We start from the raw sequence: 180,273 nt of genomic DNA, 5'->3' as shown, positions 1-180,273 counted from the left end.
GAAAACGTCAAGACCAACGCCGGCCGCGTCTCCGGCGTCTCCCCTTCCGGCAACAGCGCCAGCCGCCTCGGCTTTCGCGGCGTCGAAGACCTGGGCGGCGGCCTGAGCGCCGGCTTCTGGCTTGAGGGCGCCATCAACCCCGCCAGCGGCATCGGCAGCAGCGGCACCACCACCAACAACCAGCGCTCCGACATCGCCGCCGGCGGCCTCACCTTCAACCGCCGCGCCACCGTCAGCCTGGCTGGCGCCTTCGGCGAGCTGCGCATCGGCCGCGACACCACCCCCAGCTGGCAGAACTACCTCAATGCCGACCCCTTCGCCGCCGCCGGCGTGGGCACATTGATCCTTGATTACACCGGCTCGGCCGCCACCAACACCTTTGTGCGCGCCTCCAACTCGGTGGGCTACTTCCTGCCCGGCAACCTGGGGGGCTTCTACGGTCAGGCCATGGTCGCCTTCGGCAACCAGCCCAGCAACGCCACCATCAACTCCATCGACACCTCCAGCAACGGCCGCTATGCCGGCGCCCGCCTGGGCTACCGCCAAGGCCCGCTCGATGTGGCTGCCGCCTACACCCGCACCACCTTCGCCGGCCTGACCCAGAGCCTGGGCAACAACGGCCTGGCTGGCCCTGGCACCTCGGGCGCCGCCGCCCCGCTGGCGGGCGACATGGCCGACACCAGCGTCTACGGCTCTTATGACTTCGGCCCCGCCAAGGTGATGGGCATCGTGGCCCAGCAAAAGCTCTCCAACGTGGCCACCACCGGCAACGACCTCAGCACCAAGGGCTGGAGCCTGGGCGTGAACGCCCCCGTGGGCGCCTTCAACGTGCTGGCCTCGATCGGCCAGGTCAAGCTGGGCTCGGCCAAGGCTCAGAAGCTGGCCCTGGGCGGTATCTACAACCTCTCCAAGCGCACCGCCGCCTACGCCACCGTGGCCCGCGTCAGCAACTCCGGCGGCGCCTCCATGGCCGCCTCTTCCTACGGCTCGGGCGCCCTCGGCCCGGTCACCGGCACCAGCAACGTCAACGGCAACTCCACCGGCTTCGACATCGGCCTGCGCGTGAGCTTCTGAGGCCCCTGTCGGCCCGGCTGGCCTGCAAGGACCGGCCGGGCTGATCGGCCATCTGTTTTCATTGCAACCAAGGTTTGAGCCTCGCCCCCCCTGGCGGGGCTTCTTTTTTTTGAAGCCTTTTAACCCCTCATATCCGCATTTGCCTGGGTGGCTTGAAAGTTCAAATACGGCTAATCTCAGTCAACACGCGATTCACGCATCCGACGCAGATCGGGGCTGTTTCGACGCTCGCCACAATCACCCAACGCCTTCAGGGAGGTGTTCGATGCCGCACAAAGTTCCCCATCTGCCTTGCTCTCAGGTGATGCTCGGCGTGAGTTGACTTTGACCATGGCAAAGCCCCCTCTCTACCTGGAATCCCGCTTCAACGCCAAGGTGCTGTTCGCCTTTGTCACAGCCGCCTTGGTGATCACCGCCTTGCTGGCCCTGACCTGGAAGCTGGCCGGCGATGCAGCAGCCGCCACCCAGCGCGTTCGCCACACCCAGGAGGTGCTGAATGCGCTGAGCATCACCCGCGGCGACATGCTGCAGGTTGAGCTGAGCACGCAGAACTTCCGCATCACGGGCGACAACAGCTACCTGATCGAACGAGAGAAGGCCTCCCGCTCGCGCGAAGAGGCCTTGGGCCGCCTGGCTCTGCTCACGGCCGACAACGCGGGTCAACAGGTGCGCTGGCAGCAACTGCGCCAGGTGGTCGACCAGCGCATCGCCATTGCCCGTCAGATCGAGGTCTTGCGCAAGACCCAGGGCATCGAGGCGGCCACCGCCTATGTGGCCCGCGCCCCGCTGCGCGAGACCCGCGACAAGGTCTATGGCCTGCTGGACCAGATGCGCGACGAAGAAGTCAGCCTGCTCGCCGCCCGTGAGGCCGAGCAACAGCGCAGCCGCCAATGGCTGCTTGGTGGTGGCTTGCTGGTCTCGGGCCTGTTGCTGGCCCTGCTGGCGGCCACGTCCAAGTTGATCCAGCGCCAGATGCAACACCTGGCGCGCAGCCGCGAAGCCCTGGCGGAGCGCGAAGAAGACCTGGCCATCACCCTGCAATCGATCGGCGACGGGGTATTGGCCACCGACCTGGACGGGCGCATCACACGCCTGAACCCCGTTGCAGAACGATTGACCGGCTGGACACAGGCCCAGGCCCTGGGCAAACGGGCCGAAGAGGTGTTTGTGATCGTCCATGAGACCACCCGCGCCGCGGTCGAGGTGCCGATCGCCCGCGTGCTGCAGACCGGCCAGCAGCAGGACCTGGCCAACCACACCAGCCTGATCGCACGCGATGGCAGCGAATGCCCCATCGCCGACAGTGCCGCGCCCATCCGCGACGCGGAGGGCCAGATGCGTGGCGCCGTGCTGGTGTTCCGCGACGTGACCCACCAGTACCAGGCCGAACAGCAGATTGAACGGCAAAAGGCCATGCTCGAGCAGCATGTTCAGGAACGCACCCGGCAGCTGCTGGAGAGTGAGGAGCACTTGCGCAGCGTGATGGCCGCGGTGCCGGCCCTGATCGGCTACGTGGATGCCCAGCAACGCTATGTGTACGTGAATGAGCTCTACCGCCGGCTTTTTGCCCCCGATCGCACCGACATCACCGGCTGCAGCGTGAGCGAGATCCTGGGCCCCGAGCGCTACGCCGTGGCCGCCCCCATGATCGAGGCTGCGCTGCTGGGCCGACCCCAGAGCTTCGACTGGGAGCCCAAGCCTGGCCTCTGGCATGCCGTGAACTATTTTCCGAAACGTGACGCGCAGGGGCGCGTGCTGGGCTACTACCTGCTGGGCAGCGACATCACCGAGCGCAAACGCAGCGAGGCGGCGATCCAGGACCTGAACACCGAGCTGGCGCAGCGCGTGCAGGAGCTGGAGCACGTGGGCCGCGCCCTGCGCACCCTGAGCGCCGTCAACCGCACCATGCTGCGCGCCAGCTCCGAAGACGAGCTGCTGCAGACCATGTGCCACGCCATCGTGCGCACCGGGGGCTTTGGCATGGCCGCCGTGTGGTACCGCCTGGACGACGCCGACCAGACCCTGAAGCTGATGGCCCAGAGCGGCAACCACAACAGCCCCACGCTGCTGAGCCGCCTGCCCATGACCTGGGCAGACACCCCGAACGGACAAGGTGCGGCGGCCCAGGCCGTGCGCACCGGCCAGACCACGCTGATCTCGAATGTGCTGGAAGACCCAGGCTACGCCCCCTGGCTGTCCTACCTGGACGGCAACCGCTCCGCCCTGGCCTGCCCGCTGCGGGTGGGTCAGAAGATCATCGGCGCCCTGGCCCTTTACGACCGAGAACCCGACACCTTCAAACCTGACGAGGTGAACCTGCTCAGCGAGTCGGCCGACGACCTGGCCTTTGGCATTGCCACGCTGCGTGCCCGTGTGGAACAGCAGCAGATCGAACAGGCGATGCAGCACCTGACGCGCCACGATGTGCTCACGGGGCTGCCCAACGAAGCCCATTTCACCGAAGACCTCAGCATGGCCCTGGCTGTGGCGGGGCAGCAGAGCGGCGCCCGCTTTGCCGTGCTGCAGACCAATATCGAGCGCATTGGCGAGATCAACGACGCCCTGGGTTTCAGCTTTGGTGACCAGTTGCTGTGCGAATTCGGCCAACGCCTGCGCCAATGCGTGCCCCCCGACGCCAAGGTGGCGCGGCTGCGCGGCGACGAATTCGCCATCCTGCTGCCCGACAGCGACGCGGCCGCGGCCCAGGCCCAGGTGCAGCGCCTGAAAGCGGCCCTGGCCGCCCCCATGCCCATGGCCGACATCGAGATCGACATCTCGGCACGCACCGGGATTGCGCTGTACCCGCAGCATGGCCAGACCCCGCACGACCTCTACCGCCACATGGACATCGCCCTGCAACTGGCGCGCAAGAAGGGCGTTGCACACCTGTTCTTCGACCTGGCCCAGGGCGTCAACCAACCGCAACAGCTCAACCTGGCCGGCCAACTGCGGCGCGCCATCGAAGGCGGCGACCTGCTGCTGTACCTGCAACCCAAGATCGACATGCGCAGCGGAGCCGTCTGTGGCGCCGAAGGTCTGGTGCGCTGGCGCCACGCCCAACGCGGACTGATCCCGCCCATGGAGTTCATCGGCCTGGCCGAGCAGACCGGCCTGATCACGCCATTGACCGACTGGGTGATCGAAACCGCACTGCGCCTGAACCACGATTGGAGCGCCCAGGGCGGCGCCCTGCCGATCGCCGTCAACCTCTCGGCCCGCAACCTGCGCGACGACAACCTGCTGGACCGCCTGCGGCACCTGCGCAAGACCTGGCCTGCGGCCTCAGGGTTGCTGGAGATGGAAATCACCGAAAGCGCGGTGATGGAAGATGCGGAATACGCCCTGGGCGTGCTGCAAAGCCTGCGCGCCGAGGGCATCGCCCTGTACATCGATGACTTCGGCACCGGCTACTCAGCCCTGAGCTACCTGCAAAAGCTGCCGGTGGACTACATCAAGATCGATCAGTCTTTTGTGCGCGACATGTGCAGCAGCAAAGACTCGGCCGCCATCGTGCGCTCCACCATCGACCTGGTGCACGACCTGGGCCGCAAAACCGTGGCCGAAGGCGTCGAAACCCAGGCCCATTGGGACCAACTGGCCAGCCTGGGCTGCGACTATGCCCAGGGCTACTTCATTGCCCGGCCCATGCCGCCGGAAGAGTTTCAGGCCTGGCGGGCGCAATATGAGGCGAGCCAGCTCATGGCCACACGGCAGGGCTGAGGCCCCCCTCAGCCCGGCGCCATGCCCCAGGCGTCCAGCATCAGCTTGACCGACACCAGCAGCAGGCCGACCTGCACCAGCCGGAAGAACCAGGCATCGGCCAGGCGGCGGGTGAGCCAGGCGCCGGCCACTGTGCCGGCCAGGGCAAAGGGCAGCAGGGCCGCCGCCCCCCACAGCGCCTGGGCCGAATAGGGGCGCAGAAACTGGTAAGGCACGATCTTGGCCAGGTTGATGGCGGCAAACAGCAGGGTGGCGGTGCCGGCAAACTGGGCTTTGGGCAGCTTCTGGGGGAGCACATAGACCTGGAACGGCGGCGCCCCGGCGTGCGAGATGAAGCTGGTGAAACCCGTGACCGTGCCCCAGAAGCAGCCCTTGAGCCGGTTCACCGGCTGGGGTGCGGCGTCGTTCTGCCGGCGCAGCCAGGCATACAGGCAAAAGCCCAGGCCCATCAAACCGATCAGAAACGTGACCACCCGGTCGGACACCCAGGCCGCCGTGGCCCAGCCCAGCACCACGCCGGCCAGCCCGGCGGGCACCAGGATGCGCAGGTTGGGGGCACTGAAATCGCGCCGGTACAGCCACAGGCCGGCCATGTCGGACACCACATAGATCGGCAGCAGCAGCACGGCCGCCTGCACCGGCGACATGGACAAGGCCATCAAAGGCACGGCCAACATGCCGATGGCGGGCAGCCCCCCCTTGGAGAGGCCCACCAGCAGAGCGGCCAAGGCGGCCACCCACGAGAAATGTTGCAGCAGTTCAGACAATCGGCACACCCATGGAGATCAAGCCCGACACCAGGCAAGCGCCGGGGCGCGCCATTGTGCCTTGCGCGCCACCAGGCTGCGGGCCCCCCAGCCCATGAAACCTGCCCAGGCAAGGACATTGCCGGCCGCGCCAGCCCGAAATCAGCCCCCAGGGCACACTCCAGACGCTCCAGACGCTCCAGACGCGCGACGAACGGAACCTTCCGAACGAAGACGGGTCAAGCAGCCTGCCCCATGACACACGCCAACGAACCCCACCGCCTGATCCAGTTGCTGGAGCGCATCGCCCAGGGCGAACGCCCGGCCCTGACCGAACTGCACGACGCCACCGCCAACCGCCTGTATGTGCTGGCCCTGATGCTGGTGGCCACGCCCCCCTGGGCCGAACAGGTGCTGCAGGCCTGCTACGTGCGGGTTTGGCAGCAGGCACGGCACTACCGCCGCACCACAGGCCCGGCCATCGACTGGATGGCCATGCTGCTGCGCCAGTGCGCCCAACACCTGCTGCAAGGCCGGGCCGGCGAACAGGCCCGGCAGGCCCAGGCCCTGGACCAGTTGCTGGAGGCCCCTCATGAGGCGGCTCACGCCACAGCCCCTGCCTCCAACACAGCGCCCCCGCCATCAGAAGCCTCAAGCGCCCAAGCCGAGAGCGCCCCCCGCGCGCGCGCCAAGCGCCCACGCCGACTTCGCCTGAGCCGTCAAACTGCCTGAGGCGGCGCCGGGGGGCTTCCTTCCCCTGAAGCGCTCTGTTCGGGTTCTTTTCGCATTCTTTGCGCATTCTTTTCGCGGCCTTGTCGCGCCCTTTGCAAGCGCTTTCCGCGCGTTTTCATCCCTCTTTGGGCCCTTCTTCGGCCCTCCTTTCCCTACTGCGCACCGCCTGCTTGCAATGGCTTGCACTCTTTGCACGCCTTGTTTGATCCAGGCGGTGCCGCCAGGGACAGGCCTGGGGAAGACGGGGCTATCATGGCCCTTGCCCGGGTGCCCGCACCCGACACGGCCCGTGATGGATGCCTTGCTGCCGCCCTCCTCCCCCCCTACCCCAGCCTCTGTGTGGCGCAGCCTCTCTGCGCCGGGCACGGGTGGGCACGCGCGGGCCATGTGGCCGCAGCGGGGCGCTCAACGCGGCCCAATCCCCCTCCCCTCTTTTCACAACCGGTGCCTGACCGGCACCTGATTGCCCCGTGCCCAGTCTTGCCGAACTGCTTGTTCTGACCTCCAGCCTGCTGGCCATCGTGGCCCTGGTGCAGGTGGCCTCCGCCCGCATGGGTGCCCCCGAATCCACCCTGCTGTCGCTGGTGGGCATCACCCTGGGGGCCAGCTATGTGGCCATCGATTCGGTGGCGCCTGAGTTTGCCGCCTTCTTCTTCGCCCCCCTGATCAGCCCCGACTTTCCGGCCGAGGCCTACCTGTGGCTGTTTTTGCCGCCGCTGCTGTTTCAAGTAGCGCTGACGGTGGACGTGCGCAACATGCTGCAAGATGCCGCGCCCATCCTGCTGCTGGCCGTGGTGGCGGTGTTTGTGGCCACCGGGGCCATCGGCCTGGGCCTGGCCCTGGTGGCCCCGCAAAGCCTGGTGGTGTGCCTGCTGCTGGGGGCCATCGTGGCCACCACCGACCCCTCCGCCGTGGTGGGCATCTTTCGCGACGTGGGCGCGCCGGGGCGGCTGATACGCCTGGTGGAGGGCGAAAGCCTGCTCAACGACGCGGCCGCCATCGCCCTGGCCGCCGTGCTGATGAGCATGCTGACCCGCCATGGTGCGTCGGTCAGCTGGGTGGACGGGCTGACCAGCCTCGGTTACTCATTCGGCGGCGGTGTGCTGCTGGGCCTGGTGGTGGGCCGGGCCGTGGCCTTTGTGCTGCCCCTGATGGGCAACATCGCCTCGGCCGAGACGGCGCTGACCATGGCCGTGCCCTATGCCCTGTACCTGCTCGGGGGTGAGTGGCTGGATGTGTCGGGCGTGGTGGCCGTGGTGTGCGCCGGCCTGGTCATCAATGGCCTGGCCAAGACCCGGCTGGCGCCCCGCAACTGGGACCACGTGCAACTGGTGTGGCAGCAGATTGCCGTGCTGGCCGGCGCCATCGTGTTTTTGCTGGCCGCCGTGCGGGTGCCCCACCTGCTGCGCGATGTGGCCTGGCACGACGTGGGTTACCTGATGGCCACGGTGGTCGCCGCCTTTGTGGGGCGGCTGGCCGTGCTGTACCTGATGCTGCCCGCGCTGAGCCGGCTGCGCCTGAGCGCCCCCATCTCGTCGGCCTACAAGCTGGCCATGGCCTGGGGCGGCCTGCGCGGCGCCGTCACCCTGGTGCTGGCCATGGGCGTGGCCGAGAACACCGCCCTGCCGGCGGCCACGCGGCATTTTGTGTCGGTGATCGCCACCGGTTTTGTGCTGTTCAGCCTGCTGGTCAACGGCAGCTCGCTGCGCTGGGTGATCCGCCAGCTGGGGCTGGACAGGCTGTCGACCCAAGACCAGGCCTTGCAGCAGCAGGCCATCAACCTGTCCACCGAAGAAGTGGAGGCCACCGTTCAACGCATTGCTGCCACCTTCCACTTTCAGCCCGAGGCCGCGGCCGAGGTCAACCAGCTGTACCGCAACGGCCTGGCCCTGGGCCAGGCCCCCCTGGCCGCCGACCTGAACGAGCGCGAACGCCTGGCCATCGGCCTGACCACCCTGGCCACACGCGAGCGCGACCTGATCCCCGACTACGGCAACGGCATCGTGAGCGTGCGCAACCTCGACGCCATGATGCGCAACACCGGCCACATGATCGACGCCGCCCGCAACGAAGGCCGCCTGGGCTACAACCGCGCCGCGCGCCGCATCCTGGAGCCGCACGCCAGCTACCAGGTGGCCCTGTGGCTGCACCGCCACCTGCACCTGGACCGCCCCCTGGCCGCCGCCCTGGCCGACCGCTTCGAGCTGCTGATCTGCCGCCGCGCCGTGCTGGAGCGCCTGCACCGCTACAACCAGAGCCGCCTCAAACCCCTGCTGGGCGAACGCATGGCCGGCGTGCTCGACACCGTGCTGCAGGCCCGCAGCCAATCGGCCGAACAAGCCATCCAGGCCCTGCGCAACGCCCACCCCGACTTCACCCAGGCCCTGGAGCGCCGCCTGCTGCTGCTGTTCGCCCTGCGCCAGGGCCGCGCCGCCATGGAAGCCATGGTGGCGGAGAGCGTGATTTCAAAAGAGGTCTACACCTGGGTGGAACAGGAGTTGGGGCGGGCCTGGCAGTTGGGGATTGCTAGGCCGGCGTTGAGGAAGCGGCACGGTGGCGGTGATGGGAAGTGAGACTGAGGGGGAGGCCCGCAGGAAAACTGCCACCGCGCAGGTCACCAATTCTCAAGCGCTTGTTTCAAAATGGGCGCCAACGTCCGATCCCCAACCCACCCTCTGAGTGACCCATGAAAATCACGGTTGAAACCACAGTCACGGCACCGATCGATGCCGTGTGGCACGCCTACACCACAGCTGAGGACATCGTTCAATGGAACGCAGCTTCAGACGACTGGCACACCACCAAGGCAAGCGTCGACCTTCGAGAAGGCGGTGCGTTTTCATCCCGCATGGAAGCCAAAGACGGCAGCTTCGGCTTTGATTTCGCCGGAACCTACACCCGGGTGGTGGTGAATCACCTGCTGGAATACTCGTTCGGCGACCGACAGGCCAGCGTCGAGTTCACGGCCACACCCCCAGGCGTCACAGTCAAAGTGGAGTTTGATGGGGAAGACATGCATTCCGTTGAGCAACAGCGAGAGGGATGGCAAGCCATCTTGAACAACTTCAAACGGCATGTGGAGAGCCGAATTTAGGCAAGAGGCGGGGCTGCATCGGTGCCTGAAGTTGTTGGGTTTCGGGTGGTGGCTGGCAGGTGCCGCTGCGGATCCATGCGCGGACTGAATGCAGGCGGCGGCGGAGCTGAGATCCACTCCTGAGTGACGACCTCAGGCTGGCAGCGGGCTTTCAATGGCCCCCCTTGGCAGGCAGTTTGGGACCCCAAGCGGTCCATCGCCGTGCCATCGGGATCTACCACCGGCGGTCGTTCAGTTAAAGTGCCCGCCCTCTGGGTGATTTTTGCCCGCACGATCAACCCGCATCCCGAGGGACACTTGGCTCCCCGTTGACGTCTTTTGAAAACAAAATCTGCTGTCTGCGATGTGTCGGCTGATGCACTCACGCAAGCTGCAACTCTCGGAGCTGGAAAAACAACATGCTGTTAACCGATATCGCCGTCGAGCACACTTGGATGTCCAAAAAGGATGGCGTTCGTCAGACTTTCTTGCTGCATCCGTTCACCGATACCCAACGCGATTCACTTGGAAAATTCGAACTCGTTCGCGACGTCAGCCAACCAGGACGCAAAGACGTGAAACGCTCAACCTACGTGTCGTTTCAACAATTGGCAGAGTTGTATGCGAAAGGCGTGCTCGAAGAATTCGGGTTTTCCGTTCGCATGTGTCCACGTCAAGGCACGTACCCAGCCAAGCTTCCAGCCAAAAAGATACTGCCCACCAGCATCAAGCCAGGCTCTTCGTTCGACCTGGCGGTTCAAAAGGTGGATATTTCCAAAGAAGCCACGCGCGAATTGAGAACCGCCTTGCTTCGCACCAACGTCAAAATTTAAGAATGACGACGTCGATTGAGATGGGCGTTACCGTGAACCCCTCCGTTGCCCACGCTGAACTCATCGCCACGTTCAAGCGGGCCGAGGCGGATGCCGCTCACAAGTTCGGGCTGATCCAGGCGGCGGCCCATAAAGGGCCCAAAGCCATACAAGCCGCCACCGAGACAGCGGCAAAGGCCGCCAAACGCAGAGACTCGTATGCGAAAAAGCTGGAAGTTTTGGGCGTGAACCCCAAGGATTTGGCCACCCAGCCTGCGGCGTAACACCCGCCCCTGGCGGCTGCGCACAACGGGTCCTGATCGTCCAAATGATCCCATGGCCTGAAAACAGAGTCGGTCTTGGGTCTTGCGTCGATTGGCATGCTTTCGAAGTGCAGTGGTTAAAGCATCGTTGTTTTTGGGGCGGGAAGATGTGGGGAGAGATGAATTGCCGTTTCAGGCTGGTTGCTGCCGGTCAGAGTGAATCGGTCTGACGTCCGCTTACGGTTCACATGTGGCTGGTATCGGCGTTAAGGACCGCATGTGACGCATGCCTACTTTAGGGTACAACGGCAACTGCACTCGGACATCGCGAACAAGCCACAGGGGTTCAGGTGTCGTCATCGTCGTTGAATCGAAGGTCGTCTGGGTCTTGCCCCTTGGCTAACGCCTGCAATCCTTGAAGGAATCGCTTGGTCGCTGTCCGTTGGCGGACGGTCAAATCCGATCGTGATTGGATAGCTCGGATTCGCGGCTCCATTGCTTGGATGTCCATGATTGCTGCCAGTGGCTTCAACGAGAGCCGATAGGTCTCCGTCGTCTGGCGACCGGAATGCCGAAGGCCAGTTCTGACGAACTTGTCGAGAAGTGCGACGACTTTGTCATCGTCATCGACCATAGGTTTGAAGACTTCTCGTATACGCTCGGGGTTGCCCCATTGCTTCCACCGATGAACGATAAAGTCCAAGTCCGGCATGGCCATAAATTCCTCGAGGCTGGCATTGTCGAGCCGGTGGCCGACGGCTTTTGCCATAGCCTCTGCGAAACCGTCCTCGAGATCAAGAAAGGCTCTGGGCGCCTTCGAGGCGTCGCGCTTGGCCTGCAATGCGTCATCCGCCAAGTCGACCAAGCTCCACAGGCCCGGCGATATCTCCGCCAGGCGCGAAAGCAACGCCTGCCGCTCGTGAGCGGGAAGCCGCTCGAGCTGCTTTGAGATGAGTCCACTGATCCGCCAGCGATTGGGCATGGAGAAGAAGCCGCCACTTTCGTCTTCCTTGCGAAGAAGCTGATGGGCGTTGGCGACCAATGCTTCGACGAGCTTCGAAGCTTGGGCTGCTGGCAATTGGTCGAGGTCGCGCAGTCGATCGATCAAGTCGCGTGCCTTCGAATGCCGATCCGGCAGGATTACACCCGCTGCCTCCCGGAGCAACGAAGCCATGCCATCCGAAGTCTGCTCGCTGGCAATTCGCTCAATCTCCGCCCGGCTGACATGCCCCGGCGGCACGCCAAACTGAAAGTAGGGGTCGAAGCAATCAGGGCTGCATGGCCGCAGCTCCTTACGCCAGTCGCTATGGTCACTGGATGAGACCATGCCCGAGTCGAGAACTTGGGAAACCTTGGGGAAGATCAGGCCAACGAGTTCGGCTAAATGTTCGCGCGAACCGTCTGGTAGTGAGTCCCTCCATTTGTCAAAGTAATTCTTTTCCGCGGCTCTCTTGTGATCGAGTTGAGTCGGCAATCCGCAGAAGAAGTCCTTGGCATCGCGGATGCTGCCATAGACCGCTGGCTCGAAGACGCGCAGGAACTCCAGAGCAATGAAATCAACCGGGTTGACCTCGCCAGCTAGCGGTGGATAGGCGACCGAGATGGTGTTGAGTATGCGTACGATATCGCGGGGCTTCTTGATTAACCGATCCAACCCGTCAGAGAAGACCTCGGCCCAGCGGTCCTGATCAAAGGGGAATGGCATGGGCTTCGAATCGATGATCGAATCGAGCCCCTTGAACAGCTTTTGGTGGAGTTGGCCCTTATCGACCGCAGGCAGATGGAAAGGGGCTTGGACGATCTTCTCGAGGTAGGCCTCGCCATCCATCTTCAATGAGGTCGTCAATGCCCTGCCGACTTCGTCCCGGTCGAAGAACAGAACATAGACGACCTCGGGAAAATCGGCCAGAGCTTTGATGGCCCGGAAGAAATCGCGGGCTTCGTCCGGTGTTAACCGGTCAATGTCATCGACAAAGAAGACAAACCGCTTACCGCTGGATTTAAGCGTTGCGGCCACCTTCTTCTTGATCGACGGAATGCCCGTCTTTTCCGCTAGAAACTTCAGGCCAGGAATCCAGCCCAGCAACCAAGCGAGCGGCTTTTTGAGCCAACCATATCCCGAGACATCGGCCGCCGTGTCCGCAATTTGCTTCGAATATTTTCCGACTAACTTCGCCAGCGTTCGGAGATGTTTGAGGCGATCCGGCAACTGAGCCGAGAATTGCTCGAGCAACTGGGATGAGATTTGTTCGCGCCCCTCGAACCACCATGGATTGAAGTCAATAACAACAGGCCGCTTGTCCTTTGGCAACCTTTTCAAGTCGTGCTTGATGAAATTCAATAGGCTTGATTTTCCGCTGCCCCACTTGCCATGCACGGCAAGCACCAAGCCCTGCGGACTTCTATTATCTACGATTGCTTTCGCAAGCAGTGAGGCGAAAGGGGCATAGCCGAATGCATCCTCCGCAGGGTCGACCAGAGGCAGATCTGACCCAATTTCCCAGGAATTTTTTGGAGTTTCAGTCACTAAATAGCCTTACTGATCGATAAGCCAAAAAGTCTAGTCCATTCCTGAGTGATTCTCGCCGTCATAACCAATCCTTACGAGGTTGATGCCTTGCGAAGGCTACGTAGGCCTGCCATTCGACCGATTGCAGGCATTCTAATTTCACGTACCGACGACCGCTCTCGCGGCAGAACCGGCGACCGCAGGCGAAAGGCGGCGCCAGGCTGGATGCGGCGATCAAATGCCAACTGCTTGAACGACCGCGTGTCGCTCCGTGGGGGGGGGGGCGCCGGCCCGTAGTCTGCGCCAAGCGACTATCGATAGCTCAGTATCATGAATACATATAAGAAGTTTCGGGAGGACCTACGATGCAACGCAATCTGAAAGTTGACATAGACGCAAGTACGTGGCCAGGCGTCGGTTTACAGCCTTCGTTTCCGCCTACGTTCATAAGTGGGAAAAGCAGTTGTGTGCTGAACGTTCCGGCAATGCTCTTGATGATCGGCTACCTGACTACACCAATTTCTGCAACGGGCGTTTCACTTAGCGAGTTTTGGGCCTGGGTCCGATACTTGGCCGCAATAGCAAAGCAGCCGGACCTCAGCCTCACCCGCAGCTTTTGGGATCTTGATGCGCATCAAAAGACCATCCTCAGCGACGATTTCGGAATGGGGGTCCCCATTCTTTGGTTGCACGATAAGCTGTCATTAGTACAGGTCGTCGATGGCCGCTACTTCATGCAGCGGATCGCCAGTTCACTAGGTGTAACCCAAGCGAGAACTGCAAAGAGAGGCCCGAACAAAACCCCTGACTTTGTAGCGCAGGATGTATTGGGTATGTGGCACGTTATCGAGTGCAAGGGGACGCAATCCGGTGCTGCATTCAGCCTCAAGCAGCTTGGTTTGAAGGGACCGCCTGCTGGAGGTGGGGTCGCGCAGAAGCTTTCAATCCAGTTTCCACCGGGCTACACAGGGCAGCGCTTGGTTTGCGGTCTAAGCATTGATGTTGAAGGCGGTTCTGGAAGCGTGCTCAAGATTGTTGATCCGAAGCCCAAAGAGCCATTTGTCTTACGTGAGCAGCAGATGAATTTAGCTCAAGACGCGGCCAATCGTGGTGTGATGGCGCGAGCTCTTCGAATGGCTGGATTCGAGGTTACCGCAGAATCTGTAGCCTCCCCCTTCGGAGCTCGGCCTGAGGACAAACGTGGTCGCTCGTCGCGGGCAGAGGCCGCACGCAAGAAGATTACCGAAGAACGGGACGAGAGGTCTCGCGAGGAAATACGTGGCATTATCTCTGAAGGTCAATCCTTCAGCGGTGACTTCCGCGGCCGGGAGGCAGTCGTGATGCTTCCGCGCGAAGTGACGCTCGATGGTCAGTCGGTGAGGAGGGTTGTTATCCGGCCAAGTGTGAACCGGGAGGTTCTTGAGGAAATAAGGCAACAGCCATCGGTAGAAGTTCTCGCAGACAAAGCTGGCACGATAAAGTGGACCAGTCGTATCGGTCAGACGATGATGGAAGGCCAGGGTCGATCGGCGACGATGCGCATCGGCAGCATCTTTCGCTTAGACATCGATCTAGAGGCGTAATGCATTGCCAGGTCAATTTCGAAACTTGTTGGTTCAAGCCAGGCGTCTGCAGTTGTCAATGCTTCGCTGCAAGCAGTCGGTGGACGTTGCGGCGTTGGGCGACCGCAACCGCTGTATACCAGACATCCCCAACTGATACCCCACCCATCAATTCCAGCCCCGAACGCCCCCCAGCGGCGCCACGCCCAACCAGTCGAATCCCCTCCACCCACAGAATCTCATTCACCAACTTGCCCGACAGCACGTCGCCCAGCACAAAGGTGCTAACACCCCCCAGACAACCGCATCAAGCACCTGAGGGGCCGCACTGAACTCCTCAAAAGCCAATCAAGCGCCCGCTATTCCCCACCTCCACCCGCCTGCACATCAACGCATTCGCCAGCGTCACCCCCCGGCGCACCGGAAATCGCCGCTCCAGCACCGTGAAGCCATGGCGGGCAAAGAAGGGCTCGGCCGTCACGCTCACATCGGCCGTCAAATCGCCCAGGCCCAGTGATTTGGCCTCGGCCAGCAGGTGGGCCATCAGGTGGGTGCCCAGGCCTTGGCGCGGGTGGGTGCCTGCGACGTAGAAGTGGTCGATGTAGCCCTTGTGCTGCAGGTCGGCATAGGCCACAACCTGGCCGCCCAGTTCAAGCACGAAGGGCTTGAGGGCTTGAATGCGCTGGGCCCACAGGGCCTGGTCGAGGTCGGCCGGGGCCCAGGCCTTGATTTGCTCGGGCGAGTAGTCGCGGCTGGCCACGCTGTGGACAGCCGAGAAAAACACCTGAAACAGCGCGGCCTCGTCGCCGGGCCTGAACCTTCGAATCTGCATGCGCCTCACTGTACAAGCCCCGGGTAGCAGGATCTGGTCAGCTCCGGGGCTGACAAGCGCGGCCTGGCCTCGTCAAACCCTCAAACCGGCATCAGCAGCGCCCGGGCCGCCAGCCAGCGCTGGCTCTCGAAAAACCACGTCCGGGTAGTTTTCAAACATCGACTTGATCAACTCGCGCAGCCAGACGATAGCGGGATCTTTGTGAAAGCGGGGGTGCCAGTGCTGGTGCAGCGCAAACGGCGGCAGTGAGAAGGGCACCTCGATCGTGCGCAAGAAGCCGTACTCGTCAAAGGAATGCGCCAGCTCCAAGGGCACGGTGGCCACCAGCTCGGGGTTGTGTTTGATCAGGAAGGGCACGGTCAGAAAATGGGGCGTGGTGACGGCGATCTTGCGCTGCAGGCCTTGTTGTTCGACCACGTTGTCGTAGGCCTCGGCCGTGTGCCCCGTGAGCGAGACCGCAATCTGCGGCATGGCTTCGAACTCTTGCGGGCTGAGCCGGGGGCCGGGCACCGGGTTGTCGCGGTGCAGCACGGTCACGAAGGAATGCAGAAACAGGCGCTGCTGAAACAGGCCTTCGGGCACGGCCCGAATCGAGCCGATGGCCAGATCGGCCTCGCCCGACCCAAGTAGGGATTCGATCTGTTCCACAGGCACTTGCAAGGTTCGCACTGAGCACCCCGGCGCCAGGGTTCTGAGCTGCTTCAGCAGCGGGGGCAGAAAGACCAGCTCGCCCATGTCGGTCATGCACAGGGTGAACACCCTGCGTGCTGCAGCCGGGTCGAATCGGGCGGCGGCCAGGATGTCCTGCCGCACCGTGGCCATCACATCCAGCACCGAGGCCCTCAATGACTCGGCCTTGCGGGTGGGTGTCATGCCCTCTTTGGTCTTGACGAAAAGAGGGTCGTCAAAAAAGGCCCGCAACCGGTTCACCGCGTGGCTGGTGGCGCTCTGGGTCATACCCAGCGCGTGGGCCGCCTGGGTGACGCTGCGCTCGCGAAACAAGGCATCGAACACCGCCAGCAGGTTCAGGTCCAGCTCATCCATATGAACACCGTGCATTCTTTCAATGATTGGAATGACATTTACGCATTTTCATGCCAAACCTAGGATTGATGAACATCAAGTCGGGAAGCACTTGGTCAACAACGGAGACAAGCGATGTTCATCAAAAACCTTTGGTATGTGGCCGCCTGGGACCATGAAGTCACCCAGGAAGGCCTGTTCAGCCGCACCATCATCGGCCTGCCTGTGCTGATGTACCGCACGCAAGAGGGCCAGGTGGTGGCCATGGAAGACCGCTGCTGCCACCGCGGGGCACCCTTGTCGGTGGGCCGGCGTGAGGGCGACTGCGTGCGGTGCATGTACCACGGCCTCAAGTTTGATGCGACCGGGCAATGCACCGAGGCCCCGGCCCAGGCCAGGATACCGCCGCAGGCCAAGGTGCGCACCCTGCCGGTGGTTCAGCGCCACCGCTGGGTGTGGGTCTGGATGGGCGACCCGGAGCGGGCCGACCCTGACTTGATCCCGGATACCCAGTGGCTGGATCACCCCGATTGGCGAAGCGAGGATGGCTACATCCACTACGACGTCAATTACCTGCTGATCTGCGACAACCTGCTGGATTTTTCGCATCTGCCCTTTGTGCACCCTTCCACGCTGGGTGGCAGCCCCGATTACGCATCGGCCCCTGCCAAGGTGGAGCGCCTGGACAACGGTGTTCGCATCACCCGCTGGGCCATCGGGACCGAAGCGCCGCCCTTTGCCACCGCCGTCAAGACCTGGAGCGGCAAGGTGGACCGCTGGAACATCTACAACTTCACCTTGCCAGCCACCTTGCTGATGGATTCGGGCATGGCACCCACCGGCACGGGCGCGCCTGAAGGCCAGCGCGTGGAGGCCCTTGAGTTCAGAGGGTGCCAGGCGATCACACCCGAAACCGAAAACTCCACCCATTACTTTTTCGCGCACCCGCACAACTTCTCGATCGAGCAGCCCGAGGTGACCCGGTCGATTCACCAGGCCGTGGTGACGGCCTTTGACGAAGACCGCGCCATCATCACGGCCCAGCAGCGCAGCCTGGCCCTGGCGCCCGACTTCAAGATGGTGCCCTTTGGCATCGATGCCGCGCTCAACCAGTTCCGATGGGTGGTGGCGCGCCGCCTGGAAGAAGAAGCCCAGGAGCTGGCCGGCGGCCAGCCCGTGCCCAGGGCCAAGGCTTGAGGCCGCCATGGAACTGATCGTCAGCCAGATCACCCACGAGGCCCAGGACGTGCTGGGGCTGGAGCTCAGAGCGCCTTCGGGCGAGGCCCTGCCCCCCTTCGCGGCCGGCGCCCATGTCGACGTGCACCTGCCCCATGGGCTGTGCCGGCAATACTCCATCGCCAACCCCCCTGAGGAGCGGCACCGCTATGTGCTGGGCGTGGGCCTGGCCCCCGACAGCCGCGGGGGATCCGCCTTCATCCACCACCAGTTGCAGGTGGGGCAGCGGCTGAAGGTGGGGGCACCCCGGTGCTTGTTCGGCCTGTCAGACGCCGCCCATCAGCACCTGTTTGTGGCGGGGGGCATCGGCATCACCCCGATCCTCAGCATGATGGCGGCCTGCCAGGCCCGGGGGCAGCCCTGGCGCTTGCTGTATTGCGTGCGCTCACGGGCCAAAGCTGCGTATGCCTGGCCGCTGGCCCAGCTTGGAGGCAGGCACATCCTCTTGCACGTCGACGAAGAAGCCGGCGGGCAGCCCCCCGACCTGTCGGAGTTTCTGGGCCCCGCCGCGCCAGGGGTGCATGTCTATTGCTGCGGCCCCTCAGGTTTGATGAGTGCCGTGGAGGCCGCCGCGCACCAGGCCGGCTTCGCGCAGGCGCAAGTCCATTTTGAGCGCTTCACAGCACAGGGCCCGGCAGCGGGGTCGACTCAAGGCGGGCAGGCCTTCACGGCCGTGCTGCACCGCTCGGGCCTGCGTGTGCCTGTGCCGCATGACGTGAGCCTGCTCGATGCGCTGGAGCAGCACGGGGTGCTGATCCCGTATGCCTGCCGTGAAGGGCTCTGCCGCAGTTGCGAAGTGGGCATTGTCAGCGGCCAGGCCGAGCACCGCGATCACGTGTTGAGCGAGCACGAACGCCTGGCCCAGCGCTGCATGCTGCCTTGTGTATCCCGATCGCTGAGCCCTGAGTTGGTACTGGACCTCTGAGCCCAGACCTGTTGAAAAAGAAAATGAACCGGAGACAAAACCATGAACACCCACACCACCTACATCACCCCCTCCACCCCCTCCACCCAGACTTCGCCCAAGGCCATGCGCCTCATCGGCGCCATCGCCGCACTGTTTTCAGCCCTGGCCGCGCCGGCACAGGCCCAGGACAGCTATCCGTCACGCCCGATCCGCATCGTGGTGCCCTATGCGGCAGGGGGCGCCACCGATTTTGTGGCGCGCAAGGTGGGTGAAGGGCTCGCCAAATCCATGGGCCAGGCCATCGTGGTCGACAACAAAAGCGGCGCAGCCGGCGCCATCGGTGCTGCCGAGGTGGCGCGGGCCAAGGCCGATGGCTACACCTTGCTCATGACCATCACCGACTCGCAGGTCAACAACACCGCCTTGTTCAAAAGCCTCAGCTACGACCCCCTCAAAGACTTCATCCCCATCACCCAACTGGTGCGCAGCCCCACGCTGCTCTCCACCCACCCCGGCTCGGGCATCAAAAACATGGCAGATCTGAAGGCCAAAGCGGCCAGCGGCAGCCTGTCGTTCAGCTATGCCTCGTGGGGCATTGGTGGCCTGGGCCATCTGCAAGGCGAAACCTTGAGCCGCAGCCTGAATGCCGGCATGGTGCATGTGGCCCAACGCGGTGAGGCCCCCGTGATTTCAGACCTGCTGGCCGGCACGGTGGTGCTGGGCTATTCCTCCGTGGGCAGCGCCATGCAGCATGTGCCCAACGGCAAGCTGATTCCCTTGGCGGTCATGGGGCGGCAGCGCTCCACCTCACTGCCGCAGGTGCCCACGATGCGCGAACTGGGCATGGCCGACCCGATCTACGACACCAGCGTCTGGATCGGCCTGCTGGCCCCCGCCAAGACCCCCGCCCCGGTCATCGACCGGCTGGCACGCGAGGTGCGCGCCATTGTGGGCACGCCCGATATGAGCCAACTGCTCAATGGCCGGGGCTTCGAGGTGATGAACTCGACACCGGAGCAGTTTGCAGAAGATTTCAAGCCCGAGTTCGAGGTGGTGACCCGCAAAATCAGGGAGTTGGGGGTTCAGCCCCAGTGACGCGCTGGCCAAGGGGCGAAGTCTGGCCAAGTGGATCACCCCCCGAACTGCTGCGCCGCAAACGTCCAGGCCAGGCTTGACGCATCAGGCCCGCGCACATCGGCAAAGGCCTGCTTGGCAGCGCCCCCGCTCCAGGCGTGGCCCAGGCCGGCCACAAGCATCAGCCTGGCCACCAGACGGCCTCGGTTCTTGAAGTCGGTCACGGCCAGGGGGTAGCGCTTGCCGCGCTGCAATCGCCGAACCTGGCCGGAGCGCGCGGCGGCCGCCTGCGCCCAGCTCTGGGCGGCTGCCTCGGCATTGGCCGGCGAGACCGTGGTGTCCGCATCGCCATGGATGACCAGCAGGGCGGGCCAATCTGCCGCCATGGTGTTCGGGGTGGCGCTCAATGGCAGGGTCGGGCGGCGTCCGCGCATGGCGCTGAGGGCCGTCAAGGTGGTGTTTGCGGTTCCGGGCGCCACCCCCGAATGCATGACCAATGCCTTGAACCGGCTCGGGTGTCGGGTGACCAACAGGGCCGCCATGCTGGCCCCGGCCGACAGGCCTGCCATGGCAACCTGCCTGGGGTCCACCGGGTTCAGTGTGCACACCTGATCGATCGCCTTCAGGATGAGTTCTGCCTCTGAGTTGGCACGACCGTGGAGGGTGTCAAACCAGTTCCAACATCGCTGTGGGTTGGACAGGGGGTCTTGCTCCGGGTACAGCACCAGGAATCGCTTCTTGGCCGCAATCCGGTTCATGCCGGTGCAGATCGCAAAGCCTTCGGCATCCTGGCCGCAGCCATGCAGCATCACCATGAGCGCCAGTTGTTCGCCGGGCTGCAGGTCAGGCGGGGCATAGAGGCGATAGCGCAGGGCCCCCTCCACGCCCATGGCCAGGCCCCGTGTCCAGGTGCCGGCGCTGGCGCGAACGCCGGGCCGTGGTGCTGCGGCTTTGCGGCGGGCCCGCTTCATAGGGCGGCCGGCCGAGGCGCTGGCCATGCGGGTGGTCATTCTTGCCAGGGTCATGGCGCCCCGCGCAAACGCCTTGGCCCAACGCGCTGTGCGCAGGCGTTTTTTCATTGCAGTGGCTCCATGATCAGACTCGGATTGCTGCGCCAAGGCCTCTGGTCAAGCTCCATGTGACCGTGCTCCTTGGGCAGCGCTGAGGGACGCCCTGTGCACGGTATCGCGCAGCACACACCGGGTCTGTGCTCAAACCAACGGAGCCGGGCCGCCACTGTGGCCGGCATGGGGCGTGGCCCCAAGAGCACTTTTTTAGAACCAAATGAAATAATTCAATTATCCAATATGAATTACTGTTATATTCGGCGGGTGACATCGCGACGGCAGCCAGCTTGGAAAGCCCCCGATGTCACACACAAAGAGAGCGCCACCTCCTTCGAGGCGGGCCCTCCAGTTGGTTTGTAGAGCTGCAGCCAACAGAGTCCACCATGCTCACGCAGCTTGATTCAAGCCTGCGCTTCTGAATGAATCAGATTTCAAAGACCTCCATTTCCATGGGCCAGTACGTCGTTTCGCCCTCGACACACCCGACCGATTGCGGCCGCTTCCGCGCCTCTTTTTCGGTCCACCGCTCTCTCGGCAACGGCAGCTACTGCCGCGTCTTCCGCTTTGACAAGGCCTTCGCCTCGCGCGAGGCGGCCCGGCTCTTTGCCGTGACGCAGGGCTGGTTGCAAACGTGCATGGCATCGCCTCCCGTCTGCTGACGACTCGCTTCAGCCAGATCCGATCCAATCCCCCCGAGCTGCAAAGCGCCTCCGTGGCGCCCGCCAGCATCATGAATGGGTGTCACAAGTTGCGCACCGCAATCCAGAAAGGCTCCAACATGAGCACCAAAATCTACGTGGGCAACCTGCCCTACTCTGTCGACGACGCCAGCCTGAAAAGCAATTTTTCCGAGTTCGGCAGCGTTTCATCCGCCAAGGTGATGATGGACCGCGAAACCGGCCGCTCCAAGGGCTTCGGCTTTGTGGAAATGGCCTCTCTTGAGGTGGCCCAGGCCGCCATCACCGGCCTGCACGGCATGTCGGTCGATGGCCGCTCGATTGTGGTGAACCTGGCCCGTCCGCGCGAAGACAGCAACAAGTCTGGCGGCTACAGCGCAGCCGGTTACACCGCCACCCAACGCAAAGACGTGGGCTATGGCACGGGCGGGTACGGCGGCGGACGCTACTGATCTCCGCCCAGTCCAGTCAAAGGCCTGCTCATTTGAGCCGGCCTTTTTTTTCATCCATGCAGACTCAACGGCAGGAGCCTGCACTTCATATATCAGCGGCCTGCCACGCTCCCCAGGACACCTTGACCAAACCCCATCCCACCACCACGCCCGACCCTCGCCTCAACCAGATCCTCGCGGCGCTGCCCGCCGCTGACTACGCCCGCTTGCGGCCAGAACTCGAACTGGTGGACATGCCACGCGGCTGGACGATGTCAGAGTCGGGTGACCACGTGACGCACCTGCACTTCCCCACCTCGGGCATCGTGTCTTTGGTCTACGCACTGGAGGATGGGGCATCGAGCGAGATCGCGCTGGTCGGCAACGAGGGCTTGATCGGCATCTCCATCTACATGGGGGGTGAGAGCCTGCCCAGCAGCACCGAGGTGCAATGCGCCGGCCAGGCCTTTCGGCTGAGCCGCAAGGTGATGAAGCACGAGTTTGCCCTGGGCGGCCAGTTGCAGCGCCTGGCCCTGCTCTACACCCAGGCCCTGATCGTGCAGACCTCGCAAATGGCGGTGTGCAACCAGCACCACACTGTCGAGCAGCGATTGGCACGTTGGATTCTGATGAGCATGGACCGGCTGCAGAGCAACAAGATGGCCATCACCCAGGAGCGGATCTCGCTCATGCTGGGGGTGCGCCGCGAAAGCATCACGGTGGCCGCCGGGGCGCTGCAAAAGGACGGCATGATCGAAAGATCGCGCGGCGTCATCAGCCTGGTGGATCGCCCGCGCCTGGAAGAGCGCGTTTGCGAGTGCTACCAGGCCGTCAAACAGGAATGCGAGCACTTGATGCCGCACCCGAGCACGCCAAAGGCCGGTACCTGAAGGTCGACCCTGGGTGCGCAGAGGTCATCTGGCACCTGGGCCAGTGATCGCGGGTGTTCACAGCAGCTCGACCCGTGACAACGCCCCTGAATGGATGCCTTGAGCGAGACAGGCCCCGCGGCCCCATCCTCCTTCAGAACGATGGCGCAATGAACCGGGTCTGCCTACAGTGCAGCCCATGTCTGCCGCCAATGCCTTGCCAACGCTGATCGACCCCTTCGGGCGACGCATCGATTACCTGCGCGTGTCGATCACCGACCGCTGCGACCTGCGCTGCACCTACTGCCTGCCCAAGGGCTTCAAGGGCTATGAAGAGCCGGCCCACTGGCTGCGCCCGCCCGAGCTGCTGCGCCTGCTGGGCCTGTTTGTGCGCAGCGGTGTGGCCAAGGTGCGGCTCACCGGGGGCGAGCCCCTGCTGCGGGGCGGCCTGACCGGGCTGGTGCGCGGCATTGCGGCACTGCCGGGCCTGCGCGATCTGTCCCTGTCGAGCAACGGCACCCAACTGGCCCGCCTCGCCGCCGAACTGCGCGAGGCCGGCCTGCAGCGGCTCAACATCAGCCTGGACACCCTGGACCGGGGCTGCTTTGCCCGCATCACCGGGCGCGACGCGCTGGACAGCGTGCTGAGCGGCCTGCAGGCCGCCCAGGCCGTGGGCTTTGGCCCCATCAAACTCAACATGGTGGTGCAACCCGGCGTGAACCTGGACGAGGTCGAGGGCGTTCTGGCCTTTGCCATGGCCCACGGGCATGTGCTGCGGCTGATCGAGCCCATGCCCATGGGCAGCACCGGTCAGGCCCTGGAGGCCCCCGACCTCAGCGCCCTGGGGCAGCGCCTGGCCCACCAGCATGGCCTGCTGCCCTGCGTGATGGGCCAGGGCAGCGGCCCGGCGCGCTACTGGGCCGGGCCCGACGGCCGCGCCAGCCTGGGCGTGATCACCCCGATGTCGCAGCATTTCTGCGCCGCCTGCAACCGCGTGCGCCTGGGCGTGGATGGCACCCTCTACCTGTGCCTGGGCCAGAACGACCGGGTGCCGCTGGGCCCCATGCTGCGCGCCGGCGCCAGCGATGCCGAGCTGCTGCAGGCCTTGCATGCCGGTATTGCGGCCAAGCCCGAACGCCACGTCTTTCAAGAGCAACCCCAGCATGTGATGCGATTCATGGCGCAAACCGGCGGATGAAGGGCGGCAACGATTCACCCAAGCGCACAATTCAAGCTTTGAACGATGGGGAGATGGATTGAGCCTGCCACCCGAGCCCTTGCCGCCAGAGCTGATGCTGCCCGCCGCCGGGCCGGCACGCACCCGGCTGCGCGCCCGCCTGTCCGGCCTGGGCCTGGCCTCCAAGCTGATGGGCATCGGCGGTTTGTTTCTGGTACTGGCCCTGGCCTCGGTCGGGCTCACGCTGTGGGTGACCTGGCAGCTGGAGGGCGGCGCCGCCGCCGTCAACGAGGCCGGGCGCATGCGCATGCAGAGCTACCGCCTGGCCCTGCGCCTGCAGACCCCGGCCCAGCCGGCTGGCCAGGGCGCGCTGAACCAGCAAGTCGAGCAGCAACTGCAAGACTTTGACGCCAGCCTGAGCCTGCTGCGCGACGGCGACCCCGCCCGCCCCCTGGCCGTGCCCTGGGACCAGGCCACCCGGGCGCATTTCGACCTGGTGCAGCGGCGCTGGCAAGCCCTGCGCGAGCTGGCCCGGCAACAGGCGCTGCAACAAAGCGGGCGCCAGGGCCCCGGCCCCGCGCTGGGCCTGCAGGTGGACGACTTCGTGCACGAGGTGGACAACTTTGTCTCGGCCATCGAACTGCACCTGGCGCAATGGACCACCCTGCTGCGCACCCTGCAGCTGGTGATGATGTCACTGGCCCTGCTGAGCGCCCTGGTGCTGCTGTACGTGGGCCATGTGCTGGTGCTGGACCCGGTGCGCCGCCTGCAGCGCAGCCTGGGCCGCATCGAGCAGGGCGACTTCGGCACCCGTGTGCAGGTGGCCAGCCACGATGAACTGGGCGCCCTGGCCGAGGGCTTCAACCGCATGGCCGAACGCCTGCAAGACCTGTACAGCGGGCTGGAGGGCAAGGTGCGCGAGAAGACGGCGCGCCTGCAACTGGAGCAGCAACGCCTGCGCACCCTGTACGAGACCGCCACCTTCGTGGCCCAGGCCGACACCTTGCAAACCCTGGCCCAGGGCTTTTCACGCCAGCTGCGCAGCATTGCCGGGGCCGATGCCGTGGCCATACGCTGGTCGGACGAGGCCACCCAACGCTATGTGCTGCTGGCCAGCGACTGCCTGCCCAAGGTGATGGTGGAGGAGGAGCACTGCGTGCTCACCGGCGACTGCCTGTGTGGCGCCTCATCCGAGCGCGCGCTGGCCCAGCCCTTGAAGGTGATCCCGATCCTGGATGCCGCACGGCAGGCGCCACCCGATGGCACCAGCCAGCGTGTGCAACAGCACTGCGAGCGCGCCGGCTTCCGCACCCTGGTGACGGTGAGCCTGACCTGGCATCAGCGCGTGCTGGGCGAGATCGAGCTGTTCTACCGCCACGACACGGCACTGAGTGCCGAGGAGCGCAGCCTGTTCGAAGCCCTGGCCAGCCACCTGGCGGGCGCCATGGAGAACCTGCGCAGCGCCGCGCTGGCGCGCGAATCGGCCGTGGCCGACGAGCGCCAGATGCTGGCCCGCGAGCTGCACGACTCGATCGCCCAGTCACTGGCCTTTCTGAAGATCCAGATGCAGCTGCTGCGCAGCGCCATGAGCGACGCGCGCCCGGCCGCCGTCGAGGCCACCCTCGACGAGCTGGACGCGGGCATCCGCGAGAGCTACAGCGATGTGCGCGAGCTGCTGCTGCACTTTCGCACCAACACCCATGCCGAAGACATGGAGCCCGCCCTGCGCGAGACCCTGTCCAAGTTCGAGCTGCAGGCCGGCATCCGGCCCAGCCTGGCCATCCACGGCGAAGGCCTGCCGATTGCGCCCGATGTGCAGGTGCAGGTGCTGCACATCGTGCAGGAGGCCCTGTCCAACATCCGCAAGCACGCCCACGCCCGCCAGGTCGAGCTGCGGGTGGACACCCACCCGCAGTGGCAGGTCACCATCCGCGACGATGGCCTGGGTTTTGATGCCCGGGGTGGCCCCCCCGATGGCACCCACGTGGGGCTGCGCATCATGCGCGAGCGCGCCGAACGCATCGGCGCCCAACTGAGCCTTGATTCAGGCCCGCAGGGCACCTGTGTGACCCTGCGCCTGCCCCGACATCCGCCGCCGACGGCGGCCCCCACTTCCGTAGCCACTGCACCATGACCCTGCCCGCTCCGATCCGACTCCTGGTGGTGGACGACCACAAGCTGTTCCGCCGCGGCCTGGTGGCCCTGCTCAGCCAGCAGGCCTGCCTGCAGGTGGTGGCCGAAGCCACCGACGCGGGCGAAGCCCTGAAGCTGGCGGCCCAGCACGCGCCCGAGGTGGTGCTGCTGGACAACCACCTGCCCGGCGTGCACGGGGTGGATGTGCTGCCCCAGTTGATGGCGCTGGTGCCCGCGCCCCAGGTCATCATGCTCACGGTGAGCGAAGACGCCGAAGACCTGTCGCAGGCCCTGGCCCGCGGCGCCAGCGGCTACCTGCTCAAGACGGTGGATGGCGACGAGCTGGTGGCCTCGATACGGCGCGTGCGCGAGGGCCAGTCGGTGGTCTCGCCCGAGATGACGGGCAAGCTGTTTGCGGCCTACCGCCAGGCCGTGGCCTCAGCCCCCGCGCCCGAGCCCGAACAGGCCACGGAAGCAGCCATCGAAGCGGCGCCCGAGGCCACGGCGCGCCCACCTGAGCCTGGCCTGGTGGTCTCCAAGCTGTCGCCCCGCGAGCGCGAGATCCTGCGCGAGATCGCGCGTGGCGCCAGCAACAAGGAGATCGCGCGCACCCTCAAGATCGCCGAGACCACGGTCAAGATCCACGTGCAGCACATCTTCCGCAAGCTCAACCTGAGCTCGCGGGTGCAGGCCGCGGTGTACGCGGTGACTGATCCAGATCAAGCTTGAGGCTCGGACTACTCCTTTAGGAGGATGGTGCCTGCCCGGATGCAGGATGTTCAGGGCGCACTGATTTTTTGACACTGGGGACCACTCAAAAGGAGGTTCTCCCATGTCTTCGCGCGGCAAAGCCTTGTCGGTACTGACCGTCAGCACGCTCGCCTTCACGGTGTGCTTCATGGTCTGGATGATGTTTGGCGTGATCGGCATCCCGATCCGCAAGACCCTGGGCCTCAACGCCACCGAGTTCGGCCTGTTGACGGCCATGCCGGTGCTCACCGGCTCACTGGTGCGCGTGCCCCTGGGGGTGTGGACCGACCGCTACGGCGGCCGCATCGTGATGATGGGCACCCTGCTGGCCTGCGTGCTGCCGATCTGGCTCATGAGCTACGCCACCCAGTACTGGCAGTTTCTGGTGCTGGGCCTGTTCGTGGGCCTGGCCGGCGGCGTGTTCTCGGTGGGCACGCCCTATGTGGCGCGCTGGTTCCCCAAGCAGCAGCAGGGCTTTGCCATGGGCGTGTTCGGCGCCGGCAACTCGGGCGCTGCGGTCAACAAATTTGTGGCGCCGGCCCTGATCGTGGCCTTTGGCTGGGCGGTGGTACCCCAGGTGTACGCCGCCGTGATGCTGGGCGTGGCGGTGCTGTTCTGGTTTGGCAGCGCCAGCGACCCAAGCCACCTGGTGGCCAGCAAGAGCAGTTGGGGCGACCAGCTCAAGACGCTGAAGGACCCGCGCGTGCTCAAGTACTGCCAGTACTACAGCATCGTGTTCGGTGGCTATGTGGGCCTGAGCCTGTGGATGGTGCAGTACTACGTGGGCGAATACGGCCTGGACATCCGCTGGGCCGCCCTGCTGGCCGCCTGCTTCTCGCTGCCCGGGGGCGTGCTGCGCGCCATTGGCGGCTACCTGTCCGACAAGCACGGCGCGCACCAGGTCACCTGGTGGGTGCTGTGGGTGAGCTGGATCTGCCTGTTCCTGCTGAGCTACCCGCAGACCGATTTCAGCATCACCACCGTCAACGGGGTGCGCAGCTTCCACATCGGGCTCAACGTGGTTGGCTTCACGGCCCTGATGTTCACCCTGGGCATTGCCTTTGCCTTCGGCAAGGCCAGCGTTTTCAAGTACATCAGCGACGACTACCCCGGCAACATCGGCGCCATCTCGGGCGTGGTGGGCCTGGCCGGTGGCCTGGGCGGCTTTGTGCTGCCCATCCTGTTCGGCGTGCTGCTCGACCTCACGGGCGTGCGCTCCAGCGCTTTCATGCTGCTGTATGGCGTGGTCTGGGTCTCACTGATCTGGATGTACTTCACCGAAGTGCGCAGCCGCGACGTGCTGCGCGGCAACCCCGCCTGAGCGGCCCTCCCCCGACACAACCCTTTCAAAAGGAATCCCCATGTCAAGCAAGACCGTGGCGCCCGAGCGCGCCCGCCCCGGCAAGACCCTGGCGGTCTGGACGCCGGAAGACAAGGCCTTCTGGGCCTCGCAGGGCCAGGCCATCGCCAAGCTCAACCTGTGGCTGTCGGTGCCCGCCCTGTTCCTGGCCTTTGCCATCTGGCAGCTGTGGAGCGTGGTGGCCGTCAACCTGCCCTTGATGGGCTTCAAGTACTCCACCAACCAGCTGTTCTGGCTGGCCTCGGCGCCGGCCCTGTCGGGCGCCACGCTGCGCATCTTCTACTCGTTCATGGTGCCCCTGGTGGGCGGGCGGCGCTGGACCGCCATCTCCACTGCCTCGCTGCTGCTGCCCGCCATCGGCATCGGCTTTGCGGTGCAAGACGCCAACACCCCCTACCCCACCATGCTGATGCTGGCCCTGCTGTGCGGCCTGGGCGGTGGCAACTTCTCGTCGTCGATGGCCAACATCAGCTTCTTCTTTCCGAAGGAGCGCAAGGGCTCGGCCCTGGGCGTCAACGCCGGCCTGGGTAACCTGGGCGTGTCGGTGGTGCAGTTTCTGAGCCCCATCATCATCTCGGTGGGCGTGTTCGGTGTGCTGGGCGGCGAGCCCCAGCACATCAGCAAGGCCGGCCAGGTGAGCGAGGTTTGGGCCCAGAACGCCGCCTTCGTGTGGGTGCCATGGATCGCCCTGACCGCAGCGGCCGCCTGGTTCTTCATGAACGACATCGCCGACGCCAAGGCCTCGTTCGCCGCCCAGGCCGCCATCTTCCGCAACAAGCACAACTGGGTGATGTGCCTGCTCTACCTGGGCACCTTCGGCTCCTTCATCGGTTATGCGGCGGGCTTTCCGCTGCTGATCAAGTCGCAGTTCAAGGATGTGAACCCGCTGGCCTATGCCTGGCTGGGCCCGCTGGTGGGCGCGCTGATCCGCCCCGTGGGTGGCTGGCTGGCCGACAAGCTGGGCGGCGCCCGCGTCACCTTGTGGAACTTCGTGGTGATGGCCCTGGCCGTGGTCGGTGTTCTCTACTTCCTGCCCAAGGGGGCGGGCAGCGCCTTCGCCCTGCCCTGGGGCCCGGTCGAGGGGAGCTTCACGGGCTTCTTTTTGATGTTCCTGGTGCTGTTCTTCACCACCGGCGTCGGCAACGGCTCGACCTTTCGCATGATCCCGGTGATCTTCATCGACCTGAAGACCCGCCGCGCCCCGCGCAACGACGAGCTGGCCCAGGCCCAGGCGGTCAAGGAGGGCAACACCGAATCGGCCGCCGTGCTGGGCTTCAGCGCCGCAGTGGCGGCCTACGGCGGCTTCTTCATCCCCAAGAGCTATGGCTCGTCGATCGCCAGCACCGGCGGCCCCGAGCTGGCCCTGCTGACCTTCATCGCCTTCTACCTGCTGTGCATCGTGGCCACCTGGTGGTTCTACGCCCGCCGCGACGCCGACGTGCCGTGCTGAACCCTTTTGCGCAGCCTTACCGACCCGAATTCAACGGAGCCACCCCATGAGTCATTTTCTGGACCGACTGAGCTTTTTTGCCCAGGCCCGCGAACCCTTTGCCAACGGCCACGGCGTCACCACCGGTGAAGACCGCACCTGGGAGGACGCCTACCGCAACCGCTGGCAGCACGACAAGATCGTGCGCTCCACCCACGGTGTGAACTGCACGGGCTCATGCTCGTGGAAGATCTACGTCAAGGGCGGCATCGTGACCTGGGAAACCCAGCAGACCGACTACCCCCGCACCCGCCCCGACCTGCCCAACCACGAGCCGCGCGGCTGCGCCCGCGGCGCCAGCTACTCGTGGTACCTGTACAGCGCCAACCGCGTCAAGCACCCCATGGTGCGCGGCGAGTTGCTCAAGCACTGGCGCGCCGCCCGCACCGTGGCCAAGAGCCCGGTCGATGCCTGGGCCACCCTGATGGCCAACGACGAGATCCGCCGCAGCTGGCAGACCCAGCGCGGCCTGGGCGGCTTTGTGCGCAGCAGCTGGGACGAGGTCAACGAGATCATCGCCTCGGCCAATGTGCACACCATCAAGGCCCACGGGCCCGACCGCATCATCGGCTTCTCGCCGATCCCGGCCATGTCGATGGTGTCGTATGCCGCCGGCAGCCGCTACCTGAGCCTGATCGGGGGCGTGTGCATGAGCTTCTACGACTGGTACTGCGACCTGCCGCCCGCCAGCCCCCAGGTCTGGGGCGAGCAGACCGATGTACCCGAGTCGGCCGACTGGTACAACTCGACCTTCATCATCGCCTGGGGCTCCAACGTGCCGCAGACGCGCACCCCCGATGCCCACTTCTTCACCGAGGTGCGCTACAAGGGCGCCAAGACGGTGGCCGTGACGCCCGACTACGCCGAGATCTCCAAGCTGGCCGACCTGTGGATGCACCCCAAGCAGGGCACCGATGCGGCCGTGGCAATGGCCATGGGCCATGTGATCCTGAAGGAGTTCTACTTCGACAAACGCAGCGTCTACTTTGACGACTATGCGCGCCGCTACACCGACCTGCCCATGCTGGTGATGCTGCAGGAGCAGGACACCCCGGCCGGCCGCGCCCTGGTGCCCGGCCGCTACCTGCGCGCCAGCGACCTGGGCACGGCGGCCGGCACCGCCAATGCCGACTGGAAGACCCTGGCCTGGGACGAGCAAGGCCAGGTGGTGCAGCCCCAGGGTTCGATCGGCTTTCGCTGGGGTGCCGAAGGCCGGCCCGACCAGGGCCGCTGGAACCTGGAGAGCAAGGAGGCCGTGGACGGCCGCCCGGTGCAGCTCAAGCTATCGGTGCTGGAGGGTGCCGGTGGCAGCACCCCGGCCATGACCAGCGTGAACAAGGTGGCCTTCCCCTACTTCGGCGGCATCGAGTCGCCCCAATTCACCGCCAACAAGCAAGGCGATGTGCTGCTGCGCAACGTGCCCATGCAGCGCCTGCTGGTGCAGCAGGACGGCGTGCCACGCGAGGTCTGGGTGGCCACGGTGTTCGACCTGCAGGTGGCCAGCTACGGCGTGCACCGCGGCCTGCGCAATGCCGCGGGCGATCTGGTGGACGACGGCGCGCTCTCCTATGACGACAACCTGCCCTACACCCCGGCCTGGCAGGAGCAGATCACCGGCGTGCCCCGCAGCCAGGTGCTGACGGTGGCACGCCAGTTCGCCGACAACGCCGACAAGACCCGGGGCAAGTCCATGGTCATCATCGGCGCGGCCATGAACCACTGGTACCACAGCGACATGAACTACCGCGGCATCATCAACATGCTGATGATGTGCGGCTGCATCGGCCAATCCGGGGGCGGCTGGGCCCACTATGTGGGGCAGGAAAAACTGCGCCCGCAGACCGGCTGGACCGCCCTGGCCTTTGCCCTGGACTGGTCGCGCCCGCCGCGCCAGCAGAACTCGACCAGCTTCTTCTATGCCCACACCGACCAGTGGCGCTACGAGAAACTGGGGGTGGAAGAGGTGCTCTCGCCCCTGGCCGACAAGGCCCAGTTTGGCGGCAGCATGATCGACTACAACGTGCGCGCCGAACGCATGGGCTGGCTGCCCAGCGCCCCGCAGCTCAAGACCAACCCGCTGCAGGTGTGCCGCGACGCCAGCGCCCAGGGCCTGGACGCCAAGGACCATGTGGTCGATGCGCTGAAGAACGGCTCGCTGCAGATGTCTTGTGAAGACCCGGACGACCCGGCCAACTGGCCGCGCAACATGTTTGTCTGGCGCTCCAACATCCTGGGCTCCAGCGGCAAGGGGCATGAGTACTTTCTCAAGCACCTGCTGGGCACCACCCACGGCGTGCAGGGCAAGGCCCTGGGCACGGACGATGCCAAACCACAAGAGGTGCGCTGGCACGCCGAAGCCCCCCAGGGCAAGCTGGATCTGCTGGTGACGCTGGACTTCCGCATGAGCACCACCTGCCTGTACTCGGACATCGTGCTGCCCACCGCCACCTGGTATGAGAAGAACGACCTCAACACCAGCGACATGCACCCCTTCATCCACCCGCTGTCCACCGCCGTGGATCCGGCCTGGGAGGCACGTTCGGACTGGGACATCTACAAAGGCTTCGCCAAGAAGTTCTCCGAGGTGTGCGTGGGCCACCTGGGGGTCGAGAAAGAAGTGGTGCTGACGCCGATCATGCACGACACCCCGGGCGAGATGGCCCAACCCTTCGACGTGAAGGACTGGAAGCGCGGCGAGGTGGATCTGATCCCGGGCCGCACGGCGCCGCAGATCACGGTGGTCGAGCGCGACTACCCCAACACCTACCGCCGCTTCACCGCCCTGGGCCCGCTGATGGACAAGCTGGGCAATGGCGGCAAGGGCATTGGCTGGAACACCCAGGACGAGGTGCGCCAGCTGGGTGAGCTCAATGGCACGGTGCGCGAGACCGGCGTGAGCCAGGGCCGCCCCCGCATCAACACCGACATCGACGCCGCCGAGGTGGTGATGATGCTGGCCCCCGAAACCAATGGCCAGGTGGCCGTGAAGGCCTGGCAGGCGCTGTCGAAGCAGACCGGGCGCGAACACGCCCACCTGGCCCTGCACCGCGAGGACGAGAAGATCCGCTTCCGCGACATCCAGGCCCAGCCGCGCAAGATCATCTCCTCGCCCACCTGGTCGGGGCTAGAGAGCGAGAAGGTCAGCTACAACGCGGGCTACACCAATGTGCATGAGCTGATCCCATGGCGCACCCTGACCGGGCGCCAGCAGTTCTACCAGGACCACCCGTGGATGCGCGCCTTTGGTGAGGGCTTTGTGAGCTACCGCCCCCCCGTGGACCTGAAGACCCTGGCCGAGGTGCAGGGCCTGAAGCCCAACGGGCACCGCGAGATCGCGCTGAACTTCATCACCCCGCACCAGAAGTGGGGCATCCATTCGACCTACACCGACAACCTGCTGATGCTGACGCTGAACCGCGGCGGCCCGGTGGTCTGGCTCAGCGAGGACGACGCCCAAAGCGCCGGCATCGTGGACAACGACTGGGTGGAGCTGTTCAACGCCAATGGCGCCATCGCGGCCCGCGCGGTGGTGAGCCAGCGGGTGAAGAACGGCATGGTGATGATGTACCACGCCCAGGAAAAGATCATCAACACCCCGGGCTCGGAGATCACGGGCACACGCGGCGGCATCCACAACTCGGTGACCCGCATCGTGCTCAAGCCCACCCACATGATCGGTGGCTACGCCCAGCTCAGCTACGGCTTCAACTACTACGGAACGATAGGCACCAACCGCGACGAGTTCGTGGTGGTGCGCAAGATGGCCCGGGTCGACTGGCTCGACGGCGAAGCCACCCCAGGCGCCCACACCCAAGGAGCACACGCATGAAGATCCGAGCCCAAATCGGCATGGTCCTGAATCTGGACAAATGCATCGGTTGCCACACCTGTTCGGTGACCTGCAAGAACGTCTGGACCAACCGCCCCGGCGTGGAATACGCCTGGTTCAACAACGTCGAGACCAAGCCCGGCATCGGCTACCCCAAGGAATGGGAGAACCAGGACAAGTGGAACGGTGGCTGGGTGCGCAAGCCTGACGGCCGCATCGAGCCGCGCCAGGGCGGCAAGCTCAAGTTGCTGATGCGCCTGTTTGCCAACCCCAACCTGCCCGAGATCGACGACTACTACGAGCCCTTCACCTTCGACTACGAGCACCTGCAAAGCGCGCCCAAGTCGAAGGCCCCCCCTACGGCGCGCCCGCGCAGCCTCATCACCGGCCAGCGCATGGAGAAGATCGAATGGGGCCCGAACTGGGAGGAGATCCTGGGCGGCGAGTTCAGCAAGCGCAGCAAGGACAAGAACTTCGAAGACATCCAGAAGGACATCTACGGCCAGTTCGAGAACACGTTCATGATGTACCTGCCGCGCCTGTGCGAGCACTGCCTGAACCCGACCTGCGTGGCCAGCTGCCCCTCGGGCTCGATCTACAAGCGCGAGGAAGACGGCATCGTGCTGATCGACCAGGACAAGTGCCGCGGCTGGCGCATGTGCGTGTCGGGCTGCCCCTACAAGAAGATCTACTACAACTGGCAAAGCGGCAAGGCCGAGAAGTGCATCTTCTGCTACCCCCGCATCGAGGCCGGACAGCCCACCGTGTGCTCCGAAACCTGCGTGGGCCGCATCCGCTACCTGGGCGTGCTGCTGTATGACGCCGACCGCATTGAGCAGGCCGCCCAGACTGAGCACGACCGCGACCTGTACCAGGCCCAGCTCGATGTCTTCCTGGACCCGCACGACCCAGCCGTGATCGAACAGGCCCGGCGCGACGGCGTGCCCGAAGCCTGGCTGACCGCCGCGCGCAACAGCCCGGTGTACAAGATGGCCGTGGACTGGAAGGTGGCCCTGCCCCTGCACCCCGAGTACCGCACCCTGCCCATGGTCTGGTATGTGCCACCGCTGTCGCCCATCCAGGCCGCTGCCAACTCGGGCGATCTGGGCGTGAATGGCGAGATCCCGGACGTGAACCAGCTGCGCATCCCCGTGCAGTACCTGGCCAACCTGCTGACCGCTGGCGACACCGGCCCCGTGATGCGGGCGCTGGAGCGCATGCTGGCCATGCGCGCCTACATGCGTTCGCGCCATGTGGACCAGGTCGAGAACACCGCGGTGCTGAACCAGGTGGGCCTGGACGCGGCCACGGTGCAGGACATGTACGACATCATGGCCATTGCCAACTACGAAGACCGCTTCGTCATCCCCAGCACCCACCGCGAGTACGCCGAGAACACCTTTGACGTGCGCGGCGGCTGCGGCTTCTCGTTCGGCAACGGCTGCTCGGACGGCGCCAGCGAGCCCAGCCTGTTCGGTGCCAAGAAGAAGCGCACCATCCCGATCAAGGCGGAGGAATGAGCATGAGCACGGCACACAACACCGCTGCGCGCAGCCTGCGCGCCCTGGCCCACCTGCTGACCTACCCGGATGCCGCCCTGCGCCAGGTGCTGCCCGAGATCGAGGCGGCGCTGCAGCAGGAGGCCGCGCTGTCGGCCGAACACCGCGCCGGCTTACTGGCGCTGACGCAGGCCCTGCAGAGCAGGGACCCTCTCGAGGTCGAGGGCGACTACGTCGACCTGTTCGACCGCGGGCGGGCCACCTCGCTGCACCTGTTCGAGCACGTGCACGGCGATTCGCGTGACCGCGGCCCGGCCATGATCGACCTGCTGCAGACCTACGAGCAAGGCGGCCTCTACCTGGACCCGGCCCGCACCGATGGCGAACTGCCCGACCACCTGCCGGTGGTGCTGGAGTTCGCCTCCACGCTGGCGCCCCAGGCCTGCCGCGATTTCATCGGCGAGTTCGCCCACATCCTGAACAGCGTGCACGACGCCCTGGTGGGGCGCCAAAGCGCCTACGCCGACGCCCTGGCCGCCGTGCTGGAACTGGGCGGCCAGGCCCTGGTGACCCGGCCCCCGGTGGCCGAGCCCGCCATGGACGAAAGCTGGGCCGAGCCCGAAGCCTTTGCCGGTTGCAGCAGCCCGGGCCAGCAAAAGCCCGGCCAGAGCCAGCCCATCCACTTCATGCCCCGCGCCGGGGCAGCCCAGCCACGAGGAGCCCTGTCATGAGCCTCAGCCATCAATTCGTCTTCGGCATCTACCCCTACCTCTGCGGTGTGATCTTTCTGCTGGGCAGCCTGATCCGCTTCGACCGAGAGCAGTACAGCTGGCGCAGCGAATCGAGCCAGATGCTGGCCTCGGGCAGCCTGCGCTGGGGCTCCAACCTGTTCCATGTGGGTGTGATCGGCCTGTTCTTCGGCCACCTGTTCGGCATGCTGACGCCGCCCGAGCTCGTGCACGCCCTGGGCGTGAGCCCGGCGCAAAAGCAGTTGCTGGCCGTGGTGGCCGGCGGCACCCTGGGCGGCCTGGGCCTGATCGGCCTGCTGCTGCTGATCCGCCGCCGCCTGGGCAACGCCCGGGTGCGCGCCACCTCGCACAAGCGCGACTTCGTGGTGCTGTTCTGGCTGCTGGCCACCCTGCTGCTGGGCCTGTCCACCGTGCCGCTTTCGCTGCAGCACAGCGATGGCACCACCATGCTGCTGCTGATGGCCTGGGCGCGCCACATCGTCACCTTCCAGGGCGACGCGGCCAGCCTGATCGCGGGCGTGTCGCCGGTGTTCAAGCTGCACATGTTCATGGGCATGAGCCTGTTTGCCATCTTCCCCTTCACCCGCCTGGTGCATGTGTGGAGCGGCTTTGCCGCAGCGGGCTATGTGGTCCGACCCTGGCAGATCGTGCGCAGCCGCAAGATCGGCCTCTGAGCCAGCCCGCTTCTGAAAGAGAAACACCCTATGACACCCAACCCCATCCTGCCCACCCCCACGCCGGCCTCTCTGAGCGTGGCCGGCCAGCGCCTGGACGAAGACCGCAGCGACCTCAGCGAGGGCGAGCGCCACCAGCGCGCCCGCCTGGCCCTGCTGCGCCTGGCCGCCATCCAGGATGGCCTGCTGCCCGACAGCGACCCGGCGCCGCACGACGGCGTGCTCAGCGAGGCCGCGGCCGATGCCATCGACCTGTGGCTTGAGCAGCACCTGCAGGTGCCCGAGCCGGATGAGGCCGCCTGCCGCCGCTACCACGCGGCGCACCGCGCCCGCTACGCCGTGGGCGAGCGCGTGCAGGCGCGTCACATCCTGTTTGCCGTGACCCCGGGCACCGACGTGAAGGCACTGCGCGGCCGCGCCGAACAAGCCTTGCTGAGCCTGCGCGCCGAACCCCAGCGCTTTGCCGAGCAGGCCGCCGCCCTGTCCAACTGCCCCAGCGGCGCCCAAGGCGGTGAACTGGGCTGGCTGGGCGAGGCCGACTGCGCCCCCGAACTGGCCCGCGAACTGCTGGGCCAGGACGCAGACCGCGCCCATGTGGGCGTGCTGCCGCGCCTGGTGCACTCACGCTTTGGCCTGCATGTGGTGGAGGTGCTGGCCCGCGAGCCCGGTCAGCACCTCGAGTTCGAACAGGTGCGCGAGGCCGTGGCCCAGGCCATGCGCCAAAGCGCCTGGATCACCGCCCTGCGCCAGCAACTGCTGGTGCTGGCCGCCCGCTGGCCCGTGCAAGGCGTGGCGCTGGAGCAGGCCGAGTCGCCGCTGATGCAGTAAGAGCGTGTTCAATGTCTCGCACGGGCCGTGGGAGACTTTGAACACGCTCTAAGGATGTGCGGGGGGCGGGGCGGCAGCCCAGAGCTGAGGGTGACGTGGCAATCTGGCGCACCCCTTCTGTACCGGTGGCATCAAATGGCATTCCGGACATGTCCGCCCCGGCCTGGTCCCTCCATCCCTTGAAGGGCGACAAAAAGGGACATTGGTCCATCACCGTGAATGGCAACTGGCGCTTGGTTTTCACCTTTGAAGGCACCGATGCGATTTTGGTCGACTACCTTGATGACCACTGAGAGATCGAGATGAGCAAAATGCACAACCCTCGCCACCCCGGCGAAGTGCTGCGCGACTACCTGGGCGACATCACGGTGACTGATGCGGCGCAGCAGCTCGGCGTGAATCGCGTCACGTTGACACGCATCATCAGCGGGCGTGCCGGGGTCTCTCCCGACATGGCCTATCGCCTGGCCAGCGCATTGGGCACCAGCCCTGAACTGTGGGCTGGTATGCAGATGCAGTACGACCTGCACCAAGCCAGCAAAACGAAGCGCCCTCACATCACTCGCTTCTTGGCCTCGAATCCCGTGAGTGCGTGAGCGGATGACGGCGCAAGCGCTGGCCAGGGCCAGCCCCTGTCTTTCTGCCCTGTCTTTCTGATTCCGCGCCCTCAGCCCCCTGACTTCTTCTGCACAAACGCCCGCGCCTCTTTGTCGGAGCGACGGATGTGCAGCGACAGCCAGTCGCGCAGCACGCTGGACAGCTGCGAGGCCACCGTGATGCTGCCGGCCTCGTACTGGCGCTTGAGCCCTTCGAGTTGGCCGATGAAATGGGCGTGGCCGATCTGGTGCTGCTCCAGGCGCGGAAAGCCCACCTCGCGCATCAGCGCCTCTTCGCGGCTCAGGTGATCGCGGGTGTAGACCAGCAACTCACCCAGCACGCGGCTCACCACCTCGCGCCCCCGCCCCTGGCTGGTGGCGGTGTGCAGTTGGTTGACCAGATCGACCAGGTGCCGGTGGTCCTGATCGATGGGGCCGTGGTCGATCACCAGATCGTCGGCCCATTCAAAGTAAGCCATGCAAGGACTCCGTGTTGGATCGCAAGGGGCCAGTGCCTGGCCTTCAGGCGAGTTTGAAGAAGCGCACAGTGCTGTCCAGCGACTGGGCCTGTTGCTCCAGTGCCTGGGTGGCGGCAGCAGCCTCTTCGACCAGTGCCGCGTTCTGCTGGGTGACCTGGTCCATCTGGCCCACAGCCTGACTGACCTGGTCGATACCGGTACTCTGCTCCCGGCTGGCCATGGCGATCTCGCGCATCAGGTCAGCCACCCGGCGCACGCTGACCACGGTTTCGTCGAGCGTGCTGCCGGCGCGCTCAACCTGGGCGCAGCCAGCACCCACATGCACCACCGAAGCGTCGATCAGGTGACGGATCTCGCGGGCCGCCTCGGCAGCGCGCCCGGCCAGTTGCCGCACTTCGCTGGCCACCACGGCAAAGCCGCGGCCCTGCTCACCTGCCCGAGCAGCCTCGACAGCCGCATTGAGCGCCAGCAGATTGGTCTGGAATGCGATGCCGTCAACCACGCCGATGATGTCGGCGATGCGTTTGGAAGAGCGGTCGATGGCTTCCATGGTCTGAATCACCTCAGCCACCACCTGACCGCCCTGAACCGCCACCTCGGCAGCCGATTCGGCCAGGCGGTGTGCTCGCAGGCCACTGTCGTCGTTTTGGCGCACCGTGGCGGCCAATTGCTCCATCGACGCAGCGGTCTGCTCCAGGGCACTCGCTTGCTCTTCGGTGCGCGACGACAGGTCCAGGTTGCCCGCAGCAATCTGACGCGTGGCAGTGGCCATCGCCTCCGTGCCCCCGCGTACCTGGCTGACCACTTGATGCAGGCTCAGACTCATGTCGTGCAGCGCCAGCTGCAACTGACCGATCTCGTCGCGGCGATTTGTGTCGATCCGGCTGCTCAGATCACCCTTGGCCACACGCCGGGCCCATTGCAGGGCCTGCCCCATGGGCAGCGTGATGTCGCGCGTCAACCAGGCCGACAGGCCCATCCCGCAGAGCAGGCCCAGCCCACCCAGCACCCCCATCAACAGCCGTGACTCATTGCTGGCATCCAGCACTTCCTGGGCACTGTGGTCGGCCAAGGACTTCTGGAGCCGATTGAGCTGGTTGATCGGGGCTTGCAAGGCATCGAGGGCAGGCAGGGTTTCGCGCTGCAGCAAGGTGGTCGCCTGCTCGCGCTGGCCCTCATCGACCAGTTTCATCACCCGTGTGAACGAGGCCACATAGCGCTCACGGGCCTGCTGCAATTCCTGCATCAGGGCACGGCCTTCAGGCCGGTAGATCAGACGGTCCAGCGCTCCCAGCGCCTCGGTGATGCTGCGCTTGTTGTGTTCGATCCGTTCGCGGATGGCGTCGCGCTGCGGCCCCTCGGCGCCCAGAACCAACTCCATGGTGCGCCGCGCGTTGGCCCGGGTGCCCACATCCACCGCGTGGATGGCCTCCACCTTGGCCCAGTCCTTGTCCACCAGGCGCTGATTGATGTCGCGAACCTGGGCAAAGCGCCAGCCACCGAACAGGGCCATGCCCAACATCATCGCGATGAGCAGGCCAAAGCCCAGGCTCAGGCGAACCCCAATCCTCATATCACTGAACCTGCGCATGCCGTTCCCCTGTCAGAGTCGGCGCGGGACACCCCGCAACCATGGGGCAGATGGTAGGCAAGGCCGGGTCGTTTGACCCTCCTCCATTGGAACTAGGGGGATGCGCTGCCTGATCAAAATTTGACGCAAATCAAATCCCGGCACCCCCGGTCTGGCCGGCCTGGGGAGACCCGATGGACATGGCGTTTGAAATGCACTGCCGCCCCATCGGTTCAGCCCAGGGCAGCTGCGGCCCATGACAAGGTGAGCGGGGCGTGACGGCCTGGGCACGCAGGCCCACAGCTCACCTCGGCTTGCGACGTGACAGTGAAAAAGCCCCCGAGCCCGCGCTGGGCAATTGCGCGCAGATCAGTTGCACCTGCTGCTGGATGACCTTGGCCACCAGCGCGCGGCGGGCCGGCCCCAGCCGGCTGGAAATGGCGGCCACGCTGATGGCGGCGATCGGGTTGTCGGGTGGGAAGGCAACGCCCACGGCCGCCGTGCCGGGGGTTGCGGCGCTGTCCAGAAAGGCATAGCCCTGGGCCTGGGTGTCGGCAACCGCCCGCTGCACAAAGCCGGGCTCGAAGGTGCCGAAGCGGGCATAGCGCGCATCATTGGCCTCGACGATCTGCGCCACCTCGGCTTCGGGCAGCGCACTCAGGATCGCCAGCCCCCCCGCACCCACGCCCATGGGGCGGCGGATGCCCACGTCCAGGGTCAGTGCCTTGATCGGGTAGTCGCCCAGCACCCGGCTGGTGCAGATGGCCTCCACGCCGCGGCGCTCGCTGAGGTAGACCGTATCTTGCGTCTCGTCGGCGATGGCCTGCATGGCCTGCTCGCACAGGTCGGCCAGGCGAAAGGGTGGCTGCGCCAGCAAGCCCAGCTCGTACAGAAGCGGGCCCAGGTGGTACTTGCGCGTCATGGCGTCACGCACCACCAGGCCCTCCAGCTCCAGCCGCTGCAGCATGCGAAAACAGGTGGACATGGGCAGGCCACTGACGCTGACCACATCGGCGATGCGCATGCCGCGCCGCCCGCGCGAGGCCACCACGCGCAGCATGCCGACGACGCGCTCAATGCTCTGGGTGCCGGTGCGCGAGGCGCCTTCGGCCAGGGCCGTGTCCGCCGGGGTGGCGCTTCGGGTCTTTCGTTTAGTTTCCACAGTGTGGCAGTAATTGGGGTTGCACCTGAACAGGCGTTTAACGGCCTCCACTGTAATCGGCTGCATGACGACAAATCGACAACCACATCGTGGAAGTTGAATGGAGAACCAGATGCAGACACCCCAGACCATGACTGAAAAGATCCTGGCCCGTGCCTCGGGCCAGGCTTGCGTGTCGCCCGGCCAGGAGATCACGGCCCGGCCAGACTTCGTGATCAGCTACGACTTTCCCGGCTACACCGATGTGTTCTTCAAGGAGACGCGCGAGGACTTCGGCGTGGAGAAGGTGTCCAGCCCCGAGCGCTTCGTGCTCTTCATCGACCACATGGTGCCGGCCACCTCACCCAAGGAGGAGGAACTGCACAAGATCACCCGCGCCTGGGGCAAGGAACAGGGGGTGCCGGTGCACGAGCGCGAGGGCATCGGCCACCAGGTGTCCGCCGAGCTGGGCTACGCCACGCCGGGGGCCTTTGCCGTGCATTTCGATGGCCATGTGAGCCAGCTGGGTGCGTTCGGCACCTTTGCCTTCGGCGCTCGCAAGGGCGTGGTGGAGGCCTTTGCCACCGAGAACATCACCATGACGGTGCCGGCCACCATCAAGGTGGAATTGACGGGCACGATGCAAGCCGGCGTGATGGCGCGCGACGTGTTCCACCACATGGTGCGCGTGATGGGCCCCGCCTCGTGCCGCTTCAAGGTGGTGGAGTTGTGCGGCCCGGTGATCGACGCCATGAGCATCGAAGGCCGACAGGTGCTGTGTGGTCAGGCCATGTTCCTGGGCGCCACCACCATGCTGATCGCGCCCGATGCCAAGACCCTGGACTACACGACAGGCCGCTCCAGGATCGCGCTGGCACCGGTCTGCCCCGATGCCGACGCCGTCTACGAGCGCGTCGTGCGCATCGACATCTCCGAGCTCGAACCCATTGTGGTGGTGCCGCCCAGCCCCGCCAACACGCGCAAGCTCACCGACTACACCGGCCTGGAGGTGCACACCGGCTACCTGGGTTCTTGCGCCAGTGGCCGGCTGGAAGACCTGCGCATCGCGGCCCAGATCCTGCGCGGGCGGCACATCCAGCCGGGCTTCCAGCTGCATGTGGTGCCCACCTCGAAGGCCATCATGGCCGCCGCAGCGCGCGAGGGTCTGATCGAGACGCTGGTGGAGGCCGGCGCCTTCATCAGCTCGCCCAGTTGCGACTATTGCTTTGGTCGCATCGCCACCATGAGCGACGGGCAGCGTGCCGTCTCCACCGGCACACTGAACACGCCGGGCCGCATGGGCAGTGTGGATTCAGAGATCTACATCTGCAACGCCGCGGTGGTGGCGGCCTCGGCGCTCGAAGGGCGCATTGCCGACCCCCGGCCCTACCTGGCCGAGGCGCTGGCCCAGCCCACGGGGGCCGCAGCATGAGCCTGAACAAGCTGAACAACCTGCAAGGCCGCGTGGCCTGGGTCTTCGAGGAAGACGACTACGACATCGACCTGATCGTGGGTGTACGCAACATCAAGATCACCGATGTGCAAGAGCTGGCGGCGCTGGCCATGGCTGACTACACGCCGGGTTTTGCCGCCACCGTGCGCCCCGGCGACCTGCTGGTGGGTGGCGAGAACTTTGGCTACGGCCACCCGCACTACCCGGCCATGCGCGCCATGCGGCACCTGGGTATTTCGGCCGTGATTGCCGAGTCCTTCTCGCCCGGCTTTTTTCGCGGTGAGATGAGCATGGGCTTTCCGCTGGTGAGCTGCCCGGGCATCCGTGCCGCGGCGGCACGCGGCGACGAGCTGACGGTGAACTGGACCACCAGCGAAGTGACGAACCTGCGCACCGGCCAGACCCTGGCACTGCAAGCCTTTTCGGCCTCGGAACGCGGCATGCTCGAAGCGGGCGGCCTGATCCCCTACCTCAAGCGCCGCATGAGGCAGACCCAGGCCCAAGCCGCCACCGTGCCCACCTCCACCTGAATCCTTTCCCCTCGTGACGACTGACGGCGCAGCGCACAGCTGTGCCACCTGACGGAGACCCCTCTATGACTTCCCCTCGCCAAGCGCTGCGCCAGCGCATCCAGGATGGATCCACCCTCTGGTTCGGCGGCGCACAGGATGCACTGTCGGCCCTGCTGGTGGACCAGTCCGATTTCGACGGCATCTTCAGCACCGGCTTCGGCATTTCGGCCACGCTGCTGGGGCAGCCCGACATGGAGCTTTACACCCTCAGCGAGAACGTGGCCACCGTGAACCGCATGGCCAACGTGGTGAAGAAGCCCATTTTTGTGGACGCCGACACCGGTTATGGCAACGTGCTCAACATGGGCCGCGCCGTGCGGGAGTTCGAGAAGGCCGGCGCGGCCGCGTTGCAGATCGAAGACCAGATCAGCCCCAAGCGCTGCCCGGCCGCCGCCACCAGCTCGACCCTGGTCTCGGTGAAGGATGCGACGGCACGCATCAAGGCCGCGCTCGATGCACGGCAAGACCCCGACCTGCTGATCGTGGCCCGCACCGACGCCATGGACCCGAGCGAGGCGCTGGACCGTGCCGCACACTATGCCGAAGCCGGCGCCGACCTGATCCAGCCCATCTCGCGCACCTTCAACCGCTATGAGCAACTGGTGCAGCTGCGCGAGGTCTGCGGCCGCCGCCTGGCGCTGCAGCTGATGGCAGGCACCTGGATGACCTCCCTCACGCGGGTGCAGATCGAAAGCGTGGCGGCCTTTGCGGCCTACCCCATCGCCAGCCTGCTGACCAGCGTGCATGCGGTGCAGGCCAACCTGGCCGAACTGGCGCGGCGCCGCTCAGGCGATTTCGCGAACCTGCCTTTCGAGCAGACGACGATGGCTGCCTTCAAAGAGCTGATCGGCTGGCATGCGCTGGAAGAGCGCCAGGCGCATTACGAAACCGACGTGGCGGCCGAGCCAGGCCGCTGAGCCCCCCCTCATTCCCCCAAGAAAACAGGAGACCCCTACCGTGAAGTCGATCCACCTCATCAGCCGCCTCTTCGTGGCAGGCGCCGTGTCGCTGGGCCTGGCCTCGGCCGCCCTGGCCCAGAGTGCCTACCCCAGCAAGCCGATCCGCCTGGTCGTGCCCTACCCGGCCGGGGGCGCCACCGATGTGGCGGCGCGCACCCTGCAGCCGCGCCTGCAAGAAGAGTTGGGGCAGGCCATCATCGTGGAGAACCGCCCCGGCGCCGGCGGCAACATCGCCATGAGCAACGTGGCGCAGAGCGCCCCCGATGGCTACTCACTGGCCATGACGCTGACCGGCATGCTGTCGATCAACCCGGTGATCTACAAGACGCCGGGCTTTGACGCCTCGGACTTCGTGCCCGTGGCGCGCGTCTCGCTGGCGCCGCTGATTCTGGTGGTGCCCGAAAAATCGCCCTACAAGAACGTGAAGGAACTGCTGGAAGCCGGCAAGAAAGCCGGCAAAGGGGGCCTGGCCTATGGCTCGGCCGGCGCAGGCGGCCTGTCGCACCTGGCCTCGGAGCTGGTCAACAGCCATGCCGCCAGCAACTTCACGCACGTGCCCTACAAGGGCGGCGCGCCGCTGGTGCAGGCCTTGATGGCCAATGAAGTGGCCTGGGGCCTGCTGGGCACGGGCGATGTGCGCAGCTTCATCCAGGCCGGCAAGCTCAAGGCCCTGGGCCAGTTGCGCCAAGGCCGCTCAGAGCTGTGGCCCGACATCCCGACGCTGACCGAGCAAGGCGTGCCGGGCGGCGTGGATTTTGACGTGTGGTTCGGCGTGGTGGCCCCGGCCCGGACCCCACCTGCCATCGTCAAACTGCTGGGCGAAAAGATCGCCAAGATCACGGCCGAGCCGGCCTTCCGCCAGCGCCTGATGGACCTGGGTGGCGTGGCGCCGGCGACGGGCAACAGCCCGGAGGCCTTTGCCAACGTCTTGCAACGCGAACTGGCCGTGTTGCCCAAAGCCGCCAAAGACGCTGGCTTGCAGCTTGACTGACACTGCCCGGCGTGGTGGCTTGGACGAGCGTCGCACCTCAGGCAGCCAACGCTGGGTCAGTGCCCGCTGCGGCCTCAGGCTGCCGCAAGCTGCGCCTGGGCCAGCTCCTGCGTGATGCGCAGGAACGCATCCACCTCGGCCGGGCTGTTGCAGTGCAGGGGCGATACACGCACCGCGCCTTGCAGGCCCAGGGATTCGAGCATGCGGCGCGAGTAGAGGCTGGCCACGCTGCGCTCGTACACGGTCACGCCGCGCAGGCCGTATTCGTGCACGGCCTGGGTGCAGTCCAGCCCGTCCACCCCCAGCGCGATGATGAGGTCGCGGCTGGCCAGGTCGTCGTGGTCCAGGTAGACCTGCACGCCCGGCAGGGCACGCAGGCCGGGCTGGGCCGCGCTGCCGTTCAGCAGCCGCGCCAGCAGGGCCCGTTCATGCAGGGCAATGCGCTCCATGCCGGCCTCGAACAGCGCACGGCGTGAGGCGGCGGCCTCTGCAGAGGGCCACAGGCCGGGCAACTCAAGCACCGCCTGCTGGCCCAACCAGCACACGTAGTCGGCCACCTCTTGCAGCACGGCAAACTGCCAGGGTGACGAGCTGCCCAGGTCCCAGAAGTTGGCGCTCTTGCCTGCCAGCTTGTGGTGGGGCAGCAGGGCGGCACGCTCCGACAACCAGGCCAGGCCCGAGCCGCGGCAGCCAAAGAACTTGTAGGGCGCCAGGTTGATGCCGTCCACCGGGGTCTTGCGCAGGTCGATGAGCCCGTGGGGCGCGTGCTGCACGGCATCGACCACGATGTAGAGATCGGGTTTGATGGCCCGCGCCCGGGCCACGATCTGCTCCAGATCGAGCTTGGCGCCCGAGATGTTGGAGGCATAGATCACGTTGAGCAGCACCGTGTCGGCATCCACCAGGCGCACGATGGCCTCCACATCCACCCCACCGGTCTGCGGGTTGCTGGGGGCCACCCGCAGTTCGCGCCCGGTTTCGCGGGCATAGCGCTCCATGGCGTCGTACGACGAGGGGTGCTCCAGCGCGGTGGTGACCAGGTTGCGGCCGGGCACGTTCTGCGCGATGGCCCGCACCATGTCGAACATGGCGGCCGAGGCGGTCAGGGCGGCGAAGACGCTGCCGCCCTCGGCATGGAGCATCATGCGGAAGTCGGCCGTGCCGGCGGCCTGGATGGCCTGCAACTCACGCGCCACCGGGTGGATGCGCTCGGTGTTGTCGGGCACGGCATCGATCAGCGCAAAGCGCTCGACCGCCGCCTTGAGCCGGAACGAGCCTCCGGCGTTGTCAAAGTACAGGCGCGGGCGGCCCTGGTGGTCGTGCTCGATCTGCAAAAAGCGCTCGCGCACCGCCTGCATCAACGCGGGCGGAAACAGCAGGCCCTGCGGGTAGGTCGAGGCAATGCTTGCCATGCTCAGACCCCCTTCTTGCTGGGGTTGCGGTAGGCCTCGCGAATGCCTTCGGTCATCGGGAAGTTCAGGTTGATGTTGCTCGGCGGGATGGGCTGGGTGAACCAGCGGGCGTACAGGCGCTCGATCTCGCCCGACTTCATCAACTGGGTGACGGTGTCGTCCACCACGGCCTGGAAGGCCGGGTCGTTCTTGCGGTACATGATGCCGTAGGGCTCCTGGCGCAGCACCACGTCGTGCAGCATGCGGAAGTCGCCCGGGCGCGGTGAGGTGGCAATCAGGCCGGCCAGTTGCACATCGTCCAGCACATAGGCCACGGCGCGCCCACTGGCGAGCAGCAAGAAGGCATCGGCCGTGTCCTTGCCGGTGATCTCCTGCACCTCCACGTTCTCGGCGCGCTTGTAGGCGCGCAGCAGCTGGATCGAGGTGCTGCCGGCCACGGTGGCCACCGTCTTGCCCGTCAGATCGGCCAGGCTGTTGATGCCCGAGTCCTTTTTGACGGCCACCGTGATGCCCGCCACAAAATGGCTGGGGGCAAAGGCCACCAGTTGCTGGCGCGCCACCGAGTTGGTGGTGGTGGCGCAATCCAGGTCGACCGTGCCGTTCTGCATCAGGGGCATGCGGTTGAGCGAGGTCAGGGTGGTGTACTCCACGCGCAGCGCGGGCAGGCCCAGCTTGGCCTTCACCGCCTCGACGATCTTGAGGCAGATGTCATTCGAGAACCCGATCGGGTCGCTGCCGCCCTTGGCCACATACGAGAACGGGATGGAGCTGTCGCGGCTGCCGATGCGGATGACCCCGCTGTCCTTGATCTTGCGCAGCGTGTCGATGTCTTGCGCCGAAGCGATCTGGGACACAAGGGCTGCACCGAGCAGCAGGGCAAGCGGCAATTTGGCAAGGCGTTTCATGGTGCTGAGACTCCATTCGAGGGGACTGGCGGGGTGATCGGTTCGGCCCCCGGCAACGGTGCTGATGGGGGATGGCTGAATTCTGGAGCGCCCCTCAATTCAAAAAAAGCGATTTTTTGTTGTGCTTTAACATTCCATAAAGCGATTGGAAGACGCACCATGATGACCTTCAAGCAACTCGAAGCCCTGTACTGGATCGTCCAGCTCGGCGGCTTTGCCCAGGCCGCGCAGAAGCTGCACACCTCGCAGTCGGCGGTGTCCAAGCGGGTGCATGAGCTGGAGCAGGTGTTCGACACCCCGCTGTTCGACCGCAGCCAGCGCACGGCCCGCCTGACCGAGAAGGGCGAAGAGATGTTCTTGCTGGCGCGCAAGCTGCTGCGAGAGCGGGACCTGGCGGTGGAGCAGTTTGCCAAGCCCGAGGTGATCGAGCGGCGCCTGCGCATCGGCGTGACCGAGCTCACCGCCATGACCTGGCTGCCCCGCCTGGTGGCCCTGGTACAAGAACACTACCCCAAGGTGAAGCTGGAGCCCGATGTCGACGGCAGCCTGCCACTGCGCGACAAGCTGCTGGCCGATGAGCTTGACCTGATCCTGGTGCCCGACGCATTTGCCGACACCCGGCTGCGATCCAAGGTGGTGGGCCAGGTCGACAGCGCCTGGATGGCCAAGCCCGGCCTGGTGCCCGCGGGCACCACGCGCCTGCACGAGCTGGCCCGGGTGCCCTTGCTGGTGCAGGGCGACAGCTCGGGCACCGGCCGCCTGTACGACGCCTGGCTGCGCGAGCAGGGCATCGAGACCACCGATGCGATCGTGGTCAGCAACCTGATCGCCCTCACCAGCCTGACCCTGTCGGGCTTTGGCGCCAGCTACCTGCCACGCCAGTGCATGGCCCCGCTGGTGTCGCTGGGCATGCTGGCTGTCATCGATGTGGAGCCCGCCCTGCCCCCCGTGCCGTATGTGGCCCTGTACAAGGGCGAGGTGCGCAGCACGCTGACCTCGGCGCTGATCATGCTGGCCCAGTCGTGCTGCGATTTCTCGCGGGCGTTTCAGACGGCGCCGGCCTGAGCGCCCGGCCATCGCTCGTTGACATCAGGTCGAGGGCTTGTGCGCGCCATCATCCAGGTGCGCCAGGCTGACCTCGTACAGCGCCGCCACCAGATCGCTTTGCGTGACCATGCCCACCAGGCGGCGCTCGGCGTTCACCACGGGCACCTGGTGCAGGCCCTGGTCCGACATCAGGGGCACCAGCTCGACCATGGGCTGCGTGTCCAGCACGGTGCGCACCTGGGGGCTCATGATCTGGCCCACCACCTCGGCCTTGCTGCTGTGGCTGAACGGTGAGGCCTGCAGCAGGCGCTGCAGGCGCCGGCTCAGGCCCGGGTAGCGCCGGGGTTGGGCATGGGCCAGAAAATCGGCCCGGGTGACGATGCCCTGCACCCGCCGCACCCGATCCAGCACGGGCAGGGCCGACACGGCATGGCGCTCCATCAGGCGCCAGGCCTGGCCCAGCTCGGTGGCAAACACCACCGACACCACATCGCGCGACATGATCTGCCCGCAGGTCACCGAGCCGAAGCGGCGGCGGAAGGCCTTCATCTCGGTCTGCAGGAACAGATCGGCCAGGTCGTCACGGCTGATGTCGAGCACCTGGTTGTAGTCCTGCATCACGCGGGCCAGGTCTTCGGGCCGGAAGCCCAGGCGGGCCGAAGGGCGCAGGTCGTCGGTGTGGTGCACGCTGCGGGCATCGGGCAGGGCCGTGTGCGGGTAGCGGCGGCCCACCGCCTTGTTGTAGAGCACGGCAATCAGCAGCAGCAAGGCGGTGTTCAGCCCCACGGGGGTGAGCACAAAACCATAGCCCGCCTGGTGCACCGGCGCGCCGCCCAGCACGGCCGTGAGCGCCACCGCCCCCGAGGGTGGGTGGATGCAGCGCAGCGCAAACATGGCCGCAATGGCCAAGGCAATGGCCAGCGCCGCGGCCAGCACAGGCGCCTCGATGAAGCGTGCGCAGGTCACCCCGACCAGCGCCCCCACCAGGTTGCCACCCACCATGGACCAGGGCTGGGCCAACGGGCTGGAGGGCACCGCAAACAAGAGCACGGCCGAGGCCCCCATGGGCGCAGCCAGCCACAAGGCCCCCGCACCCGGCCCCAAGGCCCAGGCACTGACCAGGCCGGTGAGCAGGATCCCGATCAAGGCGCCGGCACTGGCGCGCAGGCGTTCGATCGGGTCGACCGGGGATGGCGTGGGCCATTGGCGCTGCAGCCAGCTGATGAGGTGGGTGGACATGGAGTGAGCGAGGCTGCGGTGAGAGTCAGGGCGCGAATTACATCACGTCACGATATATAATTTCAAGCAGCCCGACGGTCCTTCGATCTCCATGCCCCAAGCCCCCCGCCCCACCCCGCTTCAAAAGCGCGACTATGAATCGCTGTCTGAATTCCGCTACCAGCTCAGGCGTTTTCTGCGCTTCAGCGAAGACGCCGCGCAATCCGAAGGCCTCACGCCCCAGCAATACCTGCTGATGCTGCACGTGAAGGGCACCCCTGGCCGCAGCTGGGCCACGGTGGGTGAACTGGCCGAGCGCCTGCAGACCGTGCACCACGCCGTGGTGGCCCTGGTGTCGCGCTGCGAGTCGGCGGGCCTGGTGCTGCGCCAGCCCAGCGAAACCGACCGCCGCCAGGTCGAGGTGCACCTGAGCGAGGCCGGCGAGCAATGCCTGGAGCGCCTGGCCGGGCGCCATCGGGCCGAGTTGCAATCGCTGTCCGGGGTGTTCCAGGTGGCCAACATCTCCGCCTTCAACGACCACCAGGCCGGCTGAAGCCGGCCCTTTTTTTGATCTTTAAGTTGCATTTTGTATGCACTTGAAATGCACAACCCAGCAGGTGCCCGCATGAACAGCCCCCGTGTGATCCCGATCCAGCCCGAACCGGCCCAAGACGATGGCCCGGAGATGGTCTCGCTGTACGCCAGCCAGGCCAAGGTGTACCCGCGTTCTGTCAGCGGGCGCTTTGCGCGCTGGCGCTGGGTGATGGTGTGGCTGACCCAGTTGTTCTTCTATGGCCTGCCCTGGCTGAACTGGAACGGCCGCCAGGCCGTGCTGTTTGACCTGGGCGAGCGGCGCTTCTACATCCTGGGCCTGGTGATGCAGCCGCAAGACTTCATCTACCTGGCTGCGCTGCTGGTGATTGCGGCCCTGTCGCTGTTCTTTTTCACGGCGGTGGCCGGGCGCCTGTGGTGTGGCTACGCCTGCCCGCAGACGGTGTACACCGAGATCTTTCTGTGGATAGAGCGGCGGGTGGAAGGCGACCGCCAGGCCCGCATGCGCCTGGACGCGGCGCCCTGGTCGGCCCGCAAGCTGGGCCGCAAGGCGCTCAAGCAGACCTTGTGGCTGGGGGTGGCGCTGTTCACGGGCTTCAGCTTTGTGGGTTACTTCACCCCGATCCGGGAGTTGAGCCGGGAACTGGCGCTGGGCGCGTTCTCGCCCTGGGAGTGGTTCTGGGTGCTGTTCTATGGCCTGGCCACCTATGGCAATGCGGGCTACATGCGCGAGCAGATCTGCAAGTACATGTGCCCCTATGCCCGCTTCCAGAGCGCCCTGATCGACATGGACTCCCTGGTGATTGCCTATGACACCCGGCGCGGCGAGCCACGCGGCTCACGGCCCCGCAAGGCCGACCCGGCCAGCCTGGGCCTGGGCAGTTGCATCGACTGCACCTTGTGCGTGCAGGTCTGCCCCACGGGCATCGACATTCGCCAGGGCCTGCAAAACGAATGCATTGCCTGCGCGGCCTGCATCGATGTGTGTGACGACGTGATGGGCAAGATGGGCTACCCGCCCGGGCTGATCCGCTACAGCTCGGGCCACGCCATGGAACAGCAACTGCCACACGCCGCCCTGCTGCGCCGCGTGTTGCGCCCGCGGGTGCTGATCTACGCGGGCCTGCTGTCGCTGACCTGCCTGGGCTTTGCGCTGAGCCTGGTGCAGCGCCACGACTTTGCCGTGAACGTGATCAAGGACCGTGGCACCCTGGCCCGCCAGGTGGGGCGTGGCGACATCGAGAACGTGTACCGGCTGCAGGTGATCAACAGCACCGAGCAGGCCCACCGCTTCAAGGTGGAGGTGCTGGGCCCGCCCGGGCTCGCCCTGGCCAGCGAGCCGGGGCTGAGCGTGCCCGCCACCGGCATCGGCACGCTGGCGCTGAGCCTCACGCTGGCGGGCGGCGAAGCCGAGAGCCACCGGGGGCAGGTGTTGCCGCTGCAATTGCGCATCACCCGGGAGCGCGCTCCGGGGGATCAGGGCGCGGGCGAAAGCGCCATCACCGAGAAGACCACTTTCGTGGTACCCCGCTGAGGCCTGCCACGCCGGGCCCTGTCGGACACTCAGGGCTTGCGGGCCGACCTCATCGGGGCGCCAGGGCCCGGGCCCACACGAAAGCCTGCGCCGGGTTCATGCGCCCCCGGGCCACCAGGGCCGCCCATGCCGTGCGGGCCCGGGCCGGGGGGGCCAGGGTGCACCAGCAGGTCAAAAATGGTCTTCTGCTTGGCGTCCAGCGTGTCGTAAAAAGCCTGGGTGCGCACCTGCCGGGCCTCCAGTTGCTGCAGGTGCTGATCCAGCAGGTACTTGTGATCACGCAGGTGGGCAATGGCCTGGGCCATGCGCTGCGGCGCGCTCAGTTCGGCCGGTGGCTGGCCTTGCGGTCCTTGCGATGTGTGGGCGGCCTGCCAGGCCTGGTGCTGCTCGATGCCCTGCTTCAGGGCCTGCAGCTCGGCTGATGACCAGGTGTCCCAGGCGCTTTTTTGATCGGCCGACAGGCTCAGCTTGCGCTGCAACTCGTTCAAGCGGAACTGGGCGTGCTGCAGGGCATCGCGGCGCTGGGGCTGCAGGGCTGGCGCCGGGCCAAACGTGGGCACCGCATCGGCGCCAGGGGCGTTTTGGGCCTGAGCCGGCGCAAGGTTCATCCACAGGGCCGTGCCCAGTGCCAGCAGCAGCGGGCTGCTTCTTCGAATCGACAACATCTTCAAACTCCCTGAAAAGGTACTGGGTTCCCAGCTTAGTGGCCTCGTGTTACCAGGGCGTAAACGCTTGCACGCGATCAGGTATCGGTCTCGCAATGCCCCAGAAACATGGCCCGAGTGCAATCAGCCACTGAGCGCAAAGCGGATCGGAAACTCGACCCAGCTGGCAATCGTCTGATCGCCGCTTCGGGCCGGTAAAAAGCGCCAGTGCCTGACGGCCCGCACGGCCGCATCGTCAAGCAGGCGGTAGCCGCTGCCCCGGGCCAGGCGGATTTCACCAGGGCGGCCGTCGCCGTCCACCCAGACCCGCAACCAGACCACGCCGCCAATCCCCTGCTCGCGCAGCGCCAGCGGGTAGTCGGGCGGGGGGTTGTAGGCGTAGTCGGGGCGGGCGCCGACCTGGGGTTCAGCGGCAGGGGTTGCAGGAGCGGCCACTGTGGCGCTGGAGGCGACACGGGTGCTTGGCGCCGGGGCGGCCGGCGCGCCCTGCCCCGCCAGGGCCAGGGGGCTGGAAGCCGGCGCCTCAGGCACGGCCTCGACCTGCGGTGATGCCTGCGAGGACGGCTCACGGTTCGCCACGCGCTGCGGCGCCCACTGAGCAGCGCTGGAAGCGCGGACGGGGCGTGTCGGCGGCCTGAGGGGGTGGGGCACGGGGTCCGAGGCAGCGTGACTGACCGGGGCCGGCGCCGGCGGGTGTGCCACCCAGACCAGCGCCAGCAGGGGCGCGCCGCGTGGGCGATCGGCCGGCGCGGCCCGCCCCCCAAGCTGCAGCAGGCCCAGCAGCGCCAGCCCATGCAGCAGCAGGCTCAGGCAGGCCACCCGCCAGCCGCGACTCGATCGGCTGGGCTTCATGCCAGCGCCTCTCCAGGCTGGGAGAGTGCTGGCACCTTGCCCCGGGGCGGGCGCAAGGGGGCCACCACCAGCGCCCCGTGGCGATCGGTGAAGCAGCTCAGGCTGACGCCGTACAGCGACTCCAGCGCCGGCAGCGACTGCGCCGTGGCGGGCAGATCGGCCACCAGCCGGCCCTGGCGGATCAGCAGCAGCCGATCAAAGCCCGCCAGGGCCTGGTTGATGTCGTGAAGAATGGCCACCAGGGCATGCTGTCGGGTGCTGGCGTAGTGGTCCAGGCTGTCCAGCAGCTCGCACTGCAGCCCTGGGTCCAGCGCTGCCAGGGGTTCATCCACCAGCACCAGGCCCTGCCGGGTGTCCCACAACTGGGCAAAGATGCGGGCCAGTTGCACCCGCGCCTGCTCGCCCCCCGACAAGGTATCGAAGCGCCGCCCCAGCAGGTGGCCGGCATGGGCCAGCCCGGCGGCGTCCCGCACGATGCTGGCCCAATGCGGGTCGTGCACCCGGGCCACCCGGCCCAGGCCGATCACCAGTTCGGTGGGCAGCCCGAAGGCCACGTCGCCGCCCTGGGGCAGCACCGCACGGTGCTGGCTGAGCGCCGCCAGTGGCCAATCGGCCGTGGCCCGCTGCTGGAACAGCACCTGCCCCTGGGCGGGCCGGCGCTCGCCCGACATGAGCTTGAGCAGGGTCGATTTGCCCGCTCCGCTGGGCCCCAGCACGGCGACGCGCTCGCCTGCGGCCAGCTGCAGCGAAAACGGGCCGAAGCACTGGCCGCCCACCTCGAGGGTGGCGGCCTGCAGGGTCAAAAGAGGGTTCATGCGATCCGCCCCCGCGCCCCGCGCAGCAAGAACAGAAAGAACGGGCTGCCCAGCAAGGCCGTGAAGATGCCCACCGGGATCTCCGCCGGGATGGCCACGGTACGGGCCAGGGTGTCGGCCACCAGCAGCAGCAGGCCGCCCATCAGCAAGGACAGCGGCAAGACCCGGCGCTGATCACCCCCCACCCACACGCGCACCAGGTGCGGGGCAATCAGACCGATGAAGCCGATCATGCCGCACCAGGCCACCGAAAAACCTGCCAACACCGCCACCAGCACAATGACCCGGCCACGCAGGCGCTGCACATCCACCCCCACATGGGCCGCAGCGGCCTCGCCCAGAGCCAAGGCATTGAGGGAGCGCACGATCTGCCGCAAGGGCCAGACAGCCGCCAGCAGCAAGGCCCCCATCAGCAGCACCAGGCCCCACTGGGCGCCGGCCAGTGAGCCCAAAGTCCAGAACGACAGGCTGCGCAACTGCTCGTCGGTGGCCAGGTAGGTGCACAGGCCGATGACGGCGGCGGCCAGCGCGTTCAGCGCCACCCCGGTGAGCAGCAGACCCGAGATGGAGCCGGGCGTGATCCAGCGCGCCACACGGTCGAGCGTGAAGCACACGCCCAGCGCCCCGGCAAAGGCCGCCACCGGCAGGGCCCACACCCGCCCGGCCTGCGGCAGGGCCAGCACAGGCCCCGACACCAGCACGATGGTGAGCGCCGCGGCACAGGCCGCGCCCGCACTCACGCCCAGCAAACCGGGGTCGGCCAGCGGGTTGCGGAACAGGCCTTGCGTCAAGGCCCCGGCCAGCCCCATGCTGGCGCCGACCAGCATGGCAAACACCGCCCTGGGCAGGCGGATGTGCCACAGCACATAGGCGCCCCCACTCAGGCCGGCCGGCGCATCCAGGGACGCATCTGGGGCAGAAGCCGAGGGCCCCAGCAGGGCCCACCAGTCACGCCCGGCCACGGGCACCGCGCCAGCCTGAACGGCCAGCACCCCGGCCAGCAACAGCGCTGCGGCCAACAACAGTGCGGGCGAGGCCCGCCAGCGCGCCCCAGCCTGGGCGCCCCACACAGCGGGCGCGCTCATGCCTTCATGGCCCGGGCCAGGGCCGCATCCAGGGCCGCCACCGCCGCTGGCAGCCGGGGCCCGAAACCCAGCAGAAACATGGCCTCCAGGGCCAGCACGCGGCGCTGCTGCCCCGCCGGGGTGTGGGCCAGGCCCGGCAGCCGGAGAATGCCGTCCACCCCGCCCGCGGCGCTCAGGCCCTGATCGGTCAACAGCACCAGCTCGGGTTGCGCCGCGATGACCGCCTCGGGCGTCAAGGGCTTGTAGCCACTGAAGCCGCTGATGACGTTGCGCGCGCCCACGTAGTCGAGCATGGCCTGGGCGCTGGTGTCGGCCCCGGCCACCATGATCTGGTTGGGCGCATGGGCCAGCACAAACAAGACCCGGGGCGGCTTGCCGGCCCGCCCAGCCACCTGTGCCTGCACGCGGGTCCACTGCTGCACCAGGCTTTGCTGCAACTCCCGGGCTTCGGCCACCCGGCCGGTCAGCTCGCCCACGCGCTGAACGCGCTCGCACAGGCCCTCGAAGCGGTGCCTGGCCGGCAGCACCGACACCTCGACGCCGGCGCTCGCCAGCTGGCGGATCACGCCCGGGGGGCCCGCATCTTCGGTGGCAATGACCCGGGTGGGCGCCAGCGCCAGCACCCCCTCGGCCGACAGCGTGCGGGCATAGCCCACGCTGGGCAGTTTTTGCGCCGCCTCCGGGAACAGCGAGGTGGTGTCCACCCCCACCAGATCGGCCTGGGCCTGCAGGGCGTACACGATTTCGGTCAGCGCGCCGCCCACACTGACGATGCGTTGGCGGGCCGGGGCGGCACGTGCGGCCGACGTGAGCCAAGCCACCGCAAGCAGCCCACCTTGAAGGCAATGGCGGCGCCGGGCGGCGTCCACACCCGCGCCAACGATCGGGGACATCACACCAGACATGGGCGGCGCTCCTCAGTCAGGGTGTCGAGCAGGGCTCGCCAGTCGCAGGCCTCGGGCTGCCCAGGCTTGCGGGCACCGAACAGCATGGCGAGGGTGTCGCCCTGGCTGTCGAACAGCTCCAGCGAACTCACCAGCCCGTCGACAGTGGGCTTTCTGACCACCCAGGCGCTGGCAATGTGGTCTTCGCGCAGGTGCAGGTTGAAGCCCGGGTCGAGCACATTGAGCCAGGGGCCCATGACCGCCACCTGGCGCACCGGGCCGGTGTGGATCTGGATGGCCCCCGGGTTGCCCACAAAGACCATGATCGCCACGCCTTGTGCCGCCGCGGCTTGCAGCAGGCCCTGGCAGTCTTCGGGCTGCACGGCCTGGGCGAAGCGGGGCTCGGCCAGGCGCAGGGCCTGGGTGCGGGTGGTGCCGAAGGCCTTGAGCAGGCCCGCAAAATCATGGGTGTCGCGCAAGGCGCCCCAAGCCTGGCGCAGGCCGGTCACGTCGATGTCGGCATCGGCCCGCTCGGGCTCGCGGGGCGCCGATGCCTGCATGCCCAGGCGGGCCGTCTGGTCGGGGTCGGCCCAGGCCTGCACCAGCTCGGCATAGGCCGCCACATCACTGGCAGGCCGCAGAAACACCTTGTGCAGGGCCATGCCCGCCGCATCGAAGAACTGCAGGCTGCGCTGCAGGCCCTGGCCCGTGCGCTCCTGCACGGCAAAGCCATGGGCCCAGGCCGAATAGAACAGGCGCAGGTCGATGTCAGGGCCCAAGACCAGGCCCACCTGCTCGTGCACGCAGGGTTGGCGGTAGGTGCCGGTCTTCTCATGCACGCAAGAGGCATTGCGCGTCAGGGCCATCACCTCGCCCAGGCTCGGCAAGGCCTGCACGATGGCGGGCCACTGGGGGCGCAGGCGCGTGGCCTGAAGCAGGGCCTGCGGGTCGTCGGGCGGCGTGCCGGTGTGCGCCGCGATCAACGCGCCCTCGGACACGCGCAGTTGCTGGGCGATGTCGCGGTGCCGGACCTTGCCGTCGCCGCGCAGCAGGCGAAATGAATCGCGGAGGGACTGGGGGGAAGCGTTCATGAAAGCTCCTGAAGAGTGGGAGGGCTGCGGGCGTCACCGCGCCGCTGCGTCCAGGGCCACGGCGGTGGCCTGATCGGGGCTGCGGTGGCCTTGCTCGCGCCGGTGCCGGATCTCGCTCAGGCCTTCGCCCCCCAGGGTGTAGGCCTGGGCAAAGCCGGCCACATAAGCACCGCTGAGCGGCTGCAGGCGGTACAGATGGAAATCGGTCAGCTTGCGCAGCATCGCCATGAAGCCGCCGAACTGGTCCACGAACCGGTCCAGGACCAGGTCGAACTCGCCGCTGCCGCGTGGGCACTCGGTGGCGGCGCACTGCAGGGTCAGGCGACGGCGTGCAAACAGGTGCTTGGCCTGGGCCTCGCTCTCGATGAACAGCACTGAACTGCGGCCGCGGGCCGCCAGGTTGGCGGTGTGGGCCGAAAGCTCGCTGGTGTAGACGTAGTAGCTGCCCTGGTGCTCCACATAGGCCGCATAGCTGGCTTCGGGCTCGCCGTCGGCGTTGCAGGTGGCCAGGTGCAGGCTCTGGAACTGCCCGGGAAAGCGGCGGCATTCGTCCATCACGGCCAGGAGGTCGGGGGTCTTGAGCGTGGTCTTGAGGGTGGTCTGGGGCATCGTCTGGGACATGACGGGTCCTTTCTTCAGAAGTCGTAACGAACAGAGACCTGGGCATTGCGCCCGGGTGCGGTGTAGGCATCGGCCACCGTGCTGCTGGCAGCCAGGCCGCTGACGTCGGACCAGCGCCAGTACCGGGCGTTGAAGACGTTGTTGAGGTTGGCGTTCAGGGTCACCTGGGGCCGCAGCTTCCAGTGCCAGCCCAGGTCCAGCACGTTGTAGGCCGGTGGGGAGAACTGCGCTGCACCGGTGGAGATGTCGCTGCTGGCCTTGCCGGCGCTGTGCACCAGCTGGGCACGCGCCCCCCAGGTGGCCTGCTCGTGGCGCAGCCCCAGGGCCAGCCTGAAGGGCTGAACCGTGTCCAGCGGGGTCTTGACGCCTTTGGCTTCGCTGTGGCCCTTGGCGTAGGCAAAGCCGGCGGTGGCCGTCCAGCCCCGGTCCAGGGCCCACTCCGAGCGCGCCTCCAGGCCATGGATGCGGGCATTGGCCAGGTTGATGTACTGGAACACCGTCGGGTTGGCCGCCGTGCCGGCGCCCCCCACCGCCTGCTGGCTGATGAAGTCGCGGTAGCGGTTGTCAAAGGCCGCCACCGAGTAGCGCACCCGCTCCAGTCGGCCGCGAAAGCCCAGCTCCAGGCTGTCGGCGTGCTCGGCTTTCAGATTCGCATTGCCGACGGTGGTGTAGCCCGAAGCCAGGTTGCTGAAACCGTTGTTGACCTGGTCGGGCGTGGGGGCCCGAAAGCCCTTGGCCCACTGGCCATAAGGCGCGAAGGCTGGTGCCCATTGCCACACCACCCCCAGGCGCGGCGTGACGGCCTGGCCGGACAGGCTGACGGCCGTGCCGCTGTAGCCTGCGGTGGACGGTGAGAGCTTGTAGTGATCGAAGCGCAGGCCCGGGACGATGCTGAACGCCCCGGCCTGGATCTCGCTTTGCACAAAGGCGCCGGCCAGCACGTGGTCGGTGTCCGGGAAGGGCTTGGTCGGAAAGGTTTCGCCAAAGGGCGGCACCGTGCCGTCGCGCACCCCGCTGATCTTGCTGCGGCTCCAATCCGCACCATAGGTGAGGCGCTGGTTGAGCCAGCCCGTGAGATTGCTTTCGAGCAGGGTCGAGAAGCCGGCCACCTTGCTGCGGTAGCGGGTGTCACGGGTTCGGTCGGCTGCGGTGTAGCGGTCTTCGGCGCCGTACTGGCTGACCTTGGCGTCTTGCCAGTAGAGGCGGGTTTCGGCGCGCTGAATGCCCAGGGCGTTGAGGTCGTTGAAGCGGTGCTCCAGCGAGAGGCGGTTGCGTTCGATGTGGTCGCGCGCGTCCAGATCGATGACGCTGGTCGAGCTCAGCGGCGGCACGGCCCGGGCCGAGTAGACCTCGGTGTCCTGCTTGCGCTTCTGGGTTTCGAAGGTGAAGCCCAGTTGCTGGGTCGGGTCGATCTTCAGAGACGCCTTGCCCAGCAGGTAGCGGTTGTTGTAGTCCACCGGGTTGGGCGTGGTGCGGTTGGCGTTCAAGGCACCGTTGCTGCCCTGGTTGCCCACCTCGTGGCCCTGGCGGTAGCTGCCCAGCAACATGCCCTGCCAACGCTCATCGGCGCCGGCCACGCCCAGGGTGTTGGACCAGGACCGGTCCACCGATGCATAGCTGGAGCGCGCAAAGCCCCCCACGGTCTGCCCCGGCTTGAGCAGATCGCCCGGGTCGAGGGTGCGAAAGCTGACCGCGCCGGCCAGTCCATCGCTGCCGAACTGGGTGGACGCCGGGCCCCGCAGCACTTCGACGGTCTTGATGCCATCCACATCGAGGTAGTCACCCCGACCGGAGGCAAACGAGCCGAAGGAGAAGCTGTTGGGCACGCGGATGCCATCGACCAGCATCAGCACCTGGTTGCCCTCCAGCCCCCGGATGTTGATGCCCTCGTTGCCGGCCCGGCCGGTGGATGCCCCGGCGGCGGTGAAGCGGGTGGGCGCGGCCCGCACGGACACATCGAGCTCATCACGGAACACATCCTTGATGTCGCGTGCCCCACTCTGCTCGATCTGGGCGGCCGGGGTGACGGTCACGGTGGCCGGCACCTTGTCCACCCGGCGTTCCGAGCGGGTGGCACTGACGGTGACCTCATCGAGGCGGGTGGGCTCGGCCTGTGGCGGCGGAGCGGACTGGGCCAGCAGCAGGGTCGGGGCCGAGCCCCAGACCAGGCCCAGCGCCAGCGCGATCTTCTTCTTGCGCAGCATGGTGGTTCCTAAAACTGAATTTAGGCACTGGCTGGCAAGCGCTTGCTGGTGCAGAGGGTGTGACGAAAGAAAGCCCGAGGACAGCATCCCAGCCAGACGGCCAGGACGGCAAAGGGCTTGGCGCCGGGCTTTTGACCCCAGCGTTGTTTGCATTCTAGATGAGATTTATTCTTATTTGAGACACCTTCATGAAGAAGACTTCTCGCTGGCAGGTCATTGGATTAGATGATAATGGTTATCATTCGATGTCTGAACGGTCACCTGCCCCCTTGACAGAAAAGCACCGATCCAGTGCCCCGCCCCACCCACGCCTTGTTGCCATGACAACCCTAGAAGCCAGCGCCAAGAACCCGTCGGCAGATGCCGCCCGCGCCAAACGCCGCCACCAGACCTACTCGCGCTTTGTGCATTGGGTGCGCAAGACCCACGGCTGGATCGGGCTGTGGGGCGCCTTGCTGGGCCTGGTCTTTGGCCTGAGCGGCATCTGGCTGAACCACCGGGCCGTGCTCAAGCTGCCCTTGAACCAGCAGAAAAGCCATGCCCAGATGGCGCTGGCCGACCCGCCCCCCAGCACCCCCGAGGCCATGGGCCAATGGCTGGCCCCCGCGCTGGGCTTCTCGGGCCCGCCCAACAGCGTGCGCATCGACCCCGCCAAAGCCCTGCCCTGGGCCGAAAAAGGCGCCACTCAGGGTGAGGCGCCGCGCCAGCCGGAGCGCTGGGTGTTCAACTTCGGTGGCCCGCACGAGACCGTGCAGGTCGAGTACTGGAAGGGCAACCGCTCCGTCGGCATCAACACCACACAGCACGGCTTCATCGCTGCGCTGACCAATCTGCACAAGGGCACGGGCATGACCGTGCCCTGGATCCTGCTGGTCGACACGATCGCGGGCAGCATGGTCTTTCTGTCGATCTCGGGCGTGATCCTGTGGGTGCAGATGAACCGCCGACGCGCCGTGGGGGTGGGCATCTTCAGTGTCTCGGTGCTGACGGCACTGGGCATGGTCCTGGCCCGCCTGTAAGCCGCCCGGCCCGGCCCGCCAAACGCCCCTCACACAGACAACACCTGCTTCAAACACCCCCATGAACATCGAGCACACCGTCCAGCAGATCCTGATGGACAAATTTCACGTGGAGGGGGCGCTGATCAAGCCCAGCGCCACCTTGCAGGACCTGGGCCTGGATTCCTTGTCGTTGATGGAGTTTGTCTTCGCGCTGGAAGATGCCTTCCAGGTGCGCATTCCCGAGGAACGCGTGGAAAGCGCCAGAGAACGCCTGACGCTGGACGAGCTGAGCACCGTCATCCGCGAGCACCTCGACCGGCCCGCCGCCGCGCAAGGCGCCTAGCCCGGAAGACCCGCTACCTGGCCCGGGCCGGCCACCCTGCCCTGCAGGCTGTTTCAGGGCCTGCCTCGCTCCAAGTCTGAACGCCTTTTCTTTCAGTTTCTCAATGGTGGGCAGACATGAATCCACCCTGGCGAGGCGGGCCCGCTTTTCATCACCCCTTGATCGGGGGCGTCACAGCCCCGGCAAGCCTCGGCGCTGCATCATGTCGCGGCTCATTTCAGCGCTCAAGGCCTCGTTGCACAGGCCACGCGCGCTTGGGTAGGCCAGTTCGTCTTCGGCCTGCAGGTGGGCACGGTACAGGCTGGCAAAGCCCTCGGCCTGCAGCGACTGGCCCTGACCCGCAGCCACCCGTTCAAGCTGTTGGCGCAGCGCCGCCCAGGCCGGGGCCATGGCGCGGTGCTCCTGCTGCAATCGCCCAGCCAGGGCCACCCAGGCCGGGTTGCCGCTGTGCAACAGCAGCGGGAACACATGCCGCTCCTCGTCTTCATGGTGCAGCGGCGCGGCCAGGTCAAAGTAGCGCATCACGTCGCGCGCGGCCTGCGCGGCCTGCGCCGCCTGGCCGTCAGGCCCCTGTTCACGCAGGTGGGCCTGCAGGCGTTCCAGCAGGTCGAGCATGCGCAGCACCTTGTCGTGGCATGCGGCCAGCATCTCGTAAGGGGCCGCATAGCTGGCGTCTGGCCCGGGGCGGCCGGGCAGCAAAGAGGGGTTGGCGAGTCGGACGGTGGCGTTCATGGCGGGCGAAGCAGGTGGCAGATGGTGGCATCACAGGACATCATGCGGCAAACCCTCACCGCGCGACAGCCTTCATGCGCAGGAACAAGCCCCTTCGCACGCACCGGCCGCCTGGGCCATGGCCGGCTCGAACTGCGGAAACAACAGGTTGTTTTCGAGGTGGATGTGCTGGATCAGGTCGTCATGGAACTGCTGCAGCCCGGCATACAGCGCCTGCCAGGTGTTGCAGGCCCCGGGGGGCGGCACCATGTCGTGGGCCAGGGCCAGCATGCGGGCCAGTTCGGCGCCGTGGGACACATGCTCATGGCGCATCATGGCGATCGGTTGCGGTACAAAGGCGTTGCCGCCGGCCTTGAGCATGGGGAACAGCACGTTCTCCTCCTTGGCCATGTGGTCCAGCAGCTCTTGCTCCATGTGCTCCAGGTGCGCGGCCAGGCCGGCCGGAACCTGGGGATGATCACGGTGCACCGCCTCGACCCGGCGTGCCATGCGGATCAGCTCGGGCAGCTGCTCGCGGTGCACCGCGTGAAAACGCTCCAGGATGTGGTCGATGAGGGCCGGCGCCTGCACCGGTGCCGTGGGGGTGTCGTCACGCTGCAGGCCGCCCAGTTCGCGCAGCAGCGCCGCCAGGTCCAGCCCCTTGTCTTGTGCCGCCTGACCCAGGCTGATCTGACCCCCACAGCAAAAGTCGAGCTTGAGGCGGCGGAACACCGCTGTGGCACCCGGCAGTTGTACCGCAATGCGACCCAGGGCCTGGTCAATGAGGGGGTTGGCCGTGGCCTGGGCGGCTGTGGGTTCGAGCTCGGCGGTGTTCATGGAGAGGTCCTTTTTAAATAGATGTATTACTTGCACATCTTAAAAAACAAGAACATGCCTGTCGAATGATTTTTTAAAACCCTGTGCAGATCGGGGCCAGTTGCCGCAACGGCGCCAAGCATTCGGATTTCCGAACACCCATCCGGACGCAGGATTCGGATTTCCGACCAGAAGCCTGCCAGGGGTCCGAAATTTCCCTTTCAAATCAAGCCTCTTGCGCACGGCAAGGACTGGCACGCTCCGTGCAAAACAGAAGGCGGCTGCGCCTGGCGTGGCCCTGAATTTCCTGGAGACAAGAACTGACCCGATTCGCGCAGCGCCCCCTTCAACGGGTGGCCGGGCGTGGGCTGGGTGCGGCCTGGTCGACAGGGACTTCCGCCCCCTCGGACGACAGATCGCATCCATCGGAAAACAACATGAAACTCAATCGCTTGACCACCCTGGTCATCCTGGCCATGGTCCTGGGCGTGCTGGTCGGCTATGCCTGCCATGAATATGCCCCCAGCCCCGAAGCCGCGAAAGACATCGCGGGCTACTTCAGCATCCTGACCGACATCTTCCTGCGCATGATCAAGATGATCATTGCGCCGCTGGTTTTTGCCACGCTGGCCGCCGGGCTGGCCAACATGGGTGACTCGAAGGCCGTGGGCCGCATCGGCACCCGCGCCGTGGGCTGGTTTCTGAGCGCCTCGCTGGTCTCGCTGCTGCTGGGCCTGGTGATTGCCAACCTGCTGCAGCCCGGCGCCGCCTTGAGCGTGCCGCTGCCCGATGCGGGCACGAGCACCCAGCTCAAGACCGGATCGCTCAACCTCAAAGAGTTCATCACCCAGGTGTTCCCCAAGAGCATCGTCGAGTCGATGGCCAGCAACTCGATCCTGCAGATCCTGGTGTTCTCGCTGTTCTTCGGTCTGGCCCTGGGGCACCTGCACAACCAGGCCGCCCGTTCGCTGGTGGCCACCCTCGATGAGGTGGTGCACGTGATGCTCAAGGTCACCGATTACGTGATGCGCTTTGCCCCCGTGGGCGTGTTCGGTGCCGTGGCCGGCGCCATCACCACCCAGGGCATTGGCATGCTGAGCGTGTTCGGCCGCTTCATGCTGAGCTTCTACCTGGCCCTGGCCGCCCTGTGGTTGGTGTTGATCGCCGCAGGCTACCTGGTGCTGGGCCGCGATGTGTTCCGCCTGGTCAAGCTGGTGCGCACACCGATGCTGATCGGCTTCTCGACCGCCAGCAGCGAATCGGTCTACCCCAAGCTGATGGAACAGCTCGAAAAGTTTGGCGTGAGCCCGCGCGTGACCGGCTTCGTGCTGCCGCTGGGCTATTCGTTCAACCTCGACGGCTCGATGATCTACACCACCTTCGCGGCCATCTTCATCGCCCAGGCCTACGGCATCGACATGCCGCTGAGCGCGCAGATCACCATGCTGCTGGTGCTGATGGTGTCGAGCAAGGGCATTGCCGGGGTGCCGCGCGCCTCGCTGGTGGTGGTGGCCGCCGTGCTGCCGATGTTCAAGCTGCCTGAAGCGGGCGTGCTGCTGATCCTGGGCATCGACCACTTCCTGGACATGGGGCGCACCATGACCAACGTGCTGGGCAACGCGATCGCCACCGCCGTGGTGGCCAAGTGGGAAGGCGCCATCTCGCCCGTGGACCCGGCCCTGGCCGAAGCCGAAGAAGCGCTGCCGGTGGAAGGTGACGACAGCGCCGTGGCCGCCCGCGCCTGAGGCCCTCCAGCCCCCGGGGGCTGGCGGCACTGCTACCATCTCCGTCAGCCGCCCATGCCTCCAAAGTTTCTCTTTAGCACCTTTGCACGCCACCTGCAGCGTGCACCGCGCTTTGCCCCCATCCTGTTGCTGCTGCTGGCCCTGATGGGCCTGAGCAGCCTGGGTGCCTACCAGATGGCGCAGCGCCTGGGCCTGGCCGAGATCCAGGCCACCGGCCTGCACAGGCTGGACCTGTATGCCGCCAGCCTGGAGCGCGAGATCGGCAAATACGCCTTCCTGCCCGGCACCCTGGAGCTGCAGGCCGAGGTGCTGGACCTGCTGGCCCACCCGGCTGGCCAGAAGCCGCCGAACAAGGTCAATGCCTACCTGGAGCAGCTCAACGACCGGGCCGGCACCCTGGCCATCTATGTGATCAACCCCCAGGGCCTGGTGCTGGCCACCAGCAACTGGCGCCGCGCCGACAGCTACCTGGGTGAGAACCTGTCGTTTCGCCCGTATTTCCGCGATGCCGTGGCCCAGGGCAGCGGTCGCTTCTTCGGCATCGGCACCACCCGGGGTGAACCGGGCTACTACCTGGCCTCGACCCTGGTCGATGCCCGCGGCACCCAGGGCATTGCCGTGATCAAGGTCAGCCTGGACCAGCTCGAACAATCCTGGACCACGGTGGAGGCCCCGGTGCTGGTCAGCGACGAGAACGGCGTGGTCATCCTGGGCTCGGTGCCCGACTGGAAGTTCACCACCCTGCGCACGCTGGACGAGGCCACGGCCAAGGCCTTCGACCAGACCCAGCAGTACAACCGCCGCGCCCTGAAGCCCCTGGGCCTGCGTGAGCTGCGCGAGCTGGACCACGGCGCCCGCCTGGTCAGCATCGCCAAAGAGCGCCCCGAGATGGTCTCGGTCTACCCTGTGGCCGGCCGCTTTCTGGCGCAGTCGCGGGCCTTGCCCGGCACCCCCTGGACCCTGACCGTGCTCTCGCACCTGGAGCAGGTCGACGAGATTGCCCAAAGCCACGCCCTGATCGCCCTCATCGGTGCGGCGTTGCTGTTCGTGCTGGGCCTGATGCTCAACGAACGCCGCCGCCACCTGAAAGACCGGCTGGCCGCGCGCGAGGCCCTGCAGGCCGCCCACGACGAGCTGGAGCGCAAGGTGGAGCAGCGCACCGCCGATCTGTGGGCCAGCAACCACCGACTGCAGGCCGAGGTGACGGAGCGCACCCGCACCGAGGCCAACCTGCGTGCAGCCCAGGACGAGCTGGTGCAGGCCGGCAAGCTGGCCGCCATCGGCCAGCTGTCCACCGGCATCGCGCACGAGCTGAACCAGCCCCTGACCGCGCTGCGCACCCTGTCGGGCAACAGCCTGCGATTTCTGGAGCGCGGCGACCTGGCCACCACCCGCACCAACCTCGAACGCATGGCCCAGTTGGCCGACCGCATGGGCCGCATCACCGGGCAACTGCGCTCGTTCGCCCACAAGTCGCCCGTGGCCAGCCGCCCTGTGCCGCTGGACCAGGCGGTGGCCAATGCCCTGGCCGTGCTCGAAGGCCGAATCGCCGAAAGCCAGGCCGTCATCCAGTGCCCTGCCAGCAGCCCCTGCCCGGTGGCCCTGTGCGATGGCAACCGGCTGGAGCAGGTGTTGATCAACCTGATCGGCAATGCGCTCGATGCGGTTCACGCCCCCGAGCGACCGCGCATCGACATCCGCTGTAGCCAGCAGGCCGACCGGGTGCAGGTACAGGTGCGCGACCACGGCCCCGGCCTGGCCGAGGCCGTGCGGGCCCACCTGTTCGAACCCTTCTTCACCACCAAGGAAGCCGGCGTGGGCCTGGGCCTGGGCCTGGCCCTGTCGGCCGGCATCGTGCGCGAGTTCCAGGGCAGCCTGAGCGGAGCCAACCACCCCGAGGGCGGCGCCGTGTTCACCCTGGAACTGCCCAGAGCCCCCGACGAGCCCTCTGACACAATGAGCCCCCCTCATGACTGACGCCCTCAAAGTCCTGATCATCGAAGACGACCCCGACATCGTGCTGGGTTGCGAGCAGGCCCTGCAACTCGAAGGCATTGCCTGCGACAGCGTGGGCAGCGCCGAGGCGGCGCGCAAGCGCCTGGGGCCCGACTTTGCCGGCATCGTGGTCAGCGACATCCGTCTGCCGCGCTGCGACGGGCTGACCTTCATGCGCGAATTGATGGCCCTGGACCCCGAGCTGCCCGTGGTCCTGATCACCGGCCACGGCGACATTGCCATGGCCGTGCAGGCCATGAAAGATGGCGCCCACGATTTCATCCAGAAGCCCTTCGCCCCCGAGTACCTGGTGAGTGCCGTGCGCCGCGCGCTGGAGAAGCGGCGCCTGGTGCTGGAGGTGCGCGAGCTGCGCCGCCAACTGGCCCAGCGCGACACCATCGAAGGCCAATTGCTGGGCCAGGCACCCGGCATGCAGCGCCTGCGCCAGATGCTGGCGGGCCTGGCCAGCAGCGCGGCCGATGTGCTGATCCAGGGCGAGACCGGCACCGGCAAAGAGCTGGTGGCGCGCTGCCTGCACGAGGCCAGCCCGCGCCGCCAGGGCCATTTTGTGGCCATCAACTGCGGTGGCCTGCCCGACACCTTGTTCGACAGCGAGATGTTCGGCCACGAGGCCGGGGCCTACACCGGTGCGGCCAAGAAACGCATCGGCAAGATCGAACACGCCAACGGCGGCACCCTGTTCCTCGACGAGATCGAGAGCATGCCGCTGGGCATGCAGATCAAGCTGCTGCGCGTGCTGCAGGAGCGCACGCTGGAGCGCCTGGGCTCCAACACGCTGATCCCCATCGACTGCCGCGTGATCGCCGCCACCAAGACCGACCTGCTGGCCCTGGCCGACCAGGGCCGCTTCCGGGCCGACCTGTACTACCGGCTGAGTGTGGCCACCGTGGCCCTGCCGCCGCTGCGCGAGCGGCGTGAAGACATTCCCTTGTTGTTTGAGCACTTTGCGCTGCAAGGTGCCGCCCGGCACCAGCGCCCGGCCCCCGAGACCAGCGCCGAGCGCATGCGCCAGCTCATGGCCTACCCCTGGCCCGGCAATGTGCGTGAGCTGCGCAACGTGGCCGAGCGCTGCGTGCTGGGCATCGAGGGGGGCTCGCCACCGTTCTCAGGCACCACCGGCGCAGCCAAGGCCCAGCCCTTGGCCGGCACGGTCGAAGCCTTTGAACGGGCCCTGATTGCGGACGCCCTGCGCCGCCATGGCGGCAGCCTGGCGCGCAGCGCCGAAGCCCTGGGCGTGGCCAAGACCACCTTGCACGACAAGATCCGAAAGCACGGGCTGGATCAGGGCAGCGTCTGAGCCCACGCCAGGCGGGCCCAGCGTGCTCATTGCTCTCAGTGCGCTCAGTGCGCCTACCGCTGCAGCGCCTGTGCCATCTCCTTGACGATCTTCACCAGGGCCATCAGGTTGAAGGGCTTGATCAGGTACTCGTCGGCGCCGGCCTCGAAACCCTCGTAATGGTGGTCCAGGCGCTCGCGGGCACTGACGATGATGATCTTGGGTTGCGGGCCGCCCTTGGCGCGGATGGCCCGGCACACGTCGAAGCCGCTCAGCCCGCCGGGCATCATCACGTCCAGCAAGATGATGTCCGGCTTTTTCTGCTCCCAGAGGGCCAAGGCCTGGGGGCCATCGCAAGCCTCGTACACGTCCGCAGCCACACTTTCTGTGGCCATGCGCAAGAGCTGGCGGATGTCTTCCTGGTCGTCGACGATCAGCAGTTTGATCATTTTCCCGCCTCGCTGTTGGCGTGATGGCTTCAGGTCGCAGAACCACGCGTTGCACATGTCCGCGCCTCAACCAGCAGGCAGGCGCAGGGGAGTCGATTATCCACGCCAGCGCAGGCACCCCACTGGGTGCGTGCAGCGTTGACTCAGAACGACTCCCAGTCTTCATTGGCCCCGGCAGTGGCCTTGGCCGAGCTGGTCAGCGCCGGGCTGGGCGCCTTGGCCAGGCTGGGCTGCTTGGCGGCGGCCTTGGGCAGGGGTGCAATGACCGGTGCCTTGCTGAACTGACGCGATGGCAGCGGTGCCGCGCTGGCCAGCCCCACCCGGCTGGGCTGGCCGTCGATCTTGAACACCGACACCAGCTCGGCCAGGCGCTGAGACTGGTTCTTCAGACTGTCGGCGGCCGCCGCGCTCTCTTCGACCAGCGCCGCGTTCTGCTGCGTCACCTGATCGAGCTGGTTCACCGCATCGCCGATCTGGCTGATGCCGCTGCTCTGCTCCATCGAGGCGCTGGAGATCTCATTGATCAGTTGGCTCACGCGCTTGACCTGGTTCACGATGCCTTCCATGCTCTGGCCGGCCTCATCGACCAAGGTGGTGCCGTTCTCCACCTTCTCGACACTGGCGCCGATCAGGCTCTTGATCTCCTTGGCCGCCTCTGCTGAACGACCAGCCAGGCTGCGCACCTCGCTGGCCACCACGGCAAAGCCACGGCCTTGCTCACCGGCACGGGCCGCCTCCACAGCGGCGTTCAGTGCGAGGATGTTGGTCTGGAACGCAATGCCGTCAATCACGCCGATGATGTCCGAGATCTTCTTTGACGAGGCCGAGATGTCCTGCATGGTGGCCACCACCCGGCCCACCACGGCGCCCCCCTGTTCTGCGGCATGGGTGGCCTCTGTCGCCAGGCGGTTGGCCTGCTGGGCCGTGTCGGCATTGGTCTTGACGGTGCTGTTGAGCTCTTCCATCGAGGCCGCCGTCTCTTCGAGGTTGCTGGCCTGCTGCTCGGTGCGCTGGCTCAGATCGGCGTTGCCGGTGGCAATCTCGGCCGAGCCGGTGGCGATGCTGTCGCTGCTCAGGCGCACCTGCCCCACGATGTCGACCAGGCGGTCGTTCATGTGCTGCAAGGCACGCAGCAGATCGGCCGGCTCGTCGCGTCCCTGGATGTCGAACTTCGAGGTCAGGTCGCCCTGGGCCACCGCCTCGGCCACCGTCACGCCGGTGATCAGAGGCTGGGTGATGGAGCGCGTGACCGCCACGGCCAGCACGGCCCCCATCAGCACGGCGATGACGATCACGCCGCCCGACACCATCAAGGCCTGCTGGTAGCTGACGGCGGCGGCGGCCGTTGACTTGTCGGCGCCATCGATGTTGATGTCCACGCTCTTGCCAACATAGGTCGTCAATTCGGCGAAAGCTTGAGAGGTTTCACCGATAGACAGCTTGCGGGCCTCGATGATGTCGGCCTCCGAGCCCTCGGCCAACTGCATCTGCTTCGTGTCCAGAGCCTTGTACTTTTCCAAACTGCTCTTGATCTTCTCAAAGCCTTGACTCTCCTCTTGGGTGGCGATGAGCGACTCATACAGTGCCAGCAATTTAGGGAGCTTGTTTTGTAGATCACCATCGTGTCGCTGCCGTTGTGCCAGCTTTCCCTCTGGCGAGATTTCCAGGATGTGCCTCTGACTGGCGCGACGGATGTCGTTGAGCGTGGCCCGGATATCGCCCAACACCTTCACGCTGGGCAGCCAGTTGGTGCCCAAATCCTTGGCATAGAAGTTGGCCTGGCTGGTCTGGTACATGCCAAAGCCCCCCAGCAGGGTCAGCAGCAGCAACACGGCGGCGAATGCCAGGCCCAGTCGGGCGCCAATCTTCAGTTGTCTCAGGGTGTTCATGATGGCCTCGGTCAGTCAATGGAATGTTCAAAAATCACACTGCATCATATCTATGAAACCATGATAAGCAAGCATTAGTATCATTTAAATTGATTTTTTAGATACTTTCCTGTCAAGGAAAACACCAATAAAAGCGTTTATTGGCAGTTTAATCTATCAAAATAGCTTTTTTGTCATTTTTGTTTTTCATAAGAACAAAACCAGCTCCGCCGCTTTGCCATCGGCTGGATCGGCGACCATCAGGGCTGCACCAGCCACCGATTCCCAAGCACCCATGAACGCCCCCACCCACCTCTACCTCGCCGGCTTTGACGTGTTCCGCCCCAATGCCGCCGAACACGGCCAGGCTCTGCAGCAGCTGTGCCGCCAGCACGGCTTTGTGGGCCACTACCCCACCGACCCCAGCCCGCCACCCGATCTGCAGGGCCCGGCATTGGCCCACTGGATACTGCAGAGCAACCTGGCCGCCATCCGGCAGGCCGATGCGGTGCTGGCCAACCTCAATCCCTTTCGGGGGCTGGAGCCCGACTCAGGCACCGCCTTTGAAGTGGGCTTTGCCCACGCCCTGGGCAAGCCCGTGTGGGCCTATGTGGATGACGACCGCACGCTGCTGCAACGTGTGCCCCACGAGGCTGGGCCCGATGGCCGGCTTTACGACGCCCAGGGCTACCAGGTGGAAGACTTCGGCCTGCCACTCAACCTGATGCTGGCCTGCAGCGTGCGACTGGTGCGCGGCGATGCGGCGGCCTGCCTGCAGGCCATGGCAGCGGACAGGACGGCACCGCCCTGATGAGGCCAACGCACAGCGCATCTCGATATGCGGAAATCGCGCTTCGCCCAAGGCACGGCTCAGGCTGCAATACCGGTTTGCCTGACGCCCAGGCCCACCACCCAACACCCGCATCCGAGTACCCGCCATGCCTCACATCCGCCGCACCGCCCCGACACGCTTGGCCCCACACGCCCCCACCCGCCGCCTGATCGGGCTGGGCGCCTTGCTGCTGCCCCTGTTCCTGAGCGCCCTGCCCGCCACTGCGGCGGCCACCGATCTGAGCGTGGGCTTCATGCCCGGGCCCTACCGCGACGCCTTCAGCAAGGGCATCGAGCCGCTGCTCAAGAAGCAGGGCTACAACATCCGCTATGTCGAATTCAGCCAGGGCGTGCAGCCCAACGACGCGGTGGAGCGCGGCCAGATCGACGCCAACATCTTCCAGCACACGCTGTACCTCGAGTCGACCAACAAAAGCCAGGGCTTTGACCTGGTGCCCATCGTGAACGTGCCCACGCCGCCCATGGGCTTGTACTCGGCCCGGCACAAGAGCCTGGCCGCCGTGCCCAACGGCGCCACCGTCACGCTGCCGGCCGACCCGGTGAACGCGGCCCGTGCCCTCAACATACTGGCCGGCCTGGGCTGGGTTCAGCTCAAGCCCGGCGTCAACCCGACCAGCGTGTCGGAGCGCGATGTGGTGGCCAACCCCAAGCAGCTCAAGCTGGTGCCCCTGGACGCTGCCCAGGCACCGCGCTCGCTGGCCGATGCCGATCTGGCCGCCGTGCAGGGCAACTTCGCCATCGCCTCGGGCCTCAAGCTGACCGAAGCGCTCAAACTCGAGGACATGACCCAGCCCTATGTGAACGTGGTGGCCGTCAAACGCAGCAACCAGAACGCGAAGTTCGCCAAGGACATCGTGGCCGCCTACCAGTCGGCCGAGTTCCAGCAGTTCTTCCGCGCCAACCCGCAATGGGCGGGTTACCGCCTGCCCGACTACTTCAGCAAATAAGCCTCCCCCGACCCCGGGCATGCGCGCATCGACAGATGCCGCAGCCCGGTTTACGCTGGTGCCCAAAGCCGGCCCCCTCTGCCCCCCCGCACCCGATTCATGACCCTCATCCCCCCGCCCGAAGCCCATACAAGCCAGAACCCCGCCTTGAACCAGGCCCTGCAGACGGCCGACACCCTGGCACGCCAGTTCGCCACCACCGCAGCCCAGCGCGATCTGGCGGGCGGCACGCCCAAGGCCGAGCGCGATGCGCTGCGGGCCAGCGGCCTGCTGGCCCTGTCGGTGCCCACTGAGTTCGGGGGCCTGGGCGCCGACTGGCGCACCACCCTGGGCGTGGTGCGGCGCCTGGCCCAGGCCGACAGCTCGCTGGCCCATGTGTTCGGCTTTCACCACCTGATGCTGGCCACGGTGCGTCTGTTTGCCGAGCCCGCCCAATGGCAGCCATGGCTGAGCCAGACCGTGCAGCAGCGCTGGTTCTGGGGCAATGCCCTGAACCCGCTGGACAAGCGCACCACCGTGCAACACCACACGGGCTGGCACAGCTTCTCGGGCCGAAAGAGCTTTTGCTCGGGCTCGGCCGATTCCGACATGCTGATCGCCTCAGCCCTGGACGAAGCCTCGGGCAAGCTGCTGATCGCCGCCCTGCCCACCGCACGCGCCGGCATCACCCTGCACGGCGACTGGGACAACATGGGCCAGCGCCAGACCGACAGCGGCAGCGTCACCTTCGACCAGGTGCGTATCGAAGTGCACGAGCTGCTGCTCAAGCCCGGCCCACTCAGCACGCCCCAGGCCTGCCTGCGGCCGCTGTTGGCGCAACTGATCTTCAGCCACATGTTCCTCGGCGTGGCCGAGGGCGCTTTTGAAGAGGCACGCCGCTTCACCCGCACCGAGTCGCGCCCCTGGTTCAAGTCGGGCGTCAGCGAAGCCGGGCAAGACCCCTACGTGCTGGCCCACTATGGCGAGTTCTGGGTGGGCCTGGAAAGCAGCCGCCTGCTGGTCGAGCGGGCCGCCGCCCTGTTCGATGCGGCCTGGCAGCAGGGTGATCAGCTCACGGCCGAGCAACGGGGCCAGGTGGCTGTAGCCGTGTCCACCGCCAAGGTGGCCAGCAGCCGCCATGGGCTGGACCTGAGCAGCCGCCTGTTCGAGGTGACCGGCGCCCGCGCCACCCAGGGCGCCCTGCGCCTGGACCGCTTCTGGCGCAACCTGCGCACGCAAAGCCTGCACGACCCCATTGACTACAAACTCAATGAACTGGGCCAATGGGCGCTGAATGAGCAGCTGCCGCCGCCCAGCTTCTACTCCTGAAGCGCCCCTGGACCAAGCCCGACGCAGCGACTATGGATATGCGAAACGCGTCTGACCACCAGGCGGCATCGACCCTTGTGGCCTCTTAAGATGACTGCGTTGAGGCTTTGCAGCCGCAACACCCAAAACGTTCTCAGGGCGGGGTGAAAGTCCCCACCGGCGGTGATGGCGGCACAGCCCGCACAAGCCCGCGAGCGCCCGGCCACCACCGCGTGGCCGGGGTCAGCAGACCCGGTGTGATTCCGGGGCCGACGGTCACAGTCCGGAGTGAAGAGAACACGTGCCTCATGGCGACCTGCCCCCGCAAAGGGCCGGCGCGGGGAGGTGCGCGTGCGCCCTGATGCCCGTGAACCCACAACCTGCATCAGCCCGAGCACCGCACCCTCGCCAACGACCATGAGCCTGACCGACCTCTCCATTCCCCCTCTTGACGGCGCCTCCACCCTGGGCCCGATCGAATTGCCTGCCAATGCCCGCTTTGCCTTCATCGAGGCCGCCTGGCATGCCGACATCGTGCAGCAGGCCCGCCTGGCCTTCATTGCCGAGCTGGGCGAACACGGCGTGCCCGCCCACGCGATCGACGTGATCCGCGTTCCCGGCGCCTTCGAGATCCCCTTGCAGGCCCAACGCCTGGCCCGCAGTGGCCGCTACAGCGCCATCGCAGGCTGCGCCCTGGTGGTGGACGGCGGCATCTACCGCCACGACTTCGTGGCCCAGACCGTGGTCCAGGCCCTGATGACGGTGCAACTTGAAACCAACGTGCCGGTGATCTCGGCCGTGCTCACGCCGCACCACTTCCATGAGCACGTGGAGCACCGCAAGTACTTCCACCGCCACTTCAGCATCAAGGGCAAGGAAGCCGCCCGCGCCGCCCTTGAAGTGGTGGGCAGCGTGCAGCGGCTGGCGCTGGCGGCCTGACGCCCTTCAGCGGCCCCCCGCAAACAGACAGCCAGCCATGGACCCAGGGCAACTTGCAACCACCAACCAACTAGGTTAGATTTCTTGCATGGAGAAATCGACGCCGCACTGCAAGTTGGCAACCGTCCGAGCCCTGGTTTCGGCAGGCCAAGTCCGCACAACCCAGTCGGCCAGGCTAGGGGCAACGGCACTGGGCTTGACGTTCTCCGACATGCTGGCCGTGATCATGGCGCTGACGCCGGCCGATTTTTACAAGAGCATGACCACCCATGCCGATCACACGATTTGGCAGGACGTGTACCGCCCCAGCACGCAGGCGGGCGCCGTCTACCTGAAATTGACGGTCATGAATGACGTGCTGATCGTGTCTTTCAAGGAGCTATGAACATGAAATGCCCTGTTTGCGGCGCAGCAGAACTGATCCACGACACGCGCGACCTAGCCTACACCTACAAAGGCGAAAACACGGTGATTCCCGCAGTCACGGCCGAATTTTGCCCTGCTTGTGGCGAGTCCATCACTGACTCGGCAGAAACCGAGCGCGTCATGCGCGAAATGCAAGCGTTCAACAAGCAGGTGAACGCAGCCATTGTTGACCCGGCTTTCATCGTGCGTGTGCGCAAGAAGCTCAACCTCGGCCAACGCGAGGCCGCGGAAATCTTTGGTGGTGGCATCAATGCCTTTTCGCGCTACGAGAACGGAAAGACCAAGCCCCCTCTGGCCTTGGTCAAGCTGCTCAAACTGCTGGATCGACACCCCGACCTCTTCAATGAGGTCATGAGTCCTTGACCCCAAACATCTGTTGTCCGCCTTTCAAGGTCATTGGCAGGCAGGAATGAACTGGCTTCCCGAGACCCGCACAGCGGTGGGTGAAGGCTGTCTTCCCCCGGCTCAGAACGCCGGGATCACCCCGCCGGCGTAGGTCTTGATGATGAAATCACGCACCTCGTCGGTCTGGTAGGCCTTCACCAGCTGACGCACCCAGGGCTGGTCCTTGTCCTGCTCGCGCACGGCGATCGGGCAGGCATAGGGGCCGTCCTTGTCTTCCACCAGCAGGCTGTCGCGCACCGGGTTCAGGCCGGCCTTGTTCGCGTAGTCGGCATTGATGGCCGACGCGTCGGTGTCGTCCAGCGTGCGTGGCAGCTGGGCCGCATCGATCTCCAGCAGTTTGAGCTGTCGCGGGTTCTCGATTACGTCACGCGGCGTGGCGTTGACCCCGGCCACCGGATCGATGCCGGGCTTGAGCTTGAGCAGGCCGGCCTTCTGCAACAGCAGCAACACCCGGCTTTCGTTGGCCGGGTCGTTCGGGATGGCCACGGTGGCGCCCACGGGCAGGTCCTTGAGGCTTTTGTACTTCTTTGAGTAGATCGCGATCGGCCCGATCCAGGTGGCGCCAAAGCCCACCAGCTTGTAGCCGCGGGCTCGGATCTGCGCGGCCAGGAAGGGGCGGTGCTGGTAGCTGTTGGCGTCCAGGTCCCCCGCGTCCAGCGCGGCGTTGGGGCGCACGTAGTCGGTGAAGGGCACGATCTCGATCTTCAGGCCGTAGTCACGCTCGGCCACCTTGCGCACCACCTCGAACACCTGCTCATGCGGCCCGGTGGTCACGCCCACCTTGAGCACCTTGGTGCTGCCCGGGGCCTCCTTGGGGGCGGCGTGGACAGCGGCACCCCACACGCCGAAACCGGCCAGGGCCAGACTTTGCTGCAACCAGCGGCGGCGCGCCTCGATGGAGGCTTGGACAGAGGAAAAAGACAGTGGATTCGTCATGAAGGGCTCCGGGTGTCGGTGTGGGTCAGAAGAAAAGACGCTCAAAACGCAGCGCCTGATCGCTTGAACTGCTTCAGCGCCGGTAGGCCAGGCCGGGGTGGCGGGCATTCAGATGCGGCCCCTGCCCAAACAGCTTGTGACGCAGCGGCCCTTCGGCGTACTGCGTCTTGTAGACGCCCCGGCTCTGCAGCTCAGGCACCACCAGGTCGATGAAGTCGGCAAAGCTCTCGGGGTACACGGTGCGCGCCAGGTTGAAGCCGTCGATGCCGGTGTCGGCCACCCACTGCTGCAACTGATCGGCCACCTGCTGCGGGTCGCCCACCACCGTCATGTAGCGGCCGCCCAGGGCCAGGTCCTCGCGCAGGTCGCGCAAGGTGTAATCGAGCCGGCCACCGCTAAGGCGCGAAATGGTGTTTTCGATGCCGTTGCTGGGCTTTTGCTGGATCAGCGGGGTGTCGTCGGCATAGGCCGAGAAATCGATGCCCGAGGTGGCGGCCAGGTGCAGGATGCCGGCCTCGGGGTTGGCGTAGCGGCGGTACTCCTCGAACTTCTCGCGCGCCTGGCGCTCGGTGGGGGCCACCACCACGGTCAGGCCCATGAACACTTTCACGTCGTCCGGCGCACGGCCGGCGCGGGGCAGCTCTTCACGCAACTGCTGCACCAGCCGGCGTGTGCTGTCGCGGTCCTGGATGGACACGAACACGCACTCGGCGTGCCGGGCCGCAAAGCGCAGCCCACGCCCCGAGCTGCCGGCCTGGAACAGCACCGGCGTGCGCTGCAGCGAAGGCTCGCACAGGTGGTAGCCCTGAGACTGGAAATACCGACCCTGGTGCTGCACCTGGTGCACCCGGGCCGGGTCGGCAAACACACGGGCTGTCTTGTCGCGACGTACCGCGCCCTCTTCCCAGCTGCCCTCCCACAGCTTGTAGAGCAACTCCAGGTATTCGTCGGCCCGGTCGTAGCGCTCGTCATGCGGCAGTTGCTGGGGCGAGCCCATGGCGCGCGCCGCGCTGTCCAGGTAGCCGGTGACGATGTTCCAGCCCACCCGCCCCTGGCTCAGGTGATCCAGCGTGGAATAGCGGCGCGCCAGCAGATAGGGCGTCTCGTAGCTCAGGTTGGCGGTGATGCCAAAACCCAGGTGCTGGGTGGCGCCGGCCATGGCCGACACCAGCAGGGCCGGGTCGTTGATGGGCCATTGCACCGATTCACGCAGCGTCAGATCGGCCGACTGCTGGTAGCTGTCGTACACGCCCAGGATGTCGGCGATGAACAGCCCGTCAAACAGGCCGCGTTCCAGCAGGCGCGCCTGCTCCACCCAGTAGGCCAGGGTGTTGTATTGCGTGGAGGTGTCGCGCGGGTGGGTCCACAACCCATGGTTGATGTGGCCCACGCTGTTCATGTTGAAGGCGTTGAGCAGCAGGTGTTTGGCTTGGGTCATGGTGAGGGGGTTCAAAAGGGGGCGGTGCGCAGCGGGTCGCTGGGGGCTGCGCCCGCTTGCTAGGTATGAAAGAGGTCGCGCGGCCTCAGCCCCGGGCTCGACCCCGACTCAGGCGAGGGTTCAAGGCGGCATGCAGCACATCGCTGAGCAGGTTCAGCGACAACACCGTCAGCACCACGGCCAGCCCGGGCAGGGCCGTCATGTACCAGCCGGTGCGCAAGGCATCGCGGCCCAGGCCGATCATCGAACCCCAGCTGACGACATTCGGGTCGCCCAGGCCCAGGAACGACAGCCCCGCCTCCGACAGGATGGCGTTGGCCACCAGCAAGGCAGTGGAGACGATCACCGGGGTCCAGGCGTTGGGCAGGATCTCGCGGAAGATCAGGTGCAGGTCACCGGCGCCCAGGGCCACGCTGGCCTTCACGAACTCACGCTCGCGCAGGGTCAGGAACTCGGCCCGCACCAGGCGCGCCACCCCGGTCCACGAGGTCACCCCCAGCGCGAACACAATGGTGCCCAAGGTGGGCTTGAGCACGGCCACCAGGATGATGGCCAGCAAGAAGGCCGGAATGGTCTGGAAGAACTCCGTGATGCGGCTCAGCACCGCATCCACGCGCCCCCGGTAGAAGCCCGACACGGCGCCCACCAGCACCCCGATCACCACCGCGATCAGGGCCGACGAGAAGCCCACCAACAGAGACACCCGCGCCCCATGGGCCAGGCCGGCCGCCAGATCGCGCCCCATCAGATCGGTGCCCAGCGGGGTGTCGGCCTGGCGGCCGGGCCACACATAGGGCGCGCCCACCATGTCCAGCGGGTCGCCGGGGTACAGGTGGCCGGCCAGCAGGGCGGCCAGCCCCACCAGCAGCAGCAAGCTGGCGCCCAGCCAGGCCGCAGGTTGCAGATACCAGGCTTTCATGCGGGAACTCCTTGCGCCGGGGCCCGGCGCGTCACACGGATGCGCGGGTCCAGCCGCGCCTGCAGCACATCGACCAGCGCGTTCACCAGCACCACCAGCACGCCGCTGAACAGCAGCACGCCCAGCAGCACCGGCAGGTCACGGCTCTTGATGGCCTCGAACGACAGCTGCCCCAGACCAGGCCAGGCAAACACCGTCTCCACCACAATCGAGCCGCCCAGCAGCGCACTGCTTTGCAGGCCCAGCATGGTCAGCACCGGCAGCAGCGCATGGCGCAGGGCATGCCGCCACACCACGGTGCGCTCTGGCGCCCCCTTGGCACGGGCGGTGCGCACAAAGTCTTCGGCCAGGCTTTCGATCATGGCCACCCGCGTCAGGCGCACGTACACGGCCAGGTAATAGATGCTCAGCGTGAGCGCCGGCAGCACCAGGTGCCAGGCCTGGTCCAGCAACAGCCGCCAGCCCTGGTAGCCGGCGCTGATGTCACGCACCCCGGCAATCGGAAACCACTCGAGCCGCACGCCAAACAGCACGATCAGCATCAGCGCCGTCCAGAACATGGGGGCCGAGTAACCCAGGGTGGCGGCCGAAGAGATCAGCGCATCGGCCAGGCCATGCGGCCGCCGCGCCGCCGCCACGCCCAGCAACACCCCCACCAGCACCGACACCGTGAGCGCCACGCCCACCAGCGACAGCGTGGCCGGCAGGCGCTGCAGCACCAGGGCCAGCACCGGCTCACCAAAACGGAACGAGTAGCCCAGGTCGCCCTGCAGCACACGCCCCACATAGCTCAGCAACTGGGCCGGCGCACTGCGCTCCAGACCGTAGAGCTGGCGCAGCTCGGCCACGTACTCGGCCGACACGCTGCCGCTTTCGCTGGCAATCACGTCCACCAGGTCACCGGGCAAGGCCTTGAGCAGGGCAAAGTTCAGCACCGCCGTGGCCAGCACCACGCCCAGCAACTGCAGCGCACGCCACAGGATTCGTTGCAACATCGCAGGCCTCGGCTTACTTCTTGGGCTCCAGCCACACGTGGGCGAAGTTGTTCTGGCTGTGGTCAAAGGTGTCGGTCACGTTGCGCAGGCGCTTGTCCCACACACCAAACCAGCGGAACTCGAACAGGTTGAGCAGGGCCAGGTCTTTTTGCGCCAGCTTCTGGAAGTCCTGGTACAGGTGCACGCGCTTGGCCGCATCGCGCTCGACCTGGGCCGCCTCGAGCAGGCGATCGGCCTCAGCACTGGCGTAGCCCGAGGCGTTCTGCCACGGCGTGCCCTTGGATTCGGCCTTGGACCAATAGTGCTGCTCCACGCCCAGCTGCGGGTCTTGCCAGTTGATGCCCCAGGAACTGACCAGCTGGTAGTTGTAGTCGGCAAACACGTTCTTGGTCCAGGTCGGCAGGTCCTGGCTGCGCAGGGTCACGTCGATGCCGACGGCCCGCAGGGCCTGGCGCACGTACTCGCCGGTGCGGCGGTAGTCGTCGCCAAAGGGGATGAAGTCGTGGTCCAGCTTGAAGCGCCAGCCATCGGCCTTCTTGGGGTAGCCCGCCTCGTCCAGCAGGGCCTCGGCCTTCTTGCGGTCAAACGGGTACTGCTGGGTGTCGGCGGTGTAGAAGGTCTTGAGCAGGGATGACACCGGGCCGGTGGCGGGTGCGGCATAGCCGCCCCACACCGTCTTGACCAGGGCCTGGCGGTCGATGGCGTGCAAGATGGCCTGACGCACCTTGAGCTTGCCCAGGATCGGGTCGCGCAGGTTGGGGATCAGCCACAGCCAGCCGGCAAAGCCGTTGTAGCCCTCGGTGCTCACCACCAGGTTGGGCGAAGCGGCCAGGCGGTCGGCGTCGGCAAAGGTCACCGGGTTGCGCTCACCGTACTGGATGGCGCCGGTCTCCAGCGCGGCGGCACGGCCGGCCACGTCGGGGATGATCTTGAAGGTCAGCTTGTCCAGGTAGGGCAGGCCGGGCTGCCAGTACTTGTCGAAGCGCTCCAGCGCAATGTGGCTGCCGCGCTGCCATTCCTTGAACACAAAGGGCCCGGTACCCACCGGCTTGTTGTTGTAGGGGTTGTTCGGGATGTCGGTGCCCTCGTACAGGTGCTTGGGCAGGATGGGCGATCCCACCACGTCGAGCGCGTTGACGATCACCGGCGTGGGCTTGGCCAGGGTCAGCACCACGGTGTGGGCGTCCGGCGTCTCCACCTTGGTCAGGTGCTGGAACACGCGGCGCGCCACCGGCGCGTACTTGCGCCACACCTCTTCGGCCGAGAACTTCACATCGGCCGAGGTGAAGGGCTTGCCGTCATGCCACAGCACGTTCTTGCGCAGCTTCAGGCGCACGGTCAGGCCATCGGGCGAGACCTCGATGCTTTCGGCCAATTGAGGGCGCGGCTTCAGGTCGGGGCCGTAGTCGAACAGGCCATCAAAGATCTTGCTCACCACGGTGCGGCCCGGGGTCGAGGTGTTGATGAAGAAGGCCAGGGTAGGCGGCTCGGGGTGCACCACGGCCTCCAGCACGCCGCCGCGCTGGGCGCCCTGCTCTGTGTTGGGCAGGGCCTGCGTCAAGGCCAGGGCCGGCGTGGCCAGGGTGCCGAGGGCACCTGCGGCAGACAAGGCCAGCATGCCGTGCAGGGCATGACGACGGGAGCCGTGGGCCAGGCCGGTCAGGCCTGCCAGGAAAGGATTCAACGCGGATTTCATGGTGTCTTGCTTGTGTAGGAGTGGGTCAAAGAAATGAATGGGATCACGTGCCTGAGCTGGCTCGCGTCGGCCAACGCGTCAGGCCCGTGCCTGCAGCCGGTCGCTCGATGGGTCGGCCGCAGCCCCTGGCACCGAGGCCAGCAGGCGCTGCGTGTAGGGGTGGCGCGTCTCCTGCCAGAAGCCGGGGTGGGCCCCGCTGTCCACCACCTGGCCGGCCTGCATCACCAGCACGCGGTCGGCGATGTAGCGCACCACGGCGATGTCGTGCGAGATGAACAGGTACGACAGGCCGTACTCGGCCTTCAGGTCCACCAGCAGGTTCAGCACCTGGGCCTGCACCGAGACATCGAGTGCCGAGACCGGCTCATCGCAGATCACCAGCTCGGGCCTCAGCACCAGGGCACGGGCGATGCCGATGCGCTGGCGCTGGCCGCCCGAAAATTCATGCGGGTAGCGCCGGCGGGCCGTGGCCGGCAGGCCCACGTCCGACAGGATCGCGTCAATGCGGCGGTCGCGCTCACGGGCCGGCTGCACCCCGTGCAGGCGCAGCGCGTGGCCCAGGATGTCCTCCACCCGCTGGCGCGGGTTCAGCGAGCTGAAAGGGTCCTGGAAGATCATCTGGATGCGGCGCCGCCAGGGCAGCAGCTCGCGCGGCGACAGGCCCAACAGGTCCAGTCCCTGCCAGCGCACCTGGCCCGATTCGGCCGCCACCAGTTGCACCAGTGCCCGCGACAGCGAGGATTTGCCACAGCCCGACTCGCCCACCAGGCCCAGCGTCTCGCCCGCAGCGATCTGCAGACTGACACCCTGCACGGCGGCCGTGCCGCCCCGGCCCGCGTAGCGCACGGTCAGGTCTTGCACCTCCAGCAAGGCCGGCGCCGCCACGGGCAGGGCCTGCACCGGGCGGGCAGGCGGGCGCACCACGCGAAAGCCGCCCTCGGCATCCTGACGGATCTCGGCCAGGCGGGTGTCCCGGTAGTGGGGAACCTGGCTGCCATGCAGCGAGGCCGCCAGCAAGCCCCGGGTGTAGGCATGGTGGGGCCGGGCCAGCACCTCGGCCACGGGGCCTTCCTCCAGCTTCAGGCCGGCGTGCATCACGGCCACCCGATCGGCCCACTGGGCCACCAGGCCCAGGTCGTGGGTGATCAGCAGCACCGCCATGCCCAGCTCACGGCGCAGGCCATCGATCAGGGCCAGGATCTCGGCCTGGATGGTGGCGTCGAGCGCGGTGGTGGGCTCGTCGGCAATCAACAGACGGGGCCGGCACGCGACGGCGATGGCAATCATCACGCGCTGGCGTTGCCCGCCCGAGAGTTGATGCGGGTAGTCGTCGTAGCGCTGGGCCGGCTCGGGCAGACGCACCTGGGCCAGCAAGGCCAGTACGCGCTCACGCAGGGCGGCGGGCGGCAGCCGCTCGTGCAGGCGCACCGCCTCGGCCACCTGCTGCCCGATGCTCTGCAAGGGGTTCAGCGAGGTCATGGGCTCCTGGAAGATCATGCCCACTTCGCGCCCGCGCACCGAGCTCAAGGCCGACTCGGGCAAGGCCAGCAGATCGCGCCCCTGCAACCACAAGCGGCCCCTGCTGCGGGCCTGGGGACCCAGCAGGCGCAGCACGGCCAGCGCCGTGGTCGACTTGCCGCAGCCCGACTCACCCACCAGCGCCAACATCTCGCCCGCGGCCACCTGCAGGTCCAGGCCGCGCACGGCGATGTGCTCACCAAAACTCACCGTGAGCTGTTCGATGCGCAAGACCTCAGGGGCGGCTTCAGGCCGCCCCGTGAGCTCGGGGGCCTCGACGGACTCGAGCAGCACGGCACTCATGCGGCAGGCCCACCCAGGGCAGGCCATGCGCCACGCAAGGTTGCAGAAAAAACAGACGACAAAGATTCAAGCATGCCGGCATTGGAGTGCCCGGCCCCCACGCCAACAACAAATGGATTCGCATTTGTTAAGAAGAAATTGTTCCGCATGCCGGCACCGATGCGCCTCACACTCACGCGTCGGCGCAGGCTGAGGCTTCATGCCGCCGCTGCGGCGCCTTCACCCCTGCCTCGTTGCCACCCACTCCATTGCGAAACCCATGTCCATTGCCCACCCACCCCTCGCTACTCTGAGCGCCGAGCGCACCCGTGAATGGCTCAACGACGGCCAGGAGGTGGCCCTGCTGGACCTGCGCGAGGCCGGCCAGTTTGGTGAAGGCCACCCCTTTTTTGCCATTCCCCTGCCCTACAGCCGACTGGAGTTGGACGCGCGCCGCCTGCTGCCCCGCTTCGACGTGCGCGTGGTGCTGCTGGACAGTGGCGACGGCGTGGCCGAGCGGGGCGCCCGCCGCCTGCAGGCCCTGGGCTACACCCAGGTGCATGTGCTGCAGGGCGGCGCGCCCGCCTGGGCCGCCGCGGGCTACACCTTGTTCCAGGGCGTGAACCTGCCCTCCAAGACCTTTGGCGAACTGGTGGAGGCCCATTACCACACGCCCCACATCTCGGCCACCGAGCTGCACCGCCGTCAGCAGGCCGGCGAAGCCCTGGTGCTGCTCGATGGCCGCACGCTGGCCGAGCACCGCAAGATGACCATCCCGGGTGCAGTGTCGCTGCCCAACGGCGAACTGGCGGCCCATTGGGCCCGCCAGGTGCCTGACGCCAGCACCCCGGTGGTGGTGCATTGCGCCGGCCGCACACGCAGCATCATCGGTGCCGAGATCCTGCGCCACCTGGGCCTGCCCAACCCGGTGCTGGCCCTGGAGAACGGCACCCAGGGCTGGGCCCTGGCCGGCCTCACGTTGGAGCACGGCAGCCAGCGCCAGGTGCAAGGCCCGGTGAACCCCGACCCCGCAGCCCAGGCGGCCGCCCGGCGCGATGCCCAGGCCGCCGGCGCCCCCCATCTGAGCGTGGCCCAGGCCCAGGCCTGGCTCGACGACGCCGGCCGCAGCACCTATGTGCTCGATGTGCGCAGCGAGGCCGAGTACCGGGCCGGCACCCTGGCGGGCGCCCGCCATGCCCCCGGCGGGCAACTGCTGCAGGCCACCGACCAGAGCGTGGCCGTGCGCCGCAGCCGCGTGCTGCTGCTGGACCACGAGGACGTGCGTGCCCCGGTGATCGCGGCCTGGTTGCGCCGCATGGGCTATGAAGCCGCCACGGTGGAAGGCGGCATCCATGCCGCACTCACCCTGCGCCAAGCCGGCGACTGGGCGCCACCCGCCGGGCACAGAGTCACCGCCCACGCCCTGCCGGACTGGACGAGCCAACACCAGCCCGCCCTGATCGACGTGCAGGCCTCAATGGCCTACCGCCAACAACACGCTGCCGGGGCCCGCTGGGCCGTGCGGCCCTCGCTGGCCCAGGCGGCGCCGCCCGAGCCCGCCCTGCCCGTGCTGGTGCTGGCACCCAGCGCCGAGCTGGCCCAACTGGCCGCGGCCGACTTGAGCGAGGCCGGCTGGACGCAGGTGCACTGGGCGCTGCAGGCCGACTGGCTGGCCGCCGGCCTGCCCACCGAGGCCACACCGGACAGCCCGAGCGACGCCGAAGCCATCGACTACCTGTTCTTTGTGCACGACCGCCACGACGGCAATCTGGAGGCAGCCCGCCGCTACCTGGCCTGGGAGACCGGGCTGATCGCGCAATGCCAGCCCGATGAACTGGCCGGGTTCCAGCTCGACTGAGCGCCCTGTTCACGAACAGGTCGATCTGCATAACCTTAGTTGAAACAGTTCCTTGGCAGCCGCTGGGGGGTGAAGGCACCATCGCTCCCCCTTTGTTGGTAATACAGATTCAACCCATGCCCCGATTCCTCACCGCCCTCCCCCTGACCTCCAAGCTGCTGGCTGCCGGCCTGACGGTGGCCGCCTTGCTGCCGGCCGTGGCGCAGGCCGATGCCACGCTCGACAAGATCAAGCAGCGTGGCAAGGTCAGCATCGGCGTGCTGGTGAATGGCAGCGCCTTTGGCTCGATCGACCCGTCCAACCAGCAGCTGGTGGGCTGGAACCCTGAGCTGGCCCGCGCCCTGGCAAAAGGCCTGGGGGTGGAGGTGGACCTGGTGCAGGTGCAGACAGCCACCCGGGTGCAGTTTCTGATCTCGGGCAAGGTGGATCTGCTGATCGCCTCGATGGAACTCAACCCCGAGCGGGCCGAGACCCTGGGCTATGCGCCCACCCCCTTCTACCGGGTGGGGGGCACCGCCGCCGTGCTCAAGAGCAGCGGCATCCGCCAATGGGAAGACCTGCGTGGCAAGACCGTGTGCGTCTCGCAGGGCAGCAGCTTTGCCAAGCCGCTGGCCAACGACTATGGCGCCACGGTGCAAGGCTACAAGGGCGCTTCTGAATCGCTGCTGGCCCTCAAGGGCGGCTCCTGCGTGGCCGCCGTGCACGACGCCACGCTGATCCACCCGCTGCTGCGCGGCAACGCCGAATGGGCCAACTATGCCGCCCCCATCGCCACCGAACTGCTGGCGGCCAATTCGGTGGTCTGGACCCGCAAGGGCGAGGCCGACACCATCGCCGCCGTCGACAAGGTGGTGCGCGACTGGCACCGCAGCGGCTGGCTGATCGAGACCGAAAAGCGCCTGGGCATCACGCCGCCCAACCCCTTGCTGCCCGAACTGCAGGCCAAGTTCAAGGCCGCCCCATGAGCCGGGCTTTGCGCAGCAACACACTGGCCCTGCTGGCCGTCATCGGCTCGGTCTGGGCCGGGGCCATGGCGCCGGCCTGGGCCGACGCCACACTCGACAAGATCAAGCAACGCGGCAAGCTCAGCGTCGGCATCGACGGCGTGGGCCCGCCCTTTGGCTACCTGGACACCCAGACCGGCAAGATCGAAGGCTTCCAGACCGAACTGGCCCGCGATCTGGCCCGCCGCCTGGGCGTGGAGCTGGAGACCGTGCCCGTGGTGGCTTCCACCCGGGTGCAGTTTCTGCAAGCTGGCAAGGTCGACCTGCTGATCGCCAACATCCAGTGGACGCAGGAGCGCGACGAGATCCTGAGCTTTGCGCCCACCCCGTACAACCTGGTGGGCGGTGCCGCCGTGGTGCCGCGCAACAGCCCCATCAAACGCTGGGAAGACCTGCGCGGCAAGGTGGCCTGTGTCTCGCAGGGCAGCAACTTCGCCAAGCCGCTCAAAGACACCTACGGCGCCATCGTCAAGGGGCTGCGCGGCATTCCCGAGTCGCTGCTGGCCTTGGAGGGCGGCACCTGCGATGCCTCGGTGCACATCCAACCAGCGCTGTACGACACGCTCAACGGCGAGAGCGCTGCGGCCTGGAAGGACTACCGCCTGGCCCCCCCCGACCAGTTGATCCCCTCCCCCACGGTGGTCTGGGCACGTCGCGGCGAGACCGACACCGTGGCCTGGGTGGACCAGGCCATCCAGGATTGGCACCGCAGCGGCAGCGCGCTGGCCCGCCGCTTTGGTGTGCCCGACGACTACCTGCGCAGCGCCAACCAGAAGGCCCAGCGCAAGCAGTTTGACCACGCGCCGTTCTGAGGCACTGCCTGGAACGGCCCACTGACCTCCCGCCATGAGCCAGCCCCCCACCTCCACCACCGCCCCGACCGCCATCGCCCTGTCTCGCCGCGTGCAACGCGTGAAGCTGTCGCCCGTGGCGGCGGCCAGCGCCCGCGCCGCGGCCCTGGCCGCCCAGGGCCGCGACATCATCACCCTGACCTCGGGCGAGCCCGACTTCGACACGCCCGGCTTCATCCAGCAGGCGGCCGTGGCCGCCATGCAGCGGGGCGAAACCCGCTACACGCCCACGCCGGGCACACAGCGCCTGCGCCAGGCCATCAGCCGCAAGTACCAGCGCGAAAACGGGCTGGACATCCCGGCCGCCCGGATCACGGTGGCCAACGGCGCCAAGCAGGTGATCTACAACGCCCTGGCTGCCACACTCGACGAGGGCGATGAGGTGATCCTGCCCGCCCCGTACTGGCCCTCGTTCCCGGACATGGTGCTGGTCAATGACGGCGTGCCGGTGGTCGTGCCCTGTGATGAATCCACCGGTTTCAAGCTCAGCCCCCAGGCCTTGCAACAGGCCATCACGGCACGCACGCGCTGGCTGATCCTGAACTCGCCGGGCAACCCCAGCGGCGCGGTGTATGACGCGGCCGAGCTGGCGGCATTGGCCGAAGTGCTGCGCCGCCACCCCCAGGTGGCCGTGTTGTGGGACGAGGTGTACGAACACATCTGGTTCGGCCCCCAGGCCCCGGCCCACTGGCTGCAGGTGGCCCCTGACCTGGCCGGCCGCACGCTGCTGGTCAACGGCGCCTCCAAAACCTATGCCATGACGGGCTGGCGCATCGGCTGGGGCGCCGGCCCGCTGGCCCTGATCCAGGCCATGACGGTGATCCAGTCGCAGGCCGCCTCGGGTGCCAACGCGGTGGCCCAGGCTGCCGTGGCCGACGCACTGGACCACCCCGACCAAAGTTTTGTGAGCCAGGCCCGCCTGGCCTATGAGCGCCGTGCCGCCCTGGTCAGCACCGGCCTGAACGCCATCCCGGGCCTGAGCGCGCTGGCGCCGGCCGGTGCCTTTTTCATCTACGTCAATGTGGCGGCCCTGATCGGCCGCCAACGGCCTGACGGCGCACCGATCAACAGCGACACCGATCTGGTCGATTGGCTGCTCGAATCGGAAGGCGTGGCCGTGGTCGATGGCAGCGCCTACGGGCGCTCGCCCTACCTGCGCCTGTCGTTTGCGGCCAGCGACGCGCAATTGCAGGAAGCCCTGCGGCGCATCGAACGGGCGCTGGGCCGACTAGAAGAAACGCAAGAACCGCAACGCCCCGCCCACCCCGAACACACCACCGCGGCAGATGCGGCCCTGGAGAACGCCTGATGGCAGATTCATCCTGGCTGCAAGAAGCCGTGCAGGCCACCCGCGCCCTGGGGCTGAACTACGCCTTCGTGCTCGATGCCGGTGAGCGCCAGGCCTTTGCACGCGGCCTGTGGGTGACCCTGCAGCTGTGCGCCGTGACCCTGCCCTTGAGCCTGCTGGCCGGGGTGGGGCTGGCCAGCGGCCTGAACTCACCGCGCGCCTGGCTGCGCCGGCCCACCCGGGTGTTTGTGGAGCTGACCCGCAACACGCCCACGCTGGTGCAGCTGTACTGCGCGTTTCTGGTGCTGAACCTGCTGATCAACCAGCAGTTGCAGGGCCGCGCCAGCAACCCCCTGACGCCTTTTGCCTGGGTGGTGATCGTGGTGGCGCTGCACAAGGCGGCCTTCCACGCCGAGGCATTGCGCGCCGGCCTGCAGGCCGTGCCTGCGGTCACGCTGGAGGCCGCACGCTCGCTGGGCCTGTCGAGCCGGCAGTTGCTGCTGCAGGTGGAGCTGCCCCTGGCCTTGCGCTTTGCCCTGCCCTCCCTGGTCAACAACCTGGTGGACGCGGTGAAGATGACGGCCGTGGCCTCGGCCATCGCGGTGGGCGACGTGACCTACGAATCGATCATGATCTGGACGCAGCGCGACAACGTGCTGGAGTTGCTGCTGCTGATCCTGCTGTACTTCGGCCTGCTGACCTGGGGCGTGAGCCGCGCTGGCCGCTGGCTGGAAAACCGATTGAGGATGCCCGGCTATGGCACATGACACCCACCACCCTGCCAGCGGGCATGACGCGCCGCTGTGGCCCTGGCTGACGGCAGCCGTGGCCGCCTTGCTGGGCCTGGCCGCCTGGACCCAGCTCAGTGCCAGCCCACCGGTGGCCTTGCAGCAACTGGCCAAGTGGCTGCCCACGCTGCTGCTGGGCCTGGGGGCCAACATCGGCATCAGCGTGCTGGCCATGGCCCTGGGCACGGTGGCCGGATTGCTGATCGGCGCCCTGTCCCTGTCCACGCTGGCGCCGGTGCGGGGGGGCACACGCCTTTATGTGCAGGTGTTCCGCAATGCCCCGGTGCTGGTGCTGGTGTACTTCAGCACCTATGTGTTTCCGTTCGAGCTGCAGCTGCACCACTGGCGCCTGCCCTTTCCGGACTGGATCAAGGTGGTGCTGGGTCTGGCCCTGCCGGCCAGCGCCAACGTGGCGGAGATCTTTCGCGGCGCCGTGCAGTCCATCCCCAGCGCCCAGTGGGAGGCGGCCCAGTCGCTGGCCCTGAGCCGGCGCGACATCTTCCGGCTGGTGGTGCTGCCGCAATGCGTGCGGCGCATGCTGCCGCCGTGGATGAACCTCTACGCCAGCATCACCATGGCCACCTCGCTGGCCTCGCTGGTGGGCGTGCACGACGTGGTGGACGCGGCCCAGATCGCCAGCAACACCGTGTCGCGCACCGATTTCACGGTGCTGATCTACGCCAGCCTGCTCTTGCTGTTCTTTGCCTATTGCTACCCCATTGCTCGCGCCACCCAGGCGCTGGAAGCCCGCCATGCCCGCCACTGACGCCCCCAAGAACCCGCCCCGGACGCCAGCACCGACACCCCTGGTCAGCCTGCGCGACATCCACCTCTCGTTTGGCGCCAACGAAGTGCTCAAGGGCATCAGCCTGGATGTGCTGCCGGGCCAGGTGGTGTCCATCATCGGCCCCTCGGGCTCGGGCAAGTCCAGCCTGCTGCGCTGCATCACCGGACTGCTGCGCCCGCAGCTGGGCACCATCACGGTGGGTGCTACGCGGGTGGACCGGCTGCGCCACGAGGCCGAGCTGATCGCGCTGCGCCGCCGCGTGGGCTTTGTGTTCCAGCAGTACAACCTGTTTCCGCACCTCAGCGTGCTGGACAACCTGGTGCTGGGCCCCGTGCGCGTGAACGGCCGCCCGCGCGACGAGGCCGAACACCAGGCGCGCGAGTTGCTGCAGCGCGTGGGCCTGGCCCATAAAGAGAACGCCTACCCCGGTGAGCTGTCGGGCGGCCAGCAACAACGCGTGGCGATTGCCCGCGCCCTGGCCATGCAGCCCGAATTGATCCTGTTTGACGAGGTGACCTCGGCCCTGGACCCTGAAACCGTGGGCGAGGTGCTGACCGTGATCCGTGAGCTGGCCGAAGACGGCATGACCTGCGTGCTGGTCACGCATGAGATGCGCTTTGCCGCCGAGGTGAGCGACGAGGTGGTGTTCACCGAGGCCGGCCTGATCGTGGAACAAGGCCCGGCCGCCCGCCTGTTCGGCAACCCGCAGCAGGAACGCACCCGGGCCTTTCTGCGCCGCGCCCTGGGCGCCTCGCTGGGGGCCCAGAGCTACGCCCCCGACAACAAGGTGGTGGCCCTGCCCATCGACCGCTTCCGCTTCGCGATCTGAAGCCTGCCCATTCTCCAGACGCCCTTCTTTCTTCCCCTCTCAAGGAGCCCCTCATGTCCGACACCCTCAGCCCCCTCGAAGCCCGCCGCCGCAGCGCCGTGGACGCCACCTTGGCCGACGTGCGCCAGATCCTGGGCGGCCAGCCGCCCAGCCGCGACACGCTGAAAGCCATCATTGCCCGCCTGGAGCAACTGGCCGCCGACAAGGCCTTGTTCAGCCGGGCCGACTTTCCGCCGCCCGCCGTGTCGGCCGGGGTGGAAGCCTCGACCCGCTACCGCCTCAACCCCGCCGACGGCGATGCCGGCCTGGCGCTGTACCTGAACTCGATCAACCCGGGCAAGACCACCCTGCCGCACGACCACACCACCTGGGCCGTGATCGTGGCCGTGGAAGGCCAGGAGGTGAATCGCATCTACCGCCGCACCGATGACCGCAGCCAGCCCGGCCGCGGCCAGTTGGAGCTGGTGCGCGAGCTGACCGTGCAACCTGGCACGCCCACGGGCTTTCTGGGCGAAGACATCCACAGCATCTACGTGACCGGCACCGAGCCCACGCTGCACTTTCACCTGTACGGCCGCCCACTGGAAACCCTGAGCGGGCGCGTGGGCTACCAGGCCGACGGCACCATCGTGAACTACAACGCCACCCAGTTCCACCCGAGCAAGGACGTGGCATGAGCGAGCCGGTGAGCCACCCCGCACAAGATGCGCGTGACGCCACCCGGCTGCTGCACACCGGCACCCCCACCCTGCAAGGCGGTGCCGGGCCGGTGAACATCCCGGTGGTGCGCACCAGCACCGTGCGCTTCGAGAACACCGCCGCCTACGCCGACCTGCACCACCGCCGTGTGGCCGGTGAGCGCGTGGCCTCGTACGGCCGCCACGGCCTGGACACGCACCAGGCCCTGGAAGAGGCCGTGACCGATCTGGAGCGCGGCCACCGGGCGTTTCTCGCGCCCTCGGGCCTGTCGGCCATCACCCTGGTGCTGCTGTCGCTGCTCTCGCCGGGCGACCACGCCCTGGTGTCGGACAGCGTCTACTCGCCCGTGCGGCGGGTGGATCAGACCCTGCTGCAGCGCCTGGGCATCCGGCTCGAATACTTCTCACCCCAGGCGGACGACCTGGCCGAGCGCATCACGCCGCACACCAAGCTGGTGTATCTGGAATCGCCCAGCTCGCTGCTGTATGAGCTGCTGGACCTGCCACGCCTGGCCGCGATCGCCCACGCGCGCGGGGTGCCCGTGGCGGTGGACAACACCTGGAGCGGCGGCTGGTTCCACAAGCCCTTGACGCTGGGCGCCAACCTCTCCATCCAGGCCGCCACCAAGTACATTGCAGGCCACTCGGACGTGATGCAGGGCATTGTGGTGGTCGACAGCCCCGAGCTGGCCCGCCGCCTGGCCACCACCCACGAGGCCCTGGGCCTGACCGTGGGTGCCGACGACGCCTATCTGGCCCTGCGCGGCCTGCGCACGCTGGGCGTGCGCCTGGCCCAGCACCAGCGCCACGCCACCGAGGTGGCGCAATGGCTGCAAGGGCAAAGCCAGGTGGCCCGGGTGTTCTACCCCGCGCTGCCCGATGACCCGGGCCATGCACTGTGGCGGCGTGACTTCAGCGGCGCCAGCGGCCTGGTGTCCTTTGCCTTCGCCCAGGCCAGCGAGGCCCAGGCCAACGCCTTTGTCGATGCCCTGCGCTACTTCGGCATCGGCGCCTCCTGGGGAGGCTACGAAAGCCTGGCCCTGCGCGCCGCCCCCGAGCGCCTGCAGGAGCACAGCCTGTGGCAGGCCAGCGGCCTGGCCGGCCGCCCCGTGGTGCGCCTGCACATCGGTCTGGAAGACCCGGCCGATCTGATCGCCGACCTGGCCCAGGCGTTTGCCAGGGTGGCTTGAGCCATCGGGGCCGCCTGAGTTTTTCAGCAGCCCCAAGTCACCGCGTTTTTTGCATAAGCACAGCCGAAAACGTTCGTGGCTCCGGCAGGGGGTTTGGCCAATGATCGCGGGTCTGATCCCGCATCCCCAACACACGCCACACCCGCTCACTGCCCATGAAACGACGCACCCTGCTCTCGAACGGCGCCGCCCTGCTGGCGCTGCCCGCGCTGTCCCAAGCCGCCGCCCCGCTCAAGGAACTGCGCCTGGACTACGCCTACTACTCGCCCTCCAGCCTGGTGCTCAAGCGCTTTGGCTGGCTTGAAGAAGACCTGGGCAAGAGCGGCACCCAGGTGAAATGGGTGTTCAGCGCCGGCAGCAACCGGGCGCTGGAGTACCTGAACGCCAGCAGCCTGGACATCGGCTCGTCGGCCGGCCTGGCAGCCCTGTTGTCGCGGGCCAATGGCAACCCGATCAAGGCGCCCTACATCTTTTCGCGCCCCGAGTGGACGGCCCTGGCCGTGCGCGCCGACTCGCCCATCCAGTCGCTGAAAGACCTCAAGGGCAAGAAGGTGGCCGCTACCAAGGGCACCGATCCCTTCCTGTTCCTGCTGCGCGCCCTGCCCACCGTGGGCCTGAAGCGCTCCGACGTGGAGATCGTGGCCTTGCAGCATGCCGACGGCAAGGCCGCTCTGGAGCAAGGCCGGGTCGACGCCTGGGCCGGGCTGGACCCGCTGCTGGCCGCCAGCGAGCTGGAACAGGGTTCGCGCCTGATCTACCGCAACGTGGCCTTCAACACCTACGGCTTTTTGAACGTGCGCGAAGAGTTCCTGACCCAGCAGCCGGACACGGTGCGCCGGGTGATCACGCAGTACGAACGCGCCCGCAAATGGATTCTCGCCAACACCACCGAGGCCGCCCGCATCGTGTCGGAAGAGGCCAAGGTGAGCCTGCAAGTGGCCCTGCTGCAGCTCAAGCTGCGCACTGACCTGAGCAACCCCCAACCCTCGCAGGAGCACATTGCCGCGCTGCAAGGCGCGGCCCCGATCCTGTTGTCCGAAGGCCTGGTCAAGCCCGGCACGGCCTTGGCCCAGGTGGTGACCGACCTGGTCGACACCCGCTTCGCCCAATCGGTGATCAAGGCCGGTTGAGGCCCCGTCACACCCACAGAAAGGCTACCCCATGGCCGTCCCATCCACCGAAATCGACGTCTTGCAGGCCGAATCTGAAGCACTGGACGCCCTGGTGGGCCACCCACCGCGGCGGCGCTGGAACCCGGCCCTGCTGGTGTGTGCCGACCTGCCGCCGGTGGCCAGCGTGGGCGAGCTGACGCGTGACGCCACGCAGGCCCCCACCGAGCCCCCGACAGCGAGTGCAGGCCCCCACTGGAACTGGCAGGGCCTGGCCCTGCCGGTGGCCTTGTTGCTGGCCTGGGAGTTGTCGGTGCGCGCCGGCTGGGTCGCCGCCCGCCTGCTGCCGCCGCCCAGCGAGATCGCCCAGACGCTGATCGAGCTGGGCCCGCAAGGCCTGCTGGGCCACATTGCGACCAGCACGGCCCGGGTGCTGGCGGGCTATGGCCTGGGGGCCGCCCTGGGCATCGCGGCGGGCGCGCTGGTGGGCCTGTCGCAGCGCAGTGCCGCCTGGTTGAACCCGAGTTTTCAGGCGCTGCGCGCCATCCCCTCGCTGGCCTGGGTGCCCTTGCTGCTGCTGTGGCTGGGCATCGACGAAGCGCCCAAGCTGGCGCTGATCGCCATCGGGGCCTTCTTCCCGGTCTACATGGGGGTGTCCTCGGGCTTTCGCGATGTGGACCGCAAGCTGATCGAGGTGGCCCGCCTGTACCGCCTGAGCGCCACCGCCCTGGTGGGCCGGGTGCTGCTGCCGGCGGCCCTGCCGGCGGTCCTGACCGGCCTGCGCAACGGCCTGAGCCTGGCCTGGATGTTCATGGTGGCCGCCGAGCTGATTGCCGCCACCCGTGGCCTGGGCTACCTGCTGACCGACGGCCGAGAAACCGGCCGCGCCGACCTGGTGCTGGCCGCCATCCTCCTGCTGGCCTTGCTGGGCAAACTCAGCGACAGCGCCGTGCAATGGGCCGAGTCCCGCCTGCTGGCCTGGCGCGACACCTTAGACACCCTGGCCCCCCAGAACAGTCGACCGGAGGCCTCATGAGCCGCCTGCACCCCCTCCAGGCCGAAACGGCCTCAGCCCCCCGGCCCGCAGCCCCGGCCGCCACCCCCGAGCGCCCCTTGCTCGATGTGCACGTGCGCCGCAAGTCGTTTGGCCAGCGCACCGTGCTCAACAACTTCAGGCTGCGCCTGCAGCCCGGCGAGGTGGTCAGCCTGATCGGCAGCAGTGGCTGCGGCAAGAGCACCTTGCTGCGCATCATCGCGGGACTGGACCCGGACTACGAAGGCAGTGTGCGCGTGAACGGGCTGGACCGATGGGGCACCACACGCGACATCGGCTTTGTGTTTCAAGAGCCACGCCTGTTCCCCTGGCTCAACGTGGCCGACAACATCGCCTTCGACCCGGAACGCCCCAGCGACTACCGCCAGCGCGTCGAGACGCTGCTGCAGGAGGTCGGCCTGCAAGGCCTTGGGCAGCGCCTGCCCAAACAGTTGTCGGGCGGCCAGGCCCAGCGCGTGGCGATTGCACGCGGCCTGTTCACGCATCCCCTGGTGCTGCTGCTCGACGAGCCCTTCTCGGCCGTGGATGCACTCACTCGCCTCAAGCTGCAGGAACTTCTGTCCAGCATCGTGCGCGAGCACGGTGTGGCGGTTGTGTTGGTAACCCACGACGTGGAAGAAGCGGCCTTGCTCAGCGACCGTGTGCTGGTGCTGGACAACCAGGCCGGCGGCACCCCGAAGGAGCTGTCCATCAGCCTGCCCCGCCCACGCGATCGCGCCGACGCCGCCCTGGCCGCCTTGCGCCATGAGTTGCTGCTGGGCCTGGAGGCGGCACACGCGATCTGAGGGCGCGGACCCGCCTTTGGCCCGCAGGCGCGTGGGGCGCATATGGTTATCGGGAATCGGTCGTTGGGGTCAGAGCGGGCCAGCATGACACTGGGTGCTCCACCTCTGCACAAGCTCGTCCATGTCTTCGAAAAAGTCCTTGTTGCCCACGCTGCTGGCAATTGCGCTGGCGGCATCTGCACTGGCAACCATCGTCTTCACAAACTACCACAGGCCCGCGCCGATAGAGTTGCTCAATGTGTCCTACGACCCGACCCGCGAGCTCTACAAGGAAATCAATCAGGCCTTTTCTGCAGACTACCGACAGCGCACAGGTGGGGTGGTACATGTCACACAATCGCACGGGGGCTCGTCCCGACAGGCCCGTCTGGCGGCCATGGGCGAGATCCAGCCGGATGTGGTGACGCTGGGTCTGCCCTCGGATGTGGACGCCCTGCGCAAACGAGGTCTGGTGTCCGAGCAATGGAATACCCAGACGCCGAACCAGGGCCGGGCCTACTCTTCGACCATCGTGTTTGTGGTGCGCCAGGGCAACCCGCAGCAGATCCAGGACTGGCCCGATCTGGTCAAGCCCGGCATCGAGGTGATCGTGCCAGACCCCAAGACCTCGGGCAACGGCAAGCTGGCCGCCCTGGCGGCCTGGGGTTCGGTGGTGCTGCGCGGCGGCAGCGACGCCGACGCGCAGCGCTACCTGAAAGCGCTGTACCAGCATGCCCCCTTCCTGGTACCGGCTGCACGCGCCGCGGGCACCGCCTTCTCGCAAGAGAAGCTCGGGGATGTGCACGTGGCCTGGGAGAACGAGGCACTGCGCGAAGTCGCCGAATCCAAGGGCGAACTCCTGCTGATCTACCCGCCCATCAGCATTCTGGCTGAACCGGCTGTGGCCACGGTGGAGGCGAACACGGCCAGGAATGGCCACACCGACGTAGCCCGCGCCTACCTGGACTACCTGTTCAGTGACACTGCCCAGGAGATCATCGCGCGTCAGGGCTACCGCCCCTACAAACCCGAGGTGCTCGCCCGTCACGCGAAGACATTGCCGCCGCTCAAGCTCTTCGACATCCGGGCTATCGCCGCCAATTGGGAAGAAGCCCAGAACCGGTTCTTTGGCGACAACGGGATCATCGACCTGGTCTACACCCCAAAGCCACGCCCCGCGGCCTCGTGACACCCAGCCCCAGCATCTCCTGGAAAGATCGACATGACTGAAGCAACGCTTGCCACACCGACCCATGCAGCCGTCAACCTGGGTTCGTTCTGGCGTCAGCGCCCCTCTTGGCTGAACCTGCGCGCCGATTTTCTGGCCGGCCTGACGGTGGCGGCCATCTCACTGCCCCAGAGCATCGCCTATGCGCTGATAGCAGGGGTAGACCCCACCTTCGGGCTGTATGCCGCCATCGTCTTCACGGCGGTGGCAGGGCTGCTGGGCTCATCCAATCATCTGGTCAACGGCCCGACCGGGGCGGTGTCGCTGGTGGTGTTCAGTGCGCTGGCCTTCATCGACCCCAGTGCCACCTACGAGCTCTATGAAGCCTTGTTTTTTCTGGCCGTGCTGATCGGCGTGGTGCAGATCCTGATCGCGGCACTGCGCCTGGGCAACCTGACGCGCTACATTTCGGAATCTGTGGTGACCGGCTTCATCGTCGGAGCCGCCGTGCTCACCATCATCGGGCAGGTGGCCAGCGCGCTCGGCGTGAAATCGCAGGGCACAGGCCATCAGCATGTGCTTTACCGCCTGTGGCTGACCCTGTCCCAGGAGGCCCCGATCAACCCCAAGGCGGTGGCCATCAGCCTGGGCGCCATCGTACTCGCCATCGTATCCCGCCGCCTGGTCAAGCGCTACCAGCTGCCCCAGCTCGACATGCTGCTAGTGTTGCTGCTGGTGTCGGGCGCCGCCTGGGCATTTGGCTGGTCGGCCCACGGACCGGGAATCAAGCCTGCAGTATCCCTGATCGAGTCTGTCCCAGCCCGCCTGCCGGGCTTCCATATCCCCGAGATCCGCTGGCATTGGTTCATCGATCTTTCGGGCAGCGCAGTCGCCATCGCGGTTCTGGGCCTGCTGGAAGCCCTGGCGATTGCCAAGGCGATTGCGCACAAATCGGGGCAAGAGCTGGACTACAACCGCCAGATCATGGCCGAAGGCATCGGCAATCTGGTCGGCGGCTTCTTCAGAGCCATGCCGGGGGCGGGCTCCCTGTCGCGAACCGCCATCAACTACCAAGCGGGTGCCGTGTCCAGGTTCGCGGGCGTGTTTGCAGCCCTGGTGGTGGCCGTCGTGGTGGTGGCGCTGGGCCCGTTGACGGCCTATATCCCGAAAGCAGCCCTGGCGGGCCTGTTGATCGTGGCCGCCTCGCGCCTCATCGACGTGGACCGACTGCGCTACGTGATCAAGGGCTCGCGCTACGACGCGCTGCTGTTGTTGGCAACAGCGCTGGCCGGTGTGTTCGTCAACATCGAGTTCGCCATCCTGATCGGGGTACTGGTCTCCGTGGCCGGCTATGTGCCCCGTGCCTCCAGACTCCGGAGCAGAGAATTGATCGTGTCCCCGGAACGCGTAGTGCGCGAACGCCTGAGTCAGGATGACGAGCCAGGCAGCGATGTGCTGATCATCGATATTGAAGGCGAGCTGTTCTTCGGTGCGGCCCCCGAACTGGAGGAGGTGCTCTACCAAGCTGCCCGGACGGCCCGTGCCCGGGGTACACAGCACCTGGTGCTGCGCCTGAAACGGGCCCGCAACCCCGACATCGTGGCCATCGAGGTGCTGGAACATTTCCTGAAAGACGCTCGGGCCCAGGGGCTGACGGTGTTGCTGGCCGGCGTGGGCCCTGAACTGCATCGTCTGCTCAAGCGCATAGGCGCCGATCGTTATGTTCCCGAAGAGTTGGTGTTCCCGGAGGAAGACGAGGAGTTCTCGGCCTCCTTGAAAGCCATCCGCAAGGCGCGTTCGCTGCAACCCACTTCAGCCACGAGGAACACCGCCGAGGGGGCCTACTACCTCGTATGAACAGGGGGCGCCGGCCGGCAATCGACTGACCAGAGGCAGCACAGTGCAGCCGGCTTATAGCATCACCTGCCCTGACAACGCCGCCATGCATCAGAGCAGCCACCATGCCCCAAAGGATCACCCTGCCCGACTATGTCGCCGCCATCGGCACCTCACCCCTGGCCCGTTTCAGTGATCTGAAGCCTTGGGAACTGACGGCCGCTGCAAGCCCCATCGTCGGGCAATTGCTTGCGGAGCTGCCCACTGACGACTACCTCATCCAAGGGCAGATCGCCATCCACCGCAGCGCCACGGTCGAGGCGGGCGCCACTCTCAAAGGCCCACTGATCGTGGGGGCGGGCAGTTGGGTGGCAGCAGGGGCCTATCTGCGTGGCGGCAACTGGGTGGACCAAGGCTGTTGCATCGGCCCGGGGGCCGAGCTGAAGTCATCTTTTGTATTTGCCAACACCCATCTAGCGCACTTCAATTTCGTGGGCGACTCGGTGCTCGGATCCGGGGTGAACCTGGAGGCCGGCAGCATCATCTGCAACCACCGCAACGAAAGGCCCGGGCACGAGCTGCGGGTGCGGCTGGGCACGACCTTGCACTTGCTGAGCCAGAGCAAGTTCGGCGCCCTGGTGGGCGACGGCGCCCAAATCGGTGCCAACGCGGTGCTGGCGCCTGGCACATTGCTCTTGCCGGGCGCGGTGGTTCAGCGCGGGGCCTTGTGCGACCAGGAGTTCGATCATTGCTGAGCGCTTGCTCAGCCTTCCAAGGCCAGCCGCACGCGCCCCAGCACCTCGGCAAAGCGATCCGGCCGCTGGGCCAGCCAGTCGTGCAGGCGATGGCCGGCACCCTCCAGGCGGATCAGCTCGACGCTTTGGGCCTCGCGGGCCCGGTGGAGGTACTGCTGCTGCACCGCCTCGGGGATCACGTCCTCCTGCGTGCCAAACACCAGCAGCAGCCGGCCGGTGAATCGTTCCAGCGCCTCGAAGGCGGGCGAGGCCTCGAACGACGCCGTGGCGCGCAGGGTGCTCTGAAAGGCCGGCCCAAAGGGCAGGTGCTGGGCCGCCGGCGCATAGGCGGCGGGGCAGAACAGCACAAGCGCCCGGGGTGCCAAGGCGTCGATCAGCGTGCAGGCCACATGGCCGCCCATGCTGCTGCCCAGCAGCGCCAGCGGGGGCTGCAGGCCCAGGTAGCTGGCCACCGCCAGCGCCTGTTCAGCGCGGTGGGCCAGGCTGGAGCCGATGAGCTGACCACCGCTTTCGCCGTGGCCGGCAAAGTCGAACGCCGCGCTGGTGTGGCCGTGGGCGGCCAGGGCCGTCAGCAAGGGCCGAAAGCCCTGGCGCGACGACTGGCCGCCGCCATGCAGGGCCAGGAGGTGGGGCGGTTCGGCAAGCGGGCTGCCATGGTGCACGGTGCCGCGCAACACGGTGTCGCGCAGCGTCAGCTCGAAAGGGGTGGTGTCAGGCACGCCTGGGGTCTCCGTCGATGGGGGGCCGGGCGGGCCCGGCAGGCGCCGACTCTAACCCACCCAGCCCACCTGGGGCCATGGGCCCCGGCGCTCTCAAGCGGGGGTCCATTCGAACGGCGCACCGTGCGTGGCGGCCAGGGGCAAGGCGTGGGTCGATGTCGCCGGGTGGCCTGCCCCCAGGCGCAGGCTGGCCCCGAGCACACCCTCTCCCCGGGTGTCCAGCAGGTGTTGCAGGCTGCGGGCTGGCGCCGTGTCGGCATCGGCCACCGGGGCCAGCAACACCAGGCGTTGAGTGCCCAACGACAGCACCGCCTGTTCTATGCCCAGGCCGCTGAGCACCGTGGGGCCCAGCAGCGGCTCGGCAGCCCCCAGCAGCGCCAGGTAGTGCGCCAGGCTGGCGGCGAGGTCACGCACCACCAGGGTCAGCGCCGCCACGCCCTGCACGGCGTTGGCATGCACGCGCACCTCGCCTTCACGCACGCGCAGGGCGCGCGGGGTCACGTCGCCACACAAAAAGGGCAGGTCGGGGGTGGGCGGTATGCCCAGTTGCCACACCAGGCGCTCGCCGTCGGGGCGCAGGCGGCCACCCTCGATGGGGCCCTGGTAGTTCAGGCCCTGGGCCTGGGCGCGTTGAACCACCTGGCCCACATCGTGGGGCAGCAAGGCAAAGTCGACAAAGCCTTCGTAGCCACTTTGCTGGTGCCGGCCCCAGCGGTGCGAGGCCGCGGGCTTCAGGAAGGCGATCAATTCGAGGTAGCTGCCATCGGCAAAACCGATCAGGGCATTGTGGGTGTTGCCGTCGGCATGGGTGCCACCGTCCTGCACCGTGAAGCCCAGGGCGGTGTACTGGGCAACCGCTGCTGCAAGGTCTTTGACGTGGATGACCAGGTGGTCCAGCGACAAGGGCGATGAGGTGCTCATGCTGCAGCCTCCAAAGACGCCGAGGCGCTGCGCGTGTGCTTCACCACACCACGCACCTGCTGAGGCTGGCGCAGCAGGTTCAGGATAGGGCAGCTGCGCTCCACCGCTTCAAACAAAGCGTCGATCTCTTCCGTGCTGGCCGGCGAGCTCAGGTGCACGGTGTAGGCCAGATCATGGGGCCAGACCGGAATGTGTTCATGGCCGGGCTTGCCGGCACGTGGATCGATCTGCCCGCTGATCTCGACCTCCAGGCTGTCGATCGGCACCTCGCGATCGGCCGCCTGGATCAGGAAGATGTGGGTCACGCACGAACCCAGCACACCCAGCTGCAATTCGGGCGAACTGGGCCCGAGGTCGTAGCCCGCAAAGTTATAAGGGCTGTCACTGATGATCTGGTGATCACGGATGCGGATGCGGCGCACCCCGCTGCGCCCTTCGGCGCTGACCTTGGCGGCCAGCCGGGCGGGCTGGCTTTCGCCTTGCGCCGTCTGCGCGTGGCGGGCGCGCACGGCGGTGCGTTTTTCGGCCAGGTAGTCATTGAGAGTGGTCATGAACAGGTCTTTCGGGTGGAAAGCCAGGCCCGCTGATCAGGGGCATGGCAGCACCGGATCTTCAAGGCCCTGACGCGTCTTGAAACGAAGACTTCCGCATCAGCTTAGAAGCAGACCGAGGCTTCAGCAGCCGAACCACCTGGGTGACAAGCACCGATGAGCCCCACGGTGGCCAGGTGTCTCAGATCGCCCGCAGCCCCCCACACACCGGGGCATTCCACAGGGTGATGACGCGGCGCTGCGGGTAGCCCTGCTCAAAGCCCAGCACGCTGAGGGATGTGGGGCCCAGCGTGAAGTGCTGGCCCTGGGTCACCGGCAGGCCGATCCAGCGTGCGGCCAACACGCGCCCGAACTGGCCGTGCGAGAACAGGATCACCGGCCCGCTGAGGTCTTGCAGCTGGGCAATGAGCCGATCGGCCCGGGCCGCCACCTCGGCCGGGGTTTCGCCCCCGGGGCAACCGTCGGCCCACACGCTCCAGCCCGGGTGCAGCACCTGGATGCCGGCGGTGCGCAAGCCCTCGTAGTCGCCGTAGTCCCACTCGGCCAGCAGGGGCTCGTTCTGTACCACGGCGCCGAGGCCGGCCAGTTCGCAGGTGGCCCGGGCGCGGCGCCGCGGGCTGCTGAGCACCCGGGAGAAGGCGATGTCGCGCAGCGGCGCCGCCAGTTCGCGGGCCATGGCCTCACCGGTGGGCGTGAGCGGCAGATCGGTGCTGCCGGTGTGCTGGCCCGACAGGCTCCAGGCGGTTTCGCCGTGCCGCACGAAGAAGATCTTCAAGGCGCCCGTCATGGGTTTTCCAGTTCGGCGGTGTAGCGCCCGCGCAGCGCCGCCACATTGCAGCGCACCCGGTGCATCAGGGCCGCCCGGGCGGCGCCTTGCTGGCTGGCCTGGCCGGCCCAGATCTCGAGCGCCGGGTGTTGCAGGGCCCGGGCAAACGAAAATGACACGGCCCAAGGCAGGCTGGCATCGGGCACCGCATGCAGGGCATTGAGCCGGCTGCTGGCCTGCGGGCCGCTTTGCCCGCCCGACAGCAACACAATGCCCGGCACGGCGGCCGGCACCGCCCGGCGCAGGCACTGCAGCGTGGCCCGGGCCACCTCAGCGGCGCTGTCCTGCTGCGGCCCGTCCTGCCCGCTGATCACCATGTTGGGTTTGAGGATCAGCAACTCCAGGGCCACCCCTTGCCGCTGCAACTGGCTGAACACGCTGCCCAGCAGTGCCTCGGTCACCTGCTGGCAGCGTGCCAGGGAGTGCGGGCCCGCCATCAGCACCTCGGGCTCGACGATGGGCACCAAACCGGCCGCCTGGCACAGGCCGGCATAACGCGCCAGGGCGTGGGCATTGGCCTCGATACAGGCCAGGCTGGGCCGGGCCAGGTCATCGACACTGCAGACGCCGCGCCATTTTGCAAAACGCGCACCCAGCGCCCGGTAGGCCTGCAGCCGCGGGGCCAAGCCGTCCAGCCCCTCGGTGACCTTCTCACCCGCATGGCCGGGCAGCTCTTGCGTGCCCAGATCCACCTTGATGCCGATCAGCACGCCGGCGTCCTGCGCCAGCTGCGCCGTGCTGACCATGGCCCGCCCGTTGTCCAGCGACTGGCGCAGGGTCTCGTCGTGCAGGATCACGCCGCCGATGCCCTCGCCCAGTTGCGGCGTGCCCAGCAACAGCGCCCGGTAGGCCTGGCGCATCTCGGGCGTGGGGGCGATGCCGGCCGCCACCAGGCGCTGGTTGCAGGTGCCCACGCTCTCGTCCATGGCCAGCAGGCCCTTGCCCGGCACCAGCAGGGCGCGCAAGGTGTCGATCATGGGGTCCGCCCCGCGCTGGTGGCGGGCCAGCGCCAATCGCGGATCTCGGGCAGATCCTGGCCGTGCTGGTCGATGTAGCGCTTGTGCGCCAGCAGCCGCTCCTGGGTCCATTGGCGCAGGGGCTCGGCGCGGGGGCCCAGCTGGGGCAGGCACTCCAGCGCGTGCTGAATCAGGTGAAAGCGGTCCAGGCGGTTTTGCACCCGCATGTCGAAGGCGGTGGTGATGGTGCCCTCCTCCTGGTAGCCATGCACCTGCAGCTGCCGGTTGGCGCGCCGGTGGGTCAGGCGGTGCACCAGGCCGGGGTAGCCATGAAAGCCGAAGATCACCGGCTTGTCGCGGGTGAACAAGGCGTCGAAGTCGGTATCGCTCAGGCCCTCGGCATGGTCGATGGGCGATTGCAGTCGGCCCAGGTCCACCACGTTCACCACGCGCAGGTGCAGCTCGGGCAGGTGCTCGCGCAGCAAGGCGGTGGCGGCCAGGATTTCCAGCGTGGGGGTGTCACCGCAGCAGGCCATCACCAGGTCGGGCCCGGCCGGGCCTTCGTTGCCGGCCCAGGCCCAGGCACCCAGGCCCTGGGCGCAGTGCGCTGCGGCCGCCTCGATGCCCAGCCACTGCGGCAGGGCGTGCTTGCCCGCCACCAGCACGTTGACCAGGCCCTGGCTGCGCAGGCAGTGGTCGGCCACCGCCAGCAGGCAGTTGGCATCGGGCGGCAGGTAGACGCGCACCAGCTCGGGCTTCTTGCTCAGCACATGATCGATGAAGCCAGGGTCCTGGTGGGTGTAGCCATTGTGGTCCTGCTGCCAGACGTGCGAGGCCAGCAGGTAGTTCAGCGAGGCGATGGGCCGCCGCCAGGGCAGCTCACGGCTCACCTTGAGCCATTTGGCGTGCTGGCTGAACATCGAATCGACGATGCGCACAAAGGCCTCGTAGCTGTTGAACAGTCCGTGGCGCCCGGTGAGCAGGTAGCCCTCGAGCCAGCCCTGGCACTGGTGCTCGCTCAGCATCGAATCGAGCACCAGGCCGTCGGGCTGCAGAAACTCGTCGTTGCGCAGGGTTTCGGCGTCCCACTGGCGGTTGGTCACCTCGAACACGGCGCCCAGCAGGTTGGACACGGTCTCATCGGGCCCGAACAGCCTGAAGTTGCGCTGCGCGCGGTTGAGCCGCATCACGTCGCGCAGGTACAGGCCCAGCACCTGCGTGTCCTGGGCCTGCAGCGCGCCGGGCACGGTGACCGGCCGCGCGTGCTCCCGGAAATCAGGCAGCAGCAGCGGGCGCAACAGCAGCCCGCCATTGGCATGGGGGTTGCTGCCCATGCGTTGCAGGCCCGTGGGCGCCAGCTCGGCCAGTTCAGGCAGCAGCGTGCCCTGTTCGTCGAACAGCTCTTGCGGCCGGTAGCTTTGCATCCAGGCCTCAAGCAAGGCCAGGTGCTGCGGGAATTCGGGGCTGACCACCAACGGCACCTGGTGCGAGCGGAATGTGTTCTCGATCTGCAGACCGTCCACCGTGGCCGGACCGGTCCAGCCCTTGGGCGAGCGCAGCACGATCAGGGGCCAGGGTGGCCGCTCACCGCCTTCGTGCTGGCGCGCCTGACGCTGGATCTGCTGGATCTGCGCCACCGCCAGGTCCAGTGCCACGGCCATGCGCTGGTGCATGGCCATCGGCTCATCGCCCTCGACAAAGATCGGCGCCCAGCCGCAGCCCTGAAAGAACTGCGCCAGGGCTTCATGCCCGATGCGCGCCAGCAGCGTGGGGTTGCTGATCTTGAACCCATTGAGGTGCAGGATGGGCAGCACGGCACCGTCATGCACCGGGTCGAGCAGCTTGTTCGAATGCCAGGCCGTGGCCAGCGGGCCGGTCTCGGCCTCACCGTCGCCGACCACGCAAGCCGCGATCAGCTCGGGGTTGTCGAACACCGCGCCAAAGGCATGGCTGAGCGAATAGCCCAGCTCGCCGCCTTCGTGGATCGATCCCGGCGTGGTGGGCGCCACGTGGCTGGAGATGCCCCCTGGGAAGGAAAACTGCTTGAACAGCCTCTGCAGGCCGGCCAGGTTCTGCGTCACCTCGGGGTAGACCTCGCTCCAGCTGCCTTCGAGGTAGACCTGCGCCACCAGGGCCGCCCCGCCGTGCCCAGGGCCGGCGATGTAGAGCATGTTGAGCCCGTGCTGGCAGATCACGCGGTTCAGGTGCACGTAGATGAAGTTCTGCCCCGGCACCGTGCCCCAGTGCCCCACCACCAGGGGCTTGATGTGCGCCAGGGTCAGCGGCTGGCGCAGCAAGGGGTTGTCGTACAGATAGAGCTGGCCCACGGCCAGGTAGTTGGAGGCCCGCCAGTACGCATCCATGCGCTGCAGCAGATCGGGAGACAGGGTGTCGGGGGTCATGGGTGGGGCTTCCGGTATTCGAGGGCCTGAGAGCGCTCCAAGTTAGCCGCGGCCCCCGGGGCGGTCTGTGCGCTGCGCCACCCGGCCCGGTGTGCCAGGCCACAGACACAGGGTGGGCCAAGCCTGCACATTGGGCCAACATGCCACGCGCCGGCGCCTGCGGCGGCGGGCGTGCTCATTCACGGCACAGGCGCAGGAGGCGAACGATGCAACTCGGCATGATCGGATTGGGGCGCATGGGGGGCAGCATGGTGACCCGGCTGCTGCGCGGGGGGCACGACTGTGTGGTGCTGGACCGCGAGCCGCAGGCCATTGCACCGCTGTTCGCCCTCGGGGCCCGGGGCGCGGCCTCCCCCCAGGACCTGGTGCAGCAGTTGAGTGCGCCACGCACGCTGTGGCTGATGGTGCCGGCCGCGGCGGTCGATGCCTTGCTGGCCCAGCTCATCCCCCTGCTGGCCCCGGGCGACACCGTGATCGATGGCGGCAACTCGCGCCACCGCGACGACCTGCGCCGCGCCACCCTGCTGCGGGCCACAGGCATCCACCACCTGGATGTGGGCACCAGCGGGGGTGTGGCGGGGCTGGAGCGTGGCTACTGCCTGATGGTGGGCGGCGATGCCGCCGTGGTGCAAGGCGCCGCGCCGCTGTTCGAAACCCTGGCCCCCGGCAGCGGCACGGCCCCACCCACCCCCGGCCGGCCGCCCCACACCGGCACCGCCCGCCATGGCTGGCTGCACTGCGGGCCGCACGGCGCAGGGCACTTCGTCAAGATGGTGCACAACGGCATCGAATACGGCTTGATGGCGGCCTACGCAGAGGGCTTCAACCTGTTGCAAAGCGCCGGCATCGGCCGCACTGGCCTGACGACGCAAGGCACGCAGGCCCTGGCACCCAATGCCGAGACCGCCCCCCTGGATGCGCCCGAGCTGTATGCCTACGACATGAACCTGGCCGACATCGCCGAGCTGTGGCGCCGGGGCAGCGTGGTCAGCTCCTGGCTGCTCGACCTGAGCGCCGAGGCCCTGGTGGCCGACCCCACGCTGGCCGCCTTCGAAGGCCGGGTGTCCGACTCGGGCGAGGGCCGCTGGGCGGTGCAGGCGGCCATGGACGTCGGGGTGCCCGTGCCGGTGCTGAGCGCCGCCCTGAGCGCGCGCTTTGCCTCGCGCGGCGAGAGCGGCTTTGCCCTGCGCCTGCAGTCGGCCATGCGGCATGAGTTCGGCGGCCACGCCGAAACGGCCCCTGCAAAAGACGAATCACACTGAATCGGCCGCCTCAAAAGAATCAGGGCGCCGGAGCCTGTCGGCTGCCGGCGCCCTGTAGGGCCGGTAGGGCCTGTGGGGCCTGTCTCGGCTCAGCGCGAAGCCGGGGCCGAAGGCTTGGCCGCTGCCTTCTGGGCATGCTGGGCGGCCGTGGCGGTATGGCTCTCGGCCTTCTTTTCGGAGCTGGCTGCGGCGGCCTTGTCGCCACTGGCATGGTGCTTGGCCGCATCCTTGTGCGCGGCCGAGGCCAGGTCCAGGTGTTCTGCGCTCTTCAAATGGTGCTGCTCCGCCGACTTGGCGCCGTCTTTGAAGGCGTCTTTGGCGGCGGCATTGCTGCTTTGGGTCAGGGTCATGGAATCACCTTGTGCTGGTTGGGTTGACGAATGCTGAACGCAGACATTGCGCTCAGGTACAGATTCTTGAGCCGTGGGCCAGGGCGGTCTGTGCGACATGGCACCCAGATCTGCAGCGCACTCAGATCGTCTCAGCGCGCTGGTGCGAGCGGCGCTTCTTCCGCGCGACGCCACTCACGCAAGATGCCCCCTGACTCCACCGAGCCATGGGCGGCGCTGGGCTCGTTCATGCGCGACAGGCAGTCTTCACGGGCGTGGTCGCGCTCGGGCAAGGCCTGGCAACGCCGCACCTGGTTGTGGCGGTAGCGCGCCGCGTCCGCGCTGCGGGTGGGGGCTGGCACGGGCTGGGCGTGGGCGGCGTTCGCCTCTTTCAGGCAGGTGGCCCGGTCCTGGTGGCTGCTGCCATCGAGGCAGCTTTGGCGCTCGCTGCGGTAACGCCGTTCACGGTCCTGGGCCTCGGTGGGGGGCAAGGCCAGGGCCGAGCCCAGGGTGCAGGCCAGGGGCAGCGCCAGGGCAAGGCGGGAGAGCCATGACGGGAAGGGAGAGAGGGACATGACAAAGCTCCAGTGGAAAGACGAAGGGGTCGGCACAGGGCTGAGCGGGCTCGCCTGCTGCCGACCTTCCATCCTGGACAGGGACTGAGTAAGGGTCTGTGCGCTGGGGGACGGACCCGAGGCCAGGGCGCGGCCCCCGACATGAGAAGAGCGCATATCCATAGCCGTATTGACTGCTTCACCCACGGGGGCCAGCCACCCGATCATGGCGGTCTACCCACCCACATCCGATCTCCAACATGGTCTCCAGTCAAGCCTTCGGCCCTGCCGTCTCCCGTCGCCTCTTCGGCCTGCTCGCAGCAGGCGTGCTCTCGCTCACCGCCCTGGCCATCCAGGCCCAGACGACGCCGGTGCTGCGCATCGGAGCCATCCCCTCGGTGGCCAACCAGGCCACTGAAAAAGCCATCGAGCTGGCCAAGGCCCAGGGCCTGAACGTGCAGCTCATCGAGTTCGCCGACTGGGTCTTGCCGAACACGGCCCTGGCCGAAGGCTCGATCGATGCCAACTTCTTTCAGCACGACCCATTTCTGGAGCGCTTCAATCAGAGCCGGGGCACACGGCTGAAGCCGATTGCCTATGGCTACTCGACCACCATCGGTCTGTTCTCCAAGAAGCTCAAGAAAGGCGACGCGATCCCGGAGGGCGCCACGATTGCCGTGTTGTCCGACCCGGTGAACCAGGCGCGCTCATTGCTGCTGCTCGAATCCATCGGCCTGCTCAAGCAGAAGCCCGGCGCCAACCACCTGGCCACCCAGGCCGACATCACCGACAACCCGAAGAAGCTCAAGATCGTGGCCATCGAAGGTGCCCAGTCGGCACGGGTGTTCGAGGATGTGACGGCCGTCGTCACCTACACCACCTTCGCCAAGCACGCCGGTGTCGACGAGAAACAAGGCCTGGCTTTTGACAACACCGTGCCCGACAACGTCAAGCGCTACGCCATCCGCTGGGTGACCACGCCCGAGCATGAAAACGATCCGCGCCTGCTGAAGTTCATCGCCATCTACCAGCAGTCGCCCGAGGTCAAGCAGATCCTGCGCAAGCTGTACGGCGAGCTGATCGACTTCCCGTGGTGAGCCTTGGCCCCACACCCGCCTGTTCAACCCTTTGCCCCCACCGACACCATGAACCGCAGCGAACTCATCGACATCCTGGCGCGTGAACACGCTCTGTCCAAAAAGGCCGTGAATGCGGTCCTGGACACCTTGCTCGACACCATTCAAAGCACTGTCCAGCAGGGGGAGGCGGTTCAACTGGTGGGGTTCGGCACCTTCAAGGCCGTGCAAAGGGCGCCTCGCTCTGCGCGCAACCCGGTCACCGGGGTGGCGCTGAAGGTGCCCGCCACCACCCTGCCCCGCTTTGTGCCCGGGGTGAAGTTCAAGGCCGCCGTGAATCCGGTCCGCCAACAGCACCGGCTGTGACAGGTCGCTCCGAGGCGACATCCATCATGCAGCCCGCTGCACCGAGAGGGCCACTCCGCTGTCCAGATCAAACAGGTGCTGAAGCCTCGGTGCCCAGCTCAGCGGCACCACGTCGCCCACCGCCACACTCAAGCGCCCGGGCAGCCGGGCCAGGATGCGGTGCTCGTCATGGGCCCCCAGCACCTGGCCGTGCAGCTCGGTCTGCGAGCCCAGGTGGTCGATGCCTTGCACCCGCAAGGGCAGGCTGGGCAGGGCAGCATCGGCCGCCTCAGTCGCCAGGGTGAAGTGTTCCGGCCGCACCCCCAGGTTCAGCCAGCGCCCTTCATCGCCAAGGCTGGGCGCACTGGCAGGCAGCGGCACATGCAGCTCGGGCCCCAATTGCAGGCGGCCTCGCTGCAGCCGGGCGCGCAGCAGGTTCATGGGGGGCGAGCCCACAAAGCGGGCCACGAACTCGTTGGCAGGGGTGTCGTACAAGGTCAAAGGAGCGCCCACCTGTTCAATGCGCCCCCCCCGCAGCACCACCACGCGATCGGCCATGGTCATGGCTTCTTCCTGGTCGTGCGTGACGTACACGGTGGTGGTCCCAAACTCGCGCTGCAGCAGTCGGATCTCGGCACGCATCTGCACCCGCAGCTGTGCATCGAGGTTGGACAGGGGCTCGTCGAACAGAAAGGCCCGTGGCTCGCGCACCAGGGCACGGCCCATGGCCACGCGCTGGCGCTGGCCACCTGACAACTGCCGGGGATAGCGCTTGAGGTAGTCCCCCAGGTGCAGGGTTCGGGCCGCCTTGTCGATGCGCTGGCGCACCTGGGCTTCGGGCTCCTTGCGCTGGCGCGGGCCGAAGGCCAGGTTGTCGTAGACAGTCATGTGCGGGTACAGCGCATAGCTCTGGAACACCATGGCCACCTCGCGCGCCTGGGCCGGCAGGTGGGTCACCTCGCGGGTGCCGAAGTGGATGCTGCCGCGATCGGTCTGCTCCAGCCCGGCAATCGAGCGCAGCAGGGTCGATTTGCCGCAACCCGAGGGCCCGACCAGGGCCACGAATTCACCGGGCTCGATGGTGAGGTCGATGTCATGCAACACGGGTTGCGGGCCATAGGCTTTGCTCAGCCCCGAGATCTGGATCTGGGTCATGGTTGACGGCGGGAGTGTTCAAGGGTGGCAGCGGCCCCCAGGCCGCCGATGAGGTGCTTCTGAAACCACAGTGCCAGCGCATAGACCGGCGCAATGCCCAGCAGCGAGGCGGCGGCCATCTGGCCGAAGTTCACCACGCGCTCGCCCTCGAACAGCGAGATGGCCACGGTGATGGTGCGCAGATCGGGGCGGCTGTTGAGCACGGAGGCAAACAGGAATTCGTTGTAGCTGAGGATCAGGCAGATGATGGCCGTGGCCGTCAGCCCGGGCCAGATCAGGGGCAGGTTGACGCGCCACAGCGTCTTCCAGGGCCCCACGCCCTCCAGCCAGGCGGCTTCGTCCAGGGCCAGCGGCACCTGCTTGAAAAAGCCGCGCAGCAACCAGAAGGCCACCGGCACATTGCTCAGCCCGTCCACCAGGGCCAGGCCGAGATGGCTGTTGGTCAGGCCGGCCTGGCGCCACACGAAGAACAAGGGCAGCAAGGCCACCACCGGTGGGCTGAGGTAGCTCGACAGCAGCCAACCCGCCAGCCGTTGGCCATGGCGCAGCTTGACCACCGCATACACCGCCGGCACTGCGATGGCCAGGGTGATGAACAAGGCCAGCAGCGCCACCAGCAAAGAGTTCAGCAGGTTCAGGTGCAGGGGTGCCACCGACAGCAGGGTGCGCCAGTTCAGCCAGGTGGGGGCCAGCGGGAAGAAGTAGCCCGACAAGACCTCATCGCGGCTCTTGAACGAGGTGGCCAGCAAAAAGGCCACCGGCAACACCAGGAACAGCAGCGTCAGCCCCAAGGCCAGGCGGCGCAGCAACAGGCGGGGTGAAAGCGGCCAGGCCGCGACCCGGGCCGCCCCGTCCGCAGGAAGGGGCACTGCCGGGGCGCGCCTGAGCAAGGTGGCAACATTCATGGGTGGGATCTCCTCAGGGCGGCAGCTCAGCCCGTGTGCCGTTCCACCCACTGCAGCGCCTTCAGCACCGGCCAGGTCACCAGGCCGACGAACAGGCTGAACAGCAGGGTTTGCGCGGCCGCCAGGCCGATGTCGAAGTTGTGCAGGCCGGTCTTCCAGATCTCGTAGCTGGCCAGGGTGGTGGAGCGCCCCGGCCCACCGGCCGTGAGGATGTACACCACGTCAAAGGTCTTCAAGGCCATGACCTCACGCAGCAGGAAGATGCCCAGCAGCGAGGGGGCCAGCTGCGGCAGGCTGATGTGCACGAACACATTGAGCTCGCTGGCACCCTCCAGGCGCGCGGCCTCGTGCACGTCGGACGGCAGGGTCTGCAGCGCGGCCAGGCACAGGATGACCACAAAGGGCAGCCACTGCCAGGTATCGGCCAGCACCACGGCCGGCAGGGCCCAGGTGTCCGAGCCCAGCACCGACAGCGGGGCGTCCAGCACGCCCAGGTGCAACAACCAGCCATTGAACAAGCCGCCTGCCGGGGCCAGCAGCAGCTTCCAGGCCACGCCCACCAGCACGGGCGGGGTCATCAGCGGCAGCAGGATCAGGCTGCTCAACCAGCGGCCCTGGCGCACGCCCTGCAGCAACAGGGCAAGCCCCAAGCCCAGCGCCAGCTGGATCAGGCTGGAGGGCACGGCGTACAGCCCGGTGCGCAGCAGCGTCTCAAAGAACACGCTGTCACGCAGCAGGTGCTGAAACTGCGCCAGCCCGGCCCAGGCCGCCAGCGGCCGCCCCAGGGTGGACTGGCTCAGCGCCAGCGCCAGCGTGTAGATCAGCGGCAGCCCCGCCACCACGGCCAGGCCCAGGGCCGCGGGCCCGAGCATGGACCAGGCCGCCCAGGGGCGCGCCGGGCCGAGCGGTGCGTTGGAAGCGTCGGCCACGCTCAGGCCTTGAGGATCTGTTCCCATGCGGCTTGGGCCGAGGCCAGAGCCGCCTTGGGCTTCTTCTTGCCCGACACGATCAACGCCAGCTCTTCGGTCAGGGCATCCAGCAGCTTGGGGCTTTGCGGCTGCAACGGCCAGGCCAGGGCGTTGCCGATGGCCGCCTGCACCTCTTTTTGCAGGTGCGGAGCCGCCTTGCCGTACTCGGGCGAATTCAGCACCGAGGTGCGGTTCGGGTCGATGCCACTGCCGGGCAACACGTCTTGCTGCAACGCGATCGATTTGCTGGTGGCCCACTTGATGAAGGCCCAGGCCAGTTCCTTCTTCTGGGTGCCGGTGGTGATCGCCAGGCCAAAGCCGGCGTTCAGCGCCGCGCGCGGGGTCTTGTTGTTGCCCCCCACCGGCAACTGCACCAGGTCCCACTTGTCAACGATCTTGGAGGATTCGGGGTTCTGCGCCGTCACCCCCAGGTCGGTCCAGAAGTCGATCATCGCCGCCTTGCCCGACAGAAAAGCCGGCAGCGCATGCTCGAAAGCCGTCTCCGCCGGGGTGGGCAAGGCCCAGGGCACGATGCGGGCCAGTTCCTCGGCGGCGGCCACCGCCTCGGGCGAGGTCAGGGCCGGGCGGCCATCGGGCGTGAAGAAACTGCCCCCGAAGCCCGCCAGCCGGTTGGCATACGAGGAGCCCACGATCACCGGGATCTTGAAGCCCTCGACCACCGCGCCGTAGATGCCGTTGGCCGATTCCTTCTGGGTGATCAACTTGGCTGCGTTGTAGTAGTCGTCCCAGGTCTTGGGGGCGCTCAGGTTGTGGCGGGCAAAGATCTCGGTGTTGTAGAACAGCACATGGCTGTCGCCGTCGTAAGGCAGACCCCAGCGACGCTGGTTGCGCAAGGTGTAGTTGTCGTACAGAGAGGGCAGAAAATCGTCCGGCTCGATCTCGGCCTTGTCGCGCTCGATCCAGTCGGTCACATCCACCACCACGTTGTCGGCCACCAGGGCACCGAGCGTGTGGTAGAAATAATCGATCACATCGAACTGGTGCGCGCCCGACTGCACATCGAGCGTGGCCTGCGAATGCAGCTGGTCATAGGGCACCGGCGTGACGGTGATCTTGGCCCCGGTCAGGGCCTCGTACTGCTGGGCCAGCAACTTGCCGGCCACCACATGGGGCTGATTGAACAGCAGGTTCAGCGACTGCCCTGCGTACTTCTTGCCACCCCCGGCCGGCGCTTCAGCGGCAGGCGGCGCAGCCGGTGCCGGGGCCGGCTCCTTGCCGCAGGCGGCCAACAGGCCGGCCGCGCCCAGCGCAGAGGCGCCGGTGAGAAAACGGCGGCGCTGCAAAGAAAGAAAATCGAACTGGCTCATGGGAATCCCTGTGATCCTGGAAAGATGGGCGGCGGGCCTGGGCCCGCGCTGGATGGACTGGTTGGCAGGCGTGTTCAAACGGCGGCCGCGGCCACCTCGGCCGAAGGCTGTTCATGGGTGGATGACGCACCCGCCTGGGCTTCGCGCCGCTTCACCGCCTCGATGTCGCGGTACTGCGCGCCCGGGTGCTCGGCCGGCAGGCGGTCGCCGTCGCCAAACAGCTTCTGGCGCAGGGTGCCGGGCTGGTAGGCCTTGGGGTAGACACCGCGCTTTTGCAGCTCGGGCACCAGGTGCTGCACCACGTCGGCGAAGGTCTCGTGGGCCACGGCGTAGGCCAGGTTGAAGCCGTCCACATCGGTGTGCTCCGCCCATTGCTGCAGGATGTCGGCCACGGTGGTGGGCGAGCCCACAAACACCGGGCCCAGGCCGCCGACGCCGCCCCAGGTGGCCAGTTCTTCGATGGTCCAGGCCTTGTCGCCGCCGGCCAGGTGTTCCACCACCGACTGGATGGCATTGGTCTCGACACGGCGCACCAGTTCGGTGGGCGCGTACTGTCCGAAATCGATGCCGCTCCAGCCCGACAGGAACACCAGCGCGCCGTCGTACGAGCTGTAGCGCTTGTACTCTTCGAACTTGGCCTGTGCCTTGGCATCGGTTTCGTCGACGATCACCGTCACCAGGTTGTAGATCAGCACCTTGCGCGGGTCGCGGCCGGCCAGAGCGGCCTGGCGGCGCACATCGTCGACATAGTTCTTCAGCACCGACTGGGTGGGCGCGGCCACGAACACGCACTCGGCATGCTCGGCCGCAAAGGCCTTGCCGGCCCCGGAGGCACCGGCCTGGTACAGCACCGGCGTGCGCTGCGGCGAGGGCTCGCACAGGTGGTAGCCGGGCACCTCGAAGTAGGTGCCTTTGTGGCCGATCTCATGCACTTTTTCGGGCACGGTGAAGATGCGGCGCTCGCGATCCCGCACCACGGCGTCGTCTTCCCAGCTGCCCTCGAAGAGCTTATAGAGCACCTCCAGGTATTCCTTGGCCACGTCGTACCGGTTGTCGTGGCGGCGCAGCCCGCCCTGGCCGATGTTCTTGGCCCCACTCTCCAGGTACGAGGTGACGATGTTCCAGCCGACCCGCCCCTTGGTGTGGTGATCGGCCGTGCTGAGGCGGCGGGCAAAGGTGTAGGGGTGCTCGAACGAGGTCGAAGCCGTGATGCCGATGCCCAGGTGCTCGGTGGCCAGGGCGATCGGCGCGGCCAGTTGCAGCGGGTCGTTCACCGGGATCTGGGCCGCCTGTTGCAGCGCGTGGTAGTTGCTGCCTTTGTAGACATCGTAGTAGCCGATCACATCGGCGATGAAGATGCCGTCAAAGATGCCTTTTTCGAGCACCCGCGCCAGGTCCTGCCAGTAGTCCAGATCCTTGTACTGCCAGGATCGGTCCCGGGGATGGGCCCACAGGCCCGGCGATTGGTGCCCCACGCAGTTCATCTCGAACGCGTTGAAGCGGATGGTCTTGGCCATGTGCGGTGTGCTCCGGTTTCAGTTCCAGGCGTGGCGTGGCGCGTGCACGCCGTTGAGCGCGAAGTTGCCCAGGTGGAAGTACTTCCAGCGCACCGGGTCGTGCAGGGTGTGCGCACGGGCATTGCGCCAGTGGCGGTCCAGGTTGTGCACGGCCAGGGTGGAGCGGGTGCCGGCCAGCTCGAACAGCTTGTTGGTGGCGGCAATGGCGACCTCCGTGGTCAGCACCTTGGCCTCGGCCGTGGCCAGGGTGGCCGCGTTGACCACGTCTTCGCTCGGGTCCTTCAGGGCCCGGTCGATGGCGTGGCCGGCACGCTCCAGCAGGGCTTCGGCCGCGTGCAGGCGCAGCGTCAGGTCGCCGATGGCGCTGATGGTGAAGGGATCCTCAGAGGCACGCTCCTTGCCGCTGTCGATCCAGGGGCGCGACTGCTCACGCACAAAGCGGATGGTCTCGTTGATGGCGGCGGCGGCAATGCCCCCGTCGATGGCGGCCTGGATGATCTGCGAGATGGCGCCTGCCGCAGTGGGCCGGTCAAACGCGGCCACAGGCACCAGACGGCTCACGGGCACGCGCACGTTCTCGATCTTGATCGAGCCCGAGGCCGTGGTGCGCTGGCCAAAGCTGGACCAGTCGTTGATCACCGTCAGGCCCGGCGCATCGCGCTCGGCAAAGGCCAGGAAGCCCTGCCCTTCAGGGCTGACCGCGACGATGGGCACGATGTGCGCCAGCAAGGCACCGGTGGTGTAGAACTTCTCGCCGTTGACCACGGCGGTGTCACCCTCGATCTTGAAGGTGGTCTCGAAGGCGGCCACGGTCTTGCTGTTCTTTTCAGAGAAGGCATTGCCGAAGCGGATGCCGCCGAGGACCAGCGCGAACAGCTCTTTCTTTTGCGCCTCGGTTGCGTCCAGATCGATGTGCGACACCAGGGCCAGGTGGTTCTGGGTGATCTGGGCCAGGCTGGAGTCGCCCTCGGCCAGGATGCGGATCACCTGGGCCAGGGTGGCATACGAGACCTCGGCACCGCCATAGGCCTTGGGCACCGTGATGCCCCACAAGCCGCTTTGCGAATAGGCGTCCAGCTCGGCCAGGGGCAGAAAGCCCTCGCGGTCACGCAGGGCCGAATCCTTGCGGAACTCAGCGGCCAGGCGGTGCGCCACAGCGATGGCTTCGGCATCGTCACGGATCACATGGGCGGGTTGCTGCGGACGCGGGCGCGGGGTGAGCGGTTCGCTCGAGTTCACACGCACCGGAGTCGGTTTTTCAAGGGTGGCGACTGTCATTTGAAGGGTCCTTTCAAGGTCAGCGGCAGCAATATCTGCCATTCAAGTTAATCAAAGAAATCCAACATGGAAAACAATAGGCACGCAGCAATAAACAATTCGCAGCTTCAATGAAACGCGATCAACAGACTATAGGCACTCAAATAAAGGCAACCTTCCAATATCGTCAGGTGCCCAATATCACTCAACAACAAAAAACAGCTTGAATCCGACGCATGAGCGCTCCTGAAGCTTTACATCACTGGGCAGAAGAACCATCCGACCACATGACATGGCCATCAAAAATATCGCACCAGATTAACCCAAGCACCTTCACAAAATCATGATTCCGGTTTAATCGGCGCCGCATTGATTGGAAGAATAAGAGAAGAAACCCGAGGCGCGACATCGGATTTCAACTATGAATATGCACAAAACTCTGGCATTAAAAATCAACAGAATGGCCATCAAAAAATGAGCAATTTGCTGATCAGCGTGCAGCCATCCAGGGCATTGGGCTGGCAAATCGCGGGGATGGGCCGGCGCCGGCACACGCAGCGCCTCACAGGGGCGCCACACCCCGTCCATCAGCAAAGCTGAGGGACAAGTTGCCGTGGCCACCGGATCTCAATGGGCAGACCGGTCACGCCCCTCGGGCCTTCGAACTGGGACTGGGAGGGCTCTGAATGCGGGCCACCCAAAGGCTGCAGGCGCTTGAAGCCCGCCAGGCGGGCACCCGCGCTCAGGCCCTGAGCAGTTCGGCGCGCTTCGGGGCCCACACCGCAGTGACCGACTGAGGCACCGCAGCACGGTCGTGATCGAGTTCAGAGGCCAAGGCTTGCGCCGACAGTGACCGCAGAATGCCCCGGGCCACCAGCCCCGCCTGGGGCACCTGCTCAGGGATCGAGTTGGACTCCCAGAACAAACCGCGCAAGGGGTGGCCGATCGCGTAAAGCCCAGGCTGGGGCTGGGCATCGGCCCCCAGCACACCGCAATCCGAACGTTGCGCCTGGATACCGAAGCCCAGCGGGTCCGGCAAGACCAGGCGTTTGCGCAGCAGGTTCTGGATCAAGGGGTCGTCGATCTGCGTCCAGTCGTATTCAAATCCCAGGCAATTCACCAACCGGTCGGCCTGGAGCGCGTGCTGTTCACCGCTGGCCCGGTCGCGCCAACTGACCAGCAGTCGCCCGTCGCCCCCCAGGCGCACCCCCTCGACCGTGGCGCCGAGGTGCTGGTAACGCCCCTGCTGCTGAACCCGCTCCTGCCAGGCCAGCGCCTCAGGCGCAGTGCGGTGCAGGGCCACATCCCAATAGACGCGCACCCGGTTGACGAAGCGCCGCCGGTCGCGCAATGAGGCCGCCGCCCACAGCGGGGCGACCGACTGCCGCAGCGTGGGCACCAGTCGCTGCCAGTCTTCACCCTGCTGGGCGATCAGGCGGCGTTGCAGACGAACCTGGCGCAACACATCGCGCAACGACAGCGTGGTGGGCTGCCAATGCAGAAAATCGGGCCAGGGGGGCAAGGCGCGGCGCGGCTGCAAGCGCTGACCCCGCCGCGAGAGGGCCAGGTACCGGCCTGTGAAGCCCGCCTGTTCCGCGGAGATCAGGCTGTCGAGCGCACTGAGGCCGCTGCCCAACAGCACCACCGTCTCGTCGTGCGATACCCCTTGCCAGGCGGCAGCAGAATACAGATCTGACACATAACGCGGCGAGGCCAGCACCTGTGGGTCAACCTTGAAGGGCAGCCGATCGGCCCGGCGAGCGAACACCCCGGTGGCCAGCACCACCAGATCGGCACGCAAGGTGCGCTGATCGTCCAGTTCGATCAGGAAGTGCCCGCCCTGGGGCGCCAGATCGATGACACGGCCCCGCACATGCGTCAAGGTGACGCCGGGCCGGGCACTTTGCTGGGCCTCTTGCAGGGTGGCCTCGATGTAGCGGCCATAGAGCTGACGCGGCGGCATGCTGCTGTCGGTGCTGCTGCCAACAGGCACCGCCCAGCCGAAGGCTTTGGCATGTTCGGCGAGCCAGCGGCTGAAATGGTCTGGATCGTCCTCATACAGGCTGAAAAATGGCGCCAGCCCGTTGACAAGATGAGCCGCTGATTCTGTGCTGTAGGCCACACCAGGCCCGACCTGGGCACGGGACTCCACGATGCTGATGAGAAGGGGTGCGGAGCTGTCGCGCAGCAGGCGCAATGCCACGGCGGTTCCGGCCAGACCGCCGCCCACGATCAGCACATGGGGCGTCAATGCATGAGAAACCGGGTCATGGAGCCGGGCTGTGTTCAACGAGGTCTGGGAGGGCATCGGTCTTGCCTGCAGTGGTCGACAGAGTTCTGAAATGCACGACAAGGTGCAAGCCCATCCGAAGCCTTTGCTGGCGCAACGCCAGCGTGCTCAAGGCCTTGGATGCACGGTTCAGATTAGGGCGCGACCCGCCCCGCCACAAATCAAACAAACGTCTATGCATATGTGGATGTCAGCAGCAAAGCCCCACCCGCCCAGGCCCTGGGGCTCGCTGCCGCTCAGACCGCCCTGATCGACGGTAGAGCGGGCCGAGGCCGATGGATAATCGGGCCGACCCGCCTTGCCGGCCCCATGCCTGGAGGGCGCGAGGCCCCAGCCCCAACATCCTGCCCCACCATCCAGCCCCAGCATGACGTTCAAACAGCCCCTCCTGCGACTCCTCCCGGCCACCTTGCTCCTGGCATCGGTGTGCGCCACCTGGCCTGCCCAGGCCGACAGCCTGGCCTCTTCGGCCTCCAGCGCCGGGTCGTCGGCCAGCGGCAGCGTGTCGGACTCGCTGCATGGCTCGAGCAACAGCTCGGCCGACAGCTCGCGCGATGGCCGCCAGGTGGCCAATGGCGACTACCGTATCCTGGCACTGGCCCCGGTGCCGGAACGCCCGGGCAAGCTTCGCCTCACGCTGCAATGGCAGGCGGCCATGCCGGAGGGTCAGGCGACGGCCGCCGCCGATGCGGGCCTGCTGATGTTGGACCTGCCAGCCGACGTCGTGCAAACGCAAGGCCTGGACACCGGCGGCACGGTGCATGCCGAACGCCGCGTGTACGGCATCGAGTTCAGCCGGCCCGAAACCCGGAAAGCCTTCTTTCTGGTGTTGGCCGACGACTGGCACGACGACCTGGCCGCGCGCCGCGTCATCGGCCTGTGAGGCCACGGGCGCTGCACGCCCTGCTCGCGGGTCTGGTGCTGGCCTGCGGGCTGGTCACGGCCCAGGCCGCAGGGCTGGCATCTTCACCGTTGTGCGAGCGCAGCCCCACCTTGAGCGCAGGCGAGCAAGACACCCTGCTGCGCTTTGCCGGGGTGCTGCGCGCCGAGCTGGACGCCAGCGGCGAAGACACGGTGCTGATCAGCCGCTCGGGCCTGGACCTGTCTGAGTTCGGGCTGCGCTACTCCCATGCAGGGGTGGCACTGCGTGACCGCGAGACCGGGGTGTGGCGCGTGCGCCAGCTGTACTACGCCTGTGACGAACAGGCCCCGCGCCTTTACGACCAGGGCCTGGCCGGCTTTGTGATGGGCTCGGAACGACCGCAGCTGGGCTACCTGTCCATCGTGCGCCTGCCGCCAGCCGCCGCCCAGGCACTGCGCGCGGCGGCCCTCGACACCCCCGCCGCCCTGCAACTGCTGGCCAGCCGCTACAGCGCCAACGCCTATGCCTGGGGCCTGCGCTACCAGAACTGCAACCAGTGGGTGCTGGAGCTGATGGCCCTGGCCTGGGGCGCCCTGCCGCGCGGCCCCGATCTGCGCGCCCAGGCCCAGCAGTGGCTGCGCCAGGCCGGTTACGCCCCCGAGCCCGTGCAGGTGCCCTCGCACTGGCTGATGTTCGCCTCGAGCTTTGTGCCCCTGGTGCACCTGGACGATCACCCCGAAGCCGACCGCTTTGCCCTGCGCCTGACGGTCAGCGTGCCCGCCACGCTGGAGGCCTTTGCCCGCGCCCGCTGGCCGGGCAGCCAGCGCCTGGAGTTGTGCCATGACGGGCAGCAGGCCCTCGTGCATGAGGGCTGGACGCCGGTGGACGAGGCCTGCCACGCCGGCCAGGCGGATCGCCAGCAGCCGCTGCTCTGAGGCCATTGGCCCTGCGAGCTCAACGGGCTCTGGGGGCATGGCGCCGGCGCCAACGCCACGCGCGCAAAGTTGCTATAAACCGCGAGCCACCCCGGCACTGCGGTGGCGCCGCCACGGCGCTCAGCCGGTTTGGTGCCCGCAGGCCCGGGATCCTGCAACCCACTCTGGAACCCACCCATGACGACAACACCCTCCATGAAATCGGCGCTGCTGATGGCCCTCCTGCTGGCCAGCGCGGCGGCATCGGCCGAAGCGCCCACAGCCGACGAGGTGGTGAGCACGATGGAGAAGCTCAATGGCGTCACGCCGGGCGCCCGGCGCAACCACATCCGGGGCATCTGCGCCACGGGCAGCTTTTTGGGGGCCCCGGCATTGCAGGCCTACTCGCGCTCGGCGCTGTTCAGCGGCCAGCCCGTGCCTGTGGTGGCGCGCTTCTCACTGGCAGGCGGCAACCCCAACACCCCCGATTCGGCCAAGTCGCCGCGTGGCCTGGCGATCGAGTTCCGCCTGCCGGGTGGCGGTCTGCAGCACTTCACGATGCTCAATGTGCCGGTGTTCAGCGCCGCCACGCCCCAGACTTTTCAGGACGCCCTGCTGGCCAACCTGCCCGACCCGCAGACCGGCAAGCCCGACCCGGCCAAGCAGCAGGCCTTTCGCGACAGCCACCCCGACGCCAAGCCCCTGGCCGAGTTCATGGCCCGCAACAACCCGCCCGTGAGCTACGCGCAAAGCGAGTTCTACAGCGTGCACACCTTCAAGTTCGTGAGCCCGCAAGACCAGACCACCCTGGTGCGCTGGCGCTTTGAGCCCGAGGCCGGTGTCAGCCGCTGGAGCGACGAGGCGCTGAAAACGGCCCCCACCCGCTTCCTGGACGAGGACCTGCTGGGCCGGGTGAAGGCCGGCCCTCTGCGCTGGAACATGGTGGTGACGCTGGGCGAGGCCGGCGACGAACAGAACAACCCCACGGTGTACTGGCCCAGCGAGCGCCGCCAGGTGCAAGCCGGCGTGCTGACCTTGACTGCCGCCACGCCCCAGGCTGGCGCCGAGTGCGAGAAGCTGAACTTCGACCCCCTGGTCATCGCCGAGGGCATCGCGCCCACGCAAGACCCGGTGCTGCTGTTCCGCTCGCCGGCCTATGCAGCCTCGTTCGTCAAGCGCCTGACGGGGCGCTGAGCATGGGGCTCATGCCGCTTCAGGCTTGCCGATGGCCTTCAACACGGCCGGCCCGATGATGCGGTGCATGGGCGTGACCGGCAGCATGTAGATCTTGCCCAGCAGGTTGTGCACGTGCACCACGGTGGTCACGGTCACGGTGCAGGGCCCCCCCGCCGGGTCTGCGGCCCGGTGCACCGACAGGGTCACGTCCAGGTGCTTGTCCTGGTCGCCCAGCAGCACCTCGTCAGGGGTGTTTTTGATCAGGGTGAAGATGCCCACGCGCTCGCCCACGGCGTAGGCCGAGCCGGGCTTGGCAGGGTCCAGCCGCGACAAGGCGCCCAGGTCTTTCAGGCCCAGCAGGGACACCACCCGGTTGCGCAGCACCATCAGCGTGTCGACCCAGCGTGGGGTGTGCCGCAGGGCCTGCAGAAAATGGTCCAGGGCCGTGGTCTGGCCGCCCGCCACGGCGATGGCGTTGGCGTCGTGAAAGTAGGCCCCCGGCAGCAAGGGGCTGATCAGGCTGCCGGTCGGTGGCTCACAGGCGTAGGGTCTGGCATGCATGGGGGATGAAGCCGCAAATCACTGAGGGCTGTGGCTCAGGGCATGTCGCTGAGCGCCTGCAGCTTGGCCAGCAACTCGGTCACACTGAAAGGCTTGGCAATGTACTCGTCCGCCCCGGCCATGAGGCCGTCGAACTGGTCGACCAACTGGGCCTTGGCGCTCAGCATGAGGATCTTGCAGCGGTGGCTGGTGTCGGCGCGGATGGCTTTGCAGACCTCCAGCCCATCCAGCCCCCCGGGCATCATCACGTCCAGCAGCACCACATCAGGCTTGTGTTCGTTGTACTGGTCCAGACCGCTGCGCCCGTTCACAGCCTCGAACACCTCGCAATCCATGAAATCAAGCGCCATCACGATCAGTTGTCGCACCGAGGCGTTGTCTTCGATGATCAGGATTTTCATGCTCCTGCCTTGCCTCAAATGAATATCTAAGGGCATCAGCTTATCAGCCGCAGCAGCACATCCGGCGAAATCTCGACAAGTCAGGCCGCAGTCAGATGCCGCGCGCTACGGTATCGGCACTTCCTGGAAGACCCATGCCCTTGCCCAAAGAACGCCCTTTCGATGACGCTGACATCGAAGTCGAAACGCCCTCTTGGCAGCCCCTGCCAGGCGCCAGCAGCCACCCTGGCGCATCACTGTGCTGGGTGTGGCTGAAGGTGCTGGCCGTGGGCTTTCTGCTGGCGCTGGCCGTGGGCCTGATCGGGCTGGCGCTCGATATGCTCTGGCTTTGATGCGTTTTCCGAGGGGGCTCAGACGTTTTACTTTGTTGTGCCATGCCGACAGCGGCGCCAACATGGGCCCACCGACACCCCTGGGTGTCGGCAGGGTGTGCTGCCCAACAGACCGCTGTGCGGCAGCACGCCAGCCTCCATGATCCAGCCAACACAAGGAAACCGTGCCATGAGTCACCATGTCTACCAGATCAGCGAACTCACCGGCTCGTCGCCCACCAGCAGCGACGACGCCATCCGCCAGGCCCTGGCCAAGGCGGCCGAAAAATCCCCCGACATCAAGTGGTTCGAGGTGGTCGAGACCCGTGGCCAGGTGGTGCAGGGGGCCGTGGCCCACTGGCAGGTGACGATCAAGGTCGGTCAGACCCTGGGTTGAGACCTTCAGCCCGGTGCAGGCCGGGCCTCGAAACCCGGCCCCTCGAACACCGTGACGGGGGGCGCCTCACCCACCCAGCGCTCCACCTGCACCCGGGCCGACTGGGCCGCGCAGCCCTGGGCCAGTTGTGAACTGCCCACATCGGGCGCGACCAGATTGGGGTTGCCGTGCTTGCACAGGCTGCCGGCCCGGGCCGGGTCCAGTGGGTCGAACCAGGCCCCGGTGGCAATGCGCACCACGCCGCGCAAAAGGCCGTCGCTGAGCACGGCCCCCGCCAGAAAAGCCCCCAAGTCATTGAACACCCGAACCACATCGCCGTCGGCGATGCCGCGCTCCTGCGCGTCCTGGCGGTTCAGCGTCAGGGGCTCGCGGCCGGCCACTTTGCTGGCCTGGCTCAGGCTACCGCCGTCGTACTGGCTGTGCAGGCGGGTGGCCGGCTGATGCGACAACAGCTGCAGCGGCCAGTCGGAGGGGGGTTGCGGCAGCCAAGTGGCATGGCCCGGGCAATCGGCCAGGCCGAAGTCGGCAATGGTCTGGCTGAACAGCTCGATGCGGCCTGATGGGGTAGGCAGGGGGTGGCGCTCTGGGTCGGCCCTGAATTCAGCCAGCATCACGATGGGTTGGGCCGGGCGCGGCAACTCCAGCACATCGTCGGCCCAGAAGGCATCGAAGGCCGGCAGATCGACACCCGTGGCCTCGGCACGCGGTCGGGCCGCCTCGTACAGGTGGCGCAGCCAGTCGTCCACCGTGCGGCCCTCGGTGTACTCGGCGGCAAAGCCCAGGCGCTGCGCCAGGGCGCTGAAGATGGCGTAGTCATCGCGCGCCTCGCCCACCGGGGGCACGGCGGCCTTCATGGCGATCATGAAGCGCTCGCTGCCCGCACTGCCGATGTCGTTGCGCTCCAAGGTCGTGGTCGCGGGCAGCACCACATCGGAGCGAAGCGCCTGGGCCGTCCAGAAGGGTTCATGCGTGATGATGGCCTCGGGCCGTTGCCAGGCCCCCAGGGCCCGGTTCAGGTCCTGGTGGTGGTGAAAGAAGTTGCCGCCCGCCCAGTACACCAGACGGATGTCCGGGTAACGCAGGTGTTGGCCGTTGTACTCGAAGGGCTGGCCCGGCTGCAGCAGCATGTCCACGATGCGCGCCACCGGGATGAAACGGCTCACCGCTTTGCGCCCCTGCGGCAGGCGCGCGCCTGAGAAGCTGCCATAGCCGCTGCCCACGTAGTTCATGCAGCCGTAGCCCAGGCCGAAGCCGCCCCCGGGCAAGCCGATCTGGCCCAGCAGGGCCGCCAGCGTGACCGTCATCCAGAAGGGCTGCTCGCCATGCACGGCGCGCTGCAGCGAGTAGGTGCAATTGACCATCGTGCGGCTGGCCGCCATGCGCCGCGCCAGGGTCAGCGCCGTGTCGGCCGGCACACCGGTGAGGCCGGCCTGCCATTGCGGCGTCTTGGGCACCCCATCACTCACGCCCAGCACGTAATCGCGCACCGCCTCGAAGCCCACCGTGTGGCGGGCCAGAAAGGCGCTGTCATGGCGCTGTTCGCTGATCAGCACATGGGCCAGGGCCAGCATCAGCGCCGTGTCGGTGCCGGGGCGGATGGGGATCCATTCGGCCTGCGGCACACCGTCCAGATCATCGCGGGCCGGGCTGATGTTGACGAAGCGGGTGCGCCCCGCCGCGGCCATGCGCTGCAGGGCCGGGCCCACGCGGTGGTCACTGGCGCCGCCGGGGCTGACCTGGGTGCTGCGCACCGGCACGCCGCCAAAGGCCACGAACAGCTCGCAGTGCTCTTCAAGCACCTCCCAGGCGGTGTGGCTTTGCAGCAGCGCATCCATGGGGCTCACGATGTGGGGCATCAGCACGCGGCCTGCCCCCAGGCTGTAGCTGTCCTGGCTGGCCACATAGCCACCGAAGCCATTGAGAAAACGGTGCAGTTGGCTTTGGGCGTGGTGAAAACGCCCGGCACTCGACCAGCCGTAGCTACCGCCAAAAATGGCCTCCTGGCCGTGCTGCTCGCGCACACGCTGCAGCTCCTGGGCCACCAGGTCCAGGGCTTCGTCCCAGGGCAGCTCCACAAAGGGCTCCTGGCCCCGCAAGTGGCCGCTGCGGTGGCGCGTGGCGGGCTTGAGAAAGCTGCGCCGCACGGCGGGGCGGCGCACCCGGTAGGGGGCGTCTTGGGCGGCGGGCATCGATTGCCCGATGGGCGAAGGCGCAGCGTCCCATTCGGTGGGCAGCAGGCCCACCAGACGCCCGCCCTGAAGCTGGGGCCGGTAGGCGCCCCAGTGCGTCAAGGTGTAGCTCATCGGTTCTTCACATCAGTGCGGCACATCGGTGCATCAAAGTCGGGCCAGGTAGTCTTTGACCTGCACCTTCTGCGGCAGCACGCTGCGGGCGGCCAGCCAGTCGGCCGCCTTCTGGAACTCGCGCAGAAAGCGTTCATCGTTCACGCTGTGGAACTCCCAGCGCCGCTGCAGGCGGATCTGCGCATCGCGCGCGGCATCGCTGTAGCCCGACTCTTTTTGCGACAGGGTCTCGGCCTCGCGCGTGTGCCCGCTGATCCACTGGCCTTCGGCCGCATAGGCCGCATTCACGGCACGCACGATGTCGGCGTTCTCTTCGGCAAACTTGCGCGAGGTCACGTACGAGTTGAAGTCGATCAGAAAATCCAGCTCGCGCCCTTCCACAAAGATGTCGTGGGCCTTGTACTCCACCCTGGCAATGTCCACGCCCGGGCTCCACATCGACCAGGCGTCCACCTTGCCTTGCGAGAAGGCAGGGCCGGCATCGGGCGGGTTGAGGTACACGAAGCGCACCTTGCTGCGCTCGATGCCGTACTTTTCGAGCGCGGCCACCAGCAGAAACTCGCCCAGGCCTGAGCGGTTGACCGCCACCGACTTGCCCACCAGATCGCGCACGTGCTCAATGCCCGAGCCATCGCGCGCGATGATCGAAGTGCTGCGCGGCTCGACCACGGCGAACTGGGCAAACACCAGCGGCGAACCGGCCAGCATGGCGGCCAGGGCCGGCGTGGTGCTGCCCCCAAAGGCAAAGTCGGCACTGCCCCCGGTCACGGCCTGCAGCGAGGGTGCGTGGTTCGGGAACGGCCCCACCCACTGCACCTTGATGCCGTCGCGCGCCAGGGTCTTCTCGAACTCGCCACGCAGGCGGGCGATCATGGGCAGGCCGCCATGGCCCCAGCACAGGCGCACGGTGTCGGTGTTGCGGCTGGGCTTGCGGGCGGTGGCTGGTGCTGCGGTCTGGGCACCGGCCGTGCCCGCCAGCGCCAGGCCAGCCAGGCCGGCCAGGCTGTGTTGCATGAGTTGACGACGTTGGGCGCCGAAGTGTGGGGTGTTCATGGTGGTTCGGGCCGCGGAAGACGGCCATGTGGGTGAATCCAAAATCAAACAGGCTTTGCGCCGCAGGCGTGTCAGGCCGCGCGGGCTGCAGGTGGCCAGGTGGACTGGGGCACTGCCTCGGTCTCGACACCCAGCTCGGCCAGCAGGCGTTCGCGCAGGTCCACCGCCTCGGGATGCGCCCGGTGACCACGGGCAGCGGCCGACACGGCATGTTCGGCCGCGATCGCGCCGTCGCGCATCACCAGGACGCGGTGGGCCAGTGCAATGGCCTCGTCCACATCGTGGGTCACCAGCAGCACGCCGGGGCGATGCCGCTCCACCAGCTCGCGCACCAGGCCATGCATGCGCAGGCGGGTCAGGGCGTCGAGCGCGGCAAAGGGCTCATCGAGCAGCAGCAGGCGCGGCTCGCGCACCAGGGCGCGGGCCAGAGCCACGCGCTGGGCCTGCCCCCCCGACAGGTTGCGCGGCCAGTCTTCGCTGCGGCCTTGCAGGCCGACCTCGACCAGGGCGGCTTCGGCCAAGGGGCGGCCACGTGCGTCGTCCAGGCCCAGGCACACGTTGCGCCACAGCGGGTCCCAGGGCAGCAGGCGCGGCTCCTGGAACACCACAGCAGGTTGACTCGGGCCATCGATGCGCCCGGCATCGATCGGATCCAGCCCGGCCAGAGCCCGCAGCAGCGTGGTCTTGCCGCAACCACTCTCGCCCAGCAGCACCACGAACTCACCGCGTGCAATGGTCAGCGAGAGCTGATGCAGGACCACACGCTCGCCATAGCGGCGCACCAGGCCATGCACCTGCACCGCGGCTTCTGCCCATGGGGGGGTGTTCAAGGGGCTCATGCGGACCTCCGGGCGGCGTAATTCGGGTGCCAGGCCAGTTGACGACGCTCCAGGGCGCGGGCCACCATGTCGGAAGCCACGCCGATCAAGGCATAGATGACGATGGTCAGCACGATCACATCGGTGCGCAGAAACTCCCGCGCATCCATGGCCAGGTAGCCGATGCCCGTGGTGGTGGCCAGGGTCTCGGCAATCACCAGGGCCAGCCAGGCCACGGCCAAGGCGTAACGCACGCCCGCCAGGATCGAGGGCAAGGCCCCCGGCAACACGATGCGGCGCACCAGGGTCCAGCGGCTCAGACCAGTGACCCGGCCCAGCTCGATCAACTTGGGGTCGACCTGCCGGATGCCCAGCACCGTGTTGATGTAAATCGGAAACAGCACACCCAGCGCCACCAGGAACACCTTGCCGCCCTCGTCCACGCCAAACCAGACGATCACCAGGGGCAACAGGGCCAGAAAGGGGATGGCACGCACCATCTGCACGCTGCGGTCCAACAAGGCCTCGGCCAGGCGCGAGAAGCCCACCACCGTGCCCAGCACAAAGCCCAGCGAGCCCCCGATCACAAAGCCCGCTGCGGCGCGCAGCAGGCTGGCCCCGAGGTCGCTCAGCAGGCGCCCCTGGCCGATCAGGGCCCAGGCCGTCTGCGCCACCTTGCTGGGTGCAGGCAGGACCTGGGGCGACAGCCAGCCGACGCGCGCGGCCAGCTCCCAGACCAGCACCAGGAACAGCGGCACGGCCCAAGACAACAGGGCCAGGCCCCGATCCCCGCCCGCGAAAGCCCGGGGGCGGGCCGGTGCCGAGGCCAGGGGCCGGGGCGTGTTCAGGTCTTCAGTCAGGTCAGCCATGCAGCACAGAATCGAAAAGGGTGGAAATTGCGGAGGTGGCCGACCTTAGCGGCCCCCACGGTGCTGGCCAAAGAAGGTTTGCGCATGCCCTTCATTGGTCCATGCGCATGTGGGCCGCCCCGGCTTAAGCGATTTGCGCATATGCACGCACAAAAGTGGCGCATGCAAATGCGGACTTCATTTCTAGACTCGGGCCCTCGTTATCCCACTCACCACGACCGGTCTGAGACCCGACAGAAAAAGACACACCATGAGCACACGCCGCAACGCCCTTCATGCCCTCTCTGCCCTGACCCTGCTGGCCGCCAGCGTGCTGGGCAGCCCTGCCGCCCAGGCCCAGACCCGCGAAGTGGTCATCGGCTACCAGGACATGGTGCTGCCGTGGCGCTATGCACAAGAAACCCAGGAGGTGGAAAAACGCACCGGCTACAAGGTGAGCTACCGCAAGCTGGGCAGCGGCGCCGAGGTGGCCCGGGCCCTGGCCTCGGGCGCGATCCAGATCGGGGAGGCCGGCTCCTCGCCTTTTGCCGCCGCCATATCGCAAGGCGTCGACATCCAGGTGTTCTGGATTCTGGACAACATCCACGAAGCCGAGGCCTTGGTGGCCCGCAAGGGGTCGGGCGTGCAGAGTGTGGCCGACCTCAAGGGCAAGAAGATCGGTGTGCCCTTCGTGTCGACCACCCACTTCCACACCCTGGTGGCGCTGCAGGATGCCGGCGTGAACCCCAAGGATGTGAAGATCCTGAACCTGCGCCCGCCTGAGATCCTGGCCGCCTGGGAACGCGGCGACATCGACGCCACCTTCGTCTGGGACCCGGTGCTGGCCAAGGTCAAGCAAAGCGGTCAGCAGATCATCTCTTCGGGCCAGATTGCCGACAAGACCGGCAAGGCCACCTTCGACGCCCTGGCCGTGAGCAAGGCCTTTGCCAAGGACCACGACGGCTTTCTGACCCAGTTCGTGCAAGTGCTGGCCGACGCCGACCGCGCCTACACCTCGCAAAAGGCCAGTTGGACAGCCGAGTCGCCGCAGGTCAAGGCCGTGGCGAAATGGAGCGGAGCCGAAGCCGCCAGCGTGCCGGCCAGCCTGGCGCTGTACGCCTTTGTGCCGCCGGCCGAGCAGGCTGGCAAGGCCTGGCTGGGCGGCGGCAAGGACTCGGGAGTGGCGCGCTCGCTGGCCGCCACGGCCGCGTTCCTGAAGGAGCAAGGCACGATCCAGACCGTGTTGCCCGACTATTCGGTGGGCTTGAACCCCACCTGGGTGCAGCGTGCGAAGTGACTGGCAGGGGGCCGGTGAGGCCCCCGCCAGCCAGGCCAGCGGCCTGCTGATCCGCGACCTGAATGTGCGCTATGCCGGCACCCAGCCGGTGCTGGCGCTGAGCCAGGTCAACCTGCACATTGCGCCGGGCGAGCTGGTGGTGGCGCTGGGCGCCTCGGGCTGCGGCAAGACCACGCTGCTGAACTGCATGGCAGGCTTCACCGAAGCCTCCAGCGGCCGCATCGAATTGCACGGCCGGCCCGTGACCGGCCCCGGCGCCGACCGTGGGGTGGTGTTTCAGAAACACGCCCTGCTGCCCTGGCTTTCCGTGCAGGACAACGTGGCCCTGGGCTTGCGGCTGCGCGGCGTGCCGCGCCGTGAACGCATCGCCCTGGCGCGCGATAAGCTGGCCCTGGTGGGCCTGCAGGACTTTGCCGAATCGCCCGTGTGGCAGCTTTCGGGCGGCATGCAGCAACGCGTGGGCATGGCCCGCGCGCTGGCCAGCGATCCTGAGGTGTTGCTGATGGACGAGCCGCTGGGCGCCCTCGATGCCTTCACGCGCGAATCGATCCAGAGCCTGATCCTGGCGCTGTGGCAGCGCACCGGCAAGACCTTCTTCTTCATCACCCATGATGTGGAGGAAGCGTTGTTTCTCGCCTCGCGCCTGATCATCATGAGCCCGCGCCCCGGGCGGGTGGTGCAGCAGCACAGCCTGGATTTCAACCGTCGGTTTCTGGCCGGCGAAAGCGCGCGTCAGGTCAAATCGGCCCCCGATTTCATCGCCTGGCGCGAGCGCGTGCTGGGCTGGACCGCCCCCGATGCCCAGGCCCAGGAGGTGAGCCCATGAGCACAGCCGATTGGCACTCTGCATCCCAAGACGCTCCCGCGGCTCCAGACCCGGCACAACTGCGCCCGGTGCTGCCGTTTCGTCTGCCGGGCGCGGGCTCCAGCCGGGGCATCAGCGCCTTGTGCGTGCTGGCCCTGGCGGGGCTTTGGTGGCTCAGCACCCGCCTGGGCTGGGTGCCCGCCCTGTTCCTGCCCTCGCCCCAGGCGGTGGGGAGCGCTTTCATCCAGGCCTGGCAAGGCCAGATTCAAGGCGGCGAGCCGCTGACCGAGCACCTGAAATGGAGCGCCCTGCGCGTCTTCGGGGCCTTTGCGGCCGCAGCGCTCACCGCCGTGCCGGCGGGCATCGCCATGGGCGTGAGCCGGGTGGCGCGTGGCCTGCTCGACCCGCCGATCGAGTTCTACCGCCCCCTGCCCCCCTTGGCCTACCTGCCTCTGATCGTGATCTGGTTCGGCATCGACGAGCTGTCGAAGGTGCTGCTGATCTACCTGGCCTGCTTCGCCCCCATGGCCCTGGCCGCCAAGGCCGGCGTGCGCAGCGCCAGCATCGAGCAGATCAATGCCGTGGCTTCGCTGGGGGGCTCCCGCTGGCAGATCGTGCGCCACGTGATCATCCCGGCCGCCCTGCCCGAGATCCTGGTCGGCCTGCGCATCGCCATCGGCTTTGGCTGGACCACCCTGGTGGCCGCCGAGATGGTGGCGGCCACCGTGGGTGTGGGCCAGATGGTGCTCAATGCCTCCAATTTTCTGCGCACCGATCTGGTGGTGATGGGCATTGGCGTGATCGGCCTGGTGGCCTGGTCGTTCGACCTGCTGATGCGCTGGGTGGAGGCCAGGCTGGTCCCTTGGAAAGGGCGGGTCTGAGCCGATCAGCAGGGCCGGCCACCCGCCCTGCAAACGCCGGGCTCCATGGACTTCGACCTGCAAGCCGCCCCCCGCCTCGTTGCCAGGGCCCACACCTGCTCAGATTGACATAACTTCATCTATTTGAATGTTTCCGGAACTTTGTAAAGACGACCTCGTCTACCCTGCGCGGCGCTGAGTGCAGCCCGCCCTGCAGCCCTGCGTGGCTTCGGGTGTTGGAGATTCATCAGGGAGAAAATACAAAGTGAGCCATCTCAACAACCTTCGTCGGCCGCTGCTGGCCGGATCCATCGTGGCGCTGCTTGGGCTGAGCGCCTGTGGCGGTGGCGGACTGGATGCCCTGGTGGGCGGCACGATGTCGGGCCTGCCAACGGGCCAGCAGATCGTGTTGCAAAACAACGGTGCCGACGACCTGACCCTGACCCAGAACGGCGACTTCCGATTTGCCACGCAGCTCAAGGCCAATGCCAGCTACAGCGTCACCATCAAATCGGCCCCCACGGGCGTGACCTGCAAGGTCACCAATGGCAGCGGCACCATCAACAACGTGGGCGCGTCAGTGCAGAACATCAAAGTCAGTTGTGACACCGGCCCGTCCATCGGCGGCACCTTGACCGGGCTGCAAAGTGGCTACAGCGTCACCCTGAGCACCAACGGCATGGCCCTGGTGCTGACGCAGAACGGTGACTTCCGCTTTGCCAACTCGCTGCCCAACGGCACGACCTACAACGTGGTGGTGGCGCAGCAACCCCTGGTGGGCACCTGCCAGGTCACGAACCCGACCGGCGTCACCGCCACCAACAAGCTCTCGCTGGTCACCGTCAACTGCCAATGAGCCAGGCGGCTGGACAGGCAGCCTAGGGCCTGTGAACACTGATTTCGCCGGTGCGAAGCCTGCTGACCAAGCGCCAATCAAGGCGCGTGTCGCCGCCCAGACCGGGCGTCTGGGCAAGGCACGCAACGCCGAGTGGCGCTTGGCCAGCCGGCTTCCCTTCGGGTTGGAGCCCAAAAGGCCGATCGCGGCGTTGCCAATCCTCGCTGGGTCACCGACCCAGCTGCGGTTGGCGCCTGGCGCTCGGCCTTTTGGATCTCCAACGCATCCGGCGAAATCAGTGTTAACAGGCCCTAGCCCTCTGGAACCTGCCCGAGGACCCGGGCAGGTTCATCAAGACCCAGCGGTCTCGCGCTCGGCCCTTGGGTTTCTCACGTACACCAGATCCCACTCGGACTCTTCCACCAGCCCAAAACCATGGCGCTGGTAGAAATCGTTCGAGCGGCTGCCCCGCAAGGCCGTCACCTTGACTGGCAGGCCTTGGGTCTTGGCCTGCCTGAACACTTCGGCCAACACAGCAGCCCCAATGCCCTGGCCTTGATGATCAGGGTGCACATACAGATGGTCGAGCAGGAGGTATTCGCCATCCCGGCGCAGCACCAGCACACCCACCCGCTGCCCCGCCACCACCAGATGCTGGGTGCAAGCTGGTGTGAAATGCGCCAGAAAGCGGGCTCTGGCGCGCTGGGGGTCAAAGCGACCCAGTTGCTCCAGGCTGGGCCGCATGGCGGCGATGCGCAAGGCGACAAGCTCGTCGGCATCGCGGAGCTGGGCGGGTTCAAAGTGCAGTGTCATGGCGGCCCCTGAGCCTACACCTCATGGCACCTACGCCGTGTCGGAGTCGCCCCGCCCCACCGCCGTCAAAGCGCGAGCACCCCATGCCGCTCGGCCAGCAAGCGGGCAATCTGCTGCACATCGGTCACAAAAGCCCGGCCTGCGTGGTGTTGGGCATCCGCAGGCACCGGGTGCTGATCGCCCAGCACCAGCACGGGCAGGCCCTGGTTGTCGGGGCCCAGCAGTTCGATGACGGATTGGCGTGGGCGTTCGAAGGGCACACGCGAGACCTGGAGTTGCGTTGCGGCGCCGGCCGGGGCGGTGGCCAGCAGGCCTTCAAGCACATTGCAGTCGGGGCAGGCAAAACGCGCCTCTGGCGCACGGCCGGGGCGCACGAAGCCGGGCTGGATCAGGATCAGGTGGTCTTGGCTCATGGTGTTGGGTGTTCAGCGTTTCAGCAGATGTGCGCCTGCGAACCAGGCCCCATGCCCGGCTCGGTGGCGATCACGCTGGATGCTAGGCCTGCCGCGGGCTCGCCATCAAGCCCAAATTGCGCTTTAACTTATACAGAAATGATCGTTGGTGCGGGCGCGCGGGCACGGCAATCTGGCGACTCTGCCTTTGAGGTCTGCCACCCGAATTCGAGCCATCACCATGAAGCCACTGCACCGCCCCACCGTTCTCAGCCTTGCTCCCCGATTCAACCCACGCCCGCTGGCCTTGGCCGCGGCCTTGATGGCGCCCCTGCTGGCCCAGGCCACCAACGGCTACTTTGCTCACGGCTATGGAGCCGCCGCCCTGGGCACGGGCGGGGTGGCCATTGCCCTGCCGCAAGACGCCCTGGTGGCCGCCAGCAACCCGGCCGGCATCACCGCCCTGGGCGACCGGCTGGACCTGGGGCTGAGCTGGTTCGGGCCGCGCCGCAGCGCCAGCATCAGTGGCAATGGCGTGGCACCCGACGCCACCTACAGCGGCGACAGCGCCCGCAATTTCTTCCTGCCCGAAGTGGGCACCACCCGCCGCATCGACGACCGTTGGCACGTGGGTCTGGCGGTGTACGGCAATGGTGGCATGAACACCGACTACGCCAGCAACCCTTACGCCCGCTTTGGCGCCACCGGCTCGGCCGGGGTGAACCTGGAGCAGTTGTTCGTCACCCCCTCGGTGGCCTACAAGCTGAGCCCCGAGCACAGCGTGGGCCTGGGTCTGAACCTGGCCTACCAACGCTTCTCGGCCAAGGGCCTGGGCCTGTTCAACGGCTTCTCTCAGGCGCCGGGCCAAGTCAGCGACCAAGGCGATGACACCAGCACCGGCGCCGGTGTGCGCCTGGGCTGGACGGGCCAGGTGGCCCCCGGCGTGACGCTGGGCGCCACCTGGGCCTCGAAGATTTCGGGGCGCTTTGACAAGTACCGCGGCCTGTTTGCCAACGGCGGCAGCTTCGACATCCCCGAGAACCTGGGCCTGGGCGTGGCCTGGGCCACGACCCCGGCCCTGACGCTGGCCGCCGACTACCAGGTGATCCGCTACAGCCAGGTGGCCGCTGTGGGCAACTCGGCGGCCAGCCTGTTTGCCGGCCAGCCCCTGGGCAGCACACCAGGCTTCGGCTGGCAGGACGCCAAGGTGCTCAAGCTGGGCGCGGTATACCAGGCCCGGGGTGACCTGGTGCTGCGCGGCGGCGTGAGCGTGACCAACCAGGTGGTCCCGGCGGGAGAGACCTTCTTCAATGTGCTGGCCCCCGGCGTGATCCGCACCCACCTGACCGTGGGCGCCACCTGGACGCTGCCCAACGGCGGGCAGCTGACCGGCTACTACGCGCGCGGCCTGGGCGAGACGGTCAATGGCAATGGCTCGATCCCGGCCAGCTTTGGCGGCGGCAACGCCAATGTGCGGCTGAAGGAAAACATCATCGGCATCGCCTACGGCTGGAAGCTCTGAGCCCGGACCATGGCGCTGGAAAACAGCCTGAGCACCGATGTGCTGGTGATTGGCGGCGGCATGGCCGGGGCCTGGGCGGCGCTGGGCGCAGTGCGCACCGGCGCCCGAGTGACCCTGGTGGACAAGGGCTATTGCGGCACCAGCGGCGTGACCGCCACCGCCGGCCCGGGCCACTGGTGGGTGCCACCGGCCGAACGCGAGCAAGCGGTGCGCCAACGCGCCGCCAATGCAGGCGGGCTCGCCGAGGCCCCCTGGATGCGGCGCATCATTGAAACCACCTGGGAGCACCTGCCCACGCTGGCCCGGCACTACCGCTTTGCGGTGGACTCGAACGGCCGCACCATCTTCAAAGCGCTGCGCGGGCCCGAGTACATGAAGGCCTTGCGCGCCATGCTCAACGAGGCCGGCGTGACCGTGCTCGACCACCACCCGGCGCTGGAGCTGCTGCGCGATGACCAGGGCCGTGTGGCCGGGGCGGCAGGCCTGCGCCGGGTCGACCAGCAGCCCTGGCGCATCAGCGCGGGCGCGGTGGTGCTGGCCAGCGGCGGTTGTGCGTTTCTGTCGAAACTGCTGGGGGCCGACAACAACACCGGCGATGGCCTGCTGATGGCCGCCGAGGTGGGCGCCGAACTGTCGGGCATGGAGTTCAGCAACTTCTACACGGTGGCACCGGCGTGCTCGTCGATGACGAGGGCCATGTCCTATGTGTTTGCGCGCTACTTCGATGCCCAGGGGCGTGAGTTGGACATCCCGGCCGGGCCCGGCACCATGCCCGCGCTGGCCCTGGCGCTGGAGCGCGGGCCGGTGAGCTGCTCGCTGGACCGCATGCCGCAAGACCTGCGCGATGCCTTGCCCACCATCTCGCCCAATGTGATGCTGCCCTTCACCCGGCACGGCATCGACCCCTTCCGCGACCGCTTCGAGATCGTGCTGCGTGGCGAAGGCACCGTGCGGGGCATTGGCGGCCTGCGCGTGGCCGATGACGAATGCCAGACCACCGTGCCTGGTCTGTTTGTGGCCGGTGATGCGGCCTCACGCGAACGCGTGGCCGGTGCCGTGTCGGGCGGGGGCAGCATCAACTCGGCCTGGGCCCTGTCGTCCGGCCTGTGGGCCGGTGCCGGGGCGGCTCGCCATGCCAGGGAACACGGCGCCACCCGAGGTCCGCTGGAAGCCGCAGGAGAGCTGAGCCTGCGCACGGGCCATGCCACCCGGGCTGCGCCAGACGAGGCCACGCTTGCTCGCATCGTGCGCGAATTGCAAACCCCCATGCTTCACCCCATGCAGATCCTGTTTCGCCAACAGCAGGCGCTGACCCAAGCCAGCGAGCTGCTGGAAGGCCATTGGCAAGAATTGCAGCAACGCGCCCCAGCCGAGGGCGCACTGCGCCTGAAGGCACGCCAGACAGCGGCCATGGTGGCCTGCGCCCGTTGGGTCACGCTGGCCGCACAGACCCGGCGCGAGAGCCGGGGCATGCACACGCGCAGCGACCTGCCCCACACCGACCCGGCCCAGACCCACCGCCTGAGCGTGGGAGGGCTGCACAAGCTATGGATTCGCCCCCATGCCGTGGTGCAGCCCAGCAGGGTGGCCGCATGATTGCCCTGTTGCTCGAAGAACGCTGCACCCACTGCCAGCGCTGCGTGCAGATCTGCCCGGCCCTGGTGTTCGATGCCCGACCCGATGCCCCACCCCTGCTGGCCCGACCCGACGACTGCCAGACCTGCTTTGCCTGCGAGCTGTACTGCCAGGCCGATGCGCTGTATGTGGACCCTTCCGTGCTCAATCGGGTGCGGGTGGATGCCGACACGGTGCGCGCCAGCGGCCTGCTGGGCGTGTACCGGCGTGATTCAGGCTGGGACGAATGGGCTGAGGCCCCCCGCTACGCCAACCAACATTGGCGCATGGAAGAAGTGTTTGCCCGCGGGCGAGAACTGGCCCAAGCCGGGCCATCCAAGGCCCCCTGAGGGGCACTTGCCCACCCCGGCTCACAGGCAGGTCAGGGCCTTCAAGAACTCGTCCCGACGGCCCCTGAAGCCTGCAGCCTGCTCCATCAACCAACCGTGAACCAGTGCCCCCGAGGGCGGCGGGCTGGGCGCGCAGAGAAGGTGATACGACGCCCGCGACCTGACATAGCTGGCAAACGGCAGCACCAGGCGGCCGGCCAGCAGATCGTCCAGCACCATGCTCAGGCGGCCCATCGCGATGCCCTGGTGCGCCAGGGCCGCCCCGACCGCCAGCAGCGACAGGTTGAACACCCGCCCCTGCTGCAAGCCGTCGCCGGCCAGACTGACGCCGGCATGGGTGAGCCAGTGCAGCCATTCCTCACCCGGGCGGGCACCGGCCCAGGGGGCCTCGTCGTGCAACAGCCAGGCGCCCTCGAGATCGGCCGGCGAGCGGATCTCGGGGTGTTCAGCCATGAAGGCGGGGCTGGCCACCGGCAGCAAGACCTCGTCAAGCACCTCCTGGGCGATCAGATCGGGGTAGTGGCCCAGGTCATAGCGCAGGGCTGCGGCCAGACCGTCGGCGTGCATGCGCCTGGCATCCAGCGGATGGAATTCGGCCATGACCTGGAGCCCCACCTCCGGCAGACGCCGATAGAAATCGCCCAACCTGGGCGTGAGCCAGCTCATGGCGAACGAGGGCGAGCAACTCAGCAACAGGGCCTCGTGTGCGTCGGGGCGGCGGATCTGCGCCAGGGCCTGCTCGATGGCCTGCAAGGAGGTGGTGAGCGCTGCGGCCAGGCGCTGCCCCTCGGGGCTGGGCACCAGCGAGCGGGCGCTGCGCACCAGCAAGGCCTTGCCGGCCCAGTCTTCCAGCTGACGCACCTGCTGGCTCACGGCCCCCTGGGTGATGCAAAGGTCTTGCGCCGCCTTGGTGAAGCTCTGGCAGCGGACCACGGCCTCGAAGGTGCGGGCCCAGACCAACAGGGAGGGGGAAAGGCGCAGGCGCGGCACCATATTGATATTGGCGAAACTAATGAATTGCATCAGTATAGGCCGCTTCACTCACTGAGGATCAGCAGGAACAATGCGGTCATCCATTAGTCAAGCTGCCTATGAACACCGCCCAGACACTCCAAGCCCCCCCCGCACCAGACACCCACCAGCTGGGTGTTGCCTTTGACATCGCCGGCCTGCTGGCCGGCAGGCCGGTGCTGTGGACACAAACCCTGGGGCCGGCCAACCCCGTGCAGGACGAGGCCGCCGAAGCCTTGTCTGCGGCCGCGATCGAGGCGGCCCGGCAGCGGCTGCAGCGCTTTGAGCCGCTGTTGGCACAGCTTTTTGAAGGACTGCAATCCAGCGGCGGGCAGATTGAATCGCCACTGCTGCGCGTGCCTGAATTACAGGCCGCCCTGGGCCTGCCGGTCAGCCAGGGCAGCCTGTGGGTGAAGGCCGATCACCTGCTGCCCGTGGCCGGGTCGGTGAAAGCGCGCGGCGGCACCCACGAGGTGATCGAGTTCGCCGAAAAGCTGGCTCTGCAACACGGCCTGATCGGCCCGGGTGGCGACTACCGCAGCCTGGCCAGCCCCGAGGCCCGCGCCCTGTTTGGCCGGTACACGGTGGCCGTGGGCTCCACCGGCAACCTGGGGCTGGCCATCGGCACCATGGCTGCGGCACTGGGCTTTCGGGCTGAGGTGCACATGTCGGCCGACGCCAAGGCCTGGAAGAAAGCACGGCTGCGCAGCCGCGGTGTGAGTGTGATCGAACATGCTGGCGACTACGCCGATGCCGTGGCCGCCGGGCGGGCCGTGGCTGCGGCCGACCCGCACTGCCATTTTGTGGATGACGAGCGCTCCACCTCGCTGTTCCTGGGCTACGCCACGGCCGCCGCGCACCTGGCGGCCCAATTGGCCGAAGCGGGCTGCCGTGTCGACGCGCAGCACCCGCTGTTCGTCTACCTGCCCTGCGGCGTGGGCGGTGCACCCGGTGGGGTGGCCTATGGCTTGCAGCAGGTGTTCGGGCCCCATGTGCATTGTGTGTTGGCAGAACCCACCGCGTCGCCCTGCTTTCTGGTGCAGCGCTTGGCGGGCTGGCCTGGTTGGCCGGCCACCGGGCCGCACCCCAGCGTGTACGACATCGGCCTGAACAACCTCACCGAGGCCGACGGTTTGGCCGTGCCCAAGGCCTCCACCCTGGCCGCTGCCGCCGTGGGCGGGCAGATCGCCGGCATCTACACGGTGCAGGACGACACCTTGCTGCGCCAGCTGTGGCAGGCCCAGGCCGCCCAGGGCCTGCGCATCGAGCCCTCAGCTGCTGCGGGCCTGTCGGGCCCGGCCATGCTGCTCAACACCCCTCAGGGGCAGGCCTATCTGCAGCAGACGGGCCTGGCCAGCCAGATGGCGCAGGCCACCCACGTGGCCTGGCTGACGGGGGGCATGCTGATGCCCGAGGCCGACTACCAGGGCTTTGTGCTGCGCGGCCAAGCCCGCGATCAAGCCCCGGCCTGAAACCGGGGATGTGAGAGTGTGAGGATGCTGGGGCGCGCTCAGGCGGCCCGGCGCACCCACATCAGGCTGGCGCCCATGGCCATCAGCACGCCGCCAAACAGTCGGTTCTGAGCGCGTTGCGCCCGGACACTGCGCAGCAGGCTGGCCAGCCGTGCACCGGTGAAGGCGTAGCCGTGCATGACCACCAGGTCCACCGCCACGGTGGTGAGCATCAGCACACCGATCTGGGGCAACAGGGGGCGGCTGGCCACGATGAACTGGGGCAGCACGGCCACCATGAACACAATGCCCTTGGGGTTGGTCAGGTTGGTGAACAGACCGGTCAGAAAGCGCTGCCGCGCCGGCATCATGGGCACAGCGCCGGGGCTGGCCCCGGCGTTGCCCGTGGCATCATCGAGCAGGCCGTGCCCGGCATGCACCGGGGCGCGCCACTGCTTCCAGCCCAGCCACAGCAGGTACAGGGCGCCCAGCACCTTGACCACCGTGAAAGCCGTGGCCGAGGCCACCAGCAGCGAGCCCACACCCACCCCGGCAATCAGGGTGATGCCCATGAGCCCGGCCTGCAGGCCCAGGATGGTGACGCTGGCGCCTTGCACGCCATAGCGCAGCCCATGCCCCACCGACAGCACGGCCCCGGAACCTGGCGACAGGGCAATCAGCCAGGCCGCCGCGAAATATGACCACCAAATACTTGTATCCATGGCTCAAATGGTAATGGGCAATGCGAGCGCCCCGGCGCAGGGGGCGTGAAAACCGCCTTGGCCGGCAGGCCACAAGTCGGCTGAAGGGCGGCTGAAGGGAAGGCTCAGTTCAGGGGCGCCTGCAAGAACAGCCCAGCGGCAGGCAAGGCCAGGGCCACAGGCTGCAGCGCAGAGGTGACTGTGGGCTGGTCTGCCAGCAAGGCCGGCTCAGCGTTGGCGCCGACGCGGTTGCGCAAGGCAGCCGCAGGCTCCCGGTACACGTGCTGGCCGATGAACAGGCGCATGCGCAGCGAGGCCAGCACCTTCAAGAACAGGTCCATGCTGATGTGGGCGGGGTCGGACTCGATGTGGGCGATGCGGGACTGGGTGACCCCCACCATCTGCCCGAACCGGGCCTGGGTGAGACCGGTGGAACGGCGCGCCTCGATCAGCATCGGGCGCAGGGTCTCGAGATCGGGGAAGGGATGCACCTCGGCCCCCAGGGCGGTCATCAGCAGATAGAACTGGTGCAGCTTGATCGCCAGCGGGTTGCGCTCGATGCCCCACACACGCGAACTGCTGATCTGCATGTAATCAGCCACCTCGGCCACCGAAACCTGCTGGGCCAGCCGCAGCGCCTTGAGCTGCGCACCGAGCTGGGTAGGGATGACTGCGTATTGCATGGGGCTGGGGGTTCGGGTGGGGGCTGAGCGCGATTGTGCCAAATCCAGAACACGCCACCAGCGCATTCCGACTGAATCGAAGGGTCAGAGCCCGGGCACGGCAGGTTCAGCGCACCTGCACCCCGCTCCAGAACGCCACCCGCCCCCGAACAGCCTCGGCCTCGGGCTTGGGATCGGGGTAGTACCAGACGGCGTTGGGGTTGAGCTCACCGTCGACCAGCAGCGAGTAATAGTGGGCCTGGCCCTTCCAGGCGCAGGTGCTGCGGTGGTTGCTGAAGGTCACGTAGCTGCGGTTGAGGGCGCTCTCGGGGAAATAGTGGTTTCCTTCAACGAGCACGGTGTCGTCGCTTTCGGCGATGACAACGCCTTTCCAGATGGCTTGCATGGCTTGAATCCTTTCAGGGGTGCGGCCAGCCCGGGCTGGCGGCGAAGCGGGCGCGCGCAAAGACGGCGCCCCAGGGAAAGTGTAACGAGGCTTTCAGCATCTATTGCCAGGGGCCACGGGCACATTCCAATTGGCCCCTGCACTGCTCCCACGAGCCACTCGACAAAAAGACTGCCAAATGCCTTGACATACCTCATGTGAAAAACCCATGCTTTACCTCCGAATACTGCGTCGGAATGGACCATCAATGGACCGACACTCGTTGTCAGGCTGTCGATTCCAATGCCCTTGGTCAATTCGATTTGGGAGGGTCTGGAAATCACCCAAAACCCAACCGATAGGATTTCGGCCATGGCCGAATCGGGCTTCAGCGAGCCCTTCATCCACGAAACACTCAACCGACTTTGGACACTGACAAGAGCACAAACCCAATGTCCTCCTCTTCTTTTACAGAGCTATATCGTTTGCGTGTTACACAACCTGGCCAATCACAACGGCCCATCGAGACCCAAAGCACCTGAGTGCATTCATACCAGGCAACTCAAGAATGTGCTCGACTTGATCGAGGAACGCATCCACGAAAGCCTATGCCTTGACGAACTGGCCAAGGTTGCTTGCGTCGGCAGCTATCATTTCATACGGCTGTTCCGTGTGGCCATGGGATGGCCCCCATACCAATACATCCAGCACAGACGAATGGAAAAGGCTCGTCTCCTGTTGGCAACCAGCCATATCCCCATTGCCCAAATAGGACGTGCCGTGGGCTTCAACGATGCGCCCAACTTTTCTCGCGCCTTTGCCCGCCAGATCGGCATGAGTCCGACGCAGTACAGGATGCAAGAAAAACGCATCCAATTCACGCACCATTGATTTCAAATACCTGGCAGTGCCCAAATTACGCGCTGCCATTTTTACGTCGACAGGCCATTAAAAATAATCGAGGATGGCCTGACCAGCCCAGGTGGGGTCAGCTGGCCACGGCGTAGCTTTGATTTTTCAATGAAGAGCCCTCCATAACACCTCGCACCAGCGCCGATGTGCAACTTGCAGCAAGGCCGGCAACTATCAACACGAGAAAGCACGAGGTCGAACTTAAGATTGAATAATGTGATTATGCCTCGTCAGGATGCAGATCATTCCCGCAATCAAAAAAAGGCCAAGGTGCAGTTCGATGGGGCATTCAAAGATCATAAAAATTCACACACAAAACAACATCGCAGAGCTGAACTTGGGCATCAAATTATACTCTGTGGCAGAGCTACATAAGATTGGCCTGCATCTCTTCAGAGTATTTGGAATTTTGAGCAATCTATCAAGACTCAACGGCATTGCCTACAACTACATCGATAATCCCGAGCACATTTCGATCGCCATACAAGGTCAATACCAGACGCTTGCCAATTTAGGTCGAAACATGATTTCGATGATGAATGGGTGCGCAAACGCCATCAGCGCTGCGATCCAGCTTGACCAAAAGCTGAACACGGATGATGTGAGCGCAATCCTGGAATTGAGCACAGATTTTTGCGAATCCATGCAGGGGCTTCTTTCAAATTTCGAAAAAAACTTTCTCGCGCAGGGGGAGTTTAATCATAATCCCGAAATTCAATTCTCAAAAGATAATCTACCAGACTCCGATCACCGCCTGCAGAAGATTATGAGAATCATCTACGAGAGCATTGAGCAAGTTCATCACGCACTGGATGTGGTTCGAGGCACCTTGGTGAACAGTTCACCCCTTCAGAACTACAAGAAGTCTTCACACGCAGGCGGAAACTTGCAACTGTATTGGCCTGAAGACTTTCCGGCTTGAAACCTGTTGACACCGCGATCAAGCCTGCGCCTCAGGCCGTGGCGTGTTCAAAAAAATGGGCATCAAATCGGTGCCCACGACGGCAACGGCGGAGCACCGGAAGTCCCATGAACTGCCAGGTATTCGATGCCACACGCTTGAATCTGTCTGCAGACACTCAATACCAAGGCGATCTCAGTTGACTAGAAAAAGGCCTGGCTGCCCCGTGGACGCGGTTTGCGGTCCAGGAAGGACGCGACGACTCTGAAAGCCGGCCTCCAATAGCCCGGTCTTGAAAATAGCCACTGTACTCACCAAGTGCTGCGCTTGTGATTTGAGGCTGGCCGCCGCCGCGGCCATCTGCTCGACCAGTGCGGCGTTCTGTTGCGTTGCCCGATCCATTTGATTGACCGCCTCACCCACCTGTGTGACGCCTGTGTTTTGCGCGCTGCTGGCCGCGCTGATTTCTGCAACGACCTGTGTCACACGGCCAATGGCATGCACCACCTCTTGCATGGTGGTGCCTGCCAGGTCCACCAGCGCCGACCCCTGCTCCACCTGCTCCACACTCGCCAGGATCAGGCCCTTGATTTCTTTGGCCGCCGAGGCACTTCGACCCGCCAGGGCCCTGACCTCAGAAGCCACCACGGCAAATCCCCTGCCCTGCTCACCGGCACGGGCCGCCTCGACAGCCGCGTTGAGCGCCAGGATATTGGTTTGAAACGCGATACCGTCAATCACGCTGATGATCTCGGAGATCTGCTGCGAAGAGTCATTGATACCCTTCATGGTATCGACCACTTGGGCGACCACGTGCCCGCCTTTCACAGCCACTTCACTGGCACTTCTGGCAAGCAAATTGGCCTGAAGTGCGTTGTCAGCATTCTGTTTCACCATGGTACTCAAGTGCTCCATGGAGGCCGCCGTCTGCTGCAATGCACTCGCCTGCTGCTCGGTGCGCGCACTGAGGTCGTGGTTGCCTTGCGAAATCTCTGCGCTGGCCGTGGCCACCGATTCAGAGCCCTGGCGCACTTGCGAAACAACCGACGTCAGACTGTGCCGCATGGCTGATAGAGCGGCCAAGACCTGACTGGGCTCATCTTTGCCATGAACGGTGATGCTACGGCTCAGATCTCCCTGCGCCAAAGCATTCGCTGCATCAATGGACTCTGTCAACGAACGACTGATCCCTCGAATCAGAGCGATGCCAAACAGGATGGCCGCAGTCACGCCACCCAGGATCAATACAGTCGACAAGCCTTGAATGGCGCTGTAACGAGCGACTTGACCGTCATACTCCGATTTTGCGACATCAAGCTGCAATTGAAAAAGTTTGGCTGCATCTGCGCGCAATTCGGCAGCAGTCGGGCTGATGCGATTCGTGTAGAGAAGCAGCGCCGATTCCAGCCTGCCCGCCTGAATCGCCTCCAAGGCGGGCATGATGCCTTCGTTCAAATACCGATTTTGGCTATTTTCGTAGGCCGCAGCGATTTTTGCCTCTTCGGGCGTCAGGTAGGTGGACTTGTATTCTGCCCAGATCCTGTTGATTTCCCGAATATCTCTGCCGATCTCACCAGTCCGCCTCTCTACATTATCAGGCTTGGCATTCATCAGCATATCCATCAGCAGGATACGGACTCTAGGCGTTAAATAGTCAATATCACCAAGTTGCTTCAGACAAACAACTCGATCTTCATAAACCGTTTTCAAAGCATCATTGGCGCTAACCAGCCCGTGTCTACCTATAACCCCAATTCCGATCAGCAGGGTCAACAGCGTGCCCATCAGAAAAATGATTCTTGTTGAAATTCGATATCTATTCATCTCGCCATTCTCAGATATTTTCCAAACCCAGCCTTTGAGGTACGGAAGGCGGGTTTATATCAGAGTCGCGACATATAAAAATCAGATCACACGTTGATTCCTATCAAGCCTTGTCATGGATCAAGCTCAGGGTTTGCATTCAAATGGCAGACGCAACTTTCGCCAAGCCCCGCAAGATCACGATGGCGCCCACAGGGCAACCCGTTGACTGCTTGAAAATTCTGTGCACGCCTCAGGCATGGACACACCGCCCCATCGTTGGGGTGCTGGCCTGGAAAACCATTTCAGCCGGATGAAAAGCCAAGGCGCCGCTCATCACTGCTGACAATTCATGATTTTCATCGTTTCATAGATCAACATCAGACAAGCATCACAAGATTGGACAATTGTCTGTATCAACTATGAGATATTTTCCATGAAGCCGAACAAAAGCCCGTGAAACAGAAGCAAATTTATCAATAACAAGGATGGTCAAGCGTGCGTCTCGATGAAAAAATCAATTTGGACAGCATTGTTCTTCCTGGTCCATGTGGCATCACGACGTACCCGTTGCCGGGTGTTTCTGGGTCCAACTTCCTTTCCCATTGGTCTGGGCCCGCACACGCGTCAAGCAGCCCTGGCACGCCCTACCTGAGCGTAGCCTTGATACCCCATGTCGAGAAGCGGCAGGCCCTGTTCAACTTCGGGAACGGCTGGCGTGACAGGTTGTGCACCGACCCGAAGGCGATCTATGTGACCCCACCCAACACGCCCCACGAATGGAAAATCGACGGCTCCATCATGGTCATCATGCTGTCCATATCGATGACACAAATCAACAACGTACTGGATGAGCTTGAGATCAATTCCAGCGCATTGGAGCTGGTCAAACCGCTGGCCGAAAAGGGCTACAGCGACTCCCTCGTGCACGACCTGGTGCTGCGTCTTTGGTCCAATGCGCGAACTGAAGCAGGGTGCAATCCACTGCTCATACAAAGCAGCATTGTGTGCATACTGCACAGTATCGCTTCCAAGTGTTGCCAGCAGGCCGGAGGGGCACCCCAGAGAATCAGCGGCCGAAATCTGAAGAATGTTCTGGACATGATCGAAGACCGGCTGGATGAGTGCTTGAATTTGGCAGAGATGTGCTCGCTGGCGAATGTGAGCAAATTTCATTTCATCCGACTGTTCAGTGAAGCAACAGGCCGCACGCCTTATCAATACATCCAGCATCGTCGGATCGAAAAAGCCCGACTGATGCTGACGACATCGGATCGGAGTGTGGCGGAAATCGGGGCAGCCGTGGGATTTGCCGATGCGCCGAATTTCTCGCGCACCTTCACGCGCCATGTCGGGATGAGCCCCAGTCAGTACAGACTCCAAGGCAAATAGAAAGCAGTCAGCCCGCCCTCTTTGCACCACCAAGCCAGCCCAACCTGAACCAATCATCTGGTGAACAGGGGGCCGCCAGGCCTCGCACACCGTCATCGCGCCCCCTTCGAGCACACGGCTCTGCGAGTCAGGGTCTGGACGGACCTGGTCATCCGCCAAGGCGAATGGCCAGAGTCTTCTCACCCAGCTGTGATGGCCACCGCAGCCCACCGCCCCAACTGGAGGACGGCAGAAGTCATGCATGCAGGGCGGAACGGGCCGCCAAGCGCCTCGGGAAGGCGGCAAGCGGCCAATCGACAACCCTTCAGAGCACCAATGCGCGTGTACTGGCTTGATGGCGGAAGGCGTTCACCGCGTTGACCAATTGGGTGGCCTGGTGGCGTAGTGCCTGAGCGGCCGAGGCACTGTCGTTGACCAAGCTGGCGTTCTGCTGGGTGTTCTGGTCCAGCAGTGTGATCGCTTCACCCACCTGGGCAATCCCCTGCGTCTGCTCGCGGCTGGCCACAGAGATCTGCGTCATCAATGCGGTGAGTTCACGGTTGGCGCGCACCACCTGGCTCATGGTCTGGCCCGCCTGGTCAACCAGCTCGGTGCCTGCCTCCACCCGCTCCAAGCTCGCCGTGATGAGCGATTTGACATCTTTCGCAGCAGCCGTGGTTCTTCCAGCAAGGCTGCGAACCTCGCTGGCCACCACTGCAAACCCCCGGCCTTGTTCGCCTGCGCGTGCCGCCTCGACCGCTGCGTTGAGGGCCAGGATGTTGGTCTGGAAAGCAATGCCATCGATCAGGCCAATGATGTCGGCAATCTTGCGTGAGCTCTCGTTGATGCCTTTCATGGTTTCGACCACCTGGGCCACCACATCGCCACCTTGACCGGCCACCTCCGACGCCTGTTTGGCCATGGCGTTGCCTTCATCGGCGTTATGGGCGTTTTGCTTGACCGTGGAATGGAACTGCTCCATGGCGGCTGCCGTGCGCTCGAGTGCGCTGGCCTGTCCCTCAGTTCGAGCTGAGAGGTTGGAATTGCCCCCGGCTATCTGATCGCTGGTGGATGCCACCACATCAGCACGGCCGGCAACGTCATCCAGCAGTGCTTTGAGGTTCAGCCCAGCTTGGTTCACCGCCCGCATCAGCATGCCGACTTCGTCGACACGGTTGAAGCCTGACAGGTTGGCGGGTTGACCGCTGGCCACATGTTGAGCCTCGCGATAAATGGTACGCACGGGCTCGATGATCTGCTGCTCGAGGATTGCGAAACACAGGACTGCGCCAATGGCCACGCCAAAAGCAGTGCCCGCCATGACAGCCCCAGATGCACCAGCGAGCCAAGCACCAAGCACAGCCACCAGCCCCCCCGCCAGACAAGCGGCCAGCCCGCGCGAACGCAGGCCCAGCAACTGCATCACCGACAGGCCGCGAGCCCATCCGGTGTGCACCAGAAGACCTTTGCAAAGAGCCTGGCCTTTGAGCTGGCCAGCGCGCATTTTTTGATACAGCTTCTCGGCCGCGTCCACCTCTTGCGCCTTGGGTTTGGTGCGAACGGACATGTATCCCGCCACCTTGCCGGCTTGTTCAATCGGCGTGGCGTTGGCACGAACCCAGTAATGGTCACCGTTTTGGCGCCGGTTCTTGACCAGGCCCGTCCAGGACTGCCCCGCTTTCAGGGTGCTCCACATGTCGGCAAAGGCCTGAGGAGGCATGTCGGGGTGACGCACCAGGTTGTGGGGCTGACCCAGGATGTCATCTCGGGCAAAGCCACTAACGTCCACAAAGGCCCTGTTGGCATAGACGATGTGGCTTTGCAGGTCCGTGGTGGACATCAGCGTGGCGCCGTCCGGGAAGTCGAAGTTTCTTTGTGTGACTGGAACGTTGTTTCTCATGGAAATTTACTTGGGTGGGTATTTCTTGGAGTTCAATGCCCCACCGGGCCCCAAGGTCTGCACGCTTTTCCATCGTGCATGACCGGATGCAGGGCCCCTGTCTCATCCTCTGGTGTCTTAAGCTGCAAGGTGCTGCCCAAGAGCCATCACCGATGGCCACCCCTGGCCCGGACCGAGAGCCTGCATGCACCGCCATTCAGGCCCAGACAGGTCATGCTCATGCGCGGATGTGCCAGATGCGTCAGGCGACTCTGCGCCGCTTTGATCAAAAGCTCTCCCAGCTGTCGTCAGTGCCCGTGCGAGTGATGGCCGGTGTGGATTGACCCAGTGCCGGACGGCTGCCCTGATGGGGAGCCAGAGCCGTAGCCGATGGTCGGGCGCCGTTGCTCGCGGCCACGGTCAACTTGGGCGTGGTCACACGGCCCGGCACAGGGGCCGACTGACCCACCACAACCGCTCGATGACCCGTGGCCAATTGGAAGACCGAGACCACCGACACCAGTTCGCGCGCCTGCTGATCCAGGCTTTGGGCGGCCGCAGCACTCTCTTCGACCAATGCCGCATTCTGTTGGGTGGTCTGATCCAGTTGATTGACCGCCTGAGCGATCTGGGACACGCCCGTGTTTTGCTCCGTGCTGGCTGCGCTGATCTCCCCCACCACATCGCTCACCCGCTTGATCGCCATCACCACCTCTTGCATGGTCTGGCCAGCCTGGTCCACCAGGAGCGCACCTTGCTCGACCTGTTCCACGCTTGCGCCGATGAGCGACTTGATTTCCTTGGCAGCCTCGGCCGATCGGCCGGCCAGGCTGCGCACCTCGCTGGCCACCACCGCAAAGCCACGACCTTGTTCGCCAGCACGTGCGGCTTCGACGGCCGCGTTCAGCGCCAGGATGTTGGTCTGGAATGCGATGCCGTCGATCACACCGATGATCTCGGCGATTCTCTTGGAACTGGCATCAATCCCCTTCATGGTGTTGACCACCTGGCCGACCACCTCACCGCCCCGGCCAGCGATCTGAGCCGCGTTGAGGGCCAATTGGTTGGCCATCCTGGCGTTGTCGGCATTGGTACCGACCGTGGTGCCAAACTGATCCATGGTGGCCGCGGTCTGCTGCAGGGCGCTGGCCTGCTCTTCGGTGCGCTGGCTCAGATCGGTGTTGCCCATGGCGATCTGGCTGGAGGCAGTGGCAACACCTTCGGCATTCATTCGCACGTTGGAGATCACCGACACCAGGTTTTGCTGCATCTGGCCCAAGGCCGCCATGATGCTGGCGGTGTCGCCCGCGTCCACTTGAATGGTCGAGCTCAGATCACCGGCCGCCACCTTTCGGGCGACTGCAGCGGCAGCATCCGGCTCTCCGCCCAGCTGCCTCGTCAGGCCGCGGGTGATCAAGAGCCCCAGGCCCACACCGAGCATCAATGAACCGAAGGTGAGTGCCAGCAGCAGAGCGCGTGCGTCTTGAAACGTGGCGTTGTTGGCCTCCACGAACTTCTTGGCGTTCACCTCTTTCAGAGACACCAATGCCTGCATGGCCTCATCCATCTCGTTGACCTTCGTGGAAAACGGCCCGAACAAAAAATCCACCGACTCACGGCTGTTGCCGATGCCTTCTTTCTTGGCGATGACCAGCATCTGCTCAACAACCTTCAGGTACTCCGGGAGCTTGCTGGTGACGTTGCCGAGCAAGGCCTTGCCCTGGTCGGTGTGGATCTTGGGCTTGACTTGTTCAATGTTTTCGTTAAGTGAAGACAGACTCTTTTCAATACGGCTCAGCGATGCAGTTCGACGTTCTTCACTGGGTGCCAAAATGATGTTTCGAACAGCTCGTCCAACATAAAGAATGTCGATGGTTGATTGCTTCAACAAAGAAACACCCAACAACTCCTTTTCATACAACGCCTGATCACGCTCGTTGATCTGCGCCATGCTTTGCACGCCAATCGCACTCACCGCAGCGCCAACGAGGCTGACCGCAATGAATGAACCAATCAGTTTATGAGCCAACTTCATATTACTTCCTCAATGCAAAAAGATATTCTGGTGACGGATGCGCTATCAGCGCACTCATGCAGAAAATGGACGAGTCACAAGCCTCATGAACCGACAATTATTTTCTATAGGCCCAGCAGATTCACCCTTGATGCAGATCAAACCGAGAGAATTGATCGTCACTGCACTTCATAAATAAGCCATCCCCAAAAAATTGACGCACAGCTCAAAAGCCACAACACCAAAAATTCAAGCCAGAATTTCACAACAATAGACAAATAGGCAACTATGGCTATTGAAATTAGCCAAGAACAGCCAACAAAGACGGCGCTGGGCAAATACCACTTGCCAGAATTTATTACCTCAACCCTGAAATCAGACAGGGACGAAGATTGGACAAATAATGATACAAACCCAATATAAATAATGAACACATGAAAAACTGCCCCCCCGTGCTGCCTGACACCGCTGATATGAGCTTGGGCAGAGGCGGTCGCTTTGCCATTCTGCTGCCCAGCAAGCGCAAGGCGGAGCAGGACGATGCGCAAGCTCTTGCACCAGATAATGGTGAATACAGCACTGCGGAAGATGGCTGGCAGCGATCAGCAGACAGCAGATCTGCCGACAAGAGCGGGCCTCACAGGGGGCATCCGCATAAGAAACGCCGGCTCGCCCGCCTCACCTTGTCAGACCGCGATCGCCATTCCAAGCTCAGCACCACCGGCCGGCATCCAGAAAATTCGCTCAAACAAGTGCTGGACCCGCCTGTAGACCTCTGCCCCGATCGCATTCTGCTCCGCGCGAAATTCACCCGTTGAAATCGTCTCCAATGGCGGGTCCCGTTCAGCATCCAGTCCGGCAACAAAGCTGCGATGCAGATGCATCAGGACCGAGAATTCACGATCGTGTCCGTAGTGCGAGTCACCGATCGCCATGGCCCAGAGGTCAAGTGCGTGCATCCCTTCCAGGCAATGGGCAGGTTGCGCCAACTCCGGCGACTTCAAAGTTCTGACGTGTTCATAAAACCTTTTGGCTGCCAACAAGTAACGGTGCTTCAAATCCCATTGAGGTTGCCACTGCCCGGCTCCCAGATCGCCCGCCTGATGTTGGTGCAGCCAAGCCAAAAATGCATCTTGTGCCACAGGCGGCAACACCCCATAGCCTTGAACTACAGGACAGCCGAGGCGAGACAGCAGCATCATGTGTTCTACAGTCTCGACACCCTCTGCAACCACGCCGAAGTCAAAGCTGCTGGTCAAATTGATGATCGATTGCGTGAGAATGAAATCATCGTCATTGACCAGTACCCCGAGAATGAATGTCTTGTCGATCTTGATGGTTTGAGGGGATATCTTTTTCAGGTAGGCCAATGAAGAATAACCCACACCAAAATCATCCAGAGCCACACCCACACCCATGGACTTGATCGCGTTGATATTCAGATTGACCTGAACAAAATCCCCTATTGCGGTCGACTCCAGAATCTCCAATTCGAGCTGCTGAAACCCTACCTTGGGATACTTATCCAAAATATTTTTCAAGCGAGCAGGAAAATCACGTGACTGAAACTGGCGTGCGGAAATATTGACACTCAAACAGAATGCAGGTGACTTCTCGAAATTTTTCTGCAGAAACTGAAGTGCCTGCTCCAAAACCCACTGATCGATCTCAAGGGCAACAGGCAGATTTTCAATGCGCGGCAGAAAATCCAGCGGTGGCACCGTGCCATGAAGTGGATGAATCCATCGCAGCAGCGCTTCCGCCCCCAGCACGAGCCCAGAACGCAGATCCAGCTTGGGTTGGTAATAGACCTGCAGATCGCCCGATTTCATGGCCTGGCGCAACTGGCGCTGCAGCTCTTCGTTTTGGCGCTCTTGCAAGAATTCGTCTTTGCCATAACAAACCACATGCTTGGGCCCCAGGGACTTTGCCTTGTAGAGGGCCAGATTCGAATACCGCAGCAGCAGATCGGGGGTGGTTCCATCCGCCTTGAACTCGCTGACCCCAGCGCTGCATGTGACGCACAAGGCACCGCCATGCAGGGGGATGGGTTGGGCCAGATGCTCCATCAGTCGCTCAACCCAAATCAACAGTTCCTCTTGCTGATGCCAGTCTTTGAAAAGCACCACAAATTCATCACCGCCCCAATGAAATACCTTGGCAGATGAATCGACGAGAAATGCCTGTGCGCGCAAACCGATTTGCCGCAGCACCATGTCGCCCACGTCATGACCATGGACCTCGTTGATATCACCGAAGCGGTCTATGTCGACGATGCACAAGGCATGGTCCCGATGGCGTTCAACTGGGTACTCGGCAAATTCATCAAAGGAGGCCTGCAGTGCCGCACGATTGGGCAATCCGGTCAATGAATCGCAATAGGCCAATGTCTTCAGCCTGCCCACCAGTTCGTACCTCTCTGTCACATCGAATCGGATCGCCGCATACCCCTTCATCAGGCCTGTGACGGGGTCCGTCAGTGCCACCATGGTGGAAGACACCCAGTACAAAGAGCCGTCCTTGCGCCGATTGCAGATGTCGCCATTCCAGATGCCTTGGGAGGCCAGAACCTGCCACATCTCGGTATAGAACTCGCTGGAATGGTGACCGGATTTCAGAATCCGATGGTTTTGGCCCAGCAACTCGTTCGCACTGTAGCCCGACAAGGCGCAAAAGCGATCATTGACGTAAGTGATGGCACCCGATAGATCGGTCTCGGTGAAGATGGCAGTGGCGTCCACGGCCTTCTTGTAGGGATCAGCTTGGAACGACATGGAACCTCGGTTGGACGGTGCATTGCGGCGGCACAGGGGTGGCCATCGACGGCTTGGCCGTCATGGGCCTCGCGGAACTCATGGCAGCACAGGGGCGTGCAGGCCAGTTGGGTTGATTGGTTCGCAACCTTGCTGCATTTTGAAACCTCTTGCTGAGATCAAGGCCTGCCCACTTGGACCGCCGTGTTCGCTCTTGGGGCCCGGAAAACTCTCATGCATGAACAACCCTGCAAAAATCAATTTGGTGTGTTTTTGTTATCAAATGGTCTCACGACATTTTTAGGGTCAATTGTTTTATTTTTTTGCCTAGAGTTGCCTTTTTTGCCAAGTGTTGCCTTGAGCAAGGCCGTCTATTGCAAGACCTACTCCAAGACCATGACAAAAATTCGACTGCAACTCGTCAAAGATTAATTTCAATTTGAAAAATAAAATCCCAAAATCCAGACAAGCCCAGCAAAAACACCAATCGAAAATTGATTAATACTTCATCACCCATAGGATTCGCGAGAAATTCCACTCATTGGATTTCTCGTCGAAAAGATGAACCCCTATTTACCTACCCCAGTTCGCCTGCCCGATCGGGTTGGCGGCCCCTCCGCGGCCAATTTTCCTGAAGCATAGACAACCTGATCCGAGCTTCTCCCGACTCATCAGGCTCACCGAGCAGTGGAACTTTGGCGATCACCTGGGCAAGGACGGCTCTAGTGCGCCGAAAGATTTTGATATTCAATCAGCAATATATTGCGGGCAGATTCAAATCGCTTTGAACAGCGTGAATCAGATCAAGACCAAGAATTCAGTTCTCAGCGCTGAAAACCCGGGAGTCATAGCTGAACCAGTCGGCGCCGGCCTGACCGCAAGGGATGCGTCATCCGCCCCGTTCAGCCAAGTTGGCGCAAGGGATCGGGGGCGTATTTGTCACCCACTCTTTCACGCAGCGGGTGAGTGTCATAAACGATGTGCATGCTTGCAATGCGCGAATGGCCCGGCCGAAAGCCGAACACATCCACGCAGGTGAAATCGACCAACCGGCCGTCGTTCAGGGTCCAGTCGTATCGGAAATAGGCAGCCACCCGCACGGTGTCTTCTGCTGGCTGCACCGTGGCGAACAGGTCGATCAGGGTGATCACACTCTCGCTTGAAGCCTGGGCCAGCTTGGGAAAGAAGTCGTGCGCCTTCATCGTGCCCAGGAAGGGTGAGTGCACGAGGCCATCGTCTTCGAACACCGCCATCAACCCCGCGGTATCGCTTGCATGCAGATGACGCAGGTAGGTGCGCACGGTCTCAACTTGCTGCTGGTTCATTTCAAACTCCTTTTCAGTGAATGAGCACGATGCTTTCAGAGCCGCCGCCCGCTGGCAAGGCACAATGCCGACCAATACATCAAAGTTATTTATGTATTTGCGCTACCTGCACTACCTTCGACTGGTGATCGACCACGGCAGCTTTGCGGCGGCCGCCCGCGCCGCCGGGGTGACGCAGCCGGCCATCAGCCATGCCATGGCCCAGCTTCAGCGCCAGTTCAACACCCCATTGTTCGAGCGCACCGGGCGCCGGCAGCGGCCCACGGTGACGGCCTTGAAAGCCGGCCTGCAGGGCCTGCACCTGACCGAGCAAATCGGAGCATCGGCCGGTGCCCACAAAGTGACCAGCCGGAACAAGGCCCTGCGCATCGGGGCCACACCCTCGGCTGCGTTGGTGTGCGGGCCGGCTCTGTACGCCGCCTGCCGCGAGCTCGCCCCCAACCGCCCGCTTGAACTGTGCAGCGCCGACGAAGGGCGCATGTTGGCGCAATTGCAGGGCGCCGAGCTGGACCTGGTGATATCCCCCCAGCCCCGTGGCCACCAAGGCGTGGGCCTGCACAGCCAAAGCCTCTATCAGATCACCCCGCGGGTCTATGCGCGCCGGGCACATCCGCTGGCCAAGGCGCGTTCGCTCGAGCAGCTGCAATCAGCCCATTGGGGCATCGTCGGCCCCAGCGTGAGCGGCCCAGTGGACGTGTTGCAAGAGGCCCATGCCGTGCGCCGCATGCCCGCACCCAAGGTGAGCGTGTCATGCCCCGATTACGCCAGCCTGTTGCACCTGATGTGCCACACCGACTTGCTGGCGGTGCTGCCGCACCCGGCGCTGTTGCAGGCAAACGCCGATGAACAAATCGTGGCCCTCAAGTTGCGCGAGGCCCTGCCGCGCTATGACATGCGGCTTTTCACAGCCGCACGGCCGGGCAGCACCTTGAAGAGGGTGGTCGCCGAGCTGCAGCAGCAGTTGGGGCCCGCCTGAATCCTTGGCCTGGCTCTCAGCACCAAGCAAGCAGCAACGCTGAGCGCAAGCTAAGACGCTGGCAACAGCGCCGCGTCCCGCACGGCCAAGGCCTGAAGCTGTTGCAGCTGCCAGTCGTGCTCAGACTCGAAAGCGTCCCGCTCTGCCACAGCGGCGTAGCCGCCCGATGCGTAGACGGCGGCGTAGGCACAGTACTGCGCCGCCTCCATGGCCTTGCCGGCCAAGGCCTTGGCCACACCATAACTGGCGGACACAGCCGCATGGCCACAGCCGTCAATCGATCTGGAGCCTCGATGGCGGTTGGCCAACACGGCCGCCTCGGAGGCGGCGGCCTGCAGGGCTGCGGCATCGGCCAGGCCATCCACATGGCGGGCCAGCACCCGCAGGCAGGTCGCGACCTCGGGTTCCTCCAGCAGATGCTCCACGCGGCGGGCACAAGCCAGGCAGAAAGCCAGCGCGAGTGGCCTGTTTTCGGGCGCCTCCAGGCGCAAGGAGGTGGCAAGGCGGGTCAGTGCTTCGTTCATGGAATGCCTCCGACAAGTTGCGGCTGAGCGAAACTTTAGCCGGTCTTCGCCACCGGGCACAAGTGAGTTCAGGCCTCATGGGCGCGCAAAGCCGCCAGCGGAACATGGAGCTCCTCCATCTTGGCAAACGCTTCCAGCAGGTGCTCCACCGTCACCCTCACCCGCGGCGCCACCAAGGCCCGGTGCGGGTACTGCAGGGTCATCTCGAAGCTGCCGGGGTGGTGGGACTTCAGCAACAGGGCCTTCAGCTCGCCCGTGCGCAGGTATTTCCAGGCATGGTGCACACCGACCTCGGCCACGCCAACGCCCGCAACGGCCGACTCTGTGAGGGTTTCCGGCGAGGACATCGTCATCACGGCCGCCTCGGTGTTCAGGGTGGTGATGCTCCCGTCCTTGGCCTTGAAGTTCCAGGGCGACACCCGGCCCCCTAGAAATCGCCGTGTCAGCAAGCGGTGGCGGCTCAGGTCTTCAGGCCGCTTGGGTACCCCGTTGGCCTCCAGGTAGCCCGGTGAGGCCACCAGAACCAGGTTGAACTGGCACACCGTGCGAGAGACCAGCGAGGAATCGGCAATGCGCCCCCCGCGCAAGGCGATGTCGTAGCCGTCGTGCACCAGATCAATCACACGGTCGTCGAAATCCACTTCCACCGCCAGCCCCGGGTATCTGGCCAGCAGACCCGGCAGCGCAGGCGCCAGCTGTTCACGGCCAAAGCCGACGCTGGTGGAGATGCGCACGCGGCCCGCCGGGGCCGCGCGGTGCGACACCACGGCGTCGGCCGCCAGGTCCAACGCCTCCAGTGCGATGCGCGCCTGGCGCAAAAAGGCCTCGCCCTCTTCCGTGAGCTTGAGCGTGCGCGTGGTCCGGTTCATGAGCCGGACACCCAGGGCCTTTTCGAGGCCGGCGATGTTCTTGCTGACTGCCGCCGACGAGATGCCCAGTGCACGGGCGCCTGCCGCAAAGCTGCCCGCATCGGCGGCCTGGACGAAGGAGAGGATGGCGCGAACGCGCTGTGAGGAATCCATGGGTACGGCGCCAATTAACAACTTTGAGTTGAGTAATCCTAAACCACAAGGGCTGTTCTCTTCATGAATGAAGGCGCCCAGAATTCACGCCATCGTACACACCAGCCCAGCTTGAACCCCATGAAAACACTCGTCATCGTCTCGCATCCCTACCCCGACCAATCGCAGGCCATCCGGGCCCTGCAACAGACGGCGCAAGCCCTGCCGAACGTGGAAGTGCGCAACCTCGAAACCCTGTACGGCCATGACACCACCGCCTTCGATGTGGCGGCCGAACAAAAGGCCCACGAGGGCGTGAACCGCGTGGTCTACCTGTTCCCCATCCACTGGTTCAACCTGACCCCCATGCTGAAGGCCTACCTGAACCAGGTCTGGACCTATGGCTGGGCCTTTGGCCCGGACGGCAAGGCCTTGGCCGGGAAGGAAATGCAGGTGGTCGTCACCGCAGGCGCCACCGCACACACCTACTCGGCCCAGGGCCTGATCCACAGCAGCATCGAGGAAGTGTTGACACCGATGAAGGCCAGCGCCTTCTACGTGGGCATGCCTTACGCCGAACCCCTGGCCTTTTTTGAGGCCATGGGTGCCAGCGGCGACAAGCTGACCGGCTTCCAGCAGGCCCTGCAGGCTCGCCTGACCGCCCCCCTGGGCGATGCGCTCGTCGCCTGAACCCGGATCCCTTCAAACCCCTTCGAACCCCTGGAGCAAGACCATGAAACTGCTTTGCCTCGACCTGCCCCAACCCGGCGCCAGCCTGGAGCAATACGGCCCCCACATGCTGGATGAAGTCCGGCACGGATGGGAGCTCTACAAGAATGGCTTCGTGCGCGACATCTACTTCCGGCAAGACCGCCCGGGCGTGGCCATCATCGCCGAGGCCGACTCGATTGAGGCCGCGCGGAGCACCTTGATGGCGTTTCCGCTAGCCAAGGCCGGCCTGATCGGCTGGGATGTGATCCCCCTGGGCCCCATGTTGAATTGGGAACTGCTGTTCGCCAAGGTCTGACCCCTGCCCGAGGGCACGACAGACCCGTTCCGGTCGTGCCCGGGCTCCATTCTGGAGATACACCATGCCCAAGTCCGCCTCCGAACTCAAGCCTGTCCTGTTCGTGCTCACCAGCGTCAATGTCAAGGGTGATACCGGCCTACCCACCGGCTTCAATGTGGCCGAAGTCACCCATCCCCTGGAGAAGCTGCAAGCCGCAGGCATCCAGGTGGAGTTCGCCTCCCCCCAGGGCGGTGCAGCACCACCCGATGGCATGGAAGACCTGAGCGATCCGGTGATTGCCCGCTACTGGAACGATGCGGTGTTTCGCCATGCGATTGCCAACACGCTGTGCCTGGACGATGTGGACCCTTCGCGCTACAGCGCCATCTTTTTCGCTGGGGGCCACGGCACGATGTGGGACTTCCCGGACAGTGCCGCCGCCCACAGGGCCATCCGCGAGATCGACGCGGCGGGCGGCATCGTCTCCGCGGTCTGCCACGGCCCGGCGGCCCTGGTCAACGCACGGCGTGCCGACGGTAGCCTGCTGGTGGCAGGCAAGCGGCTGGCTGCCTTCACCGATGGCGAGGAAGAGGAAGTGCAGGCCACGGCCATCGTGCCATTTCTGCTCGCCAGCACGCTGACGCAGCGCGGCGCCCTGCATCAGAACACACCGAACTGGAGCGATAACGTGGTGGTGGATGGTCGCCTCATCACGGGCCAGAACCCGCAATCAGCGGCCCACCTCGGGCTCGTTCTGCGCGATGCCCTGCTGGCCTGAGCCAGCGCCTGAAACACCGTGCCACACCACTCGATAGAACCGCGAAAGACACGTTCATGAACCAGCCCATGAATCGCAGAACCTTCGTGCAAGCCGCACTGACCGCAGGCGCTGTCAGTGCCTTCGGACTGGCCGATCAGGCCCGTGCAGACACTCCCCTCAACACACAGAAAAGGTACACCATGAAACTCGATTCCAGCTGGGACAAGGTGTTTGCGGCCAGCAACAAGGTCAAACACCGCAAGCTGCAGTTCAAGAACCGCTACGGCATCACCTTGGCGGCAGACCTGTATGAACCCAAGGCGCCGACACCCCCCAACGGGAAATGGCCGGCCCTGGTGGTCAGCGGGCCATTTGGCGCCGTCAAGGAGCAGTCGTCCGGGCTGTATGCCCAGACCCTGGCCGAGCGCGGCTTCATCACCCTCGCCTTTGACCCCTCTTTCACCGGCGAAAGCGGCGGCGACGTACGCAACGTGGCATCGCCGGACATCTTCACCGAAGACTTCAGCGCCGCAGTCGACTGCCTGGGCTTGCTGGCCCAGGTCGATCGCGGGCGCATCGGTGCGATGGCCATCTGCGGCCTCAGTGGCATGGCCCTGACCGCCGCCAGCAGCGACTCGCGCATCAAGGCCGTGGCCACCGCCTCGATGTACGACATGTCACGCAGCATCAGCCGCGGCTACCGTGACAGCTACACCCCCGAGCAACGCCACGCCATCATCGACTACCTGAGCCAGCAACGCTGGATCGACGCTGCACAGGGCCGCTATGCCCCCGGCTTTCATGAGATTCCATTCGATGAGCAGGGGCAACTCATCAAGGGGGATCGCGTGCTGCCCGAGAAGCTGCCCGCCAACCCCAACCCAGTGCTGGCCGCCTTCTACGATTACTACCGCACACCCCGGGGCTTCCACGCCAGGTCCATCAATTCGGTGACGGCATGGACGGCCACCACCCCGATGCCGTTCTTTGCCTTTCCCTTGATGGCCCACATCGAGATGATCTCGCCGCGCCCGATCCTGCTGATCGCTGGCGCCAATGCCCATTCGCGCTACTACTCGGAAGACATCTACCAGGCGGCCGCCCAGCCCAAGGAGCTGCTGATCGTGCCCGACGCCGACCACGTGGATTTGTATGACCGGCTGGACAAGATTCCCTTCGATGCGATCGAGCACTTCTTTCACGCCAAGCTCAAATGACCGCCCGAGCCATTGTCTGAACATGGAGCCAACATGAGCCAACTCCCCAAAGTCGCCCTGGGCACCTGGTCCTGGGGCAGCGGCTTCGCCGGCGGCGACCAGGTCTTTGGCAATCACCTGGATGCCGCCGCTCTCAAACCGGTCTTCGAATTGGCCCTGCAGCAAGGCCTGGGCCTGTGGGACACCGCAGCGGTCTACGGCATGGGCTCATCAGAGTCCATGCTCGGGGGGTTTGTCAAAGCCAGCCCCCGCTCGGATCTGATCCTGTCCACCAAGTTCACGCCGCAGTTGGCCAACCCGCAGGCGGCCAACCCCGTCCTCGAGATGTTCGAGCAGAGCTGCCAGCGCTTGGGCACCGATGTCATCGATCTGTACTGGATCCACAACCCGACCCGGGTCAATGAGTGGACACGGTACCTGATCCCCTTGCTTCAAAGCGGGCGGGTCAGGCGTGTCGGCGTGTCCAATCACAACCTGGCGGAAATCAAGCTCGTCAACAGCAGTCTGGCCCAGGCCGGATTCAAGGTTTCTGCCGTGCAGAACCACTACAGCCTGCTGTACCGATCCTCCGAGCAGGCGGGCATCCTGGACTATTGCAGGGACAACGGGATCACCTTCTTCTCGTACATGGTGCTGGAGCAGGGTGCGCTCTCAGGCCGATACGACGTCAACCACCCCTTGCCCGAGGGCAGCGGCCGGGCCGCCACCTACAACGCCGTGTTGCCGCAGCTTGAGCAACTGACAGAGACCATGCGAGCGATCGGCCAGCGCAAAAATGCCTCGGTGGCACAGATGGCCATCGCCTGGGCGATAGCCAAGGGCACCTTGCCCCTCATCGGCGTCACCAAACCAGTGCATGTGCTCGACGCCGCATTGGCCACCCGCATCGCACTGACGGCTTCTGAGATGGCCACCCTGGAGACCGTGGCGGCCCAGGCCGGGGTGGACACCCAGGGTGCCTGGGAAAGGCCCATGCACGACTGAGAGGGCTGCGGTGCACTGCGCAGATGCGGTGATCGGCATCCGGCTGCACCGGGCGTGTCGACTGGCTGACGCCGGGACCCCAGCGGTGCCTCACGGCACGCTGCAAACGCAACACGCAACACGCGGCCAACATCCACGTTGGCAGGGCTGACGGTGCCGCGCACCGCGTTCCGTCAGCCCAAGGCGCATAGACAAGCCGGAATCGCCAAGGCACCCAGCAACGGCCATGGGCCCGCACACGGCTCAAGCCACCAGTTGAACGGCCTTGGTGCTGAAAAGAGGCTCAGGCCAGCAGCTTGCCAATCCAATCTACAGGTTATTACCTGCTCTGGCTGGCTGTGCTGATTTTTCAAAAAATTTCAACCGCACCCAACAATAGCCCTACAGGCCTCAGACCTTTGTCAAGCGAGTGGTGTTGAAAAAAACCTTTCTCGCCCATCGATATCGCCAAAAAATTCACAGAAACACGCCGAATCAGCTGTAGATAGTCGGATACCAGACAATCATTGCTTGCTAGCGTTTGCATCAATCCGTAAAACCGATCCTACAGCAGGGTCCATCGTTCAAAGAGCTTGGGGTCGAATTAGTCCTTTCCCACCCCCATCGCGCAACCGAACTGACCGCAGCTTGTGATAACACTTGAGCAAGGACGGCACCATCATCGATATTTAAAAGGGCAACCGACCAACCTCCGGCAGCAGGCACCTCAAAGATATTGAGCAGGCAGCGCACCGCATACGAATGCAGACGAGCGTCATCCAGATGGAACTTTTCTGGAAAAGCGTTTGTCCATTGTATTTTAGGAACCCAGCTTCGAAGGAAGGCATGACACAAGACCAAATTGATCGCCTCTGTGATTGGCAGCATGCTTCTCACATATCGGTCACCCCAATTTTTGTGACGCCTTTTTTTCTGAATAGTTTTTGAGCTATTGATTAACCCTGCCGCCATGCTCATGGCATCTGGCTTGGTGTGTTTTTAATTTTTGACAATTTCAGTTTGATCTGTATTACTGGCTGCAATGGCTCCCTTGCAGCACGAATCAATATTTCATTCACCATCTGCTTTGCTGGTATGCACAATCCTTCTACCACCCCAGGTTTCGACGATTTCGGCGACTGGAGAAAAGCCTGGATGCTCTACCTTTTGATATTTTCTTTTGCAATGGGCCTGATTCTCAAAACGACGCATTTCCCTGATCGAATGCGCTCGCTCAAAATTAATCGATATTTGATGAAGCTTGTCTACAAACGCAGCGTGATCGGCTTAGGCAATCGACTTGCCTTCATCAATATGATTAAAGACATGCTGCAGCATGCGACTGCACTGCCACGGTATTTTATCCTGATTGATATTGATAGCGCCAAGAGGATCAGTGATCTGCACGGCCACGGCATTGGCAAAGAAGTCTGGCGCGGAGTAGCCCAAGGCATCATGCAGGTCGCAAAAACTTGCATCCATGGGTGTCTGGGCGGAAAGCAATTCGGCGTGATCGCTAGGGAGATTCATGTCCAGACCGAGCAATCCCGCTTCCGACATCGTTTCATTCTTTGCCAGTCTGCCCATTGCCAGTCACCGGGTGACTGTGAGTCTTGGAATCACCGAAAGCCACGCCACCATGAAGATCAGCCAATGGATAAATGCAGCTGATCAGACACTCTATGAGCTTCAACGCCTGACCAACAATGGTTACAGACTTTTGTTTTGATATTTCCTCAGTGCTTCCAAGGTGATGTTTTGAGTTTCTTTCCTACCAGCCGAGTCATCATCTGGGATTTATTTAAAAAGAGCCCCTGGTTTTCAAAATGGCCATCACTCGATGTGAGTGAAATATTCAAAAAAGGAACACTAGGCAAACACCCAAAAGGCGAGAAAGTATATAAGGACTATGCCACGCAGGACCTGTGTTTTTTGGCACAAGGGTCATTGTGGGCCTGCCTGGCAGGTGATAACGGCCTCATCAAATTTTGCATCATCAATCCGCCAGCACTGATTGGCACAGCCCAATTGCTGAAAGACGACTTTGAGGATAATCCTAGCTATGAATTCTATGCAGCCGAAGAAAGCACGGTTTTGACCATTCCCGCCGCAGCCATCATGGAACGACTGGATGAAAAACCAAATTTATGGCGTCCCATCACCGAGGCAGCCATTTTTTATCAGCGTCAATGTGTACGCCAGGTAGTACTCATGTGCTGCGGCACGATCAAGGAAAGATTGATTTCTGCCATCTATCACCATAGGCTTTCGAATACCTCCAGACCCCACCGTCAATACCGGAGTCTTGATTCAATATCACAAGAAGAATGGGCATTGATGACTCAATCTTCGCGCCAGCATGTCAATCGTGCACTGCGCGAACTGGAACAGGAGGGTATTCTAACTTTGGGATACAAAAAGATAGAAATCAAAGACCCCTCCGAACTGGAGCGACTGGCGCTGGCCCGCATGCGGCGTAATGCATGAAATTACCGCACTCGTCTCAAAAATGGCAATGGAGAGCATTTCCATTCCGATCAATATTCCAAATGAAACACCATGAAAACCAACCTACCAATCTACCCGACTGAATATGAATACCCAGCGGATGCTACGCTGATGTCGACCACCGACACACAGAGCCGCATCACCTATGCGAATGCCGCGTTCATACAGGTCAGTGGGTTTGAGCGCGATGAAATCGCAGGACAAATGCACAACATCGTGCGCCATCCAGATATGCCTCGTCAGGCCTTCGCAGACATGTGGCGGACCTTGAAGGCTGGCAAATCCTGGACGGCCTTGGTCAAGAACCGGCGCAAAGACGGGCTGTACTACTGGGTGCGAGCCAACGCCACGCCGGTCGTTCGAGCTGGCCAGGTCACGGGCTACATGTCTGTCCGCACCCGCCCCGGCACAGAAGAGGTCCGGGCGGCCGAATCGCTGTACCGCAAATTCCGAGAACAGACCCAGGGTTGGAAAGCCTTCCATCAGGGCTTGATCGTGCGAACCGGCTGGCTGAGCTGGACATCTGCTCTGCAGACCATGCCCGTGCGCTGGCGAATACGCCTGGCCCATCTGGCGGTCTTTGGCGTCAGCATGACCGGCGCCAGCCTGCTGAGCACGGCCCCTGAGACCCTGGCGATGTGTGCGGCATCCCTGCTGGTGATCGCTGGACTGAGCTCGGCCTGGCTGGAGTCTCAGATCGCCCGTCCCCTGGAACTCATCGAGCGCCAGGCCCTGAGCGTGGCAGCCGGGAGGGCCAGCGAAAACGTGAACCTGAACCGCGTGGACGAGATCGGCATGATCCTGCGCGCCGTGAACCAGGCCGGCCTCAACCTGCGCTCGCTGGTCGACGACGTGAGTGGGCAGGTGCAGGGTCTGCACACCGCCAGTTCGGAGATCGCGGTAGGCAACAACGCCTTGCGCGCCCGCACTGAACAGACAGCGTCGAATCTGGAGGAGACGGCGGCCTCCATGGAACAGATGCACTCCACCATCAAGACGAACGCCCAGGCCGCGCAAGACGCGGCGCTGTGGGCCAACCGTGCCAATGACGCGGCCATCACCGGCAGGGACGTGGTTGCGCAGGTGATCCAGGCCATCAATGCCATGGCCACCTCCAGCGGGCGAATTTCAGACATCATCGGCGTCATCGACGGCATCGCATTCCAGACCAACATCCTGGCTCTCAACGCAGCGGTGGAGGCCGCACGCGCCGGCGAGCACGGTCGGGGTTTTGCGGTGGTCGCCACCGAAGTCCGCCACCTGGCGCAGCGCTGTGCCGAGGCAGCCAAAGAGATCAAGACCTTGATCAACGCGAGTGTTCAGCAGGTCGGGCTGGGCACCTCACAAGCGGATGCGGCGGGTGTGGCGATTGGCGAGATCGTGGAACGTGTTCAACGCGTGAACGGCCTGATCGCTGAAATCAGCAGCGCCACCCAGGAGCAGGCGACAGGCATCGGGCACGTGAATGTGGCAGTGGCACAGCTTGATCAAATGACCCAGCAGAATGCGGCCTTGGTGGAGCAATCCGCAGCAGCGGCCGAATCGCTGCAGGATCAGGCGAGACGACTCGCGGAATCGGTACGGGCCTTTTAAGCGCTCACTCATGCTGGCCGGGCCGGCCGGTTCACCCGGAACGGGCCGGCCAGCAGATCCGCCATTCATGAACGCCGTTCATGACCCCATGCCAGCCCGCGCGTCTTGTCGGGCCGGGCCTCAGACCGTAAGTTCCATGCCCTGACGTCCCTCCTTCTGGCCTCTGGCCAAAACCACCATGACCTCACTCAGAATCAACGAGCAGGTACGCTCCAGCAGCGCCCCGGATGAGACCCCTCTTCTCTGGGTCCTGCGCGACGAACTCGGCATGACCGGCACCAAGTTCGGCTGCGGCATGGCGCTGTGCGGCGCCTGCACCGTGCACGTCAATGGTCAGGCCACACGCGCCTGCCTGACACCGATCGGCTCCGTGGCGGGTCGGCCCGTGCACACCATTGAACACATGCAAAGCGACCGGGTCGGCCGCGTCGTCCAGCAAGCCTGGGTCGATCTGAATGTGGCGCAGTGCGGCTACTGCCAGGCCGGCCAGATCATGAGCGCCGTGGCCTTGCTGAAGACCAGCCCCAAGCCGAGCGAGGCCCAGATCGACAACGCCATGAGCGGCAACCTCTGCCGCTGCGGCACCTACCCCCGCATCCGCGCGGCGATTCAACTGGCCTCGCGCCGCCTGGCCGGAGCAAAAGCATGAACCGCACCGACAACCTGATGCTGCGCCGCCGCTTTCTGCAGGTATCGACGGCCCCATTCGCGCTCGTCATGGGGCTGGATGCCGAAGCCCAGGCCACCGCCCCGCAAAAATACGGCGCCGACTCCATGCCCGGCGGCACTGTCGACAACCCCTTGGTCTTCGTGTCCATCGCCGAGGACGGTGCGGTGACCATCGTGGCCCACCGCGCCGAAATGGGCACGGGCGTGCGCACCAGCCTGCCCATGGTGGTGGCCGACGAACTCGAAGCACGCTGGGACCGTGTCAAGGTCGTGCAAGCCGGTGCCGATGAAGCCCGCTTTGGCAACCAGAATGTGGACGGCTCGCGCAGCGTCAGGCATTTCTTCGAGCCCATGCGCCGCGTGGGCGCTGCAGCCCGTCAGATGCTGGAAGCCGCAGCGGCGGCGCGCTGGTCCGTTCCGGTGAGCGAGGTCAAGGCCGTGCAGCACGAAGTCTTGCACACCGCCACAGGCCGCCGTCTGGGCTTTGGTGATCTGGCCGCAGAGGCCGCCAGGCAAGCGGTGCCCACGCGGGAGCAACTCCAGCTCAAGACGCCCGCCGATTGGCGCTACATCGGCAAGGGCAAGACGGCGGGCATCGACCAGGTGGCCATCACCCGAGGGCAGGCCAGCTATGGCATGGATGTGTTGCTGCCCGGCATGGTGTTCGCGGTCGTGGCGCGTCCACCCGTGGTGGGGGGCAGACTTCGGCAGGCCGATACCGAGGCCGCGCTCAAGGTGCCCGGGGTCCTCCGAGTGATCGAGATCCCGGGATTTCAGGGTGCCCCGGCCTTCCAGCCGCTGGGTGGCATCGCGGTGGTGGCCCGCAACACCTGGGCCGCCATGCAGGGGCGCAACGCACTCAACCCGCAATGGGACGATGGCGCCAACGGCAGCTATGACTCGACGGCCTTCCGGCGCGAGCAGGAGCAGGCGGTCAAGGCGCCGGGCACGGTCTTTCGCGACAACGGAGACGCGCCCAAGGTGCTCAGCAGCGCGCCAGGAGGGCGCCGTTTCTCGGCCGACTACTTCGTGCCCCATCTGGCCCATGCCACGATGGAGCCGCCCGTGGCCACGGCGCTGGTCAACGAGCAGGGCTGTGAAGTCTGGACATCGACGCAGAACCCACAGGCCGCGCTCGATGGCGTGGCTGCCACCCTGGGCCTCAAGCCGTCGCAGGTCAAGGTCAACGTGTTGTTGCTGGGGGGCGGCTTTGGCCGCAAGTCCAAGCCCGACTACGTGAGCGAAGCTGCGCTGGTGGCCAAGGCCCTGCCCGGCACCCCGGTCAAACTGGTGTGGACGCGGGAGGACGACATCCACCACGGCTATTACCATGCCGTCTCGCTGGACCACCTGGAGGCGGCGCTCAGGCCAGACGGCCTGCCCGAGGCCTGGCTGCACCGCACGGCAGCGCCCACCATCACCTCCTTGTTCGCACCCGGCGCAAAGGCGGCAGCCCCCTTCGAGACCGGCATGTCGGCCACCAACATGCCCTTCCACGTGCCCCATGTCCGCGTCGAGCGGGCCGAAGTGGCGGCCCATGCACGCATCGGCTGGTTCCGCTCGGTGGCCAACATCCCGCATGTGTTCGCCACACAGAGCTTTGTCCATGAACTGGCCCACCGCGCCGGGCAAGACCCGCTGCGCTACGCCCTGGCACTGCTGGGCCCGGACCGCAAGATCGACCCAGGCTCGATCTCAGATGTTTTCAACTACAGCGAATCACCACAGCAATACCCCATCGACACCGGCCGCTTGCGCGCCGTCATCGAAGCCGCGGCGCGCGGCGCCCGCTGGGGCCGCAAACTGCCCCAAGGCCACGGCCTGGGGCTGGCGTTTGCCTACAGCTTTGTCACCTACACCGCCACCGTGGTGGAGGTGGCCGTCAAACCCGACGGAGACCTGAGCATCGTGGCGGTGGACATGGCCCTGGATTGCGGCCCGCAGATCCATCCAGAGCGCATCCGTGCGCAGATGGAGGGCGCAGCGGTGATGGGCCTGTCCTTGGCCCTGACGGGCGAGATCACGTTCCAGAACGGGCGCGTGCAGCAAAGCAACTACCACGACTACGAGGTGCTGCGTCACGCACAGTCACCGCGCACCATCCGCACCCACCTGGTCGGCGGCGATCCCACACTGCCCCCCGGCGGCGTGGGCGAACCCCCTGTGCCCCCCGTGGCCCCGGCGCTGGCCAATGCCCTCTTTGCAGCCACCGGCAAGCGCATCCGGTCGCTGCCGGTGCGCCAGCAACTGCGCAAGGCCTGAACGCCGGCTGCCAGCGGCGACTGGGCGACAGAGCGAACTGAACCCGCACAGTTCGCTGCCTTGCCTCAAACCGCTTGAAGCCGACGGCGCGAGGCAGCCACCAACGTGGCCGCCAACAACAGTGCCGCACCTCCCACAAAGGTGGCATTGACCGACCCATGGTCGAGCAGCGCCCCGCCCAGCCCGGCACCCGCCATGATGGCCATCTGGATGGACGCCACCATCAGGCCGCCACCGGCCTCGGGTTCATCCTGCACCTCCTGGGCCAGCCAGTTGAACCAGGCCACCGGGACGGCCGCGTTCAACGCCCCCCAGCATGCCAGGCCAGCGGCGGTCATCCAGACCACCGGGGCCAGTTCGATCAGGCCCAGGGTGACCAGCCCCAGCAGCAGGGGGCAGGCCCACAGCAAGGGGTACAGCCAGCGCGACAGCAGCGCCGTCGCGCCCGAGGTGCCGACAAAGCCTGCGGCCCCCAGGATCAACAGCAGCACGGACAGTTCCGTGACCGACACATGGGTGCGGGTTTCAAGAAAGGGCCGCAAATAGGTGAACGCCGCAAATGCGCCAGCAAAGGTCAGCATGGAGGCCATGACGGCGGTACGCACATGCGGGCGCTTGAGCAGGCCCAACACCCGGGAGGCCGGAATGGACCGGGTGGCCGGCATGCTGGGCAGGGCCAAGGCCTGCCAAAGCAAGGTGAGCACCCCCACCGGCACCAGCAGCCAGAAAACCCAGCGCCAGCCCACCACGCCCCCCAGGTAGCTGCCCACCGGGGCCGCCAGCGCCGTCGCCGCTGCATTGCCCATGTACAGCAGGCCCAGTGCCCGAGGCACCTGGGCCGGCGACACCAGTTGCATCACGGTCGCCGTGACCAGCGACCAGAACCCGCCGATGGTGATGCCCAACAAGGCACGCGCCAGCATCAGCAGGCCGAAATCGGGTGCCTCGGCCATCAGGCCCAGCGAGAGGACCATCACGGCCGTCAGGCCGATCAACACATGGCGGCGGTCCAACCGGCTGGCCACAGTCGCGATGAAGAGACTGGTGGCCACCGCGAACAAGCCGGAGATGGCGATGGCCTGCCCCAGCAGGCCCTCGGTGGCATGCAGGTCCGCGGCCATGGGCGTGAGCAGACTCACCGGCATGAACTCCGAGGCAATCAGCATGGCGACGCACAGCGTCATGGACCCCACCGCGCTCCAGGCATCGCGAGGCTGTGTCGGGGTCTGTTCAAGAGAGGAGGTCTGAGAGTGCATGAGAGTGCGGCCACGGGCCAGGTCATCGGCCGCGTACTCTAGAACCTGCCAGGGCTGAGGACTAGACGGCCACCGCCGCACGGCCTCATGAACCCCACTCATGAGTGGGGTGGGCCGCGTCACTCTGCTGGTAGCGGCCCCTCAACTCGGCAGGCGGATCGCCTCGATCACCAGCCGCAAGGCCCTGGACGATTGCCGACGGCTCGGGTAATAGGCATGCAGCCCCGGAAAGACCGGGCACCAGTCGCGCATCAGGCTCACCAGGCGACCGCTGGCCAGGTGCTCGGCCACCAGGTCTTGCGGCAGAAAAGCCAGCCCCACCCCCGCCAGCGCCGCGTTCAGCATCTGGTAGGCGCCATTGAAGGTGGCCTGCCCGCTCACCCTGGCCTGGATCTGGCGTTCGCCCTGACAAAGCTCCCAGGCATACACGCCCCCGCTGCTCGCCAGGCGCAAGGTGATGCAGTTGTGCTGCAGCAGGTCCGCCGGTTCCTGAGGCGCACCCCACCGGCTCACATGGTCGGGGCTGGCCACGATGTGCATGGGCATGTCGGGGGCCAGGCGCACGGCAATCATGTCGCGGGCCACCTGGTCACCCCAGCGCACACCGATGTCGAAGCGCTCGGCCACGATGTCCACCATGCGGTAGTCTGAGCTGAGCTCCACCTTGAGGTCGGGATAGGCGTGAAGCAAAGGTGCCAGCCGGGGCCAGATCAGGCTGTCCACGACATGATCGATTGCCGTGATGCGGATGGTGCCCCCCACCTTGTCGCCCAAGTCGCTGACGGCCTGCACCTCTTCCTCGATCTCCTGCAGGCGCGGCGCCACCGTGGCCATCAGGCGCTCGCCCGCCTCGGTGGGCGAGACGCTGCGCGTGGTGCGTGTCAGCAGGCGCACGCCGAGACGGGTCTCCAGCGCGCGCACGGTGTGGCTGAGGGCCGATTGCGAGACCCCGAGCTTGGCTGCAGCACGGGTGAAGCTGCGCTCCTGGGCAACGGCCAGGAACGCCAATAGATCGCTGATGGCATGGCGGGTCATGGGGAGGGTCGGTGGGCGGCAAACGCGTATTTTGCGGGATGCCACCTTCGACCAACACCGTCCAGGACGACCGTCCACAACCACTTCCGACGACCTCCTCCCACGCCCGACTGACACGAAGCCGGGCACCGGCCTGCTTGACGCCTGTGCCAAGTGCCCGGCAGCAGGCCAGCGCTCAGGGGCCACCCACCTCGGACTTCACGGCCTTGGCGGCATCGTCCACCGCCTCGATGGCGTCGCCCTTGCGGGCCTGCAGGCTTCCCTTGACCTGGTTCTTCAGGCCCTTGGCCTGCAACGACTTGTTGTCAACCGCCTTGCCGGCGGCCACCTGGGTCTTGCCCAGCGCTGTTTTGGCGGCGCCTGCAATCTGGTCTTTGTTGATCATGGGTATTTCTCCGATGGGTAGGATTCCATCTGCACCGTGCCTTCGACATGAAGAGCACAGCCATAGCCTGAAGCAACACGCGAGAAAAATCGGTGCACTGGCGCACCCAGTGCCCTCATGGCAGGCGACAGGCTAGCGCGAGCCGCCCAGCAGGCGAAACAGGAACAACACGACAGCGATCACCAGCAAGATATGGATGAAGCCACCCAGTGTGGTGGAGGTGATCAGGCCGAGCACCCACAGCACGAGCAAGATGATGACAAGGGTTTGAAGCATGGGAAGTTCCTGTGAGCTTGGATGTGGAGCGATGAGGCGATGGGCCGGCAGGGCTGGAAAAGGATGGCCACGTTTGGCCAGAGGGTTGGCGGTGAGCTGTGCCAGGGTACGGCCTGCTGCAGACCCCATGATCTACCCTGCTGCATGCCGTGTCTGTGCGCTCGCACACAGGCGGGCCTGCCGACGGCAAAGACAATGGGCACTCGCCGGGCCAGAATGCCCTGCAGCCCATGCCCATCAGGAGCCTCAGATGAACACCTTGCGCCTTGCCTTGCTCAGTGCCAGCAGCCTGTTGCTGGCCGCCTGTGGTGACACCGCCTTGCTCACCGTGGCCGAAGGCACCGGGCCGCACCCGCGCTGGGTGGCGCCCAACCCCACGCTGATCCCCACCGTCAACATCGCCCCCGCCCGGGGTTGGCCTGAGGGTGTGACACCCCAGGCCGCCGAGGGCACACGGGTGGCCGCTTTTGCCCGTGGCCTGGACCACCCCCGCTGGTTGCTGGTGCTGCCCAATGGCGATGTGCTGGTGGCCGAAACCAATGCGCCGGCGCGGCCCGATGACAGCACGGGCCTCAAGGGGGCCGTGGCCCGCCTGGTGATGAAGCGGGCCGGGGCCGCGGCACCCAGCGCCAACCGCATCACCCTGCTGCGCGACAGCCAGGGCCGCGGCGTGGCCGATGAACGCCATGCTTTTCTGAGCGGCCTCAACGCGCCGTTTGGCATGGTGCTGCTGGGCCAGCACCTGTATGTGGCCAACACCGATGCCGTGCTGCGCTTCCCCTACACGCCGGGGCAGACGCAGATCAGCGCCCCAGGCGAGTTGGTGGCCAGGCTGCCGGCCGGCCCCATCAACCACCATTGGACCAAGAACCTGCTGGCCAGCGCCGATGGCCGCAAGCTCTACGTGAGCGTGGGCTCCAACAGCAATGTGGCCGAGAACGGCATGGCCGCCGAAGACGGGCGCGCCGCCATCTGGGAGCTGGACCTGGCCAGCGGCACGCACCGCGTTTTCGCCAGCGGCCTGCGCAACCCCAATGGCATGGCCTGGGCCAGCGATGGCGTGCTGTGGACGGTGGTCAACGAACGTGACGAGATCGGCAGCGACCTGGTGCCCGACTACCTGAGCTCGGTGCGGGACGGCGGCTTTTACGGCTGGCCCTACAGCTACTTCGGCCAGCACCTCGACGAACGCGTGCAGCCCCAGGCCCCCGAACGGGTGGCCAGCGCCCTGGTGCCCGACTACGCGCTGGGGCCGCACACCGCCTCGCTGGGCTTGGCAGCGGCCGAGGGCAACCGCCTGCCAGGCCGGTTTGCCCAGGGCATGTTCATCGGCCAGCACGGGTCCTGGAACCGCCGCCCGCACAGCGGCTACCAGGTGATCTTTGTGCCCTTCGACGGCGCACGCCCCTCGGGAGCGCCACCCCTGGCGGTGCTGACCGGTTTTCTGGATGGCGAGGGCGGGGCCTATGGCCGCCCGGTGGGCGTGGCCATCGACCGGCAAGGCGCACTGCTGGTGGCCGACGACGTGGGCAATGTGGTCTGGCGGGTCAGCGCTTCAGACCATCCAGCAACGCGTCGTTGAACCGTCTCGGGGGCTGGCCGCAGCCGGCCAGCGCCCAAATCAATGACTGTGGATGCCGTGCTCTTGCACCCATTGGACGGCGATGGGCACATTTTTACGAGCCAGCTTGTCGATGCCTGCCAAATCCCTGGTGCGCTCTGCACTGCCCTCTGGCGCCGTTTCGTAATGGGCAATCAACTTGTTGGCTTCCGCTTCACGATCGCGTTTGACTGCCAATTCATGCCCCACAAGACAGCCGGCGGCAGCGCCCATGACCGCGTGCCCACCGGCGACATGCCCCGCAAAAGCACCGGCCGTGGCGCCACTGATACAGCCCAGCGCATAGGCCGGCGAAGCAGAAAAACCCAGGGCGGCCAGACAGCCGGCCGCCAGGACAGCAGATCGAACAAATTTCTTCATGGAAAACCTCTTGTCAAAAATTCACTTCGCGCAGGCTTTGCCGTGGTCGGCGTGGTTGCCCTTGGCCTTGGCGTCGGCTTCGGTCATGTACTCGCCAGACTTGGTCTTGCCATACGATTTGCTGCCCTCGCAGTGGTAAACGTGCGATTTGGTATTGACCCAGACCTGCCCGTGGGTGCCGCCAGGTGCCGAGGCGGCTGCCGCAGGCGATTGGGCAGGCGCAGGGGTCGTGACAACTGCCGGCACTGGCGCTGTGGCAACCGGCGCAGAGGCTGGCGCCTTGGCGGCGGGGGCGACAGGGGCTGCAGGGGCGGCGGTCTGTGCGAAGCCCGATGCGGCGCACAGCAGACCAGCGACAAGCGTCAGCGTGAGAATGGGGGTCTTCATGGAGGTCCTTTGCAGTGATCAAGGTTGGGGCGTCAAACGATTTGAAACCTTGCTTGCACAACGTACACGAGTCGTGTTCCGATGACCCGCATCGGGGTCCATCACGGCATCAAAACAGGCAATAAGTCACGCAACACGAACTCACGCACATCGGATGGGCACGAGCGCAATCACCTCGGGCACTGAAAGCTCAACCCACCCGCCCTTCATGAACCCGGCGCGCCACCTGCGCGATCACGGCCTCGCGCGCCTCCAGGCTGGCCTTGGATTCCGTGAGGAACACGGCCACCACGATCGGGCCACGGTCTGGCGGCCAGTAGAGGCCCACATCGTTGGTGCTGCCATGCGCCCCCGTGCCGGTCTTGCTGCCCACCCGCCATGCCGCAGGCAGATCGGCCGCCAGGCGTTTGAGGTTGGTCTGGGTGGCTTGCAGCCATTGCGCCAGTTGCTGGCGGCTGCCCGCCGACAAGGCAGGGCCGAGCACCGCCTGCCTGAGCAGCTCCACCATGGCCCGCGGGCTGCTGGTGTCGCGCGGGTCGCCCGGGGTGGCTTCGTTGAGCTCGGGCTCCCAGCGGTCCAGGCGGGTGACCGGGTCGCCCAGTTGCCGGGCAAACCGGGTCAGGCCCTCGGGCCCACCAAAGGAGCGCAAAAGCAGATTGGCCGCCGCGTTGTCGCTGACGGTGATGGCGGCATGGCACAGCTCACCCACGGTCATGCCGGCACCGCCCGCGTGCTTTTCCGTCACGGGCGACCAGGGCAGCAGCGCCTCGCGGCCGAATTCAATGCGCCGGTCCAGGCGCTCCAGGCCCTGGTCCACCCGGCGCAGCACCTGGGCGGCGGCCAGCCACTTGAAGGTGCTGCACATGGCAAAGCGCTCGTCGAGCCGGTGGCCCAGCCACGCCCCGCTTTGCGTGTCGAACACCGCAACGCCCAGGCGGCCCTGGCTTTCGCGCTCCAGGGCCTGCCATTGGCCCGTATTTTCTGGGGGTTGGGCCTGAGCGCCAGCCCCTGCCAGGGTCTGGGCGCTGGCCAGTCCGGAGGCCAGAGCGGCAGTGGACACAAGGGCCATGCGGCTGAAATATCGTCTTTGCATGCGGTTCATTCGAAGGGGTGAAGAGAAAGTGTCGGCATGCTAAGCGCGATGGTTGGGCAGGACAAACGATGATTTCGGGTGCCAAGCCATAGAAAATCTGGGGCATGAACCTTCCATTGAACGCCCTACGCGCTTTTGAAGCGTCGGCCCGGCACCTGAGCTTCACGCTGGCGGCGCAGGAGCTGAACGTCACCCAGTCGGCCATCAGCGCGCAGGTCAAGAACCTGGAGCAGCGCCTGGGCGCCCCCCTGTTTCGCCGCCTGCCCCGGGGCCTGACACTGACCGACGAGGGTCAGGCCCTGCTGCCGCTGTTGAGTGATTCATTCACGCGCATGGGGGCGGTGCTGAGCCAGTTCGAGAAGGGGCGCCTGCGCGAGCCGCTGACGGTGGCGGCCGTGGGCACCTATGCCGTGGGCTGGCTGATGCCGCGGCTGGCCGATTTCACGCGCGACCACCCCTTTGTGGACCTGCGCCTGATGACGCACAACAACCGCGTCAACCTGGCAGGAGAAGGGCTGGACTTTGCCATCCGCTTCGGCGACGGCTCCTGGCACGGCACCCAGGCCGACCCCTTGCAGGAGGCCCCCCTGACCCCCGTGTGCTCGCCAGCGCTCGCCCAGCGGCTGCGCACCCCTGCCGACCTGCTCAACGAGACGCTGCTGCGCTCGTACCGTGCAGACGAGTGGCCCAGCTGGTTTTCGGCGGCCGGGCTGGCGCCCCCGGTCCTGCGGGGCCCCGTGTTCGACACCTCGCTCGCGATGGCATCGGCGGCCGTGCAAGGCTTTGGCGTGGCCTTGCTGCCGCCCTCGATGTTCACGGCAGACCTTCAGCAGGGGCGGCTGGCGCAGCCCTTCGAGCTTCAGATCGCGCAGGGCCGCTACTGGCTCACCCGCCTGCAATCCCGCCCCCCCAGCACCGCCATGACCGAGTTCCGCCGATGGCTGCTGCAGCAGATCCGCACCGAGGGCTGAGCCCGGCAGCCGGCCCCACAACGTTCACAGTTGGTTCACGGGCGCCTCGCTGCGGTTGGAGGAATGCAGCGGGGCCGGCGACAGGCGTCAACCCAGGGCCTTGTCGACCGACTTGCGCAGGCGCTGGGTGGCGGTGTTGACATTGGTCTCAAAATCGCGCCAACGCACGGCCGTGGCCTGCTTGAGCTCGGCCAGCTTGGCCTCGGCCGACTGGATGTCTTCCTTCAGGGCGGTGGCCTGCAGGTCCAGTTTGGTCTTGGCTTCGGCGCTGGCATTGCCGGCCTTCTTCTCGAGATCGCTCAGCGTCAACTTGGCCTTGGCGATGTCGCGGTCGGCGGCAGCCACAAACTGGTCACGCTTGCTGGTGTCGTTGGCGTAGGTGAACTCGGGCAGGGCCTTGATGCTGTCCTTGGTCGCGCCGGGCAGCACCAGCTTGCCGCCCTTGTCCTGTACCTGCGAGATGGCAATCGCCACGTCATGGCGGCCGATGCCCACAAAGCCACCGGCACCGACGATGAGGTAAGACACATTGCGGTCCGGCGCGATGATGAGGTCTTCGACCTTGCCCACCTTGTCGCCGGCGTCGTTGTAGATCGTCTTGCCCATCAGGGTCTTCTTGACGCTCCAGCCCATGGCCACCTGGGTCGTTTCTGAGACATGGGTGTCCATCGTGGTCGTGCTGCCGGCCACCTGGGCCAGTGCCAGGCCAGATGACGAGAGGGTGAAGGCGCCCAGGCAAAGCAAGGCAGCCACGGAGATCTTCGAAAGCGGGGTAGGGAACATGATGACGTCCTGAGATTGGAAAGCAGGCCCACTGCACAGGCCTGCGCGGTGGGGACTGAACCCATTGGGCGGCCCAGGGGCCTGCGGCGTCTGTACGACGGCGCACGTGGCTTGCTGCAGCGACAAGCAGGCCCGCTGGCGGGCATGCACGAGCCCACCCTGGGGGCATTGCGCGGCCCGCCACAGCCCCGCGCCGGGAGCCGCTAGAGTGCGGCCCATGCCTGCCCCGCCCCCGCCTTCATCCCGTGCCCTGGTGTGGTTCAAACGCGACCTGCGCCTGGCTGACCATGCGCCCTTGGTGGCAGCCCTGGCCCATGGCAATGCGGTGGGGCTGTTCATCCTCGAGCCCGAGTGGCTGCACAGCCCGGAGTGCTCGCCCAGCCATGTGGCCTTCACGCTGGGCTGCCTGGCCGAGCTGCGCGCTGGCCTGGCCCCCCATGGGCTGCCCCTGCTGGTGCGGGTGGGCTCGGCCACCGAGGTGCTGGCCACCCTGCACCAGGCACTGCACTTCAGCCACCTGCTGAGCCACGAGGAAACCGGCCCGGGCTGGTCGTACACGCGCGACCTGGCCGTGGCGCGCTGGTGCCGGGGCCAGGGCGTGAGCTGGCAGGAATTTCCACAGACCGGGGTGGTGCGCGGGCTGCGCCAGCGCGCCGGCTGGGCCCAGCGCTGGCAGGCGCGCATGGACGCGCCCCGGCTCAGGCTGACCGGCCGATTTCAAGCCGCCACCCCACTCGAGCAACCCGATTTGCCCACGCTGGCCGAGCTGGGCCTGCCAGCCCCGGGGCAAACCCTGCAAGCTGCCGGCGAGCAGGCGGCCCTGCGCACGCTGCACAGCTTTCTGGCCGAGCGCGGCCACGACTACCGGCGCACGATCTCCAGCCCGCTGAGCGCCGAACACGGCTGCAGCCGGCTGAGCCCGCACCTGGCCTTTGGCACGGTGTCGATGCGCACCGTGCACCAGGCCACCGAGCAGGCCATTCTGAGCGCCCCTGATGCACGGGCGGCAGCGGCATTGCGGGCCTTTGGCGGCCGGCTGCGCTGGCACTGCCACTTCATGCAGAAGCTGGAGAGCGAGCCCGAGATCGAGTGGCGCAACATGGCCCGGGTGTGCGACGGCCTGCGCGAAAGTGACTGGAACCCGGTGCTTTTCGAGGCCTGGTGCGAAGGCCGCACCGGCTACCCCATGGTGGATGCCTGCATGCGCTCGCTCAAAGCCACGGGCTGGCTCAACTTTCGCATGCGCGCCATGCTGGTGAGCTTTGCCAGCTACCACCTGTGGCTGCACTGGCGCGAGACCGGGCTGTTCCTGGCACGCCAGTTCCTCGACTTTGAACCTGGCATCCACTGGTGCCAGCTGCAGATGCAAAGCGGCACCACCGGCATCAACACCTTGCGCATCTACTCGCCGATCAAGCAGGCGCTGGACCAGGACCCCGAAGGCCTGTTCATCCGCCGCTGGGTGCCCGAGCTGGCCCGGGTACCCCTGCCCTACCTGGCCCAGCCCTGGGCCATGCCGCCCAGCGTGCAGCAGCTGGCCCACTGCCACATCGGCCACGACTACCCAGCGCCGGTGGTGGACGACAAGGCGGCCGTGAAAGCCGCCAAAGACCGCCTCTACGCCCTGCGCCAGACCGAGGCCGCCCGTGCCGAGGCCGACGCCGTGCAGGCGCGCCACGGCTCACGCCGCAGCGGCCTGCCCCCCACGGGCAAGCAGCCCACCCGCCAGCGCCGCGCCCCACCCCGCCCCTCAGCCAACCCGGCCCAGGGCAGCCTGTTTTGAAAAGAAACAAAGGGAGACAACGCCCATGAGCCGCCAGGACTTCAAAGGCAACAAGAGCCACCTGCCCAGCAAACCCTGCACGGTGTGCGGCCGCCCCATGAGTTGGCGCAAGGCCTGGGCCAAGAACTGGGAGCAGGTGCTGTATTGCAGCGAAGCCTGCCGACGGCAGAAGAAGCTGCCGCCGGCCTGAAGCCTGGGCTTCAGAAACCCATGACCACGCGCCACTGGTGGTTGATGGAGCGCAGCTCCAGTGTCAGGAACTGGGTTTCACCCGTCTTCATGCGGGCGGTCAACTCCATCTCTGCACGGCTCTGGTCGCCCGCAACACGCGTGACCAGAACGTAGTCCAACACCTCGGCATTCTTGGGCCGGGCCGGGGCATGCTCAAGCCGCTGCCGGATCGCCTCAGGCGACAGCTCTCGCGAGTAGGCCAGCTTGGCCATGGTGTCCAGGTCGCGGTCCATCATGGCACGCAGCATCGATTCGGCCACTTTTTCAGGGCTGTCGCCGCCAGAGAACAGCGACGAAAGACCTTGGTTCGCCTCGGCTGGGGGATGCCTGAGCGCTGACTGCCAGGCGGATTCTTCCTGCGACGTCATCAGGCGCCAGCCCTTGTCCTGGGCAACCCAGAGCAGGTTCCGCTGCTGCTCACTGAATTCCCCGTCAAACTGCGACTTGAAGGGCGCGGAGTCGCTCCAGGCAGCGCGGTCTTCCCAGCGCAGCTTCAGCGTGCCCCGCTGGATGCGCATGGGGCCCCAGTGCTCTTCGGCCTTGGGGTTGAACTCCAGGCCCAGCACCTCCAGCCGGCTGGCTGCGCACAGGCGGTTGTCCACAATCGCGGTCGCAGCCTTGGCGGTCTTCTCATAGCGCAGTTGCAGGGGTTGCCAACTGTTGCCCGTGCTGACCGTTTCGGGCCCTTGGTAGAGGCCGGCCTTGACCAGACCATCCAGCCATTCGCGGGTGGGCTGGTTGTCGGGGTTGATCGATACCGGCGAAGCCTGGTAGTCGAAGTTGTGCAGACAAGGGCGGGTCACCTGTTTCAGCCCGTCCCCGGTCAACCAGGGCTTCGCGCCCTCCAGCAATTTCGCTTCGGTGGCCGGGCCCGGCGTCAGCCACCACCAGGCCCCACCGCCGGCCAGCATCAGGGCCAGCACGCCGACGGCCCCACCGATCAGCAGCCGCTGATTCAGCTGCACTGGGCGGCGCGGTGTGGCGATTGGCCCTGGAGAGGGGCGAGGCGCATGCGGGGTCCGCGGCGGCTCGAGCTCGGCCAGCAACACCCCCTGCGGCCGCAAAGAGGTGCCGCACTGCTCACAGAACACACTGTCAGCCGCCCTGGGCGCACCACACTCGTGACAAAAAGCCGCCATGTCACACCCCCACCAGCGCGTGGCCGCAATGCTGGCAGAACTTGTCGCCTGCCTCGATCTCAGCATGGCATTCCGGGCAACTCAGCGACAACTGAGGAGCGCCCGTGGCCTGGCCCGCCCCCGGCGGGTTGCCCCGACGCTGGCGGGCTTCCTCGGCCCGGCGGCGGGCCTCTTCGCGCAAGGCTTCGGCTTTCTTGCGTGTGGCTTCCACTTGGCTATTCACCTTGGAGGTGATTTCATCCAGGTTCAAGCCTTCGGTGAGGTGGAGGAACAAGCGGTTCAGGCCCAGCATGAACATCAGCAGCAGGCCAGCGCTGATCAGCGCAAACAAAATGCCAAAACCAAAGCCAAAGCCCATCAAGGCGCCGCTGGCGTCGCCCCCCAAAGAGCCGCCCAATCCCCCCCCCAAACCGCCTGCGCCGAAGGGCAAGAACTTCGACAGCAGACTGCCGCCCAAATTCAGAATACCGGCGCCCATGCCGCCCACAACAAACGAGGCCCACACCACAAAACCCAGCACCATGACCGACACCACACCCATGATCATGGTGTGCATCAGCATGCCCAGGGCCATGCCGACCAGCCTGCGGGTGGCCAACCCCCACAGCATCACCAGCGACTCCTTGATGGTGGCCCCTGACCACACGGCCGGGCCCACCATGGCCAGGGCAAAGTACAGGCTGGCAAACAAAAAGGCCAGAGCCAGCACCGACACCGGTACAGCCAGTGCCAGCAACAAGGCGCCCAGCCCCGGGATCTTGCAGATCAACAGCACCAGGGCCAGGGCGAGCAGGGCCAACAGCACCACGCCCCCTGCAATCAGGCCCAACACAAACAGCTTGACCGCGGCAAACAGCCCATCCATCAGGGCGGGCACGAGGCCGCGCGGCTCAAGCCCCTGGGCCTGGTCCATCAGTTGAATGCCCGTGGCCGAAAAGCCTGCATAGACCAGCAAGGTCGTCAGCAGCACGCCCAGGCCCATCAGAATGCCCACGCCCGAAGACACACAGGCCATCATGATCACGATGCTGCCCACGGTGGTGGCCACCAGGGTCAGCAGCGCCTGGCGGTTCTGCAAGGCATCACCAGAGCGCAACAGCAGGTCCATCAGGCCTCCCGTGCTGGCTTGGCGTGGGTTTGTCGATTCGCTCATGGGTTTCCCCCTCCTTATCGTTTGAATTGGTTTGACAGTGAATGCCGGTACCGCTGGCGCAAGCCAGATGGCCTGCTGTCCGCGTCAGGGCGTGCGTCGGTTTTCGCGGCACTCAGGGATTTGGCCCCAGTGGCCGGGGCAGTGCTTCCAGATGGCCTGTTCGGTGCACACCACCTTCTGCACAAAGTTCTGACGGTTGCACACCTCCAGATCGCTGCGCAGCGCGGATTGCCAGGTCGGCGCCTGCTGGACATGCGCGGCCGCTTCGGCCCGGGCGCGGGCCGCCTCCTGCTCACGCGCCTGAGCCGCGCGTTCGTGCTCGGCGGCACGGTTGGCGGCCTCCTGGGCCTGACGGGCCTCCGCGGCGCGCCGTGCCTCTTCGGCCCGCTTTTGCGCCTGTTGCTCAGCCTGCTTCCTGGCTTTCAACTGGTCTTGTTGCTTCTTTTCAGCAGCCGCATTGTCGGCCGCTGACACCGGGGCCTCAGTCGCCGGCACAGCACCCACCGGGTTGGCAGCGGGCGGCTCGGCAGGCGCCGACGTGCCTTCTGCCAAACCCGGCGCTGCGACGGAGGGCTCAGGCACTGACACCGGCGAAACTGCGGCGGGTGTGGCCCCGGCATCCGGCGCGGGCGAACGGTTCAGCCACCACCAGGCCCCACCGGCACCCACCAACACCATGGCCACCGCCAACCCTGCCAGCAAGCCCAAGGGGCGCTTGGGGGTGGGTTCGGACGCAGGCAAAGGCAGCGTTGGCGTTGGCGTTGGCGTTGGCGTTGGCGTTGGCGTTGGCGTTGGTGGCGAAGGCAACGGCGGTGCCGTCACCACCGGCTGTTCCGGCAAAGAGATGTCCACCACGGTCTCATAAGGCGGGCTGGGCTGCTCGGGCGGATCGCTAACCTCTGTCTGCAACACCTCCGTTTGCGATGGCGCAGACAGGGGCAGCGTCGGCCCGGATTCCGGCACAGAAGGCTGCGGCGCCTGGGCCACAATGGGGGGAACTTCCAGGTCCTGCTCAGGTCGCGGCTCGGGTGCAGGCTCGGGTGCAGGCTCGGGTGCAGGCTCGGGTGCAGGC

At 65.8% G+C, this 180,273-nt stretch carries 166 protein-coding genes, 3 pseudogenes and 1 riboswitch; of the genes and pseudogenes, 93 read left to right on the top strand and 76 right to left on the bottom strand.

Translation table 11 applies throughout. The features are described 5' to 3' along the window. Window positions 1–1,074: porin (locus L880_RS31420; RefSeq protein WP_043328132.1), on the top strand; the 1,074-nt coding region annotated here is incomplete at its 5' end. A gap of 330 nt (window positions 1,075–1,404) precedes the next feature. Next, on the top strand, window positions 1,405–4,794 hold the full coding sequence (locus L880_RS0102810) for an EAL domain-containing protein (protein WP_027474373.1): 3,390 nt from the start codon (window positions 1,405–1,407) through the stop codon (window positions 4,792–4,794). Between the two features lie 8 nt (window positions 4,795–4,802). Here L880_RS0102810 and L880_RS0102805 read toward each other — a convergent pair whose 3' ends face one another. Beyond that, complete coding sequence (locus tag L880_RS0102805) at window positions 4,803–5,570, bottom strand: sulfite exporter TauE/SafE family protein (protein WP_245614896.1); 768 nt, start codon at window positions 5,568–5,570, stop codon at window positions 4,803–4,805. 225 nt (window positions 5,571–5,795) lie between these two features. Here L880_RS0102805 and L880_RS34160 point away from each other — a divergent pair, with 225 nt between their 5' ends. The 5 genes from L880_RS34160 to L880_RS0102780 all read left to right on the top strand — a co-directional run bounded on the left by L880_RS34160 (window position 5,796) and on the right by L880_RS0102780 (window position 10,441). Continuing rightward, on the top strand, window positions 5,796–6,272 hold the full coding sequence (locus L880_RS34160) for a hypothetical protein (RefSeq protein ID WP_051442980.1): 477 nt from the start codon (window positions 5,796–5,798) through the stop codon (window positions 6,270–6,272). 470 nt (window positions 6,273–6,742) lie between these two features. Continuing rightward, entirely contained in the window at window positions 6,743–8,845 is a 2,103-nt protein-coding gene (locus L880_RS0102795; RefSeq protein WP_027474371.1) for a cation:proton antiporter, read from the top strand. A 113-nt stretch (window positions 8,846–8,958) separates the two neighbouring features. After that, the gene (locus L880_RS0102790) at window positions 8,959–9,366 is read left to right on the top strand and encodes an SRPBCC family protein (RefSeq protein ID WP_027474370.1); all 408 of its coding nucleotides are present in this window, start codon (window positions 8,959–8,961) and stop codon (window positions 9,364–9,366) included. A 398-nt stretch (window positions 9,367–9,764) separates the two neighbouring features. Then, window positions 9,765–10,178: a hypothetical protein gene (locus L880_RS0102785; protein ID WP_027474369.1), complete on the top strand. Its 414-nt coding sequence runs from the start codon at window positions 9,765–9,767 to the stop codon at window positions 10,176–10,178. Window positions 10,179–10,180: 2 nt separating this feature from the next. Continuing rightward, entirely contained in the window at window positions 10,181–10,441 is a 261-nt protein-coding gene (locus L880_RS0102780) for a hypothetical protein (RefSeq protein ID WP_342669155.1), read from the top strand. A gap of 325 nt (window positions 10,442–10,766) precedes the next feature. Here the strand turns inward: L880_RS0102780 and L880_RS0102775 are convergent, their stop codons facing one another. Further along, window positions 10,767–12,947, bottom strand: a complete 2,181-nt coding sequence (locus L880_RS0102775) for a KAP family P-loop NTPase fold protein (RefSeq protein ID WP_084460936.1) — start codon at window positions 12,945–12,947, stop codon at window positions 10,767–10,769. Window positions 12,948–13,396: 449 nt separating this feature from the next. On the opposite strand from L880_RS0102775, the gene L880_RS0102770 reads away from it, so the two are divergent. Beyond that, window positions 13,397–14,512: a hypothetical protein gene (locus L880_RS0102770; protein WP_245614892.1), complete on the top strand. Its 1,116-nt coding sequence runs from the start codon at window positions 13,397–13,399 to the stop codon at window positions 14,510–14,512. 316 nt (window positions 14,513–14,828) lie between these two features. Here L880_RS0102770 and L880_RS0102765 read toward each other — a convergent pair whose 3' ends face one another. Together L880_RS0102765 and L880_RS31410 are read right to left on the bottom strand one after the other, a co-directional pair. Continuing rightward, the gene (locus tag L880_RS0102765; protein WP_027474365.1) at window positions 14,829–15,323 is read right to left on the bottom strand and encodes a GNAT family N-acetyltransferase; all 495 of its coding nucleotides are present in this window, start codon (window positions 15,321–15,323) and stop codon (window positions 14,829–14,831) included. Window positions 15,324–15,395: 72 nt separating this feature from the next. Further along, window positions 15,396–16,382: a LysR family transcriptional regulator gene (locus L880_RS31410; RefSeq protein WP_051442979.1), complete on the bottom strand. Its 987-nt coding sequence runs from the start codon at window positions 16,380–16,382 to the stop codon at window positions 15,396–15,398. 99 nt (window positions 16,383–16,481) lie between these two features. Between L880_RS31410 and L880_RS0102755 the strand changes: the two genes are divergently transcribed. The 3 genes from L880_RS0102755 to L880_RS0102745 are packed head-to-tail and all read left to right on the top strand — an operon-like array spanning window position 16,482 to window position 19,584. Next, window positions 16,482–17,543, top strand: a complete 1,062-nt coding sequence (locus L880_RS0102755; protein ID WP_027474364.1) for an aromatic ring-hydroxylating dioxygenase subunit alpha — start codon at window positions 16,482–16,484, stop codon at window positions 17,541–17,543. Window positions 17,544–17,550: 7 nt separating this feature from the next. Further along, window positions 17,551–18,507: a PDR/VanB family oxidoreductase gene (locus tag L880_RS0102750; RefSeq protein WP_027474363.1), complete on the top strand. Its 957-nt coding sequence runs from the start codon at window positions 17,551–17,553 to the stop codon at window positions 18,505–18,507. A gap of 42 nt (window positions 18,508–18,549) precedes the next feature. Continuing rightward, window positions 18,550–19,584 carry a Bug family tripartite tricarboxylate transporter substrate binding protein gene (locus L880_RS0102745; RefSeq protein WP_084460932.1) on the top strand — a complete coding sequence of 345 codons (1,035 nt, stop codon included), beginning with the start codon at window positions 18,550–18,552 and terminating at the stop codon, window positions 19,582–19,584. A 35-nt stretch (window positions 19,585–19,619) separates the two neighbouring features. On the opposite strand, the gene L880_RS0102740 is transcribed toward L880_RS0102745, so the two are convergent. Further along, a complete protein-coding gene (locus L880_RS0102740) occupies window positions 19,620–20,642 on the bottom strand; it encodes an extracellular catalytic domain type 1 short-chain-length polyhydroxyalkanoate depolymerase (RefSeq protein ID WP_027474361.1) in 1,023 nt (340 codons plus the stop codon). 407 nt (window positions 20,643–21,049) lie between these two features. On the opposite strand from L880_RS0102740, the gene L880_RS0102735 reads away from it, so the two are divergent. The 15 genes and pseudogenes from L880_RS0102735 (at window position 21,050) to L880_RS0102665 (ending at window position 37,691) form a co-directional block, all read left to right on the top strand. Then, complete coding sequence (locus L880_RS0102735; protein WP_211245265.1) at window positions 21,050–21,289, top strand: hypothetical protein; 240 nt, start codon at window positions 21,050–21,052, stop codon at window positions 21,287–21,289. Window positions 21,290–21,408: 119 nt separating this feature from the next. Continuing rightward, on the top strand, window positions 21,409–21,759 hold the full coding sequence (locus L880_RS0102730; RefSeq protein WP_027474359.1) for an RNA recognition motif domain-containing protein: 351 nt from the start codon (window positions 21,409–21,411) through the stop codon (window positions 21,757–21,759). Between the two features lie 122 nt (window positions 21,760–21,881). Next, window positions 21,882–22,628, top strand: a complete 747-nt coding sequence (locus tag L880_RS0102725) for a Crp/Fnr family transcriptional regulator (RefSeq protein ID WP_027474358.1) — start codon at window positions 21,882–21,884, stop codon at window positions 22,626–22,628. A gap of 178 nt (window positions 22,629–22,806) precedes the next feature. Beyond that, complete coding sequence (gene moaA, locus L880_RS0102720) at window positions 22,807–23,805, top strand: GTP 3',8-cyclase MoaA (RefSeq protein WP_027474357.1); 999 nt, start codon at window positions 22,807–22,809, stop codon at window positions 23,803–23,805. Window positions 23,806–23,863: 58 nt separating this feature from the next. Next, window positions 23,864–25,918: a type IV pili methyl-accepting chemotaxis transducer N-terminal domain-containing protein gene (locus L880_RS0102715; RefSeq protein ID WP_245614890.1), complete on the top strand. Its 2,055-nt coding sequence runs from the start codon at window positions 23,864–23,866 to the stop codon at window positions 25,916–25,918. Continuing rightward, the gene (locus tag L880_RS0102710; RefSeq protein WP_027474355.1) at window positions 25,915–26,646 is read left to right on the top strand and encodes a response regulator; all 732 of its coding nucleotides are present in this window, start codon (window positions 25,915–25,917) and stop codon (window positions 26,644–26,646) included. The genes L880_RS0102715 and L880_RS0102710 overlap by 4 nt, the downstream gene beginning before the upstream one ends. Window positions 26,647–26,749: 103 nt before the next feature. Further along, complete coding sequence (locus L880_RS0102705) at window positions 26,750–27,988, top strand: MFS transporter (protein ID WP_027474354.1); 1,239 nt, start codon at window positions 26,750–26,752, stop codon at window positions 27,986–27,988. Between the two features lie 40 nt (window positions 27,989–28,028). Next, window positions 28,029–29,477 carry a NarK family nitrate/nitrite MFS transporter gene (locus L880_RS0102700; RefSeq protein WP_027474353.1) on the top strand — a complete coding sequence of 483 codons (1,449 nt, stop codon included), beginning with the start codon at window positions 28,029–28,031 and terminating at the stop codon, window positions 29,475–29,477. A gap of 46 nt (window positions 29,478–29,523) precedes the next feature. Next, entirely contained in the window at window positions 29,524–33,345 is a 3,822-nt protein-coding gene (locus tag L880_RS0102695) for a nitrate reductase subunit alpha (RefSeq protein ID WP_027474352.1), read from the top strand. Further along, complete coding sequence (gene narH / locus L880_RS0102690; protein WP_027474351.1) at window positions 33,342–34,865, top strand: nitrate reductase subunit beta; 1,524 nt, start codon at window positions 33,342–33,344, stop codon at window positions 34,863–34,865. Before L880_RS0102695 ends, narH begins: the two co-directional genes overlap by 4 nt. After that, the gene (narJ, locus tag L880_RS0102685; protein ID WP_211245264.1) at window positions 34,862–35,575 is read left to right on the top strand and encodes a nitrate reductase molybdenum cofactor assembly chaperone; all 714 of its coding nucleotides are present in this window, start codon (window positions 34,862–34,864) and stop codon (window positions 35,573–35,575) included. The genes narH and narJ overlap by 4 nt, the downstream gene beginning before the upstream one ends. Next, a complete protein-coding gene (gene narI / locus L880_RS0102680) occupies window positions 35,572–36,267 on the top strand; it encodes a respiratory nitrate reductase subunit gamma (RefSeq protein ID WP_027474349.1) in 696 nt (231 codons plus the stop codon). The genes narJ and narI overlap by 4 nt, the downstream gene beginning before the upstream one ends. Before the next feature lie 30 nt (window positions 36,268–36,297). Then, on the top strand, window positions 36,298–37,095 hold the full coding sequence (locus L880_RS0102675) for a peptidylprolyl isomerase (protein ID WP_027474348.1): 798 nt from the start codon (window positions 36,298–36,300) through the stop codon (window positions 37,093–37,095). Window positions 37,096–37,226: 131 nt separating this feature from the next. Continuing rightward, window positions 37,227–37,388: pseudogene (locus L880_RS35425) on the top strand (type II toxin-antitoxin system RelE/ParE family toxin); the annotation flags it as partial. A gap of 9 nt (window positions 37,389–37,397) precedes the next feature. Continuing rightward, window positions 37,398–37,691 (top strand): HigA family addiction module antitoxin, encoded by a 294-nt coding sequence (locus L880_RS0102665; RefSeq protein ID WP_027474347.1) that lies wholly within the window; start codon window positions 37,398–37,400, stop codon window positions 37,689–37,691. Window positions 37,692–37,762: 71 nt separating this feature from the next. Here the strand turns inward: L880_RS0102665 and L880_RS0102660 are convergent, their stop codons facing one another. The 3 genes from L880_RS0102660 to L880_RS0102650 form a co-directional block, all read right to left on the bottom strand. Then, window positions 37,763–38,170 carry a bacteriohemerythrin gene (locus L880_RS0102660; protein ID WP_027474346.1) on the bottom strand — a complete coding sequence of 136 codons (408 nt, stop codon included), beginning with the start codon at window positions 38,168–38,170 and terminating at the stop codon, window positions 37,763–37,765. A gap of 43 nt (window positions 38,171–38,213) precedes the next feature. Continuing rightward, window positions 38,214–39,743, bottom strand: a complete 1,530-nt coding sequence (locus L880_RS0102655; RefSeq protein ID WP_027474345.1) for a methyl-accepting chemotaxis protein — start codon at window positions 39,741–39,743, stop codon at window positions 38,214–38,216. 301 nt (window positions 39,744–40,044) lie between these two features. Further along, on the bottom strand, window positions 40,045–40,902 hold the full coding sequence (locus tag L880_RS0102650) for an IclR family transcriptional regulator (protein ID WP_027474344.1): 858 nt from the start codon (window positions 40,900–40,902) through the stop codon (window positions 40,045–40,047). A gap of 112 nt (window positions 40,903–41,014) precedes the next feature. On the opposite strand from L880_RS0102650, the gene L880_RS0102645 reads away from it, so the two are divergent. The 4 genes from L880_RS0102645 (at window position 41,015) to L880_RS0102630 (ending at window position 44,856) form a co-directional block, all read left to right on the top strand. Beyond that, complete coding sequence (locus tag L880_RS0102645; protein WP_245614888.1) at window positions 41,015–42,313, top strand: 3-isopropylmalate dehydratase large subunit; 1,299 nt, start codon at window positions 41,015–41,017, stop codon at window positions 42,311–42,313. Next, window positions 42,310–42,864, top strand: a complete 555-nt coding sequence (locus L880_RS0102640; protein WP_027474342.1) for a LeuD/DmdB family oxidoreductase small subunit — start codon at window positions 42,310–42,312, stop codon at window positions 42,862–42,864. The genes L880_RS0102645 and L880_RS0102640 overlap by 4 nt, the downstream gene beginning before the upstream one ends. A gap of 65 nt (window positions 42,865–42,929) precedes the next feature. Next, the gene (locus tag L880_RS0102635; protein WP_027474341.1) at window positions 42,930–43,823 is read left to right on the top strand and encodes an isocitrate lyase/PEP mutase family protein; all 894 of its coding nucleotides are present in this window, start codon (window positions 42,930–42,932) and stop codon (window positions 43,821–43,823) included. A gap of 40 nt (window positions 43,824–43,863) precedes the next feature. Next, complete coding sequence (locus L880_RS0102630) at window positions 43,864–44,856, top strand: Bug family tripartite tricarboxylate transporter substrate binding protein (protein ID WP_051442977.1); 993 nt, start codon at window positions 43,864–43,866, stop codon at window positions 44,854–44,856. A gap of 74 nt (window positions 44,857–44,930) precedes the next feature. Here the strand turns inward: L880_RS0102630 and L880_RS0102625 are convergent, their stop codons facing one another. Together L880_RS0102625 and L880_RS0102620 are read right to left on the bottom strand one after the other, a co-directional pair. Then, window positions 44,931–46,268 carry an aminotransferase class V-fold PLP-dependent enzyme gene (locus L880_RS0102625; RefSeq protein ID WP_027474339.1) on the bottom strand — a complete coding sequence of 446 codons (1,338 nt, stop codon included), beginning with the start codon at window positions 46,266–46,268 and terminating at the stop codon, window positions 44,931–44,933. 2 nt (window positions 46,269–46,270) lie between these two features. Further along, entirely contained in the window at window positions 46,271–47,173 is a 903-nt protein-coding gene (locus L880_RS0102620) for an amino acid ABC transporter substrate-binding protein (protein ID WP_027474338.1), read from the bottom strand. A gap of 162 nt (window positions 47,174–47,335) precedes the next feature. Between L880_RS0102620 and L880_RS0102615 the strand changes: the two genes are divergently transcribed. Continuing rightward, window positions 47,336–48,238, top strand: a complete 903-nt coding sequence (locus tag L880_RS0102615; protein WP_027474337.1) for a LysR family transcriptional regulator — start codon at window positions 47,336–47,338, stop codon at window positions 48,236–48,238. A 24-nt stretch (window positions 48,239–48,262) separates the two neighbouring features. Here L880_RS0102615 and L880_RS0102610 read toward each other — a convergent pair whose 3' ends face one another. Further along, window positions 48,263–49,459, bottom strand: a complete 1,197-nt coding sequence (locus L880_RS0102610) for an HPP family protein (RefSeq protein WP_027474336.1) — start codon at window positions 49,457–49,459, stop codon at window positions 48,263–48,265. A gap of 91 nt (window positions 49,460–49,550) precedes the next feature. Here L880_RS0102610 and L880_RS0102605 point away from each other — a divergent pair, with 91 nt between their 5' ends. Then, window positions 49,551–49,991: a MarR family winged helix-turn-helix transcriptional regulator gene (locus L880_RS0102605; RefSeq protein ID WP_027474335.1), complete on the top strand. Its 441-nt coding sequence runs from the start codon at window positions 49,551–49,553 to the stop codon at window positions 49,989–49,991. A 72-nt stretch (window positions 49,992–50,063) separates the two neighbouring features. After that, the gene (gene ccoG, locus L880_RS0102600; RefSeq protein ID WP_027474334.1) at window positions 50,064–51,524 is read left to right on the top strand and encodes a cytochrome c oxidase accessory protein CcoG; all 1,461 of its coding nucleotides are present in this window, start codon (window positions 50,064–50,066) and stop codon (window positions 51,522–51,524) included. Window positions 51,525–51,553: 29 nt separating this feature from the next. Here the strand turns inward: ccoG and L880_RS34150 are convergent, their stop codons facing one another. The 8 genes from L880_RS34150 to L880_RS0102560 form a co-directional block, all read right to left on the bottom strand. Further along, a complete protein-coding gene (locus L880_RS34150; RefSeq protein WP_051442976.1) occupies window positions 51,554–52,189 on the bottom strand; it encodes a Spy/CpxP family protein refolding chaperone in 636 nt (211 codons plus the stop codon). A 123-nt stretch (window positions 52,190–52,312) separates the two neighbouring features. Next, window positions 52,313–53,041, bottom strand: coding sequence for an energy transducer TonB (locus L880_RS34145; protein ID WP_051442975.1), 729 nt, complete (start codon window positions 53,039–53,041; stop codon window positions 52,313–52,315). Continuing rightward, window positions 53,038–53,856, bottom strand: coding sequence for an ATP-binding cassette domain-containing protein (locus L880_RS0102585; RefSeq protein ID WP_027474333.1), 819 nt, complete (start codon window positions 53,854–53,856; stop codon window positions 53,038–53,040). The genes L880_RS34145 and L880_RS0102585 overlap by 4 nt, the downstream gene beginning before the upstream one ends. Next, on the bottom strand, window positions 53,853–54,941 hold the full coding sequence (locus tag L880_RS0102580) for a FecCD family ABC transporter permease (protein WP_027474332.1): 1,089 nt from the start codon (window positions 54,939–54,941) through the stop codon (window positions 53,853–53,855). The genes L880_RS0102585 and L880_RS0102580 overlap by 4 nt, the downstream gene beginning before the upstream one ends. Continuing rightward, window positions 54,938–55,834, bottom strand: coding sequence for a heme/hemin ABC transporter substrate-binding protein (locus tag L880_RS0102575; RefSeq protein ID WP_027474331.1), 897 nt, complete (start codon window positions 55,832–55,834; stop codon window positions 54,938–54,940). Before L880_RS0102575 ends, L880_RS0102580 begins: the two co-directional genes overlap by 4 nt. After that, window positions 55,834–56,916, bottom strand: coding sequence for a hemin-degrading factor (locus tag L880_RS0102570; protein WP_027474330.1), 1,083 nt, complete (start codon window positions 56,914–56,916; stop codon window positions 55,834–55,836). Before L880_RS0102570 ends, L880_RS0102575 begins: the two co-directional genes overlap by 1 nt. A 33-nt stretch (window positions 56,917–56,949) precedes the next feature. Beyond that, window positions 56,950–57,537: a HugZ family pyridoxamine 5'-phosphate oxidase gene (locus L880_RS0102565; RefSeq protein ID WP_245614886.1), complete on the bottom strand. Its 588-nt coding sequence runs from the start codon at window positions 57,535–57,537 to the stop codon at window positions 56,950–56,952. Window positions 57,538–57,551: 14 nt separating this feature from the next. Continuing rightward, window positions 57,552–59,741 (bottom strand): TonB-dependent hemoglobin/transferrin/lactoferrin family receptor, encoded by a 2,190-nt coding sequence (locus tag L880_RS0102560; RefSeq protein WP_027474328.1) that lies wholly within the window; start codon window positions 59,739–59,741, stop codon window positions 57,552–57,554. Window positions 59,742–60,061: 320 nt separating this feature from the next. Here L880_RS0102560 and L880_RS0102555 point away from each other — a divergent pair, with 320 nt between their 5' ends. Continuing rightward, a complete protein-coding gene (locus tag L880_RS0102555; RefSeq protein ID WP_027474327.1) occupies window positions 60,062–60,760 on the top strand; it encodes a PepSY-associated TM helix domain-containing protein in 699 nt (232 codons plus the stop codon). Window positions 60,761–60,821: 61 nt separating this feature from the next. Continuing rightward, the gene (locus tag L880_RS0102550; protein WP_027474326.1) at window positions 60,822–61,085 is read left to right on the top strand and encodes an acyl carrier protein; all 264 of its coding nucleotides are present in this window, start codon (window positions 60,822–60,824) and stop codon (window positions 61,083–61,085) included. Window positions 61,086–61,256: 171 nt separating this feature from the next. Here L880_RS0102550 and L880_RS0102545 read toward each other — a convergent pair whose 3' ends face one another. Further along, window positions 61,257–61,817 carry a hemerythrin domain-containing protein gene (locus L880_RS0102545; RefSeq protein ID WP_043328121.1) on the bottom strand — a complete coding sequence of 187 codons (561 nt, stop codon included), beginning with the start codon at window positions 61,815–61,817 and terminating at the stop codon, window positions 61,257–61,259. A gap of 72 nt (window positions 61,818–61,889) precedes the next feature. Beyond that, the gene (gene ytfE / locus L880_RS0102540; protein WP_027474324.1) at window positions 61,890–62,633 is read right to left on the bottom strand and encodes an iron-sulfur cluster repair protein YtfE; all 744 of its coding nucleotides are present in this window, start codon (window positions 62,631–62,633) and stop codon (window positions 61,890–61,892) included. Between the two features lie 416 nt (window positions 62,634–63,049). Between ytfE and L880_RS0102535 the strand changes: the two genes are divergently transcribed. From L880_RS0102535 to L880_RS0102525, 3 genes are all read left to right on the top strand, one after another. After that, window positions 63,050–64,357, top strand: a complete 1,308-nt coding sequence (locus L880_RS0102535) for a dicarboxylate/amino acid:cation symporter (protein ID WP_027474323.1) — start codon at window positions 63,050–63,052, stop codon at window positions 64,355–64,357. Window positions 64,358–64,501: 144 nt separating this feature from the next. Then, window positions 64,502–66,334, top strand: coding sequence for a sensor histidine kinase (locus L880_RS0102530; RefSeq protein ID WP_051443010.1), 1,833 nt, complete (start codon window positions 64,502–64,504; stop codon window positions 66,332–66,334). After that, complete coding sequence (locus L880_RS0102525; RefSeq protein WP_027474321.1) at window positions 66,327–67,670, top strand: sigma-54-dependent transcriptional regulator; 1,344 nt, start codon at window positions 66,327–66,329, stop codon at window positions 67,668–67,670. The genes L880_RS0102530 and L880_RS0102525 overlap by 8 nt, the downstream gene beginning before the upstream one ends. 53 nt (window positions 67,671–67,723) lie before the next feature. Here L880_RS0102525 and L880_RS0102520 read toward each other — a convergent pair whose 3' ends face one another. Together L880_RS0102520 and L880_RS0102515 are read right to left on the bottom strand one after the other, a co-directional pair. Beyond that, window positions 67,724–68,098 (bottom strand): response regulator transcription factor, encoded by a 375-nt coding sequence (locus tag L880_RS0102520; RefSeq protein ID WP_027474320.1) that lies wholly within the window; start codon window positions 68,096–68,098, stop codon window positions 67,724–67,726. Between the two features lie 143 nt (window positions 68,099–68,241). Next, window positions 68,242–69,987, bottom strand: coding sequence for a methyl-accepting chemotaxis protein (locus tag L880_RS0102515; RefSeq protein WP_027474319.1), 1,746 nt, complete (start codon window positions 69,985–69,987; stop codon window positions 68,242–68,244). 274 nt (window positions 69,988–70,261) lie between these two features. Between L880_RS0102515 and L880_RS0102510 the strand changes: the two genes are divergently transcribed. The 6 genes from L880_RS0102510 to L880_RS0102485 all read left to right on the top strand — a co-directional run bounded on the left by L880_RS0102510 (window position 70,262) and on the right by L880_RS0102485 (window position 74,780). Next, entirely contained in the window at window positions 70,262–70,777 is a 516-nt protein-coding gene (locus L880_RS0102510) for a nucleoside 2-deoxyribosyltransferase (RefSeq protein ID WP_027474318.1), read from the top strand. 127 nt (window positions 70,778–70,904) lie between these two features. Continuing rightward, entirely contained in the window at window positions 70,905–71,765 is an 861-nt protein-coding gene (locus L880_RS0102505) for a MetQ/NlpA family ABC transporter substrate-binding protein (RefSeq protein WP_027474317.1), read from the top strand. A gap of 99 nt (window positions 71,766–71,864) precedes the next feature. Then, complete coding sequence (locus L880_RS0102500; RefSeq protein WP_051442974.1) at window positions 71,865–73,073, top strand: acyl-CoA dehydrogenase family protein; 1,209 nt, start codon at window positions 71,865–71,867, stop codon at window positions 73,071–73,073. Window positions 73,074–73,198: 125 nt separating this feature from the next. Then, window positions 73,199–73,355, top strand: a riboswitch (FMN riboswitch). Window positions 73,356–73,469: 114 nt separating this feature from the next. After that, window positions 73,470–73,991: a 6,7-dimethyl-8-ribityllumazine synthase gene (locus L880_RS0102495; protein WP_019577315.1), complete on the top strand. Its 522-nt coding sequence runs from the start codon at window positions 73,470–73,472 to the stop codon at window positions 73,989–73,991. Window positions 73,992–74,079: 88 nt separating this feature from the next. After that, complete coding sequence (locus tag L880_RS0102490) at window positions 74,080–74,376, top strand: type II toxin-antitoxin system MqsR family toxin (RefSeq protein ID WP_027474314.1); 297 nt, start codon at window positions 74,080–74,082, stop codon at window positions 74,374–74,376. A gap of 2 nt (window positions 74,377–74,378) precedes the next feature. Further along, window positions 74,379–74,780, top strand: coding sequence for a type II toxin-antitoxin system MqsA family antitoxin (locus L880_RS0102485; RefSeq protein WP_027474313.1), 402 nt, complete (start codon window positions 74,379–74,381; stop codon window positions 74,778–74,780). A gap of 102 nt (window positions 74,781–74,882) precedes the next feature. Here the strand turns inward: L880_RS0102485 and L880_RS0102480 are convergent, their stop codons facing one another. The 6 genes from L880_RS0102480 to L880_RS0102455 form a co-directional block, all read right to left on the bottom strand. Next, window positions 74,883–75,758: a MetQ/NlpA family ABC transporter substrate-binding protein gene (locus tag L880_RS0102480; protein WP_027474312.1), complete on the bottom strand. Its 876-nt coding sequence runs from the start codon at window positions 75,756–75,758 to the stop codon at window positions 74,883–74,885. Between the two features lie 73 nt (window positions 75,759–75,831). Then, window positions 75,832–77,196: an LLM class flavin-dependent oxidoreductase gene (locus L880_RS0102475; RefSeq protein ID WP_027474311.1), complete on the bottom strand. Its 1,365-nt coding sequence runs from the start codon at window positions 77,194–77,196 to the stop codon at window positions 75,832–75,834. Window positions 77,197–77,281: 85 nt separating this feature from the next. Further along, window positions 77,282–78,115, bottom strand: a complete 834-nt coding sequence (locus L880_RS0102470) for an ABC transporter permease (RefSeq protein ID WP_019577318.1) — start codon at window positions 78,113–78,115, stop codon at window positions 77,282–77,284. After that, window positions 78,112–79,110 carry an ABC transporter permease gene (locus L880_RS31395; RefSeq protein WP_043328118.1) on the bottom strand — a complete coding sequence of 333 codons (999 nt, stop codon included), beginning with the start codon at window positions 79,108–79,110 and terminating at the stop codon, window positions 78,112–78,114. Before L880_RS31395 ends, L880_RS0102470 begins: the two co-directional genes overlap by 4 nt. A 13-nt stretch (window positions 79,111–79,123) precedes the next feature. Beyond that, window positions 79,124–80,806 carry an ABC transporter substrate-binding protein gene (locus L880_RS0102460; RefSeq protein ID WP_027474310.1) on the bottom strand — a complete coding sequence of 561 codons (1,683 nt, stop codon included), beginning with the start codon at window positions 80,804–80,806 and terminating at the stop codon, window positions 79,124–79,126. Window positions 80,807–80,884: 78 nt separating this feature from the next. Next, the gene (locus L880_RS0102455) at window positions 80,885–82,627 is read right to left on the bottom strand and encodes an ABC transporter ATP-binding protein (RefSeq protein WP_245614884.1); all 1,743 of its coding nucleotides are present in this window, start codon (window positions 82,625–82,627) and stop codon (window positions 80,885–80,887) included. 259 nt (window positions 82,628–82,886) lie between these two features. On the opposite strand from L880_RS0102455, the gene L880_RS0102450 reads away from it, so the two are divergent. The 15 genes from L880_RS0102450 to L880_RS0102380 all read left to right on the top strand — a co-directional run bounded on the left by L880_RS0102450 (window position 82,887) and on the right by L880_RS0102380 (window position 98,585). Then, window positions 82,887–84,464 (top strand): rhodanese-like domain-containing protein, encoded by a 1,578-nt coding sequence (locus L880_RS0102450; protein WP_027474308.1) that lies wholly within the window; start codon window positions 82,887–82,889, stop codon window positions 84,462–84,464. A gap of 116 nt (window positions 84,465–84,580) precedes the next feature. Then, window positions 84,581–85,429, top strand: coding sequence for a transporter substrate-binding domain-containing protein (locus tag L880_RS0102445; RefSeq protein WP_019577323.1), 849 nt, complete (start codon window positions 84,581–84,583; stop codon window positions 85,427–85,429). Further along, a complete protein-coding gene (locus tag L880_RS0102440) occupies window positions 85,426–86,280 on the top strand; it encodes a transporter substrate-binding domain-containing protein (RefSeq protein WP_027474307.1) in 855 nt (284 codons plus the stop codon). The genes L880_RS0102445 and L880_RS0102440 overlap by 4 nt, the downstream gene beginning before the upstream one ends. 34 nt (window positions 86,281–86,314) lie before the next feature. Continuing rightward, window positions 86,315–87,628, top strand: coding sequence for an aminotransferase class I/II-fold pyridoxal phosphate-dependent enzyme (locus L880_RS0102435; protein WP_019577325.1), 1,314 nt, complete (start codon window positions 86,315–86,317; stop codon window positions 87,626–87,628). Further along, window positions 87,628–88,374 carry an amino acid ABC transporter permease gene (locus L880_RS0102430; RefSeq protein ID WP_019577326.1) on the top strand — a complete coding sequence of 249 codons (747 nt, stop codon included), beginning with the start codon at window positions 87,628–87,630 and terminating at the stop codon, window positions 88,372–88,374. The genes L880_RS0102435 and L880_RS0102430 overlap by 1 nt, the downstream gene beginning before the upstream one ends. After that, entirely contained in the window at window positions 88,364–89,161 is a 798-nt protein-coding gene (locus tag L880_RS0102425) for an amino acid ABC transporter permease (RefSeq protein WP_027474306.1), read from the top strand. Before L880_RS0102430 ends, L880_RS0102425 begins: the two co-directional genes overlap by 11 nt. Next, entirely contained in the window at window positions 89,148–90,011 is an 864-nt protein-coding gene (locus L880_RS0102420; protein ID WP_027474305.1) for an amino acid ABC transporter ATP-binding protein, read from the top strand. Before L880_RS0102425 ends, L880_RS0102420 begins: the two co-directional genes overlap by 14 nt. Window positions 90,012–90,064: 53 nt before the next feature. Next, window positions 90,065–90,688 carry a cysteine dioxygenase family protein gene (locus L880_RS0102415; RefSeq protein ID WP_027474304.1) on the top strand — a complete coding sequence of 208 codons (624 nt, stop codon included), beginning with the start codon at window positions 90,065–90,067 and terminating at the stop codon, window positions 90,686–90,688. Continuing rightward, complete coding sequence (metC, locus tag L880_RS0102410) at window positions 90,685–91,899, top strand: cystathionine beta-lyase (RefSeq protein ID WP_051442973.1); 1,215 nt, start codon at window positions 90,685–90,687, stop codon at window positions 91,897–91,899. Before L880_RS0102415 ends, metC begins: the two co-directional genes overlap by 4 nt. 155 nt (window positions 91,900–92,054) lie before the next feature. After that, window positions 92,055–93,029, top strand: coding sequence for an aliphatic sulfonate ABC transporter substrate-binding protein (locus L880_RS0102405; RefSeq protein ID WP_027474302.1), 975 nt, complete (start codon window positions 92,055–92,057; stop codon window positions 93,027–93,029). Window positions 93,030–93,060: 31 nt separating this feature from the next. Further along, window positions 93,061–94,044 carry an ABC transporter permease gene (locus L880_RS31390; RefSeq protein ID WP_019577332.1) on the top strand — a complete coding sequence of 328 codons (984 nt, stop codon included), beginning with the start codon at window positions 93,061–93,063 and terminating at the stop codon, window positions 94,042–94,044. Then, entirely contained in the window at window positions 94,041–94,847 is an 807-nt protein-coding gene (locus tag L880_RS0102395; protein WP_084460927.1) for an ABC transporter ATP-binding protein, read from the top strand. The genes L880_RS31390 and L880_RS0102395 overlap by 4 nt, the downstream gene beginning before the upstream one ends. Window positions 94,848–94,968: 121 nt before the next feature. Continuing rightward, complete coding sequence (locus L880_RS0102390) at window positions 94,969–96,015, top strand: sulfate ABC transporter substrate-binding protein (protein ID WP_043328115.1); 1,047 nt, start codon at window positions 94,969–94,971, stop codon at window positions 96,013–96,015. Window positions 96,016–96,048: 33 nt separating this feature from the next. Continuing rightward, window positions 96,049–97,851, top strand: a complete 1,803-nt coding sequence (locus L880_RS31385) for a SulP family inorganic anion transporter (protein WP_084460925.1) — start codon at window positions 96,049–96,051, stop codon at window positions 97,849–97,851. Between the two features lie 104 nt (window positions 97,852–97,955). Further along, window positions 97,956–98,585 carry an LbetaH domain-containing protein gene (locus L880_RS0102380; RefSeq protein WP_027474299.1) on the top strand — a complete coding sequence of 210 codons (630 nt, stop codon included), beginning with the start codon at window positions 97,956–97,958 and terminating at the stop codon, window positions 98,583–98,585. Between the two features lie 8 nt (window positions 98,586–98,593). Here L880_RS0102380 and L880_RS0102375 read toward each other — a convergent pair whose 3' ends face one another. From L880_RS0102375 to L880_RS0102350, 6 genes are all read right to left on the bottom strand, one after another. Next, the gene (locus tag L880_RS0102375) at window positions 98,594–99,304 is read right to left on the bottom strand and encodes an alpha/beta fold hydrolase (protein ID WP_051442972.1); all 711 of its coding nucleotides are present in this window, start codon (window positions 99,302–99,304) and stop codon (window positions 98,594–98,596) included. A 93-nt stretch (window positions 99,305–99,397) separates the two neighbouring features. Beyond that, window positions 99,398–100,225: a VOC family protein gene (locus tag L880_RS0102370; protein ID WP_027474297.1), complete on the bottom strand. Its 828-nt coding sequence runs from the start codon at window positions 100,223–100,225 to the stop codon at window positions 99,398–99,400. Next, complete coding sequence (locus L880_RS0102365) at window positions 100,222–100,776, bottom strand: OsmC family protein (RefSeq protein WP_019572533.1); 555 nt, start codon at window positions 100,774–100,776, stop codon at window positions 100,222–100,224. The genes L880_RS0102370 and L880_RS0102365 overlap by 4 nt, the downstream gene beginning before the upstream one ends. 181 nt (window positions 100,777–100,957) lie before the next feature. Continuing rightward, window positions 100,958–101,563, bottom strand: coding sequence for a histidine phosphatase family protein (locus L880_RS0102360; protein ID WP_027474296.1), 606 nt, complete (start codon window positions 101,561–101,563; stop codon window positions 100,958–100,960). Then, window positions 101,560–102,579, bottom strand: a complete 1,020-nt coding sequence (locus L880_RS0102355; RefSeq protein ID WP_043328301.1) for a class I fructose-bisphosphate aldolase — start codon at window positions 102,577–102,579, stop codon at window positions 101,560–101,562. The genes L880_RS0102360 and L880_RS0102355 overlap by 4 nt, the downstream gene beginning before the upstream one ends. After that, window positions 102,576–104,960, bottom strand: coding sequence for a phosphoketolase family protein (locus L880_RS0102350; protein ID WP_027474294.1), 2,385 nt, complete (start codon window positions 104,958–104,960; stop codon window positions 102,576–102,578). Before L880_RS0102350 ends, L880_RS0102355 begins: the two co-directional genes overlap by 4 nt. A gap of 206 nt (window positions 104,961–105,166) precedes the next feature. Between L880_RS0102350 and gnd the strand changes: the two genes are divergently transcribed. Continuing rightward, window positions 105,167–106,222 carry a phosphogluconate dehydrogenase (NAD(+)-dependent, decarboxylating) gene (gene gnd, locus L880_RS0102345; RefSeq protein WP_027474293.1) on the top strand — a complete coding sequence of 352 codons (1,056 nt, stop codon included), beginning with the start codon at window positions 105,167–105,169 and terminating at the stop codon, window positions 106,220–106,222. Window positions 106,223–106,311: 89 nt separating this feature from the next. On the opposite strand, the gene L880_RS31380 is transcribed toward gnd, so the two are convergent. Both L880_RS31380 and L880_RS34140 read right to left on the bottom strand, forming a co-directional pair. Continuing rightward, a complete protein-coding gene (locus tag L880_RS31380) occupies window positions 106,312–106,572 on the bottom strand; it encodes a hypothetical protein (protein ID WP_043328113.1) in 261 nt (86 codons plus the stop codon). Between the two features lie 131 nt (window positions 106,573–106,703). Beyond that, window positions 106,704–107,126: a hypothetical protein gene (locus L880_RS34140; protein WP_051442971.1), complete on the bottom strand. Its 423-nt coding sequence runs from the start codon at window positions 107,124–107,126 to the stop codon at window positions 106,704–106,706. Window positions 107,127–107,365: 239 nt separating this feature from the next. Between L880_RS34140 and L880_RS0102330 the strand changes: the two genes are divergently transcribed. Beyond that, a complete protein-coding gene (locus tag L880_RS0102330; RefSeq protein WP_084460923.1) occupies window positions 107,366–108,202 on the top strand; it encodes a MetQ/NlpA family ABC transporter substrate-binding protein in 837 nt (278 codons plus the stop codon). 3 nt (window positions 108,203–108,205) lie between these two features. Beyond that, a complete protein-coding gene (locus L880_RS0102325) occupies window positions 108,206–108,547 on the top strand; it encodes an HU family DNA-binding protein (RefSeq protein WP_483772902.1) in 342 nt (113 codons plus the stop codon). Between the two features lie 24 nt (window positions 108,548–108,571). On the opposite strand, the gene L880_RS0102320 is transcribed toward L880_RS0102325, so the two are convergent. The 7 genes from L880_RS0102320 to L880_RS31365 all read right to left on the bottom strand — a co-directional run bounded on the left by L880_RS0102320 (window position 108,572) and on the right by L880_RS31365 (window position 117,964). After that, the gene (locus L880_RS0102320; protein ID WP_027474290.1) at window positions 108,572–109,681 is read right to left on the bottom strand and encodes an ABC transporter ATP-binding protein; all 1,110 of its coding nucleotides are present in this window, start codon (window positions 109,679–109,681) and stop codon (window positions 108,572–108,574) included. Beyond that, the gene (locus tag L880_RS0102315) at window positions 109,678–110,586 is read right to left on the bottom strand and encodes a carbohydrate ABC transporter permease (protein ID WP_084460921.1); all 909 of its coding nucleotides are present in this window, start codon (window positions 110,584–110,586) and stop codon (window positions 109,678–109,680) included. Before L880_RS0102315 ends, L880_RS0102320 begins: the two co-directional genes overlap by 4 nt. Window positions 110,587–110,612: 26 nt before the next feature. Next, on the bottom strand, window positions 110,613–111,542 hold the full coding sequence (locus L880_RS31370; RefSeq protein WP_084460919.1) for a carbohydrate ABC transporter permease: 930 nt from the start codon (window positions 111,540–111,542) through the stop codon (window positions 110,613–110,615). Next, a complete protein-coding gene (locus L880_RS0102305) occupies window positions 111,518–112,882 on the bottom strand; it encodes an extracellular solute-binding protein (RefSeq protein WP_043328107.1) in 1,365 nt (454 codons plus the stop codon). The genes L880_RS31370 and L880_RS0102305 overlap by 25 nt, the downstream gene beginning before the upstream one ends. A 74-nt stretch (window positions 112,883–112,956) precedes the next feature. After that, window positions 112,957–114,399, bottom strand: coding sequence for an LLM class flavin-dependent oxidoreductase (locus L880_RS0102300; RefSeq protein WP_027474287.1), 1,443 nt, complete (start codon window positions 114,397–114,399; stop codon window positions 112,957–112,959). An 18-nt stretch (window positions 114,400–114,417) separates the two neighbouring features. Beyond that, complete coding sequence (locus L880_RS0102295) at window positions 114,418–115,677, bottom strand: SfnB family sulfur acquisition oxidoreductase (RefSeq protein ID WP_027474286.1); 1,260 nt, start codon at window positions 115,675–115,677, stop codon at window positions 114,418–114,420. 721 nt (window positions 115,678–116,398) lie between these two features. After that, window positions 116,399–117,964: an FAD/NAD(P)-binding protein gene (locus L880_RS31365; protein ID WP_084460917.1), complete on the bottom strand. Its 1,566-nt coding sequence runs from the start codon at window positions 117,962–117,964 to the stop codon at window positions 116,399–116,401. A gap of 349 nt (window positions 117,965–118,313) precedes the next feature. On the opposite strand from L880_RS31365, the gene L880_RS0102285 reads away from it, so the two are divergent. The 3 genes from L880_RS0102285 (at window position 118,314) to L880_RS0102275 (ending at window position 120,916) form a co-directional block, all read left to right on the top strand. Next, window positions 118,314–118,829 (top strand): hypothetical protein, encoded by a 516-nt coding sequence (locus L880_RS0102285; protein ID WP_043328105.1) that lies wholly within the window; start codon window positions 118,314–118,316, stop codon window positions 118,827–118,829. Further along, on the top strand, window positions 118,826–119,743 hold the full coding sequence (locus tag L880_RS0102280; RefSeq protein WP_425389158.1) for a DUF2145 domain-containing protein: 918 nt from the start codon (window positions 118,826–118,828) through the stop codon (window positions 119,741–119,743). The genes L880_RS0102285 and L880_RS0102280 overlap by 4 nt, the downstream gene beginning before the upstream one ends. 177 nt (window positions 119,744–119,920) lie before the next feature. Further along, the gene (locus tag L880_RS0102275) at window positions 119,921–120,916 is read left to right on the top strand and encodes a catalase family peroxidase (protein ID WP_245614882.1); all 996 of its coding nucleotides are present in this window, start codon (window positions 119,921–119,923) and stop codon (window positions 120,914–120,916) included. A gap of 9 nt (window positions 120,917–120,925) precedes the next feature. On the opposite strand, the gene L880_RS0102270 is transcribed toward L880_RS0102275, so the two are convergent. Both L880_RS0102270 and L880_RS0102265 read right to left on the bottom strand, forming a co-directional pair. Next, entirely contained in the window at window positions 120,926–121,459 is a 534-nt protein-coding gene (locus L880_RS0102270) for a DUF2867 domain-containing protein (protein WP_027474282.1), read from the bottom strand. Between the two features lie 35 nt (window positions 121,460–121,494). Then, on the bottom strand, window positions 121,495–121,860 hold the full coding sequence (locus L880_RS0102265; protein WP_027474281.1) for a response regulator transcription factor: 366 nt from the start codon (window positions 121,858–121,860) through the stop codon (window positions 121,495–121,497). 134 nt (window positions 121,861–121,994) lie between these two features. Here L880_RS0102265 and L880_RS0102260 point away from each other — a divergent pair, with 134 nt between their 5' ends. Further along, on the top strand, window positions 121,995–122,192 hold the full coding sequence (locus L880_RS0102260; protein WP_027474280.1) for a hypothetical protein: 198 nt from the start codon (window positions 121,995–121,997) through the stop codon (window positions 122,190–122,192). A gap of 169 nt (window positions 122,193–122,361) precedes the next feature. Then, window positions 122,362–122,568 carry a dodecin gene (locus tag L880_RS0102255; protein ID WP_027474279.1) on the top strand — a complete coding sequence of 69 codons (207 nt, stop codon included), beginning with the start codon at window positions 122,362–122,364 and terminating at the stop codon, window positions 122,566–122,568. Window positions 122,569–122,573: 5 nt separating this feature from the next. Here L880_RS0102255 and L880_RS0102250 read toward each other — a convergent pair whose 3' ends face one another. The 4 genes from L880_RS0102250 to L880_RS0102235 form a co-directional block, all read right to left on the bottom strand. After that, entirely contained in the window at window positions 122,574–124,871 is a 2,298-nt protein-coding gene (locus tag L880_RS0102250) for a molybdopterin guanine dinucleotide-containing S/N-oxide reductase (protein WP_027474278.1), read from the bottom strand. 33 nt (window positions 124,872–124,904) lie between these two features. Then, window positions 124,905–125,924 carry an NrtA/SsuA/CpmA family ABC transporter substrate-binding protein gene (locus tag L880_RS0102245; protein WP_027474277.1) on the bottom strand — a complete coding sequence of 340 codons (1,020 nt, stop codon included), beginning with the start codon at window positions 125,922–125,924 and terminating at the stop codon, window positions 124,905–124,907. Window positions 125,925–125,995: 71 nt separating this feature from the next. Then, complete coding sequence (locus tag L880_RS31360; protein WP_051442969.1) at window positions 125,996–126,763, bottom strand: ABC transporter ATP-binding protein; 768 nt, start codon at window positions 126,761–126,763, stop codon at window positions 125,996–125,998. After that, a complete protein-coding gene (locus tag L880_RS0102235; protein ID WP_027474276.1) occupies window positions 126,760–127,611 on the bottom strand; it encodes an ABC transporter permease subunit in 852 nt (283 codons plus the stop codon). Before L880_RS0102235 ends, L880_RS31360 begins: the two co-directional genes overlap by 4 nt. A gap of 250 nt (window positions 127,612–127,861) precedes the next feature. On the opposite strand from L880_RS0102235, the gene tauA reads away from it, so the two are divergent. From tauA to L880_RS31355, 4 genes are all read left to right on the top strand, one after another. After that, window positions 127,862–128,887, top strand: a complete 1,026-nt coding sequence (gene tauA, locus L880_RS0102230; RefSeq protein WP_027474275.1) for a taurine ABC transporter substrate-binding protein — start codon at window positions 127,862–127,864, stop codon at window positions 128,885–128,887. After that, on the top strand, window positions 128,877–129,713 hold the full coding sequence (locus tag L880_RS0102225; RefSeq protein ID WP_245614880.1) for a taurine ABC transporter ATP-binding protein: 837 nt from the start codon (window positions 128,877–128,879) through the stop codon (window positions 129,711–129,713). The genes tauA and L880_RS0102225 overlap by 11 nt, the downstream gene beginning before the upstream one ends. Beyond that, entirely contained in the window at window positions 129,710–130,573 is an 864-nt protein-coding gene (locus L880_RS0102220; protein WP_027474273.1) for an ABC transporter permease subunit, read from the top strand. Before L880_RS0102225 ends, L880_RS0102220 begins: the two co-directional genes overlap by 4 nt. A gap of 244 nt (window positions 130,574–130,817) precedes the next feature. After that, entirely contained in the window at window positions 130,818–131,408 is a 591-nt protein-coding gene (locus tag L880_RS31355) for a hypothetical protein (RefSeq protein WP_051442968.1), read from the top strand. A 330-nt stretch (window positions 131,409–131,738) separates the two neighbouring features. Here the strand turns inward: L880_RS31355 and L880_RS0102210 are convergent, their stop codons facing one another. Continuing rightward, the gene (locus L880_RS0102210) at window positions 131,739–132,200 is read right to left on the bottom strand and encodes a GNAT family N-acetyltransferase (protein ID WP_027474272.1); all 462 of its coding nucleotides are present in this window, start codon (window positions 132,198–132,200) and stop codon (window positions 131,739–131,741) included. Between the two features lie 65 nt (window positions 132,201–132,265). Beyond that, window positions 132,266–132,613: a DUF3088 family protein gene (locus L880_RS0102205; protein ID WP_027474271.1), complete on the bottom strand. Its 348-nt coding sequence runs from the start codon at window positions 132,611–132,613 to the stop codon at window positions 132,266–132,268. Window positions 132,614–132,833: 220 nt separating this feature from the next. Here L880_RS0102205 and L880_RS0102200 point away from each other — a divergent pair, with 220 nt between their 5' ends. Genes L880_RS0102200 through L880_RS0102190 form a run of 3 tightly spaced genes read left to right on the top strand, consistent with a single transcriptional unit; the run spans window position 132,834 to window position 136,078 of the window. Next, complete coding sequence (locus L880_RS0102200) at window positions 132,834–134,114, top strand: OmpP1/FadL family transporter (RefSeq protein WP_051442967.1); 1,281 nt, start codon at window positions 132,834–132,836, stop codon at window positions 134,112–134,114. Between the two features lie 9 nt (window positions 134,115–134,123). After that, the gene (locus L880_RS31350; protein WP_051442966.1) at window positions 134,124–135,710 is read left to right on the top strand and encodes an FAD-dependent oxidoreductase; all 1,587 of its coding nucleotides are present in this window, start codon (window positions 134,124–134,126) and stop codon (window positions 135,708–135,710) included. Continuing rightward, window positions 135,707–136,078 carry a 4Fe-4S dicluster domain-containing protein gene (locus L880_RS0102190; RefSeq protein ID WP_027474269.1) on the top strand — a complete coding sequence of 124 codons (372 nt, stop codon included), beginning with the start codon at window positions 135,707–135,709 and terminating at the stop codon, window positions 136,076–136,078. Before L880_RS31350 ends, L880_RS0102190 begins: the two co-directional genes overlap by 4 nt. Before the next feature lie 21 nt (window positions 136,079–136,099). On the opposite strand, the gene L880_RS0102185 is transcribed toward L880_RS0102190, so the two are convergent. Next, on the bottom strand, window positions 136,100–137,101 hold the full coding sequence (locus L880_RS0102185) for a LysR family transcriptional regulator (protein ID WP_245614878.1): 1,002 nt from the start codon (window positions 137,099–137,101) through the stop codon (window positions 136,100–136,102). 68 nt (window positions 137,102–137,169) lie between these two features. On the opposite strand from L880_RS0102185, the gene L880_RS0102180 reads away from it, so the two are divergent. Further along, window positions 137,170–138,561 (top strand): D-serine ammonia-lyase, encoded by a 1,392-nt coding sequence (locus L880_RS0102180; protein ID WP_027474267.1) that lies wholly within the window; start codon window positions 137,170–137,172, stop codon window positions 138,559–138,561. A 38-nt stretch (window positions 138,562–138,599) separates the two neighbouring features. Here the strand turns inward: L880_RS0102180 and L880_RS0102175 are convergent, their stop codons facing one another. The 3 genes from L880_RS0102175 to L880_RS0102165 all read right to left on the bottom strand — a co-directional run bounded on the left by L880_RS0102175 (window position 138,600) and on the right by L880_RS0102165 (window position 140,309). Beyond that, complete coding sequence (locus tag L880_RS0102175; RefSeq protein ID WP_027474266.1) at window positions 138,600–139,262, bottom strand: LysE family transporter; 663 nt, start codon at window positions 139,260–139,262, stop codon at window positions 138,600–138,602. A 104-nt stretch (window positions 139,263–139,366) separates the two neighbouring features. Next, window positions 139,367–139,924: a helix-turn-helix transcriptional regulator gene (locus L880_RS34135; RefSeq protein ID WP_169737712.1), complete on the bottom strand. Its 558-nt coding sequence runs from the start codon at window positions 139,922–139,924 to the stop codon at window positions 139,367–139,369. Between the two features lie 106 nt (window positions 139,925–140,030). Next, window positions 140,031–140,309, bottom strand: a complete 279-nt coding sequence (locus tag L880_RS0102165) for a DUF427 domain-containing protein (RefSeq protein WP_027474265.1) — start codon at window positions 140,307–140,309, stop codon at window positions 140,031–140,033. A 351-nt stretch (window positions 140,310–140,660) separates the two neighbouring features. Between L880_RS0102165 and L880_RS34765 the strand changes: the two genes are divergently transcribed. Together L880_RS34765 and L880_RS0102155 are read left to right on the top strand one after the other, a co-directional pair. Then, window positions 140,661–141,179: a helix-turn-helix domain-containing protein gene (locus tag L880_RS34765; protein WP_169737711.1), complete on the top strand. Its 519-nt coding sequence runs from the start codon at window positions 140,661–140,663 to the stop codon at window positions 141,177–141,179. A gap of 256 nt (window positions 141,180–141,435) precedes the next feature. Further along, entirely contained in the window at window positions 141,436–142,122 is a 687-nt protein-coding gene (locus tag L880_RS0102155) for a hypothetical protein (protein ID WP_157462547.1), read from the top strand. Window positions 142,123–142,296: 174 nt separating this feature from the next. On the opposite strand, the gene L880_RS36605 is transcribed toward L880_RS0102155, so the two are convergent. Next, window positions 142,297–143,886 (bottom strand): methyl-accepting chemotaxis protein, encoded by a 1,590-nt coding sequence (locus tag L880_RS36605; RefSeq protein WP_051442964.1) that lies wholly within the window; start codon window positions 143,884–143,886, stop codon window positions 142,297–142,299. A 516-nt stretch (window positions 143,887–144,402) separates the two neighbouring features. Here L880_RS36605 and L880_RS34130 point away from each other — a divergent pair. After that, a complete protein-coding gene (locus tag L880_RS34130; RefSeq protein ID WP_157462546.1) occupies window positions 144,403–145,296 on the top strand; it encodes a helix-turn-helix domain-containing protein in 894 nt (297 codons plus the stop codon). A gap of 304 nt (window positions 145,297–145,600) precedes the next feature. Here L880_RS34130 and L880_RS0102140 read toward each other — a convergent pair whose 3' ends face one another. The 5 genes from L880_RS0102140 to L880_RS0102125 form a co-directional block, all read right to left on the bottom strand. Beyond that, on the bottom strand, window positions 145,601–147,175 hold the full coding sequence (locus tag L880_RS0102140) for a methyl-accepting chemotaxis protein (RefSeq protein WP_027474261.1): 1,575 nt from the start codon (window positions 147,173–147,175) through the stop codon (window positions 145,601–145,603). 265 nt (window positions 147,176–147,440) lie between these two features. Then, window positions 147,441–149,189, bottom strand: a complete 1,749-nt coding sequence (locus L880_RS36600) for a methyl-accepting chemotaxis protein (protein WP_043328101.1) — start codon at window positions 149,187–149,189, stop codon at window positions 147,441–147,443. Window positions 149,190–149,347: 158 nt separating this feature from the next. After that, window positions 149,348–149,716, bottom strand: coding sequence for a hypothetical protein (locus L880_RS35420; RefSeq protein ID WP_157462545.1), 369 nt, complete (start codon window positions 149,714–149,716; stop codon window positions 149,348–149,350). A 138-nt stretch (window positions 149,717–149,854) separates the two neighbouring features. Further along, window positions 149,855–151,942: a putative bifunctional diguanylate cyclase/phosphodiesterase gene (locus L880_RS31325; protein WP_051442963.1), complete on the bottom strand. Its 2,088-nt coding sequence runs from the start codon at window positions 151,940–151,942 to the stop codon at window positions 149,855–149,857. A gap of 881 nt (window positions 151,943–152,823) precedes the next feature. Next, window positions 152,824–153,246: a nuclear transport factor 2 family protein gene (locus tag L880_RS0102125; RefSeq protein ID WP_027474260.1), complete on the bottom strand. Its 423-nt coding sequence runs from the start codon at window positions 153,244–153,246 to the stop codon at window positions 152,824–152,826. A gap of 91 nt (window positions 153,247–153,337) precedes the next feature. Here L880_RS0102125 and L880_RS0102120 point away from each other — a divergent pair, with 91 nt between their 5' ends. Further along, on the top strand, window positions 153,338–154,222 hold the full coding sequence (locus L880_RS0102120; protein ID WP_027474259.1) for a LysR family transcriptional regulator: 885 nt from the start codon (window positions 153,338–153,340) through the stop codon (window positions 154,220–154,222). Window positions 154,223–154,272: 50 nt separating this feature from the next. Here the strand turns inward: L880_RS0102120 and L880_RS0102115 are convergent, their stop codons facing one another. Together L880_RS0102115 and L880_RS0102110 are read right to left on the bottom strand one after the other, a co-directional pair. Beyond that, the gene (locus L880_RS0102115) at window positions 154,273–154,746 is read right to left on the bottom strand and encodes a hypothetical protein (protein ID WP_027474258.1); all 474 of its coding nucleotides are present in this window, start codon (window positions 154,744–154,746) and stop codon (window positions 154,273–154,275) included. Between the two features lie 68 nt (window positions 154,747–154,814). After that, a complete protein-coding gene (locus L880_RS0102110; RefSeq protein ID WP_027474257.1) occupies window positions 154,815–155,768 on the bottom strand; it encodes a LysR family transcriptional regulator in 954 nt (317 codons plus the stop codon). 120 nt (window positions 155,769–155,888) lie between these two features. Between L880_RS0102110 and L880_RS0102105 the strand changes: the two genes are divergently transcribed. From L880_RS0102105 to L880_RS0102060, 10 genes are all read left to right on the top strand, one after another. Then, window positions 155,889–156,437 carry an NAD(P)H-dependent oxidoreductase gene (locus L880_RS0102105; protein ID WP_027474256.1) on the top strand — a complete coding sequence of 183 codons (549 nt, stop codon included), beginning with the start codon at window positions 155,889–155,891 and terminating at the stop codon, window positions 156,435–156,437. Between the two features lie 43 nt (window positions 156,438–156,480). Beyond that, entirely contained in the window at window positions 156,481–156,774 is a 294-nt protein-coding gene (locus L880_RS0102100) for a hypothetical protein (RefSeq protein WP_027474255.1), read from the top strand. Between the two features lie 64 nt (window positions 156,775–156,838). After that, on the top strand, window positions 156,839–157,534 hold the full coding sequence (locus L880_RS0102095) for a type 1 glutamine amidotransferase domain-containing protein (protein ID WP_027474254.1): 696 nt from the start codon (window positions 156,839–156,841) through the stop codon (window positions 157,532–157,534). A gap of 182 nt (window positions 157,535–157,716) precedes the next feature. Then, entirely contained in the window at window positions 157,717–158,733 is a 1,017-nt protein-coding gene (locus L880_RS0102090) for an alpha/beta hydrolase (protein ID WP_051443003.1), read from the top strand. A 33-nt stretch (window positions 158,734–158,766) separates the two neighbouring features. Further along, complete coding sequence (locus tag L880_RS0102085; RefSeq protein ID WP_027474252.1) at window positions 158,767–159,717, top strand: aldo/keto reductase; 951 nt, start codon at window positions 158,767–158,769, stop codon at window positions 159,715–159,717. Window positions 159,718–160,689: 972 nt separating this feature from the next. Next, a complete protein-coding gene (locus tag L880_RS34760; protein WP_157462544.1) occupies window positions 160,690–161,367 on the top strand; it encodes a GGDEF domain-containing protein in 678 nt (225 codons plus the stop codon). An 87-nt stretch (window positions 161,368–161,454) separates the two neighbouring features. Continuing rightward, entirely contained in the window at window positions 161,455–162,183 is a 729-nt protein-coding gene (locus tag L880_RS35415; RefSeq protein WP_157462543.1) for a Crp/Fnr family transcriptional regulator, read from the top strand. Between the two features lie 72 nt (window positions 162,184–162,255). Next, the gene (locus L880_RS31320; RefSeq protein WP_043328098.1) at window positions 162,256–163,797 is read left to right on the top strand and encodes a methyl-accepting chemotaxis protein; all 1,542 of its coding nucleotides are present in this window, start codon (window positions 162,256–162,258) and stop codon (window positions 163,795–163,797) included. A 178-nt stretch (window positions 163,798–163,975) separates the two neighbouring features. Next, window positions 163,976–164,446 (top strand): (2Fe-2S)-binding protein, encoded by a 471-nt coding sequence (locus L880_RS0102065; RefSeq protein WP_027474250.1) that lies wholly within the window; start codon window positions 163,976–163,978, stop codon window positions 164,444–164,446. After that, the gene (locus tag L880_RS0102060) at window positions 164,443–166,728 is read left to right on the top strand and encodes a xanthine dehydrogenase family protein molybdopterin-binding subunit (protein ID WP_027474249.1); all 2,286 of its coding nucleotides are present in this window, start codon (window positions 164,443–164,445) and stop codon (window positions 166,726–166,728) included. Before L880_RS0102065 ends, L880_RS0102060 begins: the two co-directional genes overlap by 4 nt. A 65-nt stretch (window positions 166,729–166,793) precedes the next feature. On the opposite strand, the gene L880_RS0102055 is transcribed toward L880_RS0102060, so the two are convergent. The 4 genes from L880_RS0102055 to L880_RS35410 form a co-directional block, all read right to left on the bottom strand. Further along, the gene (locus L880_RS0102055) at window positions 166,794–167,912 is read right to left on the bottom strand and encodes an MFS transporter (protein WP_027474248.1); all 1,119 of its coding nucleotides are present in this window, start codon (window positions 167,910–167,912) and stop codon (window positions 166,794–166,796) included. A gap of 213 nt (window positions 167,913–168,125) precedes the next feature. Then, window positions 168,126–169,019 (bottom strand): LysR family transcriptional regulator, encoded by an 894-nt coding sequence (locus tag L880_RS0102050; protein WP_027474247.1) that lies wholly within the window; start codon window positions 169,017–169,019, stop codon window positions 168,126–168,128. A gap of 175 nt (window positions 169,020–169,194) precedes the next feature. Then, window positions 169,195–169,404, bottom strand: coding sequence for a CsbD family protein (locus L880_RS0102045; protein WP_342669154.1), 210 nt, complete (start codon window positions 169,402–169,404; stop codon window positions 169,195–169,197). A 132-nt stretch (window positions 169,405–169,536) separates the two neighbouring features. Then, on the bottom strand, window positions 169,537–169,680 hold the full coding sequence (locus L880_RS35410; RefSeq protein WP_157462542.1) for a lmo0937 family membrane protein: 144 nt from the start codon (window positions 169,678–169,680) through the stop codon (window positions 169,537–169,539). Window positions 169,681–169,930: 250 nt separating this feature from the next. Here L880_RS35410 and L880_RS0102035 point away from each other — a divergent pair, with 250 nt between their 5' ends. Next, entirely contained in the window at window positions 169,931–171,262 is a 1,332-nt protein-coding gene (locus L880_RS0102035) for a PQQ-dependent sugar dehydrogenase (RefSeq protein ID WP_027474245.1), read from the top strand. Window positions 171,263–171,301: 39 nt separating this feature from the next. On the opposite strand, the gene L880_RS36725 is transcribed toward L880_RS0102035, so the two are convergent. The 3 genes from L880_RS36725 to bla form a co-directional block, all read right to left on the bottom strand. Beyond that, window positions 171,302–171,661, bottom strand: a complete 360-nt coding sequence (locus tag L880_RS36725; protein WP_342669153.1) for a hypothetical protein — start codon at window positions 171,659–171,661, stop codon at window positions 171,302–171,304. A gap of 21 nt (window positions 171,662–171,682) precedes the next feature. Further along, the gene (locus L880_RS31310; RefSeq protein ID WP_043328096.1) at window positions 171,683–172,048 is read right to left on the bottom strand and encodes a hypothetical protein; all 366 of its coding nucleotides are present in this window, start codon (window positions 172,046–172,048) and stop codon (window positions 171,683–171,685) included. A 190-nt stretch (window positions 172,049–172,238) separates the two neighbouring features. Then, complete coding sequence (bla, locus tag L880_RS0102020) at window positions 172,239–173,141, bottom strand: class A beta-lactamase (RefSeq protein ID WP_043328273.1); 903 nt, start codon at window positions 173,139–173,141, stop codon at window positions 172,239–172,241. A 104-nt stretch (window positions 173,142–173,245) separates the two neighbouring features. Here bla and L880_RS0102015 point away from each other — a divergent pair, with 104 nt between their 5' ends. Continuing rightward, the gene (locus L880_RS0102015; RefSeq protein WP_043328094.1) at window positions 173,246–174,112 is read left to right on the top strand and encodes a LysR family transcriptional regulator; all 867 of its coding nucleotides are present in this window, start codon (window positions 173,246–173,248) and stop codon (window positions 174,110–174,112) included. A gap of 87 nt (window positions 174,113–174,199) precedes the next feature. Here L880_RS0102015 and L880_RS0102010 read toward each other — a convergent pair whose 3' ends face one another. Next, window positions 174,200–174,865, bottom strand: coding sequence for a PRC-barrel domain-containing protein (locus L880_RS0102010; protein WP_245614876.1), 666 nt, complete (start codon window positions 174,863–174,865; stop codon window positions 174,200–174,202). A 247-nt stretch (window positions 174,866–175,112) separates the two neighbouring features. Between L880_RS0102010 and L880_RS0102005 the strand changes: the two genes are divergently transcribed. Further along, the gene (locus L880_RS0102005; protein WP_043328092.1) at window positions 175,113–176,678 is read left to right on the top strand and encodes an FAD-binding domain-containing protein; all 1,566 of its coding nucleotides are present in this window, start codon (window positions 175,113–175,115) and stop codon (window positions 176,676–176,678) included. Window positions 176,679–176,703: 25 nt separating this feature from the next. Then, window positions 176,704–176,868, top strand: a complete 165-nt coding sequence (locus L880_RS34750; protein ID WP_084460908.1) for a DUF2256 domain-containing protein — start codon at window positions 176,704–176,706, stop codon at window positions 176,866–176,868. 10 nt (window positions 176,869–176,878) lie between these two features. Here L880_RS34750 and L880_RS0101995 read toward each other — a convergent pair whose 3' ends face one another. From L880_RS0101995 to L880_RS35405, 4 genes and pseudogenes are all read right to left on the bottom strand, one after another. Further along, entirely contained in the window at window positions 176,879–177,874 is a 996-nt protein-coding gene (locus L880_RS0101995) for a flagellar basal body-associated FliL family protein (RefSeq protein WP_027474240.1), read from the bottom strand. Between the two features lie 102 nt (window positions 177,875–177,976). Next, window positions 177,977–178,048 (bottom strand): annotated as a pseudogene (locus L880_RS36785) (zinc-ribbon domain-containing protein); the annotation flags it as partial. 1 nt (window position 178,049) lies between these two features. Beyond that, window positions 178,050–179,201, bottom strand: a complete 1,152-nt coding sequence (locus L880_RS0101990) for a zinc ribbon domain-containing protein (protein ID WP_027474239.1) — start codon at window positions 179,199–179,201, stop codon at window positions 178,050–178,052. Between the two features lie 84 nt (window positions 179,202–179,285). Further along, window positions 179,286–180,273 (bottom strand): annotated as a pseudogene (locus L880_RS35405) (hypothetical protein); the annotation flags it as partial.

This window comes from Curvibacter gracilis ATCC BAA-807 (assembly GCF_000518645.1).
Taxonomy (GTDB): Bacteria; Pseudomonadota; Gammaproteobacteria; order Burkholderiales; family Burkholderiaceae_C; genus Curvibacter; species Curvibacter gracilis.
The sequence above is the reverse complement of the archived record's forward strand: the minus strand, read 5'-3'. Positions and strand labels throughout refer to the sequence as shown.

What these genes read in the sequence shown, in the direction of transcription:
- L880_RS0102810 (WP_027474373.1), top strand. Translation starts at nt 1,405, where the DNA reads ATGGCAAAGCCCCCTCTCTACCTGGAATCCCGCTTCAACGCCAAGGTG.
- L880_RS34160 (WP_051442980.1), top strand. Translation starts at nt 5,796, where the DNA reads ATGACACACGCCAACGAACCCCACCGCCTGATCCAGTTGCTGGAGCGC.
- L880_RS0102790 (WP_027474370.1), top strand. Translation starts at nt 8,959, where the DNA reads ATGAAAATCACGGTTGAAACCACAGTCACGGCACCGATCGATGCCGTG.
- L880_RS0102785 (WP_027474369.1), top strand. Translation starts at nt 9,765, where the DNA reads ATGCTGTTAACCGATATCGCCGTCGAGCACACTTGGATGTCCAAAAAG.
- L880_RS0102780 (WP_342669155.1), top strand. Translation starts at nt 10,181, where the DNA reads ATGACGACGTCGATTGAGATGGGCGTTACCGTGAACCCCTCCGTTGCC.
- L880_RS0102765 (WP_027474365.1), bottom strand. Translation starts at nt 15,323, where the DNA reads ATGCAGATTCGAAGGTTCAGGCCCGGCGACGAGGCCGCGCTGTTTCAG.
- L880_RS31410 (WP_051442979.1), bottom strand. Translation starts at nt 16,382, where the DNA reads ATGCACGGTGTTCATATGGATGAGCTGGACCTGAACCTGCTGGCGGTG.
- L880_RS0102755 (WP_027474364.1), top strand. Translation starts at nt 16,482, where the DNA reads ATGTTCATCAAAAACCTTTGGTATGTGGCCGCCTGGGACCATGAAGTC.
- L880_RS0102750 (WP_027474363.1), top strand. Translation starts at nt 17,551, where the DNA reads ATGGAACTGATCGTCAGCCAGATCACCCACGAGGCCCAGGACGTGCTG.
- L880_RS0102745 (WP_084460932.1), top strand. Translation starts at nt 18,550, where the DNA reads ATGAACACCCACACCACCTACATCACCCCCTCCACCCCCTCCACCCAG.
- L880_RS0102740 (WP_027474361.1), bottom strand. Translation starts at nt 20,642, where the DNA reads ATGAAAAAACGCCTGCGCACAGCGCGTTGGGCCAAGGCGTTTGCGCGG.
- L880_RS0102735 (WP_211245265.1), top strand. Translation starts at nt 21,050, where the DNA reads ATGAATCAGATTTCAAAGACCTCCATTTCCATGGGCCAGTACGTCGTT.
- L880_RS0102730 (WP_027474359.1), top strand. Translation starts at nt 21,409, where the DNA reads ATGAGCACCAAAATCTACGTGGGCAACCTGCCCTACTCTGTCGACGAC.
- moaA (WP_027474357.1), top strand. Translation starts at nt 22,807, where the DNA reads ATGTCTGCCGCCAATGCCTTGCCAACGCTGATCGACCCCTTCGGGCGA.
- L880_RS0102710 (WP_027474355.1), top strand. Translation starts at nt 25,915, where the DNA reads ATGACCCTGCCCGCTCCGATCCGACTCCTGGTGGTGGACGACCACAAG.
- L880_RS0102705 (WP_027474354.1), top strand. Translation starts at nt 26,750, where the DNA reads ATGTCTTCGCGCGGCAAAGCCTTGTCGGTACTGACCGTCAGCACGCTC.
- L880_RS0102700 (WP_027474353.1), top strand. Translation starts at nt 28,029, where the DNA reads ATGTCAAGCAAGACCGTGGCGCCCGAGCGCGCCCGCCCCGGCAAGACC.
- L880_RS0102695 (WP_027474352.1), top strand. Translation starts at nt 29,524, where the DNA reads ATGAGTCATTTTCTGGACCGACTGAGCTTTTTTGCCCAGGCCCGCGAA.
- narH (WP_027474351.1), top strand. Translation starts at nt 33,342, where the DNA reads ATGAAGATCCGAGCCCAAATCGGCATGGTCCTGAATCTGGACAAATGC.
- narJ (WP_211245264.1), top strand. Translation starts at nt 34,862, where the DNA reads ATGAGCATGAGCACGGCACACAACACCGCTGCGCGCAGCCTGCGCGCC.
- narI (WP_027474349.1), top strand. Translation starts at nt 35,572, where the DNA reads ATGAGCCTCAGCCATCAATTCGTCTTCGGCATCTACCCCTACCTCTGC.
- L880_RS0102675 (WP_027474348.1), top strand. Translation starts at nt 36,298, where the DNA reads ATGACACCCAACCCCATCCTGCCCACCCCCACGCCGGCCTCTCTGAGC.
- L880_RS0102665 (WP_027474347.1), top strand. Translation starts at nt 37,398, where the DNA reads ATGAGCAAAATGCACAACCCTCGCCACCCCGGCGAAGTGCTGCGCGAC.
- L880_RS0102660 (WP_027474346.1), bottom strand. Translation starts at nt 38,170, where the DNA reads ATGGCTTACTTTGAATGGGCCGACGATCTGGTGATCGACCACGGCCCC.
- L880_RS0102655 (WP_027474345.1), bottom strand. Translation starts at nt 39,743, where the DNA reads ATGAGGATTGGGGTTCGCCTGAGCCTGGGCTTTGGCCTGCTCATCGCG.
- L880_RS0102645 (WP_245614888.1), top strand. Translation starts at nt 41,015, where the DNA reads ATGCAGACACCCCAGACCATGACTGAAAAGATCCTGGCCCGTGCCTCG.
- L880_RS0102640 (WP_027474342.1), top strand. Translation starts at nt 42,310, where the DNA reads ATGAGCCTGAACAAGCTGAACAACCTGCAAGGCCGCGTGGCCTGGGTC.
- L880_RS0102635 (WP_027474341.1), top strand. Translation starts at nt 42,930, where the DNA reads ATGACTTCCCCTCGCCAAGCGCTGCGCCAGCGCATCCAGGATGGATCC.
- L880_RS0102625 (WP_027474339.1), bottom strand. Translation starts at nt 46,268, where the DNA reads ATGGCAAGCATTGCCTCGACCTACCCGCAGGGCCTGCTGTTTCCGCCC.
- L880_RS0102620 (WP_027474338.1), bottom strand. Translation starts at nt 47,173, where the DNA reads ATGAAACGCCTTGCCAAATTGCCGCTTGCCCTGCTGCTCGGTGCAGCC.
- L880_RS0102615 (WP_027474337.1), top strand. Translation starts at nt 47,336, where the DNA reads ATGACCTTCAAGCAACTCGAAGCCCTGTACTGGATCGTCCAGCTCGGC.
- L880_RS0102610 (WP_027474336.1), bottom strand. Translation starts at nt 49,459, where the DNA reads ATGTCCACCCACCTCATCAGCTGGCTGCAGCGCCAATGGCCCACGCCA.
- L880_RS0102605 (WP_027474335.1), top strand. Translation starts at nt 49,551, where the DNA reads ATGCCCCAAGCCCCCCGCCCCACCCCGCTTCAAAAGCGCGACTATGAA.
- ccoG (WP_027474334.1), top strand. Translation starts at nt 50,064, where the DNA reads ATGAACAGCCCCCGTGTGATCCCGATCCAGCCCGAACCGGCCCAAGAC.
- L880_RS34150 (WP_051442976.1), bottom strand. Translation starts at nt 52,189, where the DNA reads ATGTTGTCGATTCGAAGAAGCAGCCCGCTGCTGCTGGCACTGGGCACG.
- L880_RS34145 (WP_051442975.1), bottom strand. Translation starts at nt 53,041, where the DNA reads ATGAAGCCCAGCCGATCGAGTCGCGGCTGGCGGGTGGCCTGCCTGAGC.
- L880_RS0102585 (WP_027474333.1), bottom strand. Translation starts at nt 53,856, where the DNA reads ATGAACCCTCTTTTGACCCTGCAGGCCGCCACCCTCGAGGTGGGCGGC.
- L880_RS0102580 (WP_027474332.1), bottom strand. Translation starts at nt 54,941, where the DNA reads ATGAGCGCGCCCGCTGTGTGGGGCGCCCAGGCTGGGGCGCGCTGGCGG.
- L880_RS0102575 (WP_027474331.1), bottom strand. Translation starts at nt 55,834, where the DNA reads ATGTCCCCGATCGTTGGCGCGGGTGTGGACGCCGCCCGGCGCCGCCAT.
- L880_RS0102570 (WP_027474330.1), bottom strand. Translation starts at nt 56,916, where the DNA reads ATGAACGCTTCCCCCCAGTCCCTCCGCGATTCATTTCGCCTGCTGCGC.
- L880_RS0102565 (WP_245614886.1), bottom strand. Translation starts at nt 57,537, where the DNA reads ATGTCCCAGACGATGCCCCAGACCACCCTCAAGACCACGCTCAAGACC.
- L880_RS0102560 (WP_027474328.1), bottom strand. Translation starts at nt 59,741, where the DNA reads ATGCTGCGCAAGAAGAAGATCGCGCTGGCGCTGGGCCTGGTCTGGGGC.
- L880_RS0102555 (WP_027474327.1), top strand. Translation starts at nt 60,062, where the DNA reads ATGACAACCCTAGAAGCCAGCGCCAAGAACCCGTCGGCAGATGCCGCC.
- L880_RS0102550 (WP_027474326.1), top strand. Translation starts at nt 60,822, where the DNA reads ATGAACATCGAGCACACCGTCCAGCAGATCCTGATGGACAAATTTCAC.
- L880_RS0102545 (WP_043328121.1), bottom strand. Translation starts at nt 61,817, where the DNA reads ATGAACGCCACCGTCCGACTCGCCAACCCCTCTTTGCTGCCCGGCCGC.
- ytfE (WP_027474324.1), bottom strand. Translation starts at nt 62,633, where the DNA reads ATGAACACCGCCGAGCTCGAACCCACAGCCGCCCAGGCCACGGCCAAC.
- L880_RS0102535 (WP_027474323.1), top strand. Translation starts at nt 63,050, where the DNA reads ATGAAACTCAATCGCTTGACCACCCTGGTCATCCTGGCCATGGTCCTG.
- L880_RS0102530 (WP_051443010.1), top strand. Translation starts at nt 64,502, where the DNA reads ATGGGCCTGAGCAGCCTGGGTGCCTACCAGATGGCGCAGCGCCTGGGC.
- L880_RS0102525 (WP_027474321.1), top strand. Translation starts at nt 66,327, where the DNA reads ATGACTGACGCCCTCAAAGTCCTGATCATCGAAGACGACCCCGACATC.
- L880_RS0102520 (WP_027474320.1), bottom strand. Translation starts at nt 68,098, where the DNA reads ATGATCAAACTGCTGATCGTCGACGACCAGGAAGACATCCGCCAGCTC.
- L880_RS0102515 (WP_027474319.1), bottom strand. Translation starts at nt 69,987, where the DNA reads ATGAACACCCTGAGACAACTGAAGATTGGCGCCCGACTGGGCCTGGCA.
- L880_RS0102510 (WP_027474318.1), top strand. Translation starts at nt 70,262, where the DNA reads ATGAACGCCCCCACCCACCTCTACCTCGCCGGCTTTGACGTGTTCCGC.
- L880_RS0102505 (WP_027474317.1), top strand. Translation starts at nt 70,905, where the DNA reads ATGCCTCACATCCGCCGCACCGCCCCGACACGCTTGGCCCCACACGCC.
- L880_RS0102500 (WP_051442974.1), top strand. Translation starts at nt 71,865, where the DNA reads ATGACCCTCATCCCCCCGCCCGAAGCCCATACAAGCCAGAACCCCGCC.
- L880_RS0102495 (WP_019577315.1), top strand. Translation starts at nt 73,470, where the DNA reads ATGAGCCTGACCGACCTCTCCATTCCCCCTCTTGACGGCGCCTCCACC.
- L880_RS0102490 (WP_027474314.1), top strand. Translation starts at nt 74,080, where the DNA reads ATGGAGAAATCGACGCCGCACTGCAAGTTGGCAACCGTCCGAGCCCTG.
- L880_RS0102485 (WP_027474313.1), top strand. Translation starts at nt 74,379, where the DNA reads ATGAAATGCCCTGTTTGCGGCGCAGCAGAACTGATCCACGACACGCGC.
- L880_RS0102480 (WP_027474312.1), bottom strand. Translation starts at nt 75,758, where the DNA reads ATGACGAATCCACTGTCTTTTTCCTCTGTCCAAGCCTCCATCGAGGCG.
- L880_RS0102475 (WP_027474311.1), bottom strand. Translation starts at nt 77,196, where the DNA reads ATGACCCAAGCCAAACACCTGCTGCTCAACGCCTTCAACATGAACAGC.
- L880_RS0102470 (WP_019577318.1), bottom strand. Translation starts at nt 78,115, where the DNA reads ATGAAAGCCTGGTATCTGCAACCTGCGGCCTGGCTGGGCGCCAGCTTG.
- L880_RS31395 (WP_043328118.1), bottom strand. Translation starts at nt 79,110, where the DNA reads ATGTTGCAACGAATCCTGTGGCGTGCGCTGCAGTTGCTGGGCGTGGTG.
- L880_RS0102460 (WP_027474310.1), bottom strand. Translation starts at nt 80,806, where the DNA reads ATGAAATCCGCGTTGAATCCTTTCCTGGCAGGCCTGACCGGCCTGGCC.
- L880_RS0102455 (WP_245614884.1), bottom strand. Translation starts at nt 82,627, where the DNA reads ATGAGTGCCGTGCTGCTCGAGTCCGTCGAGGCCCCCGAGCTCACGGGG.
- L880_RS0102450 (WP_027474308.1), top strand. Translation starts at nt 82,887, where the DNA reads ATGTCCATTGCCCACCCACCCCTCGCTACTCTGAGCGCCGAGCGCACC.
- L880_RS0102445 (WP_019577323.1), top strand. Translation starts at nt 84,581, where the DNA reads ATGCCCCGATTCCTCACCGCCCTCCCCCTGACCTCCAAGCTGCTGGCT.
- L880_RS0102440 (WP_027474307.1), top strand. Translation starts at nt 85,426, where the DNA reads ATGAGCCGGGCTTTGCGCAGCAACACACTGGCCCTGCTGGCCGTCATC.
- L880_RS0102435 (WP_019577325.1), top strand. Translation starts at nt 86,315, where the DNA reads ATGAGCCAGCCCCCCACCTCCACCACCGCCCCGACCGCCATCGCCCTG.
- L880_RS0102430 (WP_019577326.1), top strand. Translation starts at nt 87,628, where the DNA reads ATGGCAGATTCATCCTGGCTGCAAGAAGCCGTGCAGGCCACCCGCGCC.
- L880_RS0102425 (WP_027474306.1), top strand. Translation starts at nt 88,364, where the DNA reads ATGGCACATGACACCCACCACCCTGCCAGCGGGCATGACGCGCCGCTG.
- L880_RS0102420 (WP_027474305.1), top strand. Translation starts at nt 89,148, where the DNA reads ATGCCCGCCACTGACGCCCCCAAGAACCCGCCCCGGACGCCAGCACCG.
- L880_RS0102415 (WP_027474304.1), top strand. Translation starts at nt 90,065, where the DNA reads ATGTCCGACACCCTCAGCCCCCTCGAAGCCCGCCGCCGCAGCGCCGTG.
- metC (WP_051442973.1), top strand. Translation starts at nt 90,685, where the DNA reads ATGAGCGAGCCGGTGAGCCACCCCGCACAAGATGCGCGTGACGCCACC.
- L880_RS0102405 (WP_027474302.1), top strand. Translation starts at nt 92,055, where the DNA reads ATGAAACGACGCACCCTGCTCTCGAACGGCGCCGCCCTGCTGGCGCTG.
- L880_RS31390 (WP_019577332.1), top strand. Translation starts at nt 93,061, where the DNA reads ATGGCCGTCCCATCCACCGAAATCGACGTCTTGCAGGCCGAATCTGAA.
- L880_RS0102395 (WP_084460927.1), top strand. Translation starts at nt 94,041, where the DNA reads ATGAGCCGCCTGCACCCCCTCCAGGCCGAAACGGCCTCAGCCCCCCGG.
- L880_RS0102390 (WP_043328115.1), top strand. Translation starts at nt 94,969, where the DNA reads ATGTCTTCGAAAAAGTCCTTGTTGCCCACGCTGCTGGCAATTGCGCTG.
- L880_RS31385 (WP_084460925.1), top strand. Translation starts at nt 96,049, where the DNA reads ATGACTGAAGCAACGCTTGCCACACCGACCCATGCAGCCGTCAACCTG.
- L880_RS0102380 (WP_027474299.1), top strand. Translation starts at nt 97,956, where the DNA reads ATGCCCCAAAGGATCACCCTGCCCGACTATGTCGCCGCCATCGGCACC.
- L880_RS0102370 (WP_027474297.1), bottom strand. Translation starts at nt 100,225, where the DNA reads ATGAGCACCTCATCGCCCTTGTCGCTGGACCACCTGGTCATCCACGTC.
- L880_RS0102365 (WP_019572533.1), bottom strand. Translation starts at nt 100,776, where the DNA reads ATGACCACTCTCAATGACTACCTGGCCGAAAAACGCACCGCCGTGCGC.
- L880_RS0102360 (WP_027474296.1), bottom strand. Translation starts at nt 101,563, where the DNA reads ATGACGGGCGCCTTGAAGATCTTCTTCGTGCGGCACGGCGAAACCGCC.
- L880_RS0102355 (WP_043328301.1), bottom strand. Translation starts at nt 102,579, where the DNA reads ATGATCGACACCTTGCGCGCCCTGCTGGTGCCGGGCAAGGGCCTGCTG.
- L880_RS0102350 (WP_027474294.1), bottom strand. Translation starts at nt 104,960, where the DNA reads ATGACCCCCGACACCCTGTCTCCCGATCTGCTGCAGCGCATGGATGCG.
- gnd (WP_027474293.1), top strand. Translation starts at nt 105,167, where the DNA reads ATGCAACTCGGCATGATCGGATTGGGGCGCATGGGGGGCAGCATGGTG.
- L880_RS31380 (WP_043328113.1), bottom strand. Translation starts at nt 106,572, where the DNA reads ATGACCCTGACCCAAAGCAGCAATGCCGCCGCCAAAGACGCCTTCAAA.
- L880_RS34140 (WP_051442971.1), bottom strand. Translation starts at nt 107,126, where the DNA reads ATGTCCCTCTCTCCCTTCCCGTCATGGCTCTCCCGCCTTGCCCTGGCG.
- L880_RS0102330 (WP_084460923.1), top strand. Translation starts at nt 107,366, where the DNA reads ATGGTCTCCAGTCAAGCCTTCGGCCCTGCCGTCTCCCGTCGCCTCTTC.
- L880_RS0102320 (WP_027474290.1), bottom strand. Translation starts at nt 109,681, where the DNA reads ATGACCCAGATCCAGATCTCGGGGCTGAGCAAAGCCTATGGCCCGCAA.
- L880_RS0102315 (WP_084460921.1), bottom strand. Translation starts at nt 110,586, where the DNA reads ATGAATGTTGCCACCTTGCTCAGGCGCGCCCCGGCAGTGCCCCTTCCT.
- L880_RS31370 (WP_084460919.1), bottom strand. Translation starts at nt 111,542, where the DNA reads ATGGGAACAGATCCTCAAGGCCTGAGCGTGGCCGACGCTTCCAACGCA.
- L880_RS0102305 (WP_043328107.1), bottom strand. Translation starts at nt 112,882, where the DNA reads ATGAGCCAGTTCGATTTTCTTTCTTTGCAGCGCCGCCGTTTTCTCACC.
- L880_RS0102300 (WP_027474287.1), bottom strand. Translation starts at nt 114,399, where the DNA reads ATGGCCAAGACCATCCGCTTCAACGCGTTCGAGATGAACTGCGTGGGG.
- L880_RS0102295 (WP_027474286.1), bottom strand. Translation starts at nt 115,677, where the DNA reads ATGACAGTCGCCACCCTTGAAAAACCGACTCCGGTGCGTGTGAACTCG.
- L880_RS31365 (WP_084460917.1), bottom strand. Translation starts at nt 117,964, where the DNA reads ATGCCCTCCCAGACCTCGTTGAACACAGCCCGGCTCCATGACCCGGTT.
- L880_RS0102285 (WP_043328105.1), top strand. Translation starts at nt 118,314, where the DNA reads ATGACGTTCAAACAGCCCCTCCTGCGACTCCTCCCGGCCACCTTGCTC.
- L880_RS0102275 (WP_245614882.1), top strand. Translation starts at nt 119,921, where the DNA reads ATGACGACAACACCCTCCATGAAATCGGCGCTGCTGATGGCCCTCCTG.
- L880_RS0102270 (WP_027474282.1), bottom strand. Translation starts at nt 121,459, where the DNA reads ATGCATGCCAGACCCTACGCCTGTGAGCCACCGACCGGCAGCCTGATC.
- L880_RS0102265 (WP_027474281.1), bottom strand. Translation starts at nt 121,860, where the DNA reads ATGAAAATCCTGATCATCGAAGACAACGCCTCGGTGCGACAACTGATC.
- L880_RS0102260 (WP_027474280.1), top strand. Translation starts at nt 121,995, where the DNA reads ATGCCCTTGCCCAAAGAACGCCCTTTCGATGACGCTGACATCGAAGTC.
- L880_RS0102255 (WP_027474279.1), top strand. Translation starts at nt 122,362, where the DNA reads ATGAGTCACCATGTCTACCAGATCAGCGAACTCACCGGCTCGTCGCCC.
- L880_RS0102250 (WP_027474278.1), bottom strand. Translation starts at nt 124,871, where the DNA reads ATGAGCTACACCTTGACGCACTGGGGCGCCTACCGGCCCCAGCTTCAG.
- L880_RS0102245 (WP_027474277.1), bottom strand. Translation starts at nt 125,924, where the DNA reads ATGAACACCCCACACTTCGGCGCCCAACGTCGTCAACTCATGCAACAC.
- L880_RS31360 (WP_051442969.1), bottom strand. Translation starts at nt 126,763, where the DNA reads ATGAGCCCCTTGAACACCCCCCCATGGGCAGAAGCCGCGGTGCAGGTG.
- L880_RS0102235 (WP_027474276.1), bottom strand. Translation starts at nt 127,611, where the DNA reads ATGGCTGACCTGACTGAAGACCTGAACACGCCCCGGCCCCTGGCCTCG.
- tauA (WP_027474275.1), top strand. Translation starts at nt 127,862, where the DNA reads ATGAGCACACGCCGCAACGCCCTTCATGCCCTCTCTGCCCTGACCCTG.
- L880_RS0102220 (WP_027474273.1), top strand. Translation starts at nt 129,710, where the DNA reads ATGAGCACAGCCGATTGGCACTCTGCATCCCAAGACGCTCCCGCGGCT.
- L880_RS0102210 (WP_027474272.1), bottom strand. Translation starts at nt 132,200, where the DNA reads ATGACACTGCACTTTGAACCCGCCCAGCTCCGCGATGCCGACGAGCTT.
- L880_RS0102205 (WP_027474271.1), bottom strand. Translation starts at nt 132,613, where the DNA reads ATGAGCCAAGACCACCTGATCCTGATCCAGCCCGGCTTCGTGCGCCCC.
- L880_RS0102200 (WP_051442967.1), top strand. Translation starts at nt 132,834, where the DNA reads ATGAAGCCACTGCACCGCCCCACCGTTCTCAGCCTTGCTCCCCGATTC.
- L880_RS31350 (WP_051442966.1), top strand. Translation starts at nt 134,124, where the DNA reads ATGGCGCTGGAAAACAGCCTGAGCACCGATGTGCTGGTGATTGGCGGC.
- L880_RS0102190 (WP_027474269.1), top strand. Translation starts at nt 135,707, where the DNA reads ATGATTGCCCTGTTGCTCGAAGAACGCTGCACCCACTGCCAGCGCTGC.
- L880_RS0102185 (WP_245614878.1), bottom strand. Translation starts at nt 137,101, where the DNA reads ATGCAATTCATTAGTTTCGCCAATATCAATATGGTGCCGCGCCTGCGC.
- L880_RS0102180 (WP_027474267.1), top strand. Translation starts at nt 137,170, where the DNA reads ATGAACACCGCCCAGACACTCCAAGCCCCCCCCGCACCAGACACCCAC.
- L880_RS0102175 (WP_027474266.1), bottom strand. Translation starts at nt 139,262, where the DNA reads ATGGATACAAGTATTTGGTGGTCATATTTCGCGGCGGCCTGGCTGATT.
- L880_RS34135 (WP_169737712.1), bottom strand. Translation starts at nt 139,924, where the DNA reads ATGCAATACGCAGTCATCCCTACCCAGCTCGGTGCGCAGCTCAAGGCG.
- L880_RS0102165 (WP_027474265.1), bottom strand. Translation starts at nt 140,309, where the DNA reads ATGCAAGCCATCTGGAAAGGCGTTGTCATCGCCGAAAGCGACGACACC.
- L880_RS34765 (WP_169737711.1), top strand. Translation starts at nt 140,661, where the DNA reads ATGGCCGAATCGGGCTTCAGCGAGCCCTTCATCCACGAAACACTCAAC.
- L880_RS0102155 (WP_157462547.1), top strand. Translation starts at nt 141,436, where the DNA reads ATGCAGATCATTCCCGCAATCAAAAAAAGGCCAAGGTGCAGTTCGATG.
- L880_RS36605 (WP_051442964.1), bottom strand. Translation starts at nt 143,886, where the DNA reads ATGGGCACGCTGTTGACCCTGCTGATCGGAATTGGGGTTATAGGTAGA.
- L880_RS0102140 (WP_027474261.1), bottom strand. Translation starts at nt 147,175, where the DNA reads ATGAGAAACAACGTTCCAGTCACACAAAGAAACTTCGACTTCCCGGAC.
- L880_RS36600 (WP_043328101.1), bottom strand. Translation starts at nt 149,189, where the DNA reads ATGAAGTTGGCTCATAAACTGATTGGTTCATTCATTGCGGTCAGCCTC.
- L880_RS31325 (WP_051442963.1), bottom strand. Translation starts at nt 151,942, where the DNA reads ATGTCGTTCCAAGCTGATCCCTACAAGAAGGCCGTGGACGCCACTGCC.
- L880_RS0102125 (WP_027474260.1), bottom strand. Translation starts at nt 153,246, where the DNA reads ATGAACCAGCAGCAAGTTGAGACCGTGCGCACCTACCTGCGTCATCTG.
- L880_RS0102120 (WP_027474259.1), top strand. Translation starts at nt 153,338, where the DNA reads ATGTATTTGCGCTACCTGCACTACCTTCGACTGGTGATCGACCACGGC.
- L880_RS0102115 (WP_027474258.1), bottom strand. Translation starts at nt 154,746, where the DNA reads ATGAACGAAGCACTGACCCGCCTTGCCACCTCCTTGCGCCTGGAGGCG.
- L880_RS0102110 (WP_027474257.1), bottom strand. Translation starts at nt 155,768, where the DNA reads ATGGATTCCTCACAGCGCGTTCGCGCCATCCTCTCCTTCGTCCAGGCC.
- L880_RS0102105 (WP_027474256.1), top strand. Translation starts at nt 155,889, where the DNA reads ATGAAAACACTCGTCATCGTCTCGCATCCCTACCCCGACCAATCGCAG.
- L880_RS0102100 (WP_027474255.1), top strand. Translation starts at nt 156,481, where the DNA reads ATGAAACTGCTTTGCCTCGACCTGCCCCAACCCGGCGCCAGCCTGGAG.
- L880_RS0102095 (WP_027474254.1), top strand. Translation starts at nt 156,839, where the DNA reads ATGCCCAAGTCCGCCTCCGAACTCAAGCCTGTCCTGTTCGTGCTCACC.
- L880_RS0102090 (WP_051443003.1), top strand. Translation starts at nt 157,717, where the DNA reads ATGAAACTCGATTCCAGCTGGGACAAGGTGTTTGCGGCCAGCAACAAG.
- L880_RS0102085 (WP_027474252.1), top strand. Translation starts at nt 158,767, where the DNA reads ATGAGCCAACTCCCCAAAGTCGCCCTGGGCACCTGGTCCTGGGGCAGC.
- L880_RS31320 (WP_043328098.1), top strand. Translation starts at nt 162,256, where the DNA reads ATGAAAACCAACCTACCAATCTACCCGACTGAATATGAATACCCAGCG.
- L880_RS0102065 (WP_027474250.1), top strand. Translation starts at nt 163,976, where the DNA reads ATGACCTCACTCAGAATCAACGAGCAGGTACGCTCCAGCAGCGCCCCG.
- L880_RS0102060 (WP_027474249.1), top strand. Translation starts at nt 164,443, where the DNA reads ATGAACCGCACCGACAACCTGATGCTGCGCCGCCGCTTTCTGCAGGTA.
- L880_RS0102055 (WP_027474248.1), bottom strand. Translation starts at nt 167,912, where the DNA reads ATGACGCTGTGCGTCGCCATGCTGATTGCCTCGGAGTTCATGCCGGTG.
- L880_RS0102050 (WP_027474247.1), bottom strand. Translation starts at nt 169,019, where the DNA reads ATGACCCGCCATGCCATCAGCGATCTATTGGCGTTCCTGGCCGTTGCC.
- L880_RS0102045 (WP_342669154.1), bottom strand. Translation starts at nt 169,404, where the DNA reads ATGATCAACAAAGACCAGATTGCAGGCGCCGCCAAAACAGCGCTGGGC.
- L880_RS35410 (WP_157462542.1), bottom strand. Translation starts at nt 169,680, where the DNA reads ATGCTTCAAACCCTTGTCATCATCTTGCTCGTGCTGTGGGTGCTCGGC.
- L880_RS0102035 (WP_027474245.1), top strand. Translation starts at nt 169,931, where the DNA reads ATGAACACCTTGCGCCTTGCCTTGCTCAGTGCCAGCAGCCTGTTGCTG.
- L880_RS36725 (WP_342669153.1), bottom strand. Translation starts at nt 171,661, where the DNA reads ATGAAGAAATTTGTTCGATCTGCTGTCCTGGCGGCCGGCTGTCTGGCC.
- L880_RS31310 (WP_043328096.1), bottom strand. Translation starts at nt 172,048, where the DNA reads ATGAAGACCCCCATTCTCACGCTGACGCTTGTCGCTGGTCTGCTGTGC.
- bla (WP_043328273.1), bottom strand. Translation starts at nt 173,141, where the DNA reads ATGCAAAGACGATATTTCAGCCGCATGGCCCTTGTGTCCACTGCCGCT.
- L880_RS0102015 (WP_043328094.1), top strand. Translation starts at nt 173,246, where the DNA reads ATGAACCTTCCATTGAACGCCCTACGCGCTTTTGAAGCGTCGGCCCGG.
- L880_RS0102005 (WP_043328092.1), top strand. Translation starts at nt 175,113, where the DNA reads ATGCCTGCCCCGCCCCCGCCTTCATCCCGTGCCCTGGTGTGGTTCAAA.
- L880_RS34750 (WP_084460908.1), top strand. Translation starts at nt 176,704, where the DNA reads ATGAGCCGCCAGGACTTCAAAGGCAACAAGAGCCACCTGCCCAGCAAA.
- L880_RS0101990 (WP_027474239.1), bottom strand. Translation starts at nt 179,201, where the DNA reads ATGAGCGAATCGACAAACCCACGCCAAGCCAGCACGGGAGGCCTGATG.